This window comes from Streptomyces sp. BJ20 (genome assembly GCF_022869105.1).
Classification (GTDB): domain Bacteria; phylum Actinomycetota; class Actinomycetes; order Streptomycetales; family Streptomycetaceae; genus Streptomyces; species Streptomyces griseoincarnatus.
In genome coordinates this window covers 3,756,491-3,987,176 of sequence record NZ_CP094918.1, presented here as the reverse complement: position 1 = coordinate 3,987,176, position 230,686 = coordinate 3,756,491, and the positions used below count along the sequence as shown (strand labels likewise).

Genomic DNA, 230,686 nt, shown 5'->3' with positions numbered 1-230,686 from the left:
CGGGGGAGTTGTGCCCGTTCCACCTGCTCCCGCCTCCTGCCCGTGAGGTGAGAGCCCCGAAAGGTCGGCGTCGATGCCTCAGGGCCAGAGTTCCGTCACCGCGTCCAACGCCTCGTGCCACATCGGTTCCGCCCCGGTCCCGTAGGCCGCGGCGAGGGCGTAACCCACGGCCGCGTCGTACGGCTCCGGTGCGGTCGTTGAGCGGCCCTCACCGTTCTCCCACTCGACCGAGACGTTCCCGTCGCCGGTCGAGGTGAAGACGCCGAGCCGCCGCTTGTCCCGCAGCAGGCGGCTGGTGTCGGTGGAATCCGGCACCAGCACGTACCGGCGTTCCCGCGTCGCCGAGACGGCCTCCACCCGGTACGACCTCCGGGACAGGAGCCCCTTCGCAGGACGGAGCGTCTCCTCGACACCGTCGACGAGCAGGGTGAGCCGGCGGGGGTCGCGCGTGCCGATCGGCACATGCGTCGCCACCTCGGTGTCCGGGCTGCGTCGGATCTCGACCGTCGGCAGTCCGCCTCCGCTCACGCGCAGCGTGCCGCCCGCGTGGTCAAGTCGGATCTCCATCTCCCCGAACAGCGGGTCCGTGACGGGCGTGTGCACGACCGAGCCCATGGAATCCCCCTGGTTCCTCACTGATCACACTTCTCAAGTCTCCGCCGGATCGCCGCGAACGGGAAAGGCGCCGTCCGGCCCTCCGTCCGGAACTGGCGACAGAAGTCCCCCATCACCGCCGCGACCGGCGCGTACCGGGTGACGACATCGGCGATCGAAGCAGGCATCTGCCCTGGCCTGGCCCCTTCCGCGCACGCCCGCACGAACGCTCTGCGTTCCTCCGGCCCGTGTCCGAGCAGAGCCACGGTCAGCCAGTTCACAAGGTGCGTGACGGCGTAGCACCGGTCGTACACGCGGTGTTGTCCGAAGAACTCCGCCTCAGCCCGCGCCAGGTCGAAACGGGACGAGAACGCCAGTCCGAAGTCGGTGAAGAAGAGCCGCCGGCCGTCGGTGAGGATGTTCTCGAAGTGCGCGTCGAAGTGCAGCACCCCGTTGGCGTTCATGAACGCGATGCCCGTTCTCAGTTCGTCGTCCACCATGGCGCAGGCCCGCTCGGCGGCCTCCTCCCCGGCGGCCATCCGCTCACCGAGCCAGTCGTGCAGGTTCTGCGGGATGTATTCCAGGAACAGGAGCAGACTCGCGGAGGACCGCTGCAGCGCCTCGATGCGGTGCCGTACCTCCGCCCCGCCTCCCCAATAGGCCACGGCCCGTTCCACATCGGCCAGTTCCTCGGGGAGTGGCCGGCCGCCGTCCGGCAGCACTCGCCAGTGGTGCAGCATCGGGAAGCCCTCGTACCGCCCCGCGCTCACCCAGCTCGTCGTCATGCGGTGTACGGCCAACTCCCTCCAGGCACCGAAGCCCGGGCCGCCGATCGCGCCGACCCCGTAATGACAGAAGAGCGGCAGCTCGAAGAGGTTCCGCGTGGAGTGCAGATTCTCCGGCCGCCGCTCCAGATCGGTCAGCCGTACCCGTTTGACGAAGACCGGCGTACCGTCGACGTCCAGCAGCGCCCGCTCTCCGCCGATGCCCGACCCCAACGGCCGTCCGCCGTCCACGAGTTCACGCAGCCTGCGGTCACCGCACCGGGCCAGTGAGGTGGAAACGGCGCCGTGGGCGGCACGACGCGCACCGCGCGACAGGTCGCCGCGCTCCTCGCACGTCTCCCGCCCCGTCACCGCAGCGTCTGCGTCAACGCGCTGCGGCCCGCCGAATGCACCACACGCCCGTACGCGCCGTTGACGATCGGCATGTACGGCGGGACGTGCCCACACTCCACGTCCGCGACGACCGGCACGCCGAGAGAGCCGAGCGCGTCGAGGACGGCCTCGTGCTGGGTGAGGGACGGGCTGTCCGGCGCGCCGGTCCGGCCGACCAGAACCGCGTTCGCGCCCTCGAAGAACCCGGCGAGCCTCATCCCGTGCAGATGACGGCAGACGGTGAAGGCGTCGCTGTCGCACACCTCCACGTACACGAGCAGCCCCTCGGTTGCCCTGTCGCGGGCGAACGCCGGCACATCGAGGTAGGGCGTCCCCGCGAGGCCGCACAGCGTCTCGACGCAGCCGCCGATCAGCCTGCCCTCCGCCTCCACGTCCCCCTCGCCGTCCAGCCGGGTCCAGCCGCCCTCCGCGTCGAGCGTGTACTCCCGCACGTCGGGGAACGCGGCGAAGTCGTCGAAGCCGACGGTGCGGTGGCGTCCGGGCGGTGTCTGCGTGAAGGAGCGGCCCGGCGGCGCGGTCACGACGTCGAACCATGACAGCAGCCCCTCCGGCACGCGGTACGGCGTGTCCATGAGGTTGTTGCCGTGCAGCGTCGCCGTACCGGTGAGCAGGGTGAGCGGCGTGATCAGGGTCGACATGTCGGAGTACCCGACGACCCAGGTCGGCTCCGCCTCACGCAGTCGGTCCCAGTCGAGCAGCGGGATCAGGTCGATCGCGGTCTCCCCGCCCCACGGCGGCACGATCGCCTTGACGGCCGGGTCGGTCAGCATCGCCATGAGCTCGTCCGCACGCTCGGCGGCCGAGGCGCTGACGTGCCCCGAACCGTCCATGCACCGCCCCACGACGACCTCGTACCCCCGTGCGCGCACGTCACCGACGGCCACCTCGAGCCGTGCACGCAGTGCCTCGGGCACTCCGCTCGACGGGGAGGTCACACCGACACGGTCACCGGGACGCAGGGGAGAGGGGTAGCGCACACTCATGCGGGTGATCCTGGCACGGCTCCCGCGGGAGGGACAGCGGGTTTCAGTGCTCCGGCGATGTGCTGTCGTAGAGCCCCGCCACCTCCCTCGCCCGCTCACCCAGCGCCGCCCGCAACCACTCCGGAGCCAGCACCTCCACCCCCGGAGCGTGCTCCCACACCGCCCACTTCGCATGCCGTACGTCCTGGAAGACGACCGTCATCCGCAGCCGGCCCCCAGCGTCCGTCCCCTCGTCGGTCACCGTCAGGGCCGTGGCGGCCAGCCCCTCCCGGCGCGCAGGATCCACCCGCACCAGCACCTCCGTGGTGTCACCGCCCGTACGGAACCGCACCTCGCGCTCCCGCCAGGCGCGGTCGAGGTCGACGGAGTCCGGGCGTCGGGCCGGTTCGTCGAGCTGCTCGGCCGCCAGCACCCGGGAAAGCCGGTACGTACGGTCCTCCGATCCCCGCCGGGCCAGCAGATAACCCTGGTCCTTGACGGTGACGAGGCCGATCGGGTCCACGGTGCGCCACTTCGGAGGCTGGTTGACCGCGGCGTAGTGGATGCGCAGCCGGTGCCCGCCGAAGACCGCCCGCCGCACCTGCGTAGCCACCGCGTCGGGCACCTCCTCCGGCGCCACCGGCCGGGCCAGCAGGTCCGTCTCCGGGTCGACCAGCAGCCGCTGCGCCGCGCCCGCGGCGGTCTGCCGTACGCCGTCGGGCAGCGCGTCGACCACCTTCAACACCGCCGAGGCGAGCGCCGACCCCAGGCCGAACAGCTGCGCCCCGCGCCGCGACCCGGCGACCAGCAGGGCGAGCGCCTCGTCGTGGGTCAGTCCGGTGAGCGCCGTCCGGAAGTCCGGCAGCAGCGCGAACCCGCCGTGCCGTCCGCGCTCGGCGTAGACCGGGACGCCCGCCGCGGACAGGGCCTCCATGTCCCGCAGCACGGTCCGGGTGGACACCTCCAGCTCGCGGGCGAGTGCCTCCGCGGTCATCCGGCCTCGCTGACGCAGCAGGAGCACGAGGGACACCAGACGGTCGGCTCGCATGGAGAAGACCCTAGCGAAATACATGACCGACGATGTCATGTTTTCCTGCGAGGGTTCACCGCACGACGTCGGAGCAGGCGGACCGAGCCGGTCGGGTCACCGACGTACAGAACAGGAACAACGGCAGTGTCGGCGGATGGAGCAGATGCGGTGATGGAACGTGACGCGGTCAACCCGGTGTCGTGGTCGGTCGGGATGGGCTTCAACCAGGGAGAGGTCGTCTCCGGGCACTCCCGCACCCTCTACATCTCCGGCCAGACAGCGATGAGCACGGACGGCAGACCCGAGCACGACGGCGACATGGCGGCCCAGTTGGCGCTCAGCGTCGACAACGTCGAGGCGGTGCTCGCCGAGGCGGACATGTCGCTGGCGAACCTCGTCCGGCTGAACGTCTACACCACCGACGTCGACCTGCTGTTCCAGCACTACGGCGTCCTGGCAGGCCGTCTCGGCGCCGCCGGCGTCGCGCCGACCACCACCATGCTCGGCGTGACCCGGCTGGCCGTCCCCGGTCAGATGGTGGAACTCGAAGGCACGGCGGTCGCGTAGCGCACACCGCGACGTGCGGCGGCGGACCGGACCGGAATCCGGCCGTCGCCGTCGTTGAACTGGTCCGGTCCAGCCACGACTTCCACGACCGATCGGTCCAGCAACGCCCGTGGACGGTCCCGGAGCAACTGACGGGGGTCACGTTCCCCGTCGTGCGAAACGGCCCGTTCTCCCGCGAGGGGTGGGTGAACGGACCGCTCGCCGGAGGCGTCGACCGAGGGTCCTACTTCAGCCCGAGAACCTCCATCGTGTGCTCGGCCATCCGCCGCTCCCCGAGGGCGTTCGGGTGGACGGGCACCAGGCTCGTGCCGAAGAGCAGCGGTTCGATCCAGCGGGTGCCGAGCGGTGTGCACGCGTCGTGGCCGTCGGAGACCTCGGCGAAGTCGACGAAGGTGGCGCCCGTCTCCTTGCTGGCCCGTTCGACCGCCGCGTTCAGGTGGGTCTGCACGTCGCGCAGGTACGGCACGTCACCGGAGGCGATCGGCAGCTTCAGGTAGCAGGACGGGTCGGCCTTCTCCGGGGTGATCCAGGGGTAACCCAGCACCGCGATACGGGCGTTCGGCGCCTTGGCGCGCACTGCGTTCAGGGCGTTCTTCAGCGCCGGGTAGGTGCTGTTCTTGATCTCGTCGGCGAACTTCGAGCCGTACATGTCCTTGCACGGGCTGCCCTTGCCCGCGGTCAGCAGGCCCGCGCTGCCGCAGGACGTGATGGCGTTGATGAAGGTGCCGTTGTCGTTGCCGCCGATCGTCAGCGTCACCAGATCCGTGTCCGCGCCGAGCGCGTTCACCTGGGGCGGGACGCCCAGGTACTGGGACGAGGTGAAGTCCTTCGTCTGGGCCGCACCGCAGGTCACGTCCTTGAGGCGGGCGCCCGTCCGGTCCGCGATCACGTGCGGGTAGTTCGCGGTGGACCGCAGGCAGAGCAGGTTGCTCGTGTCCACGGGCAGGACGCCGGATCCGGCGCTGTAGCTGTCGCCGAGGGCGACGTACCGCAGCGGGTCGGACGCCTGGGCCGTGCCGCCGGCCGTGAGGCTCAGGACGATCGCGCCGGCGAGTGCGCATGATGTGACCATGACATTGCGGCGCGAGACATGCTTCTGCATGTGATCCCTTTCCGGAGGGGAAGGCGGAGCTGCGGGTGCGGCGGGCGGCAGAGTGTGCCGGCAGGGCGGACAGGGCAGTCGCGGGCGGGGAAGAGTGCCTGGTCGAGCGGTTACCGATTGGTTCTACCGTCAAGTAATGTGCAGCCGCCCCGAGCTGGAGTCAACATTGTTGACCGAACTTCTCGAAACGCGCACGCAATCTGCGTCCGGCTCCTGTGAACGTGTGAACGCGCAGTTGCGAACCGCGCGGACGCCTATCCTGGCCCGCATGCTGCAGACCGGCTCCAGCGTGTCGACCCGCGAGTCCATCCACTCGGCCGCCGCCCAGCTCTTCCGGAGCAGGGGCTACTCACGGACCACGGTCCGTCAGATCGCCGCCGAGGCCGGCACGGACCCCGCCCTGGTGATCCGTCACTTCAAGAGCAAGGAGCTGCTGTTCCTGGAGACGATGCACCTGACGCTCGACGACGAACCGCTGCTCGACGTACCCCTGGACCGCCTGGGCGAAGGCCTGGCCGAGCTTCTCCTCGACCTCGGCGGCTCCGCACGCGGCGTCTTCCTCGCGCTGGTTCACGGCAGCAACGAGCCGCACATCCACGACCGGCTGAGGGACACACACGAACATCTCTTCGTCGAGCCGTTGCGCCGCCGTCTCACCGGCCCCGACGCCGACGTCCGCGCGCGCATGGCGGCCGCGGTGGCGGGAGGACTCCTCTACGCCCTGTGGGTGGCCGGGGACCAGGGCCTCCTCCGCATGAACCGCGGGGAGTTGGTGTCCCGGTACGGCACCCTCCTCCAGGACGTGCTGGCTCCCCGGACCTCCTGACCGGCGGTCCGGGGGACGCCCGAGTCGCGCCTCACGTCCTCCCGGCCGCCGACCGCGCCGGCCTGACCGCCTCGCGGATCCGCGGATACGAACCGCAGCGGCAGATGTTCCGGATGCCGTCCGGTTCGTCCTCCGTGGCCTCGCGGCCCTCCTCGGCGACCCCGCGACCCGGCGGACCAGCGCGACCGCGGCCGTGATCCGCCTCGGCCGGCAGCAACCGCACGGTGCCACGTCCTGCTCCCGCCACGCCTCCTGCCTCGGCTGCAGCCCAGCGTCCACCGGGTCGGCGACCCTCGGTTCCCCCGCGCGCCGAGGGCGGTGTCGACCCCGCGACCGACGAGGACGGCCGGCTGCCGACGGGGGACCTCGGCACCGTCGACGCGCGCGGCATCGTCACCGTCACGGGCCGCAAGAAGGAGCTCATCATCACGGACGGCGGCGGGGTCATCGCCCCGACCAGGATCGAGTCCCTGCTCCGCACCCACCCGCCGATGGCGCACGCGGTCGCCGCCGGGGACCGGCGCCCGTACGTCGCGGCGCTGCTCGTCCTGGGGGACGGTGGTCGAGTCGGTGGACAGGCAGGGGGCGCCGGGGGAGCGGGAGGGAAATCCGGTGCGGGCGTCACCGGAGATCTGAGAGCATGCGGGCCGTGAAGATCAACGACATGGTCATTCGCCGTGCGGCCGGCTCCGACGCGGCGGAGGTGGCCGAGGTGTGGCTGCGTTCCTTCACGGCGGCGCTTCCTGGCGTGCGCCGGGCGCATACGGACGACGAGGTGCGGGCCTGGATCCGCGAGGTGGTCGTGCCCGGCCAGGAGACGTGGGTGGCGACGGTGGACGCCTCGGTCGTCGCGATGATGGTGCGGGAAGGGGACGGCCTGGACCAGCTCTACATCGACCCCGCCTGGCAGGGCAGGGGGATCGGCGGACGCCTCGTGGACGTGGCGAAGGAACGCAGTCCTTCGGGGCTGACGTTGTGGACGTTCCAGGTCAACGAGGCGGCGCGTCGCTTCTACGAGCGACACGGTTTCGTGGCGGAGGAGTGGACCGACGGTCTGCGTAACGAGGAGCGGGAGCCGGACGTCCGGTACGAGTGGCGCCCTGACCGGCCAGGGCGCTGAGCCGGTGCGGTGGCCCTAACCGGTGGCCGCCCACCAGGAGGTGAGCCTGGCGGCCATGCGCTCCGGGTCTGACAGGCGTGGGTCGAGTCCGAAGTGATCCTCCAGCTCGAACCGCAGGAAGTCACTGATCTCGGTCTCGTCGGCCCCGCGCCGGAGCCGGTGCGGAAGAGGGGCGAGCATGCAGTCGTACTCGTCCCGCGCCTCGTCCGCGACGCCGATCGGGTCCCACTCGTCGAGCAGTTGGCGTAGACCGCTCTCGGTGTCCCTGCCGGCAGCGCGCACTTCACTCCAGGTCTGTTCAGGTAGGTGACGTTCGGGCGTCGTGCTCAGTGGGGCAGGGCCGCAGTCAGGTCGACCTCGACGAGTTGCCCGGAGAATCCGAGCCGGGCGACGCCGAGCAGCGTGCTCGCGGTGGTGAACGCCGGCCCGACGGCCGATGCGGTCAGGCGTCGCCAGGCGGAACCCAGGACCGGTACGTCGTCGCTGACGACGTAGATCACGGAGCGGATGACGTGTTCCGGCCCGGCGCCCACCGCGTTCAGGGCGACGAGGGCGTTGGCGGCCACCTGGTCGATCTGGGCGTCGAGATCACCGGGCCCCACGAGCTCCCCGGCCGGGTCGAGGGGACACTGCCCCGCCAGATAGGCGGTCCGGCCCGTCTCGACGACGGTGATGTGGTGATATCCCGGAGTCGTGTGGAGCTCAGGCGGGTTGACGCGTGTGATCTCGGCGGTCATGCGCGTGATTCTGACGATCTGGTCGCCTCGGCGCATCACCTTTTCCGCCCGCGTGTTCCCGCTGCCGTCATTGTCCCAGACACCCACCCCCACCGGACAAGGGAGCAGGGCGGAGCCCTGACAACCGACGACAACGCGGCGAGGCGCGGCACCAGGGCCCGCGGGCCCGGCCTGATCCACCGTAGGACGCCCCGCTCGAAGTCGTCGCCGGTCCGCCGATGACTCCGGCCGGCGAACCGGGTCTGCACTCGCATGACCCGCATCATCGCTGACATCTCGATCTCCCTCGACGGCTACGTGACCGGCCCCGACCCCGGCCCGGACAACGGCCTCGGCGACGGCGGGGAGGGCCTGCACACCTGGGCCTTCTCCGACGACCCGGAGGACCGCCGCATCGTCCGCGAGACGACCGGACGCTCCGGCGCCGTCGTCCTGGGCCGGAACCTCTTCGACATCGTCGACGGCCCGAAGGGCTGGAACGACGAGACCGGCTACGGCGCCGGCGAGGTCGGCAAGCCGTCGTTCGTCGTCGTGACGAGCGAACCGCCCGCGTCCGTCCGCACGTCCGACCTCGACTGGACGTTCGTCACCACCGGTGTGCGCGACGCAGTCGCCGCCGCACGCGCACGCGCTGAGGCGGCGTCCGCGCGAAACGGAAAGGACCTCGACGTGTACGTCATGGGCGGCGGCATCACGATCAGCTCGGCCCTCGACGCCGGGCTGATCGACGTACTGACCCTGCACCTGGCCCCTGTGGTACTGGGCGGTGGCACACCTCTGTTCGCCGGCGGGATGCCGCACACGCTCACGCAGCGAAGCGTGACCCGCACGACGACGGCGACCCACATCGCCTACGACGTACGGCGCTGACCGCCTTCGCGGCGCAGCCGCGCGCACCGTTCGGCGGCGGACACGCCCCGGTCGCCCAGGACACCCTTCGCCGTGTCGTCCAGTGCCAAACGCGACCGGCCCGGACTGCGCCCCCGCCTCTGCCTGCTGACGGAGCGCCATCGGCCACGGCAAGCTGACGACAGCACTCCACCCCCGGGACTTCACATGTCCTTCACGCCATCGCTACAGTTCGGGCTTCAACTAGCACCCGGGGGAATCATGACCAATCCGTATACGACCGGAGGCCGCACCGCACCGAAGTGGGCCCGCAAGCGGTACGTGCTGCCGGCGCTCGGCCTCGCCTTCTTCATGGGCGTCGGAGCGGGCGGCGAGGACAGCAGCGCGAAGGCGGAGGCGAAGCCTCTGGCGGCCAAGGCCCAGCCGTCGGCGACCGTCACGGCGACGGTGACCGCCACGCCTACCGCCGAAGCGGAACCGGCCCCGACCGTGACGGTGACGGAAACGGAGACGGCCAGGGTGAAGGTGAAGGTCACCAAGACCGTGACCGCGGAGCCCGCCGAGGAGGACCACAGCGGTGGCGGGGGAGGCGGCGGCAGCGTGTACTTCGAGAACTGCTCCGCCGCGCGAGCCGCCGGTGCGGCGCCCGTGCGCATCGGCGACCCCGGCTACGGCGGCCACCTCGACCGCGACGGTGACGGCGTCGGCTGCGAGTAACGGGCGGGCATGGGACGGCGCCCCGCGTGGCACTCGTCCGGTGCGGGCGGCGCCCGCCGCTACGGGGGCGCCGACCGTGTACGCGCAGTCGCCGAAGGTGAGGACGATGCCGTCGTGACCGGAAACAGCCCTGCCGAGCCCGGACGCCGGCCATGAAGCGCGGCAAGCGGTACGCCGTCGCCGCCTCCGGGCAGTGGACCGACGAGGAGGACGGCCGCCGGAGGCTGCCCGCCGGGGAGGTCCACGCCTGGGAGCCGGGCCGCAACGAGACCGTCTGCGGCCTGTCCCTCAGCCGCTCACGCCTCACCCGCTTCTCGCACGTCAACTGGCCCGACACGTTTCCCGAGTCGGGCGGCGCGGCCGACAAGGTGCAGCGGGTGTGCCCGCGTTGCGCGTCGGTGGCCGGACGCCGAGGCAGCGACGCACGCCCACGCTGGGTACGCGTCCGCCCGCGTCCATGAGGTGAACGCCGCGCCTCAGGCGCCGGTCAGCAGGTCACCCTCCTCCACCGCCGACAGCGACAGCGTCTTGTAACCGACCTGCTCGAACAGTACGACGACGCGGTCCTCCTCCATGTGCATCACGGTGCCCGCACCCCAATCGGCGTGCCGCACACGCTCGTTCGGTTCGTAGGGCCCGGCCTCCCCGGCCGGGGGAGAGGCGTCCGCCCGCCCGGCATCCACCGCCCCGGGCTCGTCGGCCAGACGCTCGCAGACGTCGCAACGCCCGCAGGGCGAGTCGAGCTGCTCGCCGAAGTAGCCGAGCAAGTACTGGCGGCGGCAGCTCGGCGTCTCCGCGTAGCCGCGCATCATCTCGATGCGTGAGCGGTCGATACGGCGCCGCCGCTCGAACACTTCCTCCGCCGCCTCCGCGGCCTCCTCCGCCGACCGCCCGGACACGGCCCGCACGGCACGGCGCCGCCCCTCGACGACCACCGCACCGGCCTCCTCCAGCAGGTTCAGCAGGTCGCCGGCCTTCCGGCGCGACAGCCCGCACAGCTCCGCCGTACGACTGCGGCTCTGCGGCGCGTCCTGCTCGAGCAGCGTGCTCATGATCCGCCGCAGCGCCTCCGTGTCCAGCGACCTGGACGTGAGGAACTTCTGCAGCCCCAGGTCCTCGGGCCGGTAGAACAGCACGGCGTCGGCCGCCTCCCCGTCCCGGCCGGCCCGCCCCACCTCCTGGTAGTAGGAGTCGAGCGACTCGGGCACGGACGCGTGCGCGACGAACCGTACGTCGGGCTTGTCGATGCCCATTCCGAACGCCGAGGTGGCGACGACCACGGCGGGAGCGCCCTCCATGAAACCGTCCTGGATCCGCCGCCGCTCGGCCGCTTTGAGCCCGGCGTGATACGCCTCGGCGTCGACCCCGTCCTCCCGGAGACGCTCCGCATACGCCTCGGCGTCCTTCCGGGTGGCGGTGTAGAGGATGCCCGGGGTGGGCGCCGCGGCCGTCCAGCGTGAGACGGCCTCACGCTTGGAGGGGTCGTCCGTGTACGTGCGCACGGTCAGCTGGATGGCGGGCCGGTCCGTGCCGGTCGTCACGAGGCGGGGGTCGCACATGTGCAGGTGCTCGACGATGTCCTCCCGGACGGGAGCGGCCGCGGTCGCGGTGAGCGCGAGCACGGGCGGGCGGCCCAGCCGCTCGGCCGCCTCGCCGAGGGTGAGGTAGTCCGGCCGGAAGTCGTGCCCCCAGGCGGACACGCAGTGGGCCTCGTCGACGACGAACAGCGACGGCCGCAGCTCACGCAGCCGCTCCAGGACGTCCTTCCTGGCCAGCTGCTCCGGGGAGAGGAACAGGTACTCGGCGTCACCGTCCTCCACCGCCCGCCAGCCCTCGTCGGTCACCGACCGCGACTGGGCGGAGTTCACGGCCACGGCGTCCGGGGCCTCGCTGTCCCGCAGCCCCGTGACCTGGTCACGCTGCAGCGCGATCAACGGCGACACGACGACGGCGGGTCCGCCCAGCAGCACGGTCGGAACCTGGTAGATCGCCGACTTCCCGGAGCCGGTGGGCATGACGACCAGCACGTCCCGGCCGTCCAGCAGCTCTAGCATCGCCTCGGCCTGCTCCGCGCCCAGATCGCTCCACCCGAACCGCTCGCGCGCCACGCGACGCAACTCGGACCCCCGCTCCCGTTCATCCATCCCGTACGCCCTTCCCAGCCCCTGACCAGTGAGTTCCCGGCCCGGGTGCCCGCTGCGGGGGCGGGGATGCGCGCCACGGCGTACCGCTGTCGCGCGACGCGGGAGGCGACTCAGCCCTCCGGCTCCCGCGGCTTGACGTCGACCTCGCGCAACCCCTGCTCCCTGAGCCCGGCACGCGCCTCCGTACGGTGCCCGCGGGCCACGTAGTCCCGCACGATCGCCTCGACCGCGTCCTGCGGCGAACCGATCCCCGCCAGGACCATCACCTCCACCACCAGATCGGCGTCCAGACTGATGCTGACCTTGGCCACCATGCCCCCTCGTGTCGCACCCCGCCCCGGCCGTCTCCGAGCCGGCCGCGGCCTGTGCTCCACAGCCTCCCGCACATGCCCGACGTACGCACCGACTTCACGACCGCCGGCCGGGCAAGGCCACCGTCGGAGAGCGGGCATCACCGGACGCGTCACCGCCCCGCCGTCACCCCCGGCACGCCGTGCGTACGGCGGTACGCCGCCGGTGACAGCCCCACGTACGTGTGGAACTGGCGGCGCAGGGCGACCGGGTCGCTGAAACCGCAGGCCCTGGCGATGCGGGCGACGGGCAGGGTCGTTGACTCCAGGAGATGCCGTGCGTGCGCGAGCCGGCGCTGGGCCAGCCACTTCAGCGGGCTGAGCCCCGTCTCCTGCCGGAAACGGCGTGTGAACGTGCGCACGCTCATGTGCGCGTGCCGCGCCATGCCCTCCAAGGTGAGCGGCTCGGCCAGCCGCTCCAGCGCCCACTGCCGCGTCGCCGACGTGGAGCGGTCGGCGTCCTGAGGCACCACGTGCTCGATGAACTGCGCCTGCCCGCCCTCACGCCACGGCGCCGCCACACACCGTCGGGCGGCGGCCGCGGCGACACTCGTCCCGTGGTCCCGCCGTACGAGGTGCAGGCACAGGTCGATGCCCGCGGCGCCGCCGGCGGAGGTGAGGATGCGGCCGTTGTCGACGAACAGTACGTTCGGATCGATCTCGATCCCCGGGAACAGTTCCGCGAAGGCCTCGCACAGCGTCCAGTGCGTGGTGGCCCGCAGCCCGTCCAGCAGTCCCGCAGCCGCGAGCAGGAATGCCGAGGTGCACAGACTCACGATGCGCGTGTCCGGCCGGATCGCCTTCAGCACTGCCGTGACGTCCTCGGGGAGCGTCCCCGTCGCCAGCAGTTGGGGGGTGGGCTCCTGGGTGGCGATCACCACCGTGTCCGCCGTCTCCAGCAGCGACTCGTCGTGCTCCACGACGAGCCGGAAGTCCTCGCGCGTACGGACCGGCCGTCCCCCGATCGAGCAGGTCCCGACCGAGTACAGGCGACTCCCGTCCGCGGCCCGCGCCTCGTTGAAGACCCGGGCGGGAATGCCAAGGTCCAGCGGCAGAACCCCGTCGAGGGCGAGAACGGCGACCCGATGCGTCATGGCCGGAATGGTACGACAGGTGTCCCTCAGGCCACTCACGTACGCCCGCACCGACACGGCAGGGTGGAATGTGCCGGGCCCACCCCGGCGCACCACCCCCACGATGAACAGGAGCACGACACGATGAGCGGCCACACCATGCGCGCCGTCACGATCACCGAGTTCGGCGGCCCGGAGGTCCTCACCCCCGAGGACGTGGCCCGCCCCGAACCTCTTCCGACCGAGGTTCTGGTGCGCGTCCACGCCGCCGGCATCAACCCGGTCGACTGGAAGACCCGCACGGGCCAGGGCATGGCGGGCCTGCAGACCTTCCCGCTGATCCTCGGCTGGGACGTCTCCGGCGTCGTCGAAGAGGTCGGCTTCGGCGTCACCACGCTCGAGCCGGGCGACGAGGTGTACGGCATGCCGTGGTTCCCGCGCGCCGGCGGCGCCTACGCCGAGTACGTCACCGCACCGGCCCGCCAGTGGGCCCGCAAGCCGTCCACCGTGGACCACGTCCACGCGGCCGCCGTACCGCTGGCGGCGCTGACCGCCTGGCAGATCCTCGTGGACACCGCGCACGTGCAGGCGGGGCAGCGCGTCCTGATCACGGCCGCCGCCGGAGGCGTGGGCCACTTCGCCGTCCAGTTCGCCCGCCACCTGGGCGCGCACGTGACCGCCACGGCGAGTGCCGCCCGCCACCCCTGGCTGAAGGACCTCGGTGCCGACGAGACGATCGACTACACCACCACCGCCTTCGAGGAGGCCGCGGCCGACGTCGACGTGGTCGTCGACCTGGTCGGCGACGGGCACGACCGGACCAGCACCCGCGCCCTGAAGACCCTGTCCCAGGGCGGCCTGCTGGTCGCTGTCCCCGGCGGTGTCTCCCCGGACCTGGCGGCGGCCGCCGACGCGGCGGGCGTACGGACCACCGGGTTCCTGGTCGAGCCTGACGGCCCGGCGCTGACCCGGATCGCGGACCTGATCGACGCGGGTGAGGTGAGTGTCGAGGTGGAGAAGACCTTCCCCCTCGCGGAGGCCGCCACCGCCCACGCCCACGGCGAGGCCGGCCACACGCGCGGCAAGCTGGTCCTGACCACGACGGACTGACACGCGGGGGGTTCCAGGTTCGGCCGGAGCCGCACGGGGCACCTCGTCGGTGTGAACGCGGACCAGCCACCGGAGCGAACTTCCGACGGGCACCACGTCGTCATCCGCGGCAGGAAGTGGCGGGCGACCGACCCCTCGATCCCGGAGGAGACGGCCGCCCGCCTGCGACGCCACCTCATGTCGGCACGCCGAGCAGTGCGCTCCGCGACGACCGCCGACGACGAGCAGGCCGAGCGGGCGGCACGGTCCCGGGTGAACCGGGCCAAGACCGCACTCGGCGAACGGGGCACCCCGTGGTGGGAACAGTCGGGGGACGAGCGCCGACGCCGCTGGGAAGTGGGGCTGGAGTCCCTCGACGCGGAGAACGGCGACTGAGGCGCCCTACCGCGGACCGGCGTGACGCCGACCCGCGCGCACCTGCACATACGCCGGAGAGACACCTGACCCCGACCGGCGCCCCTCACTCGGTCCCCTCCAACGCGGCCCTCCCCGCCTCCAGGCGCGCGACCGGCACGCGGAAGGGCGAGCAGGAGACGTAGTCGAGACCCACGGTGTGGAAGAAGTGCACCGACTCCGGGTCCCCGCCGTGTTCGCCGCACACCCCCATGTGCAGGCCGGGCCTCGCCGCGCGCCCCTCCCTCACCGCGATCTCCACCAGGCGTCCCACGCCCTTGCGGTCGATCGTCTCGAAGGGGGACACCGTGAAGACGCCCTTGTCGAGGTACGCGGAGAAGAAGGCCGCCTCCACGTCGTCGCGGGAGAAACCCCACGTGGTCTGGGTCAGATCGTTCGTGCCGAAGGAGAAGAACTCGGCCTCCTCCGCGATGAGTCCGGCGGTGAGTGCCGCCCTCGGCAGCTCGATCATCGTGCCGACCGGGCAGTCGACAGGCATCCCGGCCTCCGCTGAGACGTCCGCCAGCACCCGGTCGACCTCCTCGCGCACCAGGCGCAGTTCCTCCACGGTGTCGATCAGCGGCACCATGATCTCGGGACGGGGGTCCCCGCCCGCGCGCCTGCGTTCCACGACCGCCTCGGCGACGGCCCGCACCTGCATGGCGACGAGCCCCGGAGCCACCAGCCCGAGGCGTACGCCGCGCAGGCCCAGCATCGGGTTCTCCTCGTGCATCCGGTTGACGGCGTCGAGCAGCCGCACATCGTGTTCGTCGGGAGCGCCGCCCTGCGCCTCGGCCGTCGCCACCCGCACGGCCAACTCCATCCGGTCGGGCAGGAATTCGTGCAGCGGCGGGTCGAGCAGACGGATGGTGACGGGCAGGCCGTCCATCGCGTCCAGGATGCCGCTGAAGTCCTGCCGCTGGAGGGGCAACAGCGCCTCCAGCGCCCGGTCGCGTTCCGCGTCGTCGTCCGCGAGGATCATCGCCTCGACCAGCCGCCGCCGGTCGCCGAGGAACATGTGCTCCGTACGGCACAGGCCGATGCCCTCCGCCCCGAAGCGCCGCGCGCGCGCCGCGTCCTCGGGGGTGTCCGCGTTCGCGCGAACACCCAGCCGGCGTACCCCGTCGGCGTGCTTCATGGCACGTGCCACGGCGTCCACCAGCGGGTCCGGACGCTCACCCGTCTCGAAGTACCGCACGACGGACGAGTCGACCAGCGGCACCGCACCCGGGTACACCGCTCCCGCCGAGCCGTCCACGGAGATGACGGTGCCCTCCTCCACGACCGTGCCGCCGACGGTGAAGCGCCGCCGCCGGGTGTCCACGGTGATCTCCTCGGCCCCGCACACGCACACCGTGCCCATGCCGCGCGCGACCACGGCCGCGTGACTGGTCTTGCCGCCGCGGCTGGTGAGGATCGCCTGCGCCGCCACCATGCCGGGCAGATCGTCCGGCGTGGTCTCCTCCCGCACCAGGACGACCTTCTCCCCGGCCTCCCCACGCCGTACGGCCTCCGCGGAGTCGAACACCGCCGCGCCGACGGCCGCCCCGGGGGAGGCGGGCACGCCGCGCGCCAGCGGCTCCCTGACGGCGGACGCGTCGAACCGGGGGAACATCAGCCGCGCCAGCTGGTCCCCGTGCACCCGGTCCAGCGCCTCGTCCGCGGAGACGAGCCCCTCGTCGGCCAGGGCGGAGGCGATGGTGAAGGCGGCCTCGGCGGTGCGCTTGCCCACGCGGGTCTGCAGCATCCACAGCCGGCCGCGCTCGACGGTGAACTCGATGTCGCACAGGTCGCGGTAGTGCGCCTCCAGCGTCTCCATGTTCCGGCGCAGCTGCTCGTACGCCTCGGGGGCGATGCGGGCGAGTTCGTCCAGCGGCACGGTGTTGCGGATGCCCGAGACGACGTCCTCGCCCTGTGCGTTGGCCAGGTAGTCGCCGTACACGCCGGACCGGCCGGTGGCCGGGTCGCGGGTGAACGCGACACCGCTGCCGGAGTCTGGGCCCAGGTTGCCGAAGACCATCGTCTGCACGGTGACGGCCGTGCCCAGGTCGTCCGGGATGTGCTCACGCCGGCGGTACAGACGGGCGCGTTCGACGTTCCACGACTGGAACACCGCCAGCACCGCGCGCTGCAGCTGCTCCGCCGGGGACTGCGGGAAGGACTCGCCGGTCTCCCGGCGGATCAGCTCCTTGTACGTCTCCACCAGGCCGGCCAGGTCGACCGCGTTCAGCCCCAGGTCGTCCGCCGCGCCCACGTCCCGCTTCAAATCCTCGAGCGCCTGCTCGAACAGGGCGCCGTCGACACCCATCACCGTGCAGCCGAACATCTGGACGAGGCGACGGTACGAGTCCCGGGCGAACCGCTCGTCACCCGCGGACTTCGCCAGGCCCAGCACCGAGTCGTCGTTGAGACCGACGTCGAGAATCGTCTCCATCATCCCCGGCATCGAATAGCGCGCGCCCGAACGCACCGACACCAGCAGCGGGTCGTCCCGCTGGCCCAGCCGACGCCCCGCGGCCCGCTCCAGCGCGGCCAGGTGGTCCGAGATCTCCCGCGACAGACCGGGCGGCTCCCCGCCGGTCGCGAGGAACGCGCGGCAGGCCTCGGTGGTGACGACGAAGCCCGGTGGCACCGGCAGCCCCAGCCGGGCCATCTCGGCCAGGTTGGCGCCCTTGCCGCCCAGCAGGTCGGCCTGCTCCCGGCCGCCCTCCGCGAACGCGTACACATAACGGACCATCTTGGTGCTCCTCCCGATGGGACGATGGGACCTACTGCGTCGTCAAGAAGCCGCCCCCGGCTCCCGCCCGCCCTGGTCGAGCCGGAACGGCGGATACGCGTCCGTGAGCAGCGCCGCGTACGCGGCGACCCGCAGCAACCACCGGTTGAGGCCGAGCAGCAGGTCGTACAGCCCGCGCGGATACAGTCCGGTGAAGGCCAGGGCGACGCCGGCGAACAGTGTGAGCAGGCCGATGAGGCCGCCCGAGAACCAGGCCAGGCGCGCTCCGCCGACGAGGAAGCCCACGACCAAGTAGTGCGGCAGCGCCAGCAGCCACCACTTCACCAGGACCAGCCCGCGCGACAGGTGCTGCGGATACGTCACGTCCCAGTGCGCCGGATAGTCGGGGACGTCGGCGAGGGTGAACGGCGGATAGCGGTCGGTGCCCAGAGCGCCGTACGCGTAGTACGCCACACGCCAGTTCCAGCGCAGCACACCGGCGGTGAAGTCGAACAGGGGACGCGGGTACCGGCCGGTCAGCAGGATCGCGAAGAAGGCCACCACGCTCACCACCGCGACCCCCACCCACAGGAAGAACAGGATGACGTGGTGGGGAAGCGCGAGCAGCCACTTGACCAGCCACAGCCAGCGCGACAGCGGCGCGTCGAGCCGGGCCGTCAGCCGGGCCGGGTACGCCTGGGCGCCTGCCGGGCCGGGCGGCGGAACGGCGGAGGAGGTGACGTATGTGCTCATGGTGACCTGTCCCTCCGTAAGCCGGTGACGATCACGGAAGCCGGTGACGGTCACGCACCGCGGTGCGTGGTCGTCGTCGACCTCCTTCTTCCAGCATCGGTGAAACGGCCGGTCGGCGCAGGGGCCGACCGGGGCACGGCCCGGGACGGGTGGCCCACCCGTGCCCCTCCCGCCCGCATCGGGGCGTCAGCGCCTCGGGTCGTCGTCCAGCCCCACGACGACCACCGGGCAGGCCGCGTGCTGCGCGCACCGCCGGCTGACCGGCCCCGGCACCGCCGGGATGAAACCGCCGTCCCCGCGACGGCACCTCCTTGCCTGGCGTGGCGTCGCCCGGCCCCGGAGGCGACGCTGGAAGGGGGGCGAACGCGGCGAGCGGGCCCTGACGGAGGGGTCCGAGCACGCCGTCGCCGGTGGTGGGAACCCGTGGGCACGGAAGTTCACCGGCATGCTGCTTGGCTGGGTGAGCCACGGAGTGCTGCGCCACGCCCACTGTCCGGTCATCGCGGTCCCGGCCTGAGACCGCACGGCGACGCGGTGCGCGGCTACCCAGCCCCTGTGGGCGGGCCGCTTCCACCGGTGACGCGAGAACCGCCGCACTCGGCGGAGGTGATGCACATGGGCCTCGGCCCCCGCCTGCCGTGACACACCAAGGTGGACGCCACCCGATCCGCGACCACGGTCGCCGACCGGCCGTGCCGTGCGACGGTGTACCGCCCGTGGCACGTTGGAAACAGGACCACTCCGGAAGAGGGGCAGCGGACATGCACGCTCACCTCGGCGACCGGCTCGTCGTCGAAAGCCCGGCCACCGGCGTCGTCAGGCGCGACGGCGAGATCATCGGACTGCACCACGAGGACGGAACACCCCCCTACGACGTGCGCTGGTCGGACACGGACGACGTGACGCTCGTGTTCCCCGGCCCCGACGCGCACATCGAGCACCTGGAAGCGGAAGCGGACGACGCGCCCTCCGCGACGGACACCGTCGGGGAGAACGCCGCGACGCCCGGGACCTCCGCGACGCCGGCGCCGGGCAGGCCCGACCCGGGCGACGTCGGCCGCCGGGTGGCCGAGGAGCGCCGCCGGCGGGGACTCAGCCGCGAGGAGACCGCGCGCCGGGCCCGTATCTCGCCCCAGTACCTGAAGTACCTCGAGGAGCAGCCTTCCGACCCGTCCACGGCGACCCTCCTGGCCCTGGCCGCCGCGCTCGACACCACCGCCGCCTCTCTCCGCGGGGGAGGCGTCGACCGGCCCCCCGGCCAGGGCCACGCCCTGCTGCACCCGCGCCTGAACGACCTCGACCAGGAGGAGTGCCGGCGACTGCTGTCCACGCACGGCGTGGGACGCGTCGCCGTGACGGCGCCCGACGGACGCCCCGCGGTCGTCCCGGTCAACTACGAGGTCGTGGACGACGCGATCGTCTTCCGCACGAGGCCCGGCTCCGTGCCCGCCGCGGCGGCCGGCAACGAGGTCGCCTTCGAGGTCGACCACGTCGACGAGGCGATGAGCCAGGGCTGGAGCGTCCTCGCCGTCGGCCCCGCGACCACCGTCACCGGCCCCGACGCCGTACGCGACCTCGCCCGGCGCGCCCACACCGAACCGTGGGCGGGCGGGACACGCGACACATGGGTGTCCATCCGGCCCACGCGCCTCACCGGCAAGCGCATCACGCCCGCCGATCAGTCGGCTCGCCGCTGAGCCCGGTCTCGCCGTCCACGACGCCCTCCACGGCCCGCGAGACCCGCACGGCGAGGGAGATGAGCGAGGTGTCCCGGATGTGTCTCCTCGGCCTCACGGAAGGCGAACCGTACGGCGGCCGAGCTCCGGGCACGGCCACACGGGGCCGCGACTCGGCCGGGCGGCCCCAGGCGCTGCCGCACCACGCCGCCTGCCCGGTGGCCGTCGCCCCGCGGCGGAGCTGACCGGCGACGGGATTGCTGTGCGCCGAGCGCACGGTGACCGTGGCGCCGGAAGAGACCGGAGGCTCATCGCACGCGCCGGGGAGTCTCACACCTGAATGTCGGCGCCGGGCTCGAGGCGCTCGATCGGCATGCCGGTCAGCCCCTTCTCGCCGAGCAGATTCGCGGTGGACCGCCGGCCCAGGTCGCTGAGCATGAGTTCGTGTATTTCGACGACACGCTCGGGCTTGACGGCGCGGACGTAGTCGGCGGCCTCACCGAGCTTGGTCCAGGGGCCACTGGTCGGCAGCAGCAGGGTGCGCACGGGGGCGTCGGGCACGCAGTAGGCGTCGCCGGGATGGTGGACGGCACCGTCGTCCAGGAGGTAGCCGACGTTGTCGGGGCACGGGATGTCGGGGTGGATCCGCGCATGCCGGTGGCCGTGGACGGTGACCGGGACGGAACCCACGCTGAAGGTGTCACCCGCGGCGACGACGTGCACCCGCCCGCCGTGGCTGCCGAGAGCGGCCGCGACGGCGGCGGTGCCGTAGACCTCCAGCTCGGGCCGCGCCTGAAGCGCGGCGGCGACGACCTGTTCGTCGAAGTGGTCGAAGTGTTCATGGGTGATCAGTACGGCGTGAGCACGGGCGACGGCTGCGGCAGCGTCCGGGGTGAACGCACCGGGGTCGACGACCAGCCGGGTGTCGTCCTTCTCGAGCGTGACGCAGGCATGGGCGTGCTTGGTGAGCTTCACGGGGGGCCTTCCGAGCGTGCGAATATCTACAATCAAACTGTACAACTCATTTGATAGAAGCAGGTAGAGTAGCGGTCATGGACGACAGACGACTGGCCGAGGAACTCCGCCTGACCATCGGCGGACTCGTCCGCACCGTGCGCGCCGCCGACACGATGCCGCCCGGCGAGTCCGCCGTCCTGGGCTACCTGGACCGCGGCGGCCCGCTGACCACCGCCGAGATCGCCCAACAGCGCGGAGTCACTCACCAATCGGCCGCCAAGACCGTCAAAGACCTCCTGGCCCGGAACTTCGTCCGGGCCGAGGCCCACCCCGGCGACGGGCGCAAGTTCCTGCTCCACCTCACGCAGTCGGGACGCGACCGTCTGGCCGAGGAACGCCGACGGCGCGCCGACTGGCTCGGCGCCGCGATCAACACCGTCCTCGACGCCGACGAACGCAGGACGCTCGAGGCTGCGCTGCCCCTCCTGTCACGCCTGAGCGCGCACCTGCACGGCACATAGCCCGCAGGTCTGTCGCCGGCACCCTGTGGACATGCGCAGCCCGGTGCCGTCGCGGACAGTGGAAGACAGGAGAGGAGCGTTCCGCGAGCAGCCGGCCCGGACGGACGCGGCGCCGTTGGCGCCGAGGACTGCCGACAGCGCCGAGGGCTCCGGAGGCACCGACTGCCCCGGACGCTCCGCACGACCTCACGAGAAGGGCGATCCGCCATGACAGCCACACCCGTCATGCAGCTGCCCGTCATCAGCGAATGCGCGGCCGAGGGCTGCGCATACAACCACGACCACACGTGCCACGCCGCGGCGATCACCGTGGGCGACCTCGACAGTCCCGTCTGCGACACGTTCATGGGCGCCGACCTCGAGGGCGGTGAACCGTCGACCACCGGCAGGGTCGGCGCGTGCAAGATGGCCGACTGCCGCCACAACAGCGGACTCGAGTGCCACGCCCCGGCCATCACCGTGGGCCTCGAGTACGAGCAGGTGAACTGCCTCACGTACGAGCGGACGTGAGACCCGCACGTAGGACCACTGCAGGCGCGTGAGCGAGCAGGGGGCTACGGCACGGACAGGCGCAGGGCCACCAGCGCCGTGTCGTCGTCGTTGTCGGCGGTCAGCATCCCGGCGAGCAATTCGTCGCAGAAGGGCTCCAGGGGGCGCCGGTCCGCGGCTGAGGCCTGGCGGCGCAGCCGGTCCAGTCCGTCGGTGAGGTCTTCGTTCCGGCGTTCGACCAGCCCGTCGGTGTACAGCAGCAGCGTCGAACCGGGGGGCAGAGGGTGGACGGCAGTGCCATGACGGGGGTCGGGGAGCAGGCCCAGCATCGGGGAGCGGCCCTCGTCCAGGAAGTGTGCGGTGCCCTCCGCCTCGACGAGCAGCGGCGGGGGGTGTCCCGCCGCGGAGTAGTGGAGCTGCAGGCGGCCCGGCGCCGGGCGTTCGATCCGGGCCAGGACGCAGGTGGCGGTGCACTCGAGGTACAGGGTCTGTATGGATGTGTCCAGGCGCCGCAGGATCTCGCCGGTGGGTTCCTCACGGTCGAGGGCGAGCCCGCGCAGCATGTTGCGCAACTGGCTCATGGTGACCGCCGCGGGCAGGTCGTGGCCCGCGACGTCACCGACGGTGAGGACGGTGGCGCCGTCGCGCAGCACGAAGGAGTCGTACCAGTCGCCGCCGACTTCGGCGGCCGAGCTGCTGGGCCGGTAGCGGACGGCGATGTCGAGGCCGGGGACGTCCGGGGGCTCGGTGAGCAGGCTGTGCTGGAGGGCGAGCGCCACCTGTCGGGTCCGCTGGTACTCCAGGGCGTTGCTCAAGGGGGTGTGGGCCCGTTCCAGGAGCGTCTGCAGCAGGCTGATCTCCGATTGACCGAGGGGTGGGCGGTCGCCGTTGACGCAGGCGACGACCAGGGCGGCGGTGGTGCCGTCGACGACGACCGGAAGCAGGACGACGCTGTTGGCGTCGGGCGCCAGCCAGGATTCGGTGCCCGGCGGGACGATATCGGGCGGTGGTGAGCCGGGCGGGAAGACGGCGTGGACCGGGCGGCGCAGGTCGGCGGCGCGGACGAGGGCGCTGTCCGGGCCCAGATGCTCGGCGTGGTGCGGGGGCGGGGGAGGAGAGTCCTGGCGGGGCACGGCGGCGACGCGTTCGGCGGTCAGGGCGGTCCCCGGCGTGCGGTGCAGGGCCTGGGGAAGAAGGTAGGAGGTGCAGTTGTCCGCCAGCTCGGGCACGATCACCGCGGTGAGGGCGGCGAGCATCTCGTCCGGCCGGGCGGTGTCCGCGGTCACGGCGGTCGCCCGGGCCAGCAGCCTCTCCCGGCGGTCATCCTGCCATTCCTGCTCGACGTCACGGCACGTGCCTATCCACTCGATCACCGTCTCCCCGTCGCGGACCGGCGCCGCGTCGACGGCGAAGTGCCGGTAGCCACCCGTGGCCAGCCGCAACCGGTAGGTGTGGGTGAAGCGCGGCCGCACCTCCCGCAGGGTGCGGCTCCACCGCTCGATGACGGAGGCGCGGTCGTCGGGATGGACCGCGTCGATCCATCCGTCGTCGCGGAACTCCTCCCAGCTCTGCCCGGTGACCCGCTGCCAGCCCGGGCTCGGCTCGGTCACACCGCCTTTCGGGCCCGTCACCCACACCATCTCCGACCCGGCGCTCACCAGGCTGCGGTAGCGCAGCAGTGCGCGGCGCCGCTCCTCGGACAGGACACGGATCCGCCGTGCGGCAGTCACCTGCTCAGTCGTCTCCACGATCACGCCCAGCACGCCACGGCTCCCGTCGCTCACCGTGGCCCGGGAGATGCTGAACGTGAAGTAGCGCGTCTCCTCCCGTGGCGAGTCCGCGAAGTCGAGGTCGACGGGAACGGCCGTGAGCACCTCGGCCTCACCCGTGGCGAGGACCCGGTCGAAGATGTCGAAATAGCCGGACTGCGCGAGGTCGGGAAAGGTGCGCCGGAGGGGCCGACCCAGCGGACGGTCGCCGAAGGTCTTCCGGTAGACGGCGTTGGTGTACGCGAGCCGGTGCTCCGGCCCTCGGGTGAACACCACGCCGATCGGAGCGGGATCGAACATATCCAGCCTCATGCGGGCCTCCACCTGCCCCTGCCCGGGAAGTGAACGTGGGCAACGAATTCCCAGTACCCCTCGCCCAGGGGCCGACGCTCACCCTCCCTCATCCGGCTCGGCGACGGTCGGCGTCGTCCGCGCGACGCCGACCAGGCCGCCTCCTCGGCGGCACGCCGGCCGAGGTGATCCGGCGGCCGTGCGACAGCGCCGTCGGGGGCGTGCTGGAGGGTACGCACACGGGGCCGGAGGCCGTTGCGGCGACGCACCGGCTCCCTGGCGGGCCGTTGGACGTCAGCCGCCAGGCAAAGGCGGGGCCGGCGACTGCGGCAGCCTCACACCCGGCCGGCGACAGCCCCCGGCTCGACGACCGGTCAGTGCGGACCGTGATGCCCTTGATCCCGGTCGACGTCCGGTGACAGGGGGCGCCGCCAGTCACGTGCCCGGCGCAGCAGTTCCGGATCGTCCAGGGCCGGCACCCAGGCGTCGGCATGCCCCGTGTTCGCCTGGTCGGACTGCGGGCCCACGCCGAGGACCCGCAGTCCGGCACGCCACGCCGACTCGATGCCGGTGAGGGAGTCCTCGACCGCCAGCGCGGTTCCCGGGCGGACTCCGCACAGACGTGCCGCCGTGGTGTACACATCCGGCCACGGTTTGGGCCGCACCGCCGGCCCGCGTTCGCCGTCCGTCCCGAGTGCGGTCCCGCGATCGTCCGGCGGCCCGGTGGGCACGACGACGTGGCGGAAGTGGTGACGCAGCGCTGCGCGGCCGAGGCTCTCCTCCACCACTTCCAGCGGGCAGTTGCTGGCCACGGCCAGCGGCAGCCGCCCGGAGAGGAGGCGCACCATCTCACCGGCACCCGGCATCGTCAGCGGATCCTCCGCCACCAGGGACATGAAGTGTGCGAGGAGCGCCGTGGTCAGGTCCGCGGCCAACTCGGGCTTGTTCGTCTCCTCGGCCATCAGGCGGCCGCAGTCGACGTAGTGCACACCTTTGGCGCGATCGGCGAAGCCCGGGGGAGGCAGCAGACCGAACTCACGGAAGGCGCGGTTGCGTGCGTCCTGCCAATGCCGTTCGGTGTCCATCAGCGTGCCGTCGCAGTCGAAGACGACTGCCTCGGGCGACCAGTCCGACAGGGTTCGGAGTGGCGGTGTCATGAGGCCTCCTGAGGGAGAGGGCTGGAGCGGGAGCACGAGTCGCGCGACTGCGCGGTGGGACGGCGGGCCCCGTGACGAACGAGGCACGGAGATGGCCGGTGCCCTTCGGGAACACACCGGCAAGGACGACTCGCATTTCGGTGCATCAGCCGCAAAGAGAAAACATTGCAACGGCTACGATATTTAGCCTCCGAAAAACGGCGCAATCACCGTTTCGAGTACTCGCCTCGCAGGTGATCAGGGTGTAAGCGGTTGCCCGTCCCGCCGCCTCCAGACCTCTGGTGCAGCGTCATTCCCGCTGTGCACAAGGCGAGTTGCTGGATTCGTGCGCGGTGAGGAGTCAGGCCCCCGCTTGCGGCGAAAGGGCAAGCCGGCGAACCGGGAGCGGCACCCGGAAGCCAATTTCCACTCTTGGGTGTTCAGATTCGAAAGAAATGCCGCAATCCCGCGTGTGGCTGACGGTTCATTGCTCCGGGCGTACGCGGGCGCACTACATTGTGGGCCGTTCACTACGGAGCCGAACGAGGTGCGCGAGATCTTGCAGGAACGGGCCAGAGCAACCCGCAGATCACTCCTGGAGGCAGCCGCCTTCCTCTTCGCCCAGCAGGGTTACGCCGGTACGAGCGTCAACGACATAAGCGCCCGGTCAGGACGAACCAGCGGATCCGTCTACTTCCACTACGCCAGCAAGGAAGGCATCGCCCAGGCGGTCGTCCGGGAAGGCTTCGCGACCTGGCCGAGCCTCGTCCCCCGGTACGACGACCCGAGTGTGCCTCCCCTGGAACGCCTCGTCGCACTGAGCCACGACATCGCCCGCGCTCTCGCGGAGGACTCCCTCACCCGCGCGGGCGCCCGCCTGTGGGCCGAGCGCCACACCATCAACGCGGACCTCCCCGACCCCTTCGTCCTCTGGACGACCGCGGTCACACGCCTGCTCGCGCAGGCCCGGGCCGGGGGATGCCTGGCCGCCGGTGTCCGCCCGGCTGCCACTGCCCGCACCCTGGTCCGCGCCTTCTACGGGTTCTGCACCCTCACGGAGGCGCTGGAGGGCTCCCACGCGCTCCCCGTCCGCGTCTCCGACTGGTGGCAGCTCACCCTGCCCGCTCTCCAACGGGATCCGCGAGCCTGCCAGGCCCCGACGCGGCCCGCGGCAGCCTCGCCGGCCACCGACGACTGTCCGCCCCCTCACGCGCTGCCCCTGGGCGCGCCCGCCACCGGAGAGCGGAAGCGGACCGCACGCACCACGGAACACGCGACGAACTGCCCGGAACGGCAGTGACAGCGCTGAACGTATGATTCCAGCGCTGTCACGGAGATATCACGACTTCGGCCAGGGACGTCCGCGGTCCGGCACAGCGGCCGGCGCCGCCCGCTTGTCGGACTTCGGATGGGGCGTCAGGCACCGTGGTATCGCGACGCCTGACGCCTGACGGGTGATCCGCCCAGTTGTTACGCGGTCATCGGACGGCGACGGTCTCCGTGGCCTCCGCCTCGTCCGTGATGGCGGGGCCCGAGCCCTTCGGCCCGCGGAGAGCGAGGTAGACGAGCAGCATGCCCATGATGGCGACGCCCGCCCACATGGCCTGCTGCCAGCCGTCGACGAAGGACTGCTGCGCAGTGTGGATCAGGCCCTGGGCGCGACTGCCGGTGCTCGGGGCCACCTCGACGGCGTTGGCGATGCCTTCGCGTGCGGTGTCCGCGGCCTTGTGGGGAATGCCGCCGAGCTTGTCGTGGATCGCGCTGCGGTAGCCGTTGGCCACCAGCGCGCCGAGCATCGCGACGCCCAGAGCGGTGCCGAGTTCGCGGGTGACGTCGTTGAGGGCGGAGGCCACACCTTGCTTGGCGCGGGGCAGCGAGCTGGTGATGGCCTCGGTGGAGGGTGTCATCGACAGGCCCATGCCGATGCCCATGACGAGTATGCCGGCGAGGATGGACAGGTAGCCGCCGTCGACGGAGACGAACAGCGCCATCAGCGCGAGACCGAGGGTGGACAGGGCGACGCCCACGGTCATGGTGGAGCGGGCGCCGATCCTGGCGGCCATCATGGGGGCCAGGCCGGAGGTCGCCATCATCATGACGGCCATGGGCATCATCGCCGCGGTGGACAGCAGGCCCGACCAGCCCAGCACAGCCTGGAAGAACGGGAAGAGGACGACGGCGATGCCGGCCTGGACGCCGAAGACGACGAGCAGCGTGACGGAGCCGCCGGCCAGGCCGCGCTCACGGAAGAGGCGTACGTCCAGCAGTGATGCGTCGCGGCGGTGCAGCTCCCAGACCACGAAGGCGATGGCGGCGACCACGCCGACGCCCAGGCTGATCAGGGAGACGGGGTCGGTCCAGCCGCGCTCGGGGCCTTCCTGCAGGACGAAGATGAGTCCGATCACGGCGACGGCGGACATCAACCCACCGATGGTGTCGAAGGAATGGGTGGAGCGTTCGCGGGAGTTGGGCACCGACTTCCAAGTCATCGCCAGTGCGACGACCGCCAGTACCACGGGCAGCGCGAACAGCCACCGCCAGTCCGCGACGTCCACGAGGAACGCGGAGAGGAACATGCCCAGGATGCCGCCACCTCCGGCGACACCGGTCCACACACCGATCGCCTTGCCCCGTTCCTCCTCGGGGAACGTGGAGGTGACGACGGCAAGCGTGATCGGCATGATCATCGCGGCGCTGACGCCCGCGGCCACGCGGGCGCCGATCATCACTGCGGCCGACGGGGCGAGTCCGGCGACCACGCCGGCCGCTCCGAAAATGATCAGTCCGGTGATCAGCATGGGCTTGCGACCCAGTCGGTCACCGATCGCACCGAGCGGCAGCAGCAGGGCGGCCAGGGCAAGGGTGTAGATGTTGATGATCCACAGGACGGTGGTCTGGGAGGCGTCCCACTCGACGGCCATGTGGGTCTGGGCGACGTTCAGACCGGACACCGACGCGATGACCGCCATCAGCGCGATCGAGACGGCGATCAGGATCGCGCGCAGCTGACGCGCATCCGGCGCACCGCCGCCGACTGGTGCGGCCGCCGTCTGGGCAGTCTGGTTGCTACTCAAGATGTCCTCTCAAAGGGCATGAAGAATCAGCGCCGGTTCGGACCGGTCGCCGAAGAGGGGTGGAACAGGCGGGTTCGTCACGTCGGCCGCCGGCTGCGGTCCACGCGGGTCAGGCCGAGGGTCAGGTGGGGATGTTCGCGGCCGGGGCAGCGGCGAGGGTCACGTCGGTATCGGCGGTGGCCGGCAGAGCGTTGAGCCGGTGGCCGGCAGAGCGTTGATGTGGGATCCGGCCGGGGCACCGGCCGCGCCGGACGCAGCGACCTACGCGGTCGGATCAATTCAGCGCAGGCATGTCGCGCCCTTTCGTCGTACCTGGCCCCCTGCTGGTGGACCATCCGCATGCGACGTTAGGACCGAATTGCAGCGAAGGCATACCATGTTGCCTATGACGCAAGAAGATGGGGCGCTGGACAGCCTCGTACGCAAACGGATCCGCGCACTGCGCGTCGCGCAGGGCTGGTCCCTGGAAGAACTGGCCACCCGTGCCCATCTCAGCCAGTCCTCGCTGAGCCGGATCGAGAACGGACAGCGCCGCCTCGCCCTGGACCAGCTCGTCACCCTCGCCCGCGCCCTGGACACCACCCTGGACCAGCTCGTGGAGAACGCCGCCGACGACGTCGTCATCAGCCCGATGATCGACGGCACCCACGGCCTGATGCGGTGGCCCATCAAGGGCGACCCCGGCATGAGCGTCATGCGTCAGCGCATGACGGAACCCCCGCCCGACAATCCCGCCCGCATGCGCGCCCATCCCGGCCGCGAATGGCTCGTCGTGCTTTCCGGTACCGCGATCCTCATGCTCGGGCACCGCCGGTTCCGCGTCGAGACCAACCAGGCCGCCGAGTTCCCCACCATGATGCCGCACGCGATCGGGGCCGAGGGTGGCCCGTGCGAGATCCTGGGCATCTTCGACCGCGACGCCCGGCGCGGCCACCAACGTGACACCGGCGACAGCAGCGAGTGCGACGGCGCGCAGGGGCCCTGTGAGTAGCAGCCTCCGGCTGTGTCGAGCGTCCGCGCGCGGGGTCATCTTGCGTGGCGGGCAGCGCACCGGGCCATCTTCTTGCGTATACCGCAAGTAGTTGTGCGTTTCGCGCATGGTGGTCCTACGGTGGTGCCATGACCCAAGCGCACCAGCACACTTCGCACGGCGACATCGGCCACCACGGGCACGGCCACGGTGGTGGTCATGGCGGCACTCAGCAGGACGGCGACAGCGGACAGGCGGAGATCCTCGAGCTGGACGCCGAGGTCCTCGCCGAGCACATCGCATCCATCACCGCCTGGCTGCCGCTGAAGGTCGAGCCGCGTCAGATCGTGGACCTGGGCTGCGGCACCGGCGCGGGCACCTTCGCGCTCCTCGAGCGCTTCCCCGAGGCGCACGTCACCGCGGTCGACGCCTCCGCCGGCCACCTGCAGTTCCTGCTCGAGAAGGCATGCGCCCGCGGCGTCTCGGACCGGGTGCGCACCGTGCAGACCGACCTCGACACCAGTCGTTGGCCCGACCTCGGCACACCGGACCTGGTGTGGGCCTCCGCGTCGATGCACCACATGGCCCACCCCGACCGCGCCCTGCGTAGCGTCCACGAACTTCTCGCGCCGAGCGGGATGTTCGCCGTCGTGGAGCTGGACGGCTTCCCCCGCTTCCTGCCCGCCGACGCCCCTGAAGGCCGACCGGGACTCGAAGAGCGCGCCCACAAAGCGACCGACAGCTTCCACGCTGAACACGTCCCGCACCGCGGCGCCGACTGGGGGCCGATGCTGGCCGCCGCCGGATTCGACGTCCAGGACGAGCGCACCATCACCGTCAACATCGCGGGCAACCGCAGCGAGGCCGTCGGCCGCTACGCTCACGGCAGCCTGCAACGCATCCGCGGCGCCGCCGCGCCCATGCTCAGCCCTGAGGACCTCGCCGCCCTCGACGAACTCCTCGACGTCAACAGCCCGCACTGCGTCCTGCACCGCGACGACCTCGCCGTACGCACCGAGCGGACCGTCTGGGCCGCCCACCGTTCCTGACCCCTGGCGGCCCGGCTGCCTGCCGGGCCGCAACGAACGTCCGTGACGTGACCGGCAGAAGCCGTTGGATGTCGCCCAGGAGCGCATGTGAGCGCGTTCCTGCTGTGCACAACACCCTGCCCACGCCGGCGGTGCAGAACCAGCCGCGTGTGCAGTGGCCGCGGGCCGCGCACGCCGGGAGCGTCGCGTGGACACGAGTGCCATCACCGCCGCGCCCGGGAAGGCCCCGTGGTCGGGCCGACCACGGCACGTCGGTGTGCTCGCTGTCGGATACGGGCTTCGAGTCCGCGGCGCGCCCCCGGCAGGGCTTGTGCCCGACCCCTCCGAGAGCCCGGCGCGCCTTCCCTCGGCTGCGCGCTTCCTTTTACGCAGGCCCGCTAGAAGGTGTAGCGGGTGTGGCTGAAGACCTGGCCGTCGTGCCCGAAGCCGTACGCCGTGCCGGGTGCCACCGCGAACAGGAGGTCGTTGCCCTTACGGATACTGTCGCCGAAGCCGTGGAAGGGGCCCTCCGGGGAGGTGACATGGTCCCCGTACTGCGCCTCGAACGCGGCGATCACCTCGTCCTGCCGCGCCGGATCCGTCACCCGCTCGGCCGTGCCCTCGATCACGATGTCGAGGCCCTCGGAGAGTGAGTTGCGCCCTGTGGTGAGTGCGCAGTGAGGATTACCGGCCAGGTTCTTCGCCTTCTGCTCTCCCGGCCCGGTACTGAAGTACAGCGCCCCCTGATGCCAGGCGGCAATCAGCGGCGTGACGTGCAGCCGGCCGTCCGGCCGCACCGTGGTGATCCAGAAGACCTCGGCGGCCCGCAGCTCGCGTTCGGCCTCGTCCCAGTCGGTCGCGGTGACGTCCTGCGCGCCCGGGCGCGGGTTGAGCGCGGAACTGTAGCGAGCGTCGAGCTCGGTCCTGGGCTGTTCCGGAGTCATGCGAAACCCCTTTCACTCCTTCTGTGAAGGCTACGCAGCCCGGCCCGGCGGCGCTCAGGCACCGTTCTTCCTTGCCGTTCGGCCCAGCGGAGCGCGGACATGGTCCCGCATCCGCCACCGCGGACCCGCCTGGGCGAACCGGCCCGTCACCCGGGCGCACACCGACTCCGACTCGTCAGCCCACCAACCGGCTCGAGTCATGTCCTCCGTGCCAGGTCGACGACGACCAGCTCACGACACGATCCGCTGGTGGCGTGCCGAGGCCTGTACGGGGGCGCGGCGGGGGAGAGGAGGGCTCAGAGCGCCGTCGTGTACTCCGGCAGCGTCAGGGAGGAGTGCGTCGCCCTTCGTGCCTCCGCCTCCGCCGTGGCCAGCTCCTTCGCCATCGCCTCCGGGTCGCGGAACAGCGCGTTGCGGGCGTCCACCTGGGCACGCGTCGTCGGTGTGACGATCGTGCCGCCGGTGGTGGCCAGCGCCTGGTTACGCTCCGCGAAAGGGCGCATCCGGCGCTCGTAGGCCGCGAAGGCCTCGGTGTGGTCCGCGTGCGTGGCGAGCTCGCCGGCCAGGACGTAGGCGCCGATGAGCGCGACGCTCGACCCCTGCCCGGAGAGGAAGGACGTCGCGTGCGCCGCGTCGCCCACCAGCGTGACCCGCCCGTGGGACCAGGCGGGCATGTGGATCTGACTCACGATGTCGAAGAAGAGGTCCTCGGCCGTCCGCATCGCCGCCACCAGCCGCGGCACCTGCCACACCTGCTCGGGGAACTGCGAGGCGACCAGGTCGCGTTGGGCGCGCGGGTCGCGGAACGCCTCGAAGGGCGGGGTGTCGCGGACGAAGGTGAGGAATCCGTGCACGGGCTCGGAGGGCTCGTAGGCGTACACGACCGCGCTGCGACCCGGCTCGCTCCAGATGAACGCCTCGTGCGCGAGACCGAGTTCGTTGGGCAGGGAGAAGCCCGCGAAGACGTGCCCGAGATAGTGGTGGAAGGGCTCCTCGGGTCCGAAGACCAGTCGGCGGGTGTGGGAGTGCAGTCCGTCCGCGCCGATCACGAGGTCGAACGTGCGGTGCGTACCGCTGTCGAGGACGACGTGCACGGCGTTCCCGTCGTCGTCCAGCGTGGCGATCGAGTCGCCGAAGAGGAACTCGACGCGGTCCCGCAGCGGCGCGTAGAGGGCGTCGGCCAGGTCGCCGCGCCGCACCTCGAGGTCCTGGCCGCTCTCGCCGCCGGTCAGTTGCTCGGGCCGTACCGCGCCGATCGTGTCCCCGGCGGCGTCGAGGGGCGGTCCACGACCTCCCGGGCCGTGCCGCGGATGTCGATCGCGTATCCGCCGCCGCGGACGGCCCCGGCCTTCTCCACGACGGTCACCTCGAAGCCGTACCGGTCGAGCCAGTAGGCGAGTGAGGGTCCGGCGATGCTGGCTCCGGAGATCAGTACGCGACGGGGGGCGGACGTGGGCGTGGAAGTCGGGTGCGTCATGGGAACGGCACCTTTCTGCCGGGCGGATCCGGCACGGAGGCGGTACGCGGCAGGCCGAACGGCGATGCACATGCGTACCTTAGGTATCCTTTATGGAGCCGTGCGGCACTTTCGGTGCCGCAGCCCCGCCCTCAACGATATAGATACCTAACTCAGGTATGCAACTGGAGGAGTCATGACCCCCGAGTCCCCCGGGGAGCCCGGACCCGCGCCCGGGCTGTCGCCCGACGACCTGCTCGCGGTGCTGCCCCGGCTCACCAGGCTCAGCTCCGCGTTCAACAAGGGCCGGCTCGTGGATCGTGCCGCAAGGGCGGCCGGTCCGTCTCTGGACCGGCCCGCCGTGGGGGTGCTGGTGTCCCTGCTCGCGGCCGGGGAGCCCCTGCGTATCGGAGAGATCGCCGACCGCATGCAGGTCGTGGGCCCGCACGTCACCCGCCAGGTCCAGATCCTGGAGAAGCGCCGCCTCGTGCGACGCATCGCCGACCCCCTCGACCGCCGTGCCAGCCTCATCGAGCCCACGGAGGCGGGCAGCGAAGCCGCCCAGCGCTATGTCACCACGCTGCTCGGCTGGTTCGCCGAGGTCCTTGCCGACTGGCCCCGGCAGGACCGCGACGACCTTCTGCGCCTCCTCGCCCGCTTCGCCGACGACGTGACGGCCCGGCTGGCACTGCCGGAGGAGGAAGAGGGCGAGGGGGCGTAACCCACACGACGGCTTTCCGCCGGAGGGCGGCTCGTACTCAGCCGTCAGCGCTGCACCGACCGGACACCCACCCGCAGGTCGTGCATCGTGGGAGCACGGCGGGCTGCCTGCGCGGTCGGCCGAGACGCCGGCCAGGGCCGGGATCACGGCCGGCAGCGCCACCAGTTGGCTGACGTCGCCTGGGGTTGCCGCCGCCCACCGGCACCTGATGGCTCTCTTCGCCGCGGGCGTGACAGATGACCTCCTCTCTCCTCGGCGGTCCCGGGCCGGGCGGCCCTCCTCGTCGACAGTGCCCGACGCTGACGCGGCCCTGTGCGGAGACCTGCTCTAGGCGTCGGCGAGAAGCGGGTCGTACGCGGTGTTCGTACGGCGGCCCGACATGAAGGAGAGGAAGTCGCTCACGAAGGCGCTCTGGCTGTAGACGCCGTCCGTGGTGGTGAGGTCGCGGTGGAAGGCGGTCCGGAAGAGGGTCCGGTACTCGTCGGCGTCGATGGTTCCGTTGCCGTCCTTGTCGGTGGCGTCGAAGAGGACTTCTGCGACGCGGATGAGCGCGGGTCCGGCGAGGGAGGGGACGGCGGCGGCATACTCCTCGGCGCTGACGCGGCCGTCGCCGTCCGTGTCGAGGGCCGCCTGCAGTTCGCGCCACCAGGCGGCGAAGGCGTCGTAGAGCCGGGTCTCCTCGGGTTCGTCCAGGTCGAGGCGGGTGCAGAGTTCACGGGCCATGGCGGCGAGGTCGGGCCAGTCGAGATGGCCGTCCCCGGTCTGGTCCAGCACGTCGCGGAAGAACTCCTCCGCCGAACGCCGGCTCTCTCCCACGCCGGCTGAGGGCGCCGGATCCGGGTGGAGGACGCCGCTCAGTGGTGTGAGGAGGCGCAGCAGAGCCGAAGCCCGCTTCATGCGGGCGGCCAGGGCGGCCACGGTCCGTGCCCGAGGGTCGTCACTGTCGGGTGACAGGGAGAGGGCCTCGACGATGCTTTCGGCGTTGATCCAGCCCTCGGGCAGGAAGCGGGCCAGTCCGGCGGCGCAGTAGGCGCCCTGCATGAGCGTCGAGACGCCGGGCATCTCCGGCAAGCCGGCCCGGCGCCGGTACGCCTCGGGGAGCGAGGCGACGGTGATGGCGCCCAGCAGCGGGCCGACGACAGCCCGGCCGGCCGCCCACAGCGTCGGTGCCCCGTCCAGCAGTGCCGGGGCAGGCAGGTGGTCGAAGAGCCGGTAGAGGATGACGCGGGCCGCCTCGGTGTTCTCCAGTTCGTCCTCGACGACCCGGTCGAAGTACCGCCAGAAGTCGTCCAGGTCCTCGGGCAGTTCCGAGGCGTCGCCGTCGAGGGCGGCGAGGAACGCCCGGTACTCGGCGTACATCCGCTCCATGGTGTCCTGGTCGAGCGGCTGACCGCTGAGCCGGCACATGGTGACGGCGCTCTCGAAGAGGGTGGCGACCACCCAGGCCCGGGTCGCCCGGTCCATCGCGTCGTAGGCACGGCCGCGGTAGTCGGAGCCGCTCATGCGGGCGTGCAGCCTGTTGAGCCGGGCGGCCTCCCGCTCCCGAACCACCGGGTCGGCACCGAACATGCGCCGCATACTCAGGAAGGTATTGCGCAGCCGGCGCCACGGGTGGGCAACGAACGTGGAGTTGTCGACGAGGGCCGCACCGATCTGAGGGTGCGCGGCCTCCAGCACAGTGGCACGGATTATGGCCAGCGCCCAGCGCGGGTCGTCGAAGAAGCCGCTGAACCGTGAATCCGGGCCGAACAGGGGCGTCTCGCCGGCCGTTCCTGTGGTGGTCATGAGGGGTCTCCCATCGTGCGGGGCGGCACACCGCCGAAACGGCGGTCGCGGCGCCGGTAGGTATGCAGGCAGGCGAGGAAGTCGGGGGCCCGGAAGTCCGGCCAGAGCACCTCGGGGAAGACCCACTCGGCGTAGGCGACCTGCCAGAGCATGAAGTTGGAGATGCGCTGCTCGCCGGAGGTGCGGATGACCAGGTCGACGTCGGGGGTGTCGGGGAACGGCAGGTGGTCCGCGAAGAGCTGTTCGGTGACCTCGTCCGCGGGTGTCCTGCTGCGGATCAGCGACCTGGCGGCCTCCACGATGTCCCGGCGCCCTCCGTGGTCGAAGGCCACGGTCAGCGTCATCCCCCGGTTGCCGGCGGTCAGCGTCGCCAGGTCCTCGAAATCCTGGGCCAGCTCACGGGGGATACGCGAGTCGGCGACCCCCAGGAAACGGCAGCGGATGCCCCGGGCCAGCAGCAACGGCGCGTGCTTGCGCACGACCCGGCGGACCAGACGCATCAGGAAGTCGACCTCCGTGCCGGGACGGCTCCAGTTCTCGGTGGAGAAGGCATACAGACTGAGCCACTCCACGCCGGCTGCACGGGCCGCCTCGATGATGTCGATGACAGTGGTCTCAGCGGCCTGGTGCCCCGCTGTGCGGGGAAGCGAACGCCGCTGTGCCCAGCGGCCGTTGCCGTCCATCACGCAGGCCACGTGCCGTGGCACCGCACGCGCCGCCCGGTCGCCTTGCCGCTGCCCGTCGGCGCCGTCTCCGTACTGTCGCCCACCCGGCCCGTTCCCCGTCGCCGCGCGTGCGCACGGAATGCCGTGGCCTCTCGTGGCCTGCCCCGTCCCCTCCGGAACGGCGCGCTCGGCCGTACCGCGCTCGGTCACACCAACCCCGTCTCACCAGGCGCCTCATCCCAGCCCCACCGGCGCATCCCCTCCTGGAGTCTGACAGGGCGGATCGGACCGGACCGGCCAGACGGGCGGCCACCACCCTTGGCTCCTTTGTCCGATTCCCACGGCTTCGCACGGCGGCAACGTCGGCGGCACCCACGACGCTCATGTCGTCCTCGGCTCCGAGACGCTCCGGTGTCCGCCGAGTAGTGATGCCGCCGAGCGGGCGCCGGAGAGCGGCCCCTGCCCCGTCACGGGGGCAGGGGCCGCGCGTCGAGCTGAGCGGGGAAGTCCGGGCCGCTGCGCAGTGCGACAGGACCGGACCGTGTCGATGGTCGGCATCCCCGCGGGTGCTTCAGTCCAGTCGGGCCGCATCCGACGCGCCCGGTGCCGGGGCTCGCGGTCGTGGCCGGAGCGCGTCCCTCAGCAGTTGCGGATGGACCACACCGGCGTCCAGTCGTACGTGAAGGGCCTGTTCTCCGGCAGGGCGACGTCCAGCACCTGTCCGTTCTGGCCGTAGAAGAAGGCAGCGGCCCCGACCTGGTTGTTCACGGCCTGGCCGACGCCGTTCCAGTACGACAGGGAGTACTGGGCGCACCGGTAGAGGAAGAAGACTTTGTACTTGCCCACGGCGGGGTCCCAAACGCCGGCGCACAGGTTGCCCGAGGTGCACTCGACGGGGTTGCCCGACGTGGTGTGGACGTAGTCGGCCGCCGGGGACACCGTGGGGGAGACGGCTGCCATGGCACGTGAGGCGGCGGTCTCCCGGGGTGCCGGGGGCATGATCATGATGTGGCTGTCGTTCTCGCGGGGCGTGTCCGGGGCTGCGTGGGCCGGGGCCGACGCGAAGGCCGACGCCAGTACCCACAGGAAGGCACCGGCCACTGCGAAGGCGGAACGTCTGGTACGCGACATCATCACTCCTTTTCCGGAGACATCCGGAATCAGTGCTGTTCTGTGCACAGCGGAACGTCGGGCAGTTGGTTGTCCGGATGACTGATGTAGATGTTGGTGACGTAGCCTCCGTACTGCGGCAGATACGCCCACCAGTCGTTGGTGTAGGGCGGGACGGAGACGGACTGGCCCTTCTTCTGGCAGCCCACCAGCACTTCCACGCCGGCCGGGAGCCGGGTCAGCAGGTTGTCTCCGAGCGCCGGGTCGTTGCGGACCGCGACATCCGACCCCCACGTTCCGTACCACGTACCTGTCGGTGCCGTGCCGCCGGGAACGTGCAGGGAACGGGTCAGTCGGCCGAGGTCGGTGTAGGCCCTGCCGTAGGAGGTGCCGTCCGGGTGCAGGGTGAGGACGGCGACGATCGAGCGGTCCCCGGTCCCGACGGTGCCGGTCGTGTGCAGCGCCGGCCGGCTCAGGTCGACGCCCGCGGCTCCCGTGGCGGGGGCGGCGGAGCCGGCCTGCGTACGGGCCGAGCTGCTGCTGCCCGGGCCGCAGGTGCCTTTCGCGGAGAAGGCCGACCAGCCCTGCTTGACGGCCCACGGCCGGTTGAAGGCGGCGGCGACGCCGAAGTGCTGGTCGAAGGAGTCGGAGGCGCACCGGGTCGACTGGCGCAGACGCTGCATGATGAAGTCGCGCACATCGGCGGGGGCCGATTCCAGGATGTGGCGGTAGATCTTCACCGTGTCGCGGGCGGAGATCGCCGTGTAGCCCCAGTAACCCTCATATCCGGCCGGAGGCGGCGCGGTGTCGACGAGCCCGAGACGCGTGATCATGCGGTCGGCGATCGCGGGCCCGCCGTAGGTCGACCAGTAGTGGTTGGCGGCGCTGTCCTGGCTGCTGCGGAGCATGGCGTCCAGCCGGGCACGGTCGGCGTCCGGGATGTCGGCGGGGCTGCGGTTCCACAGGAAGTCGAGAGCCAGCAGGAGTTTGACGACGGAGGCGGAGCGGAACGTCGCCGACGCGTTGAGCTGCTCGGTGAAGGTGCCGGTCTGCCGGTCGAACACGGCTACGCCGGCTGTGACGCCGGCGGGCACCTGAGGGGTTCGCGGGGCGGTCGGCTGCGTGCCGTCCGCAGTCCTCGGTCCCGCCGCTGCCGCACCGGAGTGCGGGAGTGCCGCGCAGGTGAACGCGAGGGAGAGCAGAGCCGCGGCTGCGGCGAGCGTGCGCGGAGGGGTGCGGCGTGAGTGCGTGGGGGAGTGGCGTGAGATACGGAGCATGTCGTGACGGTCCTCGGCGAGTATGCGGGAAACGCGATGAGGGAGGGGGCGTCCGAGGCGGGCATCGTGCTGTCCGGCACGGCGACACCCCATCGAGGAGCCTTCGGGCCGGACGCGTGCGGCCCCGGGCCGAGCGCCTTGGTAGCTGCCGTTGGGCGGCCTACGGGATGTTGCATTCCGTCATGCCGGGCCAGGGGTCGGTCGACGTCCACACGTCCACCGCGGGGATGAATCCCCATGCATGCTGCACTTCCTGACCGGGAGCGACGCGGTCCCCCATGGTGTAGTACCAGACATTGTTGCCGCCGTTGTGCCAGGCGCCCCGGCCCCAGCACACGAACCAGCTCGACGAGGTGTCGATCCAGCCGATCACCGGGCAGGCCGCGATGAAGCTGGCGCAGCCGTACAGCGGGGCTCCGGCCCGGTTGCCGCACACCCAGTCCCGCGGCCAGGTGCGCCCGGTCCAGGCGTCGTAGTGGCTGACGTTGCGGGCGGTGCACGATGCCTGGGGCGCGGGAGGCGCGGCGTCGGGTCCGCGTGATGCGCTCGGCGTCGCACGGATCGTGTGGTCGGCCTGCGCCGTCGACGCCTGAGCGGCGCCCGCGCTGAACAGTACGGCCAGGAGGGCGGCGAGGATCGCCACCGCTCTTCTCATGGACATGTGCCGTCCCCCGGTTGTCGAGAAAGTGATGGTCGCAGCGATGGTCGGAAGACCCCGTGGAACCGGTGGGTTGCACGGGGCGTCGCTTCCGATCGAGCCTTCCACTCTCACTCGGTGCATGTCATCGCTTATGTCCATGCGGGATGAAAACTGATCCATGAGGGATTCATGATGGTTGCTGGCGGAACGGTCTCCGGGGCGGGAGCACCGACGGGTCCCGATCCACGGACACCGAGCGCCCACCAGCTGCGGTTGTTCGTCGCCCTGGCGGAGGAACTCCACTTCTCCCGCGCCGCCGCCCGTCTCTTCATCACGCAGTCGGCCCTGAGCCAGCAGATCAAGGACCTCGAACGGCGCCTCGGTGTGCAGTTGTTCGATCGTTCCAGCCGGACCGTCACGCTCACGCCGCAGGGGAGGGTGTTGCTGGCGGACGCGCGGGGCGTGGTGGCAGCCATGGACCGGCTGAGTCACAGCGCCTCGACGCAGGCGCGCCGGCTCTCGGGCCGACTCGTGGTGGGCACCGTCGGGGCCGAGGCAGCGATGCCCTACACCCGGGCCGTCCTGAGCCTGCTGCACACGCGGCACCCTCAGGTACAGATCGACGTGCGCAGTCTCCACCTCGCGGACCACTTCGACGCCTTGTTCCGCCATGACGTCGATGTCGTCTTCCTGCGGCCACCGGTACCCGACGGCATCGAGGTCCAGCACCTGGCCACGGAGGACCGGTTGGCCTGTCTGCCGGCGAGCGATCCGCTCGCGGAGCGGTCACGGATCACCCTCGCGCAGTTGGCGGACCGTCCGGTGATCGACGTACCGCCCCAGGTGCCCCGGGTGTGGTGGGACTTCTGGGCGGTGGATCCCCGGCCCGGTGACACGCCGGTCCGCTACGGACCGGTGGCCTCGGACGTGGAGGGGTTGCTCCATCTCGTCGCCCGGGGCGAGGGTATGTGTTTCCTGCCGGCCGCCGCCCGCGACCTGTTCCCGCGCCCGGGCGTCAGCTATGTCGAGGTGACGGACCTGCCTCCCTCCACGGCCGGCCTCGCCTGGCTGAGGAGCAACCGTACCGAGCCGTTGATCAAGGCCGCTGCCGGCGCGGCCCGGTGTGTGGCAGTGGCGTGATAGGCCGAACGGACCCACAAGACCCGCAGCGCAACCCGTTCCGGAACAAATCAGAGTGTCCAATTCGTCAGCTTCATCGGATTCAGCATCAGCCACACGTTCGTGACGCCTTGATCACTGACGTCAAAGGTGATGATTCCGTACCGACGCCCCTCGTCTCGAAGGATGAATCCGAGACCGTCAGCTGTGTCACGCCGCTCAAAACGGAGGGCGGGCTGCTTGCGCATCACTCCCATGAACCACCGGGCTACACGATCCGACCCACGGATGACACGAGGCGCGGCATTGACGAAGCCGCCGCCGTCCACTCGCAGTTCGACGTCCGGAGACAGCACGCGGAGCAGGCCCTCGATGTCCCCTCCGGCAGTCGCACCACGGAATGCCCGAACGACCTCGTCATGCTGGTGGGGAGAAACCTGTGCGCGTCTTCCTCGTCGAACGTGGCGGCGCGCGGACGTTGCCAGTTGCCTTGTTGCTGCTGCTGAACGGCCTACGACACCGGCGATCTCGTCAAACGGGACGCCGAACACATCGTGCAGCACGAACGTCACTCGCTCTGCTGGGGTCATGGCCTCGAGGACCGTCAGCAATGCCATGCTGACGGCATCGTCGAGAGTGACACGTTCGAGCGGATCGGCAGTGAGACGGCTGGAGTTCAGCGGCGCAACGGCTGTGTCCGCGAAGAGGTCAGCCGGAACTGGCTCCGGTAGCCATTGCCCGACGTACGTCTCCCGTCGCGCCCGCGCGGAACCCAGCAGATCGAGCGAGATGCGGCTCGCAACCCGCATCAGCCATGCCGCGGGCGCCGCGATTTTGTCGCGTTCCTCGGGATCAAGGCGGTACCACCTCACATATGTCTCTTGCACGACATCCTCGGCGTCGGCCAGGGTGCCCATCATGCGAAAGGCCAGCGACAGCAGTCGATGCCGCTCCGCCATGACCGAATCGAGAGCCCGTGACTCATCACGCTCGACTTTTCCGGACTCCGCGGATTCGAAAGGAAGATCTTCCGGCATGGGGCACCCTTTCTCATGGGAGCGCGGCACGCCTGACCTATTGCCCGGCGGTCAGACGTTCCCACTTCTCCCCACTGTCGCATTCAGGCGGTGGGAATTCCTGCAATCGGGTACCGCACGGTGCCTGTCCGGTACGCGCCACGCGGAACCATGGCATCGAGGGGTTCCTGTCCGTCCACGGTCACAACCTCACGATCGTCTCCGCGATCGGCCAGAGTGGCACGGAAGAGGTCGTCGTGGTAGAAGCGGTCGGGGCCGGCGATCTCGATGTCACTTCCCGGCTCCAGCGTCGTGACAGCCTCGGCGAGCAGCTCGATGACTTCGTCCAGGTCGACGGGCTGAATGAATGACCTCGGAGCGAGAACCTTTCCGTCCACGGTGTGCTGGTCGATGAGGACAGGAATGTAGCTCTGGAACTGGGTGGCCCGAATGATGGTGGCGGGAATCGAAGCGGATCGCACGGCCTTCTCCTGCGCCACCTTACCGAGGTAGTACCCGATCTCAGACGCGTCTCCTTCCCCGACGCCGACAATGGAGAGCACGATGTGATGACGCACACCTGCCCGCTCGCCCTCCGCGGTCAGGTTGTCGATCGCTCCCTCGAAGAACGAGATCGCCCCCTCCGCATCGAAGCGGGGGGTGTTGAGGACGTTCACGATGGTGTCGACCCCGACGAGACCCTCGGCGAGTCCCTTGCCCGAGATCACGTCGACCCCGTCCTCGAGTCCTCCCGGGACCACCTCGATGCCCTTGGCCTCCAGGTTGTCAGCAAGGCGGGACCCGACACGGCCGCGCCCGCCAGCGATGAAAACCTTCATTTCCTCACTCCGTTCCGGGGCACCATTCGCTGCCCTCACCAACATGACGACGCAGGTCGGAAAAATGTGAGGTTGTGGAGCAGGTTCGCCGGCGCGCCCTGTCCTACGTGGTGAGGCGGAGGAGTCGCCTGTAGCAGCGCCGGGCGGTGGCGAGGCGCTGCGGGTGTGGCACTGCCGTGCGGGACGTGACGCTGCGCGACCGGCGGTGCCTCCGAGGAAGTGCGGCGCGGTCCGGTCGCCGTGCCCGGGACATGGAATAGCTGTCGGGGGGCGTGAGGTTGAAGCGATCATGTGGAACAGCGAACACCTGGACCTCGATGCCTACCTGACCCACCTCGGGTACGAGGGTGACCGGACGCCCACTCTTGAGACGCTGCGGGCCCTGCAGCGTGCGCATGTGCTGACCGTGCGCTGGGACACCCTCGACAGCTTCCTGTATCGCGAGGTGCGGCTCGACGTGCCCTCGGTCCAGGACAAGCTGGTGCGCCGGGGCCGGGGCGGCTATTGCTACGAGCACGTTGCGCTCTTCGCCGCCGCGCTGGAGAAGCTCGGGTTCCGGTTCACCGCCGTCTCCGGCCGGGTACAACTGGGCGCGGACTCCGCCCACCCCCGACCGGCGACGCACGCGATGCTGATCGTGGACCTGGAGGGCGCACGATGGCTGAGCGACGTCGGCTTCGGCCACAGCCCTCTTGAGCCCATCGAGCTGGTCGACGGCGGCCGCAGTGAAGCGGGCCCGTGGCCGTACCTGCTGCGCTGGCAGGACATCACTCACGGCTCACCAGGCTGGGCGGTGCAGCAGCGCGGGGGCGAGACGGACGACCCGGAGGGCTGGGTGGTGCGGCAGGTCTTCACCGAGACCCCGCAGTATCCCGTCGACTACGCGGTCGGCAACCACTTCGTGGCCACGCATGACCGCTCCCCGTTCGTCACCCGCCCGTACATCCAGCGGCAGCGCATCGACCGGTACGACACGCTCGACGCGCTGGTCTGGACGACGGAACGCCCGGGCCGGGACCGGGTGACGCGGACCGTCGGGCCGCACGAGGTGCCCGAGCTCCTCGACGACGTCTTCGGGATCCGCACGGACCCTGCGGAAGCCCGACTGCTGGTGACCCGGCTGAGGGAGCTGGACTCCGCCCGGCACCGCCCCGGCCCCACACCTCGGTGAAGCGGACCTGACCGGTCGCCCAGCCGCCCGCCACCTACCGCGGGCGCCGGCTCCGACGGACAGCCCTGCCCTCGGCGTAGCGCCGTCGAGCGCTGCTCCAACCGGCTCAAGGACTCCCGCGGCATCGCCGGCCGATACGACAAGACCGCCGCCTCCCGCGAAGCGGCGGTCACACTCGCGTCGCTGCTGCTCCGGGCAGGATCAGGTCGAAGAGGGACACCAGCAACCGGGTCCGCGGTGCGTTCAGGGTCCGGCGACGTGCGCCGGGCGAGTGCTCGGCCCCCGGCCGGCGATCCCCGCGGGGCGGTAGTGGTTGGCTGCGCTGCCGGTCCTCAGAGCGTCTGCCAGACGCGGGCCAGCGCCGATGTGGTGAGGACCTGGTCCGGATGCCCCTGTCCGGCGAGGAGGCCGTCCTGGAGCAGGAGGCAGGCGTCCGCCGCGCGTGCGACCGTCAGGTCGTGCGTGGCCTGGACCACCGTCACCCCGTCGGCGACCAGTGCGGTCAGCAGTGTCCCGATCCGCTCCCTCGACTCCGGATCCAGAGCGGTGGTCGGCTCGTCGAGGAGCAGGAGGTCCGACTCCTGCGCCAATCCCTGTGCGATGAGCGCGCGTTGACGCTGCCCACCCGACAGCTCGCCCAGTTGACGTGCGGCGAGGTCCCGGATCTCGAGCCGGTCGAGCGCCGCGTCCACGGTCGCGTGGTCCTGACGGGTCAGCCGACGCCACGGGCCGCGGTCGCCCCAGCGCCCCATCTCCACGGTCTGCCGGACGGTGAGCGGCAGGGTGTCGCCGACGGCTCCGCGTTGCGGTACGAACGCGGGCCGCCGATCTCCGGCGCGGTGGAGATCACCGGATGTCGGATGGATCACACCGGCGAGCACGCCGAGCAGGGTCGACTTGCCGCTGCCGTTCGGCCCCACGAGCACTGTAGTCGCCAACTTCGGTATCTCCGCGCTGATTTCACGAAGCACCAGGCGGCCTGGGTAACCGGCGCACAACCCGGAGAAGGAGAGGTGGGCGGTCCGCCCGGGGGTCGAGGCGGGTGAGGAGTGAACTTTGTTGAACATGATTTTCATTGTAGTGTCCCTCGCATGGAATGGCTGACGGCCCCTTTCGAAGCGACATTCGTGCAACGAGCCCTGTGGGGCGGGATATTGGTGTCCGCGATCTGCGCGTCGGCGGGCACCTGGGTGGTGCTGAGGGGAATGGCCTTCCTCGGCGACGCCATGTCCCACGGGTTGCTGCCGGGCGTCGCGCTGGCCGCGCTGCTCGGCGGAAACCTGATGGTGGGGGCCGTGGCCAGCGCCGTCGTCATGACGGCCGGCGTCACCGCGCTCGGCCGTACACCGAGGCTGTCCCAGGACACCGGCATCGGGCTGCTGTTCGTGGGCATGCTCTCGCTCGGCGTGATCATCGTCTCGCGCTCGCAGTCCTTCGCGGTCGACCTGACCGGCTTTCTCTTCGGCGACGTGCTCGCCGTCCGGCAGCAGGACCTCCTCGTGCTCGCGCTGGCGTTGCTCGCGACGCTGGTGGTGTCGGTCCTCGGTCACCGCGCCTTCCTGGCCCTGGCGTTCGACGAGCGCAAGGCTCACACCCTGGGTCTGCGGCCGCGCCTGGCCCACGCCGTGCTGCTCGGCCTTCTCGGTCTGGCGATCGTGGCCTCGTTCCACATCGTGGGAACGCTGCTCGTCCTCGGACTGCTCATCGCACCGCCGTCCGCCGCTCTGCCCTGGGCCCGCAGCGTGCGCGGGATCATGACACTCGCCGCCCTGCTCGGCGCCACCGCCACGTTCGGCGGGCTGCTTCTGTCCTGGCACCTGAGCACGGCCGCCGGCGCGACCGTCGCGGCGCTCGCGGTGAGCCTGTTCTTCCTCTCCCACATGGTGTCCGGCCTGCGTGACCGCCGTGCGCGCCACACCCCCGCCCCGGCCCCCGTACTCGAAGTCGACTGAAAGAAGTCAGAGGCGATCGCCATGACCGTACGCAGAAACGTCACCCCATATGCATCGGCCGCACTGGTGCTCGCCGCGCTGCTCACCACGAGTTGTGGAGGCCCGGGGAGCAACACCGCACCACCGGAGGCGAGTTCCTCGTCCGCTGTCCCGCACGGACACGTCGAGGGAGCACGGGAGGCCGCCGAGCAGCAGTCACGGCTCCTCCTCAACGACCCCGTCAGCGGCGACACCAGGATCCTCGACCTCATCACCGGCCGGGTGCACACGACGGCACAGGTGAAGGACGCCGTCCGGCTGGGGACCGACGGCAGGTTCGGCTACCTCCACACACCCGGAGGCACGCACGTCCTCGACAGCGGTGTCTGGATGGTGGACCACGGGGACCACGTCCACTACTACAGCGCGGCGACACGGGACGTGGGTGAGCTTCCCGCCGGCGGCCGCGCCCAAGTGCGCAGCGACGCCGCCGTGACCGCGGTGACCGACGAGGACGGGCGCACCCTCCTCTACGACCGCAGCGAGCTGGAGCAAGGGAAGATCGCAACTCCCGTGACGCTGCCGGGCACCCACACCGGCGCCGTCGTCCCGTACGAGGAACACCTGCTCGCCTTCAGGAACGGAAGCGGCACCACCGAACTCGTCGTCCTCGACCGCAGGGGAAAGAGCGTCGCCTCACCGGACGTGACGTGCGAGGAGCCCCGAGGGGACGCCGTGACCAGGCGCGGGGTGATCTTCGGCTGCGCCGACGGCGCCCTGCTCCTCCGCGCTCACAACGGTGCCTTCACCGCCGAGGCGATCCCGTACGGCACGGATGTCCCCGCGACGGAACGGGCCACCGTCTTCCGTCATCGGCCCGGCAGCGACACGCTCACCGCCGCGGCCGGAGACGACGCCGTCTGGGTCCTCGACGTCGCCGAACGGACCTGGACGCGTGTGAACACCGGACCGGTCGTCGCGGTCAACACCGCCGGAGAGGGATCCCCGTTGCTTGTCCTGGAAAGCGACGGCTCGCTGCACGGCTATGACATCGCCACCGGACAGCAGACCGCTCGGACCGAGCCGCTCCTGACAGGAGGGAAGCGGACCGGCACCGACGGCAGCGCCCCCGTCATCGAGGTCGACCGCAGCCGCGCCTACGTCAACGACCCCGACGGGAAGAAGGTGCTCGAGATCGACTACAACGACGGCCTGCGTGTTGCGCGCTCCTTCGATCTGGACGTCAGGCCGGTCCTCATGGCGGAGACCGGACGATGAGCCGGACCGAGGCGAAGCAGCGCGCGAGGGTGAGCATCGCACGTCTGCGCAGCCTGCTCCTGGGCCTGCTGGCACTCGTCGTGGCCGCCACCGCCACCGCCTGCACCACCGGCGACGACCGCCCCGGCATCGTCGTCACCACGAACATCCTCGGCGACGTCACCCGGGAGATCGTCGGTGACGAAGCCGACGTGACCGTCCTGATGAAGCCCAACGCCGACCCGCACTCCTTCGGCCTCTCCGCGGTGCAGGCCGCCGAGCTGGAACAGGCCGACCTGGTCGTCTACAACGGCCTGGGACTCGAGGAGAACGTACTGCGACACGTGGACGCCGCCCGAGAGTCCGGCGTCGCCACCCTCGCGGCCGGCGAGGCGGCCGACCCGCTCACCTTCCGTACGGCTGACGACGGCGGCCCCGAGGGCGGAACGGGAGAGCCCGACCCCCACTTCTGGACCGACCCCGAGCGGGTGCGCAAGGTCACCGCCTTGATAGCCGACCAGGTCATCGAGCACGTCCAGGGCGTGGACGCCGACACGATACGCGGCAACGCCGACCGCTACGCCAAGGAGCTGACGGAGCTCACCGCCTGGATGGAGAAGTCCTTCGACCGCATACCGGCGGGCAAGCGGGCCTTGGTCACCAACCACCACGTCTTCGGTTACCTCGCCGACCGCTTCGGCTTCCAGGTGATCGGCGCGGTCATCCCCAGCGGCACGACGCTGGCCTCACCCAGTTCCTCGGACCTCCGCTCACTCACCGAGGTGATGGAGCGGGCGGACGTGCGCACCGTCTTCGCCGACTCCTCCCAGCCCGAACGGCTTGCCGAGGTGCTGCGTACGGAGATGCGCGGTCAGGTCCGTGTCGTCGGACTCCACTCGGAGTCACTGACCGCCAAGGGCGGGGGCGCCGACACCTACCTGCGGATGATGCGCGCCAACACCACCGCCATGGTCCACGGCCTGACCGGCGCCTGACCCGCAGCGTCTCCCTGCCCGCCGGCAGACGGGCCGACACCGTCACACCACACCGCCGCCACCGGGCGGCGCGGAAAGGAACACACGAATGAACAAGTCGATACGCAGCAGAGTCATCATGGGCGCGGCACTCGCCCTGACGGCCTCCACGGTTCTGACCGCCTGCGGAGGGCGCGACTCCTCCTCTGCCGAGGCCAAGGCGGACGGGACCGCGAGCGCCACGCCCGCGGCAGCGGTCAAGAACCCGCTGGTCGCCACCTTCGACGGCGGCCTCTACATCCTGGACGGGGAGAGCCTGAAGCTTGCCAAGGCCATCGAGCTTCCCGGCTTCAACCGGGTCAACCCCGCGGGCGACGAGGACCATGTCATCGTCTCCACCGACAGCGGCTTCCGCGTCCTGAACGCCACCGGCCAGAGCCTCACCGACATCGAGTACAAGGGCGCCAAGCCGGGCCACGTCGTACGCCACGCGGGCAAGACCGTGCTCTTCACGGACGGCACCGGGGAGGTCAACGTCTTCGACCCTGCCGACCTGGGCAGCGGCAAGAAGCCGGAAGGCCGCACCTACACCTCCGCCGAGGCCCACCACGGGGTCGCCATCGAGCTGGCCAATGGCGAACTCCTCAGCACCCTGGGCACCGAGGAGAAGCGCACCGGCGCTCTGGTGCTGGACGAGAACAACAAGGAGATCGCACGCAACGAGAACTGCCCCGGCGTCCACGGCGAGGCGGCAGCCGAGAACGAAGCCGTCGCCGTCGGCTGCGAGGACGGCATCCTGATCTACAAGCAGGGCGAGTTCACCAAGATAGAAGCCCCTGACGACTACGGCCGCATCGGCAACCAGGCCGGCAGCGACACCTCGCCGATCCTCCTGGGCGACTACAAGACCGACCCCGAGGCCGAGCTGGAGCGGCCCACCCGCGTCTCCCTCGTCGACACCGAGAAGAAGAAGCTGCGCCTGGTGGACCTGGGCACGAGCTACTCCTTCCGCTCACTGGCCCGCGGCCCGCACGGCGAGGCCCTCGTCCTCGGCACCGACGGCGCCATCCACGTCATCGACCAGAACTCCGGCGAGATCGAGAAGAAGATCCCCGCCGTGGGCGAGTGGCAGGAGCCGCTGGACTGGCAGCAGGCCCGGCCCACCCTGTTCGTCCGCGACCACACCGCGTACGTCTCCGACCCCGGCAAGAAGGCGCTGCACGCCATCGACCTGGACACGGGGAAGAAGACCGCCTCCGTCACCCTGCCGGAGAGCACCAACGAACTGTCGGGCGTCGTCGCCGGACACTGACGGCGCGACATGCCCTCGCCACAGCGGCCCGCCGCGGGCCGCTGTGGCCGCTTTCCACCGTGACGATGTGGGCCCTCGCCGTCGCCACCCCCGGTGGCGGCGGTCCGGCACTCACTTGTGCTGCAAGGCCTGGCGCATCCAGTGGAGGCGCTCCAGGGTGCGGCGGCGCATCACCAGAACCCAGAAGCACAGCGCGACCATGCCGGCCGCGAAGAGACCCCCTCGAGAACCGAGTACGGGACAGCGTCGGCTAGCGGATACCCCGAGTTCTCCTGCTCATCTGACGAAGAGCTGGTTCTCGCAGTGCGGGATGGGCCCTTGAGGCGTCGCCGTCTGCGGAGCCGAGGGCCGGACGCCCGTCATCCGGCCGCTCCGGTGCCCGCAGGCGGAGGTCCGGCTCTCACCGGAGGCCGCGCGAGCCGTACCCGCGCTGCGTGCGCACGTCCACGGACGGCGGACCGGTCCACATACCCTCGGACAGCTGCGCATCGCTGCGGGAAGCGCTTCCCCGCGACGCTGCCATCCCGATGTGGACCACGTGGTGGTCGAGCGCGCCAGGCCGCGTCGACGGGCGGTACCTCCTTCACCATCGACGCGTACGCGTTAGCCGAGGGGGCCGTCGCGGCAGACCTCGCATCGGCCCACAGTCCGTCACCGGCCCACAGGATCACCGTCGGCACCGTCGTTCTGAACGCGCAGTGTCAGATGGCCGCCGTGATGCAGCGGTGTGCTCAGCCGCGGACGCGCCGCCTCGTGGCCCGTCTCCGCGTCGACGATGTGCACCTCCCCGTGGCCGCCCCGGGTGACGGCGATCCAGTCGGAGCCCGGTGAGGCGGCCACCGCGCGGCGTTGGACGCCCTCCCAGGGGGTGCCGCCGCGACGTGGAGCCCCGTCCATGCCGGGCAGGGGGAAGCGGCGGGCGGCGCCGTCGGCGCCGAGCAGGATCAGCTCGTCGCCGTCGGGATGGACACGGGTGAAGGCGGTGTGGCACCGGGCGAGGGCCAGCCGGAAGACGAGCCCGGGACCGAGGTCCGTGAGCAGCGTACGGCCGGTTCCCAGCTCGTGGTGCCATGCCTGGTTGGTCCACTCCGGCCAGCGCAGCGGGTCCGGGTCGCCGCCGCGCAGCGTGGTCCACAGTGCCTGACGCCGGGTGTCGAGCCGGAGGTACCAGCCCCGGGCCGGCGCCGCCCACGGAACGACCGCCTCGGCAACGAGGACGTCGCCCCTTCTGCGGGCCCGGTGCACTCCCTGGCTCGTGGCCGCGAACACCTGCTCCGAGCCGGGTGCCTGTGCGTCCCCGTGTCCGTCGTCCGGCAGCGGCAGGAGCGCGTGAGGGGTGACCGGGGGGCAGCCGGGCGGAGCCGCGAGGAGGTCCGCGAACCGGTGGACGGCAAGCGCACCGGGCTCCCGGTGCCGCAGTACGACCAGAGGGTCGGCCCCGCCCAGCACGGTGACGCCCGGTTCGCCGACGCGCGTCCGTACCCGTGCTGCCTCTCCGGTGGCCAGGTCGAGGACCGTCAGCAGGTCCGACCACGGTTCGCTGTTCTTGCCGAGGCCGGTGGTGACGGCCAGTCGGCGGCCGGACGGGTCGCAGGCGAGGTGCTCGGCCGGCACGGCGACCGGGACCGCGCGCTCCACGAGTTCCTCGGCGTAGGGGTTGAGCACCAGCAGTTCCCCGCGGCGGTCGTCGACGCAGGCCACCCGCCCGCCCGGCAGAGCCAAGAACCCCGCGTGCTCCGAAAGATGACGGCCGGTGAGGCGTCCCGCTACGGCACCGTCGGGGACGGTCAGCAGGTGTACCGCTCCGGCCACATGGTCGGAGACGAGCAGGACGGGTGTGGCAGCAGCAGGCATGAGTCCTCCAGAAACCGGTCTGGTGAAAACGATTATCATGTATCTTCAGTGCGTTCCCAGCACCTGAGAAGAAGCGAGGGCATCGATGCTGCGCTCATCGTCGAGATTCGTCCGCAGTTGGCTCACCGCAGCGGCGGTGGGTTCGCTCCTGGTCGGCTGCGGCTCGTCCTCCGAAGAGCCCGCGAACGGCAAGGCCAAGCCCACGGTGAGGACGGAGGTGACGGTCGAACCCATCAAGGCGTCGACGAAGTTGACCGACACCAACGGCGTCACGATCTCCTTGAAGAAGGAGCCCGAGCGGATCGTCTGCCTGTTCGCCCTGTGCGACGACATCCTGACCGAACTGGGCATCGTCCCGACGGCCACCAACAGCGCTCTGCTCGCCCACCCGGACTTCCTGGGGGAGGAGAAGGCCAAGGAGGTGGACATCATCCCCGGCGGCTTCATCGCCCCGGAGGTGGAGGCGATCCTCTCCCACAAGCCCGACCTCGTGATCGGCCTCGGGGACACCCACGGCAAGCTCGCCCCGGCGCTGAAGGGAGCGACCACGTTCTGGGCCATGCAGCCCGAGACGTGGCAGGACAGCGTGGGCTACCTGCGCGACACCGCCGCCCTCACCGGCCGCACCGCCCAGGGGGAGAAGGCGGAGAGGACCTTCCGGACGAAGCTCGCCGCCGCCGAGAAGACCCCGAGCGACAAGACCGCGCTCATCATCTACGGCAGTGACGAGAACTTCGGCGTCGCGACGCCCGAAGGCGACGTGGCCGCCAGCCTGTTCCCCAAGATCGGCAACTACCCGTGGAAGTCCCGAGGCGTGGAGGGCAGTTACAGTCTCGAAGAGATCCTCGCCAAGGACGTCGACGTGCTGTTCGTCGAGACGCTGAGCTTCGGCGACGCGGAGGGCGAACTGTCCGAGAAGCTCGCCGGGAACCCGCTCTGGAGCAAGATCCCGGCAGTGGAGAACGGTGACGTCCACGAGGTGAACTCAGAGGTGTGGGCCAAGGGACGCGGCACCCGTTCGCTGGGCATCGTGCTCGACGAGGCCACGGCCGCGCTGCGGTGAGGACGTCCCTTTCGGCGCCCGCCGTGGCCGATCGCGCCGCGGCGGGCGAGGAGCGGCCGTCGCGCGGTGCGCGGAGGCGGCAACCGCTGCTGGTGGTCGTGTTGCTGGCCGTCTCGTCGGTCTGCGCGCTCAGCCTCGGCACCCCCTACGTCCCCCCGCACCGGCTGGTCGCCGCCGTGCTGGAGGGGGACACCACCCTCGCCGGGATCGTCGTGGGTGAACTCCGCGTGCCCAGGCTGCTGCTGGCGTTGGTCGCCGGAGCCTGTCTGGGGGCGGCCGGACTGGTGCTCCAGGAGGCGCTGCGCAATCCACTGGCGGTTCCGGAGATGCTGGGTGTGTCGTCCGGGGCGGCGCTCGGGGTGGCCGCTCCGCTGGTGCTGGCCTTCTCGCTGCCCGCCGTCGTCCAGCCTCTGCCGGCCATCGGCGGGGCCGCCCTCGGCGGCGGGCTCACGCTGCTTGTCGCCGGGATCGGGCGCAGTCCGTCCGCCGTGCTGCTGACCGGCGCGGCGGTGGCGGCCGCGTTGCAGGCAGCCCTGCTCGTGCTGATGGTCATGGCCGACCAGTTGGACCTCCAGCTGATCTACCGCTACCTGCTCGGTTCCCTGTCCGCCCGGACGTGGGACGACGTGACGGACCTGTGGCCGTGGCTGCTCGTCGCGGTGCCCGCACTCGTGCTGTGCGCGCCGGTGCTGTCCGTGCTGCGGCTGGGCGACGAGGACGCGGAGGCGCTCGGTGTGCGAGCGCAGCGCGCCCGGCTGGCAGCGCTGGCCATCGCCGTGGTGCTGATCGCCCCGGTGACGGCCGTGTGCGGGCCCGTCGCGTGGGTGGGGTTCCTCGCCCCGCACCTGAGCCGCTGGTTCGCTCCCGCGGCGGGAGCGGTGTGCTGGCTCCCCTGGTCCGCGGCCTGGGGCGCGGTTGTCGTGGCGGTCGCCGATGTCCCGGCCAGGCTGGCGCTGGCACCCGTGGAGACCCCCGCCGGCGCGTGGACGGCCCTGCTGGGCGTGCCGGCCGGCGTCGCGCTGATGCGGTCGGGCGGCCGCCGCCGGACGGCCCGGCAGGGACAGGATGCTTCCGCCGGTACGCGCGAGCAGTCGTCCGAGCCGTGGAACACGGCTTCGGGTGTGACGGACGAAGTGCCTCCCGCCGGGACATCACATCACGCTCACCGGGGCGAACCCGGGCCCGGTGGCCCGGCCTCGCCGCCTCTCGGGACGGTCGGAACGGAGGACGTACGGTGACCCGGCGTTTCACGGTCCTCGGAGCACTGGCCGTCGTGTGCGCCGCAGTGGAGTTGGTGGCCGGACGCGGCATGTCCCCGGGGGTGGTCTGGGACGTCCTCAACGGTGGCGGTGACGCGACGGAGCGCCACATCGTGTTCCAACTGCGCCTGCCGAGGCTGATGGTGGCCCTCGGCGCGGGTGCCTGTCTGGCCGTGGCGGGACTGGTCCTGCAGTCCGCACTGCGTAATCCCCTGGCCGGGCCGGAGGTGACAGGTGTGACCCCGGGGGCGGTCCTCGGCGCCGTCACCGCGACCGCCCTGGGGCTCGCCGGATGGGATTCGCCCCTGGCCGTGGTCCTCGCCGCCTGCGCGGGCGGGTGCGCCGGAGCAGCGCTGCTGTGGCTGCTCGCCGGCCGCGGGCGCGGCGACCCCGCGCAGACCGCCGTGCACGGGGTGCTGGTGTCGGCGGTGCTCGGCGGGCTCACCGCCATGGTGCTGCTCGTGGAACCGGGTGAGCTCGGCAGCGTCGTGCAGTGGCTGGTGGGCACCACGGAGGGCCGGGTGTGGGAGCACTGGCACCTGCTGTGGCCGTGGGCGCTCGTCTGGGGGGCAGCCGCCTGGCTGCTGGCGGGGCCGTTGACCCTGCTGCGCTGCGGTGACGACATCGCCCTCGCCGCCGGTCTCTCCGTTCGCCGGGCCCGGACCCTGGCCCTGATGTGCGCGGTGGCCCTGACCGCCGGCGCCGTGGCCGCCGTCGGCGCGCTGGGCTTCATCGGGTTGCTCGTCCCGCATCTGGCCGTGGCCGTCTTCGGTGCGGACCTGCGCCGGAGCCTTCCCGGCGCCGCCCTGACAGGCGCGGTCGTGGTGTGCGGGGCGGACGCGGTGGCGCAGTTGTCCTCGCGGCTGCTGGCGACGGCGCTGGACTCCGGGCGGCTCACGTTGCCGGTCGGGGCGCTGACCGCCTGCCTGGGTGCCGCGCTGCTGCTGCTCGTCGTGCGCCGCACGCCGAGCCGTACGTTCTGACGTCGAATCGAGGACAGAGCATGAACGAGTCCGTGGGGATCCACGTCGAGGGGGTTCACTTCGGCTACCCCGGACGACCCGTGCTGCGGGGCGTCGACCTGACCGTCCGGCCGGGCGAACTGACTGCCCTGATCGGCCTGAACGGCTGCGGCAAGTCGACCCTGCTGCGGCTGGCCGCCGGGCTGCTGGAACCCGACGAAGGGCGCGTGCTGCTCGGCGAGGACGATGTCACGCGGCTTTCCAGACGCGCCACGGCCCGGAAGGTGGCCTTGCTGCACCAGTCGGCTCCGGCCGTACCGGGCATGACGGTGGGTCACCTGGTCCGGCAGGGGCGGTATGCGGCGCGCGGCCCGCTGGGCATGCTGCGCGAGGGCGACGACCCCGTCGTGCGCCGGGCGCTGCGTGATGTCGGGGTGGAGGACTGGGCCGACCGTGACGTCGACGCGCTGTCCGGCGGCGAGCGGCAACGTGTCCGGCTCGCGATGGCGCTCGCCCAGGACACCAGGGTCCTGCTGCTCGACGAGCCGACCACGTACCTGGATCTGCACCACCAGCTCGACGTACTGCAGACAGTGGTGCGCCTGCGGGAGGAACGCGGGCTCACGGTGGTGATGGTGCTGCACGACCTGGCTCACGCAGCCCGGTTCGCCGAGCGGATCGTCGCCCTGCGGGAGGGCCGTGTGGTCGCCGACGGAGCGCCGAAGCAGGTCGTCACGCCGGGGTTGCTGGCGGAGGTTCTGCAGGTGGCAGGCCGGGTCGGTGAGGATCCGGAAGGGGGGTGGCCCGTGTGTTACCCAGATCACCCCATCGCAGCTCTAGAATATGAAAATCAGATTCATTAGAGTGAGGTCACGGCGCTCGTCCGAACGCCGTATCTCCCTGCTGATGAAGGAGAGTTCATGGAAAACGAGCAGGTCTTCGCGCCGATCGCCGACCCGGGTCAGCTGGCTCATGACTCGGCCTCCCACTCCAACGCGCTCGTCGAGAACCCCTTCGAGGACACCGAGGAGTAAGCGAGGGTCTGGCCACCCTCGACCGTGGGCCCGCCCGATGCTCCGGGCGGGCCCACGCCCGTCCCCGCTTCCGTCGACAGGAGGAACACCGTGTCCCGTAGCCGACTCGTCCCCGGTGCCGAGGTCGTCGCCGTGCCCGGGCGAGGGCTTGCCGTCCGCACCCCCGCAGGGGAGTTCTTCACCGTCAGGACAGGAGACGCGGACGAGGACGCCTTGCTCTCCCTGCTCACCGGGGAGACCACGGCCCCGGAGGACGAGGGGACGGAACGCGTGATCCGGGCGTTCGACGAAGCCGGTTATCTGGCGGAAGGGCCGTCGCGCCCGGAGTGGCCCGCCGCTCGCCGGGATGTCAGGATCCTCGGCGACCCGGTCCTGACCGAACCGCTCGCCGTGCAACTGGCCGCCCTGGGCGCGCGGCCCCGGACGACTCCGGCCGTGACCGACCCCGGCAGCTCGCCGGTGGGCATCGAGGACCTGCTCGACGGACATCCCTCCGCGGTCGTGTGGTGCCTGGACGGACCCGTGCCGGACGGCTTGTGGGACGCCGCCGACCGGCTGCCGGAGCACGGTGTCGCGTGGCTGCGCTGCCACCGCGAGGGCTGGCAGGCGTACGTCGAACCGGTGGCCGCCGCTCCCGGGGACGTCACCTCGGCGCACGTCCGGTCCCGCAGGCTCGCCGCCACACCCGCTCACCGCGAACTGGCCGCGTACTGGAGCGGACCGCGTACCTCCGGCGCGCCGGTCCGGCTCGCCGGACCCGCCGCCACACTGCTCGCGGCGCTGCTCGCGGACGATCTGGGCCGGTGGGCCACCGGAGCCTCCGGTCCGGCGGGCTTCCCGGTGCGGCGCCGACTGCGACGGGTGGACCTGCGCACGCTGACCGTCACCGAGCACCCCGTGCTGCCGGTGCCCGACGTCGCGCCGATACCGAAGAAGGACGGATGACGGCGTTCAGCACGGCTGTGGAGGAACTCGCCACCGACGTCCTGCTCCCGGCCGGCCACGGACCCTTCCCGACCGTCCTGGTGCGCACCCCCTACGACCGGACCCGGCACGAGGCCGAGGCGCGAGGCTGGGCCCGCCGCGGGTTCGCCGCCGTCGTCCAGGACGTGCGGGGGCGGTTCGCGTCGCCGGGGGAGTGGCACCCGTACGCGCACGAGGCCGCCGACGGAACAGCGGCCGTCCGCTGGATCCGGCAGCAGCCGTGGAGCGACGGGCGGCTGGTGGCCGCCGGCGCCTCCTACGCCGCCCACTGCGCCCTCGTCCTCGCCCTGGACGCGCCCCGGGACGCCCGGCCGGACGCCGTCGTCGCGGCCGTGCCCGCCCTCGGCCTGGCGGAGACCGCCCGCGAGGCGTCCGGCGTGGAACGGCTGCTTTCCCGCGCCGGATGGTGGGCCGCCCACGGCGACCGGCGCGACTCCGACGAGAATGCGCTGAACAAGGCCCTCGCCGAGGACCCCGGCCTGCTCGCCCGCCTGCCGTTGACCGCCCTGCCCGAGCGGCTGGGACGCGCCCTGCCCTCGTGGGCGGGGTTGTGGCTCCAGCGCGACCGCGGGCACCTCGTGGCGCGGGCGGCGCACGCCGGGCCGCCCCTGCTCGCGGTGGGCGGCCATCACGACCACTTCACCGAGGAGACCGTCGCTCTGTGGCGCGCCTGGGGCGGATCCTCGGCGCGTCTGCTGCTCGGGCCCTGGGGGCACCCTCTGACCGCTGCTCCGTGGCCGGACGCGGGACCCGCCCACCGGCTGAACCTCGGCGAGCTGTACGTGCGCTGGGCCCGCCGCGCCCTGGCCGGCGACCTCGCCCCCGGCCGCCACGGCGCACTGGCGCTCGGTGGCGCAGGCCTGTGGCTGCCCGCCGACGCCGAGGGAGAACCGCGTGCCCACCGCATGCGCCTGCTGCACGGCTCCGCCTTCACCGCCGACCCCGCCCGGCCCCTTCGCTCCGACGACCTGACCGTCCCCGCCGACGGCCCGCCCGACCGCTGCCTGCTGGTCACACCGCCGTCGCCGCGTCCGCTCGACCTCGTCGGCCCCGTCAGTGTGCGGCTGCGGGCCACCGCTCACACACCGTCCGCCGACTGGGCCGCCAGACTCGTCGTGCTCCCACCCGACGGGACCGCCGAGCGGCTCGCGGTCGGTGTCGTCCGGCGTGCCGAACCGGCCGGCCGGGAAACCGCGTTCACCGTCGGACTGGGCCGGCTGGCACGTCGGCTCCGGGCCGGTACCCGGCTGCGCCTGGAGATCGCCGGACACCACTTCCCGGCCCACGCCCGCAATCCCCACACCGGGGACGACCCGATGACGGCCGCACGACTGCTCGCCTCCCGGCGTGAGGTCCACCCGGACAGCGTGGTGCTGAACCTGCCCGTCCTTGTGTCCCGTCCCGCCCCCACCGACCCCGCCGAGGAGATCCTGCGATGACGGCCCTGCCGCTGGAAGCGCTCGTCGACCCCGTCTGCGGAATCGTCCGCAAGGTCAAGCCCGTCGAGCACCCCGCGGGCGCCCCGCCCCGCTACACCGCCCTCACGGCCGAGGTGTCCGACGCCCGCAGACACGGCCTGTGGCCCGCCGACCGGGTCTCGCTCGGCACCACCTTCGGCGACCCCGAGCAGGCCCGCGTCGCCGCGATAGCCGAGGGGATGGAGCGCTACTGCGGCAACCGTGTGCCGCCGCCCGGCCACCCGGACGCACCCCTGCGCGCCACCGCCGCCGAACTGACGGACAAGGGCCTGCGCCTGTACGGTCCGGCCGATCTGCCCGCCTACGCACCCTGGCAGTACGCCCGCGCGAAGTTCCCCTACCGCCCGCTCACCGCCGACACCCCGGCACTGTGGACACGGGGAACCGAACGACTGCCCGACGGGACCCCCGCCGAGGTCTGGGCACCCGTCTCGCTCACCCACCTCAACTGGCGACAAGGCGGCCTGCGCGAGCTGCCCCGCACCCACCACCTCAACTACGCCGGGATCGCCACCGGACAGGGCCTCGACGACGCTGTCGAGCGCGGCCTGCTGGAGATCGTCGAACGCGACGCCCTGGAACTGTGGTGGCACCTGGACGGCCCGGCCCGGGGCATCGACCCGGCGAGTGTGCCCGGCCTCTCCGACGACCTCGCCAGCTCCGCGCTCGACGTCCACATCGTCGAGATGCACTCGGAGTTCGCCCCCTGCATGGCGGCGCTCGTCCACGACCCGCGCCTCGGCCTGTACGCCGCCGGGTTCGCCTGCAAGTACGATCCGGCCGAGGCTGCCCGCAAGGCCGTCCTGGAAGCCGTCCACACCTGGGTCTTCACCCAGGGCCTGACCGGCCCCGACGGCTGGGTGTTCCAGGCCGTCGAGGCCGGGCTGCTCGCCCGCGGGCTGTACCTGGACCACCGGGCCGACGGCCGCTACCTCGACGTGTGCGGCGAGCAGTTCGAGCACGTGCGCGACCTGGGCGCACACGTGCAGGTGTGGCTGGACGAGCGGATGGCGGTCGAGGCCCGGAGGTTCACCGAGCCCGCGCTCGGGACGGTATCCGTCGCAGAGGTCGAGCCCGGCAGCCGGGAGCGGCTGGAGAGCACGCTGCGCGAGGGCGGTCACCGTGTCATGACCTTCGACCTCACCACCGAGGACGTGGCGGAGACCGCACTGCGCGTCGCCCGGGTCCTCGTCTCCGGACTGCTTCCCAACGCGCCCGCCGCCTTCGGCTACTTCGGCTGCCCGCGCCTTGCCGAGGCCGCCGTCGCGCGCGGATGGCGCGCGACTCCGCCGAGCGCGCCGGAGGATTTCACGCTGGCGCCTCCGCCACACATGTGAGGGCCGCAGTGGAAGACCACCGCGAGGACCCGCAGACGGGCCTCGTCGCCGCCCTCGCCCGGGCCCGCTCCCCGGAGCGCCCCGGCCCCGACACGCCCGCGGGAGCACCCGTCCGGGAATGGGCGGGCCCGCCGCTCCCGATCCCGCAGGCCGGCCCCGCGCACCTCGACCTGCGGACTCTGCTGCATCTTTCCCTGGCGGCCTCGGACACCTCCGGACGCCTCAGGCCCACGCCCTCCGCCGGTGCGCTGCACCCGGTGGACACCGAACTGGTCGTGGGCACCGGCTGCTCCCTGCCGCCCGGCCGCTACGGCTACGACCCGCTGCGCCACCGCGTCCATCACGCCGGCCCGCCCGTCGACGGCACGCCGCCGGGCGTGACCGCCGCACTTTCCGTCACCGCACAGCGCACGGTGTCCCACTACGGCCACCGGGCCTGGCCCCTCCTGTTGCTGGACACCGGGCACGCCGCCGCGGCGTTGCTCCTGGCGGCCCGCGTCCTGGGCGCGGGCGAATCCGACGTGCGGATGGACGGACGCACCGAGAACCCCCTGGCCGTCGTACGTATCCGACCGCCCTACGGGCGGAGCCCGAGGCACTCTGCGAGGACTGAGGACCTTCCCACCCCGGCCGACCTGCTGGCGCGCCGCAGCACCCCGCCACCGTTGGTGGGCCTTCCGCCCCGCGACGCACTGCGGGCAGTCCTGTCCACCGCCGAACGGGCCGGGGGCGGTGACCTGTTGCGCTGGTGCGCCGCGGTCGGCCCGCCTCGGCCCGGCCTCATGCAACTGGGTCCCGAGGGCACGACCCTGCGGCGCTACGCGTCCGGCGAGGCCCGTCCGACGCTCGCGGCCTGGGCGGCGGGCCAGGCGTGGCTCGCGGACGCCGGCGCCGTACTGCTCGCCCACGGCTGCCCCGCGGACGCCGACGCCACGCACATCCGCCGCGCCCATCTGCGAGCCGGCTTCGCCGTCCACCTGGCCCATGTCACAGCCCTGCGCCACGGGCTGGCGGCCCGTCCCGTCGGCTCCTGGCAGCAGGCGGATCTCGGCGCCGCTGTCGGCGCCGCGCCGGGCCGTGACTGGGTCGTGCACGCCCTGGCCCTCGGCACCCACCACGCCGACGAGGAGAGTTCCACATGATCGTCCACCCCGAGCTGCGTCGCGCCGCACGGCACGCGCGGCGGCCCCTGCTCGCGGCCACCCTCTTGCAGGGAGCCGTCACCCTCACGTACCTGGCACAGGCCGTGCTGCTGGCCCTCGCGCTCGCCGGCCTGGCCCGCGGTGACACCGGCCGACTCCCGTGGCTGCTGGCCGGCGTGCTCGCCGTCGTCGCCGCCCGCGCCGAGCTCGCCCTGTGGCAGCGGCGCACCGCCACGCGCGCCGGGGCCCGGGTCAGGGTGGCACTGCGCGACGAACTCCTGGCCCACCTGGGCCGGCTGGGGCCCGCATACCTGACCACAGCGCGGGCGGGGGCCGTCCGCACCACCCTGGTCGACGGGGTGGAGGGCGTCGACGCCTACGTCTCCCGCTACCTGCCCCAGCTCCTGGTCACCCTCGCGGTACCACCCCTGGTCCTCGCCGTCCTCGTCGTGGTCGAACCCAGGGCCCTCCTCGGGCTCGTCCCCGCCCTGCTCTTGGCCCTGCTGGGGCCGCGCGCCTGGGACCGGCTCCTCGCCGCCCGCGGGAAGGAACACTGGGACACCTACGAAGGGCTGGGCGCCGACTACCTGGAGGCTCTCCAGGGCATGCCCGCCCTGCGCGCCGCGGGCGCGGTCGGCCGCACCCGGGCGCGCCTGGAGGAGCGGTCCGCGGCCCTGCACCGGGCGACCGTCGCCAAGTTGCGGGTGTCCCTGGTCGACACGGGCATCACCGACCTCGCCATCCAGGGCGGCACCGCCGCCGCAGCGCTCCTGGCATGCTGGTCGGCCGTCACCGGATCCACCACCGCGGCCGGCACCTATCTGGTGCTGCTGCTGGCCTCCGAGTGCTTCCGTCCGGTGCGCGACCATGCCCGGGAGTGGCACGCCGGATACCTGGGGGTGTCGGCCGCCGACGGGCTGGCGTCCCTGCGCACGTCCGTGCCGGCGGTCCCCGACACCGCGACGGCGCCCGCGCACTGGCACACCCCGCCCGAACTCAGTTTTCACAGCGTCCGGTTCACCTACGACGGTGCTGACGCACCCGCTCTGGACGGGGTCTCCTTCACCGCCCGGGCGGGACGGACCACCGCGATCGTCGGGCCGTCCGGCGCGGGCAAGTCGACCCTCCTGGCCCTGCTTCTGCGCCACCACGACCCGCAGGAAGGGCGGATCACCCTCGACGGCCGCCCGACGACCGAGTACGCGCTCGACTCGCTGCGGCAGGGCATCGCCGTCGTCTCCCAGGAGACGTACCTGTTCCACGCCACCATCGCCGACAACCTGCGCCTGGCCCGTCCGGACGCCACCGACGACGAGCTCACCCGGGCGGCGCGCGCCGCCGGGATCCACGACGAGATCGCCGCCCTCCCGGACGGCTACGCCACCCTCCTCGGCGAACGGGGCGCCACGCTCTCCGGCGGGCAGCGACAGCGGCTCGCCCTCGCGCGGGCCCTGCTGTCCGACGCCCCGGTCCTCGTTCTCGACGAGGCCACCAGTTCGGTCGACGAACGACGCGAGGCGGACATCGTCCGAGAGCTGCTGAACGAGGTCGGTGGGCGGACCGTCCTGGTGGTTGCCCACCGGCTCGCGGCCGTCCGGTCCGCCGACCGGATCGTCGTCCTCGACGCGGGACGGGTGGACGCCGTCGGCGACCACACCGGCCTGGTCGACGCCGGCGGCGTCTACACCCGGCTCGTCGAGGCCGGCCGCGCCCATCGAGGGGAACTCGCCGCATGAGCACCGTCACCGGTCCCACCGCCGCCGGAGCCGGCCTGCCGGCGCGGGGCGCGCTGCGCGCCCTGCTCCTGGCCCTCGCGGCACACCGTGCCATGACGGCCCGCACCTGTGCCGCCGCGCTCCTCGAGCAGGGTTCTCTCGTCGCGCTGGTGACCCTGGCCGCGCATACCGTGGGCATCGCCGTCATCGAAGGGCGCGCACCCACGGCCGGCACCGTCACCGCGCTCGTCGCCCTCGTTCTCGTACGCGCCCTGATGACCTGGCGGGAGATGGACCTCTCCCACGATCTCGCCTACCGGGTACTGGCGGCACTGCGGGTCCACGTCTTCGACGGACTGGCCCGCAGCGCGCCGGCCCGGGTCGCGGGCCGGCGCAGCGGCGATCTCGCCGCCACCGCCATGGCCGACGTGGAGGCGCTGGAGTTCTTCTACGCCCACACCACCGCCCAGCTGCTCGCGGCGGGAACGGTCCTCACCGGCGGCTCGGTACTTCTGGCCCTGGTGGAGCCGTGGCTGCTGGTGGCCGTGCTGCCGGTCGCCGCCCTGCTCGCCGCGGCGCCCTTCGCCGACGCGGGCGCGCGCACGGTGCGCGGCGGCCGCACCCGCACGGCTGTGGCCGCGCTGTCGGCCGACACGGTGGAGACCGTCGACGGGCTGCGCGAACTGCTTGCCTTCGGCGCTCTGGCCGAACGCCGCCGCACGTTGGCGGAACGGGGGCGGCAGGTCGGCGACGCCCAGCGCGCCGAGGCCACCTGGGAGGCCGTCGCCGCTGCCGTCCGCGACCTCCTCATCGTGGTCGCGGTCCTCGGCGTGGTCGCCGCGGCGGCACAGTCCGTGACCTCCGGACGGCTGCACGGTGCCTGGGCCCCGGCCGCGATGGCGCTGGCCCTGTCCGTCCTCGGCCCGGTCGCGGAGTCCGCCCGCGCCCTGAGCCAGGCCGTGGCCCTGCGCGCCGCCGCCGCCCGCGTCGACGCGGCCGTCAAGGCCCCCGCACTGGCACCACCGCCCACCGCACCACGCCCCCTGCCTCCGGGACCACTGGGCGTCCGGTTGCACCGAGTGCGGTTCGACTACGGGGGCGCCCCCGTGCTGGACGGCGTCGACCTCACCGTCCGTCCCGGCCGGACACTCGCCCTCGTCGGCGCCTCGGGTGCGGGCAAGTCCACCTGCGCCCACCTGCTGGCACGCTTCTGGGACCCGTCCGCCGGTGAGGTCCAGTTGCTGCCCGCCGACGGCGATCCCGTGGACGTGAGGCAGGTGGACGACGCGGAACTGCGGCGGGCGGTGGTCCTGGTGGGACAGGACACCCCCCTCTTCCACGGCACCCTCGCCGAGAACCTGCGGCTCGCCGCGCCCGAGGCCGACGACCGGGCGCTGGCCGAGGCGGCGCGGCTGTGCGGCGTCGACCGGATCGCCCCCCTGGACACCCTCGTCGGCGAGCGGGGAGCCACGCTCTCCGGCGGTCAGCGGGCCCGCATCGCGCTGGCCCGCGCGCTGCTGGCCGGCCCGCGCGTCCTCGTGCTCGACGAGACCACCGCGCACCTGGACAACACCGGCGACGCCGAACTCGCCACCGCGCTGCGGCAGGAGAGCCGCACGACGATCCTCATCGCCCACCGCCCGGCCACCATCCGCCGTGCCGACCGCATCGCGGTCCTGGAGGGCGGCCTCATCACGGAAGAGGGAACCTGGGAGGACCTCACAAGCAGCCCCGACAGCGCGCTCAACCGCATCCTCAGTGACACCGCCCTCACTGGGCACGGCAGTTCGCCCCGGGAACCGGACCAGTGACGCTTAGGTACGGGTGTACCTGGAAACGACTACTCCCGAACGATCGTCGCGTCGGCGGTCGGCCGGCAACGGGAGGGGTCTCACGTGGACGCGCCCTTGTACCTGAGGCCCAGGGTGGAACCCCCGCTCGCCGCACTGCTGGCGGACGGGCCCTTCCTGCACTCGCTCGCCGACGCGCTGGGGTCGCCGCTCAATGTGCTGCTCCCCGAGGCCGTGGCCGCGAACGCCGCCCGCTTCCGTGCCGTCTACCGCCGCCACCGTCTCACCGGGCGGGTCTACTTCGCGCACAAGGCGAACCGGTCCAGCGCCCTGCTGCGGCGACTGGCGGCGGAGGACCCGGCCGCCGTCGGTGTCGACGTCGCCTCCACGGAGGAGCTGAGGCACGCACTGGGCTGTGGGTTCACCGGCGACCGCGTCATGGCCACCGGCCCCAAGGACGCCGCGTTCCTCTGGCTGGCCGCGCGCGTCGGAGCCACGGTCAACCTGGACTCGCCCGGGGAACTGGAACGTCTCTCCGCACTGGTGCGCGCACATGGCCTCGGCCGCGTCGCCGTACTGGTACGCCTGTCGGGGTTCGAGCACACCACCGGCAACGGGGGAGCGGGCACCCGGCTGCTCTCCCGGCGCAGCCGCTTCGGCACCCCGGTACGTGACATGGAGGAGCTGCTGTCGGCGCTCGAACACAACGCCGACACCGTGGAGTTCGCCGGAGCCGCCTACCATCTCGACACCACCGGCGTGGAGGAGAAGGCGCGGGCGCTGGAGCAGTGCGTGCTGTTCATGGACGAATGCCGGGCGCGGGGACTCGCGCCGCACGCCCTCGACATCGGGGGCGGATTCGGCGTCGGCTACGTCGCCGAGGCGGAGGACTGGGAGCGGTGGACCACCGCGCTGACCGAGGCAGTGCTCGGCGTCCGTCCGCCGATGACCTGGCGCGGTCACGGATACGGGCTGCGCAACGAGGGCGGCACGGTGCGCGGTGCCACCGCCCTGTACCCCGCGTACCGCCCCACCGCCGGCCCGGGATACCTCGACGAGATCCTCTCCCTGCCCGCGCCGGTGCTGGGCCGCCCGGCCGCCACCCTCCTGCTGGAGCACCTCCACGACCTCTACATCGAACCCGGCCGTTCCCTGGTCGACCAGTGCGGACTGTCGCTCGCCCGCGTGCTGGACGTGCGGCCCGCGGACACGGACGCCGGGCACCATCTGGTGCACCTCGCGATGAACGCGGGTGACATGAGCCTGGAGGAGCACGGGGTCCTGGTGGACCCCGTCCTGTTGCCGCGCGACGAAGCGGCGGCGGGTGACGGAGAGGCGGTCGGCGTCTACCTCACCGGCAATCTGTGCCTGGAAGGCGATCTCATCACCCGCCGCCTGGTCTTCCTGCCCCGGTTGCCGCAGGCGGGGGATCTGCTGGCGTTCGCCAACACCGCCGGATACGCCATGGACTTCCGCGCCCATCACGCGCAGCGGCAGCCCGCCGCGCGGACGGTGGCGGTGGAGCGGCGGGGCGACACCTGGCGCTGGTGCCCGGACGAGGACTACTGGCCGATCACACCCCTGGGGGGAGCAGTCGGATGAGGTACGACAGCATCACCGAGGCCATAGGCAACACGCCTCTGGTGCGCATCGATCCCGCCGTACACGGTCTGCGCAACATCGACCTCTACGCCAAGCTGGAGATGCTCAATCCGTTCGGGTCCGTCAAGGACCGGCCCGCCTGGCACATGGCCCGGCCCCACCTGGAGGCCGACACCGACGGCGAAGGGACGGTCGTCGAACTCTCCAGCGGCAACACGGCCAAGGCACTCGCCCTGCTGGCCGGCATGCACGGACGGGGATTCAAGAGCGTCACCAACCGCATGCGCGTACCCGAGATCAAGGAGCTCCTGCTGCTCATCGGCGCCGAGATCGAGGAGCTTCCCGGACGCAGCGAGTGCCTCGACCCGACCGACACGGACGACCCGCTGACGCAGTTCCACCGGGCGCTGTCCGACCAGGGGAGCACGTACCTGCACACCGACCAGTACTTCAACCCGCGCAACGTCGAGGCACACGCGGAGGGTACCGGCCCCGAGATAGTGAAGGACCTGGACGGCCGGGTGCCGGACTGGTTCATCGCCTGCGTGGGCACGGCCGGTTCGTCGACCGGTGTCGCCAAGGTCCTGCGCGAGCTCGATCCGCGCGTACGGGTGCTCGGCCTGGTCGCCCACAAGTCGGACTTCATACCGGGCATCCGCACCATGGACGAGGTCCACGAGGTGGGCCTGTTCGACCCGGCGACGTACGACGCCATCGAGTCGGTCACCTCCGACGAGGCCATCGACGGGATGATCACCCTGATCCGCCGCTGCGGACTGCTGAGCGGACCGACCGGCGGCGCCGCCTACGAGGGGGCGGTGCGGCAGCTGCGGTACGCGGACGCCGAGCTGGAGGGGACGGGGCAGCGCCGGACGGCGGTGTTCATCGTGTGCGACCGGGCCGAGAGCTACCTCAGCTATGTGCGTCAGCGACGCCCCGAACTCCTGGGCAGGACGGACCGCGGGCGCTCCGCGGTGGCCGTCACCGACGCCGAGGCCCGTGCGGAGGGCCGCGTCATCGACGTGCAGGAGGCCCGCCGCTGGTGCGCCGAGGGTGACCCCCGGCCACTCGTCGTCGACCTGCGCAGTCCACACGCCTATGCCGCCCTGCACATCGAGGGCTCGGTCAACATCGTCGACGAGGTGTTCGAGGACCTGCTGCGCGGGGGGCTCCCCTTCAGCAAGCGCACTCCCGTGCTGCTGGCCTGTCCCGTGGGCGAGAAGTCACTGCGGTTCGCCGCCGCGCTGACCCGGATGGGCCACCCGGACGTCCGCAGCCTGGCCGGCGGGATCGTCGCCTGGCGGGACGCGGGCGCACCGCTGGTGCGCGAGTGAGCGCGGCGCACCCGCTTCCCGCGGTGGAACCGGAGGACCCTTGCTGGCAGCGGCAGTTGAGAGAACAGTTTCCCATCGTCACCGGGCATCCGGAGTTGGCGTATCTCGACAGCGCGGCCACGTCGCAGAAGCCACGTGCCGTACTGGAGGCCGTCCAGACCTACCTCACGACCTCGAACGCCAACGCCGGCCGCGGCACCTACCCCTGGGCCAACCGGACCACGGACCTCGTGGAAACGGCGCGGGAACGGGTCAAGGAGTTCCTCCACGATCCCGAACCGGGCGGCTCCGCCGTCCACTTCACGAGCGGCACCACGGAGGGTCTGCGTACGGTCGCCCGTGACTGGCTCGTGCCGTACCTCAGGGACGGGGACGAGATCCTCGTGCCGTACGCCGACCACCGGGCCAATCTCGACCCCTGGCTCGAGGCCCGCCGGCTGCTGGCCGAGCGCGGTGTCGAGGTCCGCGTACGGGCGCTGCCGTACCAGGCGGTCTCCGGCGACTACGACCACCGGACCCTGGCCGAGGCCGTCGGCCCGCGGACCCGCTTCGTGGCCGCCACCCATGTCCACCACGTCTACGGCGGCGACATGAACGTGCACCGCATCCGCGAAGCGGTCGGCCCGGACGTGCCGATCTGCCTGGACGCGGCGCAGAGCGTCGGTCACCTGCCCGTCCACCTCGACGACCCGTCGCTGGACGTGGACTTCGTGGTCTTCTCCGGGCACAAGGCGATGGCCCTGCCCGGATCAGGCGCGGTGTGGGCGCGCAACGCGCGGGGGCCCGTGTTCCGGCCGGGCGGCTGGCAGGGAACCCCCAACACGGTGGGCATCGTGTCGCTGCGGGCCGCGCTCGACTGGCTCGACGCGGCCGGCGTCGAGCGGATCGCGCGCTGGACGACCACACTCACCACACGGCTGACGGACCGGCTCGCACGCATCGGCCCCTACGACGTGCTCGGCTGTCCGGTGAGCCTGGCCGCCGACTCCCCCCTGCCCGCGGCCCAGCGTCGCCACGGCATCGTCACCTTCCGCCACCGCGACATCCCGTCCGACGACCTCGGGTTCATCCTCTTCAGCCACGGCTTCATGGTGCGCGCCGACAGCCTCTGCCAGGCCGGCACCGAGGAACGGGACGGATCCGTAAGGGTGAGCCTGCACGCCTACAACACGGCCGAGGAGATCGACCGCCTGCTGTCCGTCCTCGCGTCGTTGACGTGAATGGCAACTGATAACCGTTTCCACCTGTAGATTCGTCTCTGCCCACGGATGGACGAGAGACGGACGAGGTGGCGCGAGCGATGGGCGTGAGCATGGGAACGGCCAGGGCATGGGTGGAGCGCTGGGAACGGCAGCAGGAGCGGTATGCGGTGGACCGCGAGGAGAGGTTCACCGTGATCGCGGATGTCGTCGAGCACGTCACCGCCGGCCGTGCCCGCCCCCTCCTGCTCGACCTGGGGTGCGGGCCCGGCTCCCTTGCCGCCAGGCTGGCCGCCCGTTTCCCGCACGCGGAGATCGTCGCCGCCGACATGGACCCCCTGCTGCTGGAGCTGGGGCGCACCCACCACGCCGGCGCCGCCCGCTACGTCGACACGGTCATCGGTGAGGAGGGCTGGACCCGGGCCCTCGGACTGCGACGTCCCCTGGACGCCGCCCTCTCGACGACCGCGCTGCACTACCTGCCCGAGCCGGCGCTGCTGCGCACGTACCGCTCCGTCGCGTCCCTGCTCCGCCCCGGCGGCGTCCTCGTGAACGGAGACCACTTCACGCCGGACGCGACACCGTGCGCGGACCTCACCGCCCATGTGGGCCGGCGCAGGGCGGAGCGCTCGGGCGGCCGCGCACCGGAGGACTGGCGGTCCTGGTGGGACGCCGCGGCCCGGGACCCCGAACTGGCCGATCTGCTCGACGAACGCAGCCGGCGCCAGGCGACCCGGGCCGGGTGCGGGGGCGACGGGCAGATCACGGCGAGCCGCCACGCCGAACTGCTGCGCCGGGCCGGCTTCGCCCACGTCGCGCCGGTCTGGCAGTTCGGCGACAGCACCGTCCTGGTGGCGATCATGGGCGAAACGCACGGACTCCCCGCTCCCGTCAGGACCTAAGACCGGCAGCGGAGAAGGCCGCTCGGGACCATTGCGGAGAACGGGTGGGCCAAGGCAGGTCACAGAGCCAGACTCATCAGGATCTCGTCCCGGTCGTCACCGGGCGCCACCCGCAGCGCGCCCGGCCACCTGCCGACCTCCGTCCAGCCCGCCTTGCGGTAGAACTCCTCCAGCCCCAGTCCGGACCGTACGGCGAGCTGCAGCCGCTCCAGTCCCATCTCGTCACGCCCGACGCGCTGGGCGTGCCGCATCAGTGCGATTCCGATACCCGTCCCACGGAAGTGCACCTGTGTCTGGACGTGGTTCACCACGCCGCAGTGCGCCACGAGCGGATGCGGCTCGCGGCGGAGCAGCAGCCAGCCCGCGAGCGCGCCGTCCACGGTCGCCAGGAGGAGCCTGCTGTTTTCAGGGGACAGTCCACGGGTGATCCTCCCGACCGCCGGCCGGAGCGCCGCCTCGGTCACCGGCGGCAGCGGGCAGTCCATGGGGACGACGGCCCCTCCGGCGTTGACGACCGCCGTCCAGCAAGCACCGAGGGCCCGCCGGACGGCGGCGGTGGCCTCCTGCGGCCGGCTGAGTTGTGCGATCACGGGAGTTGGTACCACCTCAGGCGCTGTCATACCCGGTAGCTTGCCAGGGCGCGCGATCCCAGGTGCGCCGTCCGCCGACCCTGTCAGCGCTCTTCGTACGGGTCCGACGGCTCCGCGATCCGTACGACGGTCGTGGCCTGCAGCACCGGGGGCCAGGCCGAGGGAAAACCCAGTTCGCCACGAGGACGCCACGTCCCCGTCACCGTCACCCATGTGTCGGTCTCCGGGGCGTCCGGCCCGCGGACCTCCACCTTGCTCGTCGTGGCGTCGGCCGCGCAGCACGCCACCCGCAGCCGGGTCACGTACCAGGCATCGCCGTCCCCGGGTGTGACGAACCCGGTCAGCCGGACCGTGCGGCCCCTGAGCGAGTACCCGCTGTCGTAGACGGCCCGGGAACCGAACTGGCTCACACTCAGGTCCACCGGGTCCCCCGCGGGCAGAGCGGGGAAGGCGCCGACGCTCTCCGCGGCCCGTCTGGCCTCGTCGCGGGCCGCGCTGTACGAACCGAGTGCGGGTGGCGGGAAGAGGAGCAGCGCGGCGGCGGGCAGCACGAGCAGCCACGCCACCCGGGGGCTGCCCTCGTGGGAGTGGAGGTGGTCGTGCCGCTCCGCGACCAGGTGCCCGCCGTGGTCGGCGGCGTCGGTGCCGTACCGTGCCGCTCGCGCGGTCAGCGCCGCACGCACCAGACCGAGCAGCCCCAGCAGCGCGCCGGAGGCCACCAGGTAGGGCCGCAGGCCGCCCTGCACGTACCGCAGGTACAGGTCGCTGAGCAGGGCGATCCGCAGGACCGCAGCACCGACCAGCATCAGCAGGACGGCGGGACCATACCGCCTCACAGCACCCACCACCCCACGAGGACACTGCTGACCACGGCGACCACCCAGGTCGCGGACGAGAACCGGACGGCGAACGAACGCCCGAAGGTGCCCGCCTGCAGCGCGAACAGCTTGAGGTCGACCATCGGGCCGACCACCATGAACGCCAGTTGGGCGACGGGCCCGAACTGGCTCAGCGACGCCGCCACGAACGCGTCCGCCTCGCTGCACACGCACAGCACGACGGCGAGGACGCCCAGCAGGAGCACCGAGACCCAGACGGACACCGTGAAGACGTCCAGCAGGGACCGCGGCACCGTGATGTTGAAGGTGGCCGCTGCCGCCGAACCCAGCACCAGGAAACCCCCGGCGTGCAGGAAGTCGTGCTGGATCCCCGCCATGAACGACCCCGTGCGGGAAGTCCCCGGTCCGGCCGACGGCGCTTCTGGCAGCCGTAGCCACCCACTGCGGCCGAAGCGCGCCCACAGCCAGCCCAACGCGACGGCGGTACCCAGCGAGGCGGCGAACCGGGCCACCACCATCTGCGGGTTACCGGGGAACGCCAGGGAGGTGGCGACGAGAACGACGGGGTTGACTGCGGGGGCGGAGAGCAGGAACGCGAGTGCTGCGGCCGGGGCGACGCCGCGCCGCATCAAGCTGCCGGCCACCGGCACCGACGCACACTCGCATCCGGGCAGCACCACACCCGCGGCGCCCGCGACGGGTACGGCGAGGGCTTGGCTGCGCGGCAGCAGCCGCGTGAAGACGCGCTCGGGCACGAAGGCGCCGATGGCCGCTGAGACCAGCGCGCCGAGCAGGAGGAACGGGATGCCCTGGACGACGACGGCGGTGAACACCGTCCACCAGGCAGCGACGGGCGGAGTGTAGAGGTCGAGCGCGAGTGCGGGGCCGAGGAGACCGGCGACCGTGACGACGGTGACGAGTGCGGATCCACCGAGGACGACATGGACGACCGTCCGCGCGACGAGGCGTACGACATCGATGAGCCTGCCTCGTGCCAATGCGTGGTCCCGGGCGCTCACACCGCTCGGCCTCACCGCACCATCACCCGAACGCACCACCCACAGGAAGTCGCGGGCGGCTACCATGCGGCGCCCGGCCGGAGCAGTTTAGCGAGACACGGGTGTGGCGCCGGAGCCGCCTCCGCATACCGTCCACGCCGACATCGAACGCGAGATCGAGGAAACCTGCGAGAAGCTCTGAAGCCCCGCCCCACATCTGAGGTGCGCCATGCAGCAGTCCTCGGAGCCGACTGTGCCCACCCTGATCCGAGGAACGAATACTCCGGTGCAGCATCGAAAATCATTATCGGCAGCACGCTACGCAATCAACCTGTTTGCCGATGTGTGCACTCCATGGCAGCGTCGTCCGCGAGGGTAGAAAGCAGGAAGAATGCTTGAGGCCGCCGTCGCGAAGGGGCGGTGGACCGAATTCATGGAGATGAGTGAAGTGGCGACATCCCTGCAACATCACCCGCATTCAGGGCATGCCCATGCGCACGGCGAGGGCTGCGGCCACGTGGCCGTCCCTCACGGTGATCACGTCGACTACGTGCACGACGGGCATCTGCACCGTGAACACGACGGCCACGCGGATGAGTGCGAGGTGGGCGAGCACCGTGAGCACGCCGAGCACGCCCACGCGCACGGCGAGGGCTGCGGCCACGTGGCGGTGCCCCACGGTGACCACATGGACTACGTGCACGACGGTCACCGCCACGCGGCTCACCGGGGCCACTGGGACGACCACTGACTGTTTCGGGGGCACCCCTCCCAGGAATACGGAATGCACCCTGCTCCCAGGGGTGCATTCCGTATGCTTTTGCATTTCGTGCAGAAGTGCTTGCGCAGGGGGTGAGCGGTCGCTTCTCACCGGCTCGAGTACGGAAGGAGCGCCATCTCGCGGGCGTTCTTGACCGCCGTGGCGATCTGTCGTTGCTGCTGGGCCGTGACGCGGGTGACACGGCGGCTGCGGATCTTGCCGCGGTCGGAGATGAACTTGCGCAGCAGATCGGTGTCCTTGTAGTCGATGTAGGTGATGCCGGCCGCGTCCAGCGGGTTGGGACGGGACTTCAGCGGCTTACGGGGACCTTGGCGGGAGGCCATGGTGCTCCTTCTGTGTCGGGGCGTATGGCGCCGGTTCTACGTAACGGGGTCGAGGAGGGAGTCGAATGCGGCCGGGAGTCGTTTCCAAGCTTCGGGCCCTGCCGCGTACTCGGCGTCGGTGAGCAGACAGGACTCCAGCACCCGCGTGAGTCCGTCGCGGTCCAGGCCGGGGGAGGTGAAGACGAGGTGCTGGCAGCGGTCCCCGTGCTCGGGGTGCCAGTCCAGCGCGGCGGCCGCTCGGCGCACGGGCGGAACCATCTCCCAGGCGGCGTCCGGCAGGGAGGCGAGCCACGGGCCGGCGCTCTCCACGCACAGCGCTCCGCCGGCGGCGTCCCAGGCGAGCAGGGTGTCCGGGTGGTCGGCGAGCCAGAACCGGCCGCGGCTGCGGACCGCGGCGCAGCAGAGGTCCTCCAGCGCCTGGTAGAGGCGTTCGGGGTGGAACGGGCGGTGCCGACGCCAGACGAGGGTGGTGACGCCTGCCTCGTCGGCCTCCTGGGGGAGCAGGGCGCAGGCGGGGTGCTGGGCTGCGGCGGCCGCCTCCACGTCGAAACCGGCGAAGGCCAGCCGTGCGAGCTCCGGCGAGCCGGCGCTCACCTGACGGGCTGTGGGGTGGAGTTGGGTGAGGAGAGCCCGGTCCTCGTCGTCGGCGTCCTCGCTCTCCACGACGGCGAGGACGGGGGAGTACTCCAGTTGCCTGGCCCAGGTGTCGCCGACCGTGCGCTGGTCGCCGGCCGCGGCCGCGAGGCCCGCCTCGGCCAGGTCGTCGCCGTTGCCGAGGCAGGGGAGGACGAGAGCCGGATCGACCGCCGTGACCACGTTGGTGAGCCGGACCGCGTCGGCACCGTGCTGGACGACGGCCTCGGCCATTCCCTTGGGTTCGACGGAGTCCCACAGTTCGACGACGGCGAGCCGGGTGAGTCCGGCGTCGGCGAGTCGTCCCAACTCGGGGACCAGGTCCTCGCGCAGTGCGCAGCACGCGCAGTCGTTGACCAACGGGGCCTCTTCCCGGGACAACTCACCCGAAGCGTCGCGCACTTGACGCAGAACGGTGCCGTCGGCCGCCGTGGACAGGTCGTGATGGAGGGCCACACTGTGGGGCACCAGGTGCAGGAGGTGCTCCACGACCTTGCGGCGTGCCTCGGAGTGGATCCCGGCGACGATGACGACGGGGAGTTCGGAACCGCCGCGCATCAGTTGGCTCCGCGTCGGCCGTACCGGCGCTCGAAGCGCTCGACTCGCCCGGCGGTGTCCAGGACCCGGGCGGTCCCCGTGTAGAAGGGGTGGCTGACGTGCGAGACCTCGACGTCGACCACCGGGTAGGTGTTGCCGTCCTCCCACTCGATCGTCTTGTCGCTGGTCATGGTGGAGCGGGTGAGGAACGCGTAGTTCGCGGCCCGGTCGCGGAAGACGACGGGACCGTAAGCGGGATGGATTCCGGGCTTCATGGGTGTCCTTGAGTTCTGGGGCCGGTGGTGGAGCGGCGGGAGGGTCAGCGTTCCTCGCGGAAGTCGACGTGCCGCCGGGCGATCGGGTCGTACTTGCGCAGTACCAGGCGGTCGGGGTCGTTGCGGCGGTTCTTGCGGGTGACGTACGTGTAGCCGGTTCCCGCGGTGGAGCGGAGCTTGATGATCGGGCGTACCTCGTTGCGTGCCATGAGCGCTACTATATGGGAATGGTTTCCATTACCAAAAACTAGCCGTCTCTGATGAGAGGTAGGTACGACCTTGTCCGCCCACTGCCAACTGACCGGCGCCCAGCCGGGCTTCGGCAACACCATCTCCCACTCGCATCGGCGCACCTCGCGCCGCTTCGACCCCAACATCCAGCGCAAGCGTTACTGGCTGCCCGGCGAGGGGCGGTATGTCCGGCTGACGCTCAGCGCGAAGGCGATCAAGATCATCGACAGCATCGGCATCGAGGCCGCCGTGGCCCGCATCCGCGCCCGAGGGGAGAAGGTCTGATGGCCAAGAAGAGCAAGATCGCGCAGAACGAGAAGCGCAAGGCGGTCGTCGAGCGGTACGCGGCCCGCCGTGCGGAGCTGAAGGAGATCATCCGCCGGCCGTCCTCCACCGATGCCGAACGCCAGGCCGCAGCGGAAGAACTGCGGCGCCAGCCCCGCAACGCGAGCGCCACCCGAGTACGCAACCGGGACAGCGTGGACGGGCGGCCGCGCGGTCACCTCCGGAAGTTCGGCCTGTCACGGGTCCGCGTACGGGAGCAGGCCCACGCCGGCTTCCTGCCCGGGGTCACCAAGTCCTCCTGGTAATCACTCCGTTCGCGCGACGGGCTCCGGGTCCGGCCATGACTCGGCGGAGTCATGGCCGGACCTCCTGCTGAGCGTGCCTGCGAATGTCAGGGCAGGGGCGGGAGGTTGAGCCGGGCAGCCCTCGGCCGGGGGGAGCCGCTGCGTGGCCATGGCGGACACCGTCCGCCGGTAGGGGGAGCGGAAACTGGGCCCGGCAGATCCGCGGGCAGGCCGGCGAGGGTGTGTGATGCCAGTACGCCTGCACCCGGCCGCCGGACGCTCAGTTGGGCCGGATCAGATCAGGGCAGCACCAGTGCATACGGGCCCCGACCTCGCCGAGGACGTCGTTCTGAACCTGAGCGTCGAAGAAGAACGGGGCGGCTGTCGAGGGCCGCCAGGGCATGCCAGGGAAGCGGTGGGGGAGGAGGTTGATGACCTCAGCACGTCGGGTTCGTACAGGTCGCGGTCGCTCGAGGCGACGCGCTCTTCGGCCCGTGCGTGGTGCGTGCCGGGCCGGACGGTGCCGTGGCTGCGACCACCGCCCGACCCGGGGTCTCAGAGCCCCGTCATGGTGGTGACGGGGTCGTGCTCGTGCGCGCAGCTCTCGTCGAAGCCGTAGGTGTCCCAGGCGGGGAAGGGGTCGGAAGCGGGCAAGGCTTCGCCTTCCCTGATGAGGCAGTCGGTCAGGGCGGCCCGCAGCGACTCCGCGTTCAGATGGGTTCCGATGAAGACGAGCTCCTGAGCGAAGTCGCTGTCGGCGTCACGTGCGGAGGAGGGCTCGAAGCGGGCCACCGAACCGGCTTGCGACCACAGTCCCGTCACACGGGGTCGGCTGGCGAGGGTGAAGAAGCCCTTGGACCGGAGGATCTGCCCGTAGGCGCCACTGTCCAATGCCTCCGTCACGAACGCCCACAGCCGCCCCGGGTGGAAGGGCGTCGAGGAGCGGAAGACGGTCGACGAGATGCCGTACTCCTCCGTCTCGGGAACGTGGTCCCCGTTGAGTTCCCTGACCCAGCCCGGAGCCTGTTGCGCCCGCTCCAGGTCGAAGCGGCCGGTGCCCAGGACCTCGCCGACCGGTACGCGGCCCCGCACGGCCGCCGTCACGCGGGCGGCGGGGTTAAGGCGGGCGAGGGCGGCCCGCAGCCGGTCGGCGGACGCGGCGTCGACGAGGTCGAGCTTGTTGAGGACGATGACGTCGGCGAACTCGATCTGGTCCATCAGCAGGTCGCTGACCGTGCGTTCGTCGCCCTCGTACTGGTCCAGGCCCCGTTCGGTCAGTTCGTCGCCGCCGGCCAGCTCGGGCAGGAAGTTGGCGGCGTCCACGACCGTGACCATCGTGTCCAGCCGGGCCAGGTCGCCGAGGGTGGCGCCGTCGTCGCGGGCGAAGGCGAAGGTGGCGGCCACCGGCATGGGCTCGGAGATGCCGGAGGACTCGATGAGGAGGTAGTCGAAACGCCCCTCGCGCGCCAGCCTGTCCACTTCCTCCAGCAGGTCGTCGCGCAGGGTGCAGCAGATGCACCCGTTGGTCATCTCGACCAGGCGTTCCTCGGTGCGTGACAGTGCGGCTTCGCCGCCGCGCACGAGGGCGGCGTCGATGTTGACCTCGCTCATGTCGTTGACGATGACGGCGACGCGCAGACCCTCCCTGTTCCCGAGGATGTGGTTGAGCAGGGTGGTCTTGCCCGCGCCGAGGAACCCTGACAGGACGGTGACGGGCAGGCGCGCGGAGGGGGTGTGCGGCATGCCGTGTCAGCCCTCGGGCCGCAGCAGGCCACGTTCGTACGCCCTGGCCAGCCGCTGGGGGACGCGGTGCGGCACCCCGTCCACGGTGACGGTGACCAGCTGGGGCGTCACCGCCTTCCACTGCGCGCGACGGTGCCGGGTGTTGCTGCGCGACATCTTGCGTTTGGGCACGGCCATGAGGACCTCCGGGACGTGATCGGTGAACGAGACGGAGGTTACATGAAAATGGATGTCATTACGATGTCGATGCCGGGTGCCGCTCTGAAACGGGACAGGCTTGGGCGGCTGGGCCGAGCCTTCTGCGGACCCTTCGGGGGCCAGGCGGAACAGGGCCGGCCTGCCGTCGATGAACAGCTCTTCCCGCGCGAGGACGGAGTCGGCCGAGGGGCGGCACTCGGCGCCAGGAGTGTGTCCTGACGTGCAGTCGCGGAGGAAGGCGTTGCACGGCGGGACCGGCAACTCGTCGACGGAACAGACCGGTTCGCCGCGCGGGCGGCCGCCTGTCAGCAGCAGCCCGCCGGCTGGCCCGCTCGCCGGCCGCGCCTCTGTCGGCCGTCCGTCGGCACCATCCGTGGCCCCTCCCTGGCCCGACCCCGCACACCGGACAGGGAACAAGAAGGTCTCGGGTCCGAGCCGCGACCCGGACCGATCTGACAAGAAGTCAGCGGTCAGGGATGGCCGGTCTCGTGTTCGGGCAGCCGTGCCCGCAGTGTGGTGGCGAAGTCCTCGGCGCGGGCGAGCTGGACGCGTAGCTTCTCCACCTGCTCCGCCGCGCTGTGTTCGTACTCCCGCACACGCTGAAGGAGCGCCTCGCGCTCGTCCGGGCCGAGTTCACCGCCGTCGTCGAGGCGGTCGGTGGCGTCCAGCAGGTCGCGCATCTGGTCCAGGGTGAAGCCGAGAGGCTTCATCCGCCGGATGACCATGAGACGGGCGACATCGGTCTCGGTGTAGAGGCGGAAACCTCCCTGGGAGCGGGCCGAGGGGACGACGAGACCGGTCTGCTCGTAGTGGCGGATGGTGCGCAGGGACAGCTCGGTGCGCGCGGCGACCTCGCCGATCTGCATGTGTTTGCCGTCCACGTCCCTGCTCCCGGCCTTTCCCGCACGGCGGTGCCTTCTGAGCCCGCCGATGCCTACTCTAACGTTAGGGTAGAGTTGATGACGGTGAGGGCAGCCCGGCTGCCCCCGCTGTCGTCGTACCGGGGCCGATGCCGCCCCGGCGAAGATCCGATTCTTGCAGGAGAGAAGCGTGCGCGAGCCCATGACGCCCGGCGCCGCCGCCTGCCCGCCGTGACGTTTCGCCCCTGGACGTGAGCCGGTGGCGCCCTAGCGCCCGCCCACTCCGTCCCCTTCTGGTCCCCCGGCTCCGCGCTGACGGGGCCGTCCCGCGGGGTGCCGGCCCGGCTTCTCCGCGTCCTCCCGCCCGTCCCCGGCCTGCCCCGGGGGTGTGCCCGAGCACGACAGGTTCCTGAACTCTTGCCTTCCGCTACCGCTGTGCCCCAGGCCGCGCGCCTGCGCGGCCTGAAGCCCGACTGGCTGAACAACCCGAAGGTATGGCGCACCGAGGTCCTCGCCGGCCTGGTCGTCGCCCTGGCGCTGATCCCCGAGGCCATCTCCTTCTCGATCATCGCCGGGGTCGACCCGGCGGTCGGCCTGTTCGCCTCCTTCACCATGGCCGTGGTCATCTCGATCGTCGGCGGCCGCCGCGCGATGATCTCGGCCGCCACCGGTGCCATCGCCCTGGTCGTCGCACCGCTCAACCGCGAGCACGGCCTGGGCTATCTGGTCGCCGCCGTCATCCTCGCCGGCGTCTTCCAGGTCGCCCTGGGCGCGCTGGGGGTGGCGAAGCTGATGCGGTTCATCCCCCGCTCGGTGATGGTCGGCTTCGTCAACGCGCTCGCCATCCTGATCTTCATGGCCCAGGTCCCCGAGATGACCGACGTGCCGTGGCCGGTCTACCCGCTGATCATCGGTGGGCTGGCGCTGATGGTGTTCTTCCCCAAGGTCACCACCATGATCCCGGCGCCGTTGGTCTCCATCGTGATCCTCACCGTGATCACCGTCGGCGCGGCCGTCGCGGTGCCGACCGTCGGGGACAAGGGCGCGCTGCCGTCCTCGCTTCCCACGCCCGGTCTCCCGGACGTGCCGTTCACGACGGACACGCTGACCACGATCGCCCCGTACGCGTTCGCCATGGCGCTGGTCGGCCTGATGGAGTCGCTGATGACCGCGAAGCTGGTCGACGAGATCACCGACACCCACTCCAACAAGACCCGTGAATCGGTCGGTCAGGGCATCGCCAACATCGTCACCGGCCTCTTCGGCGGCATGGGCGGCTGCGCCATGATCGGTCAGACGATGATCAACGTGAAGGTCTCCGGCGCTCGCACCCGGATGTCCACCTTCCTCGCCGGGGCATTCCTGATGGTGCTGTGCATCGTCTTCGGGCCGATCGTCTCCGACATTCCCATGGCCGCGCTGGTCGCCGTCATGATCATGGTGTCGTTCGCGACCTTCGACTGGCACTCCATCGCCCCCAGGACGCTCAAGCGGATGCCTGCCGGTGAGATCGCTGTCATGGTGATCACCGTCGCCTGCGTGGTCGCCACCCACAACCTCGCCGTCGGCGTCGTCGTCGGCTCCATCACCGCCATGGTCATCTTCGCCAAGCGCGTCGCGCACCTCGCCGAGGTCACCGCCGTCACCGACCCCGACGGCACCACGGTCGTCTACCGGGTCACGGGCGAGCTGTTCTTCGCCTCCTCCAACGACCTCGTCGGCCAGTTCGACTACGCGGGCGATCCGAAGCAGGTCGTCATCGACCTGTCTGCCGCGCACATCTGGGACGCCTCCTCCGTCGCTGCCCTGGACGCGATCGAGACCAAGTACGCCCAACGCGGCAAGAGCGTCGAGATCATCGGCCTGAACGACCCCAGCGCCCACCTGCACGGCAAGCTCAGCGGTGAACTCGCAGCCAGTCACTGACCACCAACCGGTCCGCCCGTCCTGGCCCTCAACCGCCCGGACCGGCGTGACGCCGGCTCTCCGGGCTCATGGTCGACCACCATCGCCACGACTGCCGAGATGAAGGCAAGTGGCCGTGTTGCGAGACGAAGCGGGCCCCGGCTCATGCCGGGGCCCGCCCTCTCGCCGGCCCTACTCGTCGAGCTCGGCGCGCACTCGGCGTGGCGGGCTGAAGGTGTAGAGGCCGAGGATGCCGGGCGGATCGGTGACGCCGGGGCCGCCCCTCGCAACCCAGGCGGCGATGTCAACGGTGGCGTCAAGGTCGTTGACCAGGCCGAGCCAGACGGGCCGACCGCCGGCCCTGCGGCCGGTGGCGGAGGGCTGGATGACGACGACGTCGGCCCGCTCGCAGGCGTCGAGGCAGTCGGTGACCCGCACCGTCGCCGATCCGCCCAATGCCTGTCGCAGGTCACGCAGTTGGGCTGCGTGATCGAGTCCGGGGATCTTCGGGGTTCCGCAGCAGCAGCCGCGGCATACCGTGACCGTGGGCCGTACTGCTCCCGCCCCGGCTCCGGAGGCGGGGACAGAACGGTGGGAGCGCTTGCTCACTCGGCACCGCCTCGGGCCGGGTTGGTCCAGGCGGCTTCACGCAGCAGACGCAGGCCGTTGAGACCGACGATGACGGTGGAGCCCTCGTGCCCGGCGACGCCGAGCGGCAGCGGCAGGGTGGCGACGAGGTCCCAGACCACCAGCGCCGTGATGAAGACGCCGGCGATGACGAGGTTCTGGACGACCAGGCGCCGGGCGGTTCGCGAGAGGGCGACGACGGCGGGGACGGTGGCGAGTTCGTCGCGGACGACGACGGCGTCAGCGGTCTCCAGAGCGAGGTCGGAGCCGGCCTTGCCCATGGCGATGCCGGTGTGCGCGGCGGCCAGGGCAGGCGCGTCGTTGACGCCGTCACCCACCACCAGCACCTTGCGGCCTTCGGCTTCCCACTTCTGCACGGCGGCGGCCTTGTCCTGCGGGAGCAGGCCCGCGCGGACGTCTGTGATGCCGACCTGTGCGGCCAGGTGGCGGGCGGCGCGTTCGTTGTCGCCGGTCAGCAGGACCGGGCTTCGGCCAGTCAGCCCGGTGAGCGCCGTGACGGTGGCGGCGGCGTCCCGTCGTAGCCGGTCGGCGATGCCGATCACCCCGACCGGGCCGTCGTCGCGCAGGACGAGGACCGCGGTCTGCCCGGTCTCCTCCAGCTCCGCCACCGCCGCGGATGCGGGCCCGGTGGCGGCCGAAAGGCGGGCGGGCGATCCGACCTGGACGGTGCGTCCTGCGACGGTGACGCTCACGCCCTGCCCCGGAGCCGAGCTGAAGTCGAGCGCCTCGGGCAGCGACAGGCAGCGCTCGCGGGCGGCGTCGACCACGGCGCGGGCGAGCGGGTGCTCGCTGGGTTGCTCGGCCGCGGCTGCCAGCGCGAGCAGACCGTCTTCGTCCAGCCCGGAGCCGGGCAGGGTACGGATCTCGGTGACGCGGGGCGTGCCCTCGGTCAAGGTGCCGGTCTTGTCCAGGGCCACCGCGTCGACCTGTCCCAGGCGCTCCATCACGACGGCGGATTTGGCCAGCACGCCGTGGCGGCCGGCGTTGGCGATGGCGGACAGCAGTGGCGGCATCGTGGAGAGCACGACGGCGCAGGGCGAGGCCACGATCATGAACGTCATGGCGCGGAGCAGGGCAGGCTGGAGCGCGGAGCCGAAGGCGAGCGGGATCGCGAACACGGCGAGGGTCGCGATGACCATGCCGATCGAGTACCGCTGCTCGATCTTCTCGATGAACAGCTGGGTGGGGGCCTTGGTCTCGGAGGCTTCCTCGACCATCTTCACGATCCGGGCGATGACCGAGTCCGCCGGATCCCGGTCGACGCGCACGCGCAGGGCGCCGGTGCCGTTGACGGTGCCGGCGAACACCTCGTCCCCGGCCTTCCTGGCGACGGGCAGGGGCTCGCCGGTGATGGTGGCTTGGTCGACGTCGCTCGCGCCGTCCAGGACCTGGCCGTCGGCGCCGACCCGCTCGCCGGGCCGCACCAGGATGACGTCGCCGGCCTTCAGCTCCTCGGCGGCGACGGTCTCCTCGCCGCCGGGCACCAGCCGGGTCGCCGTGGTTGGCGCGAGGTCCAGCAGCCCCCGCACGGAGTCCGCCGTGCGGGCGGTCGCCACCGCCTCCAGTGCGCCGGAGGTCGCGAAGATGACGATCAGCAGCGCCCCGTCCAGGACCTGCCCGATGGCCGCGGCGCCGAGTGCCGCCACCACCATCAGCAGATCCACGTCCAAGGTCTTGTCCTTGAGGGCCTTCAGCCCTTCCCAGCCCGGCTCCCAGCCGCCTGTGACGTAGGTGGCGGCGAACAGCGGGCCCCACAGCCAGTCCGGGGCGCCGAGCAGGTTGAGCGGGAGGGCGATCAGGAACAGGGCCAGCGCGGCCAGCGCCCATCGGGCCTCCGGCAGCGCCAGCACCCGGGTGCGCCGCCGGGGCGGAGCCGGGCGCGGCCCGGCCACCACCGGCGCGGGCCGCTGGTCCAGGACAGAAGGCATGACAAAGCAACCCTTCGCGGGCGGACGGGGCAACACGTCCACCATACAGGAATGTCTGAACAGGTCTTCAGGTGTGACGGGTATGATGTCCGTATGGGCCACGGAACCGACACCAGCAGCGCCACCGCCAGAGAGCGCCTCGACGCTGTCGGCGCCGCCGACGTCGCCGCCACCCTCCAGGCCCTCGCCACACCCTCGCGGCTCTACATCCTGGCCCGTCTCCAGGAAGGCGCCTGCTCGGTGAGCGACCTCGCGGAGGCCGTCGGAATGGAAGCCTCTGCCTGCTCCCACCAGCTCCGCCTGCTGCGCAACCTCGGACTGGTCACCGGCGAGCGTCACGGACGCTCGATCGTCTACGCCCTGCACGACAACCACGTCGCCGAGCTCCTCGACCAGGCCTTGTACCACGTCGAGCACCTTCGCCTGGGTGTCCGCGACGTCCCCGCCGCTCTGGTCGATCCCGCCGTCGCCGACTGACAGCCGGCCGCTACCGGAGCAGTTCCGAAGTGCGCTCCGGGTGCGCAAGTCGATGTCGCGCGTGGTGGTCTGCTCGGTGATGCCGAACAGACGCGTCAGCCGGAGCGGGTCGGTGCTTTCGCACGTACCGTGGCTACGACCCGTCAGAAGGTTTGGGCACTTTCCTGCCGGGGGGCCCAGCACTGCTTCGGGCTGTGCTGTGATGCCCTCATGCGACCCGAGCATTGTCTGACCAGGAACCACATAGAGGCGTGGCATGGGCGTGCGCTGCCGTCGGAACCGGAACGGGTCGAGTTGTGGTCGGTGCTGCGCGGTTCGATCCTGCCGATCCTCGTCTGGACCGGCGTCGCGTGCCTCGCGTACTTCGGTCACGACCCGCTGGTAGCCATGGTCCTCGGTGGAGTCTTCGCGTTGTCGTTCATCGTCGGGTTCGGGCTCCGCCGGAGGGCACGGCACTCGGTTCGCTGCAGTGCCTACGGTGCGTTGGGCGGAGTGCTCGACAAATGCATGGCCGGGTTCTGAGGCGTTGCGGCGGAGAGGGGCAGGATCACCGGCTCCGTGGCGGCAGCCGGCCACCCGCCTTCGACTGCGAGATCAACAAGCAGTTGTCATGTGAGTCCGCCTTCTGTCGGGAGACAGGGGTCTCGTCAGAAGTCGTTCGCACTCTTGGCCATGAGACCGCCGTCACACACCAGGTGACTGCCCGTGACGTAGGAGGCGTCGTCGGAGAGCAGCCAGGTGGATGTACGTGCGATCTCGACGGGGTCGGCCATCCGCCCGAGCGGGATCTGTCGTGCCGCGGCGTCCCTCAGGCGCGCGCGCTCCGCTTCGAGTTCGTCACCGTCGAGGCCGGAGTAGAGCAGGGGCGTGTCGGTGGCGCCGGGGACGACCGCGTTGACGCGGATGCCGTGAGGGGCGAGATCGATGGCGGCAGCCCTGACGAGCGCGGAGACTCCGCCCTTTGACGCTCCGTATGCGCTGTTCGAACCGCCGGCGAAACCGACGAAGGCGGAGGGGGACGACACACACACGATGGATCCCGGCCTCCCGGCGTTCTGGAGGGCTTGGGCGGCTGTGCGTACGGTCAGGAAGGCGCCGGTGAGATTCACGTCGAGAACACGGCGCCATGTGTCCAGAGGCATCCGCGCCAGGGGCGCGTTGATCTCGATGCCGGCGCTCGCGATCACTCCGTCCACCGGGCCCAGTGATGACCTCGCCTCGGCGAATGCGTCGGCGAGTTCCTGTTCGTCGGTGACGTCCGACGCGGTCGACCAGACCTTGCGGGCGCCGACTCGACGGGCCTCGGCCGCCGCCCGCTCGGCGCTCTCGCCGTCACGGTCGAGGATGGCGACGGCCCAGCCCCGGCGTGCGGCTTCGAACGCGGTGGCGCAGCCGATTCCGCTTCCGCCGCCGGTGATCAGGATCGTCTTGGTCATTCGGAGGGGTCCTTGGTGGTTCCGAAGTGAGTGTGGATGTGGTCGGTGACGGCGCGGTCCAGTGCCTGTTCGTCGCCCGTGCGGAGTGCGTCGATGAGTTCGCGGTGCTGGGCGGCGACCACGGTCGCGTCCGAGTAGTGGTTCGCGTCGCGTCGGAAGTAGGCACGCACGCGGGGCTGGATGGACCGCCAGATCTGAAGGCAGTGCTGCTGGTCCGACAAGGTCACGACCGCTTCGTGGAAGCGGATGTCCTCGTCGGCGAGCAGCGCCGCGTCCGCGGAGTCGGCCGCCGCCTCCATGTTGTTCACGAGTGACTGGAGATGGGCGTAGTCCGCGTCGGTCAGGCGGGGCATCGCTTTGCGGAAGGCGAACTTCTCCAGAGAGGTCCGGACCGGTACGAGTACGTTCTCGATCTCCTCCTGGGAGACGCCGAGCACCTCCGTACCGCGGTAGGGGTAGGAGATCACGAGACCTTCCTGCTCCAGTTGACGCAGTGCTTCGCGGACCGGCGCCCGACTGGTTCCCAGTTGTTCGGCGACCCCCAGCTCCGTGAGCTTCTGACCTGCTTCGAGACGGCCCGAGGTGATGGCCTCCCGCAGGACGTCTGCGACTGTTTCGCGGCGGGAGGCGAGGGAGCCGGAAGGAAGCGCGGGAAGAGCGGGAAGAGCGGACATGGCCGGAGCGTAACAGGATCGTACTTTGTCGACAATCGAGCTCGCGCCCCGTGGTCCGTGGGTGGAGGCCGCTGAGGGGGTGCGGTGGGGTCCAGATGGTGATCGGAGTGAGGGGGTGTCTCGTCGCATGGTCGCTCCCGTGTCTGTGGTGGCACCTGGGTGGGCAGCAGTCGACAGGCTATAAGCAAATGGTCGATTGTCGACAATGTCGTTGTGGTCGGGTACGGTCCAGAACACTGCCGCCGCCACCGCGTCGATGCCTGCGGCGGTGACACCCGCTGCGAGAGGTACTCATGAAAATCACCAGGGTCGAGACATGCGGTCTTCGTGGGGCGACCCCCGAGGGCGGTTGGTCGAACGAACTGCGTCCGGACGATGTAGTGCACACGCTCGTCGCCGTCCACACCGACGAAGGCATCACCGGTATCGGAAGCGCGTTCACCAGCGAGACCCTGGTCCGGGGAGCGATCGACCTCCTGCTCCCGCATCTCGTCGGACAGGACCCGGTGGAGGTCGAGCGGATCACCGAGACGCTGCACCAGACCGCATTCTGGATGGGGCGGGGCGGCGCGCTCACGCACGCGACGAGCGCGATCGACATCGCCCTGTGGGACGTCGCCGGCCAGGCGCTCGGCCAGCCGGTCGGCAGACTGCTCGGCGGTTGCCACCGAGCCCGCGTGCGCCCCTACGCTTCGGTGCTCATGGACGAGGCGGGGCCCATGACCGACAACCTCACCCAACTCGTGGAGCAGGGCTTCACCGCGTTCAAGATCGGCTGGTGGAAGTTCGGCCGGGTGGACGCCGCCACCGACGAGCGCACGGTCGCTGCCGCCCGCACTGCGATAGGCGACCGGTTGCTCGCTGTCGACGCCGGCGGCTCCGAAGGCTTCTTCCCCGGCGATCTGGCGTGGGCGAAGCGCACCGCGCGGATGCTCGCCGACTACGATGTCGCCTGGTTCGAGGAGGCGCTGGCGCCGGACGATCTCGAAGGGTTCGCGGAACTGCGTGCGGGTTCACCCGTCCCCATCAGCGGTGGAGAGGTCCTCACCCGACGGCAGAGCTTCGCCCCCTACCTGCGGTGCCGTGCCTTCGACATCGTCCAGCCCGACACCACGAAGGGCGGCGGTCTGAGCGAATCGCGTCGGATCGGCTGGGCGGCCCAGGACCTCGGTATCCGCCTGATCCCGCACGGATGGAACACGGCCATCGGTCTCGCCGCCGATCTGCAGCTCTCCTCCGCACTCGCTTCCACCGACCTCGTCGAGTACAAGACCGGGTCGGCCTATGTGGACGATCTGGTCACGGGTGGCTGGCCGCTCGACGCCGACGGATACCTCGACATCCCCTCAGGCCCGGGACTCGGAGTGTCCCTCGACCAGGAAGCGGTCGAGAAGTACGGCACGCGGCCCCAGTTCGCGGAGTGATTGCGAGGTCGGGTGGTTGGGGTGGGGTGTGGGTCGGAATGCGGATTCGCCGACCGCGGCGGACCCGGCCCCACCGGCCGACCGCGCCGCCGATCGCCACAATGGGCCCTGCCCCGCCAGGACTGCCGCTGAGCGGGCACGTGCAACTCGATGTCCGGATCCGTGGGCTCCTCGTTGTGCCGGTCGTGGGGGCTCCTCACCATGTGGGCCTCGGACGAAGCGGACGCCGACCCCGAACGGTGACCGCAGCCGGGGCCCGAGCGGATCCCGGATCGCTCATGCCGCCACTCCGCTCCCTCAGGGCCCGGTTGCCAGGGAGATCGCATAGCGGCTCGGCTCCTCGTCCGTCCGGGCAACGTACGCCGGACCTCGCCCGTCGTGCGGGTGTGGAGGACGAGCGGGCGGCGTGTGTGGTCGGCCGGCTCGCGTCGGGCGGAGGAACCGGGTTGTCGGGCGCCGAGGAACCGCACCGAGTCCGTCCTGGCCCGGCGCCTGGGACTGACCCGGCGCCCGGGACCGATGCCCAAGCCGTCATTTTCAGCCGATCCGGCGATGAGCCATGGGCCTGGGCGGTGACGACCGGTGCCGACTCGTAAGCTGCCGCCATGAGTGAGATCCAGACCCCGACGCCCCGCGACGCCTTCGAGCTGCTGCTGGCCGGTAACCAGCGCTTCGTCGCCGGCACCTCCGAGCACCCGAACCAGGACGCCGCCCGCCGCGCCGAGACCGCACCCTCCCAGCAGCCCTTCGCCGTGCTGTTCGGATGTTCCGACTCCCGGCTGGCCGCCGAGATCATCTTCGACCGGGGGCTGGGCGACCTGTTCGTGGTGCGTACTGCCGGCCACGTGACGGGTCCGGAGGTGCTGGGCAGTATCGAGTTCGGCGTGGAGGTGCTCGGCTGCCCGCTGGTCGTGATCCTCGGGCACGACTCGTGCGGCGCGGTCGGCGCGGCGTGTGCCGCGCTGGAGGACGGCATGACGCCGGCCGGGTACGTCCGGGACGTCGTCGAGCGGGTGACCCCCAGCGTGCTGGCCGCCCGCGCCGCCGGACGGGTTGAGCCGGAAGAGGTCCTCGCCGAGCACGTAAGGCACACTGCCGACCTGTTGCTGGACCGCTCCCGGGTCCTCGCCGACAAGGTCGCCGCCGGCCGGACCGCCGTGGTGGGCCTGCGCTACCGCCTGGCCGACGGCACCGCGGAGCTCGTCGCCTCCCGCGGTCTCGAAGCGGCGGGGATCGCCGCAGCCTGACCGTTCAACGGGACGTGCCGTCGCGTCGCGGGGCGCGCTGACGGCATCCCTGGGCAAGAATGCACAGGTGCAGCCACTGCCGGTCCCCTGCCCCGCTCACCTCGTCCCGGACGCCACCGGTACCCATGCCTTCCACGACGCCTACCGCACTGCCATGGCGCACAACGCCGTGTTCGTCGCCATCGAAGCCGAGGGTCGGTACTGGACCGTGAAGGCGGACACCCTCACCACCGGCTCCGGCCCCAGGGTCACGGATGCCGCCAACGACGCCATCCGGACGGCGATCCTCCGGCTGGTCGACGCCCGTGAGGTCGATTTCGGCGCCTACACGGGACCCGTCTACTTCATGATGCACGGCGTGCGGGACGAAGAACGAGCCCGCGAACTCGCCGCCGCGCTCCACGCCGCCCTGCACGAAGACCTGGACCCCCTCTCCCGCGCCGTCCCTCCTGCATCGAGCTCCGGGTAGCAGCCGCCCACGTCTCTCGCACGGCGTTGACGCAGGTGACACCTTCTCAGGCTCGGCGAGGACGACCAGGGCGCGCGGTGCGTGGTGGGAGGGATGCTGGCCGGGCACCTGGGTGTGGCTGGTCGCCCGGCTCACCAGTTACCCACGGAAACCCTTTCCCCGCGACCTCCCCTGCGCCACCATGAGCCGTCATACCCGCCGGTACGTCAGGTTGGCACGCGGGTCGCACGGTTACAGGGAGGCGGCGGGATGGCTCGGGCCGACGACGACAGCAATCGTGGTGGTGCGGAGCCCGGTCACGGGATCCACGCGGGCGCGTCCGACGCGCGGCTCACCGAGCTGCTGCGCGCTGATACGGTCACGGCGTATCCGGCGCTCCAGGAACTGCGCGCCCGTCATCATCCGCACGTCCTCGCCTACGCCAGGCTGTGCACTCCCCACGAGTCCATGGCACGGCAGCTGGCGGCCCAGGCGTTCACGCTGGCGGCACGTCAGACCGCCCGCGGAATCGACTCGGGACTGCCCTGGCGCCACCAACTCCTCCTGCTGGTCGCCCGGTCGGCCGGGTCCTGGGCAGGGGACGGGCGGGCTGCCGGACTGGACGCGGGACTGTTGCTCGTCCTGAACTCCGTCGGCCCCTCCGGCCCTGTGCCCCCCATGCTCACGGCATTTCAGTCGTTGTCCTCCCGTACTCAGGGCCTGATCTGGTACGGGATCGTCGAGCGGGAGCCTACGGAGAACACGGCCGCCCTCCTCGGCCTGACCCGGCAGGACGTCACTTACGGTACAGACGCGGCCCTGCAGCAGCTGGCCCGTGCCTGCCTGCGCACCCGCCTCACCGCCTCCGAGGACCCGGACTGTTCCGACTTCGGCCGTCTCATCGAGGAATCCGTTCGGCCGGACAGCCCCCGCGACAGCGCCGATCTGCACGCCCACATGACGCATTGCCCGCACTGCACGACGGCATACGAGGAGCTGGCGGCCCTGCGGGACGCACCGCGCACGGCGCTGGCGGAGGGGCTGCTCCCGTGGGGCGGTACGGCGTACGTGGCGGGCGACCCGGGCGAGCGGGGGGTCGGTGCCACCGGCGCGTGGCGGAGCGGGCCCGGCCCTGCCGGATCCGGGCTGGAACCGGAGGACGGGGAACGGGCGCCGGATCGCCGGCGCACCGTGCTGGTGTCGGCGGTACTGGGGGTGGCCCTGCTGCCGGTGGCGGTGTTCCTGGCGGCGCAGGGCGGATCGCCGTCACCTGACCCTGTGGGCTCGGCGAACACTCAGGTGAGTACACCGCCGGTGGTGGTGACGGTGACGGCCACCGTGTCGGAGACGCCGTCGTCGGCCTCGGCCTCGCCGTCACCCTCGCCGTCGCGGACCTCGAAGTCGCCCTCCCCGACAAGGAGTCCGTCACCGACGAAGACGGCGAGCCCAAAGCCGCCGCCCTCCTCCACACGCCCGCTCTCCGGCTCGTTCGCGCAGGTCGTGAACGTCGCGTCGAGCCTGTGCCTGGACGTGAGCGGCGCCTTCTCCAACGGGACCGACGTGATCACGGCCCCCTGTTCGACGTCACGTACCCAGCGCTGGCGCGTCGACGACGACCGTGGGTTGCTCCAGTCGGCCGCCGACCCCGACTACTGCCTCGACAGCCGGGGAGCGACACACCGGGGCGTAGGGATCTGGGAGTGCGACTCGGTGGAGGGCCGCAACGGCCGGAATCTGATGTTCGTGGTGGACGAGGACGGGCTGATCCGCCCCGCCATCGCCTTCGGTACGGCCGTCACCCCGGACGGCGGCGCCGGGAACGGGCTGTCACTGGAGTCGGCGGGTGAAGGCCACGGGCAGCGGTGGCGGGCGGGGGCCGCCTGATCGGTTCTCACGCACGATGCGCTGCAGGATCTGCCCACGCCGGCACCGGGGGTGAGGTGGCCGACGTTCGTCTCGGCGCAGCGTTCCGCGACGGTGGCCGTCGCCGGCCGTGGAGGGCGTGCGGTGCGGGGCGGCGCATCACTTCCTGCCGGGTACGGCCCGGACCAACGCCCGTCACCCGGACATACCCGCCGCACAACGCCGGGAACGCGCTCGTGTCCGCGGCGAGAGGGCATTCGCAGGGGCGGACGCCCTCTCGCCGCCGCAGTCTGTGGGCCGGCGCCGCGGTACACGGCCCAGCCGGCCCGTGGATCAGGTCGACCAGAGGACCTTCCCGGAGCGGGCGATGACCACCTTGCCGTCCTCGCGCAGGATCAGCTCGGCTCCTTCGTTGCCCCAGGTGTCGGAGGCCCAGATCGGTCGGTCGTCGCCGTTGTGGATGACGAGGTTGCCGTCGGACTGGAAGATGGCCCGGTGGTTCTCGCCGAAGGTCATCGACGCCCAGGTGGGCTTGTTCTTCTCGTTGTAGACGACGAGGTTGCCGTCGGGCTGCATCACCATGCGGATGCGGTTGGTGGTCCACGCCTGGCTGACCTCCAAGGTGCTGACGGCGCGGACTGTCGAGGCCGTCCAGTCGGGCTTGGGGGTCGGCTTGGCCTTCGGCTTCGGCACGACCTTCTTCGCCGGTGCGCTCGTCGTGGGCTCGGGTTTCGGCGCCGGCGGGGGAGCGACGGCCTTGACCGGCGCGCTCGGCTGCGGCTTCTCCACGGTCGGCGTCGGGGTGGGCTTCTCCGTGACGTAGTCGTCAAGGGCGGCGCCGGCCGAGCCCGGATCCAGTACGGTGTCCGACTCTCCCGCGGCCAACTCCTTGGCGCCCTCCGGTCGTTTGTCCTCGTCCACGCCACCCGCCAGCAGCAGCGGTACGGCTATCAGGGCCGCTCCGACAATCCCGGCCACGGCGAGGACCGGTTTGCGTGGACGCCCGCTGTCGACGCCGCTCGCGGTCCTGGCGGGGACCGCCGGCGCGGCGGCCACGGCAACGGCCGTGCGCTGCTCGTCCGCCGCCGACTCGCCCGACTCCCTCGCCTGTGACCCGCCCGTCTCGGCGGCGGACGTGGCTGTCGTGGCCGCCTCGGAGGGGGAGCCGGGGACGGACGAGGCCTCCGCGGTGGGCGCGGCGCGCTCGTTCTCCGCGGCCGGGGTGACCGAGCTGCCCGGAGCGGTGGTCGACTGCGCGGTGTCCGGGGAGGCAGCGGCCTGGGTCGCGTTCGCGTTACTGGCGGGGTTCTGTGCGGACATGCGAATACTCCCTGGGGGCGGAGCGCGTCGGATCCGACGGCTTACTGGCGTGCTGAACATAGCTCGTGCGGGTGCCAGATCCACTTCTGTCCCGGCAATACCGTCCGTCACAATGTCCGGGTGCGGGCGACTGGTCCCGCAAAGTCTCCTGACCGGGCAGGAAACGGGCATGTCAGAGCCCGGTTCGGGCATGGTGCGACGGCCCAACACACAGGGCCTTGTGGCATTCTGGTGGCGCCGACCGATCAACGTCGGTTCGTGGAACCAAGAGTTCAGGTGGACATGCGGCCCGGAGAGCACATGGAGGCCACTTCCGGCACCCCGGCCCCGTTCCCCGGTTCCGGCGCCGTCGAGGCCGACGGGATCCGCGTGATACCCGAGGCCGTCCGCGCCGCGGCTCGACAGGCACCCGGCCACTGGATCGGCGTGGTGGATCCGGAGTGGACCGAGGAGCGGACCCCGCCGGAGTGGGCGGTGCTGGGGGAGTGGCGGTCGGACGACGACGGTGACGTCGGCGCCTATCGCGCCAACCCCGCGTACCGCCCCTCCGCCCGCGCCCTCGGCTGGCCCGAGCCCACCGACCCCGTGGACGCGGCGGCACAGCGCGCCGCGACCGGATACGGCTCCGTCGAGGAGGCCGTCGTCGCTCTGGCGGCCGCCGAGGTCACCGTCGTGGCGGGGCCTGACGGCATCCCGCTCGTCGCCGCCGGGCAGGACGGAGAATCCGTGGTGCTCGTGTTCACCTCACCGGCCCACGCGTTCATGTCCCCCACACTTCGCCATGACACCCTTCCCGTCCGGGATCTGATCCGTTCCCTGGCCCATTCCCCCGCCGTCTCGCTGCTGGTCAACGCCGGTGCGGTCGCCCCCCTCCTCGTTCCGGCGAACCGCGTCCCGGCGGACCGCGGCGAGGACCCAGCAGGCTCCTCGCCCCACACCTCCGGGAGGTACCCGTGACACGTCCGACGCAACAGCCCTCCGCGTCCCCGGCTGCGCGCACGGAGTCCGGTCCTCACGGCGAGCGGACCTCCTCCGCCGAACCCCGCACGAGTACGTCGGCCGAGGAGCGCACCGAGCCCGCCGTCACGGCCGAAAGCGCGGCCGGGTCCGGCACGCACGTCGCGGCCGAGCCTTCCTCCGGCCCCGGTTCCGGCGGTGGCGCGGAGCCCGCTCCCGCGGCGAAGCCCGACTCCGAGGCCGCACCGGCGAGTGAGGCCGAAGCCCTGGAGGAGGAGAAGGCCGAGGCCGCCGCCCCTGCGACGGCCTCGGGAACCCGGACCGCCACCGACACCGACACCGACGCCGGCGGCGCCTCCGTCGCCACGAGCCGGCTCCCCCTGCTCGTACGGACCATCACCGCCACGGCCATCGACAAACCCGACGACGCGGCCAAGCCGGTGGGACGGCCGGGCCGGGCGGTGCTGGCCGGCGCCGCGATCGGAGGCTCACTGCTCGTCGCGGTGCCGTTCCTGCTCCTCGGGGCGGACGACGGCAAGGAGGAGAGGGCGTCGACGACCGCGGCGACGGTCCTCGGCGGGGACAAGGAGAACGAGACGGGCGACTTCGCGGTCAGCTCTCCTGAGCCTCACGACTCGGCGGTCAACAAGGAGACGCAGAAACCGAAGGCGGTACCGGGATCGACGCCCGACGCCGGAAGCGGGAAGAACGACGGCCCGGACAAGGCCGCCGAGGACGCGGCGAAGAAGACGGAAGCGCAGAAGAAGGCGGAGGCGGATAAGGCTCGGGAGAGGGCGGACGCCGCCGAGAACTCCTCGAAGGACACCGCCAGGAAGGCCGAGGGGAACGCCCCCGCGGGGCCGGCTCTCGGCTTCCCCGTGTCGTTCCACAGCCACCTCTCCGGCCTCTGCATCGACGTACCCGGCAGCGACTTCTCCGACGGGAAGGCACTGTGGATGTGGCCCTGCAACAACGCCGACGCGCAGAAGTTCCAGTTCGCCTCCGACGGCACTCTCCGCACGCAGGGACTCTGCATGGACGTGGCGGGCGCCAACTTCACCAAGGGCACCACCATCCAGCTCGCACGCTGCACCGGCGTCGCCGCGCAGCAATTCGCACTCAACGAGGCCCACGACCTCGTGAACACGGTCGTGGGCATGTGCGTCGAGATCGAAGGCCACGACCGCAACGCCAAGGCCCGTGTGCAACTGTGGACCTGCACAGGGCTGGACAACCAGAAATGGAGCGTCTGAACCGGTGAGCGGCCGTCCGCTGCCCGTTCGACGGCGCCCTGCCCAAGACGCAGACTGAGCAAGGAGGTTCGCGCGTGTCGCGCCAGGTACTGTCGGTCGGTCCCGACGACCGGGACCGTTTCCGGACGATCGGTGAGGCACTCGCCGCGGCCCGCACCGGCGCGCTCATCAGCGTCCGGCCCGGGACGTACGCGGAGAACCTGGTGATCCACACCCGGGTCACCCTCACCGCCGCCGAAGGACGGGGCACCGTGGAGATCCGGCCCCGGTCGGGCAGCGTCCTCGCGCTGCGCGCCGATGCCGTGATGCTCTCGGAGCTGACCCTGCGCGGCAGTGACGCCGAGGCACCCGCCGTGGACGTACGGCGCGGCCAGGCCGCGCTCGACGGCTGCGAGATAGCCGGCGCCGCCTGGACGGCGATGCTGGCCGGCGGCACGGGCTCGTTGGCGCTGCGGGACTGCCGGGTGAGCAACTCCCAGGGCGCGGCCGTCGTGGTCACCTCGACCACGCCGACCACCGTGGAGAGCTGCACCCTGGAGCACCTCGGCACCAGCGGCCTGGTCATCGCCGAGCAGGGCGAGGCCCGGGTCCGGGGCTGCACGGTGCGTGACGCCCGTGGCAACGGCATCCTCGCCAACGGCGAGGCCCGCGGCTCGGTCGAGGACTGCGACATCTCCTCGACCGACAAGCCGTCCCTCGCCCTGGAGGGCAACTCCGCCCTCACCGTGAGCCGCACGGTCGTGCACGACACCGCCCATGGCGTCCACCTGAGCAGCGGCGGCCGCACGATGCTGGAGGACGTCCGGATCACCGGCGCGTCCGGCACCGGCGTCACCCTGGCCGCGGGCACCGACCCGGTACTGCGCCGCTGCCGCGTCTCCCGTACCCGGGGCCACGGTGTGGTCGTCACCGACCGGGCGCGGGGAACCTTCGAGGACTGCTGGGTGGACGGCGCCCAGGGTGTGGCACTGCGGGTCGCCGGCGCGGCCTCCCCGGCACTGACCGGCCTGACCGTCCGCGACTGCGCCGAGACGGCCGTACTCCTGGAGGAGGACGCGGCGGCGGAGCTGGACCGGCTGGAGGTCATCGGCGGCGCCCCGGCGATCGCGCTGCGCGCCGGGGCCAACCCGCTGCTGCGCCGGGCGCGCCTCGTGGAGCCGTCGGGTGACGGCATCACCGCCGCCAAGGACGCCCGCGGCCGCATCGAGGACTGCGAGATCGTCCAGCCGGCCGGCTCCGGCGTGCGCGTCGCCGGCGGCAGCACCCTGTACCTGGCCGGTGGCGGCGTCTTCGACGCCACCGACAGCGGCCTCGTCCTGGAGGACGGCGGCAACGTCACCGTCCGGGACTTCCGCGTGGAGAGATCCGGCGCGGACGGCATCGTCGTCGACGCCGGCGGCGAACTGACCGCCAACCGCACCTCCGTGCACACCTCGCAGGGCCACGGCCTCCTGCTCCGCGACGGCGCCATCGCCTCGCTCAGCGGGTGCGAGGCGGCCGGCGGGGCACAGGACGGATTCCGCGTGGAGTCCACCGCGTCGATCTCGCTCGTCAACTGCCTCGCCCGGGAGAACGCCGGCGGTGGCCTCGTCCAGACCACCCCCGGCGAGCGGCTCGCCGTGGAAGGGCTCACCAGCACCGGCAACGGCAAGCGCGACGCCTGGGGATCGGGCAGCGCCGAGAACACCGACCCGGCGGGCTCGGGGGCCGCGGACACACCCGCCAAGGACCGGCCCGACGGCCCGCTGGGCGCCCTGAACGCGCTGATCGGCCTGGACAACGTCAAGGAACAGGTCCGTACCCTGGTCAACCTCACCCAGCTCGCCCAGCGACGCGAACAACTCGGCATGTCGGCCCCGCCGATGAGCCGCCACCTGGTCTTCACCGGCCCGCCCGGCACCGGCAAGACCACCGTCGCCCGCCTCTACGGAGCGATCCTCGCCGAACTCGGATCGCTCCGTGACGGACACCTTGTGGAGGTCTCGCGCGCCGACCTCGTCGCCCAGGTCGTCGGCGGTACGGCGATCAAGACGACCGAGACCTTCGAACGGGCCCTCGGAGGCGTCCTCTTCGTCGACGAGGCGTACACCCTCACCTCGGACAGCGGACACGGCGGCGCCGACTTCGGCCGTGAGGCCGTGGACACGCTGCTGAAGCTGATGGAGGACCACCGCGACGACGTCGTCGTCATCGTCGCCGGCTACACCGACGAGATGACCCGGTTCCTCGCCTCCAACCCCGGCCTCGGGTCGCGCTTCTCCCGCACGGTCGAGTTCGAGAACTACACCGTGCCCGAACTGGTCGCCATCATGGAGAGCATGTGCGCCGCGCACCAGTACGAGCTGGGCGAGGGCACGGCGGCGGCGTTGGCCGCCCACTTCGAGGCGATGCCCCGGGGCGCCGACTTCGGCAACGGCCGTGCCGCGCGCGGTGTCTTCGAGGAGATGGTGGACCGGCAGGCGGTCCGGCTCGCCACGCTCCAGCAGGTCGGCGAGCGCGACCTGCGTCTGCTGCTGCCGCAGGACGTCTCCGCGGCAGCTGCCGAGCAGGCCGTGGAGTCGGGCGTACCGGACAACGACCCGCTGACCCGCCTCGGCGACATGGTCGGCCTGGCCGACGTCAAGCGCGACGTCACGGACCTGGTCAACCTCATCACCACGGCGCGCCACCGCGCCGCCGCCGGACTGCCGGTGCCCTCGCTCAGCCACCACCTCGTCTTCACCGGTCCGCCGGGCACGGGCAAGACCACCGTCGCCCGGCTCTACGGCGAGATCCTCGGCCAGTTGGGCATCCTGCAGCGCGGCCAGCTGGTCGAGGCGGCCCGCGCCGATCTGGTGGGCCGCTACGTCGGACACACCGCCCAGCTCACCCGGGAGGTCTTCGACCGGGCCCGCGGCGGCGTCCTGTTCATCGACGAGGCGTACACCCTCACCCCGCGCGGCGGCGGCAACGACTTCGGCCAGGAAGCGGTGGACACGCTGCTGAAACTGATGGAGGACCACCGCGACGAGGTCGTGGTCATCGTCGCCGGCTACACCGACGAGATGGAGCGCTTCCTCGCCTCCAACCCCGGGCTGGCCTCGCGCTTCCCGCGCCGGGTCGCCTTCGCCGACTACTCCTCGGAGGAACTGGTCACCATCGTGCGCGCCCAGGCCTCCGCCATGGGCTACGAGTGCGGTCCCGGAACCGGGCCGCTGCTGCGGGAGTACTTCGACTCGCTGCCCCGCGACCGGTCCTTCGGCAACGCCCGCCTGGCCCGGCAGATGGTGGAAGCGATGGTCACCCGGCAGGCCGGGCGGCTCAGTTCGCTCGCCGCGCCCACACTGGAGGATCTGCGGGGCCTGCTGCCGGAGGACGTCACCGCCGCGATCCCGAAGGCGGCCCGGTGAAGCGCCGTGGGCCGGGCGCGGTCCGCCCGCTGTGCGGCGCTGCGCTGGCCGCGGCCCTGCTGCTGCCCGTGGCCGCGCCCGCCGCGGCCGGGCAGGCGAGCGCGGTGCCCGCCGCCGACGGCAAGCGCCAGGAGCTGCCGCCCATGCCCTCCGCACTCGACGCCCGCGCCGACGCCGTGGAGTGCACCGCGGCCTCGCGCGAGAAGGCCGAGAAGCAGGACTGGTCGCGCCAGCGCCTGGACCTGGCCCGGGTGCACCAGCACGGCACCGGAGCGGGTACGACCGTCGCCCTGGTCGACACCGGAGTCAGCACCGACGCCGCCGGACTCGGCGGGCGGGTCACCGCCCGGGGCGCTGCCGGTGACGACTGCGTCGGACACGGCACCTTCCTCGCCGGGCTGATCGTCGGGGAGGGCTGGGGCAGGACCCGGCTGCCCGGCGTCGCGCCGGAGGCGGAGCTGCTGGCCCTGCGCGGCACCGACGAACGCGGCTCGGCCGACGCCGCGCTGGTCGCGGGGGCGGTGCGCGACGCGACCGCCGCCGGCGCCGACGTGATCGCCGTCGGGGTGGCCCTGCCGGAGCGGGACAAGGAACTGACCGCCGCGGTCGCAGAGGCGGTCGACGCGGGAGCGGTGGTGGTCGCCGCCGCCACCCCCGATCCGCCGCACGCCGGCGCCACGCGGGAGACGCCGGCCCGCACCTATTGGCCGGCCGGCGAGCCCGGGGTGCTCTCCGTCGCCGACATGCTCCCCAGCGGGGCCCGTCCGGGTGACGCCCTGCCGACCGACGGCGTCGACCTCGTCGCGCCCGGCGCCGGCGTGGTCTCCGGCGGCCCGCGCGGCGACGGGCACTACCTGGGGGCCGGCGCCTCCGTCGCCGCCGCCTACACCGCCGGGACCGCCGCGCTGATCCGCGCCGCCCGCCCGGACGACACCCCCGAGGAGATCGTCCGCCGGCTGACGGCCACCGCCTACCCGGCGGACATCCCGCAGCTCGACGCCTACGCCGCCCTCACCACCGTGCTGGGCGACGCCCCCGTCCGGGCACAGGCCGCCGCGGGACCGGTGACCGTACGGGACACCGCGTCCGCGGACCGGGCGGCGAACCGCGCCGCGGTCTTCGTGCTCCTCGGCACCGCCGGCGTCCTCGCCGTGCTCTGGGCCGTCGTCGCCGTCCCGCGGGCCCGCGCCCGTGGCTGGCGCCCGGCGGACACCGGACGGGACTGAGCACCGGACCCGCCCCTTCCACGATGCCCGTGGGCGGTCACCCAGGTGACCGCCCACGGGCGTCTCGCGTGCCGCAGCCTGTCAGCCCACCGGTGTGCCGTCCGCCAGCGCCGTCTGAATGAGCTGAGCCTTGCGGCGGGCGACGTGCAGGGCACGGCCGGGCGGGAGGTTGCGCGGCTTGGTGTTGCCGAAGAGGTTGCCCTCGGTGGGCGGGCAGGACAGCAGCACCGCCGGGTTGTTGGCCTCGTCGAGGCGGCGCAGCAGCGCGTCGCTCATGGCGCGGCCCGCGCCCATCGCGCTGCGTGCGACGACCATGTGCAGGCCCATCTCGAAGCCGAGGGCCAGGTGCTCGAAGAGCGGCTCGAAGGGGCTCTGGAAGGAGTTGCCGGAGACCATGTCGTAGTCGTCGACGAGGACGAACAGGCGCGGGCCCGTCCACCAGTCGCACCGGCGCATCCGGGACGGCGCGATGTCCGCCCCCGGCACCCGGGTCTTCATCGCGCGGGCCGCGCCCTCGACCGTCTCCTTGAGGTTGTCCAGGGAGATCACGTGCCCGATGCGGTACTCCTCGGGGATCGTGTCCACCAGCGTACGGCGGTAGTCGACCACGATGATCTTCGCCTCGTTGGGCGCGTACCGGGCGGTGATGCCCTCGGTGATCCGGCGCATCAGGTTGGTCTTGCCGCTCTCCGTGTCGCCGATCACGGTCAGGTGCGGCGTGCGGCTGAAGTCGTGCCAGACCGGCTCCAGGGCATCCTGGTCGATGCCGAGCGCCAGCCGCATGCCGCCGCCCTCCGTGGTCTGCGGGGCGGGGAGTTCGGCCACCGGCAGCCGGTGCGGCAGCATCCGGACCTGCGGGGCGGACGGACCCGTCCAGTGCCGGGAGATCTCGGAGACCAGATGGGCGACACCCTCGCCGAGGTCTTCCAGAGAGCCGCTGCCGTCGATGCGGGGCAGGGCCGAAAGGAAGTGCATCTTGCTGTCGGGGGTGATGCCGCGCCCTCCGGTGCGGGGCACCGAGCGGGCCTTGCGGGTGTCGATCTCGGAGTCCATCGGGTCACCCATCCGCAGTTCCAGACGGGTGGCCGACTGGTCGCGGACCTGAGCGGACAGCTCCACCCAGCGGGTCGTGCCGATCAGCAGGTGGATGCCGTAGTTGAGGCCGCGGGCGGCCAGCTCGTTGAACTTCGGCACCAGGTCGTCGTAGTCCTGGCGGACCGTCGACCAGCCGTCGACCACCATGAACACGTCGCCGAAGGGATCGTCGGGGAACTCCCCGGCGGCCCGGCGGCGACGGTAGGACTGCATCGAATCGACGGCGTGGTCCACGAACAACTGCTCGCGGCGGGCCAGCAGCGTCATCACCTCGGCGACCGCCCGGTGCACGCGCTCCGGATTGAGCCTGGCCGCGACCCCGCCGACGTGCGGGAGGGAGGCCAGCTGGGAGAGACCGCCGCCGCCGAAGTCGAGGCAGTAGAACTGCACCTCGGCCGGAGTGTGGGTGAGCGCCAGGGCGGCGATCAGCGTGCGGATCAGGGTGGACTTGCCGCTCTGCGACCCGCCCGCGATGGCCACGTGGCCGCCGGCCCCGGACAGGTCCACCACGTGTGGGTCACGGCGTTGCTCGAAGGGCTTGTCGACCAGGGCGACCGGCACACGCAGCCGGCCGGTGCCGGGCCAGCCCTCGGCGGTCAGACCCCGCTCGGGGTCGGCGACGACGCCGGGCAGCAGCTCGTCCAGTGGCACGGGCGCGTCCAGCGGCGGCAGCCACACCTGGTGGGCGGCGGGACCGGAGTCGCGCAGCCGGTCCAGGGCCACGTCGAGCAGGGTCTCCTCCTCGCCGGTCTCGGAAGTGACCGGCTCGGGCTCCGGCAGCGCCTCCGGGGCACGCGGCACGACCCAGCCGCTGGTCCACGGCACCACCTGGCTGGCGACCCGGGCCCGGGCCACCGCACCGGTGCGGCGGGTGTAGGTGCCGGACGAGTAGGCGGCGCGGAACCGGGTCAGCGACTCCACGCCGGACTTGAGGTAGCCGTTGCCCGGCGCGGAGGGCAGCTGGTAGGCGTCCGGCACACCCAGCACACCGCGGCTCTCCATCGCGGAGAAGGTGCGCAGGCCGATCCGGTACGACAGATGGCTCTCCAGCTGGTGCATGCGGCCCTCGTCCAGGCGCTGCGAGGCGAGCAGCAGATGGACGCCGAGCGAACGGCCGAGGCGGCCGATCATGACGAACAGGTCCATGAATTCGCGGTGCGAGGACAGAAGTTCACTGAACTCGTCGACCACAACGAACAGGCTGGGCAGCGGCACCAGATCGGCGCCGCCCGCGCGGGCCCGCTCGTACTCCAGCGCGGAGGTGTAGTTGCCGGCCGCGCGCAGCAGCTCCTGCCGGCGCATCAGTTCGCCGTGCAGCGCGTCCTGCATGCGCTCCACGAGGGCGGCCTCGTCCGCCAGGTTGGTGATGACGGCGGAGGTGTGCGGAAGCTCCTCCAGGCCGAGGAAGGTGGCGCCGCCCTTGAAGTCGACGAGGACGAAGTTGAGGGTCTCCGAGGAGTTGGTCAGCGCAAGGCCGAGGACCAGGGTGCGCAGCAGTTCGCTCTTGCCGGAGCCGGTGGCGCCGATGAGCAGGCCGTGCGGGCCCATGCCGCCCTGTGCGGACTCCTTGATGTCCAGCTCGACCGGGCGGCCGTCGATGCCGACGGCCACCGGCACCCGCAGCCGGGCGGAACCGGTCTGCCGGGCGAAGTGGGCCCGTGCGTCGTGCCGGTGCAGGTCGGGAATGCCGAGCAGCGTGGTCAGCTCGATATCCGTCTCCAGCGGCTGGGCTATGTCGGTGCCCAGACTCATCCGGCGGGCTGCGAGCAACCGGGCCAGGGACTCGGCGCCCAGCGGGCCGAGCCGGTCGGGACGGCCCAGCGGCACCGACCGCTCCTTGCGGCTGCGGTCGGTGCGCACCAGGCTGATCGTGTCGGGCCCCACCGTCAGGCGCAGGGTGTTGCGGCCCGGACGCCAGGCCATGGCGCCGGACACGTCCAGGACCAGCGCGTTGCGGTAGCCGTACCCGGTCCAGCGGTGGCCCTCGGGGACGGTGACGCCGTCCAGGACCACGACGGTGAACGGCTCGTCACGGCCGGGCCGGGCGTCCGGGTCGAAGCCGGGCCTCTCGGCGAACTCGCTGCCGAGCAGGTCGTCGAGTTCGGTGAGGTCCGCGGTGACCCGGCGGACCGGTCCGGCCCCGTCCTCCTCCTGCGGGTCGAGAACGTGCGGCAGCCACTTCACCCACTCCCAGTCGGAACGCCGGTCGTCACTGACGCAGAAGGCGAGCCACAGCTCCTCGGGGGCGTGGAAGACGGCGAGTTGCGCGATCAAGGCACGCACCAGGGACACCGGAGCCTCGTCGGCGGGACCGGCCGGACGCGCCCCCGCACCCGTGACGGTCTCCTCCGTCCGCACCCCCTCGTCGGCACGGCCGAGCGTCTGACCCTGGGGCGGGACCTCCGCGACGTGACCGCCCTCGTCGGCGGGATCCTCGGGGCGCAGCAGGATGCGGGCCGAAGAACGCAGGTAGAGACCGAGGGGCTGCTCGGGAATGGTCGAGTAGGCGCGTATGAAGCGGCGCAGGGCGTGCGCACACAGCGGTTCCAGGTCCTCGACGGGCCGGGTCGAGACGGGGTTGAGGGACAGGGCGAGTTGCTGCTCGCCCACCGCGATGCGGACCTCGCCGAAGTCCTCGTCCGCCGGGCGCCGTTCCCACAGCCGTGAGGTGCGCGCCAGGGACCGCAGGGAGCCGGGGTCGGGATGGCGCCAGGCGAGCGCCCGCTGCTGTTCCACGATGGTCGCCCGCACTCGCTTGCGGATCTGCGTCAGGTAACGGAGGTAGTCGCGACGCTCACCCTTCAGCCGCTGCTTGCGCTCGCCGGAGCGGCGCATCAGCTGGCCGAGCAGCATGGCGGCGGCGGAGAGCGCCATGACACCCAGCGCCAGGTACATGAAGACGCCGTTCCCGCCGCCGGGGCGCAGGAACATCAGCATCATCGACATGGACATGAGGGCCATCGGCAGGTATGTCCAGATCGCGGACGTGTCCGGCACGGTCTCGGAGAGGACCGGCGGTTCCTGGAGGGTCAGTTGGCCTTCGGGCATCTCCGGACCGCGCCTGCGGGCGGGTCGGCGAAACAACACCACACTCAAGGACTGAACCTCCGCTATCACTGGGCATTGCGACCCGCACCGCTCATCGGTACCCGGCGGTGGACCGGGTCCTGCCGCGTCGGTTTCGGGCGGCCCGTGGGGCAGCGGAAGTCACGTGGAATTTCCGGGCGGGAATCGGGCACGGGACTTCCGCATCGGGCAACTCCCTTTCCGGGAGCGGTGCGAGGCCCACGACACGATCCGACGGGCGTAGGCAGTAGTCTGCATTCACTGAGCGCGGCCTGTCCACGCGGGGCTGCGTACCGTTCGGTACGCGGCCCCGAATTCCCTGATGTTCTGGCGTCGGGACCCCTCTGCTCCGCCGTGCCCGCGTTCCGTATTCTGCTCCCGCCCCTTCACGTGGAAGTCCTTCTGCCGAAGTCCCCCCACGGATGACGAAAGTTGTGCTGATGACAGACAGCACGGTGGCCGAACTGTGCCGCCTGACCGTACGTGCGCCGCATGTCTCCGTCGACCTGGCCGTGCCCGCCGGAGTACCGGTCTCCGATCTGCTGCCCACCCTGCTGCGGTACGTCGGCGAGGAGGCCGAGGAGGCCGGGCTCGACCACGCCGGCTGGGTGTTGCAGCGGCTGGGTGACGCCCCGCTCGACGAGGAGACCACCCTTGCCCGAGCCGGCCTCGCCGACGGCGACGTCCTGTACCTGCGCCCGCACACCGAGTCCCTCCCCGAGGCCCGTCTCGACGACCTCGTGGACGGCATATCGGACACGGTCGGCCGGCGGATGCGCACCTGGAGCCCGAACGCCGCACGCGGACTGCTCGGCGGCACGGCGGTGGCGACCCTGGCCCTCGCCCTGGTGCTGGTGTTCCGGCCCGGGCTGGACGGCTCCAGCTCGCTGAGGGTGGCCTGCGCCGGTGTGACCGGAGTGCTGGTGCTCGCCGGCGCCGCCTCGGCCAGCCGCGCGGTCGGCGACCGGCTCACGGCAACTGTCCTCGGCCTGCTGGTCGCACCCTGTCTGGCCCTGGCCGGCTGGGTCCTGCCCGGCGGCGACCTCACCGGCCCGGACGCCGCGCGTGTGGTGGGCGCGCGCCTGCTCGCGGCGGGCGCCGCCGGAGCGGGCGGTGCGGTGCTCGCCCTCGCGGCGACCGCCGTCGGGGCGCCGGCCCTGTGCGCCACAGCACTGGTGGCGGTGGCCACCGCCGTCACCGGCACGCTGATCGGCTACGCGGGAATGGAAGCGCCGGCCGCGGTGGCGCTGGTGATGGTGGTCCTGGCACTGGGCGCTGGTGCCGTCGCTCCGTTCGCCTTCAAGCTGGCCGGCATGCGGATGCCCGCACTGCCGTCCTCCGCCGGCGAACTGCAGGAGGGCATCGAGCCCTACGCCGGCGACGAGGTCGCCGAGCGCACCGAGCTGGCCGGACGCTGGGTGACCGCGCTCTTCGCGGCCACCGGCACCGCCGCCGTGGCGGCCCTCGTCGTCCTCGCCGAACACCCCAACCTGCCCGAGGTGCTGACCGCGCTCGTGCTGAGCCTGCTGCTGCTTCTGCACTCCCGCGGCCTGGTCCACATCGGACAGCGGCTGACGCTGGCGCTGCCGGGCGTCGCGGGCCTGCTGCTGCTCGCCCGCGCCTGGGCGGTGGACAGCGACGGCGACACCCGTCTGGTGGTCTTCGCGGTGCTGCTCGCCGCCGCCGCCGGCCTGGTGATCGCCACCTGGACCGTACCGGGGCGTCGAATGCTGCCGTACTGGGGCCGCGCGGCGGAGCTGGCGCACACCGTCTTCGCGGTCGCGCTGCTGCCGCTCAGCCTGTGGGTGGCCGGTCTCTTCGGCTGGCTGCGCGGACTGTTCGGCTAGAGAACGGCATAGGGCGTGCCCGCGCCACCGGGCACATGGACGACGAGAAGAGGAGAGGCCGTGCAGTCCAAGCGTGACCAGGTACAGGCGCACAGCTTCATGATGGGCAGGCTCAGTTCGGGCCTGCTGACGGGCGACCCGGACGCCCCCGAGAGCCCGCTCGGACGCACCACCCGCGGTGTCGTCTTCGGCGTGCTGTTCACCGTCCTCATCGGTGCCGGCACCGTGGTCTACGGCCTGCTGCGCCCCGGCGGGAACGACAGCTGGCGCGACGGCCGGCACCTGGTCGTCAACCGTGACACCGGCGCCCGCTACCTGTGGACCGGCACCGACGGCGTATTGCACCCGGTGCGCAACTACACCTCGGCGCGCCTGATCGGCGGTGCCGACCTGCCGACCGAGGACGTCGGCACCGCCTCGCTGCGGGACGTGCCCGTCGGCGGTCCGGTGGGCATCCCCGGCGCCCCCGACGGCCTGCCGGAGGCCGGGCAACTCGACAACGGGGCCTGGAACATGTGCGTCACCGGCCCGGACGGCGCGGACCCCAGCACCTCTGTGGCGGCCCCCGCCTCGGCCGTCGACAGGGCCGGGGCGACGACGCTGGTGGCCGGCGCCCCGGTCGACACCACGGACATCGCCGCCGACCGCGCGGTGCTGGTGCGCGGCCCGGACAAGACGGAGTATCTGGTGTGGCGGGGCAGCCGGCTGCCCCTGGACGAGAAGTCCGACGCCCGCACCGCGCTCGGCTACGGATCGGAGGAGCCGGTGCCCGTGTCGGCGGCCTTCCTGGACGCGCTGGCCCCCGGCCCCGGACTGCGCTCGCCGGACGTGCCGGGACGCGGGGGCGAGGGCCCGGAGCTCGGCGGCGAGCCCACCCGCATCGGCCAGGTCTTCGAGGTGAGCGTGCCCGGAGGCGAAGGCTCCTACCACCTGCTGCGCAAGGACGGCCTGGTGCCGCTGACCCGGCTCGGCGCCGCCCTGGCGCTGGGCGACCCCGCCACCCAGAAGGACGCCTACCAGGGCGAGTCGCCCGAGGCGCGCACGGTCGGCACCGACGCGCTGCGCGAGCACCAGGCCGAGGACGCCGGCCGGGTGGACACGGCGGGCCTGCCGGACGCGCCCCCGGCTCCGCAGTCCGTACCGCGCGGCAGCGCACTGTGCGCCCAGGTGGACGGCGGCGACGGCGGTGCCCGCATCGGCTCGGTGCTGGCCCCGCTGACCGGACTCGCCCCGGTGGCGGTGTCGGCGGGCACCGACGCCCCCGTGCGGCAGGCGTGCGTACCGACCGACGCCACCGTCGTCCGGCCCGGCCACGGCGCCTTGGTGCGAGCGCTGCACGCCAGCGGCGCCGCCCATGCGGGCACCACCTACCTGGTCGCCGAGAACGGAGTGAAGTACCGCGTCCCCGCCGAGGACTCCCTCAAGGCGCTCGGGTACACCACCGAGGACATCGACTCCGTGCCCGCTCCGCTGCTCGCGACGCTGCCGACCGGCGCGGACCTGGACCCGGACGCCGCCTCCGGCGCCGCGAAGCCCCGCGTCACGGCACCCGACTGCGAGAGGGCCGCGCAGCAGGAGGTGAGGGACACGGGCGGGAAGGCTACGGCTGCGAGCTTCGTCACAGTGGCCCCGTCGGCAACTCCGGACGCAGCGGACACCACGTCACGGTCCCGGCAAGGAACTCAAAGGGGTTTCTGAGGGTGAAAAAGGCGGAGAGGCGGGGCTATTACCGGTCGGGGCAGATGTAGCGCCCGCTGGGTTCGCGAGCCTTTTGTTCATTCTGGTCGCTGTCGAACCTCAGAGAAAGCTCAGAATTCCCGGCCCCGCCACTCTTCCGTGATGTGACCGGATGGCGCGCATATTCCGGCCTGCGGGCCCGCTCGATGGCCGTTCGCGGCTTAGGCGTGCCCGAATGGCGCCCGCATCAGGTCCACCGCCCGCACGGACGCGGCATCACGGACAGTTCGGCCCGGCGAGACTGTTCATCCGATCGAAACCTGCGCTCAACTTCCGGCCCCGACGGATCATTTGAGCCAACCTCCGAACTTCGAAAACTTCCGGAGCGCGTTGCGCGGAACGGGAGCCTCTACTTAGCCTCAGCGGGCAACGGTGCGACGTGATCGCTCGAATGTGATCGCTCGAACGAAGGGAGCGCGACATGGCGGACAGCGCCGCGAGGAAAGCGGACTATGCCAAGGGCCTGGGAGGTGTCTCGTCCCTCGAGACCGCCCGGAGCCAGGTGGAGAAGATCCAGAACAACGTCGCCGAGATCGCCTCGCGTTCAGGCGTCGGCGGCGACGAGGGTCAGGCCCTGCTGAAGCTCTTCCGCAGCTGGAACGCGGAGGCCCAGACGGTCGTCGTCCAGATCAGCAAGATGATCGACGCCCTCCAGGAGAACGTCACCTCCGCCAACCGTCTGGCGCAGGAGAACCAGGACCTCACCGAGGTTCTCAACAGCAAGACCAGTCAGGGCGTCTTCCAGGCGCTGCTCTGACACGTCCAGCGCCGTGCGGCCCTGAGTGAGGCCGCGCTGTTCGAGCCCGCCGGACGCGAGGCGTCCGGCCACCAGAGAGGAGACGTCATGGCCGACGGCATCATCGACGTGCAGTATTCCGTGGTCCGCAAGGCCGTCGAGGAGTTGACGGACCAGACGCAGCAGATCATCACCACCCTCAACAACCTGGAGGACGAGCTGAAGCCGCTCGTCGCCTCCTGGGAGGGTGCGGACCAGGAGATGTACCGCCAGGTGCAGATGCAGTGGGACCAGGCCACCAAGAACATGGCCGTCCTGCTCAACGACAACGGCACCCTGATCCAGTCCATCCACGACAACCACTCCCGCGACGAGCGCCGCAGCGCCGACAACTGGGGCAACGTCCGCGCGCGTTGAGACCCGCCGGGCTCGGCCCGCGTCAGTCACGAGAGGCGGGCGGCGCGCCGTGGCGGTCACGTGCCGGTGTGCCCCCGCCCCTTTCGCAGCCCGTGCATCCGGAACCGAGCGGCAGGAGAGCTTCCGATGGCCGACAACCCCACAGACATCAAGCACTTCGACCTGTCCGCGATGGCGAACTTCCGCGACTACGAGGTCGACAGGGCTCACAAGAGCGCGAAGAGGCACCGCGAAGGGGGCGGGGACGGCGACCCCCGCCCGCTCGGCGACCTCGTCGACGGCCACACCACCGAGGACAACCTCGACCAGAACCAGCAGCTGCTGCGCATCGGCAAGATGGCCACCGATCCACTGGTCTCGGGACCGAAGCTCCTCGAAGGGGTCCGTGAGGCCGCCACAGCTCTCGACACCCTCCTCGGGGACCAGATCGAGCTGTACAAGGAGCTGCGGGAAGCGCTCACCGAGACCATCGAAGGGGCGGAGAAGACCCAGGCCGACAACCTGGACGCGATCGACGCCCAGACGCTGCTGCAGCACTTCGACGAGGTCGACACCCTCACCGCCGGCGGCAGCGGCGGCGGTGACGACACCGACTCCTAGAGAACCCGCATCCCGCGACACTGCCGTCGCGTGACCCACGACAACGCGACCAGAGAGGGCGCCCGGTGGTCGACCGTTACGACGCGAACTCGGAAGAGAACGTCAACAGGTACGAAGACGTCACGGACGCGTCGTCCGACGTCTGGGCGTCCCTGGTCACGCACATCACGGGCTATCCCGTGCCGGACCGCAGCACCATTTTCGACACCCTGCGCTCCGACCACGGCGGCAAGCTGTTCCGGATGGACATCAGGGACCGGGGCCTCGGCTCGTTCGTCCAGGACGCCTCCGGCTTCCTGCGCAACACCGGTGAGGACTACGACATCTGGTTCTTCGACAGCGGCAAGAGGACCCAGATCAAGCAGGCAAGGATCGTCTTCGAGGGCCGGGTGCGGGCGGGCGACGAGCTGATCTTCGCCGACCCGGGAACGGACGACGTCGCCAACGCCTCCGTGCGCGAGGGCAACGAGTTCAAGGACTACAACAAGGACGAGATGAGCACCGTGGCGCTCGCCCGGTACATGAACGGCCCGCGCACGGCGCTCCTCGAACTGCGGGGCGGCAACACGGGGAACGCCCGCTTCAGCAACCTGGGGGTGTCCGAGGACGCCGCGGTCGACCTCAAGTCCTTCGACACCACCGGTCAGAGCTTCGACTTCGCGGCCCAGTTCTTCCGGGACCAGGGGCCGAAGATCAAGGAGTGGGAGGACGCCCTCGGCCGGGAGGACGCCACCTGGAAGGGCGAGGCCGCGGAGGTCTTCCGCAGCCTGCTGACGAAGATCCGCGAGAACTACGACGCCTACATCGAGACGTTCGACGAGACGCCCAGCACCGGCGAGGGCGACGGAACCGGCAAAACGGTGTACTCGCGCGCCCTCTCCCAGGCCCGCCAGGCCCTGGAGAACGCCGCCGACAAGCTGCTGGACGCCTGGATCACCTGGGCCAACTCCGACTACTACGACCCGCACCGGGTGCTGCGGTACGTGCTGGACGACCTTGCCCTGTGGGTCGACGCGAACAACGTCGCCAAGACCGACATCAAGACGACCTACTCGGCGTACTCCTCGTCCACCTACCACGACCCGAAGGAAGGCTTCTCGCAGAACCACCCCGAGTACGGCGACCTCACCGACATCGCCAACTGGGCGAAGGTCGGCGACAAGGCCGTACAGATCTGGAGCCGGGGAGTCGACGAGTACCTCGTCAAGCCCGCGCGGAGCGTGCAGTCCACGCTGAACAACACCTTCCTGGACCTGAGCGGTGACTTCACCGAGAACGTCCCCAAGCCGAAGTCGACCAGCACCGCCTCGCAGGAGTACGAGGAGCGCAAGGCCGAAGAGGCCCAGGACGAGATCAACCGGCAGAACGAAGAGAACAAGCGGTACCAGGACGAGCTGCGGGAGGAGCAGAACCGCCAGCGTGAAGAGGACCGCCGGTACCAGGACGAGCTCCGCGAGGAGCAGAACCGGCAGCGTGAAGAGGACAAGCGGGCCCAGGACGAGCTCCGCGAGGAGCAGAACCGGCAGCGTGAAGAGGACAAGCGGTACCAGGACGAGCTGCGCGAGGAGCAGAACCGGCAGCGCGAGGAGGACCGCCGGTACCAGGACGAGCTCCGCGCCGAGCAGGAGAAGCAGGCGGACGAGGCCCAGGAGCAGCTGCGGACCTTCAACGACCGGACGACGACGGACCTCGACGGCCTCGACGACGTGCTGAACCGGAACGTCCCGGTCACCGAGAGTCTGGGCGACGTGGGCGGCATCAACGGCGGCGGTGGCGGCGGCGGTGACGGCTCGCTCACCCAGAACCTCGGCGCCCTCGGCGACGCCAACAACGCGGTCAACGAGAGCCTCGCCGGTCTGGGCGACACGGGCGGCACGGGCGGCGGCGACCAGCGGACAGCCGTGCCCCCGACGGCGAACCTGGGCAGTCTCGGCGGCCTCAACTCCGGCGGCGGCACCCGGACGCCGTCCGACCGCACCACCGGCCTCGTCGGCGGCGACCCGGTCGCGCGGTTCCCGGACGGCAGCAGCACCCGCTTCGACCCCGACACCGGGCTGCTCACCACCACCGGGCCCGACGGCACGACCACCACCACGGACCTCGGCAACGGCCTGCAGGTGACCAACCCGGACGGTTCCGTCACCTCCCTCACCGGCGACGGCAAGCTCACCACGACCTTCCCGGACGGCCGTACGGAGACCATCGACCCGTCGACGGGCCAAGCGGTCACGACCAACCCGGACGGTACGACGACCACCACCGACCTGGGCAGCCTGGGCGACCTCAACAGCGGTGCCGGCGGTGGGGTGCTGGACACGCCGACGGGCGGCACCACGCAGCTGACGGGCGGCGAACTGACCAGCAGGTTCCCGGACGGGAGCAGCACGAGCTTCGATCCGGACACCGGATCCCTGACGACGACCGGCCCGGACGGTTCGGTGACGACGACCGATCTGGGCAACGGCCTTCAGGTGACCAACCCGGACGGCTCGGTCACATCGCTGGGCGATGACGGAAACCTCACGACGACGTTCCCGGACGGCACGACGCAGACCATCGACCCGTCGACGGGCCAAGCGGTCACGACCAACCCGGACGGTACGACGACCACCACCGACCTGGGCAGCCTCGGCGACCTCAACGGCCGGAGCGACCTCAGCTCCCTGGGCGACCTGCCGACCCAGTCGAACGGGGACCTGAGCGGCCTCGGCGACCTCGACCTGGGAAGCCTCGACGGCCTCAACTCCGACACCGGCTCGGGACTTCGGACGTCCACGGGAGGCGAGACGTCGCTGGCCGGCGACGACCTGCTCACCCGGTTCCCGGACGGCACGCGGGCGACGTTCGACACCCAGACCGGGATGCTGACCGCCACCCACCCGGACGGGTCCGTCACCACCACGGACCTGACCCACGGCGTGCAGGTGAACAATCCCGACGGTTCCGTCACCTCCCTGGACAACGGCATGCTGACCACCGAATTCCCGGACGGCAGCACCCAGGTCGTCGACCCGGAGACCGGCATCGCCACCGTCACCGACGCCCAGGGCAACACCGAGACGGTGAACCTGCACGACCTCAACACCGGTAATACGCAGACAAGTTCGGTCGGTGGCATTCTCGACGAGCTCGACGCCCTCGACACGCTCGGCGGCGGCGGTGGCGTGGGCGGCGGCACCAGCACCGAGACGTTGTCGCCCTCCGACCTCAATCTGAGCAACGGGGGCTCCCTCGGCCCGGCCTCCGGCGCAGGAATCACCGCCGGTGCCTCCGTCGGCACCGACGGCCTGACGGGCGCCGCGGCCCCGCTGTCCGACGGCACCACCGCGACCGGCGGCTCCCTCGGCCCGGTCGCCGCGTCCGGTACGGCCGGCGCCCCGGGCATGCCCGGCACCCCCGGTATGCCGATGGGCGGCATGGGCGGTGCCGGAGGCGGCGGCGACAAGGGCAACGGCGAGCGGGTGCGGGCCGTCCTGGTCGACGCGGCAGAGGAGAGCGAGCGCCGCAACCGCAGGCGGCGCAGCCCCTGGAACCGCCAGGAGGACAGCGACACGTTCCTGTCCCCGGCATCCCGCGTGGCCACCACCGGCGGCGACTCCCCGGAGGAGGAGGCGACGGACCAGGGCCGCAGGGCCACCACGTCCGCCGACTACCTGGAGGAGGACGCGGACGTGTGGGGAACCGAGGACGGCGGTACGCCGGCCGTCATCGGACGATGACGGCGGCGACGGACGACGGCCGCGCCCGGGCCGGGAGGCGAACACCCCTCGACCCCGGCTGTCGGGGCGGACACCTCACCGGGCAAGATCGACTGTGCAGATGTGAGACATCAGGGGAGCGGACGTGACGGAACCACTGGAACAGCGTCTGGAGAAGGCCATGGCCGAACTCCGGTCGGCCCAGGAGGCGGTCGAGCGCACCGAACGCGAGCTGCGACAGGCCTCGTTCGCGGTGCTCTCCTCCGACCGTGCCGTCCGCGCCACCGTGGGCCCGCAGGGCGAGCTGACCGGCGTCGAGTTCCTGGAGGACAAGTACCGCTCCATGTCCCCGCAGGAGCTTGCCGCCAGCGTCCTGGAGGCGGCGAGCGCGGCGCGGCTGAAGATGAACCGGCACGTGATGAAGGCGATGGCCCCGTTCACCGAACCCAGCAGCGAGGTGCCCGAACTGAAGGGCTTCGAGCTGGACTGGGAGCGCATCTTCGGCCCCGGTGTGCTGGAGAAGGACGACGAGGACACGGCACGCACGGACGGCGCGGTCCCGGGCTGGCGCGACGCGCTCGGCGAGGACGGGGAGGACTGACATGGGACAGCGGTACTACGTCGACCCGGCCCGCATCGAGGCGCTGACCGGGCAGTTGGAGGAGATCGCCACCCTGGCCAGGAGCATGACCGAGGAGTTCCTCGACGGGCTCGCCCCCACGGTCTCGTGGCCCGGCACGTCGGGTGACTTCGCGGAGAAGGCCAGACCGCAGGAGCAGAAGGAGCGACAGACCACCAAGGACACCATGATGTCCATCCGTGACGCGCTGGTGAGCATCACCGACGCCACCCTCAGCCAGGTCAGGCTCATGGAGGACACCCGGGACCGCAACCTGGAGGACATCGATCGCAACACCAGCCGGATCGAGACCGACGGATTTGGTCTCGACGGCTCGGGCGGCGGTGACACGGGCGGGCATGGCCGCCACTGACCTCCGCGCCGCAGGCCGCCCCCGCACCATGCGGGGAGCGGCCCCCCGGTGCTGCCCGCACGGCCTGACGGGCGGTCGCCGATGAGCATCATGCCGTCGCCCGAGGTCAACGCGATGATCTTCATCCTCACGGGAGAGAGGCTCATCGACGCGGACGAGGACCTCGCCTACGAGAGCCGCGGGCCCTACGCCCGGCTGGGCCGCAAGATCGACCAGATGTCCGCGCTGATCCAGAAGTCGGTGCACGACATCGGCCAGGTCATGCCGGACGACCTGTCGAAGGCGTACGCCGCCGCGATGGGCACCCTCACCGACGACGGTGGCAGGAACTACCTGCGGGAGTTCTCCGAACAGCTGGACAAGATCGCCGAGGGCCGGCGCAAGACCTCCATGGACATCATGGAGTCCAAGTGGCAGGTGATCGCCGAGGTCATCCGGCTGCTCATCGAGATCGCCATCTACCTGGCGATGTCGTTCTTCACGGGCGGAGCGTCGGCCAGCCAGATCATGCTGGCCAAGATGCGCAGCCGGTTCTTCATCCTCTCCACACTCAGCCACCTGCTTCAGCGGCTGCACATCGCGCCCTCGCTGACCGAGGCGTTCTCCGAGGCGTTCACCACCTTCGCGGTGCGGCTCGCGATGATGAACTTCGCCCCCGACGGCCGCCGTCCCGACGGCTTCGACTGGAACCAGATCCTCAAGGACGGTGCGTTCGGCGCCGCCGCCGGCGCGCTCACCAGCATCTTCGCCGAGTACGCCCGCAAGATCGTCAAGAGCTACGACGACACCTTCCTGAAGAACGCAACCGACCTCGACTTCAAGCCGCCGCCGAAGGTGAGGAACGACCTCGACCTCGACGCCGGCAACCACACGCCGAACTCCAAGCCGGACCCGGACACCAAGTTCGACACCACCCCGGACAACCGTCCCGACCCGGTCACGAACAACCCCGGTCCCACGTACAACCCGCCGACCGGCTTCCGGGACCTGTTCTCCTTCCGGAACAACTTCCGCAACAACCCCGACCTGTGGCGGAACAACCAGATCCTGCGCAACAACGCCGACCGGCCGGGCGCGCTCGCCGGGCACTACGGCATCAAGGGCACGGCCGACTTCCTCGCCGCCGGCTCCGGCGAGGCGCTCGCCGAGATCCTCGTCAAGGGCGCGTTCGACGGCGACTGGTCCACCAGCTGGTCCACCTTCGTCGGCGCAGGCATCAGCAGCCAGGTCGAGGCCACACTCACGGACGGCGCCAAGAACGGAAGCGCCGAACTGCGCAACATACTCGAAGGGTTCCGTGACAAGCCGCCCACCGTCTCCGGCGGCGACGTGGCCTCCTCGGGGACAGGCGGCTCCGAAGGGCCGTCCCGCACCGGTGGCGGCACCGGCCGTACCGACGGTCCCTCACACCCGGACACCACCGGCGGCACCGGCACCACGCCCGTAACGTCCTCGTCGGACAGCGGAGTCGAGGCACCGCCGCCGTACTCCGTGACGGATCCGCCGCCGTACACGTCGCCCGCCCCGCCGCCGTACTCCCCGGGCACGCTGCCCGTGACCGCGACGGAGAACGCCCTGTGGCAGCAGGTCCACCGCGGCAACGCCGACATCCGTGAGCAGGCTCTCCGCGACCTCACCACCCTGCGTGGCGCGCAGCCTCCCGGCGCCACGGAGATCGGCGTCCGCGACGCCCTGCACCGCAACCTGTCCGGGTCCCCGGAGATCCGCGTGGTCCCCGTGGGGAGCGGCCCCGCCACGGAGGTCGACGCGGACGGCGTGCGCCGGGCCCTGGAGGGCTTCGGGACACCGGTGACGGTGACGCCGCCGCTCACCGTCACCGACGGCTCGGTGCCGGTGGGGGAGGGGAGCGGCTTCGGTCCGGGCACCGGCCTGGGGGCCGACGTGAGCGCGGGCGTCGGCGCGGGCGCCGAGGAGGGGGCGGCTGCGGAAGACAGGGGCAAGGGCACAGGGGCCGCCCCCGGTGGGGTGTCCGGCACTGGTGTGGGGTCGAGTGCGGCTCCTGGTGCGGTGTCTGGCGTGGGTGCGGCTCCTGGTACGGCGTCGGGCGCTGGTGTGGGGCCGAGCGCGGCTCCCGGTGCGGCGTCGGGCACCGATGTGGGGCCGAGTGCGGCTCCTGGTACGGCGTCGGGCGCTGGTGTGGGGCCGAGTGCGGCTCCTGGTACGGCGTCCGGCACCGATGTGGGGTCGAGTGCGGCTCCTGGTGCGGTGTCTGGCGTGGGTGCGGCTCCCGGTGCGGCGTCGGGCACCGGTGCGGGCCCGAGCACCGCCCCGGGTGCGGTGTCCGGCACGGGTGTGGGGCCGAGTGCGGCTCCTGGTGCGGTGTCCGGCACCGGAGCGGGCCCCGGCGCCGCCCCCGGGGTGGCGACCGGCGGTACGAGTGCCGGGCCGGGAGCGGGTGCCGGGAGCGGCGCGGGCACCGGTAACCGGGGTGCCGTGACCTCCGACGACGGCGCCCCCGCGGCGGATCAGGACCCGCGTACCGTCGACGTACCGGGGCAGGAGGACGCCCCTGTCTCCGAGACGGTGACGACGACGGACGGTGTGCCAGGGGCCCGGGACGTGTCGCCCGGAGACACCGCCCCCGCGCCGCCGGACGCCGAAGCGACCGGCCCTGTCACCGTCGCCGGGGACGCCTCGCCGCTCACGGTCGTCGTGTCCGAGGGGCCGCCGCCGGCGGCGGGTTCGCCCGAGGCGGCCGCGCTCCTCGACGGGGCCGGCGCCGACCGCGCCGTGGTCCTCGGTCCGCCGACCGCGCCGGACAGCGCCGGACGCCCGAATCGCACCGCCGTCGAGCTGACCCGCGAGACACCTGACGGCCCGGTCCGGGCACGCCCGCTCACCGGTCCTGCCCCCGTCACGGCGGGCGCGCCGGAGCCGGGGACCGATTTCCCCGGCGCCGACGTGCTGCTGCCACTCGCCGACGCCCTCGGTCCGGCCTCGGACGTGCGGCCCGTCGTCACCGAGAGCGCCCCGTCCGTGGGCACGGGGCCCGAGCCCTCAGCGGACGTGGACCCGTCCGGGAAGGCACCGGTAGCGCCGGTCAAGCCCGAATCGCCGACGGGCGCCGAAGCCGTCCCGAACACCGACGCGAGTGTCCCCCCGGACGGCGCGGCCAAGTTCGATTCGGCGTCGCGCCCCTGGAGCGAGCCCGCCACCGTGCTGCACGTGGAGTCGGCTGACGGCGGCGGTACCCCGCCCGTCGTCACCCCGCCGCCCGGCTCCCAGGTCGTGGTCCGCCCTGCGGCGGGGAATCCACGGCCGGCCGGCGAGCCGGCCCTCGCCACTCTTGACGGGCGTTCCGTCCCGCTCGAACAGGTGCGGCGTCTCGTTCCGGACACGGCGGTGCGGCCCGAACCTGGCCGTACCGTACGGACGCTGACCATCTCCCAGGACCCGGCCGAAGACGGCACGGCCCGCGACGCCGGACGCCGGGCGCTGCTCGGACAGGACTCGTACCGAGGCGTACGCACGGAATCCGGCCCCGCCGTTTTGAACACGACGAACACGACGGGCAACGCCGACGCGGCGGTCACGGCGCCGTCAGCCCCCCGTGCCGTGTTCACCGGTCCGACGACCGCGCTCCCCGGCGCCGGCACCGAGCAGGGCGCCGACTACTTCGTGGGGCACGGCACCCCGCGTGCCGTCACCCTCGGCACCCACGACGCCTCCCGGCCCACCGTGAGGGTGAGTGGCGTCCAGCTCGGTGAGGCGCTCAAGGCGTGGGCGGGCGACGACGACCGGCAACGGCCGCTGGTGCTGTACTCCTGCGAGACCGGGCGGCAGCCGAGGATCGCGGGCCTCCCGGTCGCCCAGCACGTGGCCAACCGGACCGGACGCTCCGTGTACGCGCCGACCAGCGAGGTCGGTACAGCCCGCGACAAGGACGGCAACGTCCGCGCGGTGCTCGTCGACAACGGGGACGGGCCGGGGCGTTGGCGGCTGTTCACCCCTGAACCCGACGGTGCCGACCTGGACCAGCTCGCGCGCGACGCCGGTCTGCACGCGGGCGCCGGCCCGGCGGACCCGTTCGCCCGCGCCCGCACGCTCCAGCAGATCCGCACGCTGCGCGACGCGCTCGGACCGGACGCCGAGAAGCAGCCCGGCAACCGGGAGCTGCTGGCCGGCCTCGCGCATGTGGACGGCCTGCGCTGGCAGGGCACGGACAGCGCGGCGCGCTACGGCGACGGCCGCATGACACTCGACCTGCTCCGCCGTATGGTCACCGACTGGCACGGCGCCGGAGGCGGTCCGGTGGACGGGCGCGCCACCGTCGACCCGTCCACCGGACCCACGCCTGAGCAGTACACGGCCTTCCTGCGGGCGGCGGCCGCCGCCCGGGCCGGCCAGGGGCCCGGCACCACACTCGACGAACTGGTCCCTCCGCCGCCGCCCACGTTGCCGCCGACCGTGCTCGTCTCCCAGGACGACGTGCGCGGACTCGACTACGCCCAGTCGGCCCGGGTCGCCTGGGGGCTGTCGGACGATCCGCTGCCCCTGTCCGAACTGGGCCTCGGCCCCGAGGACACCGCCGAACTCGCCCGCCGCAGGCCCGACCTGTCGCCCGCGCCGAGCCGGCCTGAGAGTCGTGCCGAGGACCTGACCGCGTTCGGCCCGGTGACCCCCGCCCCCGAGCGGGGGAGCCTCCTCCGGGCAGGCGAGCACACCTTCCGCCGGATCGCCGCCCCGCCCGACGGCAACTGCTTCTTCCGGTCGGTCCTCGACAGCGCGCGTTCCAGGGAGGTGCCGCCCGCCTGGGCCGCGGGGAACGCCGACGGGCTGCGCGCGCGGGTGCGGGACCGTGTCGCCCACACCGAACTCGGCGACATCGCCGACGCCCTCGTGCCGGACCCCGTCCACTCCGTCGTCAACGACCTGCGGCTTCGTGCTCTGGCCGGGGAAAGCGACGCGGGCGCGCAGCGCCGGATCGCCGAGGTGTGGGACCGGATCGCACAGGAGGTCGTCACCGACGGCGACACGGGCCGGTGGCGGGAGATCGTCGCCGACAGCGACTACCCGGGGCTCGCCGAGGTGGCGCCCACCCCCGCCGACGCGCGGCGGCTCGGCGGGCGGGGACTGCTGGCCGCCACCGCCGCGCGCGTGGACCTGTGGCCGTCCCCCTTCGCCGACCTCATCCCGGAGGCGCTGGCGCACACGCTCGACCTCGACCTGCGGATCGTGCAGCCCGACCCGCGGACACCGGGCGCGCTGACCACGATCGCACTGCGCACGGGCGGCACGGGCGACCCCCTGCACGTGGCGTACAACGGGACCGACCACTTCGACGCCCTGGTCCCCGACACGGACCCGTCCCGTGCGACCACCCCGGAGTCCGCTCCGGAACCGGTGTCCGCGTCGGCCCCGCAGCCCGCCCCGGACGGGTCGGACCCCTACGGGGTCTGGCTGCGCGAGATGGCCGGGATCACGGACACCGCCCCCGGCACGGCCGATGAGGGCGACAGGACGCCGCTGGAAACACAGCTGGACCGGTATCGTCCGCCCCGGCTGCTGACCGGCCCGGACGCCCGTCGGCCGGGCCCGGCGCCTCGCACGGTCACCTTCGAGGACGGAAGCAGGCTGCCCGCCGCGCTGATCAGGCCGGGAGCCGACCCGGGCGACACCGGCGCGGACGGGACACCGCCGGGCGCCGAGCCCACCGGGCTGTTCGCCGGTACCGGTGTCCTCACCCTGCGCGCGCCCGAACTCGCGGCGCGACAGATCCTCGACGGGCTGCCGGACCGGCTGCGCGCGAGGTTCGACGAGGAGGAACTGCTGCGGCTGCTGACCGACCAGCCCTCCGCGTTCACCGCCCCCCGCGGCGCCCGCCTCGTGGGCCGGGAGAAGTCCGGTGTCGGCCTGGAGATGACGGTGGAGGCCGTTCCGTACCACCGCTGGGTGCGCCTCTCCGACACGGGCGGCGGCACGGTCAAGGCGGACACGGCGCGGCGCGGGCAGAGCGGCACGGGCGGTGGGCGCACGGTGGGCTTCGGACGCCGGATCGCGGGTGCCCTGAGCATGGGCCCGCCGCTGGACTGGCTGCTGAAGATCGGCGCCTCGCTGGGCTGGGCCCGCCGCACCGACTACAACCAGGGCACCACGGCGTACCAGCAGGCCGAGCATCGCGCGCACGAGGGCTCCCACCTGCACCTGGACGACGTCCACTACCGGGTACGGGTCCACCGCGTCACCGAGGCGCCCCGTGCCGCCGCCCCGGCCGTCACCGGCGGGATGCCCGGTACGGAGGACACGACCGGTGTCGCGCCGGGCCCCCGCTGGACGCGACAGCTGGTGCACACCGCCGAGTTCGGCATGCGTGACGGACTGAGCTGGCGGCTGCCGGACGACCTGACCGTGCCCTACGCGGGGCCGCGTCGGGCACCCCGCACCCTGACCTTCCCGGAGGGGGAGCACCCGCGCCTGCTCGACTCCACGGGCCTGTACCTGACGGACCCGGCGGAGGACGTGGCGCTGGCCCTGTCCGGCGCGCGGCCCGGCAGTTCGGCCCACCGCACCCTCGTGTCGTACACCCGTCCCGGGCGGCTGCTCGGGCTGTTCGGACGGCTGGCCGGGCCGGTCAGCGGCCCCGGACTCACCCGGGGACGCGGCCAACGTCCGCTGGGACACCTGGTCGTGGAGCGCTCGGTGCCCCACCGCGCCGACCTGGTCACCGAGTCGACCAAGGTCGAGGTGCGCGACCTCACCCAGACCACGTATTCCAACCAGCGCGGGCACGTTCGCGAGACCCGGTTCGGGCTTCAGGTCACCTCCGGGCCGAACCACCAGTTCGCCGGGCCGGTCACCGACGTGCGGGTGCAGGGCGGGCCGGTGGTCCGCACGGACCTCGCCGCCGGACGCGGCCACTACCTGGGCACCGACGCGGCCCGCAAGGTGACCGGCCGGGTCCGCAACCAGCCGATGGCGCTGTACCGGGTCGAGCGCACCCTGATGGTCCGGGGCGCCGGCGAACCGAGGTCCGCGGCGCGGCCGGTGCGGGTGGTCAGCCTGGACTGGATGTCCACCCAGGACGCCCGCAGGCTTGCCGGATGGGACAGCCGCACGCCGGGGCGTACGGGTCCGAACCCGGACGTCGAACCCCCGGTGCCGTGGTACCTCAGGAAGGAGGACCCGGTCCATCTCGGAGGCCAGGTCCGCGCGGAGGGCTTCCGGCCCGAGAACCAGACCGGGAACGTGCCCGGGGCCGCCGGCACCGGGACCGCTCCCGTCACCGGCCCGCAGACGGCGCCGGCGCAGAGCGGCACCCCTGAGCCCCCGCGCGACCCCCTGCAGACGTTCGCGGACACGGTCCTGGACACCCTGCACGCCTCCTACCCGTCGCTGTTCCTCCCGGCCGCGATGCGGAACCACCCGCGGCTGGCGCGGCTCTGGTACAGCGACGAGCGGCTGCGGACGGCGTGGTTCAACGAGCGGCAGGTGAGCGAGGCCCTGAACCGGCCCACCCTCGCCCAGGCGCTGGACGACCTGACCACCACCGGTGTCCCGGTCACGCTCGTCGAGGACGGCAAGGTCAGGCGCGGGCACCACACGCTGACCCTGCGGGCCCGGCTGACCGACCGCCGGTTCGAGACCACCCTGAACGAGCGGACGCTGCGCAACGCGGTGATCGGCAACGAGGTCTCGGGCCAGGGCCAGCAGCAGTCCAGCACCTACTCCGCCGGTGTCGAGGTGGGCGTCTCACCCCGCGACCACGACAAGGTGGGCGACACCGGACTGCCGCGCCAGATCGGCAACCTCATGGTCGGCGGGCGCTACGCCCACACCCGTCAGGAGGCCACCCGGAACACGGTCACCGTCGCCCACGACCACCTGACGGCCCAGAGCGGCATCGACCTCTACAGCTACCGGGTGGAGCTCAGGGCCGACTTCGAGGGGCACCGTCGTCCGCGCGGCTGGCCCCGGCTGCTGACGGCCGGACTGCTCGGCGTGGGCGTCTTCGTCAGCACGGTCGCGGAACGCCCGCTGTTCCGCCGCGGCACCGAGACCGTGGGACGGGTCGAACTGGCCGTCCCCGCCGCCCACGGCTCCTACCGCTACGCACCCACGGACACGCCCGCCGCGCCGTCCACGGACCCGTCCGCCGCCGCAGCGACGTCGACGGCCACGACCTCCACCCCCACGACGTCCACCCCCACGGCCCCCGCCTCGCGGCGGCTGTCCGCCCTCGAAGCCGGGCAACTGCTGGACGGCACCGGCCCGGTGTCCATGACCGACGCGAAGAGTCAGTCGCTCGCCGAACGGCTGCTCGGCTCCCCGCACGTGGTGCTCAGCACCCAGGGCGGCCTGCAGCGCCAGGAGCTCGTGCAGGAGACGGCGGACCGCGCCTCCGGTGACTCCTGGCACACCAGCGCCCCCGGCACCCCGGTCCGCACAGCGCTGCGCCGCGCGGTGGCCGACCTCAGCGTGGCCGGGCAACTCAACCAGTATCTCGGCCCGTTCGGCACCCGCGTCACCGGACTCCACGGCGCCGGCCCGTTCCGTACGCACTACCTGAAGGCCGCCGTTCGAGGCGAGCTGGAGAACGTACGGGTCATGAGCGACCCCAAACCCTCCTCCTTGGAGAACACGGTCGCCAACGACCACAAGGTCACCGGCAGTTCGAGCACCACCTCGCGCACCACGCTCGGTCTCCAGGGCAGCGACTCGCCGCTGCAGCAGACCTCCGGCACCCAGCCGGTGTCCGGCTCCTACGGCAGCGCCCTCCAGTACGCGTGGGGCAGGGGCCGCGCCCTCGCGCAGTCCGTCACCCGTGGACGCAGCACGACCATGACGTACGCCGGGCGCATGTACCTGGTGGTCGCCGACGCCGCCGAGACCGCCGCCGTCCGGGACCGCTGGACGGCCGCGATGGGCACCATCGGCACCCGGGCCGGACAGCGGATCAGTTCCGCCACCGGGCGGCTGTCCGGCCGCGTCGGGCAGGCCCTGTCCCCACGCCGGGCCACCGCCGCGCTCCACCGCGTCCGGGACGCCGTCATGTTCCACCTGCCGATGCAGGACGCCATCGAGACCGGCCTCGCTCCGGACGGCCTCGGCACCGGCACCCCGCGCAACCTCGGCGGCGGCTACCGGGTGCCGGGCTTCCTGCGCGGCCGGCGCTTCCCGACCCACCCCAGCGGCCGGCCCGACGCGAGCAGCGCGGCCCAGCAGCTCCTGCCGCGCCTGGAGAAGGCCGGAGTGCCCTCGCACGACCGCGAACAGGTCCTGCAACGGCTCTCGCCCGACTTCCTCCTCGCCCACCTGCACGAGCTGACCACCGACGGGGTGACCCTGCCGGTCCGCCACCGCACTTGGTCCAGCCCTCATCACCTGCCGGTCGGCGGCAGCCCGGCACAGGTCCGGTTCAAGCTGACGCCGGCCGGCACCACCGTGAAACGGCTGCGCACCGGGTACGAGGTGGACGACTACCGGACCATCGCCCGCGACTCCGCGGCCGGCGTCACCCAGGACCGCGGCGGCGACCTCACCCTCAGCGTCGGCCAGCGCACGCCGGGAAGCGACATCCTCGCCGCCAACCCGTCCCTCCAGGGAACGGCGACCGGACAGCGGGCCGGCACCCGCACCGACACCCTCGGCAGCACCGCGATGCCCGACATCGCCACCACGCAGGCGCACGCGGAGGTCGTCACCGGCTACATCCTGACCGTCACCATGACCGACGCCGCCGGTGACCCGCTGGCGCCGCGTGCCGTCGCACACGTCGGCACGCTCCACGAACTCGTCTCGGCGGGACTGCTCACGCCGTCCGGCACCGGCGACGACGGCACGCTCACCGAGCAGGACGTCAGCGAACCCGAGCGCGCGGTACGGATGATGACGGCCGAACAGGCGCGTCGAGAAGCCGTCGCCGCCTGGCGCGCGGACGGCGACGACATCCTGCCGTTCGACGACCGCACCGGCTCCGGGATACTAGCCGTCGACATCCGCGGCGCGGCCAACGTCGAGAACGCGCTCACCCTCGCCACCGCCCGCGCGGACGGCCTCGGCGACGGCGACCTCGGCAGGCGGCACACCGGCGACCCGTTGACCGCGCAGGTGCGCATGGCCCGCCACACCCCGCTCACCGCCCTCGGCTCGGCGCCGGCGCAGGCGCAGCAGGAGGCCACCTCCCAGGGCGGCCTCACCGCCGGGTTCCGCGAGGCACTCGGCGCGGACGGCTCCCAGCTGCCCACCCAGTCCTCCGCGCGCCTCTTCGGCCAGTCCCACACCGTCGAGTCCCGTCTCTACGCCAAGATGCACCGGCGCGGCGCCCGCCTGCTCGCCGTCGAGAGCGCGCCCCGCATGGAGGGCATGCAGCGGCACAAGACCTCTCAAGCGACGGAAGCCGGGATCACCGACAACTCCGAGGGCGCCGTCGGCACCGCGCCGCTGGTCGCCACCGGCGGCGCCGGACTGACCAACCCCGGCGTCACCGGCCCGGTCGGCGGCGCCGGTGACGGCATCGCACACAAGGGCGCCGAGGACGTCACCCTCGGCACCCACGTCAAGTACGGCATCGACCGCAGCATGCTCTTCGCGCTGCCGGTGAGCTGGCTGGCGGTCTCCGAGGCGGACCACCGGATCACCGACAGCCGGCCCCTGCGCACCCTCGGCAAGGCGAAGCGCGGCCCGCGCGCCGCCGAGGCCGAGACCACCGCACTGGTCTGGCTGCGCGAGGACCAGGCCCGCGACTACGGCCTCCTGGACGACTCCTCCTTCCCCGAAGAGGCCGCCGCCGCCTGGGACGACATGGCCAAGGCCGCCGCCGACCTCGCCGTGGCCGAGAAGGAGTACTACGACGCCCGTGCCCGGGCCCGGGAAGCGTGGCTCTCGCTCGCCCCCGAAGAGCGCGCCGCGCTCGGCGACGGCGACCCCGGCCTGACATCGGCGCTGACGACCGTGCTGCCGCGGAACCTCGCCGAGTCCCCGGCCGTCCTCGCCTGGCAGGCAGCCCGTGACGACGCGCACCTGTGGGAGGGACGGGTGGACGCCGCCGCCGCCGACCACCACCGGCTGCACCTCGCCGCGTCCCGACTCACCGCCCACCACCAGGGCTCGGCCGCCGTGCCGGTGCGGGATGTGCCGCAGGAGTACACGGAGCCCGAGTGGCGTTCCGACGCCCCGGCCCCGTACACCGTCACCGAGCCCGACGGCACCGGCGTACGCACCCTCACCTCTCCTGACGGCGCCGTCGTGCGGGCGGTCCACGAAGTACCGCACGACGGCGCGTCGTTCTTCCACGCGCTGATCGCCGCGGCCGGGGAGCGCGGCCGGCTGGCCCGGCTGCTCGGCGCCGACCTCGCCGACCGGTTCACCGCCGCCCCGGGCGACCCCGAGGTCACTGCCGACGCAGTCCACACCGCCCGCGACCGCCTCGCCCGGGAGCTGGGCCGGCCGGACAACAGGGACCTGCTCGACTCCCTCGCCCCGGACACGGCCGACACCTTCACACAGGAGGAGCTGGACGGCGCGGGGATCACGCTGTCCCCGGAGCAGCAGGCCGAGTTCGACGCCCTCGGCCGGCTGCCGGAGACGTTCTGGCCGACGCCTGCGCAGCGGGCTGCGCTGGCCTCCCTCGCCCTCGCCCGCCCGTTCGCCAGCGAGCCGCTTCCCGCCGACGCCGCGCGACTCGACGACGCTCCGGCTCCGCCCGCGCGCCGCGCCGGGGACCACGGCGGCGCCGACCTGCTGCCCGCGCTGGCCGCCCGGCTCCTCGGCACCTCGCTGACCGTGGTCACCGGTGAGGGCCGCGAACAGCGCTTCCTCCCGTACCGCGACGACCGGGACGGCGCCGCCCGCGACGGGTCCGCCACCGTCGACCCCGCGGCCGACCCGGTACTCTTCGCCGCCGACGGCCACTTCCACGCCGCCCTGTCCGCACACGCCCCCGCCCCGTCCGCCACCGCGCTGCCGGCACCGGCACCTGAGGGCTCCGGCACGTCCGGCGAGACCTCGGCCGCGAGCGGCAGGCCGTCCAAGCCGGCCGCGCACCGCAGCCACACCACCGCCCCCTGGCTCCCGCCCGCCGACGGCGCCGGCCCGCGCTACCGCCTCGCCCGCGACGGCGTCCTCACCGCGCCCGACGGCGCCACCTACACGCAGGGAACGCCCACCGGCCGCGGCAACGGCTTCTTCGGCGCCCTGTCCACCGCGCTGCGACATGCCGCAGCCCAACCGAACCTGGACAGCCGGGAGGCCGGCCGGCTGCGGTCGCGCGCCGACGCGTCGCCCGCCCGGCTCATGCGGCTCAACGGCCTGCCGGGCACCCCGTCCGAGCGGACCTCGCTCTTCTCCCCGCCGCCCCTGGCGCGGCGCCGGGGCGCCCCCGAGCCGAGCGCGGAGGCGAAGGAAGGACACCTGCGCCGTCACCTCGCCGAGGCCCCCTGGACCACCACCGACGCCGACCTGGCGGCCGCCCGCTGGGCCGCCGCCGCGACCGGCGCCACCGTCACCCTCGTCGAGGAGAACGGCACCGCCCACACCTACCTCGGCCCCGGCGGGCACAACGGCCCGCACCTGAGGCTCCGCCGTCGGGGCGGCGACTTCGTCCCCCTGATCGAGCGGACACCGGCCCCGACCACCCGGACGTCACCGACCGACGGCACCGGTCCGGACCCCACGGCGACCGCGGCCACCGTTCCGCTGCCGCCGTCCACGCCGGCGTCCCCGTCCTCCACGCCGCCTCCGTCGCGGCTCCCGTCGTCCACCGGGACCACCACTGACGGCCGGCCGGCCACCGGGACCGCGGCCGACACCACCACGACCGTCACCGCGACCGACACCGTCACCGGGACCGCCACCGACGCCGGTCCACCGGGGCTCGACGGCGACGACGCGTACGAGCTGAGCCCGCTCGCGGGCGACCGGGGCGGCCAGGGTGACCCCGCCCGTCAACTGGCCGTCGGGCGACGGGCCGGAGCCGTACTGCACTCCCTCGGGCACCCCGTGGTGCTGGCCGGAGCGGCCCGCGGCCGGGTGCAGTTCGGCACACCCCGCCCACTGGACGCCGTGGAGTTCGGGCTCCCCGGGGACACCCTGCCCACCGCCGCCTCGGTTCGGCGGGCCCTGGGGCAGGAGTTTCCGGGGGCGCGGGTGCGGCCGTCGGCCGTCACGGACGACGGCCGCACCCTCGCCCTGTCGGTCGACGGCGTCACCATCAGGATCACCGCGACCGGACGCCCGTACACCGGCACCGTCCGCACGGACGGCTTCACCCTGCCCGCGCCCGCGGACTCCGTCGCCGACGCCGCCCTCACACTGGCCACCGCCACCGGCCAGGACTCCCGCGGACGCGACCTCCTCGACCTGCTGTGGGCCCTGCGCGCCACCTCGGCCGACGGCACGCCTTCCCTCACACCGGCCACCCTGCCCGAGGACGCCTACCGCGCCGCCCGCCCCGCCGGCGCCCCCGCGTCCCTCGCCGTCCGGCTCAGCGAAGTACTCGACACCGCCGCCCTGGACGCCGACACCCTCGCCCGCCATGAGCGGACCTGGCGCGGTCTCGGCGTCGCCGACGGCGACCTGCCCGGCCTGCGAGCCGAACTGACCGGCCTCGCCCACGCCTTGCGCACCGCACCCGAGGTGATCGCGGACCCGGTGCGTACGCTCGCCGCCCGGCTGCCCGGCTTGTCCGCCACCGACCGCAACGCCGCCCTGGCCCTTCTGACGCCCGCCGACCGCGAGCGTCTGGCGGCCGACCCCGCGCTCGTGGACGCCCTGCGCGCCGCCACCGACCCGGAGGAGTTCGCCTCGGTCGCGGCCGACCTCATGACGCAGGTGCCCGCCGGGGTCGGACAGCCCGTCTCCGCCCGCGCCGCCGCACGTACCCGGATCGCCCGGATGCTGCGCGACCCCGAGGTCACGGCCCGGCTGCTCAAGGGCGGCTCCCGCGTCGTGGTCGTCCCCAGAACCGAGGCCCTGACCTCCCTGGACGCCTTCCGCTTCCTGAACGGCGCCGTCACCGGCGACGGCCGCCCCTGGGACGGCGTCCGCGGCGTCGGCACGCGCACCGCCGCCGTCACCGAGGAGAACCTGCTCGGCGAGCGCACCACCGTCGGCTCCGGCATGTCCGCCTACCCCGACGGCTACTCGACCACCGTCCACGAATTCGCCCACACCGTCCATCTGCACGGGCTGGACGCCACCGACCGGCAGCGCGTCACCAACGCCTTCCGCACCACCACCCGGCACGGCGAGGCGGGCGCCTGGCCCGACGGCCCGCTGCACTCCCGCGACGCCGACGGCCGCCGCAGTGCCCCCAACTACAGCAGCCGCGACGAGCGCGAGTTCTTCGCCCAGCTCACCAACGTCTACCTGCGCGCCAACGGGGGCAACGACCCCTACACCGGCCTGCCCCGCGTCAACGCGGGCCCCGAGTGGGTCCGCACCCGCCAGCCCGCCCTCTACCCGCTGCTGCGCCGGCTCTACGGCGACGCGACCGACACGCGCCCCACGGACATCAACCCCGTCGAGGCCACCGACACCGAGAACGAGGCGCTGGCCCGCGCCCGCGCCCTGTTCGCCGTGGCCGAGGGCACACCGGCCGAGGACGGACCCGCCCACGAAGCCGTCCGCGCCCTGTGGGACGGCACCGCCGGAACCCACGTGCCGCAGCCCCACCCACCCGCTGCCCCGCCCGCCCCGGTGCCGACGGACGCCCGCCGGGACACCGCCGCGCCGCCGCCCGCCGACGACGCCGTACAGCGCCGCCTGCAGGAGCTGTGGGCCGTCGTCGACGCCACCTTCGGCTCCCAGCCCCTGCCGCAGAACATCCGCGACGGGCTCTTCACCTCCCTGCGCGTCATCGAGGCGGCGCGCGCCGCACACCCGTACTTCGGCCGGCGGCCCCTGGACCTGGACGGCATCACCCGCACGCTGCTGCACCTGCCGCCCGACGCGCCGGTGGACGCGGCCCGTCACTTCGACGCCTTCACCCTCGTCAGCAGCGCCCACCGGCGGGGCCGCTCCGCCACCCTGGACGCCGTCGCCGCCTACGGCCTCACCCGGCAGGGCTACCCGCAGGGTTCCGCGCTCACCGGCCCCGACGGCACCGCGTACGGCCGGAACCTCACCGGACGCCCCGGTCTCCGCCTGGACCTGGACCGGACCGCCGACGCCCAGGGCGTGCACCCCGCGCCCTGGGGGCCCACCGCCTACGCGGCCGTACTCGAACGCGACGAGGAGGGACGGGTGCTGGTCAACGGCACTCCGGTCTCGGACGCCGAGTTCGCCGAACTTCTGCGGCACGATCCCGAACGGCCCCAGGACGTGCCCGTGGTCCTGATCGCGGGGGAGGAGGACGGCCGCAACGAGACGCTGGCCCGCGAGATCGCCGAGCGCACCGGCAGCCGCGCCTGGTTCACCAACGGCGATCTGCGGCTGGAGCAGGCCCCCGACGGCCGGCGCGTCCCGGTCCTCGCCCCGCCGGCCTCCGCCAGCGTCCCGGCGGGCGGCTGGTTCCCGGCCGACCCCGGGAGGGTCCCGCAGGACCCCGGCGCCACGCTCACGGCCTCCGACGGCACCGTCTTCCCCGACAGCGACATCCACACGTACCCGCTGGCCACCAGCGACGGACAGGGGCTGACCGGGCGGGCGTTCCTCGACGCCCACGACATGGCGATCCGCGAGCAGTCCATGCGCCTGCTGTCCGCCGTACGGCACTACTCCGACTTCCTGGAGTCGCTGCCCGGCGTCCACGGCGCCAAGGAGAGCGACGCGCGCCCCCTGCCCCGCTCGCTGGCCGACTCCTACGTCGCCGTCGGGCACGGCGACAGCGGACGCACCACCGTGCCCCGCCGCAGCACCGGCGCCAACCAGGCCCTGCCGCCCGTGCAGCTGGGCCGCATGCTGGCCCGGCGGCCGAGCCTGCGGGCGCTGCCGAGCGAGCAGCCGGTGTGGATGCTGTGGTGCGAACTGTCCGCCACCCGCCCCCGCCAGGACCTGCTCGCCCAGCCGCCCGCCGCGCAGCACATCGCCAACGAGACCGGCCGCACCGTCTTCGCCTCGGACGTCCAGGTAGGCACAGCCGACGCGGAGAACGGCCTGCCGCCGCGCCTGATCAAGTTCGACGACCCGGACCGCCCCCAGGGGCACTTCGACGAGTTCCGCCCCGAGCCCGGCGCCGACGCGCTCGCCGCCCTCGCCGACCTCGGCCGGCTCCCCGGCGCGCTGCCACGGCGCACCACCCGCGCCCTGCACTGGGTACGGGCCCTGCGCCGGACCCACGGCCCGGACATCGACTCCGCCCCGGCGCGCGAGGCGGAGTTCCACGAACTGATCGAGGGCTTCGGCGCCCTGGAGGAGCTGCGGTTCAAGGCGGCCGGCGGCGCCGATCCCGGCCCTCTCACCTGGGGCGGCCTCCAGCAGACCGCCGGTGAGTACGCGGCCCGGCGCGGCTGGGACCGGTCGCTGACCGCCGGCTCCCTGGAACACCTGCTGCGCGCAGCCCTCGACGGCGACCTGAGCCCCCAGCAGGCCGCGGCCCCCGCCGCCCCCGCAGCACCGCCCTCGACCCCCGCAGACGGAACCGGCACGACTCCGGACGCCTCCGCGCCGATCGCCTACGCCGTCTCCTACGGCGACGCCCGTGAGGTCCACGTCGGCCTGCACACACAGGACACCTACCCGCACCGGGACCAGGAGCCCGACCCCGAGGAGGCGTACGGTCTCGACACGCTGTCCGGCGCGGAGGGCCCGGGCGGAGGCGGCCGGCCGCGGCGCTCACGCACGGAGGCCGCGGCGCCGGCCCGGTTCCGCTTCACCGACGACCCCGACGCCGAGCGGCCGGCGCAGTTCCGCTTCACCGAGGACACCGACGGCGAGGTCTCCGACGGCGACGACACCGACAGCGGGCACGGCGGCCCGGACCTCACGCCCGAGGAGTACCTCGACCTCCTCTTCACCCCCGCCGCCCGCAGCGGCCAATCGCCCGAGATGCTCATCGGCACGGCCGTCGCGCTGCGGCAGCTCGCCAGGGAGCACACCGACGCGACGGGCGAGGACACCGGCGCGCTCGGCGAACTGCACGGCCTGGCCAGGCGTGTCCTCGGACTCCGCCCCGGCACGCCGTCCGGCGACGGGCACCTCACCCTCCTCGGCTCGCTCGCTCTCGACGCCCCGTCGTCCGCCCTGGCCGGCGAGGCCCCCCTCGCCTCGTACCTGCGGCGCCACGACCGGGCCCTTCGACGGGCGACCCGGCTCACGCGGGGCGACGGCGTCGTGCGCAACTGGACCGGCACCGGTGATCAGGTGCCGCCCCTGGACACGTACGCGGTGGAGGGCGCGGACGGCAGGCTGAGCACCTGGCCGGCCCCGTGGTCGAAACCGTACGTCGTCCTCGCCCAGGAGGCCGCGGGCTCGGTCCGGCTGACCACGCCCGACGGCACGGTCACGCTGGACGACGCGGGCGAGCTCGCCCGGCTCGTCACCCGGGACCCGGGCAGGCGCGGCACCGACGACATCGTCCTGGCCTTCCCCCACGACGACATCGAGACCCTCGCACACCACGTCGCCGACCTGACCGGCGCCAAGGTCTGGTACTCCGAGCACGCCCCGCGCCCGGCCACTGACTGGCGGACCGGCGCCGATCACCTCGTCCTCGGCCCCGTCGAAGAGGGAACCGGAACGGTGTGGAGCACGGCCGTGCCGGACCGGGGAACCGGCAGCGAAGGCGACTTCGACGACCTCCTCGACCTGTACGCGCAGGACTCCGCGACCGGCGAGCCGTACGAGCGGGACCCCGGACACGACGACCCGCTCCGCGCACGCCGCCCCGAGCCGCTGACGACCCGTGACTACGGCATCGTGGACGGCACGGGCGACGGCGTGCTGTTCCGCAAGCCCGGCGGCCTCCGGGGCACCTGGCAGACCCCGCGGTCGATGACCGGCACGGAGGACGCGCCCGAACTCCTCATGAACGAGCAGGACCACACCCTCACGTCCGTCACGGAGCGTCCCGTCCTGCGGATCTCCGCCGACCGCACCCTCGCGGTCGAGGACGGCGCGTACGGCCAGCAGGTCTTCGCCACGCGGGAGGCCGTCGAGGCGTCCTCGGCCAAGCTGGCCCGCGCGGGCCTCGCCGTACGGCTGCGCACCGACGAAAGCGTCGGCATCGTCCTGCCCACCCCCGACGGGGGCAGCCGGCTCCTGCACCGCGTGACACCCGACTTCCTGACCAGCTCGGGACAGTCCACGGAGGAGGTATGCCGGGACTTCGCCGACATGCTGGCCGACACCTCCCGCACCTCGCACATGGTCTTCCGCGCCCCCGACGGCGGCCCGGCCGTCACGGCACCCGTCAACGCGTCCGACGGCGTCGAGGTCACCGGCACCCACCACCTCGCCGACGCCCTCGGTCACGTGGCGGACGGCCGTGAACGGCCGGAGTCGGCGGACCCGGACTGGGCCGCAGGATCGGTGCGCCTGGACGACCGGCCCACCGGCGGCCACGGCGGCCCGCTGCCCGGCCGCGCCTACGGCAGCGCCCTCAGCCTCGACCGGCCGGACGACCCGCGCCGCGACGCCCTCTCGGACGCCTCCCGCCGGATCGGCGTCAACGAGCACGCCTGGGCCGACGTCGGCGAGGGCTACCTCGTCCAGTCCGTCGCGGCCGCCGGCGAGCACGGCCAGGCCAGCCTGGAGATCAACTACGCCAAGCCGCGGACCGGCGCCGGAGGCGCGCACTTCGGCTACCACTTCGTCACCGTCGTCCTGGCCAGCGAGGACGGCACCCACCAGATCTCCCTGGAGAACCACGCGCGCGTCTCCCAGCGCACCCACCGCCACCGCCGGGCGGTCCACGCCAATCTGCGCAACCACGACCTGGACGACCTGCGGGCGGCCGCCGCGCGGCTCCGCCAGGAGATCGAGGCCCGGGAGGACGACGGCGCCGACGAACACCTCACGGAGCTGCGCGGCTACCTGGACCTGACCTTCGCCCTGATCCGGGCCAAGGTGGCCCAGACGGAGACGCGGACCGCGCCCGCGGGCTCACCGGAACACACGGAGGCCGAGCGGAAGCTGGAGGCCGCCGTCCGCGCCGCCGCGCACCGCGTCGGGAACCTGGAACCCGTCATCCCCGGCAAGCACCAGTGGTACATGCGGATGTACGCGAAACGGCCCGGTGAGTCGGCCCACGACACCAACGCCCAGCTGCTCACCGAAGGCCCCTCGGCCGAGGCCAACCCGCTCACCGCCGTCGTGCTCCGCGGCCAGCAGGCCCTGCCGGTCTCCGTCACCTTCGACAAGGGTGCTCAGCAGACCCCCGAGGGCTCCCGCAACGCCATCCGGCACCTGGCCGAGGTGGTGGCGAGGACGGGGCTGTGGAACGCCGCCAACGGCCTGCCGCTGCCGGACGTCACGGTCAGCGGCCGGCGCACCGCCCGCCTGGTCGGCCGGGACCTCGCCAAGGTACGGGCCGAGGCGGTCGCGGGCACCTTCCGCCGCGAACTGGCCGACGCGCTCGCGGCACTCCAGGCCGGAACCCCCGGACCGCACCTGACCGCCGACCGGTTCACGATCGACCCGGTCTCGGCACGCGTCAGCAGGGCGTCGACCGGCGGTGACCCGGGCGCCGACACCGTGGACGTCACGGTCGACGATCAACGCGGCGGACCGCGCCACGTCGCCACCCGCGGCCCTCGGGGCAACCTCCGGACGGACGGCGGCCTGCGCGGCGGCTCCCGCGACGACGGCCTGGACCCGGTGGCCGAGCAGTGGCCCATCGGCCGCCCGGTCACCCTCACGAGCCCCCGCCACGGCGACATCACCCGCGGTCCCGTCTCCGTCGTACCCGTCGGCGAGGCGTCCGCCGCGCACAGGCCCGCGGACCCGAAGGGCAAGTCCCCGGCCATCGGCACGGAACGCCCTCCCAGGCTCTGGTACGCCTACACCCGGACCGCCGACTCCCGCACGGAGCCCTTCCGTTACGAGGTGGCTGACACCGGGCACATCAGGCTGCCCGACGGGACGGAGATCCCGCCCGGCGGCTGGAGGCGGTTCGGCCACGACTTCGTGCACGAGGCGACGGGCACGCTGCTGCGCGGCGACAGCGGCTGGATCGGCCGCGTCGCCAACATGGAGTTCCTCGCGCCGCAGCTGGCCGAACTCGACCCCGACCCCGTGCCGCACCGGATCGCGGCCGACCCGGACGCCCTGTACGTGGTGCCGGCCCACGGCTCCACGGCCCTGCGCGTCCCGCTCAGGCAGGAAGCGCCGCCGCCCGTGCTCCGCCGCGACGACCGGCCGCGGACCGTCGTGCGCTCCGCCTTCGACGTACGGCGCTTCACCCACGGCGACGACACCGTCACCGACCTCACCGTGCGCCTCGCTCTGCGCCCGCACGGCGAGGCGACCGACGCCGTCACGGCACGGGTGGCCGAGGGCGTGGAGCGGTTCTACAACCGGCCCGGCCACCGCCTGCCCGGTGGCGACCGGCTGCACGTCACCGTCGAGTTCGTCGGCCCGGACGACGACCCGCACCTCACCGTCGACCTGATCGGCCGCGACCAGCCGATGAACCAGCTGGCGTGGTGGGCGGACGCCGACCCGGAGGAGTTCGCGCACGAGCTGGGGCACCAGCTCTTCCTCCGCGACGAGACCCCCGACGCGGCCAACCCGGGCCGCCTCGACGCGCCGGGCAGCCTCCTCGGCGCCTTCCGGGAGCAGGCCCCCGACGGCCTCGCGCAGAGCGGTCTGCGCCCCCGCCACCTCCAGCTGTGGGCCGCGGTCACGGAGGCCGTCGAGCCGTACACCTCACCGGAGGGGGCGAGTTGGGCCGACGCCCGGGCTGCCGCACCGGCCGAACGGCGGGAACCCGCCTGGGTCGACCCCGTGTCGTTCCCCGAACCCACCCCGCAGACCGGCCCGGACGGCGCGGTCCCGCCGCCCCTGCCTCCCGGCCGCCCCATGACGACGGTGCAGGAGGCGTCCGAGCCGTCCGACGACTCGGACGACGAGCCGGACTCCGACGAAGAGAACGAGCAGCCGCGCTGGGCCGACACCGGCTGGCTGAACACCGTCTTCGGCCCCGGGTGGGACGCCGTCCCCGGTGACCGGCTCAGGGAGACGTCCGAGGGACTCTTCGCACTGGTGTCGACCGAGGCGGGCGAGGACCAGGAACCCCAGTCGCTGTTCCGTGCCCTGAACCGCGTCACCCGGCAGGTCCTGCACCTGCCCGGCGACGCCCGGCCGGGCCCCGCCGACCACCAGCTCCTCGGCTCCCTGGCGCTCGACGCCTCCTCGGACGACCTGGAGACCACCGACGACCTCGCGCGCTACTTCGTCGAGCGGCAGATCGAGACCGGACGCGGCGCCCTGGACGAGGGCACACTGCTGCGCGACCCCGCGGGGAACGCCGCCGGACGCGACTTCGGCCGGTCGGGGCAGCCCGCCCCAGGACCGGACTCCTACGTCCTGCGCGGCACCGGCCGGGTCGTCGAACGGCCCGCGCCGTGGCAGAACCCCTATGTGGTCGTCGCCCGGGCGGCCGACGGCGCCGTCGAGGTCTCCCTCACGCCGGGCCGCACCTTCCGCGTGACCCGCCTCGACGAGCTCGCGATGCTCATCTCCTACGACAGCCGGCGGCCCCGCGGCGCGGACATCGTGCTCGCACTGCCCCCGCACATCGCCGCACCGCTCGCCGTCCTCGTCGCCGGCACCACCGGCCGCCGCGTCTGGCGCCCCGAGGCACCGGTCGCCGTGGCCACGCACCCCACGGCCGGGTCCCGCCTCGCCCTCGACCTGCGCGACGGCGACACCGGCGCGAGCTGGGTACCGGTCGACCCCTCGGAGCAGGACGGCCTGCCCGGCGCCCGAGACCTGAGCAGCGACAGCGAGAGCGACGCCGGCACCGACGACGGCGAACTCTCCAGCAGCGACGGCGACGCGGAGTTCGACCGCCTCGCCGACCAGCTCGCCCTCGAACGGCGGATCGACGAGCGCCGCACCCGGCCGCTGATCACCCGCGACTACGGCGTCATCGACAAGCGCGGCACCGGTGTCCTGTTCACCCGGCCCCTCCCGCGCCACGTCGCGGAGGTGGACACCGGGGACGGCACCGGCGCCGAGGCCGACGCGCTGCTGCTGCCGAGCCAGGACCACGGCGCCGTCCTCATGGCCGACCGGCCGGCGCTCCACATCTCCGAGGACCGCACCCTGGCGCTGCTCGCCGACGGCGAGGGCACGACGGGCCGTGGACGCCAGGTGTACGCCACCCGAGCGGTGATCGATGCCTCGTCGGCCCGGCTGGCCGCGGCGGGAGCGGGCGTACGGCTGAAGGCCGACGAGTCGACGGGCATCCTGCTCCCCGGGGAGGACGGCACCTACGGTGAACCCCTCCTCCGGGTGGAGCCCGAGTTCCTGACCGCGTCCGGCTCGTCGGAGCACGCCTTCACACGGGACTTCGCCCAGATGGTGGCCGGCACCGGATCCGCGCCCCTGTCCCACGTCGCCTTCCGCGGCCCGGCCGGCGACACCGTCGCCACCGCCCCCGTGAACGGGCAGCACGGCCGCGAGGTCACCGGCACCCACCACCTGGCCCAGGCGCTGACCGAGGTCGCCGAGGGCGCCCGGCCCGCCGGTGACGTCACCCCGCGCTGGGCCGCCCGCCAGACCGGCCGCGACCTGCGGTTCACCGGCGGTGTCGTCGGCGCCCCCACCCCCGGCGAACGCTACGGCAGCGCCCTGAGCCACGAACCGGCCGACAACCCCCGGCGTGCCCCGCTGTCCGCGGCCGCACGGCGCATCGGCGTCAACGAACATGCCTGGGCGGGCGTCGGCGAGGGCTACCTGATCCAGTCGGTCAGCACCACCAACGACAGCGGCGCACAGCTCTTCACCCACAACCACGCCAAGCCCGGCGACCGGGTCGGCCCGCACGCGCCCTACCACTTCGCGCAGGTCGTCCTGGCCAGCGAGGACGGCACCCACCAGATCACCCTGGAGAACGAGACCCACTCCCGCGGAGGCATCCCGGACGAGGAGATCGACGCCATCGTCGAGGACAACCTCGACCGGCACGGCGGCGACGGCCTGACCCGCCTCGCCCGGGCGGCCGAACGACGGCTCGCCGACGCACGGCGCGCCGGCGTGGACGGCGCGGGGGCGGCCCGCCTGGACGACCTGGCGCGGGCCGCCAGGGCCCTGGCCGAGCTGCACGACGCCGAGCAGCTTCCGTTCTACTTCGACGAGGACCGCCCCGAACACGCCCTGGCACTGCGCGAGGCGGACCGGGCGCGCATCCGTGCCAGGGAAGCGGTCAGGGCCGCCGCGGCGGTGTCCGACCCCAAGGACCTGTGGTTCTTCCGCGCGTACAGCAAGCGGCCGGGGGAGTCGGCACACGAAGTCAACGCTGCGCTGCTGTCGGACAGTTCGCCCGCGCTCGCCAACCCGCTGACGACGGTGGTGCTCCACGGCCACGCCCAGCGCCCCCACCAGCGGACGATACGCTTCGCACGCGAGCAGCACAGCCTTCCTGACGGCGCCGAGCGCACGATCGACGCGCTGGCCCGGACGCTGGCCCGCGTGGGCCTGTGGAACCGGGCCAACGGCCTGCCGCTGCCGACCGTCACCGTCACCGGCCACGGCAACCGCTCGCAGGCCAGCGCTCGCAAGCGCGCCGAGGCTGTCCGCACGGCGCTCGGCGCCAGGCTGGCCCGGATCCTGGCCGACTCCCAGCAGGGCATCACCGGACCACCCCTCGCCGTACGGGACTTCGGCCTCACCCTGGACGCCAAGCGAGTGCGCGGCGCCACGGACCCCGACACGGGGCGCACGGTGACCGTCGACATCGACGACCGCCGCCAGGCGCCGCCGGCGCCGCCCGTCGCGTTCACCGGCCCCGCGCTTCCACGCCCGACGGCCGACGTGCCGACGGACGTCGCCAGGCCCCGGGACACCCGGCCCGCGACGCCCGCTCCCGAGGGGGACATCTCCAGCCCCTCCCCGTCCCGCGCGCGCAGCCGCTCCCCGCAACCAGGCCCGGAGCACCGCAACAGCGCCGCGCCGCCCTGGGTCATGGCGCGTATCCGCTACGCCGAGGAGTCCCTCGCCTTCGACAAGCGACTGGGTGAGTACCTGGCCGAGCACGAGGCCGTCGTCGCCGAGTACCGCAAGATGGCGAACGCGGCGTGGAAGACGGCGCGCGAGCGGCACCCCCGCGGCCTCGGCGTGTTCGGCGACACCAGCAAGTACAAGGCCGGCGTCGTCGGCACCTCCCGCCCCGCGCTGCAACAGGTGCTGCGCAGCGGCAACCTGCGCGAGCTGGTGGCGTTGCTCTACGAGGGCATCTCCAGCGACTTCGTGCCCGACATGCTCGGCGGCAGGGAGGAGCAGCACCCCGAGATCGCCGAGGAGCGGCCGAGCCGCCGGCAGCGCGAGACCCATGCCGAGTTCGAGCGACGCGCCAAGGAGATCCTCGCCTCGCCCGACCTGACCCCCGCGCAGAAGAAGGAGGCGGTCGAGGAGCTGGAGCGGTCGGTGACGATCCGGACGCGCCCGGAGGACGCGCGCCCGCCGCTCAGCGAGGCCGAACGGCGCATCGCGGTCAACGAGCACGGACTGACCTGGCTGCCGGCGACGTCCCTGTACGACATCGCGATGAGTGCCGGCTTCCAGCAGCGCTCGGAGGCGTCGGGCGGCCTGGTGGCGACCGGCACCGCCGGATCCACGTACCGCTTCATGCTGCACGCCGCCCGCATGCGGGACCAGTGGGGCGTCGACCTCGACCTCGGACTGATCCGCGCCGGCATGCTGGCCGTCTCCCTGACGGTGGACCACCACACCTTCCACGAGGTGATGCGCGGCGCCCAGCTCGCCCTCGACGACATCGCGGACCACGACAGCGCTCTGGACTACACGGACAACTGGGGCCGGTACTGGCACATCCACCCGTTCGGCGAGCAGGAACTGCGCACCCACGTCGCGCGGGACGGCCGCTTCCCCGACGAGCACGCCCAGGCCCTCCGCGACGAGCTGGAGGGCGGCACCGGCACCCGTACCGCCATCGCCCTTCCCCACCGTCCGGCAGGGGCCCGCCCCATCCACACCCGGCCCGCCACCACCGGCCTCAACCACCCCCAGGCGCCGCACCGCACCAACCCTCCCGGCGACCCCGCGACGACGGCTCCGGCCATCTCCCCGGGCGTCGTCACGCTCCAGGACGTGACGTCCGACGAAGCGGAGCGGCACCGCGAGGCGCTCCTCGACGCGCTGTACGGCCTCGGCGCCCTCGAAGACGTCGACCGGGAACGGGCCGCCGAGGCGCTGGAGCGGCTGGACCGGCTGCGGGTGGCCGACCTCCGCCTGCGCGGCGGATTCCTGGACCTGGACGCGATGGTCCGCCGGGTGCTGCTGCTCGGCCCCGCCGAGCAGGTGAACGCCGCGGCCCGCGGCGCCCTGGTACGGCTCATGACGGTCCCCACGTCGGCGGGCGTCACCTCCCTGGACACGCTGTCCGCCCACTACCTGGCCCACCGCGGCGTGTTCCACCCGGACTTCCGGCTCACCGACGCCCAAGGCCGCCCCCGCGGCCGGAACTGGACCGGCCGCGCCCTGCCGGGTGACTTCGACGCGAGCGGCACCGGACGGGTCCGGCGCACCCCCGACGGCACGACCACCGACGACGGTGCCGAGGACGCGCCGTGGCGTCCCGTGCCCGGCGACCCCGACCCGTACATCGTGCTGGCCTCCGGCCGGGACGGCACGGTCGTGGTGCGCGGGCTCGGCGGGTTCACGCGCTCCGTACCCGCCGAGGTGCTGCGCGAACTGCTGGCCCTCGACCAGGATCTGGCCAACCGGCCCGGCGCGGTCCTGCTCCACGTGGAACGGTCCGGCGCCGCCCCCTCGGACCTGCCACGCGCACTGGCCGACCGGCTCGGCCGTGAGGTGTGGGCCGCCACCGGCCGGGCGGGCATCGGACACCTCCCGAGCGCCCCGGGCCGCTCGATGCTCCTGCTCCTCGACGAGGAGGGGCGGACGACCCGGGGCCAGTGGCTCGCCAGTACACCCGCGGCCCCGGACACCCCGCCCGGCGGGACGGCGGACGACCGGGTCACCGCTCTCTCCGTCGCCCACGACGGACACCGGTCCACCGGCTACATCTCGATGGATCTCGCCCAGGAGGCGGACGGCGGCTGGTCGCGGACGCTGGAACACAGCCGCCTCGGATCGGTCACGTCCTACACCTATCTGCGCAGCGGCTACGACCACGGCAGCACCCCCGCCACGCTGCCCTGGGTCGAACTCGGCCTGCCGACGCCGTACTTCCCCAACAACCACGGCGCGCCGGGCGCCGTCATGTGGCACACCCCGCAAGGACCGCGGGAGGACGACGGGCCGCGGTTCGCACGCACGCTCGCCCGCCGCCGCAGCCTCACCTCGCTCGCCCCGGGACACCCCGTGGTGCCGCTCATCTGCTACGCGGCGGCACGCCCCGGCATCGGCGGCGTCCTCGGCGGTGACGTCAGCGGACCGCTGCCTTTCGTGCCCGACCCGCTCGCGGTCGTGGCGACCGGCCAGCACATGGCGAACGAGACGGGCCGCACGGTGTTCGCGACCGTCCTGGCGAACTCGGTGGGCCCGGCCCGGTACAACGACCCCGAGACCTACATCAACCTCGTGACCGACGCGCGCGGCCGCGCTCACCGGTGGGTCATGTTCCGGCCCGAGCCGGCCGGTGAAGCGCTCGACCGGCGGGCCCGCGCGGCCGGACTGCACACGGGAACGGACCCCGCCCCGGACGCCGTACGGGAGCGGACCCTGCGGCTCGTGCGGGCACTGCGCGAGATCTTCGGCCCCACGGTCGACGAGAACGCGGAGTACCCGGCACTGCTGCGCGGCATCGGCGCGCTCGACCTGATGCACGAGGCCGACCCGGCCCTGAACCGCGACGGCGCGCGCCTGTTCACCCTGGACCTGTACGAGCAGATCCTCGCCCGGCACCGCTCGGCCGCCCTCCCTCCCGGGCCGGTCACCCCGGACGACCACCGCCGCCTGCTGACCGAGGCCGCAGGCCGCCTCGACAACGGGCAGCGGGGCCCGCTGAGCGACTGGCTCGCGCTGCCGCACCTGGCCCACCTGCTGGCGGGCCTCGCCGCGTCCCCGCAGCGCGAACACCTGGCCCGGCAGGTCCTCGGACTCGACGCCACGGCACCGGTCGGCGAGACCGAGTGGTCGCGGCTGCTGTGGGCGTCGTTCAAGGTGGCCATGGTGACGAGCCGGGTGGACCGGGGCGCGTTCGCAGCCGCCGTGCTGCACCTGCCCGCCCCCGACCCGGCCCGGTTCGGCGAAGCGGTGACCGTGGCCCGGCAGGCGGCCGCCGTGGGCCGCGACCCGCGCCGGATCCACGAACTGGCCGCCCACCACCTGGAGCAGCGGGGCGCACTGGCACCGGAACGGCTCCTGAAGAACGCCGACGGCACCGCTTGGGGCAGGACCCTGGACGGCACGGACCGGCCCCAAGGAACGTTCGACCCGGGCGTGATCACCCTGCTCGGGCGCGGGCCCGACGGCTCACTGGTCCCGGTCGGCAGCGAGCCCGCGCCCTGGGCGACGCAACCGGGCCGCCCCGCCCCCTTCGTCTATGTCGCCGACGGCGACGCCGACGGGCTCGTGCTCCCGGGTGCGACCCCGGCCGCGGTGCCCGCACGGCAGTTCGGCGAACTGGTCTTCCGCGACGCGGAACTGCTCGGCAAGGCCGGCAACACCGAGGTCATCGCCGTGGTCCCGCACGGCAGCCCGGCCGGGACACGGCCGCCGGAGGGCAGTCTCCCCGACGAGGGCGCGCGCAACTCGGCCCGCAACTGGTGGACCACCCGCGGCGCCACCACCCTCCACCACGACCCGGCCACCGGTACGTACACCGTCGCGATGCTGCCGGGCCCCGACGGGCAGCCGGCCCCGACCGGCACCTGGGACCGGACCGGCCGCCCCAAGGGCGACCCGGTGGCCGCCACGAGCCCGGTCGCGCCTGCCACCAACTCCGCGGCGACGCTCCGTACGGACGCGCGGGCAGAGCCCGTTCCCGAGGCAGCCGGTGCCCTCTCCGACGCCTGGGACGCCCACGCGCGGGCGCTGTCCGCACTGGGCGGGGCCATCACCGAGGCGGCTACGAGGGAGAGGGCCGACGGTGACGAGACGCAGGTGGCGGACGCCCACGCCGTCGACGTGGCGCGCCGGCGGCTGGAGGACGCCGAGGCACGACTGCGGACCCTGGGTGTCACTCCGGAGGCATTGGGCGCCGCCCGGGAGACCGAGCGGGAGACGGGGGAGAGGACCATGGCGCCGCCCGCCCCGAGGGGCGCCGGGGCCCGCCGCTGGATCGCGGACCAGCTGACCGAGGCCGACCTGCCGCCTGCGCAGTCGCCTCCCGCCGAGGGTGAGACCGTCGGCCTGCGCGACCTGGAGGCGGCGGGTATCACGCCCTCCGTCGGCCAGCGCACCGAGATGACGCTGCGCGGCGACGACCGGCTGCCCGCGGCGACGCTGCCGCCCCTCGACCTGGCCCGGATCAGGATGACCGGCCCCGGCACCTGGACGGCTGCGTCGGACAGGGCGGCCGCCAACGCGTCACGGCGGCTGTGGGCGCGGGCCTACGCGGACTTCACGGCCGCGGTGCCCGAGGGCACGGACGAGGCCGACGCCTCCCGTGCGTGGGCCGCCGCCGTCGTCCTGGTCCTTCCGGCCGAGCCGCACGAGGTGCTGGCCGACTCCCGCTACGCGGGCGGGGATTTCCGGGAGGCTGTGCGGAGGGTCGCGGACCATGCGCTGGCCGAGTCGACGGACGCCGATTCCGCCGCCGAACTCGCCGACGCCCTCCGCGCGGAACTGGGCCTGCACCCGCGCTGGACCACGCCCGCCATGGACGCGGAGGCCTCCGTCGAAGGCACGGCGGGGGACACCACGCCGGACGTCGGGACGACCGGCGCCCGGACGACACCGACGCCCGGCAGGCAGCAGCCGGCGCCCGCGGCCCGGCCGGGGACGGCAGACGGCACGCCCGGTGCCGCGTCGTCGCCGGACGGTCCCGCCCCGGACACCACCGGCCCCGTCGACGCCGACCTCTCCGTCCTGGACGGTACGGACCTCGACCACGTCGGCCTCGACTTCACCACTTTCGACTTCGATCCGCCCGGCGACTTGCCCGCTCCGGTCCCTGCCGCCCCGGCCCCCACCGCGCTGGACACGGCCGGCGGGCGGACGGAGTCCGCCACGCCGGGCGTCGAAGCCAAAGCCCGCTCCTCGTCGGCGGGGGAGCCCATGGAGGGCGTGGAGCTGACCTCGGTGCCCGCGCCCCCTCCCGCCCCCCTGCCCACACCTCCTGGCGCGCCCGCGCCCACCACCCCCGCCCAGCCGGTGTACACGAGCCCGGCCGCCCCGGTGCCGTCCGCGCTCCCTCCCCGTAGCCTGGTGGCCTACGCGCGGGAGGCGACGGTCCCGTCCCCGGCCGGCCGGGAGAGCATCGGGCGGCTGGCGCATCAGGTGGCCGCCGCAGGGCTGCACAACCGCCGACAGGGCTGGGCCCCGCCCCGCGTCGAGGTCACCGGCTACGGCGCCGACGGCCCCGGCAACCGGGGCCTGAAGCGCGCGACGGCCGCACGCAACCACTTCGTGCGACAGCTGACGCAGGCGCTTCAGCAGTTGCAGCAGCACCTTCCCGCCGACGCCCCGCGACTGACCGCCCAGGACTTCCGCGTCAAGGCGCTGGCCATGAACCGGGTGCCCGACGACTGGACGGGCACGGGCGCCCTCGCCGGCGTCAGCCGGGCCGACCTCGGGCGGCAGGCGACCATCCGCGTCGTCCAGGCGCCGGACGCGGCCGCGACACAGACCCTCGACGCCCTGCGCCGCCGCGACCGCACCCTGCGCCACAGCCCGCTGGACGTCGACGCCCTCGCCTCCCGCGTCCTGCACCTCGTCCCGGGCACCCCTGTGGACCAGGACACCCGCGACGCCCTGTTCGCGATGGTGAACAGGGCAGCCGCGGCCGGCCGCGCGACGAACCTGCCCGCCCTGGCCGCCTTCCACCTCACCGAGCTGGGCGTGACCGACCCCGGACGAGCCCGCCACTTCACCGCCCACGGCCGCCGCGTACCCGGCCTCAACTGGGACCCCGGAGCCGACCCGGCCGGCGAGCTGGACACCACCCGCGGCGACGTACTGGAGGACAACGGGCCCGGCCCGTACGACATCGCGGAGACACGGCAGAACCCCTGGCCCCAGGGAGTCACCCCGTACGTCGTTGCGGCCGGCGGGCGGCACGACAGGGTGGAGGCACTGCTGCCGGACGGCTCGAAGCGGGAGCTGGACGTCGACGAGTTCGTGGAGCTAGTCGCGGCGGACGTGGCACGTGAGCGGCTGCCGAAGGACACGCCGATCGTGCTGGCCGTGCCCTTCGCCGGGGACCAGTACCTCGACCTGCCGCGCAAGCTCGCGGACCGCACGGGCCTGACGGTGTGGGCGCACAGCGGCGAGGTGACGCTCAGCTCGGACCAGGGGGTCAGCACCGTCGACACGGTCCGGCGCAGCGGGGCTCCCGAGGGCGACTGGACCGCGAGCGAGCCCGGTCTTGCACCCGACCCGGACGACGACGTGCCGGACTGGTACCACCAGGTGGCCACCCGTCCCATCGTCAGCGCGCTGACGGGCAAGCAGATCGGCCGCGCCTCGCACCACGCCGAGGAGTGGGCGAACGACTTCGAGGACGACGACCGCCACCTGGACCGGATGACGACGTACGTCCACTACTACCCGGCCACAGGGCGGATCTCCACCGAGCACGAACTGCCGCGTCCGGGCACGGAGAACGCCGCCTACCGCCTGGACATGCACGGCTCGCCCGGCCGCCTCCACCTGGCGATGAGGGACGGCACCGTCAGGCCGGTCGACGAGCGGGAGGCCGGGCCCTGGCTCAGGCGACGCAAGAGCCTGTCGACCCTGCCGAAGGACCACTGGATCGACTTCGTGGTCTGCTGGAGCGGCGCCCCCGGGGACCGCACCGTCCCCGTGCCGCCGAACACCGCGAGCGACGCCTACGCCGGCCCGTTCGTCCCCGACCCGCTGAGCAGCCTCTCCCTCGGCCAGCAACTCGCCAACTCGACCGGCCGCAGCGTCCGGCTGTCCTACGGCTCGCAAGGCACCCGGAGCCGTGACGGACGCTACACGCGGACCCTGTTCGCCGACGCGCAGGGCCGTCACCGGGCGTGGGCGCTGTTCCGCCCCGACCCCTCGGGCGCCGACCTCGACCGGCTGGCGGCGGTCGCCGGCCTGAGCACCGACGACGGCGAGGTCACCGACGAGATGCGGGCCGGGACGCTGCGTCTGGTACGGGCGCTGCGGCTGACCTTCGGCCACGACGTGGACGACGTGGCCGACTTCGCGGCGCTGCTGCGCGGGGTGGCCGCCGTGGACCACATGTGGCGCAGCGACACGGACTTCGACGCCGCAGGCCCGTTCACACTGGACCTGCTCAACCGGGTGGTGGCGGCGCACCCGGAGACGGCGTCCGGGGTGGACCGGGCGGCAGTGCGGCGCGTGCTGGCCGCGGCGGCGGACCACTGGGCCGCCTGGCCGGGTGACGCACTGGTCGGTTTCGTGGAGGTGCCGGCGATCGAGGCCGCCGCCCAGTGGATGCGGGACGGCGACCTGGAGGACGAGGCCGTCACCGCCCTGGACCTGTCCGGCCCGCACAAGGTGGGCGAGGCCGAACGGTCCCGGATGTTCTGGGCCCGGGTCAAGGCCGAGGAGACCCTGAACGCCCCCGGCACGAACCTCGGAGCCCGCGTGCCCAAGGTGCTCCACCTGCCGCCCGGCACCCGGCCGAACGGCTACCGCGACACCCTGCTCGACCTGCTCACCCGGGCCTTCGCGGCAGGCCGGGACGCCACCGACCCGGACGTGGCGGCCGCCTACGACCTGGACGAGTCCGGGGTGTACGCCACCACCGGCGTGAGCACGACGGCCGGCGACAGGAGCGGCGACGGACGCGACTACACCGCCGGGCAGACGCCGACGACCATCGACCTGGCCCGGTTCGGCACGCCCACCGGCGTGCTGGACACACCGTGGGCGGACCGGAAGGGCTCCGCCCCCTACCTCGTACGGGTCACCCCGGACGGCAACGCCCCCGACCTCCTGGAGCTGACCTTCGACGGGGAGACGCACCGGATCCCGGTCGGCGAGTTCCTCGAACTCCTCGCGCACGACACGTCGTTGACGGGCAAGGAACTGGACGTCCCGGTCGTCCTGGCGTACTCCGTCCACGACGGTGACCCCGGTGACCTCGCCGAGCGGATCGCCCAGCGCCTCGGCCGCACCGTGTGGTGGACCGACTTCCCGGCGGACCTGTCCACGCCCGGCGCCCCGGGGGAGCCGTTCCTCATCCTGCGGACGACACCGGACGGCGCCGAACCGGACGCCGACGCCTGGAACAAGGCCCGCCCGGCCCAGGCCACGACTCCCGGTGACGCACCCCGCCCGGTCCAGGCACCCCTCCCGAGGGCCGCGGCCCCGCTCCTGGAATCCTTCCCGGCCCTGACCCTGGACGAGGACACGGGCACGGACGAGGACACGGAGAAGGACGAGGACTCGGACTCGGACGCCGGCACCGGCGCGGAGAGGGAGCGCGAGAGGACGGAACCACCGGGTGACCGTCCCGCGCCCGCCTGGGTCCTGGCCCGCATCCGCTACGCGCAGGAAGCCCTTCTCTTCGAACAGCGGCTCGCCGCGCACCTGGGTGAGAACGAGCAGGTCAACGCGGAGTTCGGCAAGGTCGTCCGGGCTTTCTGGGACATCACCCTGCACAACCGGCTCGACTACCGGCTGTTCGGCAGCAGGAACCCGCTGTCCGCCGGCGCCGTCGGGCAGAACTACGAGTCCCTCGCACGGGTCGTGGAGTCCGGAAACCTGCGTGAGCGGGTCACGTTCCTGTTCAACGGCGTCGCCAAGGACCTCGTCCCCTACCTCATGGGCGGCGTCGAGCCCCAGCACCCGGTGATCGGCCTGGAGCGCCGCGACCGGCACAAGAGCGAGCGTTTCAAGGAGTACGAGCGGCAGGTGGCCGAACTCCGGGCGGCGGAGCTGGACCCCGAAGACGAGGCGCAGGAGATGGAGGATCTGGAGGCGATGCTGCGCACGCCGCTGCGCCCCGACGAGGTCCACCCTCCGCTCAGCGAGGCCGAGTGGCGTCGCGCGGTCCGGGACGGAGTGCTGCTCTGGTCGCCCGCCGGAATGGAGCACACGCTGCCGATGTCCGCCGACTTCCAGGCCCGTTCCGAGGACTCCGGCGGCCTGGTACTGACCGGCACCTCGGGCAGCGCCTACCGGATCGTCACACACGTGGCCCGGCTGACCCGGCTCGCCGGTGTCCCCGTCGACCTCGGCCTCATCCGGGCCGGACTGGCGAGCATCCTGGTCGGGGTGGGCCACCACAGCTTCCACGAGGTGATGACCGGCGCCCAGCTCGCCCTGGACGAGTTCGACCCCGCTGCCGCGTCGGTCTACTCCGACAACTGGGGCCGGTACTGGGACGTCTACCCGCTGACCGAGGAGGAACTGCGGACCTTTGTGGCCCGCGAAGGACTGTTCCCGGACGAGCACGCCCGCGCGCTGCTCGCCCGCCTGGAAGCGGAGAGGACCACCGGCCGGGCCGGCCCGCGAACCGACGACGACGATGACGTGAGCGAGGCCGCCGGACGGCCGGCACCGACAGAGCACGAGACAAGAGGACAAGATGAGTGAGCCCGGCGCCGAGACGCCTGCCGCCGCCGACACCCCCCTGGACCCCGCGCCCCCGGAGGAGTACGTCCAGGCCGCCCGCCTCGCCCCCGACCACTGGCTCTACCTGCCCGACCCCGCCTGGCAGGGCGAGGGACCGCCGCCCGACTGGGCCGTGGTCGGCCAGTGGCGTTCCGACTCCGACGGGACGATCGTCGAGTGGGAGGACAACCCGGAGTACCGGCCGTCCCCGGAGGCGATGGGCTGGCCCGAGCCCACCGACGACATCGACCGCGCCATCCAACTGGCCACCACCGGCTACGGCCCGGCCGAGGCCGTCACCGAGGCCCTGTCCGGCGCCGAGGTCGCGGTCCTGGTCACTACGGACGGCGAACCGGTCCGCGCATCGGCACCCGACGGCACACCGGTGGTCCTCGCCTACACCTCCGACCGCTACCTCCACGCCGCAGGCCGCCTGTCCTTCGCCCACTTCCCGGTCGGCACCCTCCTCACCCGCGTCCCTCCGGACCACGCCCTCTACCTCAACAGCAACGCCCCGGTCGGCATGGTGCTGCCGACGGACGGCCTCGCCGAACTGCTGGAGGGGGCAACACCGCCGGAGTGACCGGCTCCTGGCCGGACGCAATCGGCGCAGCGCCCGCACCCGCGGGCCACCAGCGCCGCCCCCGGAACCTCGGCGGGGGCGTCCCCGCCACCTGTGTGCGGAAGCCCGGACCATGCATCACCATGCGTCCGGAGCCGACGCGCCCGGTCCACCCGGGCGCGCCGAACGCCAGGAGCGTCCTACGCGGCACCGTCCAGGACCTGGCGCAGGCGGAGCGCGAACTCGTCCGGCTTCCCCGGTTGTCCGAACTCCCCACCGCAGAAGCCGCCATGATGGCTCGGGAACACGACCACCTTCTGCCCGAGAAGCTCGGCTGCCGCGGCGGAGGTGCGTGCCGTCAGCAGGTCCTCGGACTCCTCGCCCACCGCGATGACCACGCGGGTCGGCGCGGCGGTGATCGCGTCGGCGTCCGGCCGGTAACCGCTGACCGCCCACGACCGGTCGGACAGCAGGGGGTCGTCGCGCGAGCCGTCGTCCTCGGTGGGCATCCCGAACGCGGCGGGGTCTGCCGCGGGCTGTGCGAAGTACGCGTCGGTGAACTCGCCCGCCCATGAGGTCATGGCCACGAACGCGGCCATGCCGGCCCCCCACCCCCGCTTCTCGTACGCTTCCCGGACCCCGGCCCGCGCCCGCACGGCTGCGGGGCCGTCCGGTGTCAGGGTGATGAGAGGCGGCTCGTGCGCCACCAGCGTGGTCACGTCCGAGGGGTACTTCTCGACCACCGCGAGCGCGGTGACCGCTCCGCCGCTGCTGGCGAACATCTCGACGGGCCCGGCCCCGAGCGCCTCGATGACGGCGTGCACGTCGTCGGCCTGGGTCCGCGGTGCGTGGTCGGTCCGTCCGTCCTTGCGGACGCTGCGGCCGAGGCCGCGCGGGTCGTAGGTGACGACGGTCCGCTCGGGGAAGCGCGAGGCGAGCGTGGCGAAGCCGGAAGCGTCCATGGGCTGCCCGATCATCAGCAAGGGCGGTCGTCCGTCACTGGTCGGCAGCGGCCCCCGCACGTCGTAGACGAGGTCCGCGCCGGCTGTCTCGAGAGTGTGGGTCTTCATGCCCTTCCAGACCGACCCCGCCGCGGAAACTCATCGGTGCGGCTTGCGTCGGGCGGCGTCACCGGTGGTGCGGCGTCACCGACGTGGCGTCCGGCGCCTCCGCCTCTTCACCAGGGCCGTCTCCGTCCGGCGCGGGTCCGGGTGCGCTGTCGCGCTCGCCGTCGGTCATGGCACGGCTCCGGGTCGGGCAGTTCCGCCGTACCGCGTGTGCGGCCGGCGCGGGCGCCAGGGCGTCTGGAACGCCGCCCTCCGGAGCAGGGGACGGCCCTGACGACACGACGTGGGCGCTGTGGGGCGGACGGTCCTGACGAGTGACGGTCGGGTCGGCGAGACGGAGGCGGTCCGCGTGACGGGCCGAGCCGCGAACCCGTTCACTCCGGTGCGCACGGCGCGCAGGGCACGCCCTTGAGCACTCCATCAATACTCTGTGCGCCCTTTCCGGTGCGAAGAGTGACGGAAATGATGAGCGCACCACACAGGAACCAGGCGATCCACGGCCCTCGCTCAGCGACCGGGCGGGTCGTGGCGAAGGAGGCCAGGTGTTGCTTCTCATCTCCCCGGACGGTGTCGAGGAAGTGCTCGACTGCGCCAAGGCGGCGCGACACCTCGACATCGTCGACGTCAAGAAGCCCGACGAGGGCTCTCTCGGCGCGAACTTCCCGTGGGTCATCCGGGAGATACGCGAAGCGGTCCCGGCGGACAAGCCGGTGTCCGCGACCGTGGGAGATGTCCCCTACAAGCCCGGCACGGTGGCCCAGGCCGCTCTCGGCGCGGTCGTCTCCGGAGCCACGTACATCAAGGTCGGTCTCTACGGATGCACGACCCCTGACCAGGGCATCGACGTCATGCGCGCCGTCGTCCGGGCGGTGAAGGAGCACAACCCGGACGCACTCGTCGTCGCCTCGGGCTATGCCGACGCCCACCGGATCGGCTGCGTCAACCCGCTCGCGGTGCCCGACATCGCGGCCCGCTCCGGCGCCGACGCGGCCATGCTGGACACAGCCGTGAAGGACGGGACGCGGTTGTTCGACCATGTTCCGCCCGACGTCTGTGCCGAGTTCGTCCGGCTGGCCCACGCGTCCGGCCGGCTCGCGGCCCTCGCGGGCAGCGTCCGGCAGGACGACCTCGGGGAGCTCACCCGCATCGGTACGGACATCGTCGGCGTCCGGGGAGCGGTCTGCGAGGGCGGCGACCGCAACGCCGGGAGGATCCAGCCACATCTGGTGGCCGCCTTCCGCGCGGAGATGGACCGGCACGACCGGGAGCGCACCGCCGGCCTTCCCGCGGCGCGCTGACCGCCGCCGTGCCGACCACCGAGCCCGAGCGCGTGCCCGGCCCCGCGGCGGCCCGCTTCCCGGTCGTCGACCCGGCCACCGGGGAAGCATTCGACGAGGCGCCCGACCAGCAGCCGGACGAGCTGGACACCGTGATCGACCGGGCGCAGCGGGCCTGGAGCGGCTGGCGGACCGACCCCGCCGCACGCACCACCGCGCTGCGCACGGCGGCCGACGCGGTGGAGGCGGCCGGCGAGGACCTCGCCCGGTCGCTCACCCGGGAACAGGGCAAGCCCCTGGCCGAGTCGTACGCGGAGGTCGCCCGTACGGCGGCCCGTCTGCGCTACTTCGCGGACCTCGCTCCCCGGACCCGGCCGATCGACGACGGCCGGCCGGTGCGCAGCGAGATCCGGTGGCGGTCGCTCGGACCCGTCGCCGCGATCGTGCCGTGGAACTTCCCTCTGCAGCTCGCGGCGGCGAAGTTCGCGCCCGCTCTGGCCGCCGGCAACACCGTCGTCCTCAAACCCTCTCCGTTCACCCCGCTGGCCACCCGGATGCTGGAGTCCGTCCTCACCGCAGTCCTGCCCGAGGACGTCCTGACCGTCGTCACCGGCCGCGAACCTCTCGGTGCCCGTCTCGTGTCCCACCCGGGAATCCGCCATGTCACCTTCACCGGATCGGTGTCCACCGGGCGGGCGGTCGCCCGGGCGGCGGCGGCCTCGCTCGCCCGGGTGACGCTGGAGCTGGGCGGCAACGACGCGGCCGTCCTGCTCGACGACGTCGACGTGGAGGGGATCGCCGACCGGCTGTTCTGGGCGGCGTTCCGCAACTGCGGACAGGTCTGCATGGCGGTCAAACGCCTCTACGTCCCCGCCCGGCTGCACGCCGACGTCGTCGAAACCCTCGCCCAGCGGGCGAGGACCGTCGCCGTCGGGCCCGGCCTGGACCCCACGACCGAGCTGGGCCCGGTCAACAACGCCCCGCAGTTGGCCCGCGTCGAGGAACTCATCCGGCAGGCACTGGCGGACGGCGCGCGGGCCGCGGCGGGCGGCCACCGGCTGGACGGGCCGGGTTACTTCTTCGCTCCCACCGTCCTCGTCGACGTGCCGCCCGACAGCCCGGTGGTGACCCGGGAACAGTTCGGACCGGTGCTGCCGGTGCTGCCGTACCGGAGTCTCGACGAAGCCGTCGAGGCGGCCAACGGCACCGGGTTCGGTCTGGGCGGCTCCGTGTGGGGCACCGATCTCGACCGCGCCGAGGCGGTGGCCGAGCGGCTCGACTGCGGTACCGCCTGGGTCAACCACCACGCGGAACTGTCCCTGGCCCAGCCCTTCGCGGGCGTCAAGGACAGCGGCGTCGGTGTCGCGGGCGGGCCGTGGGGGTTGTACGGCAACCTCCAGCCGTTCGTCCTCCACCGCCCGTCGGAGGCGTGACACATGAGATTCCAGGCAGCCGTACTGCGCTCGTACGACGCCCCGTTCACGATGGAGGAGGTGGTTCTGAGGACCGAGCCGGCCGTCGGCGACATTCTGGTCGAGATCGCGGGCACCGGAATGTGCCGGACCGATCTCGCGGTCCGGCGATCGGCCGGCCGGAGCCCGGTGCCCGCCGTCCTCGGCCACGAGGGCGCCGGGGTCGTGGTGCGCACGGGAGGCGGCACGGACAACGGGATCGGCGTCGGTGACCACGTCGTGCTCAGCTTCGACTCCTGCGGGCACTGCCCCACCTGCCGCGGCGCGGCCCCCGCCTACTGCGACTCCTTCGCCTCCCTCAACCTCTTCGGGGGACGCGAGGAGGAGCCGCCCCGGCTCACCGACGCGTCCGGTGACGCGCTGGCACCCCGCTGGTTCGGGCAGTCCTCGTTCGCCGAATACGCCCTCGTCTCCGCTCGCAACGCCGTACGGGTCGATCCCGCACTGCCGCTCGAACTGCTCGGTCCCCTCGGCTGCGGCTCCCTCACCGGTGCCGGAGCCGTGCTGAACACCTTCGGCGCCGGCCCCGGCGACACGCTCGTCGTCCTCGGCGCGGGTGCCGTCGGCCTGACCGCGGTCATGGCGGCGACTGCCGCGGGGGCGCCGACCGTGGCAGTCGACCGGCATCCCGAGAGGCTCGCTGCTGCCGAGCGGTTCGGCGCGATCCCACTGCCCGCCGCCTCGTCCGACCTGCCCGGGCGGATCCGGCGGCTGACCGACGGCGGCGCCCGCTACGCGCTGGACACCACCGCCTCACCCCCGCTCATCAACCAGGCGCTCCACGCGCTGCGTCCCACCGGCACCCTCGGCCTGGTGGCGCGCCTCCACGGTCCGCTCACCCTCGAACCGGGCGCCCTCGACCGCGGGCGCAGCGTGCGCCACATCTGCGAAGGGGACGCCGTGCCCGCGCTGTTGATCCCCCGGCTCATCGGACTGTGGCGGGCCGGACGCTTCCCTTTCGAGCAGTTGATCCGCACCTACCCCCTGTCCGACATCAACGAGGCCGAACGTGACTGCGACGCGGGCCGTGCGGTCAAACCCGTCCTGCTCCCGGACAGGGCGAGCCGATGACCTATGACCTACGACCGAGGCACCGGGCGCCCGCCCAGCCCGGCCCATGACATCCCGCAGCTCCCACTCCCGCCGACGGAGGCAGCATGGCAGGCACGACACCCCGGCACACGGACGCGGAAGGCGTGGACGGAGGAGTGGGCCTGACCGCCCTCCTGGTCGCCGCCTCACGGGCGATCGAAACCCACCGCCACGACAGTCTGGCCCAGGACGCCTACGCCGAGCACTTCGTGCGCGCGGCCCCGGCCTGCGCGCACTGGCCGGTGCGCATCGAGGAGGTTCCGGACGGGGACGACAACCCGCTGTGGGGGAGGTTCGCCCGCTACTTCGGCCTGCGGACGAGGGTGCTCGACGACTTCGTCCTCCGGTCGGCCGGTGCGGGCGCCCGCCAAGTGGTGCTGCTGGGGGCGGGGTTGGACACGCGCGCGTTCCGCCTGGACCTTCCGTCCGACTGCGTCGTCTTCGAGATCGACAGGCCGGGCGTGCTGGCGTTCAAGGAACAGGTGCTCACGGGCCTGTCGGCCGCTCCCGAGGTGAAGCGCGTCCCCGTGCCGGTCGACCTGCGTGAGGACTGGGCCGGCGCGCTCGGCGCCGTAGGTTTCGACCCCGCCGCACCCAGCGTCTGGCTGGCCGAGGGACTCCTCTTCTACTTGCCGGGTCCCGCCGAGACGTACCTCGTCGACACGGTGGACCGGCTGACCGCCGCCGGCAGTGCTCTGGCCTTCGAGGCCAAGCTGGAGAAGGATCTCCTGGCGTACCGTGACAGCCCGATCTACACGGCGACGCGCCTGCTGATCGGCATCGACCTGCTCGACCTCTTCGACAAGGGACCACGTCCCGACTCCGCGGGCGCCCTGACGGCCAGGGGCTGGTCCACGTCGATGCACACCCCCTTCGAGTTCACCAGGGAGCACGGGCGCGGTCCCCTCCCCGAGGCCAACGACGCGCTGGAGGGGAACCGCTGGGTGTTCGCGCGCAAGCCGGCGCCCTGACGCCCGGTACCGGCGAAGCGGACGTCCGGCCAGGGGCCGTACCGGCCGTGTGCGCTACGGCCCCTGGCGAGCCGGGTCAGACGGCGTGGGCCGTCACCAGCCGGTCGCCGGGGATCCCGGCCTTGTCCGGCGCGTAGTAGTCCTTGATGCCGGCGGCCCACGTGGCCACGGTGATGCGGTCGTCGGCGTCCGGACCGAAGGCGTCGAAGAGGGCGTGGATGTTCGCCTCCTCGAAGCCGATCGCCCTCATCAGCGACACGAACAGGGGGCGCTCGATCAGGCCGTCCCCGTCGGGGTCGCCGAGTGCGGAGAGGGCCTCGGCGAACTCGGCGACCGTGGGGCCGAAACGCTCGGGGTCCAGCACGAAGGGACGGAACTCCTCCACGGAGATGACACCGTCGCCGTTGGCGTCCAGTTCCGTGGCCAGCGTCGTCCAGTAGCGGCGGAACGCGGCTTCGATGGCGTCCTTGGCCCCGTCGTCCGAGGCGGCCGCCGCTTCCAGAACGCGGCCTGTCATCAGGTCGAAGTCGCCGGAGTCGAGGACTCCGTTGCCGTTGGCGTCGAAGAGGGAGAAGACCAGCTCGACCCGCTTGGCGGCCTCATCTCGCATGTGCGTCACCTGTCTTCCGCGACCCGACGATTTCGGGCCTGCATCCGTGCCCCATGGAACCGCCGGAAGGAGTTCCGGGGGTCTTGATCTTCGCTTTTGGTGCCGGGGCAACCGCTGAATGAGCGGGTGCGACACGTTCGATGCCACGCGTGTGAAGGCCAGGGTGTTCCGACCGATCCCGTTGATCGGCTCATACGACATGACGCTTCGGCGCGGAGGGAGGCAGTCGACGTCCCGGTGGATGGCCCCCCCATCTGCCTGCCGCAGGGACGGCTCCTGCCCCCTGTGCCGGTGCCACGTCGGATCTGCTGCAGCGCCTGTGCAGCGTTCACCCGGTTGGCCTGCCGTGATGGCGGTGGTCGCACGGTCCCGCGACGGTGAGTGTGGGCTTCGCCGCTCACGTAGGCAAAGCCTTCCGCCCGATCCCGAGGGAGCTTCGCATGTCTGAACGCAACACCGTCATCCGCAGCCTGCACGATGTCGGTCTGGCCGCCTGGTTCGGGGGCTCGCTGATGGGTGCCGTGGGCCTCAACGGCGCGGCTCAGGACGAAGGAAGCACGGAGACGAGCCGAGACCGGATCTCCTCGTCAGGCTGGGCCAGGTGGACGCCGGTCAACGCCGCCGCGATCGGAGCCCACCTGTTCGGCGGGGGCGGGCTGCTCGCCGTGAACGCGCACCGTGTAGCCACCCAGCAGGGTGTGGGCGCCTCCACCGCGGCCAAGACCGTCGTCACCGCCGCGGCCCTGGCTGCCACCGCCTACGCCCGTGTCCTGGGCAAGAAGGTCGAGCTGGCCTCCTCCACCGATCCTGGTGACGCCGAAAAGGCCGAGAAGCACCCGATCGACCTCGACAAAGTACGGCGCCAGCTGAGTGCCGTCCAGTGGGCGGTGCCGGCCCTGACCGGATGCCTGGTGGTGCTCAACGCCCTGCATGGCGAACAGCAGCGCCCGACGGAGCAGATCCCCGGTATGTGGGAACGGGCCCGTTCCATGACCCACCTGATGCAGTAGCGCACGCAGGAGGGGCCGGCAGGGCCGCAGCGGCAGAACCAGACCGCCTGGTGCTCCAGTCAGGAGTCTTCACCTGAGCTGGTCGGCTTCCTTGTCGCGGGCATGGTCGGGAGGGCAAGCTGATCTGCGGGCCGACGAGTTGGGGGTCGGTGTCCGCCCCCTGGCGGCGCACCTTGCCGGCCACGGAGCGGGCGCGCGACCCGCTCACCGTGCGCCGGGGCGACTACTGGCGTTCCCCGATCGCCCAACTCCCGCTTCAGCGCACCTGACCTCTTGACGTATCGACTGGCGGACCGAAGAATTCACGCCATCGCCTGACAACGTTGTCTGACCGAGAGGTGCCGTACGTGCTGCCGAGATCCCCCTTGGACCGTCGCCGCTTCATCCAGCTCCTCGGCGCCACGAGCGCGCTGGCCGCCCCGCCTCTCGCCGTCGGCAGCGGTACGGCTCAGGCCCACGGACGACACCGGAGCCACACGGCGTCCGACCCGGTGGCGGACATCTATCACCGCGTGCTGCTGAACCACACGCGTTGGACGGAAACCCAGTGGGACGCGGCCCGCGGCTATTACACGGACAAGGATTTCGGCTTCGCCGTCGTCCTCGGTCATGCGGTCCTGCTCACCCGCGGCAGCTTCGACGAGGTCCGGGCGGGGACGGAGAAGCAGGTCCTCAAGGATCGGACGACAGCGACCATCAAGCACTTCGCCGCGTCCAACAGACTGACGGGCGGCACGCAATGGGGCCGGAGACTGTTCTTCGACACCACGTTCCAGCTGTACTTCGTTCTCGCCGCGCGGCTGCTGTGGGACGACCTCGACGAGACCACTCGCTCCCGTGTCGACACCATCGCCCGTGAACAGGCCGCGTACACCACCGCGTTGGGCACAGGGAACGACCCGGCCTCGGGCGGCTGGACCCCTCGGGGCCTGCTCGGCGGCCACGAAGGAGACACCAAGCTCGAGGAGATGGGTGTCTACGCGCAGTCCCTGGCCCCGGGGCTGGCCTGGGCGGCGGACGACCCACGGCACGGTGACTGGGCCACAACCTTCGGTGCGTGGTCGCGCAACGAGGCCGGACTGCCCCAGGCGGACCTGGCGAACCCGGCGCGCGTGGACGGGGCACCCGTCTCGGACAACACCGCCCGCAACCTGTACGACACCTTCATCGTCGAGAACCACGGCTCGTTCGGCCCCCACTACCAGGAGGAACTGTGGCGCACATCGGGCCGTAACGCCGCCCACTTCATCGCCGCGGGCCGGCCGCTGCCCCAGGTGCTCACCAACCAGCCGAACGCCGATCAGCTGTGGAGCACCCTCCTCGGTGTGATGAGCGACGCCGGTGAGCCGCTGATGCCGATGGTCGACGACCGGGAGCACCTCTACGGCCGTGACGTCATCCCGCTCGCGTTCCTCGCCCAGGTGATGGGGGACAGGGCTGCCGCGCGGGCGGAAGTCGCCTTGGCGGAGCGCCTGGAGGCCTACCAGAGTTACCCGCCGGAATTCCGGATCGCGAAGTTCTCGGGCGAACCGAAGTACGAGCCGGAAGCCCGCGCGGAAGTCGCCATCAGCTACCTCCTGCACCTGTGGGCGAACGAACAGGGCCGAACGGTCCGCCCCCTCTCCACGGACGAACTGTTCGAACACGCTGCGGGCGTCACCGACTTCGGCCCCGGACCCGGCCTGGTGTCGCACCAGACGCCCGGGGCATGGGCGGGTGCCGTGACCAAGCCCGGCTTCGTGAAGTTCGCCTGGCAACCCGGCCACGACGACTGGCTCTTCAAGCTCAGCGGGTCCACGCCGATGTTCCTGCCGACGACATCCCTCAAGGTGGCGCAACGCCAGGTGCGGACCTACCGCAGGAGCCGGGACGGATTCGACGGCAACGCCACGATGCTCCAAGTGGGCTCCGGATACGCCGGATTCACCACGCTTCCCACCGGTGCCGTCGTGTACGCGACGTCGGGTGTCGCTGCGGGGGAGGGACACCTGGAGATCCACAATCTGACGATGCCGGGCGTGCCCGGCCTGACCGGGGCGCGAACCTACCGCTTCGCCGAGGGAAGCGCCACGGTCGCCTCGGCCGACTCCCAGCCGGCCACGTCGGCCGCGCGTGTCGACGAGGTGACGTTCGCGCGCACCGAGGTGCGGCATCTGCGCATGCTCGGTGTGCGACCCGACCCGACCTACGGATACTCGCTCTTCGCGTTCGAAGCACGCGACGGCGCGGACGGCGCCGATCTGGCCCGGACCGGTAGGGCAACCGCCTCCTCCCACGACACCGGCAGGGAGCCGGCGCTGGCGGTGGACGGCAGCACGACCACCCGGTGGGCGGTGTCACGGGGCGACCGCCCCCGGGCGGACAGCTGGCTGGCTGTGGACCTCGGTGCTCCGCACGCGGTGGACCGGGTCACCCTGCGCTGGGAGGCCGCCGCGGGGCGCGCCTACACGGTGCAGCGGTCGGCCGACGGAGTCCAGTGGGAGGACCTCGCCTCCTGGCCGGTGCCCGACGTCACCAGCCGGGGCGGATGGCTGGACGTCGACGGCCGCGCGGGCCTGGTGGTGCGTGGCGCCGCCTCCGGCCTGACGGTCCACCAGGACGAGATCATCCTTGCCGACGGCCCGGCCGCACCCCTTCTGGTCGAGGGACTCCCCGGCGCCTCGCCCCGCATCCTGAGCGAACGGGCGGCGGCCCCCGCGCCACGAACGGACTCTGGAACCGTCCGCGCCGCCCTCACCGACGATCACCTCAGCCTGTTCAACTTGTCGGACGAGTCCGTCACGACGCGCGTCGAGGTACCGCAGACAGGGCTCGCGAGGCTGCTGTTCGAGGGAGTCCAGACCCTCACCGACGGCGGCACCGCCTACGACGCCGAACTCGACGCGGCGGAAGCCCGGCTGCTGCCGCCACGGCTGACCGTACGCCCGCTCAACGGCCGTCCTCTGCCGACGGGTCTGCGGGCGCGCGTGGTCGACGGCACGACGGTCGAACTCACGGGGCCCGCCTGCCGCGTGCAGGTGACCGCCCAAGGGCGCAATGAGGTGGTGGTGGTCCGCGTGGGCCGCACCACGACGGTCACCGTGAAGCGGGCCACGGCCTACCCTCTGCGTGATCTGGCACTGGGGTGCACGGTGTTCCCGACCAGCCCGTTGCCGCCGGGCATGTCGGACCCGTCCGCCGCTGTCGACGGCGATCCGGCGACCGCGTGGACGCCCGGCCCGAACGGCCGGCTGGTCGTCGACCTCGGCGCCCGGCTCCGTGTCCGCGACATCCGCACGGAATGGACGAACGGCCACGTACCGGGACTGCGCGTCGAGTTCAGCAGTGACGGCCTCACCTACACCCCGGCCGGTCAGCTCACGGGCCGTGGCCGCGACCGGCACCTCAGCACGGACATCACCGCCCGCTACGTGGCCCTGGCAACCGACGCGGGACACGAGGGCGGTGGCCGCCTGATCCACCTGTCCCTGCAGTGACACCAGGCCCGCTCCAGGCCGATGGTTCAATTCGACGGTGTCGCTCTTCCCGCTCTACTCGCGGTCTTGACAGGGCTACCCGCCGACGCAACCGTTGAGAGCGCTCTCATTGACGCCATGTACACGAGGAGAACGGATGCGCCCTTCGCGTTGGTACGCCGGTGCCGTTCCGCTGGGGCTCGTCGGCCTCCTCGCACTCGGGCAGGCCTCGATCGCCGCCGAGCCGGACGAGCGGCCTACCGACCGGCGCGCCCAGGAGACGGACGGAGACGCGGCGAAGCGGGCAGTGGCCGTGTCGGATCAGCCCTCGACGCTGGGGCGCTCCCTGGTGGGCGGGGCGGACCCGACCGTGATCAAGGTGGGCGACCTGTACGTCTCGGCCAAAGCCGTGGACGGCGGGATAGCGGTGCGCACGGCCGCAACCCCGGAGGCCGTGGCCACCGCGCCCAAATACCAGGTGTGGCGCGACACTGCCGGTCTGGGCGAGGTGTGGGCGCCGGAGATCGTGCACCACGACGGCCAGTACCGGATCTACTTCGCCGCCGGTCGGGGCGCTGCCCACCGGATGTACCACATAGGGTCGGCCAACCCGACGTCCGGCTACTCCGCGGCCGTCAAGGTGTCCCTGCCCGGCGACAAGTGGGCCATCGACGGGGTGCCCTTCACCTACAACGGGCAGCGCTGGTTCGTGTGGTCGGGCTGGTCCGGCGACACCAACGTCGAACAGAACCTCTACATCGCGCGAATGAGCAGCCCCACCGCGGCCACCGGCGGGCGGTACGTCATCTCGCAGCCGCGCGAGCCCTGGGAGCGGGTCGTGGGCAACCCGTACATCAACGAGGCTCCCCAGCCTGTCGTCGATCCCTCCGGGCGGCTGCACGTCGTCTACTCCGCGAACGGCAGCTGGAGTGACAAGTACTGCATCGCCGACTTGCGGCTGCGGGCGGGCGGCGACCCCACGTACGTCTGGGACTGGTACAAGAGCAACGGCTGCCTCTTCGGTTCGCACGCGCCGTCCATGATGTCCGGCTGGACTCCGACCGTGAACGTCAACGGACCCGGCCACCACTCGTTCATCCTGCCCCGGGGCGACGTCAACGCCGCTCCGCCCTCCGGAAACCGCTTCCCCACCCTGTACCACGCGGTCGCCAAGGGCACCCCGTACTCGTGGTCCAACCGCTACTGGTACTCCGGTACAGCGGTCTGGTGGAGCAACACCACCTACCGGCGCGCCAACGTTCCCGGCAGTACGACCGATGCGGGCTACAGCCTGAAGTTCTTCGAGTAGGCAGGCCAGTTGCCCTGTTCCCACGCTACTCAGCGGTTCCGAGGTGGAGCCGAGGAGCTTCCGGGAGAGTGGGGCGCCCCAGATCCCAAGGTCGGCTTGAGGTGCACCGTCCGGGGCTGGTCTGCCGCGCTCATGGTCCGTGTCTCTGTCACGACCGGGCCCCCGGTGAGCGCGCTGCCGCACCCTCCGTACCGGCGACCTTCACACCCCTGTCACGCGCCCCTTCCTCGGCGTTTGGTGCCCCTGAAACACTCCTTCCGCGCAGATTCCGTCATCTCCCGGTCGTCCGCACCTCAGGATGAGAGGCTTGTCCTACATGTCCGAAGTAAACCGGCGTCGCTTTCTTCAACTCGCGGGGGCCACCACGGCCTTCAGCGCCCTGTCCGCCAGCATCCAGCGCGCCGCGGCCCTGCCGGCGAACCACCGCACCGGGTCGATCGAGGACGTCGAGCACATCGTCGTCCTCATGCAGGAGAACCGCTCCTTCGACCACTACTTCGGCACCCTGAGAGGCGTCCGCGGCTTCGGCGACCCCCGCCCGGTCACCCTGGGCAACGGCAAACCGGTCTGGCACCAGGAGAAGGCCGGCAAGGAGCTCCTGCCCTTCCACCCGGACGCCGACGACCTCGGCATGCAGTTCCTGGAGGGCCTGCCGCACTCCTGGCCGGACGGCCAGCAGGCCTACAACGGCGGCAGGTACGACCGGTGGGTGCCCGCCAAGGGCACCACGACGATGGCGTACCTGACCCGCGAGGACATCCCCTTCCACTTCGCCCTCGCAGACGCCTTCACCGTCTGCGACGCCTATCACTGCTCGTTCATCGGCTCCACCGACCCGAACCGCTACTACATGTGGTCCGGCTACACGGGCAACGACGGCAGCGGCGGCGGCCCGGTCCTGGACAACGCCGAACTCGGCTACGGCTGGACCACCTACCCCGAGCGCCTGGAGCAGGCCAGCATCTCCTGGAAGATCTACCAGGACATCGGCGACGGTCTGGACGCGGCCGGCTCCTGGGGCTGGATCCAGGACGCCTACCGCGGCAACTACGGCGACAACTCCCTGCTGTACTTCGACAAGTACCGCAACGCCCGGCCCGGCGACCCCTGGTACGACAAGGCCCGCACCGGCACCGACGTCAAGAACGGCGACGGCTACTTCGACCACCTGCGCGCCGACGTCAAGGCCGGAAAGCTGCCCCAGATCTCCTGGATCGCCGCTCCCGAGGCCTTCTCCGAGCACTCCAACTGGCCCTCGAACTACGGCGCCTGGTACATCGCGCAGGTCCTGGACGCCCTCACCTCCAACCCCGAGGTCTGGTCGAAGACGGCCCTGTTCATCACCTACGACGAGAACGACGGCTTCTTCGACCACGTCGTGCCGCCGCTGCCGCCGAAGGACGCCTCCCGCGGCCTGTCCACCGTCGACGTCACCCCCGACCTCTTCCCGGGCGACGGCCGCAAGACGGCCGGCCCCTACGGGCTGGGCCCGCGCGTGCCGATGCTGGTCGTCTCGCCCTGGAGCAGGGGCGGCTACGTCTGCTCCGAGACCCTCGACCACACCTCGATCCTGCGTTTCATGGAACGCCGCTTCGGCGTGCGCGAGACGAACATCTCGCCGTGGCGCCGGGCGATCTGCGGTGACCTGACGGCCGCGTTCGACTTCTCCCGCAAGGACGCGCGCCCGGCCTCGCTGCCCGGCACCGACGCGTACGAGCCGCAGGACCGCGAACGCCACCCCGACTACAGGCCCACCCCGCCCGCCGACCCGCGCATGCCCCGGCAGGAGCGCGGACTGCGCCGCTCCCGGCCGCTGAAGTACGCCCCGCACGTCGACGCCTCCGTCGACGTGGCCGCCGGGAAGCTCACCCTCACCTTCGCCTCCGGGCCGAAGGCCGGCGCCGCCTTCCACGTCACCTCCGGCAACCGCGCCGACGGTCCCTGGACGTACACCACCGAGGCCGGTCGGACGCTCCGGGACACCTGGAACTCGGCGTACTCCGCGGGCTCCTACGACCTGACCGTGCACGGCCCCAACGGCTTCGTGCGCGTCTTCAAGGGTTCGAACAGCACGGCCGGCTGCGAGGTCACCGCCCGCGACCGGGGCGACGACATCGAGCTGACCTTCACCCACAGCGGCACCGGCACGGTCCGGCTGCGCATCGCCGACGGCTACGGCGGCAAGCCCTCGGCCGTCACGGTCCGCCCGGGCGGGACCGTGCGGCGGACCTTCGACCTCACCAGAAGCCGCCGCTGGTACGACCTGACCGTCACCGCCGACGGCGACAAGGCCTTCCTGCGCCGGTTCGCGGGGCACGTCGAGAACGGACAGCCAGGCGTGAGCGACCCGGCGATCATCACCGTGTAGCCGTGGGGGGTGCCCCGGATCGTGCGGCCGGGGCACCCACACCGGTCCGGCCGGGGCCGAGTCGGCCCCAGGACACGCCACATCGGCCCGGCTCACGCCCCGCGCTGCACGCGGCCCTTTTCAGCCGACGGCCGAACTGTGGCTGTTGCGGCAGCTCCCTCCTCGGGTTCTGTGGCCCGGCCGGCACGGTATCCGAGGTTCCGTTTGCCCGAACGGGCGCGTGAGTTGTCCACACCTCGGGGAGTGTGGCAAGGGGCGACAAGCCGTTGTGCGTGGCCGGCGGCGCATTCCGGAGGCGGTGTCGCCACTCCGCCGTAATTTGTTTGGATCGGGAGTTCTCCGTGCCCGAAATGAGCCCGGGTGCGGAACAGTTGGCGAGTTGCTGAGTTCACCTGACAAACTCTTGCCTCAGGGGGTGCCTCCCCTTAGTCTCTAAGGCGACCCCTCAAACGAACCCCCTCTTCGTACCGTGGAGGTTCCAGTGCCGCGCACTGCCCGAACGGGCTTCTCGTCACGGCAGGACTTACGGTTCGCCCCGCCTGTCCCGCCGTCGGCCGACAGGGCCGCGCCGCGGGATCGAATGGTCATGACAACGTTATCCAGGTGACCCGGACGACGGTCGCCTCGGCACCGCTTCCTCCGCTCACCCCGACCGCCCCGAGGACCCGGCGCCCGCCGCCGGCCCGGAGCGACGCGGACACCCGGCTCAGGCCACCGACGAGGTGGCGTGCCGTCACCGGGCGCTCGCCGACACTCAGGCACAGCCCACCGGTCCACTCCGCGTCCGCACACACTTCCCAGCCCCCCACGCGCAGGAAGAAGGACGGTACGTCCGTGGCGACCACGAGTTTCCCCGACGCCTCGCCCCGTAAGAAGAAGGCCGCCGCTGCGGCTGTCCCGCCCCGCCGTGACCTGAGCGGCACACCGGACGGAGCCGGCCAGGAAGCCGCCTGCACGGCCCACGTGTCCCCCCGGACGCTGGCCGTCACAGCGGCGGAACCTGCATTCTCCCGGCAGTTCGGCCTGAGCGTCGACGAGATATGCGGACGCGGCCTGCTCGGCCTGCTCCGTTCCCCGGTTCCCGGACAATTGCGGGAACAGTTCACCGCGCTTTCCTCAGGGCGTTGCAGGAGATTCAAGGAAAGGGTGACGGGTCTCGACGGAGAGGGCCGGAATTTCCCGGCCGACATCACCGCGATCGCCGTCGGACAGCCCACGGGCGAAATCGTAGGTCTGGTCGTCCTTCTGCGCCGGGCCGAGCAGGCGGCCGGCGGCGGACCCGTACTCAGCGCTCTCGACGCGCAGGTACTGGAAGGTGTCGCGCGTGGTGAGTCCACGGTGCAGTTGGCCTCCCGTCTCTATCTGAGCCGTCAGGGAATCGAATACCGCGTCGGCCAGATGCTGCGGCGTTTCGACGCCCCCAACCGGCCCGCTCTGGTGGCGCGGGCGCACGCGCTCGGGATGTTCGCCCATGGACAGTGGCCGCCGCGGGTCCTCCCGGAGCGCGTGCGGTAGCGCGGCGTCGGGGCCTGCCGAGCCCCGCGACGGCGGCCGTGGCGGAGACACACCGCCACGGCCGCCGTCGTACGGGTGACGCCCGCCCCGGGGCGGGGCGGGCGTCACGCCGCCGAGGGCTGCCACGCCTCCTGGAACCGGCGGCGGGCCCGGAACAGACGCGAGCGGACGGTGCCCACGGGCAGCGCGAGCACCTCGGCCATCTCCTCCTCGTTCAGCCCGTAGGCGCGCAGGGTGAGGACCTGCCGGTGAGCCTGGGACAGCCGCTCCAGCACGTCACTGATGTGCACCGCGTCCAGGGGATTGGTCTCCTCCTGCGAGTCCACCTCGGAGCAGCAGCTCTCCGCTCCGTAGCGCCTGGCGGTGCGGATGGCCTCGCGGACCGTCACCGAGCGCACCCAGCCGTAGAACGCCGCCGGCTCCCGCAGGGAACCCAGACCGCGGTAGACGGCGAGCAGTGCCTCCTGCGTGGCGTCGGCACCGTCGTCGTGGGTGATGGACCTGCAGATGCGCGCGACATAGGGAGTGATGGCGGTGAGCAGGTGGTTCATCGCGTGCTCGTCGCCGGCCTGGGCCCGGGGGAGCAGCGTCAGGGGGGAGGGCAGTTCGCTGACGGTCGTCATGGCGGACGGAGGTTCCTTACACAGCCGGGCGGGCGGGGGGCGGAAGGGCGAGCGGGCGGGGCTCAGCCGGTGGCGTGGGCGAGCTTCGGTTCCACCACGTCCGTGAAACGCAGCAGCCCCGCGCGCACGTCGTCGCGGAACGCCCGCATGAAGGACGGGCTGTAGCAGGCGGTGGAGTGCGGGAACTCGACGGAGAGCCGGCCCTCGAAGGAGACCACGCACGCCATGACGGGGCTGCGTCCCGCCTGGGGGAAGTAATGCTCGCGGGCCGGAACGAGGCGCACGTCGGCAGCCCGCAGCCCGTCCGGCAGCCGCGGACCGGGGACCACGCCCATGTTCGTGGCGATCACCGTGGCCAGTTGCAGCGCGGGATTGCGGGGGATCTCCGGCGTGATGCGCATCTCGTGGAAGTGGTCGCCGCGGGCCAGGAAGTCGCCCAGCCGGGTGTGCACGGCGCGGGCCAGCTCGAGCGGCTGGGAACGCGCCGAGACTTCCACGGTCTGCAGGTGGGTGGTGACCGCGGGGACGAGGTCGGAGGCGGGCACCGGCGGGGTGAGTCGCGCACGCAGGTCGACGGGGGAGAGGCAGCCGAGCGTGCGCGCCCCGTCGTCCCCGGCCAGGCGCCGGCGGGCGGTCACCAGCAGCGTCGCGGCGATCAGGGCGTGCACGGAGACACCCGAGGCGCGCGCCGTACCGCGCAGCCGGGAGGTGAGGTCCGTGTCCAGGGTCAGCCGTCGGACCTCGATGTGCCCGTCCGGGGCGGCACCCTCACCGTCCGCGGCGTCGTACGGGACCAGTTCCACCGGGTGGCGCCGTACGTCCTCCAGCCGGCCGTCGAGGTACTTCGCCGTGTCGGCCTCGTCGGCCGGAGGCAGCCGTCGGCTCACGGGCTCGGGCCAGCGCGGGAGTTCCGCAGCGGCGATGTCGTCGGTGGTGCCTTCGACCAGCGCCCGGTAGCGGTTCCACAGCGCGTTGTGCACCGCGATGCTGCTGTGGCCGTCGGTGATGGTGTGGTCGATCACCAGCACGAACAGGTGGCTCCGGCCGTCCGGCGCGCTGACCAGGACGGCACGGCTGAGCGGGCCGCCGACCGGCAACGGCCTGTTCAGCTCCGCCGCGTAGGCCTCGTCCTCGTCACCGGTTCTGGTGATCAGCCGGGGCCGCTCGTCCGCGCCGAGGACACGCAACACGTGCCCGTCACCGTCCTGTTCGATGCGGGAGCGCAGCGGCGGGTTGGCCTCCGTCAGGGCGTCGAACGCGGCGGACAGCGCCGCGGGGTCCACCGGTCCACGCAGAGCGCAGGACAGCACGGCCCTGCTTCTCTGGCCCACGTAGAGCCTCTCGACCGGACACAGCGCACGGTGCATGCCGTCAGCCTTCTTTCCGTCGTTCGTTCCGGAAATGCACGGCCCCGGACACAGCTGCCACCGCGGCGGTACGCGGGGAGGTCGGGGGCTGTTCGAGAGTGCACGGCCGACCGCGGCCGAAGCCAGCGGAGAGCCCTGCGCGCGGTGAAGTCGCGTGATTTCCCTAGAAGTTGCGTGTCGGTGCGCACTCCCCGGCACCCCGAAATTCAGGGAAACCCCTGAACCGGCGCCCCGGGAGCCGGTTCACCTTGACCCCGCCGGTGCCGGTGCAGCACCGTGCTGTGCCGTGAACCGGGGCAGGTGACGTGGTCCCCCTGACCTCGGCGTGCGGTCCCTTTCCCCGCCCCGTGGGCCGTCGGCCCGGCGCGTATCCACCCGCGCGGGCGGCAAGTGGGGTGGCCGCACCCGTCCGATCCGGCCGGGCCTTCGCCGTCCGGGACATCTACGGCTTGCCACGTGAGGGTTGCGCTATGTCACTCCAGGAGGACGCACGTCGACCGCTGTCCGGAGCCCAGGAGGGCCTCTGGTACGCCGGACGGCTCGCACCGGACAGTGCCGCGTACAACACCGCGGAGGCCGTGGAGATCCACGGACCCCTCGACACCGCCCTGTTCGAGACCGCGCTGCGGCGCGTCGTCGCCGAGGCCGACACCTTCGCCCTGCGTTTCGCCGACACCGACGACGGCCCGCGCTGCCATGCCGCGCCGGACGCGGACGACTGGCCCCTCCACCGGGTCGACGTCCGCGGCGCCGGGGACCCCGAGGCCGCCGCGTGGGAGCACGTCCGCACCGACCTCGCGACCCCCGCAGACCTGGAGAAGGGCCCCCTCTTCGCGCACACCCTGCTGACCCTGGCGCCCGACCGCCACCTCTGGCTGCTGAGGGCACATCACCTGCTCCTGGACGGTTACAGCTACAAGCTCCTCGGGCGCCGCCTGGCCGACACGTACAACGCCCTGGCACAGGGCCGCGAACCGGAGCCCAGCGGCTTCGCACCGGTGAGCCGGCTCCAGGAGGAGGAGGCGGCCTACCTGGCCTCCGCGCGGCACGCCCAGGACCGTGACCACTGGGCGCGGCGCCTGGCCGACCTGCCCGAGCCCGCCCGGCTCACCTCCCGCACGGCGGCCCCCACGGCGCCCTTCCTGCGCCGCACCGCCGAACTGACGCGCGCCGAGAGCGAAGCGCTCGACGCCGCGGCGGCCCGCCTCGGGGTCCGGCGCACCGACCTGCTCACCGCCGCGACCGCCGCCTATCTGCACCGGATGACCGGCGCCGAAGACCTGGTGCTGGGGATGGCCACGATGAGCCGCCTCGGCAGCGCCGCCCTGCGCACCCCGGGCACCGCCTCCGACGTCCTCCCGCTGCGAGTGGCAGCCGCCCCCGGCACGACCGTCGTGGAGCTGGTCCGGGCCGTCGCCGGTGAACTGAAGGCCCTGCGCCGCCACCAGCGTTACCGGGGCGAGTTCCTCCGCCGCGACCTGGGCCTGCTGGGCACCGGACGCCGGCTGTACGGACCGGTGCTCAACATCGTCCCGTTCGACGAGTCCCCGGTCTTCGCCGGACACCCCACCACCTGGCACCACCTGTCCGGCGGAGCCGTCGACGACTTCCAGATCTCGGTACGCCCCGGACCCCGCGGCGGCGGCCTGTGGCTGGCCTTCGACGCCAATCCCGCCCTGTACGAGGAGGACGAACTCGCCTTGCACCGCGAGAGGTTCCTCGCGGTGCTGCACCGGCTGGCCGCGGCCGAACCGGTGACGCCGCTGGGCGACCTGGACGTCCTGCTGCCGGGTGAACACCCCCGCGACACGCCCGTCCGCACCTTCCCGGCCGAGCGGACCCTCACGGAACTGTTCGAGGCGCGGGTGGCGGCAGGGCCCGAGCGGACGGCCGTCAGCCACGGGCACGAACGGCTCACGTACGCCGCGCTCAACACCGAGGCCAACCGGCTCGCCCGCCTGCTGACCGCGCACGGCGCGGGGCCCGGCCGGATCGTGGCGCTCGCCCTGGAACGCGGCCTGCGACTGCTGCCGGCCCTGCTGGCCGTCCTCAAGACCGGCGCCGCCTATCTGCCCCTGGACCCCGGCCAGCCGGCCGAGCGACTGCGGCTGGTCGTCGAGGACGCGGCCCCCGTGGTGCTGGTCACCGAACAGACCCACGCCCACCTGGCCCACGACTCCGTCCCCGCCGTGCTGCTGGACGACCCGCAGGTGACCGCGGACCTCGCCCGCCGTTCCGGCGCCGACCTGACCGACGCCGAACGGCACGGCCCGACCAGCCCCTCCGACACCGCGTACATCATCCACACCTCCGGCTCCACCGGCCGCCCCAAGGGCGTGCCCGTGCCGCACGCCAACGTCGTACGGCTCTTCGCCGCCGCGGCCGAGCACTTCGACTTCCGTGCCGACGACGTGTGGACGCTGTTCCACTCCTACGCCTTCGACTTCTCCGTGTGGGAGATCTGGGGCGCCCTGCTGCACGGCGGCCGGCTCGTCGTCGTGCCCTACGCGGTCAGCCGCTCTCCGCGCGAGTTCCTGGCTCTGCTGCACCGGGAAGGCGTCACCGTCCTCAACCAGACGCCGTCCGCGTTCGAGCAGCTCGTCGACGCCGACGCGGAACACGGAGGCGACGCAGGGGCGTTGCGCTACGTCGTCTTCGGCGGGGAGGCCCTGCGCCCGGCGCGGCTGCGCCCCTGGACCGAACGGCACGGCCTGGACCGCCCGGCGCTGGTGAACATGTACGGCATCACCGAGACCACCGTGCACGTCACCCACCACCGGCTCACCGCGGCCGACCTGGACGACCCGCGCCGCGCCGGCGTCATCGGCACTCCGCTCGCCGACCTCCGGGTCCACCTGCTGGACGCCACGGGACGCCCGGTGCCGCCCGGCGCGACCGGCGAGATGTACGTCTCCGGCGCCGGTGTCGCCACCGGCTACCTGCACCGGCCCGAACTGACCGCCGAACGCTTCCTCGAGGACCCCTACGGCCCGCCCGGCACCCGCATGTACCGCTCGGGCGACCTGGCCCGGCGCCGCCCCGACGGCACCCTCGACTACCTCGGCCGCGCCGACGCCCAGATCCAGCTGCGCGGCTTCCGCGTCGAACCCGGCGAGATCGAGGCCGTCCTCGCCGCCCACTCCGGCGTCACCCGCGCCGCCGTCGTGCCCCGCCACGCCGGCAATGGCGCCCTGCACCTCGTCGCCTACGCCGTCCCCTCCGGCGACGCACCCGTGAGCCCCGCCGACCTGCGCGCCCACGCCGCCGCCCACCTGCCCGACCACATGGTCCCCGCCGCCTGCGTCCCGGTGGACGCACTGCCGCTGACCGCGAACGGCAAGCTCGACGTCCAGGCCCTGCCCGACCCCGACTTCACCACCGCCGCGTCCGGCACCCGCCCCGCCACGCCCGAACAGGCGCAGGTGTGCGCCCTGTTCGAGGACGTGCTGCAGCTGCCGCGGGACTCCGTGGGGGTGGAGGCCGGTTTCTTCGACCTGGGCGGCGACTCCCTGCTCGCCACCCGACTGCTGGCCCGTCTGCGGCACGAGACCGGTGCGGAGATCCCCATCACCGCGCTGTTCGAGACGCCGACCCCGGCCGCGCTCGCCCGGCGGCTCGCCGTACGGGCACACGATGCCCCGCCCCGGCCCGTTCTCGGCGACATCGCGCGCCCCCGGCGGGTGCCGCTGTCCTTCGCGCAGGAACGCATGTGGTTCCTGCACCGGCTCGACGAGGGCGCGGCCACCTACCACATCCCGCTCCTCGTCCCCGTCGGGCCCGACCTCGACGCGGAGGCGCTCGAGACGGCCCTCGGCGACCTGGCCGACCGGCACGAAAGCCTGCGCACGGTGATCGCCGAGCACGACGGAGTGCCCTACCAGCGCATCCTGGCGCCGGGAGAGCTGCGCCCGGTGCTGCGGCGGATCGACTGCCCCGCCACGGAGACCGCCGCCCATGTGACCGCCGCGCTGCGGCGCCGGTTCGACCTGACCGCCGAAAGCCCTCTCGCGGCCTGGCTGCTGGGCACCGGCACCGAGCGGATCCTGCTGTTCGTCCTGCACCACGGCGCCGCCGACGGCTGGTCGCTCGGCCCCTTCGCCGCCGACCTGTCCGCCGCCTACGCGTCCCGCCGCCGGGGGCGGGCCCCCGACTGGGCCCCGCCGGCGGTGCAGTACGCCGACTACGCGCTCTGGCAGCGCGCCCTGCTGGCCCCCGGACCCGACGGCCCCGGCCGGATCGAGCGGCTCACCGCCCACTGGCGCACCGCGCTGGACGGCCTGCCCGAGGAGTGCACCCTCCCCGGCGACCGGCCACGGCCCCCGGCACCGCGCGGCGGCGGCGCACACGTCGAACTCGCCGTCGACCCCGCCCTGCACCGTGCCCTGCTGCGTCTGGCCGACCGCGAGGGCGCCAGCCTGTTCATGGTGCTGCACGCCGCCGTCAGCGCACTCCTCACCCGCTGCGGGGCCGGCGAGGACATCGTTCTCGGCACTCCCGTGGCGGGCCGCACCGAACCCGGCCTCGACCCCCTGATCGGCCTGATCGCCAACACCCTGGTGCTGCGCGCCGACACCTCCGGCGACCCCGCCTTCCGGGACCTCCTCGCCCGGCTGCGCACCGCCGACCTGGCCGCCCTGGACCACCAGGACCTGCCCTTCGACCGGCTGGTGGAGGACCTCAACCCGCCCCGCACACCCGGCCGTCACCCTCTGTTCCAGGTGATGCTCGCCCTGCAGAACAACAAGCCGGGCGTCCTCGAACTCGACGGCACCCGCACCGAGTTGCGGCCCACGGCGACCGGCACCGCCAAGTTCGACCTCTTCGTGGACGTCCTGGAGCGCCATGGCCCCGAGGGCACGCCTGACGGTCTGACGCTGCACGTCGAGTACGCCACCGACCTCTACGACGCCGGCACGGCCGAGGCGTTCGCCCGCGCGCTGCACGACGTCCTGAGCACGGTGAGCGCGGACCCCGCGACCCGCCTCGGGCAGCTGCCCGCGCTCCCCGAGCGCACCTCCGCCCCGGCCGCGGCCGATCCCGCCGTCCTTCATGACGCGGCCCTGTCCGTGCCCGGCATCCGCGACGCCCACGCCCTGCCCGGAGGTGGCGACGCCCCGCCGCGCCTCTACGTGGTGCCCGGGCGGTCCGACGCCGCCGAACGCGTCGAGGAGTTCCTGGACCGCCACGGCCACGGCTCCGTCCGCGTCACGGCGGTCAACGTCCTGCCCCGGGCCGAGGACGGCACCGTCGACAGTGCGGCACTGCGCGCCCTGCCCGCCGTCGACGCGACCGCCGCCCGCACCTGGCGGGAGCGGCTCGCCCAACTGCCCGGCGTCACCACGGTCGACGTGTCGGTCGAGGACGCCCCCGAGGAACTCGACCGCCGCCACACCGGACTGCCCGACCGCTCCGCCGAAGCCGCTCCCGCCGCCCGCACCGCGGAAGCCTCCGGCGTTCCGGCCGTCAGCGAAGGCCCCGCCCTCGCCGAGCCGTCCGTGCCCAGCTGGGCCGAGGCCCTGCGCCGCGCCGCCGCACGGGACCGGGGCGACATCGTCCACGTCCACGCCGACGGCAGCGAGCACCGGCGCACCTACGCGTCCCTCATCCCGGAGGCCTCCCGCGTCCTGGCCGGACTGCGCCGGGCCGGACTGCGCCCGGGCGACCAGGTCATCCTCCAGTGCGACGTCACCGAGGACTTCCTCGCCGTGCTGTGGGGCTGCGTCCTCGGCGGCTTCGTCGCCGTCCCGCTGACCGTCCCCGCCTCCTACGACACCCCCTCCGCGGCGCTGACCAAGCTGGAGGGCATCTGGCGGATGCTCGGCCGCCCCTGGATCGTGTGCTCCGCCGGCCGCGAGGCCGGTCTGCGCGCGGTCGCCGCCCGTCAGGACTGGCCCGGGCCGCGCATCACCACCGCCGACGCCCTGCGCGAGGCGCCCGAGGACCACGACTGGCACCCCGCCGGACCGGACGACCTCCTGCTGATGCTCATGACGTCCGGCAGCACCGGCCTGCCCAAGGCGGTGCGGCTCACCCACCGCAACGTGCTGACCCGATCGGCCGCCACCGAGCAGATGAACGGCCTCGGCGCCGACGACGTCTCCCTGAACTGGATACCGCTCGACCACGTCACCGGCGTGGTGATGTTCCACCTGCGCGACGTGTACCTGGGCTGCCGCCAGGTCCACGCCCCCACCTCCTGGATCCTGCAGGACCCCCTGCGCTGGATGGACCTCGCCGACCGGCACCGGGTCACCGTGACCTGGGCGCCCAACTTCGCCTTCGGGCTCCTCGCCGAACAGGCCCACCGCTTCACCGGCCGCGCCTGGGACCTGTCGCCGATGCGGCTGGTCATGAACGCCGGTGAGGTCGTCGTCGCCTCCGCCGCCCGCGCGTTCCTGCACACGCTCCAGCCCTTCGGCCTGCCGCAGGACGTGATGCACCCCGGCTGGGGCATGTCCGAGACCTGCTCCGTGGTCACCGACGCCGTCCTGCCCGCCGAACCCGTCCCGGACGAAGGGACGTTCGTCAGCTGCGGCCGGCCCTACCCCGGGTTCGCCATGCGGATCGTCGACGAACAGGGCACGGTCCTCACCGAGGGCGAGGCGGGCCGCTTCCAGGTCCGCGGCACCTCGGTGACCGGCGGCTACCACGACAACCCGGCGGCCAACGCCGAGGCGTTCACCGACGACGGCTGGTTCGACACCGGCGACCTGGCGTTCCTGCGCGACGGCGAGCTCCACATCACCGGCCGCGCCAAGGACGTCATCATCGTCAACGGCGTGAACCACTACAGCCACGAGATCGAGGCGTGCGTCGAGGAACTGCCGTACGCGGAGCGGAGCTTCACCGCCGCGGTCGCGGTGCGCACCGACCCCTCCTCACCCACCGACGAACTCGCCCTGTTCCTGCACCTCACCCCGGAGGCCACCGCCGACCCGGCCCGCGCCCTGCGCGAGATCGCCGGCAAGGTCACCCGGGAGATCGGTGTCAGCCCGTCCTTCCTCATCCCCGTGGCGCGGGACGCCGTCCCCAAGACGGAGATCGGCAAGATCCAGCGCACCAGGCTGCGCAAGGGCTTCGAGGCGGGCGACTTCGACGACGAGGTGCGCCGGACCCAACTGCTGCTGGGCACCGCGGCCACCGTCCCCGACTGGTTCCTGCGCCCGGTGTGGCAGCGCGCGGAACGCGCCGGTACCCGTCCCACGATGTCCGGCCGGCACACCCTCGTCCTCGCGGGCGGCGACCCGCAGGCCGGCGCGCTCGCGCAACGGCTCGCCGACGCGCTGCGCTCCGCCGGGGGCCTGTGCACGGTGGTCGGCGAGGGACCGTCGTACACCCGGACCGACGCCGCGCACTACCGCGTCCGGCCCGCCGAGGAGTCCGACTACGCCGCGCTGCTTGGCCGGCTGGAGCAGGACCAGCGGCCCGTCGACGCCGTCCTCCACCTCGACGGGTTCCGGGCAGGCCCCCCGGCGGCGCCGGACGACACGACGGGTGCGGAGCGGCTGCTCGCCTTCGTCCGGGCCCTCATCGCCCGGCCCGGCCGGCAGCGCCCCGTGGACCTGCTCCACGTGTCCGCGGGCGCCCACGCCGTCCGCCCCGGCGACCACCCCTCCCCGGCCCACGCCCTGGCCGGAGCGTTGCTCAAGTCGCTGACCGAGGAGTGCGGCTGGCTGCGGACCCGGCACGTCGACCTGCCACCGGGCGAGGGCACCGACCCGCTGGCCCTCCTGACGGCCGAGGCGGCCGCCGGCGCCGACGGCACGGACGTGGCGTACCGCGACGGGCTGCGCTACGAACGCCGCCTCGCCCCCCTGCCCGACAGCCCGTCCCGCACCGAGCCGCCCGCGCACGAGGGCTTCACCCTGCTCACCGGAGGCCTCGGCGGCGTCGGCACCGAGATCGCCGCCCACCTGCTGAGCACCCCGGGCACCCGGCTGCTCGTCCTCGGGCGCACCCCGGAGGACGAGGCCCACGCCCTGCCGCCGCTGCGGGAACGCGGGGACGTCCGCTACGCCCGCGCCGACGTCACCGACGAGGCCCGCGTCCGCGCCGCGGTCGAGGCCGCCACCGAGGCGTGGGGCGTGCCCCTGTCGTCGGTACTGCACCTGGCCGGGACGCTCGTGGAGCGCCCCGTCGGGGAACTGGACGTCCCCACCTGGCGCCAGGCGCTGGAGGCGAAGGTACGCGGCGCGTGGATCCTGCACCGCCTCACCGCCGACCACCCGGTCACCTCCTTCGTCACCTTCTCCTCGGTCAACGGCTTCTTCGGCGGCGCCATGAACGCCGCCTACGCCGCCGCCAACGCCTACCTGGACGCCCTCGCCGGGTACCGCCGTGGCCTCGGCCTGCCCGCGCAGTCGCTCGCCTGGAGCATGTGGCGCGAACGCGGCATCAGTCGCGGCTACGGTCTCACCGCGCTCACCGAGGCCCGGGGCTACCGGCTGCTCGACGTTCCCGCCGCGCTGCGCTCCTTCGACCTCGCCCGCACCCTCGACGAACCGCACCTGCTGATCGGCGCCGACCGCACCGCCCCCTGGGTGCGCAGCCACGTCGTGGCCCCCGTGCGCCAGACCCGCCGCCTGGCCGCGCGCGTCGGCCTGCGGGACGGCACCGACCTCGGCGCCCTGTACCGCGCCGTCACCGGCAGCGCCCGCGCGGCCGGCCTGTCCGACGACGGGTGGACGCTGAGCTCGGCGGGCACGAGCGCCCGCCCCGACGAGACGGAGACGGAAGACGGCCTGCGGCGGCTGGAGAGCCGGCTCGCCGAGGTGTGGTGCGACGTCCTGGGTCGCGACCGGGTGGGCCTGGACGACAACTTCTTCGACCTGGGCGGCAACTCCCTGCTCCTGGTCACTGCCCAGACCGCCGTGAACCGCGCCTTCGACAGCGAAGTGTCCGTGGTCGACCTGTTCGCGCACCCCACCGTCCGGGACCTGGCCCGCCACCTGTCTGCCACCGGCGCGGGCACGATGCCGGACACCGAGGTGCCCTCCCGGCCGGAGACCGGCGGCGACCTCGACCGCGCCCGGGAACAAGCACGCCGGCAACGTGCAGCCCGCGCCCGCCGCACCGCCCGTCAGGGCAAGGACCGCGGCCATGCGTGACCGGGCCGACGGCACACCGCACACCCACGAACCGGGAGAGGACGAGGCACAGGCCGTGCACGACACCACCGCACCCCAGGACGAGGACTTCCCCGCCGTAGCCGTCATCGGCATGGCGGGCCGCTTCCCCGGCGCCGACGACCTCGACGCCTTCTGGGACAACCTCGCGGCCGGCCGGGAGTCCGTACGGCCCGTCACCGACGAGGAGTTCCTCGCCGCGGGCGGCGACCCGCGCGACCTCGACGACCCGTCACTGATCCGCAAGGCGTCCGTCGTCGAGGGCATCGACCGCTTCGACTCCGGCTTCTTCGGCTACAGCCCGGCCGAAGCCGCGGTCGTCGACCCGCAGCAGCGACTGCTGCTGGAGACGGCCTACCACGCCCTGGAGGACGCCGGCTGCCTCGGCGCCGACCGGTCCGGAGAGGCGTTCGGCGTGTACGCCGGGGCGGGTGACAGCCGCTACTACCCGGCCCACGTCCACCCCCGCTTCGCCGGGCAGCCCGGCTCGGTGGCCCTCGTCCACGCGGCCACGGCCAACTCCCTCGGCACCCTCGCCACCCGCGTCTCCTACGAACTCGGCCTCACCGGGCCCAGCGTGTCCCTGCAGACGGCCTGCTCCACCGCGCTGGTCGCCGTGCACACCGCCTGCCAGGACCTGCTCGACCACCGCTGCGACACCGCGCTCGCCGCCGCCGTCTCCCTCAACCCCTCGGCCGTCCTGGGCTACCGCCACGTGCCCGACGGACCCTTCTCGCCCGACGGGCACTGCCGGGCCTTCTCCGCGGACGCCGCCGGCACCTCCTCCGGCGACGGAGTGGGAGCCGTCGTCCTCAAGCGGCTGGAGGACGCCCTCGCCGACGGCGACCGCATCCGCGCCGTCATCCGCGGCAGCGCCGTCAACAACGACGGCCGCCGCAAGGTCGGCTTCAGCGCCCCCAGCGCCGCCGGACAGACCGAGGTCGTTCTCGCCGCGCAGGCACAGGCGGAGGTCGACGCCGGCACCATCGGCCTGATCGAGGCCCACGGCACCGCCACCAGACTCGGCGACCCGATCGAGGTGTCCGCCCTGACGGAGGCCTTCCGGCACAGCACCGACAGGACCGGATTCTGCGCGCTCGGCTCGGTCAAGACCAACATCGGCCACCTCGGAGCCGCCGCCGGCATCGCCGGACTCATCAAGGCCGTCCTGGCCCTGGAACACCGGCAGATCCCGCCCAGCTTGCACTTCGACCGGCCCAACCCGCTCATCGACTTCGACGCGAGCCCTTTCCGCGTGCCCACCGCCCTGGAGGACTGGCCCGAGGGGGAGCACCCCCGCCGGGCCGCCGTCAGCGCCTTCGGCATCGGCGGCACCAACGCCCACGTCGTCCTGGAGGAGGCACCCCGCGTCGCACCCGCCGCGCCGCGCCCGCCCGAGGAGGAGCGCCGTGTGGTACTGCCGCTGTCGGCGCGCACCGCCGGTGCCCTGCGCGGCCAGGCCGAGGCACTCGCGCGGCATCTGGAGCGCCGCCCGGACCTGCGCCTGGACGACGTGGCCCACTCCCTGCGCACCGACCGGCCCGCGCTGCGCCACCGGCTCACCGTCTCGGCGGTCTCCCGCGCCGAGGCCCTCGACGCGCTGCGCTCCGCCGCCCCGGCCACCCCGCCGCTGTCCGGCGACCCGGTCCGAGTGGCGTTCCTGCTTCCCGGCGGCGGCACCCAGTACCCCGGCATGGGCAAGGAGCTGTACCGCGACCACGCCGTCCATCGCGACACCGTCGACGAGTGCGCCCGCATCCTGCGGCCGGTCCTCGGCACCGACCTGCGCACCGCCCTCTTCGAGGAGCGACGGCCCGACGACCTCAGCGCGTTCCTCGGACTCGTCGTCACCGAGTACGCCCTGGCCCGCACCCTCATGGAGTCGGGCGTGCGCCCCGACGCGCTGATCGGCCACTCGCTCGGCGAGTACACGGCCGCCTGCCTGGCCGGCGTCATCGACCTGGCGGACATGCTGCCCCTGGTCACCGAACGCATCCGGCTCATCAGCTCCGCCGGCGGGGCCACGGTCGGCGTCGCCGCCCCGGCGGAGGACGTCCGGCCCCTGCTCGACGCCGATCTGTCCCTGGCCGCCGTCAACGGCCCCAGTGCCTGCACCGTCGCCGGGCACGTCGACGCCGTCGCCCGCTTCGAGGCCGAACTCACCCGTCGCGGCGTCCCGTTCCGCCGCCTGCGCATCCCCGTCGCGGCCCACTCCCACGTCCTGGACCCCGTCCTGCCGGCCTACGAGACCCACCTGCGCCAGGTCACCCTGCGCCCGCCGCGCATCCCGTACGTCACCAATGTCACCGGCACCTGGATCACCGACGCACAGGCCACCTCCGTACGGCACTGGATCGACCACACCCGCGACACCGTGCGGTTCGCCGACGGCATCACCGCCCTGTGGGACCGGCTGCGTCCCGTCCTCGTGGAGATCGGGCCCGGCGACACCCTGACCAAGCTCGCCACCGGCCGTCTCACCGACGAGGCACCGGTCACGGTGACCACCATGCGGCACGCCAAGGCCGAGGCGTCCGACGGGTTCGTCCTCGCCGAGGCACTGGGACGGCTGTGGAGCGCGGGCGTGGACAGCGCCCTGCCCCCGGTGCCGGGGGCGCCCCGGCGGGTGCCGCTGCCCCCGTACGCCTTCGAACGCCGGCGCCACTGGATCGACGCACCGGGCGCCCGGACGGACCCCGCCACCTCCGACGACACCCCGGCCGCCGCGGACTCCGGCCTCGCCCCCCGGCCCCGGCTGACGACCGAGCACGTACCGCCCCGCACGGACCGCGAACGCGAGGTCGCCCGGCTCTGGGAGGAGACCCTCGGCATCGGCGGCATCGGGCTGCACGACAACTTCTTCGACCTCGGCGGCGACTCGATGCGCGCCGTGCTGCTGGCGGGCCGGCTGCGCCAGGCCGGTGTCCTCGACGTCCCGGCGGCGACCCTGCTGGCCGCACCCACCGTGGCCGGGGTCCTCGCCGCGGCCGACGAGCCGGCCGAGAAGGCGCCGGACAGCACCCCCACCGCGCTCGGCCCCCTGCTGCCACTGCGCGCCGAGGGCACCGCCACGCCCCTGTTCTGCGTCCACCCCGGCGCGGGCATCGCATGGCGCTACACGGGCCTGCTGCCCCACCTCGGCGGCGACCAGCCCGTCCACGGCATCCAGGCGGCCGGCCTCGACGGCGCCCGGCCGCCCGCCCCGGACGCCGCCGCCATGGTCGCCCACTACCTCGACCTGGTGCGCCAGGTGCAACCCCACGGTCCCTACCGGCTGCTGGGCTGGTCCTACGGCGGATTCGTCGCCCACGCCATGGCCTGCGCCCTCCAGCGCGACGGGGAGCGGGTCGAGCTCCTCGCCATGCTGGACGCCCCCCAGCCGCACGGCGCCGCCCACGACCCCGAGGCGGCCGAACGCCAGGTCGCGGCCCTGCTGTCCAGGGTGGCCGGTCTCGCGGTCGACGGGGCGCCCGTGGACACCGTCCTGGACCGGATCGACGCCCGGGTCACGGCCGACCCGTCGAGCGTGCCCGTGACCCGCGCCGAGGCCGCCGCCATCGCCGCCGTCATGCGCAACAACCTGCGCATCGCGCCCCAGTTCGCTCCAGGCGTCTACCGGGGGGACGTGCTGTTCTTCAGCGCCGCGGAGGAGCAGCCCACCGACTCCCCGGCGGATCTGGCGGTGCTGCCGGGCAAGGCCGACAGCTGGCGGCCCTACGTCGACGGAACCCTCCACGACCACCACGTGCCCTGCGGCCACTACGAGATGACCGAACCCGAACCGATCGCCCGTATCGGCGAAGCGGTCGCCAAGGCCCTGCGCGGCCTCGGCGACCGGGCCTCCACCTCCCCTTCCCCCTGAACCCGCGTCGAGGAGAACCAGCGTGAGTGCGACCCAGGACCTCTACGAACTCGGTGACGCGCCCGAGATCGGCTCCGCCCCCAAGAAGATGTACGCCTCGCTCATCCGCCGTGAGCGCTACGGACAGCCCGTCGACGCCTTCCGCACCGAGGTGGTCGACGTCCCGCCCGTGGGGCGCGGCCAGGTCCTGGTGAAGGTGATGGCGGCCGGCATCAACTACAACAACGTCTGGGCGGCGCTCGGTTCGCCGCTCGACGTGATCGCCGCGCGGCAGAAGGCGGGCGCCACCGAGGACTTCCACATCGGCGGCTCCGACCTGTCCGGGATCGTGTGGGCGACCGGCGAGGACGTGCGCGGGGTGAAGCTCGGGGACGAGGTGGTCGTCCTCGCCAACCGCTGGGACGAGAAGGCCGAGGACATCCGCCTCGGCGGCGACCCCACCTGGTCCACCAGCCAGCGAGTGTGGGGCTACGAGGAGAACTACGGCTCCTTCGCCCAGTTCGCGGTGGTCGACGACTACATGTGCCACCCCAAGCCCGCCCGGCTGTCGTGGGCCGAGGCCGCCTGCTACATGGCGACCGCCGCCACCGCCTACCGCCAGCTGTTCGGCTGGCCGCCGCACACGGTGCGCCCGGGTGACCCGGTGCTGATCTGGGGCGGCGCCGGCGGACTCGGCTCCATCGCCATCCAGCTCGTCCGGCACGTCGGCGGCATCCCCGTCGCGGTCGTCTCCAGCGAGGAACGCGGCGAGTTCTGCCTCAAGTTGGGCGCCGAGGGCTACATCGACCGGCGGAGGTTCGACCACTGGGGACGGCTGCCGGACACCTCCGACGACGAGGCCATGGGCCGCTGGCTGTCCGGGGCCCGCGCCTTCGGGCGGGCCTTCTGGGACGTACTGGGAGAGCGCCGCAGCCCGCGGGTCGTGCTGGAGCACTCCGGCGCCGACACCATCCCCACGTCCCTGTACCTGTGCGACAACGGCGGCATGGTCGTCCTGTGCGGCGGCACCACCGGCTACAACGGCGACGTCGACCTGCGGTTCCTGTGGATGCGGCAGAAGCGCCTGCAGGGCTCGCACGTCGCCACCGCCCGTGAGGCGCGCGAGGTGACGCGGCTGATCGACCAGGGAATCATCGACCCCTGCCTGTCCCGAACCTTCGATTTCGACGAGATCGGCCTCGCGCACCAGCTCATCCACGACAACCGCCACCCGGCGGGCAACATGGCCGCCAGGGTCGGCGACCGCGGGTGATTCACGCCCGGCCAGAGGGGTACCTGCGGCGGGGTACGACGCACACGCACCTCCCGGAGGTACCCCCATGGGCAAGCTGGGCGACATGATGAACAAGGCCAAGCAGATGGCCAAGGGTCACCCCGACCAGGCCGACAAGGGCGTCTCGCGCGCCGAGCGCATGGTCGACGAGCGGACGGGCGACAAGTACGACGCCAAGACCGACAAGGCGGCCGACGCGGCCCGGCGTTCCTACCGGGACGGCGGCACGCCGGAGCGCTGAACCGACCCGCCGCCCGCCCCCGGTGCGCCAGGGGCGGGCGGCGTCCGCTCAGCCGCGGGTGTCGGCCCGGCCGATGACGTAGCTGAAAGCTCCCGCGCCGACCCGCACGACCCGCACCCGTACGGCGCGGGCGGGATCGGCGCGCAGGCACACACGCAGACCGTCCTCGCCGTCCTCGCGGGGCGAGACCCTCAACCCCCGCAGACTGTCCGCCGGACCCTCCCGGCCCTCACCCGCCATCACGGTGAGCGCCTTCCACGCCGACTCCTTGACGGAGAACAACTCCGTCACCGACCAGCCCGCGTCCGCACCGGGCGGCAGCCCCGCGTCGGCGAGCAGGGACTCCTCGTCCTCGCGCAGCACCAGGCGGGCCGCCTCGCGGGGGAGGGGCCGCAGCTCCAGGTCGCAGCCGAGCGGCAGGTCCCGGCCGGGGGCACCGGCCACGGCGACGGCGATGCCCGTACTGTGCGAGATCGACGCGGTCCGGCCCGGCGGGAACACCGGCAGGCGCCCCGACCGGGGGATCTCCCCGCAGTCCAGCCCCACCGCACGCAGGGCCCGCCGGGCGGCCCGCCGGCCGGCCAGGAACTCCAGCCGGCGCCTCGGCGGCATGGCCGCGGCGGCGGCCGCCTCGGCGGGCCCGGCCGGTTCCGGGCCCGGCTCCGACACGGCAGCCACGCCCAGCCCGAGCCCGTCGGCAGCCAAGAGCGGCCCGAGCGCCACCAGGCCCCCCACGACCGGTGCTGTCCCCCCGGACTCCACACCGACCCGAACCCGCGAAGCGGCCGTCCGCACGACTTCCTCATCGGCCTGCACCGACCACACGGCGGCTTCCGCACGTGTCCGGGCCGCTCGCGAGGGCTTCACATGGGCTGGGGCCGCTCGCGAGGGTTTCACATCGGCCGGGGCCGCCCGCGAGAGCATCACATCGGCCGGGGACGTCCGCGTGGGTTCTGCAGCGGGCGGTGCTGTCGATACGGGGTCTGGGGCCGCCGGGACTCTCCGCGCGGGCTTGGCATCCGCGGGGCCCGTCCGCGTGGGCTTGGCACCCGCGGGGCCCGTCCGCACGGGCTCTCCCTCGGCCTGGGCCCGCCACGCGGGCTCTCCATCGGCCCCAGCCGTCCTGGGCTCCGCACCTCCCTGACCTGTCCCCGCCGGGGATCCAGCCGCCGGCTTCCCCTCGCCCTGCGCCGTCCGCCAGGACCCCGCGTCGGTCCCGGCCGGCCCGCTGCGCTCCGCTCCGGCTCGGCCGGGCCGTGTGCGTACGGCAGCGACCCGGGTCGGCCACGTCGGAGACGCCGTGGCCGACCCGGGTCGCGTCGGGCTCCCGGTCATCGCCGTTCGCCGCCGCACGCGCTCACGCCCGCAACAGCTTCTTGATGATCTTCCCGGCGGGATTGCGCGGCACCTGCTCGATGAACTCGACCCGCCGCGGCCGCTTGTACGGCGCCAGCAGCCCCGCGACATGCGCGAGCAGCTCCGCCGTGCCCGGCTCCGCGTCCGTCTCCAGCGCGACGTACGCCAGCGGCACCTCGCCGTAGTCCTCGTCGGGCATGCCGACGACCGCCGCGTCCCGGACCGCCGGGTGGGTCATCAGAGCGCGCTCGATCTCCGAGGGGTAGACGTTCTGGCCCGCCCGGATGATCACGTCCTTGGTGCGGTCCACCAGGCTGATGCGGCCGTCCTCGTCCATGAAGCCGAGGTCGCCCGTCCTGGTCCAGCCGTTCCGGGTGATCTCCCGCGTGGCCTCCGGGTCGTTCCAGTAGCCCTGCATGACGCCCGGCCCGCGCACCACGATCTCGCCGATCTCGCCGGGCGGCAGCTCCCGGCCGTTCTCGTCCACGGCGCGGGCGGACATGCCCGGCACGACCCGCCCGCACGGGATGCGGGCGGTGACGTCCCCGGGTGCGGGGTGCTCGTCGGGACCGAGCGTGACGAACGGGCCGCCCACCTCGGTCATGCCGTACACCTGCCGGAAGCCGCACCCGAGCCGTTCCACCGCGTCGGCGTAGACGTCGAGCGGCATCGGGGCAGCCCCGTACAGCACCTCCCGCAGGGAGGACAGGTCGGTGCGCAGGGACGTCTTCGCCTGGAGCATGAAGCGCAGCATCTGCGGCACCAGCCACATGTGGGTGGCGCGGTGCGCCTCCACCGCGGACAGCGCCCGCTGCGGGGTGAACCCGGGCATCAGCACGACCGTCGCGCCGGCCGCCAGATAGGTCAGGGAGACGACCATGCTGCCGTGGTACAGCGGGCAGCAGTTGACCATGACGATGTCGTCCGTGGGGCGGGCCATCACCAGCCAGCCGAGCGCGATGGCGCGGAACGACGCGCTGTCGACGGTCACCCCCTTGGCCTGCCCGGTGGTCGCCGAGGTGTGCAGCACGGCGATCGGGTCCGTGTCGGCCACGTCCGGCAGGTCCCGCTCGGCGGACAGAGTGCCCAGCGACGCGAAGGCGGGCTTGTCGAAGGCCACCCGGAGCCGCACCGAGGACGGCAGTCCGGTGTGCCGGTCCAGCAGCTCGGACTCACCGAGGACGGCCACCGCGCCGACGCGCTCGACGATCCCGGCGACCTCGGGCTCGGCCAGACTGTGGTTCAGCGGCACGAAGAGCGCGCCGAGCCGGGCCAGCGCGAAGTAGCTCTCCAGGACCTCGATCCGGTCCTTGGACAGCACGGCCACCCGGTCGCCCCGCCGAATCCCCAAGTCAGCCAGACCGCAGGCGAGTTGCAGCGTACGGTCATGCAGTTCGGCCCAGGTGACGCTGCGTTCCTCGTCCACCAGCGCGGTCCGGCCGGGCCGGCACTGACGGTTGCGCTCCAGCAGTTGCGTCAGCCACATCACACACCGCCGCTCGTCCTGGCTGCCGTGCGCCCGGCCACGAAACGCTCGTAGTCGCCGATGGTGCGCAACTCCTCCATGTCCTCGGCGGTGATCTCGACGCCGAGCCGCTGCTCGACCAGCAGGACGAGACGCACCAGGTCCCCGGAGTCGATGCCGCTGGCTGCCAGGTCGGCGTCGTCGCCGATCCGGTCGGCGTACTCGACGGTGCCGGTGAGTTCGACCAGCAACTCCCTGATGGTGCTCATGGTTTCCCCTTTCGCCCCGGCGTGCCGGCCGCCGCGGTCCACGACTGTCACCCCGTCAAGAGGCGGCTGCGGCCCATCCCACTCCCCGGCCCTTCCCGTGAGCTTTGTCACGCGCCCCGACTGACGCGGCGGGGATAGCCGGGCCCCGGCTACGGCCTCTTACCGCAAAGAAGCAACCCGCTCCACCCGGCCCCGCGGTGGGCGGTTCCCCAGCCGAAGGAGTGATGCGCGTGCCCAGGCAGCCGGTACGGGACCGGGTCCGGGGGCGGCGCCCGGAGCACGGCACCGCGGCGACGGTCACCGGACGCCCGGGCGGTGTCCGGTGACCGCGCCGACCACCACACCCACCCCCGCTACCGTGGACGCGGCGGCCGCCCCGGACGAGGACGAGCTGCTCGCCCACTTCGACGCGCTCATCGCCGGTGGCGAGACGATCGAACCGCGCGACTGGATGCCCGACGGCTACCGCCGCATGCTGGTCCGTCAGATCGCCCAGCACGCACACTCCGAGATCATCGGCATGCAGCCCGAGGGCGCCTGGCTCACCCGCGCCCCGTCCCTGCACCGCAAGTCGGTCCTGCTCGCCAAGGTGCAGGACGAGGCGGGCCACGGCCTGTACCTGTACTCCGCGGCCGAGACACTCGGCGTGGACCGCGCCGACCTGCTGGACGCCCTGCACCACGGCCGCCAGCGCGCCTCGGCCACCTTCAACCATCCCGCGCTGACCTGGGCGGACACCGGTGCCATCGCCTGGCTGACGGACGGCGCCGCCGTCATCAACCAGGCACCCCTGTGCCGCACCTCCTACGGGCCCTACGCGCGGGCCATGCGCCGCGTCTGCCAGGAGGAGGCCTTCCACGTGCGGCAGGGCTACGACCTGATGCGCGCCCTGTGCGAGGGGACCCCGGAGCAGAAGGAGATGGCGCAGGACGCGGTGAACCGCTGGTGGCTGCCGGCGGTGGCGCTGATGTTCGGACCGCCCGACACCGAGGCGGGCGGCGCCGACGCGCGCACCGCCGCGCTGGGAGCTGCGGTCTCCCGCCGCGCGATGGCCTGGGGCATCAAACGCCACACCAACGACGAACTGCGCCAGCGTTTCGTCGACACCTGCGTCCCGCAGGCCGAGCGACTCGGCCTGACGCTGCCCGACCCGGCGATCCGCTGGAACGAGGAGCGCGGCCACTACGACTTCACGCCCGTCGACTGGGACACCTACCGCACGGCCCTGGGCGACGACACCCACTGGGCGCGCGGGCGCATCGCCCATCGCCTGGCCGCGCACGAGGACGGCGCCTGGGTCCGGGAGGCCGCCGTCGCGTACGCCGCGAGGACGGACGAGCCGGCGGGAGCGGCCGCATGAGCGCGGCACGGGAGGGCGCGCCGGCCTCCTGGGAGGTGTTCCTGCGGGCCCGCAGGGGCCTGGCCCATCAGCACGTGGGGTCGGTGCGCGCCGCCGGCCCGGACGCGGCCCTGGCCGCCGCCCGCGATCTGTACGCACGGCGCGGCGAGCCCCTGTCGCTGTGGGTGGTCCGCTCCGACGCCCTGCACACGGCCTCCCCGGACGAACGCGACCCGTACTTCGCGGGCGCCCGCCACAAGCCGTACCGCTACCCCGAGCACTACGCGCCGCTGACCGAGAAAGGCCCCGAAGGTGAGCACCACGAGTGACGTCACGGCGGTGCCTCCCGGCTCCCCGCCGGGCGAGCCGCCGTCCGCCGCCGATCCCGACCTCGCCCGGCACCTGACCTGCCTCGGCGACGACGCCCTCGTCCTCGCACAGCGGCTGTGCCAGTGGATCACCCGCGCGCCGACCATCGACGAGGACCTGGCCCTGTCCAACATCGCCCTCGACCTCATCGGCCACGCCCGCACGCTCCTCTCCCGCGCCGGCCGCCTCGACGGGACCGGCCGCGGCGAGGACGACCTCGCCTACTCCCGCTCGGAACGCGAGTTCACCAACGCCCTGCTGACCGAACTCCCCAACGGGGATTTCGCCATGACCGTGGCCCGGCAACTCGCCTACACCCACTACGCCGTCCTGCACTACGAGGCCCTGACGCACTGCGCCGACCCCGACCTCGCCGCCTTCGGCGTCCGGGCCGCCAAGGAGGTCGCCTTCCACCGGCTGCACGCCGACCGCTGGACGGTGACACTGGGACGCGGCACGCCGGAGAGCACCCGCCGCATGCAGCGGGCCCTGGAGAGGGTGTGGCCCTACACCGGCGAACTCTTCGAGGAGAACGACGTCCTGCGCCGCCTGGCCGCATCCGGCACCGTGCCCTCACCGGCAGCGCTGCACGACACCTGGCTCACCCGGGTCACCGAGGTCGTCACCGAGGCGGGACTCGCCGTGCCCGCTCCCAGCTGGTCCGCCACCGGCGGCCGCTCGGGCCTCCACACGGAGGAGTTCGGCCCGCTGATCGCGGAACTGCAGTCCGTACGGCGACAGTTCCCCGGAGGCACCTGGTGAGCGGGCACGCACCGGTCACCGCCCGCCTCTCCGCCGAGGAGGTGCGCGAACGGGTGGCCGCGCTGCCCGACCCGGAACTGCCGGTGATCGGCCTCGGCGACCTCGGCGTGGTGCACTCCGTCGCTCCCGGCGCCGACGGCGTGCTGGAGGTGGAGATCACTCCCACCTACCTGGGCTGCCCCGCTCTGCCCGAGATCACCGCGGCGGTACGGGAGGTCCTTGCCGCCTGCGGTCACCCCGACGGCGTTGTCCGGCACGTCCTCACGCCCGCCTGGACGACGGACCGCATCACCCCCGAAGGACGCCGCGCCCTCTCCGCGCACGGCATCGCCCCACCCGTGTCCCCGGCGCCCGACGGCCCGGTCCCCGTCGCACTGGGCGCGGTGCCCTGCCCGCACTGCGGCTCGACGGCCACCCGCCCGCACAGCGCCTTCGGGCCGTCCCGCTGCCAGTCGGTGCTGTGGTGCACGGCGTGCCGCGAGCCCTTCCCCCACCTGACCGCGCTGTGAGGCACACCGTGAACACCGCCCCGCCCGCCTTGCGCGACCAGGTGCCGGCCAGTCCGCGCCGCCGCACCGGCCGCCACACCCTCGCCGTCACGGACGTCCGGCGCCTGACCGCCGACACGGTGGCCGTCACCCTCCACGTGCCCGCCGACCTGAGTGACGTCTTCGCCCACCGCCCCGGCCAGCACGTCGTCGTCCGTCACCGCCGGGACGGCACCGAACTGCGTCGCAGCTACTCGATCTGCCCGCCACCGCACGCACCCGGGGCGCTCCGTCTGGTGATCAAGAGGTCCGGTCCCGGCGGCTTCGGTGATCATGCCACCACCCGGCTCGCACCGGGCGCGCGGCTGGAACTCTCGCCGCCCACCGGCGCCTTCGCCCTGCCGGAGCTGCCGGGCGCCCATCACGTCCTCCTCGCGGGCGGCACCGGCATCACCCCGCTGGCCCCGATGGCCGCCCATGCCCTACGCAGGGACCCGGCCTGCCGTGTCAGCCTCGTGCACTCGGTCCGCACCTCCGCCGACGCCCTGCTGGCCGACGAACTGGCCGAGGTCAAGGACGAGTTCCTGGACCGCTTCACCGTCCTGTACGTGCTGACGCGGGAGGATCGGGGGAGCGGGAGCGGGCCGCTCGCCCGGCGGCTGGACGAGTCCGGGGTGCGCCGGCTGCTGACGGCCGTGGACGCCCGCCCGGGCCCGGACACCACGTTCGCCCTGTGCGGCCCGCCCGGCCTCGTCACCACCGCACGGCGCGTCCTGGCCGACTCGGGAGCCGACCCGTCGCTCGTGCGCTGGGAGCTGTTCACGGCCGACGGTACGCAGCCGACGCCGCCGGAGCGTACCGGGCGGGCACCCGGGGCGGGGGAGCACCGGGTCACCGCCCTGCTCGACGGGCGCCGCCGGGTCGCCACCGTGCTGCCGGACGACCCGGCCCTGCTCGACGCACTGCTGCGCAGCCACCCCGACGTGCCGTACGCCTGCCGTGAGGGCGTCTGCGGCAGTTGCCGCGCGAAGGTCCTGTCCGGGCAGGTGACGGCGGACCGTGACTACGCCCTGGACGAACGGGACCGCGCCGCCGGCTACACGCTCGTCTGCCGCGCGAGGCCCCGCACCCCCGAGCTCCTTCTCGACTTCGACGCCTGACCCCGCCCGCCACGCCCTTCAGCGAAGGAGACCACGATGACCGCCACCGACCGCCACGCGGGAAAGACCGCCCTGGTCACCGGAGGCAGCCGCGGCATCGGCCGAGCCATCAGCCACCGCCTCGCCCGAGAGGGCGCCCTGGTGGCGGTCCACTACGGCCACGACCTGACGGCCGCCGAGCGGACCGTCAAGGAGATCCAGGCCGACGGCGGCCGCGCCTTCCCCGTACACGCCGAACTCGGCGTCCCCGGCGACGCCGACACCCTGTGGGCCGCCTTCGACGAGGCCGTGGCGGACCAGGACGCCCCGGCCGGCCTGGACATCCTCGTCAACAACGCGGGCATCACCGTCCCCCGCCCCCTCGCCCAGGTGACCGAAGCCGACTACGACCGCGTCTTCGCCATCAACACCAAGGCGCCGTTCTTCATCATCCAGCGCGGACTGGACCGCCTCCGGGACGGCGGCAGGATCATCAACATCTCGTCCGTCGCGACCCGTGTCGCGTTCCCGCCGATCGTCTCCTACACCATGACCAAGGCCGCCCTGGACTACCTCACTCTCTCCCTGGCCCAGGAACTCGGTCCACGGGGCATCACCGTCAACGCCGTCGCGCCCGGCTACACCGAGACGGAGATCAACCCCACCCTCGCCGTCCCGGAGATCCGCCGCCGCTACTCCGAGGCCTCCACGTTCGGCCGGCTCGGCGACCCGGCGGACATCGCGGACGTCGTCTCCTTCGTGGCGAGCGACGACGCCCGCTGGGTGACCGGCCAGTGGATCGACGCGTCCGGCGGCGCCCACCTCGGTGTGTGACCCGTCCGCACCTCTAGGAGATGTGATGAACGACCGCACGACCACCATCGACCGGCCGGGCACGGACGACACCCTGACCCGCCCCTTCGAGGGCGCCAGCCCTTACGACACGTACGTGCACGCGTCCGTCCTCAACACACTGCAGCACCCGCTCACCGAGGCCCCGGACGAGATGGGCTTCCTCGTCACCACCCAGGTGATGGAACTCTGGTTCACTCTCGTCGTGCACGAGTGGCGCACCGCCAAGGTCGCCTTCGCCAAGGACGACCTGCCCGCCGCCATGGACGCGCTGGTGCGCAGCCGCCGCGCGCTGACCGCCCTGGGCGGCGCCTGGGCGCCCATCGCCGCCCTGACCCCCGCCCAGTTCAACGGCTTCCGGGCCGCGTTCGGCCGGGCGTCGGGCTTCCAGTCGGCGATGTACCGGCACATGGAGTTCCTCCTCGGTGACAAGTCCGCCCGACTGCTGCGCGCCCACCGCGGCGACCCTGCCGTCCACGAGGCGCTCGCCGAGACCTACCGCGAACCGTCCCTGTACGACGAGGTGCTGGCCTACCTCCACCGCCAGGGCCTGCCCGTCCCGCACCACGTCCGCGAACGGGACGTGACCAGCCCCTACGACGGCGACCCCGGTGTGGTGGAGACCTGGCGGCACGTCTACGCCGGGCCGCAGCACCACCCCCACCTCGCACTCGGCGAACTGCTCACCGACATCGCCGAACTCGTCACCCGCTGGCGCTTCGAGCACGTGCTGGTGGTCCGCCGGGCCATGGGAGCCAAACCCGGCAGCGCCGGATCGGCCGGGCTCGCCTGGCTGGAGCAGCGCGCGGCCCGGCCGGTCTTCCCCGAACTGTGGGAGGTGCGCGGTGACGTCTAGGACGATCTCCGCCTTCGCGGCCGAGGAGGAGCAGCGGGTCCTGAGCCTGAAGCCGGTCCTGGCACCGGTGCACGGCCGCTACGGGGACCACCCCCACCAGTCCTACGACGCCTGGCCGTCCGAGGACCCCGACGCCCCGCTGGTGATCCTGCTGCACGGCGGCTACTGGCGCTACGACCGGATGCACCTGACCCCGTTCGCGGCCTGGCTCTCCGCGCAGGGCTTCAGCGTGCTGCTCCCGGGCTTCCGCCGGTCCGGCGGCGCGGGCGGCTATCCCGAGACCTTCGACGACGTCGCCCGCATCGTGGACACGCTGCCCGAGGGGCGGCCCTATGTCCTGGCCGGCCACTGCTCCGGCGGGCACCTGGCCCTGTGGTGCGCCGCCCGCGGTCTGCTGCCGCCCGGCTCCCGCTGGCACACCCGCACCCTGCCGACGAGCGTGCTCGCCCTCGCGCCGATCACCGACCTCACCGCCACCCGCCGCGACCGTCTCAGCAATGACGCCGCCCTGCAACTCCTCGGCGGTGAGGAGCACTTCACCGAACGGCTGGCCGAGGTCGACCCCCTGACCCTGCTGCGCGACGCCGGGACCACCGGTGTCCCCACCGTGCTGCTGCACGGCGCCGCCGACGAGGAGGTCCCGCTCACCCAGTTCAGCGACTACGCGGCGGTGCACCGGGACCTCAGGACGGTCGTCCTGCCCGGCACCGGCCACTACACCCTCATCGAACCCGGAGCACCCGGCGCCCACGCGGTCGCCGACACCCTCCGGGACATCGCGGCCGCCTTCACCCCGGCGGGCGCCGGCCGCGCGGGCGAGGAGGCCCCACACCGATGACGACCGCACTCCCGGACGCCACCGTCCTGCGCGAGCAGGCCGCGCGGCTCGACGCCGACGACCCCCTGGCTCCCGTCCGCGAACGTTTCCTGCTCCCACCGGACGTCGTCTACCTCGACGGCAACTCCCTGGGGCCGCTGCCGGCCGCCGTGCCGGCGGCCCTGGACGACGTCGTACGGCGCCAGTGGGGCACCGCACTCATCGGCTCCTGGAACGCGGCCGGCTGGTGGCAGGCGCCGCTGCGCGTGGGCGACGCCATCGGCACACTCATCGGGGCCGCGCCGGGGCAGACGGTCGCCGGCGACTCCACCAGCGTGCAGTTGTTCACCGCGCTCGACGCCGCCGCCGCGCTCCGTCCGGACCGCCCGCTGCTGGTCACCGACCCCGGGCACTTCCCCACCGACCGCTACCTCGCCGACGCGGTCGCCCGCCGCCGCGGCCTTCAGGTACGGCACGTACCACCGCCGGACCTCCCGCACTTCCTCGCCACCGAGGGCCCACGGGTCGCCGTCGTCAGCTACTCGCCCGTCGACTTCCGCACCGGCGAGCTGTACGACATGCGGGCGCTGACCCGGGCCGCCCATGACGCCGGCGTCCTCGCACTGTGGGATCTGTGCCACGCCGCCGGCGCCCTGCCCCTGGAGGTCGACGCCCTCGGCGTGGACCTGGCGGTCGGCTGCGGCTACAAGTTCCTCTCCGGCGGCCCGGGCGCCCCCGCCTTCCTCTACGTGGCACAGCGCCACCACGCCGCGCTGGAGACGCCGCTGCCCGGCTGGACCGGCCACGCCGACCCGTTCGCCCTGGCGCGGGACTACACCCCCGCGCCCGGCATCGCCCGGGCCCGCATCGGTACCCCGCCCATCCTGTCCCTGCTCGCCCTCGAAGCGGCCCTCACCGCCTTCGACGGCGTCGACCTGCACCAGGTGCGTGCCAAGAGCCTGTCCCTCACGGGCTTCCTCCTGCGCTGCGCGGACGAACTCCTGGCGCCTCTGGGCTTCACCTCGGTCACCCCGTCCGACCCCGGGCGCCGGGGCAGCCAGGTCACCCTGCGCCACCCCCACGCCCACGGACTGGCCGTGGGCCTGGCCGGGCGCGGTGTCGTGGCCGACATGCGCGCGCCCGACCTGCTCCGCTTCGGCGTCAACGCCCTCTTCACCAGTCACGAGGACCTGCTCACCGCCGCTTCGCGCCTGCGTGACCTCACCGTCGAGGGCGCGTACGACCCGGCTCCTCCCAGCGCGGGACCGGTGACCTGAGCGGGCCGTCAGGAGGCGGCTGCCGCGACGTCAAGGCAGGGCGGACGGACGGAAGCTCCGCGTGGGCGAGTCGTCGCACGGACGCTGCACCAGGTCCGTACCGTTCGCCGAAGCTCGCCGGCACGCCCTGTGCCGCCCACCATGTGGCCGGAACCGTCGGCCTGGGGCTTACCGTCCTGATCCTCACCGTTCTGGGTGATGTCGCCGGGCGGCATCCGTGCCTTCGAGGAGGTCACCACCGCAAGGGCGGAACGTCACGGTGCGCGCCGTGTCCGCTCGCTGTATAGGGTGTCCGTCGTGCCTGGTGAAACTGACCTGCGACGACTCCTGATCGGCATGAGGCCGGAACTGAATCCGGGACGCTATGTGTTCACCACTGTGGCCGGTGGCGTCCCGTCCGGGGTGACCCCGGTCGTCACGGTGAGCGAACCGGAGGGCCTCACCCTGGTGCTGCGGCAGGAGGACGCCGAGGCGGCAGGGCTCGTTTACGACTACGTGGCCGGGTGGTTGGTCCTGCGGGTGCACTCCGCCCTGGACGCGGTGGGCCTGACCGCCACCGTCGCCCAGGAGCTCGCCGGCGCCGGGATGAGCTGCAATGTGGTGGCCGGCTTCCACCACGACCATCTCTTCGTGCCGTACGAGGCGAAGGACCGTGCCATGGAACTGCTCGAAGCACTCGCCCGCAGATGTGCGGCCGGCGTCGCGTAGTAGCCTCGGTGATCCATCCGGGAAGGGCCTTCGAGATGTAGGACGAGGAGACCGGGTCCTGCCGGGCGCTCCAGGCCCGTAGGTTCCCCTTCCCGTTGCAGGGGAGAGGACTGAAGGAATGACGGAAAGCGTGCGCACCTCGGAGACCATCGAGGTGGTGGGAGCACGGACCAACAACCTCCGCGACGTCACCGTGCGCATCCCCAAGGGACGGGTGGTGGCCTTCACCGGCGTCAGCGGCAGCGGCAAGACCTCCTTAGCCATCGACACCTTGCACAACGAGGCCCAACTCCGTTATCTGGAAGGGCTCTCGCCGTTCGTCCGGCAGTACATCACCCAGCGCAACCGCCCCAAGGTGGACCGCGTCCTCGGCCTGGGCGCCACCCTCGCCGTCGACCAGCGCCGGCTCAACCGCAACCCGCGCTCCACCGTCGCGACCATCACCGGCATCGACGGCCACCTCGGACTGCTCTACTCCCGGCTGCCCGGCATCGGCCCGGGAACGCCTCCCGGTGACGGCCCTCTCAGCTCCGCCCACTTCGACCGGCACACCCCGGAGGGGAGCTGCTCCGCCTGCCACGGCGTCGGCGGACTCTGGCAGGCGCGGGAGGAACTCATCATCACGCGACCGGAGTTGCCCCTCTTCGAGGGAGCCTCCCCCTGGTACGCGAAGTGGCGTTCCGCCGAACACGCCTTCATCCCCGCACTGGCCGAGAAGCGCGGCGTGGACCTCGCCCTGCCCTGGCAGTCGCTGCCCGAGCGCTTCCGTCACGAGGTGCTGTACGGCACGGGTGACGAGAAGATCGAAGCCACCGTCGACATGCCGAACAAGAACGAGACCTCCTCCTGGACGTACACCTCCAGCGAGCCGCTGCGCGGAGCGCTCGCCGAGGTGGAGCGGGTCTTCGCGAACGCGGCGACCCCCAGCGCGAAAGAGCGCTACCTGCCGTACATGCGCAAGATGCCCTGCACCACCTGCGGGGGCACCGGCTACGACGAGATCGCCCGGTCGGTGCGGCTGGGCGGGCTCGCCTACCCGGAACTGCTGGAGGCCGACGTCCGCGAGGTACGCGCCTGGGGCGAGCGGGTCACCTCCGGCCTCGACACCGCACAGCGCGCGGTCGGCGAACCCCTCCTGCAGGATCTCGCCCGCAGACTCCGGGTACTGGACCGCCTCGGCCTTGCCCACGTCCAACTGTCCCGCAGCGCGGCCACCCTGTCCGGCGGCGAACTCCAGCGCACCCGGCTCGCCGCCCAGCTCAGCACCGAACTCAGCGACATCATCTTCGTGCTCGACGAACCGGGCACCGGCCTCCACCCCGCCGACAAGGCCCATCTGCTGGACATGGCACGGGAGCTGCGCGCAGCCGGGAACACCGTGCTGCTGGTCGAGCACGACCCGGAGCTCATCGCCCGCGCCGACTGGGTGATCGACATGGGACCGGGCGCCGGGCGGCTGGGCGGCGAGGTGCTCGTCTCCGGCACCCCCGCCGACGTCGCAGGGCATCCCCGCTCGCTCACCGGCCACTACCTCGCCGGGAAGGGACCGCGGCTGCGCCGTACCCGCCGGCCGGTCGGGGAGGGCACCGGCTGGGTGGAGCTCCACGGGCTGTCCGCGCACAACGTGACAGCGGACCTGGTTCGCTTCCCCGTGGGCCGGCTGACCTGCCTGACCGGGGTCAGCGGCAGTGGCAAGAGCAGCCTCCTCGGCGCCCTCGGTGCAGGCACCGAGGCGGCTCTGGCCGGAACGGCGACCGACACCGTGCGCCGGGTCACCGGTGCCGAGACCTTCGGCTGGGTCGCCGTGGTCGACCAGGAGCCGATCGGCCGGACACCCCGGTCCAATCCCGCCACCTACAGCAAAGCGTTCGACATCGTCCGCAAGCTGTTCGCGGAGACCGACGAGGCACGCAAGCGCGGCATCAAGGCCTCCTGGTTCTCCTTCAACGCGGCCAACGGCGGACGCTGCGAGGTCTGCACCGGGTACGGCCGCAAGCTGGTCGACATGCACTTCCTGCCGGACGTGTGGGTGGTCTGCGACGCCTGCGAGGGACGCCGCTACACACCGGAGGCCCTGGAGATCACCTACCAGGGACTGACCATCGACGGAGTGCTGGAGCTGACCGTCGCCGAGGCCGTCGAACGCCTCACGGAGAACCGTCAGTTGGCGGAGGCGCTGAAGGCCATGGACCGGGTCGGCCTCGGCTATCTCCAACTCGGCCAGAACGCCACGGAACTCTCCGGAGGCGAGGCGCAGCGCCTCAAACTCGCGTCGGCCATCCAGCGCGGTTCCGCGGGACGCAAGGCCGGACTGGTCGTGCTCGACGAACCCGTCTCGGGTCTGCACCCCTCCGACATCCAGCGCATGGTGGACGCCTTCGACCTGCTCCTGGACTCGGGCAACACGGTGGTCGTCGCCGAGCACGACATCCCCGTCGCGGCCTCCGCGGACTGGGTGATCGACCTCGGCCCCGGCGCCGGACCCGACGGAGGCGCGGTCGTGGCGGCGGGCGTCCCTGACCAGGTCGCCGAGGCCCACACCCCGACCGCGGGCTATTTCCGCCGGTACATGGCGGGCCTGCCGCTGCTGGACGGGCACGGCGACCACTGAACCACCGGTGACGCCCCGCGCCCGGCCGTCGCGCACACGGTCAGGCGCGGGGCGACGCCAGTTCCACGACGGTGATGTCCGGGTCGGCGTCCAGGCGGACGGGCGGCCCCCAGAAGCCGGTGCCCCGGCTCACGTAGAGCAGGGTGTCCCGGTACCGGCTCAGCCCGGCGACGTTCGGCTCGACCAGGGACGCGAGACGGGTGAAGGGCCAGAGCTGGCCACCATGGGTGTGGCCGGACAACTGGAGGTCCACCCCGTACCGGGCGGCCTCCGTGACCTGAGCGGGCTGGTGGGCGAGGAGGACGACGGCCCGGTCCCGGTCACGTCCGCCCAGCGCCGCCTCGTAGTCGGGGCCGTCGTCATGGTCGACACCGCTCGCGTCCTCGACCCCGGCCAGGTCGAAGCCCGGCAGGGCGACCCGCTCGTTGCGCAAGGGACGCAGACCGAGCCCGCTCACGAAGCGGACCCACTGCTCGGCACCCGAGTAGAACTCGTGGTTCCCGGTGACGTAGTACGCGCCGTGCGGCGCCCGCAGGTCCGCGAGCGGTTCGGCGGCCCGCCCCTGGACAGCCACGTCGGCGTCCTCCACCAGGTCACCGACGAGCGCCACCAGGTCCGGCTCGGTGCCGTTGAGGAGGTCCACCAACTGCCGCGTGCGGGAACGCCCCACCAGGACGTTCAGATGGATGTCGCTGATCAGTGCGATCCGGAAGCCGTGGGCCTGCGGGCCGAGCCGGGCGAGGGGCACGACGAGGTGCCTGACGCGGGGCGGCCCCAGCGCGGTGTACGCGCCGTACCCCACGGCGGCGGTGGCGGCGGCCCCGGCGGCGACGGCGACGACCCGGCTCACGAACATGCGACGGGACGCCGCGAGCCCGTCGGCCGAGGCCGGCGCCGGGACGTCCGGGCCTGACGCGGAGCCCGTACCGTACGGGTGCTCCCCATCGCCCCCGGACGCCGTGCTCCGGGCCGCGGGCGCCGTGTCGCCGACGGAGCGCCGCCGCCGGACCCGCATCAGCAAGGGGCGGACCGCCTCCCCCACCAGCAGCGCCAGCGTCAGGTAGAGGAGCCCCGCCATCCAGGTGAAGCCCGGCCAGCCGACCGCGGTGGCCAGTGGCGCGGGCAGCGCGCGCTCCCCGGGCGGCGCGGCCACCAGCAGCAGCGCCAGCAGAACGATCAGGGCCGTACCGGCCCGGCGCCACCACGAACCGGGGGACGTCGTGGCACGGACCATCCGCCACCACACGTAGGAGTGGGCGCCGGCCAGGACCGGCAGCACGAGCGCGACGAACAACGCGGAGGACACCGGATCCCCGGATCAGCCGGCGACCGTGCGCGGCTCACCGCACCAGTGGCGCAGCGCCCTCGTCAACCCCCGGCCGGGTTCGACGCCCGCCCAGGCCACGTATCCATCGGGCCGGATCAGCACATGCGCGGGCCACCCGGCGCCGAGGGGTTCGGCGAGCACGCCCGTACGCAGCCGCGCCTCCCAGCCCGCGGCGGCCGGCGGACAGTCCTCCGTGCCGGTCAGCACGAAATGACCGCCCCGGAACAACTCGTACAGCCGCTCCGGGCCGCCGGGAGTCGTCACGAGCGGCCGGTCCGGTACCCGTCGGCCCGTCCACCGGTCACGCTTCTCCGCCGGGTAACGCAGGGTCAGCCCCGACAGATGCAGCACGTTCAGCCGGTGCACCGGCTTGATCCGCATCGACCACATCGCGGCCTTCCGCAGCACCCGTGAGGGAAGACTGTCGGAGGTCTCGAAGCGGAAGGACAGGTCGGTCTTGCGCAGCGTCTCCGCCGCGATCGGGTACCGCTCCGCCTCGTAACTGTCGAGCAGCCCCTGCGGCGCCCATCCGTCGAGCACCGCCCGCAGCTTCCAGCCCAGGTTGAACGCGTCCTGGATACCGGTCTGCAGCCCCTGTCCGCCGGACGGGATGTGCGTGTGCGCGGCGTCCCCGGCGAGCAGCACCCGGCCGACCCGGTACCTCTTCGCGTGCCGCTGCGAGCTGCGGAACCGGGACAGCCACAGCGGGTCGTGGATGCCGATGTCCGAGCCCAGGATGGCGCCGCAGCTCTCGCTCAGGTCCTCCAGCGTGAGCGGCTCGTCGGCGGGGACGGCGAACTTCTCGCGGTCCAGCACGATGACCCGGTACGTGCCGTCGCGGAACGGGAACAGGGCGGCCATGCCGCGCCGGGTGATCCGCGCGTACTCGGCCGGCCCCGGGGGACTGCTCAGCCGGGCGTCGGCCATCATCAGCGACTGGTCGTAGTTCCAGCCGTCGAACTCCACGCCGACGGCGTCACGAACGGTGCTGTTCACCCCGTCACAGCCGACGACGTACCGGGCCCGGACGGTGGCCGGACCCTCCGGACCCGTCAGCTCGACGTCGACCCCGTCGTCGTCCTGCGACAGCCCGGTCATCTCGGTCCCGGGCAGGAGCACCGCGCCCGCCTTCTCGGCGGCGGCCTGCAGCGCGTCCTCGGTCCGCGCCTGCGGGATGGACAGACTGAACGGGAAGGGCGTGTCGAGCAGACCGTAGTCCAGGTAGCCGTCCTCGTTGCCGAGCGGAGGATGCGGGCACTCCCGCCCCCAGGCCAGCAGGTCACCCACCCGGCCGCGCATGTCGAGAAGTTCCAGGGTACGGGGCTCGACCGTGCAGGCGCGGGACAGCCGGCTGCGCCCGGTGCGCTTGTCGACCACCTGGCAGGACACGCCGAAGCCGGCCAGTTCCGCCGCGAGCGCGAGCCCGGCGGGTCCGGCGCCGACGATGAGCACCTGTGGGGACGGCGGCATCTTCTGACTCCTTCGCAACGGCCGGACCCGCCGCACGGGCCGTGCGCGGGGCGCAGAACGACGGCAGGAGCGGGCCGGTCCAGGACCACGGGGCCGCTTCCCGTCGGGACACCGGCCAGTTAACGGGCGGGTGCGAAGCGGGCGCAACCACGCTGAGAACGAGGTAAGAGACGCCGGAGAGCGAGGACCCGCGGATGAGACCGGATCGAGCACCGGATTGAGAACGGCGCGTCCTAGCGTGGCGCCCGACCACGTGGTGCACACGCAGTCCTGCCCGCAGGGAGGAGTTCCACCATGACCGCGCGTCCGCCGGAACCGAGCCGTACACCGGCCGCCCCGGCCGCCGCACACCCACCGGCCGCCCTCTCCCTCGCGGAACCCCCCGCCGCTCCCGGGCGTGAGGACCTGGAATCCCTGCTGACCATCCGCCACTTCGAGAATCTGCTGCTACGGATGTTCGCGGAGGGCAGGCTCAACGGCACCACGCACACCTGTCTCGGACAGGAGTACGTGCCGGTCTCCCTGGCCCCGCTGCTCGCCGGCGACCACGTACTCAGCAACCACCGGGGCCACGGCCACTACCTCGCCCTGTTCCGGGACCCCGCCGGACTGCTCGCGGAGATCATGGGACGGTCCGGCGCGGTGTGTTCCGGTGTCGGCGGCAGCCAGCACATCCGGCGCGACGGCTATCTCTCCACCGGCGTGCAAGGGCAGAGCCTGCCGCTCGCCGTAGGCATCGGACTGCGCTGCAAGCGCACGGGTTCCGGCCGGCTCGCCGCCGCGTTCGTCGGCGACGGCACCTGGGGTGAGGGAGCGGTCTACGAGGCACTCAACATGGCCGCGCTGTGGCGGGTGCCGGTCCTGGTGGTCGTCGAACACAACGGGATCGCCCAATCCACCCCGACGCACGCGCAGATGGCGGGTTCGATCGCCGAACGGGCGGCTGCCTTCGGCATCGACTTCGTGGAGGTCACCGGGCACCACGTACCGGAGATCCGGGAGCGGCTCACCCCCGTGGTGCGCCGGGTCCGCGAGGAACACCGCCCGGCGGTCGTGCAGTTCACCACTCACCGGCTGGGCCCTCACAGCAAGGGTGACGACACCCGCGACCCGGCGGAGGTGGAGCGGCTCCGGGCCGGCGACTGGCACCGGGAGCTGACCGACCGGCTGGGCGCGCCGTTCCGGGAACTCGACGCGCGCGTCCGCGCCGACCTGGAGGAAATGGCGCGTGAGGTGGAGGCACGGCCGCCCGCCACCTGGACGGGGTCCGGTTCCGCGGACCCGAGGACGGAGGACCGATGGCTGAACTGACCGAGCCGGCCGACCTGAGCGGACTGGCGGGCCTCGTGGCCGAGGTGCTCGAGATACCCGCCTCCGAGGTGACGGAGGAGACCGGGGCAGCCACCACGGCGGCCTGGACCAGCCTTCGACACGTCCAGATCATCTCGTGTGTCGAACGCGCCTACGGCATCCGGCTCACCTCCCGCGAGGCGCGCCGCTGCCGGAGCGTCGGCGCCCTGCGCGCGGCGCTCACCGCGAAGCGGGGGGCGCTGTGACCCGTCCCGCGCCCCGCGTGGTGGAGGCGCTCAACGCGGCCCTGCACCGCCTGTTCGAGGAACGGTCCTCACTGCATCTGCTCGGCGAGGATGTGCGCGACCCGTACGGTGGTGCGTTCAAGGTGACCCGAGGTCTGTCGACCCGTCACCCGGACCGGGTGCTCTCCACTCCGATCAGCGAGGCGGGCATCACCGGCGTGGCGGGCGGTCTGGCGCTCGCGGGCGACCAGGCGATCGTGGAGATGATGTTCGGCGACTTCGCCGCGCTCGCCTTCGACCAGATACTCAACTTGATCTCCAAGTCGGTGACCATGTACGGCGACCGGGTGCCGATGCCGGTCGTGGTGCGCTGCCCCGTCGGCGGCAACCGCGGTTACGGTCCCACCCACAGCCAGAGCCTCCAGAAGCACTTCGTCGGCGTGCCCAACCTGGCGCTGTACGAGACGAGTCCCTTCCACGACCCGTACGCGCAGCTCGCCGAGGGCCTCGACCGCGGACCCGCGATGCTCTTCGAGGACAAGGTCCTCTACACCCGGCGGATGTTCCGTGACGGGGTGGTGGACGAGCACCACCGGTACGCGCTGCGGGGCGGGTCCACCGGCTGGGCGCACGTGTCCCCCATGGACGGCACTGCCGCCGACGTGGTGCTGATCTGCCCCGGCGGCACCACGCACCGGGCCCTCGACGCCGCACGGCTCCTGCGCGCCCGCGGGATCGCCGCGCACGTCCTGGTCCCCGCCCGGCTCTACCCGCCCGACCTGGAGCCGGTGCTGCCGCTGCTGGCGGACGCCCGGCTGGTCGCCGTGGCGGAGGAGAGCACCGAGGGCGGTACCTGGGGCGCCGAGATCGCCGCCCGGGTGCACACGAGGATCTGGTCGCATCTGCGCTCGCCCGTGCTGCAGTTGAACTCGGCCGACTCGGTGGTGCCGACCGCGCCGCACCTGGAGTCGCGGGTGCTGCTCGGCGCGGAGCGGATCGCCGCAGAGATCGAGAGGGGCGCGGCCCGGTCCCCGCAGTCCCGCACACCCGCCGCCCCACCGCCGCTCGCCCCGCTCGTGGCCGCCGGGTCCGAGACCGCCGGGGCGGGGGCCGGTGAGCAGCCGGCAGCCGCCGCCGGGGACAGTGCCGAGCCGGCGGCCGGGGTGCCGGTCGCCGTGCCCAAACTCAACAACAACGACACCGCCTACCTGGTCGTCCGGTGGTTCGCCGACGACGGCGCGTACATCGGCGAGGGAGACCCGCTGGTCGAACTGGAGACCTCCAAAGCGGTCGAGGAGATCGCCGCACCGGCTGACGGGCACCTGCGGATACGCGCCGCGGAGGGCAGTGAGGTCGGGGTCGGGGACCTCCTCGCCGAACTCCTCGCCGAGCCACCCGCCGCCCCGGCGCCCGACACCTCGGCGCTCCCCCCCTCCGACGAGCGGGTCGCCGCCCCCGTGCCCGCGGCCGCGCCCGTGGACCCTCCCGCCCAGGAGCCCGCCCCCGCCGCCCGTACCCACGTGCTCGACCGGGTCCAGCAGGGAACCGCCGCAGTGGTCACCCGTGCCCACCGGGAGGTGCCCGTCGCCTTCGCCGCCGTCGAGGTCCGCGTGGACGCGGTACTGGCCAGGCTGCGCACCCTGTCCGACGAGACCGGTGCCGAGGTCGGACTGCCGGAGGCGGTGGTCAAGGCCGTGGCCGCGGCGCACCCCGCCTTCCCGCACCTGTTCGGCACCCTGGTGGACGAACGGACCGTACGGCTCGCCGACACCGTGGACATCGGTGTCACCGTGGACGCCGGGAACGGCCTCTACATCCCCGTGCTGCGGGACTGTGCCGGCCGTTCCCTCGCCGACCTCTCCGACGACCTCATGGACTTCCGGATGAAGGCGTTCCGCGCCGAGTTCACCGCGGGTGAGCTGTCCGGCGGCTGTCTGAGCGTGTCGCTGAACACGGAGCCCGGTGTCCTGTTCGTCCAGCCGATCGTCATGGCGCCGCAGCTCTGCATGGTCTCGGTGGGCGGCCGGCTCACCCGGCTCGTCCTGGAGGACGGGGTGCCCTCCTCCACCACCGTGGTCACCCTCGGACTCGCCTACGACCACCGGGTGGTCAACGGACGGGACGCGATCGCCTTCCTGCGCGCCGTCGCGGACGCACTGCACGACGCGGAAAGGCTCGTCGCATGCGCCGGCCCGCAGTGAGGACGTGACGTGGCAGCGGAGCGGCAGAGCCTTGCCCGGACCGGTCCGACTCCAGCGGCCCCACGGCCACCGGAGCAGTCAAGTGAGGAGTTCTCGTGGCGTACGGGTTGACCGCCTTCGGCACGGCGCTCGGCGAGCAGACCGCCGTCAAGGACGTGGTGGCCGAATACACGGAGGACGTCGAGCGCGTTCTCGGATACGGGTACGACTGCATCCACCGGGCCGCGCCCGGCACCAGCGTCACCGACCTCGCCGTCGAGGCCGGGCGGCGGGCGCTGACGGGGGTGAACCCCCGCGAGGTGGACCTGCTCGTCCTCGCCCTGACCGACCTCGCCGACCATCTGTACTGGGACGCGGCGGCCCGGGTCCAGTGGGAACTGGGCCTGAGCCGGGCGGAGGCGGTCCTCGTCGACCAGGGCTGCGCGGGCGGGGTCACCGCCTTCGACACCGTCGCGGGACGCTTCGCCACCCATCCCGGCTACGGCACCGCGCTGGTCGTCGGCGCCAACCGTACCGTCGAGGCGTACTGGAACCGGCTGGACACCCACTCGCTGCTGTTCTCCGACGGGGCCGCCGCCGCCCTCGCCGTACGCGACGCGCCCACCCTGCGGTGGCGCGCCTCGTACGCGGAGACGGACGGCCGGTACGCCGACTTCTTCCGGATGGACGTCGGCGGCGCCAGGCAGCCCTTCGTGCCCGGCGCCGAGACACCCTCCGTACGGGACTCCTGGGACGTGGTCGAGTACTTCCAGCACGACGCCGAGCGACTGGCCGCCTACGCGGAGGAGATCGACGACCGCACCGCGCGCGCCGTGCACCGGGCCTGCCGTCAGGCCGGGTGCGCCGAGGAGGACCTGGCCTGGCTCCTGCTGCTCAACGACAACGCCCGGGTCCTGGCGGCACAGGCGGAACTGATCGGGGTACCGCTCGAGCGCACCAACACCCGACTGGCGCGCCGGCACGGGCACTTCGGCGCCGCCGACCACCTGTTCTCCCTGGCCCGGACGTACGAGGCCGGGGAACTGTCGCCCGGGGACCTCGTGGCCCTCGGGACCAATGGCCGGGGCATGCACTGGGCGTGCGCGATCCTCCAGTGCTGACCACCCGGCACGGCCTCGTCCGGGGAGGCCCTCTCCCGTCACCGAACAGATCGGAGTGACACGCTATGAGCCGTCAACCCGCCCGGCGTGCCTGGACGGCCGCCGCGTTGGTCTGCGCCTGCCTCGGGCTGGTGTCCTGCGGGGCCTCACCCGACTCGGCCGTGCGGGCCTCCGACGCGGCCGACACACCCGCCTGCAAGGTGCTCCGGCCGCTGGCCGTCGAGTTCGGCCTGGGGGAGCCCTCGGTGAGCCAGATGTCCGGGGAAGGCTGTACCGCACACAGTCACGACTTCGGCACCCTCACCGTGCTGCTGCGGGACCGGCCGCTGGAGGACACGGTCACCGGGCAGGGCGAACGGAGCACGATGCGCTTCGGCGACCACGACGCCGTGATGCTGATGGGTTCGCTGGACGGCGTCTGCAAGATCTTCCTCGACGCGGGGGAGAAGAGCACCGTGGAACTGCGGCTCGGCCGGACCACGGCGATGACCCCGCAGGTGTGCACCTCACTGAAGAAGGCGACGGCGAAGGTGGCCGACGGGCTCACCCCGCGGCCGTCGGCCTCCGTGTCCGGCTGACCCGACACGAGCGGACCGGGGGTGGCGCTGAGAGCGCCACCCCCGGTCGCATGTCCCGCCCTGCCTTCGCACGGCCGCCCTCCGCCGTACGACGTCACGTGCCGCACTCACTCCAGCGTCCGGGTGGTGGCGGCCAGCGAGGCCTCTCCGAGTGAGGCGACCCCGAGCGCGGGCGGCCGCGTGCCGTCCGGTCCGTCGGCCGCCGGCCCCGGGAGGCCTTGGGTGCGGTCGATGACCCGGACCGTCGCCGGTCCCGCACCCAGCTCCAGTTCCAGTTCCGCGCCCCCCTCCGGTACATGACGGATCCACAGCTCCCACGGGGCGTCGCCGGCCGGGTCGTCGGCGTGCAGTCCGGGCACCCCGGTCAGGGACCAGCCGCGGACGGCGGTCCCGCTGACGAGGACCACCAGTTGGTCGGCGCCCCGCCTGGACGCCGCCGTCACCCGGACCCGCCGTCCGCCGTCCGCCGTGTCCCCGAGGACCTTGGTGGTCACCCGCGGGCCGGGCAGTGGGAACGCCTCGGCCGGGCCCCGCCGGACCGGCACCCGCCAGCCCGGCCAGAGATCCGCCACCGAGCCGCGCTCGGCGTCGGCGGGCAGGAAGTCGCCGCTCCAGTCGTCCGCCGGGACCCCGCTGATCCAGTGGCCCGTACGCCGGTCCGCGTCCCACAGGTACAGCAGGTCGGCCCGTACCGGGTTTCCCGGTTCCGGGGGCAGCAGCGCGGCGGCCGCCAGCACGGCCGTCGCGACCACGGCGGCGGTCACCGGCAGCAGCCGGGGCAGGACCGGCAGCACCCCCGGCAGGAGCGCCGCGAGAAGCGCCGCCACGGCCATCGGCACGGCCACGAGGCCCAGGCCCAGGGCGTTCGTGAGCAGCGGCACCAGCGGGAACACCAGAAGGGCGGCCGGTACCGTGCCGAGGGCGGCGGCCAGCACCCGGCCCCCCGCAGTCGCCCCGGCCCGCGAGGTGAGCACGGCGGCGGCGGAGAGCAGCCCCAGTGTCGGCCAGACGAACACGTGGCTGCCGCCGGGCAGTGTCACCGCGGACAGGACGGACAGGACGATCCACAGCAGTACGGCCCCCGCCACCTGCGCCCGGGCGCCGGCCCACCGCCTGGCGATCAGCGCAAGCGCGCAGCCGACGGCCAGGGTGAGCGACAGGAACCCGACGAGGGGCGGGCCGTGAGCACCGATGTCGTAGTAGTGGGCGAACTCGGGGTGTCTCGCCGCGACGAGGGGCGCCAGGCCGAACGCGGCCCCGGCGGCGAGCAGCAGCTGCCCGAGGGCTACGGCGAAGCCGCGCAGGACGGTACCCACGGTGAGCGCGCCGCGCGCCCGGAGCCGCAGCAGCAGCGCCAGGCCGAGCCCGGCCGTCGCCAGCGCGGCGGGCAGCGCCGCACCCAGCGGGTAGGAGACGAACCATCCGCCCACCCGGAAGTACGCGGAGTCCCCGGCCGGGGTGCTGTTCAGGTCGGCCGAGGCAAGTGCGCGGGCCAGACCGAGGGCCTGCTCTCCTTGGTGCTGGACGGTGGCCGGGTCGACCCGCTCCGGGGTGTCACCGGCGCCGTGGTAGTGGGTGTAGCCGTCGAGGTACGCCAGATTCATGCCCTGGTGCCCGGCTTCCTGGAACACGGTGAAGTCGGTGAGGTTGGGCATGTAGCGGTACGCGGCGTCCAGCAGCGAGTCCGCCCGTGCGTCCGGCGCCGACTCGGTCAGGGCGCGCACCAGCCAGCCGGCGTCCGGTCCCGTCTCGAACATCAGGCTCGGTCCCCTGCTGCCCCTGGCCTCGAAGTTCAGGATCACCGTGTCGGGCGGCAGGGTTCCCGGTTCGGCCACCAGGGCTTGCGCGCCGAGCAGTCCGCTCTCCTCGGCGTCCGTGAACACGAAGAGGACGTCGTTGCGCGGGGGCGGCCCCTCCCGCAGCGCACGGGCCGTCTCCAGCAGCACCGAGACCGGGACCCCGGCGTCGTTTGCGCCGGGCCCCGCCTCGGTGGAGTCGTAGTGGGTGACCAGCGCGACAGGCCGTGTGCCGGCGGTGCCGGGGACACGGGCGACCACGTTCCGCAGCCGTAGGTCGGCGTAGCGGGAGTCGGCGCCGATGGGGGAGAGATCCGGACGGTGGGACGCCGCCGCCCCGGTGTGCACCCGGGTGTCGAGGCCCAGTGCGGTGAGGGTGCGGACGATGTACTCCCGGGCCTGGGCGTGCGCGGTGGAGCCGCTGGGCCGGGGGGCGGTGGCGATCTCCCGTACGTGCGCGACGGCGCGGGCCGCCGAGAAGGTGTCGGCCGGCGCGTCCGGCCCTCGGGCGGCGGGCATCCGGCTGTTCCAGGCGACCAGGGAGAGACAGAGGGTGGTGAACACGGCGACGGCCGCCGGGAACACCCAGCGCCCAGCGGTGGTGCGGCTCGTCCCTTCGGGACCGGCCCGGCCGGCGCCGGGGTGGCCCGGTCCGTCGTGGGCTCCCTCACCGGGGTGGAGATCGTTGAGACGGGCCGGCGCGGACCCGTTCCGGTCCTCGGGACGGGAGCCGCCCGCCTCGCCGTCATACCGCCTGAGTGCCATGGACCGTGTACTCCTTGTCAGGCCGGAACGCGCCGGACACCCCGGCTGCGCCCTTCCGCCCGGGCGGGGCGAGTGCGATGCGCTCCACCACGTCCTGTCCGGCGAGCGCACCGAGCTCCGTCGCGGCGCGCTGACGGGCGTGGTCGCGCACCAGCGGGTTGAACGAGTAGCGCGGGCCGTCCGGCGCCCGGTCCTGGGTGACCGCGAGTAAGTGGGCGTTGACCAGGGCGTCCAGCAGCCGCTGGGTGTCCTCGCCGGGGCGGTCGGAGACGGCGGAGGCCATCCACTCGGGGACGGACTCCACGTCACACATGCTGAGCCGGAGCCACAACCGGTACGCGGCCGGGGACAGTTGCTCCACGGTGGTGTCGAGCCGCGCTCCCATGTCCAGCGAGCCGATGGAGAGTTCGGCGATCCGGTCCTGCCGTGTCGCCAGACGGTCGGTGAAGCTGCTCAGGGTGCAGTGGGGGCGGGCCCGCAGCCGCGCTCCGGCGGCCCGGATGGCGAGCGGCAGGTGCCCGCAGAACTGGACGATCCGCCGGGCGCTGTCGACCTCGGCGAACACCCGCTCCACGCCCACCAGGGAGGCGAGCAGGTCCAGTGCCTCGTCGGTGGGCAGCCCGTCGACGCGGTACTCGGTCAGGCCGGGGATCTTCAGCAGACTGTTCCGGCCGGTGCACAGGACCGCGCTCTCGCCGCTGGGCAGCAGGGCCTCGTAACGGGTGGACTCCGCCACGTCGTCCAGGACGATCAGCAGCCGTTTGCTGGCGGTGATGCTGCGGAACAGCGCGGCGCGGGCGGCGAGACCCGCGGGGATGCGATGTTCCGGCACTCCGAACGCGTCGAGGAAGCCGTTCAGCACCTCCTGCGGGTGAACGGGGTCGGTGTGCCCGCGCAGGTCGGCGTAGAGCTGGCCGTCGGGGAAGTGCTGTTGGAGGGCGAGACCCGCGTGGATCGCGAGGGCGGTCTTGCCGGTGCCGCCGCATCCCGCCAGCGCCACCACACGGGGTTCGCCGCCCGCGCGCAGGTCCGAGGTGATGCGCTGGAGCAGGTCGCGCCGGCCGGTGAAGTCCTTAATGCGGGGCGGCAGCTGAGCCGGCACCTTGGCACCCGGCCAGGGCTGGTGCGCCACGACGGCGGGCGGCGGGGCGATCGGCTCGCCGGCCAGGATTTTCTGGTGGAGTTCCTGAAGTCCCGTGCTCGGCTCCAGTCCAAGATTCTTGATCTGAGCCAGACGGCTGTTCCGGTAGACGGCCAGAGCCTCCGCGCGACGCTGGGACTGATACAGCGCGGTCATCAACTGGGCGCACAACCGCTCGCGCATCGGATATTCGGCGACCAGCGGTTTCAGTTCACTGATGAGTTCCGCGTGCCGGCCGAGGGTCAGCCCTATGTCGAGCCATTCCTCGAGGACGGAGAAGCGGCGTTCCTCCCAGTGCGCGGCCACCGCGTAGGTCAGCGGTCCGGATATGTCGGCGAGTGGCTGGCCCCGGTAGAAGGCGAGCGCCCGCTGGTATTCGGCGGAAGCGGACTCCAGGTCGCCGGCGGCCGTCAACTCCCGGGCCCGCCGCACTGCCTTTTCGAACGCGTGTGCGTCGAGATCCTCTTCGTCGAGCCGTATACGATAGCCGCCCTGTTCGGTCTCTATCAGGTCGACCGGGCCACCGGCCGCGGCAAACGCGTTCCGCAGTCGCCAGACGCAGGTCTGGATCTGCTTGTCCGCCGTGGCGGGAGGATCGGAACGCCATACGGCGTCGATGAGTGAATTGACCGGGACGACGCGGTTCGCGTTGAGCAGTAACGCCGCCAGAACGGTTAACTGGCGATTTCGCCCCACCCGGATGGGTTTACCGCGGACAACTGCTTCCAATGGCCCGAGAATGCGAAAGAAAACATCGCGGGCATTGTCGCCTTTCCCCTCACTCGGGCCACCTGTGTCGAGAGATGAATAACCATTGTGGACCGGCAAGATCATCCTCCGGGTGTCGGACTTGGCGCAGCCAACGGGGACCTTACAGAGCTGCACTTGTCATGTCTATACCCCACTTGCGCGCCGCCATATGGGGTCACTTTGGCCGAGTCTTCCTGTCGGCGGCGCAAGAGTGTCGGTGTGCCGTGAGAGAGGGAGGACGGCTTGAAAGGGACGGTTTATTGAGAACGGCTATCGGCGATGCCCGTTCGGTCGTCGGCCGTGCCCGTATGGCTGGGAAGTGGCATGGTGCGAAGAGCCAGTGCGTCCACCTTTCCGCCTGGTGTTCTCGGAAGTCGCGGCACTACCGCGATGTGGTGGGGGCGCATCTGCTCCGGTATCGACTCGGCGATTTTTCGCTGCAACTCCGGAACGGTCACATGTGATCCCAGTACGACGAAAGCGACAATTCGTTCAGCCGCGCCGTCCCGCCGCAGCAGCACCGCGCACTCGCCGACGGCCGGATGTCTGCGGACCGCCGCCTCGACCTCACCCAGCTCGATCCGGAAGCCGCGTACCTTCACCTGGTGGTCCACCCGGCCGAGGATGAGCAGCCGGCCGTCCTGCCCCCACAGCCCGCGGTCGCCCGTCCGGTACAGCCGCCCACCGGGCCGGTACGGATCGGGCAGGAACCGCTCGGCCGTCAACGCCGCACGGCCGTGGTAGCCACGGGCCACCCCTGGCCCGCCGAGCCAGATCTCGCCCGGCACCCCGGGCGGGACCGGCCGCAGCCCGCCGTCGAGCACGTACGCCTGGTACCCGGGCACCGGACGCCCGATCGGGATGCCCGCGCCGGCCGCCTCCGCCGGACCGCAGCGGTGCGTGGTGGCCCATACCGCGCACTCGGTCGGCCCGTAGTCGTTGAACAGCGGAGCCTGCGGACACAGTCGCAGGTGCTCGGCGACGATGTCCGGGCTGAGCGGCTCCCCGCCCACGGCCACCATCGAAAGCCGGCCGAGCGCCTCCTGGCCCGCGACCTGGAGCACGATCCGGTAGTGCGAGGGCACGGCGTGGACATGGGTGACGGCCGCCGACTCCAGCAGCTTCCGCAGCGCCATCGGGTCGTGCGCCTCCTGTTCGGTGGGCAGCACCACCGCGCCGCCGGAGGTCAGCGCCCAGAACATGCCGCCCGCCGCCCCGTCGAAGCACAGCGGCGGCAGCACCAGGTCCCGGCCGGGCGGCGGGCCCGCCACCGCACGGGCCGCCGTGGACGCCACGATCGCCCGGTGGTGCACGCCGATGCCCTTGGGCGTCCCGGTGGAACCGGAGGTGTAGATGACGTACGCCAGATCGTCGGGGGTGACCGGCACACCGAGCGGGGTGCCGGGCAGCCCGGCCGCCTCCCCGCCCACGAGCACCGGCACCGGCACCGCGTACTCCGGCTCCCGGTCGGCGAGCAGCACCGCGGCGCCCGAGTCGTCGAGGATGCGCCGGACGCGCTCGGGCGGATACGTCGGCTCGATCGGTACGTAGGCGGCACCGGCCTTCAGCGTGCCCAGCATCGCCGTCACCGACCAGGCCGCGCGCTCGGTCAGCAGAGCCACGAGCCCTCCGGCACCGACCCCGGCCGCACGGAGCAGGCGGGCCACCCGGTTGGCGTCCTCGTCCAGCCGTCCGTAGGTCAGTTCGGTCTCCCCGCACAGCACGGCCGGCGCGTCCGGCGTCCGCGCGGCGTGCTCCTCGACCAGAGTGTGCAGGCAGACGGCGGGAACAGCCGCCTCGGCACCGCGCGACCACTCGGCGAGCGCGGCCCGTTCCGCCGCCCCGGCCGCGACGATCCCGTGCACCGGCCGGTCGTCGAGCAGCTCTTCCAGGACGGCGAGCAGCCGCGCAGCGAACGTGACCACGGCGCCTTCCTCGTACAGACCGGTGTCGTAGTCCATCCGCAGCCGGTCGTCCTCCAGCAGGACCAGCAGCCCGTGGTGGGCCACCGCGTCCGGCGGCCGGACCGCCGACGCGGTGTACGCGCCGACCCGTTCCGGCTCCGTCACTCCGCAGGGCGACACCGCGAACGCCGCGTGGAACCCCGGGTGGACCGGCACACCCGAGGCGAGCGCGTGCCCGCCCGCGCGCAGTGCGACCGTCCCGGACACGCTCTCGGCCACGCGCGGGGCGACCGCCACGGGTGTGTCGGACGCGACGACGATCCCCGTACCGGGCGAGCCGCCGCAGCGGACCAGCAGCACCGCCAGGGCCACGGCCAGCGACGCCTCCACGGGTACACCGGCGGTGCGCAGCCGCTCGGCGGCCCGCCCGGCCGGGACCCGCACCGTTCCGGCGTACCCGGAGGCCCGGTCACCGCCGGCCGGCAGACCCGACGGCCCGCGCCCGGCGGCCCCGGACCGCCCGTCCGCCGGCCCGGCGGCGGCCCGTGACAGGGTTTCAGGCCCCGTGCCGACCGCCGGGAACGGGGCGTCGTCCGTCAGCAGCCACCGCATCACCGCCGCCGGCGGCAGCGTGTCCTCGGTGACCACCACCAGCAGGGACCGGTCCTCACCGAGCCGGGCCAGCAGCACGCGGCCCGGCCCCGGTTCCGCCTCGGCGGCGGCCGTCTCCTCACGGATCAGCTCGCCCCACTCCTCACAGTCCGTCCCGACGCTCCCCGGGCCGAGCACCGTGAGCGGAACCTTCTGGCCGCCGCCCGCGACCCGGACCCGGAGCGCCCCCGGATCGAGCGGGCCGTCCACCACCCAGCAGCCGGCGGTGAAACCGGCGCGGCCGCCCTCGGGCACGTCGGCCTGTCCGGCCGGAGGACCATCCACCGGGCCGGCCGCCGGGACAGGCGTGCGCACGGACCGGGACACGGGCGACGCGGGCATGTTCGTTCCCTTCAGGTGTGCTGTCGTGGTGAGGCGACCGGACGGGTCCCGCCCGGTCGCCTCGGTGTGTTCACAAGCCGTCAGAGCAGCACGCGCTCCGCCGGCGACTTCCGGTGGGCCCGCGACTTGCGCAGGTCCCGGGTCACGACCGCCTTCTTCAGCCAGCGGTCCGTGCCGTCGAACCGGGCCTTGAACGCGGCTCTGCCGTGCACCACCCGGTAGTTGTCGATCACCAGGAGGTCACCAGGGCTCAGCACCACGTCGGTCAGGTTCCGTTGCAGCTCCGCGGTGAGCGCCTCCAGCGCCGCCGCCGCCTCCGGATCACCCGGCAGCGACGACATGAACGCCGGATCGATCCGCAGGTAGGGCCGGTCCGGGTGCCCGAACAGCACCGCGCACGGCTCCGGTTCGTCCTGCATCAGCTGCACCGCGTGCGGGCTGCCCCGGTCCGCGGTGAGCGTCCGGGCGTGCCGGAGGTGCTCGGTGTCCGGCCGGATCAGGAACCGGGGCTGGCTCAGCACCTCCCGGTGCTCGTCGGACAGCACCACCTCGTCCACCCCGGCCACGCCCGTGGGCACCGCGTCGTGGTTCCGCAGCCCCAGCAGGAGCAGGTAGTCGCAGCGGTACGGGTGGAAACCGTCCTCCGTGTGCCAGGCCAGCTCCACCGTGCCGTGGCCGCTCTGGTCGTTCTCGTGCGACGGGACCGGCAGCACGTCGTGCACCAGCCGCCCGTTCTGGAGCGTCGACCAGCCGAAGATGTCACCGAGGTGCGCCGTCGCCAGCGTCAGGAACACCTCGTGCACCTCCGACTCCGGTTCCCTCGGTGGCTCCCGCCAGTCCAGGGGAGTCGGCCCCAGCCGGCGGTCGTCCACCGGAAGGCCACGCACGACCAGGCAGGACGCCTCCTCGGCGGTCCGGAACCGTCGCAGCTCCCGGATCAGGCGCGGGGGCATCCGGTGCGCCACCAGCGACAGGTCGTCCAGCAGGGACGGGGCACTGCTCGCCCCGTGGTCCCGCAGAACCGAGCGGGTCAGTTCGTCCAGCGCGGCTCCCTCGGCCGCGTCCAGGTCCACGTAACGGATCATCGGTGATCAGCTCCCGGTCGGTCCCTGCGGGAGCAGTCGCGTGCCTTCACGAGCCCTCCTTGTCCTGACGGTCAGTTGACGGATCCCTGCGGAACGACGACGTCCTCGGGCGCGGGCAGGTAGCCGCCGTCGACCAGGAACCGGAAGCAGGCGTGCGCCCACTCCTCGGTCACCGGCGGACAGCTGATGCCCGACCCCTCGAGAGCTTCGGTCAGCACCCGGCACTCGTCCTGCGGGTCGATCTGCTTCTGCAGCTCCGGGTCGAGCGCGGCGTGCCGCATCGAGGCGACCCGCAGCAGCGGGGTCATCGGGAACAGGACGTGGTCCTCGTCGACGCCCAGCGCCCGCTGGCGGGCCTCCTCCTCGTCGATGACGTTGAGGTCGTAACCGAACGACCGCAGCCACTGGTAGCACTGCGTCATCGTGGTGGGAGCCGGGTTCGTGATGTTGAAGTTCTTCCCGAAGTTCTCCTCCCGCAGCGACGTGTAGACGATGGCCTGGGCCGTGAAGTCCACCGGCACCGCGTTGATGACATCGTTGTAGAGGGGCAGCACCCCGAGGTCCAGGAAGCCCCGCAGGTACACGTACAGGTAGTCGGTGTGGTGCGAGGCACCCGTCTGGGTGTGGCCGGTGATCATCCACGGCCGCTGCACGGTCACCGGGATGCCCCGGTCACGGGCCAGGTAGACGATCCTCTCGGCCAGCCACTTGCTGCGCGGGTAGCCGGTGGGGATCCGGATCGGACGGCTGTCCAGGTCCTCCTCGGTGAACGGCCGCTCCGCCCCGGTGCCCATGAACACGTCCACACTGGACACGAAGTGGACCGACTTGAGCGTCGTGGTCGTGGCGAGCCGCAGCACCTCCTTGGTGCCCTCGACGTTGGCCGGCCGGGCGGCCTCGTACGGGTAGGTGAAGTTGACCACCGCGCCGCTGTGGTAGATCACGTCCAGCTCGGCCGCGGCGGCGGCGAACTCCTCCTCGCCCAGGCCGAGCCGCGGCCTGGCCAGGTCACCGACCACCATCCGCATCCGGGACCGGTAGGACTCGTCCCAGGCGTGGTACTTGCGGAGCGTCGCCTCCATCCGCTCCCAGGCCTCCTCCTCGTTCTCCGCCCGGACCAGGCAGTGCACGAGAGCGTCGGTGCGCAGGATCAGCTCCACCACCAGGAACGCGCCCAGGTAGCCGGTCGCGCCCGTGACCAGCGCGTGGCGCGGCGCGAACCACTCCGAGTGCGGCAGGTCCCCGGGGGCGATCTCCTCGGGCAGCGTGATCTCCGCGTGCAGCTCCTCCAGTTGCTGGGCGTACAGCACCTCGCTGTCCACGTTGTCCCGCTGCCGCCGGTCCTCCTCGATGGCCGCGGCGACGCCGGCGACCGTGGGCACCCGGAAGATCTGCTCGACCGGCAGCGTCACGTCGTGCGTCCGGGAGAGCTGGGCGGTGAGCCGCGCCACCAGCAGCGAGTTCCCGCCGAGCTCGAAGAAGTCGGCCACCGCGCTGACCTTGGAGACGCCCAGCAGCGAGCAGAACGTCTCCGCGATCTCCGCCTCCAGCTGCGTCCCCGGCTCCACGAAGTCCTCGATGCCGAGGTCCGGGGCGGGCAGCGCGGCGGTGTCGATCTTGCCGTTCGGGGTGAGCGGCATCCGCTCCAGCGTCACGAACGCGCTGGGCACCATGTAGTCCGGCACCTGCGCCAGCACATGCTTGATCAAGGCCTCCTTGGTCACCACCCGGCCGACGACGGGGACCACGTACGCCACCAGGCGCGGCACGCCCGGCTGGTCCTCCCGGGCGATCACCGAGGTCTCGGCGACCAACGGGTGACGCAGCAGGACGTTCTCGATCTCGGTCAGCTCGATCCGGAAGCCGCGGATCTTGACCTGGGTGTCGGCCCGGCCCAGGAATTCGATGCTGCCGTCCTGCCGGTAGCGGGCGAGGTCCCCCGTCCGGTACATCCGGGCACCGGGCTCCTCGGAGAACGGGTCGGGCAGGAAGCTGCCGCCCGTCATCCCCGGCCGCTTGACGTAGCCGCGGACCACACCGCCGCCGCCGATGTACAGCTCGCCGGGAACACCGGGCGGCACCGGGTTGAGCCGCTTGTCCAGCAGATGCACCCGGGTGTTGGGGATCGGGCGGCCGATCGGCACCCGGCCGGACTCGGCGTCCTCGGCGGTCACCGGGTGAACCGACGCCCACACGGTCGCCTCGGTGGGGCCGTACTCGTTGAACAGGGCCACGCCGGGGGAGCGCCGCCGGTGCGCCTCGACCAGGCTGGGCGGCAGCACCTCACCGGCCAGCACCGTCGTCCGCACGGAGGGGAACGGCTCCGGCTCGGTATCCAGCAGCACCGAGTACTGCGAAGGCACCCCGTCGACATGGGTGACATCCTTGTCCCGGATCAGCGCAGCGAGCAGCCTCGGGTCCAGCACCTCCGCCTCGGAGGGCACGACGACCGTGCCGCCGCGCATCAGCGTCCAGTACAGACCGCCGCCCGACGCGTCGAACGTGAACGGGGCCAGCACCAGGTAGCGCTCAGGCAGCCCCGGCTCCTCGAGGATCGAACGGGCCAGTGTGGAGTGCGTGATCTGCCGGTGTTCCACCGCCACGCCCTTCGGGCGGCCGGTGGAACCCGAGGTGTAGATGACGTAGGCCAGGTTGTCCGGCTCGATCTCCACGGCCGGCCGTGTCACCGGGCCGTCCGGATCCGCGGTCGGCACCGCCACCCGCTCCAGGCCCGCCGCCTTTCCGCCGAGCGCGTCCAACGCTCCCCGGTCGCCGACGAGTACGCGGATCCCGGCCTCCTCCGCGATCGACGCGATACGGTCCGCCGGGTACGAGGGGTCCAGCGGCACGTACGCGCCACCCGTCTTCAGCACACCGAGCAGCGCGACCATGGTGTGCACCGACCGGTCGGCCAGCACGCCGACCAGGGACTCCGGGCCCGCGCCGAGTCCGGCGAGCCGCGCGGCCAGCGCCTCGGCCCGCGCCTCCATGGAGGCGTAACTCAGCTCCGCCGTGCTCGACGTGAGCGCCGGTGCGTCCGGACGGGACGCGGCGGCCTCCGCGACCAGCTCGTGCAGCAGCCGGGGCCCCGTGCGCCCGGTCGCCGTGGCGTTCCACGACTCCAGCCGCTCCCGGTCCTGACCGGACAGCAGCGACAGGTCGGAGAGCGGGCGGTCGGGGTCCGCGACCGCGGAGTCCAGGAGCAGCAGCGTCCGGTCCAGGAACTGCTCGACGGTCGCCCGGTCGAACAGCGAGGTGTTGAAGTGGGCCCGCAGCGACAGTTCCCCGTCGCGGCGCACCGCGTACAGGTCGATGTCGTGCGGGGTCCATGTCACCGGCAGGTCGAGCCGGTGGGCGGTGACCCCCGGCAGCTCCCGGCTGCTCCACTCCTCCTCGAAGCCGAACAGCACCTGGAACAGCGGGGTACGGCTGAGGTCGCGCGGCGGGTGCGCCGCCTCCACGATCTGCTCGAACGGCAGCCGGGCGTGCTCCAGGGCTTCGTCCAGGGCCGAGTCGGTCCGCCCCAGCAGCGTGGTCAGGGACTCGCCGGCGTCCAGGTCGAAACGCACCGGCAGGGTGTTCTCCAGCGGGCCGACCAGGCCCTCGGCGCCCTCCTGCCACGACGGCGGCACGGGTACACCGACGGCGAACGTGCGCTGCTCGGCATGACGGGACAGCACCGCGGTGCAGCCGGCGAGCAGCAGCCGGGACAGCCGCCGCCCCGTACCGGACGTGAACGCCTCCAGCCGGTCGCGCAGTTCCCGCGGCACCGCCACCGACGCCACGTCGGCGTCGATGGTCTTCACCGGCGGCCGGGGCCGGTCGGTGGGCAGCTCGAGGGCATTGAGGCCGGCCGTACGGTCACGCCAGTACTCGATGTCCTTCTCGGCGTCGTCGCCGGTCAGCCAGGCACGCTGGGCGGCGGCCAGCGCCTGGGGCTCGGCGGCAGGCCCGGCGGCCTCCTCCCCGCTTCCGCCGAGCAGATGCGCGTACCCGGTGAGCACCTCGTCGGTGAACAGCCGCACGGAGCGCCGGTCGGCCACGAGCTGGTGGACCGTCAGCAGGAGGACGTGGTCCTCCTCCCCGAGCCGCAGCAGACTCGCCCGCACCAGCGGGCCCTGGGCCAGATCGAACCGGCGGCGGGTCTCGGAGGCCGCTATGCGTGCCAGCTCGGCGTCGAGCCGGTCCGGGTCCACCTGGACCACCGGCAGCCGCAGCGACGCCACCGGCCTGACGGTGGCCAGCGGGTGGCCGTCCACCGTGCGGAAGGTGGTACGCAGCACCTCGTGGCGCTGCACGGCCGTCGACAGCGCCTGCTGGAGCACGGCCGCGTCGGTCCTTCCGGTCAGCCGCACCGCGACGCTGGTCTGCCAGGGCCGCTTCTCGTCCAGCTGGATCAGCAGCCACAACCGGCGCTGCTCGAGTGTCAGGTTGCTTGTGACGTTCGCCGAGGCGTCCAGGAGGCCCGCCAGGAGCGCGCGCTTCTCCTCGGACGTCAGGGAACTGATCTCGTGCTGCCCGCTCATTCGGTGGACTCCCGTCCTAGTGTCGGATGCGATCAGGCGGAGCGTTCGCGGACCGAACGCGGACGCATGTCGGTCCACACCCGCTCGATGTGCTTGAGGCATTCCTGCTTGGTGCCGGCCGGGCCTGCGACGGCCCAGCCCGCGGGCACCGCCCGGTCGGCGAACCAGATCGAGTACTGGTCCTGTTCGTTGATGACGACCTGGAAGACGGTGTCGGCGTCGTCGATACCCATGGGGCCTCCTCGTGGTGGGTCGGATGACCGGTCCGGATGTCCGGATGCGCCGGTCAGTTCAGATGGCGAAGGAGCTGGTCGATCTCGTCGTCGGACATCCCGGCGAGCTGGGCGAGCAGCGCCTCGTCGGCGGTCGGTCTGCGGTCGCGGGCGCGCTCCAGTTCCTCGATGGCCGCGGCGAGCCCGGCCGGGGTCGGCAGACGGAAGAAGTCGCGCACCGGCACCTGCAGACCGAACTCGGCCCGGACGCGGCTCAGCATCTTGGCTGCGAGCAGGGAGTGCCCGCCGAGCCCGAAGAAGTCGGCATGCATGCCGGTCACCGACAGCCCGAGCACCTCCTGGAAGAGGGACAGCACCCGGCGCTCCACCCCGTTGCGGGGCGGCACCTGCGCCACCGGCTCACGCGGCGCCTGCGCAGGGGGCTCCGGCAGGGCGCCCCGGTCGATCTCGCCGCCGGGGCCCGGGGGAAGTTCGTCCAGGACCCCGAACACGGCAGGGACCCGGTAGCCGGGCAGCGCGGACCGGGCCCGGCCCCGGACGGCGGCGGTGAACGCCTCACGTTCCGCCTCGGTACCGGCCGGGACGGTGCCGTCCGGCACCAGCCAGGCGACCAGACGGCTCTGTCCTGCATCCGTGGTCACGGCCGAGGCCGCCACCCCGGGGAACCCGTTGAGCACCCTCTCGACGCTCGCCGCCGGGACGGAGCGGTCCCCGGCGAACAGCCGGCCCTCACCGGGCCCGACCACCTCCAGCGACCCGTTCCCGGCCCGGCGGCACCGCAGCCCCGCCGGCACGGCGGCACCCGTCCCGTCCGTGACGAACAGCTCGCCGACCAGACCGGCGGCCACGGGCCTGCCCCGCGCGTCCAGCACACTGCGGACCACACCGGCGGGCGCCGGTCCGAGACGGCGTCCCCGTCCCTCGTCCAGCGGGGCGAGGGCGACCGGGGGCGCCGTCGCCCCGGGACCGGGACGGCCCAGGAACACCGTGCGGCCGGTCCGTGCGAGCATGTCCACCAGATCGGGCGCCAGCACCTCACCGACACACACCAGCCGTGCCCCCGGCGGGGGCTCCCAGCCCTCGGTGAGCACCCTCCGCCAGGTCGGCGGATCGGCCAGGACGAACGCGCCGGGCGGCCCCGGAGGAGCCAGCTGCACCCCTGACAGCAGCAGGCTGCGGGCATGCGTCAAGGGCATCAGCAGATCCACCGGTGACGGTGGGGACCCGCCGTCCAGCAGCACCACGTCGTCCTCCGGGGTCACCGACAGCCGGTCCGCGACGGCCGCCACCGCGGCGGCCAGGGCCCCGTGCGACAGCGCCGCCGCGGCGCCCTCCTGGTCCGTGTCCTGCGCCGACCAGGCCGGCGCGTCCGGCCCTGACGGCCCGGTGTCCTCCGCCGGGTCGAACCGGGGACCGGTGGTGATCAGCCAGCCGCCGTCCTCCTCCTCGGCCCGCCGCACGAAGGCGCCCGCCCGGTCGTGCCGCTGCCCGTACGCGGGCACCGCACCGACCTCGAACACCGCGAGCAGCACGGCGACCAGCGCCGCCGACGGCACCGGGGGAGTGGTCACCCGCACGTCCGGCCCGGCGATGCCCTCGGCGCGCAGCCGGCCGGCCAGATCCGAGGCCCACTCACGCAGCTCGCCCAGCGTCAGCACGGCGTCCGCCGACGACAGCACCACGCTGTCCGCGGGACGCTCCGCGAGCATCTCCGCCACAGTCGTCCCCGCCGCGAATGCGGCCGGGTCCGGTTCGTCCGCGGCCGGCGCCGGGACCGCGTCGGCGGCCAGCGGCAGTGCCCCTGTCGGAGCCGCCGGGTCCCGCAACGCGTCCGTCAGCACCAGCCGGTGCAGCTCCACGATCCGGGCCGCCGTGGCCTCGTCGTACAGGCCCCGGTCGTAGTCCAGTTGCAGCCGCAGCCCGTCCCCGTCCGGCAGCACCGTCAGCCACAGGTCGAACTTGGCAGCCGTACGCTCCAGCTCCACCGGCGCCATCGTCAGACCGGGCAACCCCACCTCCGCCGGGGGGGTGTTCGGCATGGAGAACATCACGTCGAACAGCGGGTTGCGCTCGAGGGCACGGGTCTGCCGCATCTCCTGCACCAGCCGGTCGAACGGCATCCGGTCGTGCGAGAAGGCGCCGACACAGGCGTCCCGCACCAGGGTGGCCGCCGTCCCGAACATGCTGGACAGCGGCAGCCTGGCGCGCAGCACCAGGGTGTTCGCGAAGAACCCGACCAGCCCCTCCGCGTCCGGATGGTGCCGCCCCGCCACCGGCGTGCCCACCACGACGTCCTCCTGGCCCGTCACCCGGGCCAGCGTCACCATGAAACCGGTGAGCACCACCATGAACAGCGTGCCGCCGGACTGCTTGGCCAGCTCCTCCAGCGCAGCCGTCGTCACCCCGTCCAGGCGCTCCTCCACCCGGCCGCCGTCCCCGCCGCGCCCTTGCTCACGGGGACGGTCCACCGGCAGCTGCAACGGCTCCGTACCGGACAGCGTCCGCCGCCAGTAGGCGATCAGCTCGTCCATCCGTTCCCCGGCCAACTGCTCGTCCAGCCAGCCGACATAGTCGGCGTACTGCACCGCAGGCTCACCGAGGCCCGCCTCGCCGCGCTCGCGCAATCCGCGGTAGGCGTCGGCGAGGTCCGCGTAGAACACGTCCATCGACCAGCTGTCGCACACCAGATGGTGGATCGTCACGATCAGCGTGTGCCGGTCCGCGGCCTCGCGCACCAGGACCAGCCGCAGCAGCGGCGGCGCGTCCAGCGTGAACGGCGCCGACGCCTGTTCCCGGGCCAGCGACTGCACCCGGTCCTCGACCGCACCGGACGACAGGTCCGCGCAGTCGATCACCGGCAGCGACACCAGCGCCTCCGGCAGCACCAACTGGTGCGGATCGCCGTCGACCAGACCGACCCCGGTGCGCAGGCTCTCGTGCCGCGCCACCACCGCGTTCACTGCCTGCTGGAGCAGCACGACGTTCAGCTCACCCGTCAGCCGTACCGCGCTCACCACGTTGTACGCGGCGTTGCTCGACGGGTTCAGCTGGCAGACGAACCACAGACTGCGCTGCGCCGGCGCGGCCGGGAGCACGAAGTAGTCGCCGTAGTCACGCGACTCGCCGCTGCCGACACCACCGGCGTACGAGGAACTGCTCACTGGGTTCCCGCCTCCCTTGCGGCCGATACGCCGAGCGCCGCCCCGATATGGGCGACGACGCTCCTCTCGTGGTCCTGGACGAAGTAGTGACCTCCGTCGAACTCGTGCACGGAACAGTCCGCCGAGGTCTGCCGGGCCCAGCCCGCGTCCCCGTCCCGCACCAGCGGGTCCCGTCTGCCGCGCAGCACCCGCACCGGCACCGGCACCGGCGGCCCCGGCACGTGCTGATAGGTCTCCGCCAGGGTCAGATCGGCGCGGATGGTGGGCAGCATCAGCGTGACGAGCTCGTCGTACGTGGAGAGGTCCTGCGGCTCCATCCCCTCCCAGGCCCGCAGCCGCGCCAGCAGCTCCGCGTCCGGCAGATGGTGGACCCGCTCCTGGTCCGCGTACTGCGGGGCATCCCGGCCGGACACGAACAGCGCCGCCGGCAAGGGCAGTTCCAGCTCCCGGAACCGCCGCAGCACCTCGAAGGCGACCAGCGCGCCCATGCTGTGCCCGTAGAACGCGTACGGCCGCCCGGTCAGCGGTGCGAGCGCCGGCGCCAGCGCGTCCACGAGCGCGGTCATCTCCAGGAACGGCCGCTCCCCGAGGCGTACCTCACGGCCCGGCAACTGCACCGCCGTGATCTGCAACGCCGACGTGTACCGCTGCCAGCTCCGGAACATCGCCGCGCTGCCCCCGGCATGCGGAAAGCACACCACTTCGCTGACCGGATCGGTGACGTCGCCGAAAGATCGGAACCAGCGGGAACTCGGTCGGGTCGGGCGCACCTCTACCTCCATGAGAGATGGCGAACGCAGAACGCGAGAATGCGGTGGACCGCTACCGGGCCGGCATCTCCCACCGGGTCACGGAACGGAAATCAATAACCGCCGACCTTATTCGTACCAGTTCCCTCGGAGGAGACTCAACGACCACATGACCGACTGAGAGGTGAGCGATAAGGAAGTGAGAGCCGAGTGAGAGACCGCGCACTTTTAATTGCCTCGGCGCCGGAGTGTGCCGCCGTCATACCGACCTGTCACCGAGCCCCGCACCCTCCGATGCGCGATCCGCCGATCCGACACCGGGCCGCCCGCGGCCGAGGGAATGGAGTCAGCCGATGCCGAGCCCAGCTCGTCCCACACTGGTGCACACCCTCGTCACGCACGCCGCCACCCGCGGCGACCAGACGGCCTACGAGTACCTGCACGACGACGGGCGAGTGGACAGCCTCACCTACCGCGAACTCCTGGCCCGAGCCACCAAGGTGGCGCCGCGGCTGCGCGCCGACTCCGGGAACAAGGGACCCGCCCTGCTGCTCTACCCGCCTGGCCTGGACTTCGTCGTCGCCGTCTGGGCCTGCTTCCTCGCCGGGGTCCCCGCCGTTCCCGCCTATCCGCCGATCTTCGGCTCCACCGACCGCATCGCGGCCCGTTTCACCCGGATGCTCGAGGACTCCCGGGCCGGCACCCTGCTGGCCGACCCGGACGTGCTCGGACTGTTCACCGCCGGCATGAGCCCCGAATCCATGCCGCGCGTCCTCACCCTCGACGACGCGGACACCGACAACGACGACGACGCGACCGCGGACGGGAACCCCGACGCGGACGTCCTGGCCGGCCTGCTCCGCACCGCCGCCGCACCCGAGGACCCCGCTCTCATCCAGTACACCTCGGGCAGCACGGGACAGCCCAAGGGCGTCGTCCTGGAACACCGGAATCTCCTCGCCAACATCAGAGCGATTACCGACGTATTCAAACTGGACGAAACCGCCCGCGTGGTCTCCTGGCTTCCGCCCTATCACGACATGGGGCTCATCGGATTCATCCTCACACCCGTCCACGGGGCATTTCCGGTTCGATTGATGTCCCCCGTGCATTTCCTCAAGAATCCGCTCGCCTGGCTGCGACAGATCAGCGAACTCGGCATCACCCACACCGGTGGACCGAATTTCGCCTACGACCTGTGCGACCGGCGCGCCGCCTCGGCCGACCTCACCGGACTCGACCTGAGCACCTGGCGCCTCGCCTTCAACGGCGCCGAACCGATCCGCCCCGCGACCCTCCGGCGGTTCGCCGACCGCTTCGCCCCCCACGGCTTCCGCCCCGAGGCGTTCCTGCCCTGCTACGGCCTGGCCGAGGCCACCCTCATCGTCACCGGACACCACTGGACCGGACCCGACGACGGCGTGGACGAGGACGGCCGCGTCGACTGCGGCCCCGTCATCGACGGACACACCCTCGTCCTCGTCGACCCCGACACCGGCACACCCGTCCCCGAAGGCGCAGAGGGCGAGATCTGGATCAGCGGCCCCAGTATCAGCGACGGCTACTGGAACAGCACGGGCACCACCGCCGGCGAACTCTTCGGCGTCCTCGACGGCACCCGCCGTCTGCGCACCGGCGACCTCGGCCGACTGCGCGACGGGCACCTCACCGTCACCGGCCGCCGCAAGGACGTCCTCATCCAGAACGGCGTCAACCACCACGCCCACGACCTGTGTACCGCCGCGACCGAGGACAACCCCGCCGTACGGCCCACCGCCGCCGCCTTCGCCGGATCGGACGACGAGGTCGTCATCGCCGTCGAGGTCGCCGGCCGGAACCACGACACGGCGGCCCTCGCCGCCGACATCCGCACCCGCGTCCTCACCGCCACCGGCGTCCGCGTCCACACCGTGGTCCTCTGCCCGCCCCGCACCATCCCCCGCACCACCAGCGGGAAGGTCCAGCACTCCCTGGCCCGCACCCGCCACCTGGAGGGCAGCCTCGGCGGAACCGCTGTCACCGCCACACCGGTCACCGCCACCGCCGAGGACACGGAACTCCTCACCCTCTTCCTCTCCTCCCTCTTCGCCGCCGTCTGCCAGGTCCCCTCCTGCGGACCCGACGAGACGCTCGCCGCCATGGGCGGGGACTCCCTGCGGGCCGCCGAGATCGCCGCCGTGGCCGAGGACGCCCTCACGCTCGAGGTACGGGTCGAGGACGTACTCCGCGCCCAGACCCCCCGAGAACTCACCACCCGCCTCGCCCGCCGCTGGGCCGACCACGACATGCCCTACGCCGACGCACTGGAACGCGTCAGGACGCTGATGTCCCGCGAATGACCCCGCCGGCCCCCCCCACACGGCAACCAAGCGGAGAATCACGCCCGGTGACCACACGGAGGACGACACCTGTGTCAGAGAACCATCAGGTATCCGCCGACCTCGGCCGCGACCTCCTCGCCCGTTGGCGTGCCCGCACACCGGACACCACCGCACCCGCCGCCCCCCAGGCCAGCCCCATCCAACTCGGCCTGCGCCTGTTCGAGGAGATCCACCCGGGCACCGCCGCCAACATCCTCCGCTACGACGCCGAGACCGACGGCACCCTCGACACCGACCGCCTCGCCACCGCCCTGCGCACCCTCGCCCACCGACACGCCGTACTGCGCACCACCTTCCCCGAGGGGGACCGGACCCTGTGCGCCGTCACCCCGGAAGCCGAAGCCGTACCCGATCTCACCGTCACCGATCTCGCCGGCATCGGCACCGACGCCGGCCGCGCCCGGGCGCGCGCCGAGGCGGACGCCCGAGCCGCCACGCCCATGAACCTCGCGACCGGCCCCCTCTGGCGCGTCGCCGTCTGGATCCTCGCCGACGGCACCACCCGACTGCAGTTCCTCGCCCATCACATCGTGGCCGACGGCTGGTCCCTGGGCGTGTTCCTCGCCGAACTCGACGCCCTCTACGCGGGCCGGCCTCTCGGCCCGGCCACCCCGTTGCCCGAGGTCCCCGCCACCCCCGACCCGGCCAACCTCGCCGCCTGGCGGGACCGCCTGGCCGACGCCCGACCGCTCTCACTGCCCACGGACCGACCTCGCCCGAACACCCGCCGCTTCCGCTCCGGCCACGTCGACGTCACCGTGGACGCCGAACTGATGGGCCGCGTCCAGGAGCTGGCCGACAACAACGCGATGACACCCTTCATGGTGCTGCTCACCGCCTTCCATCTGACGCTGGCGCGGACGGCCGGGCACTCGGACATCACCGTCGGGTCACCCGTCGCGACCCGTGAACGCCACCGCGCGCCGGGAGCCATCGGCCCCCTCGCGACCATGCTCGCGCTGCGCACCGACACCACCGGCGCCCGCACCGTCCGTGAGGCGCTCCACGCGGTACGGGACACCTGCCTCGACGCGTACAGCGGCGCCCATGTGCCCATCGAGACGGTGGCGGAGCAGCTCGGCCGGCCGGGCGCCTCCCTGTTCGACGTCCTCTTCGTCCTCCAGCCGCGACCGGGCGAGGCCCGCCTCGGGGACCTGCCGGTCCGGCCGATGGTGATGGCACCCGTCACCATCCGCAACGACGTCGAGCTGTACCTCTGGCAGGGCGACGACGGCGTCACCGGCTTCCTGGCCTACGACACCGACCTGTACTCCGCCGACACCGCCACCCTCCTCGCCGACCGCTTCCTCACCGCCCTCTCGGCGTTCGTGGAGTGCCCGGATGCTGTGGTGGCCGAGGTGGATGTGCGGTCGGTGGGGGAGCGCGAGTGGGTGGCCGCGGTGTCGGCGGGTGTGCCGTTGGCGGGTGGGGTGGCGGGTCGGGTGGAGGAGTTGTTCGGGGGGGTGGTTGACCGCCTGGGTGGTGGGGGTGTGGCGGTGTGTTGTGCGGGTGAGGTGTTGTCGTTCGGGGAGTTGGAGGAGCGGGCGAACCGGTTGGCGTGGGGCTTGCGTGATGCGGGCGTGGGGCCCGGCGACATGGTGGGTGTGTTGTTGCCCAGGTCGGTGGACCTGGTGGTCGCCTTGCTGGGTGTGCTGAAGTCCGGTGCGGGCTATGTGCCGATGGACCCGGGATATCCGGACGAGCGCGTCGACTTCATGGTCCAGGACTCAGGTGTCTCCCTGGTCTTGAGGTCGGTCAAGGACTTCCCGGACGGGGGCCGCACGGACCGGGTGCCCGTGGCGGGGGACGGGTCGGATGTGGCGTATGTGATTTACACGTCGGGATCCACTGGTCGTCCGAAGGGGGTGGTGATCGAGCACTCCCAGGTGGTGGCGATGCTGTCGTGGGCGAGCCGGGCGTTCTCGCACGAGGAGTTGGCACAGACGCTGGCGGCGACATCGGTGTCGTTCGACCTGTCGGTGTTCGAGATCTTCGCCCCGCTGTCGGTGGGCGGGACGGTCCATCTCGTCCCCGACAACGCGCTGGATCTGATCGCGCATCCGGGCCGGTACGCGGACGTGACGCTGGTGAACACAGTGCCGTCGGTGGCTCGGGAACTGCTGGCGGCCGGTGCGATACCTCCCCGCGCCCGGACGGTGAACCTTGCCGGCGAACCTTTGGCACCGCATCTGGTCGCGGAGTTGTATGCGCATCCGGTGATCGGTGTGGTGAACAACCTGTACGGGCCGAGCGAGGACACCACCTACTCGACACATGCGGTCACCGTCGCTGGTGATGCGCGGACACCGATCGGCCGGCCCGTCGACGGCACACAGGCTCACGTCCTGGACGGGTGTCTGCGGCCGGTGGTTGTGGGCGCGGTGGGGGAGCTGTACCTGTCGGGGGCCGGTGTCACCCGTGGCTACCACGCCCGGCCCGCACTGACCGCGGAACGGTACCTCCCCGACCCGTTCTCCTCGGACGGATCCAGGATGTATCGCACGGGGGATCTCGTGCGCTGGCGTCCTGACGGGCAGCTGGAGTATCTGGGCCGCGCCGACGGGCAGGTGAAGATCCGCGGCCACCGCGTCGAACTCGGCGAGGTCGAGGAAGTCCTGCGCCGGCACCCGCACGTCTCCGAGGCGGTGGTCGTCGCCCGCCCGGACGCGACGGAGCTACTGCGGCTGGTCGGTTACGTGGTCGCTCACGAGGCCGCCGGTGACGTCCCCTCCGACCTGCCCTCTCACGCACGCACCTGGCTCCCCGACTTCATGGTCCCCTCGGCCCTGGTCGGCCTTGGGGAGTTGCCTCTCCTCCCCAACGGGAAGATCGACCGCTCCGCTCTGCCCGACCCTGAACCCGGCGCAGACCGCGCCTCCTTCCGCCGTCCGTCGGGGCCGGCCGAGGAACTGATCGCCCGCGTCTGGAGCGAACTCCTCGGCGTCACTGAGATCGGCGCGGACGACGACTTCTTCGCCCTGGGCGGCCACTCCCTCCTCGCCACCCGGCTCACCCACCGACTCGGCGAGGCCCTCGGCGCCCACATACCGCTCCACCTCGTCTTCGAACACCCCACCCTCACCGACCTCGCCGCCCACCTGGACCGACTGGGTAAGGCCCGCCCGCCCCTACCGGTCGCACCGCGCATCGCGAACCCTGATGGCACCGTCGTCTTCCCTGCCACGTCCGGCCAGAAGCGTCTGTGGCTGCTGTGCGCCCTGGACCCACAGGCGAATCTCGCCTACACACTGAACGGCGGTGCCAGGATCACCGGTCGGCTCGACGCCGCGGCCCTGGCACGGGCGGTCGAAGAGGTCGCCCGCCGTCACGAGGTGCTGCGGACCACCCTGCGCGAGGAGAACGGCGAGGTCGTCCAAGTCGTCCACCCCGTCTGGTCCGGTACGGAGGCAGACGATACATACGCGTCCCCGGAGTGCGACGAGGCCGAACTGCTGACGGACTGGCGTCACTCCACGGTGGACCTTGCCGAAGGCCCGCTCTTCCGCGCGCGGATCGTCCGCCGCGCCGACGATGTCCACCTGCTCCTGCTGTCCCTGCACCACACCATCGCCGACGGCTGGACACTCACCCGCCTGCTGGACGAGATCGCCGCCGTCTACGCCGCCCTCGACCAAGGCCACCCCCTGCCCCCGGCTCCCACCCTCCACTACGGCGACTTCGCGCAGATGCGAGCTGCCGAGCCGACGTCCGAGGACGACGGCGGGCTCGCTCACTGGCGTGAGCGGCTCGCGGGAGTGCGCCCTCTGGACGTTCCGACCGACCACCCGCGTCCAGCACGGCGTACCCACAACGGTGCGGCCGTCCCGGTGGAACTGAGCGCCGAGGCGATCGGGGGCATCGCACGCCGTACCGGTACGACCCCGTTCGCCGTTGTCGCCACCGCGGTCACTGTCGTCCTGGGCGTCCTGTCGGGCAGCGACGACGTGACCATCGGCATCCCGACCAGCGGCCGCACCCACCCCGACACCGCCGGCATCCTGGGATTCTTCACCAACACCCTGCCCCTGCGCCGGACGCTCGACCCGCGGGCCACGCTCGCGGAGACACTGCACGCCACCCACCAAGCCCTCGTGGAAGCACACGAACACGCCGAGACACCGTTCGAGGAGATCGTCCGGCACACGTCGCTCGCCGCCGACGGGCAGGCACGCAGCCCCCTGTTCCAGACGATGCTGGCCCTTAACGAAACCCCGTCACGGAACCTGCACCTTCCTGGTCTGACCGTCAGCCGTCTCGACATCCCGCCGGCCGGAACCCAGTTCGACCTCTCCCTCCACCTGGAGCAGGGCGAGGACGCCATCAGCGGCTACCTCACCTACAACACCGATCTCTACGCGGACAGCACCGCCCGCTTCTTCACCGAGCGCCTCGCCTCCGTCGTCTCCGTATTGATGGAGTGCCCGGATGCTGTGGTGGCCGAGGTGGATGTGCGGTCGGTGGGGGAGCGCGAGTGGGTGGCCGCGGTGTCGGCGGGTGTGCCGTTGGCGGGTGGGGTGGCGGGTCGGGTGGAGGAGTTGTTCGGGGGGGTGGTTGACCGCCTGGGTGGTGCGGGTGTGGCGGTGTGTTGTGCGGGTGAGGTGTTGTCGTTCGGGGAGTTGGAGGAGCGGGCGAACCGGCTGGCGTGGGGCTTGCGTGATGCGGGCGTGGGGCCCGGCGACATGGTGGGCGTGCTGTTGCCCAGGTCGGTGGACCTGGTGGTCGCCTTGCTGGGTGTGCTGAAGTCCGGTGCGGGTTATGTGCCGATGGACCCGGGATATCCGGACGAGCGTGTCGACTTCATGGTCCAGGACTCAGGTGTCTCCCTGGTCTTGAGGTCGGTCAAGGACTTCCCGGACGGGGGCCGCACGGACCGGGTGCCCGTGGCGGGGGACGGGTCGGATGTGGCGTATGTGATTTACACGTCGGGATCCACTGGTCGTCCGAAGGGGGTGGTGATCGAGCACTCCCAGGTGGTGGCGATGCTGTCGTGGGCGGGCCGGGTGTTCGCGGATGGGGAGTTGTCGCAGACGCTGGCGGCGACATCGGTGTCGTTCGACCTGTCGGTGTTCGAGATCTTCGCCCCGCTGTCGGTGGGCGGGACGGTCCATCTCGTCCCCGACAACGCGCTGGACCTCGTCGCGCATCCGGGCCGGTATGCGGACGTGACGCTGGTGAACACGGTGCCGTCGGTGGCTCGGGAACTGCTGGCGGCGGGTGCGATACCTCCTCGGGCTCGGACGGTGAACCTTGCGGGTGAGCCGTTGGCTCCGGGGTTGGTGGCGGAGTTGTATGCGCATCCGGTGATCGGTGTGGTGAACAATCTGTACGGGCCGAGTGAGGACACCACCTACTCCACGCATGCGGTCACCGTCGCTGGTGATGCGCGGACGCCGATCGGCCGGCCCGTGGACGGCACACAGGCTCACGTCCTGGACGGGTGTCTGCGGCCGGTGGTTGTGGGCGCGGTGGGGGAGCTGTATCTGTCGGGGGCCGGTGTCACGCGCGGCTATCACGCCCGGCCCGCACTGACCGCGGAGCGGTACCTTCCCGACCCGTTTTCCGCGGAGGGCGGCAGGATGTATCGGACGGGGGATCTCGTGCGCTGGCGTCCTGACGGGCAGTTGGAGTATCTGGGCCGGGCCGACGGGCAGGTGAAGATCCGCGGTCACCGTGTCGAGCTCGGCGAGGTCGAGGAGGTCCTGCGCCGGCACCCGCACGTCTCCGAGGCGGTGGTCGTCGCCCGCCCGGACGCGACGGAGCTACTGCGGCTGGTCGGTTACGTGGTCGCCGACGAGGCGGGCGGTGACGTCCCCTCCGACCTGCCCTCTCACGCACGTGCCTGGCTCCCGGACTTCATGGTCCCCTCGGCTCTGGTTGCCCTGAGGGAGTTTCCCCTTCTCCCCAACGGGAAGATCGACCGTTCCGCTCTCCCCGACCCCGAACCCGGCGCAGACCGCACCGCGTCCCGCCGTCCGTCGGGGCCGGCCGAGGAACTGATCGCCCGCGTCTGGAGCGAACTCCTCGACGTCACCGAGATCGGCGCGGACGACGACTTCTTCGCCCTGGGCGGCCACTCCCTCCTCGCCACCCGGCTCACCCACCGGCTCGGCGAGGCCCTCGGCGCCCACATACCGCTCCACCTCGTCTTCGAACACCCCACCCTCACCGACCTCGCCGCCCACCTCCCCGAAGGCACGGAGCAAGGGCGTACACCGCCGATCACCCCGCTCGACCGCGTCCCGGAACCGGACGGCACACTCGTGCTGCCGACATCGCCCGGTCAGGAACGCCTGTGGGTCCAGTGCGCGCTTGACCCGGAGGCCAACATCGCCTACCACATCAGAGGCGCCGTCCACCTCCACGGGCCGTTGGACGAGGACGCCTTGGTCACCGCCCTCCGTCACCTCGCGCGCCGCCATGAGAGCTTGCGTACCTCGCTGCGCCAGGTCGACGGCGAGCTTCGCCAGGTTGTGGCACCCGATCCCGAAGTGTCGCTGCTCCGAACCACCAACGCCGACTGGGAAGCGGTGATCGACGCCGAAACCCGGCGGCACTTCGACCTCTCCGCCGGCCCCCTCTGGCACGTCACGCTCGTCAGCGCCGGGCCCGAGCACCACGTCGTCGTCATGAGCCTGCATCACGCCATCGCCGACGGTTGGTCCCTAGACATCATCCTCCGTGAGATCGCCCAGAGTTACGGCGCACTCCTGCACGCCCCCGGCAGCGAAGCCGTCTCGCCCGCGCCCGTGCAGTACGCCGAAGCAGCAGCCTGGCAGCGCGAAACGGCGCCGGAGAACGCGGAGTTCTGGCGGTCCCACCTGGCGGGTACTACCTCGGCCGGCCTGCCGACCGACCGACCCCGTCCCCCTCGGCAGACCTACCGAGGTGACGCGGTCCCACTGAACCTTCCGCAGAAAGCACTGGCCGGCGCGGCACGGAAGGCGGCGACCACCTCGTTCACCGTCCTCGCGACAGCCCTTGCCGTCGTCCTCGTCAAGCTTACGGACCGGTACGACGTGACCCTCGGCATTCCAGTCGCCGGCCGCGACCACCCGGACACGGCGGAGGTCGTGGGCTACCTCGTCGACACGTTGCCGCTCCATCTGCGCCCGGATCCGCAGGCCACCCTCGCCGAGACCCTGGACGTGACCCGGGCACTCGTGGACGACGTCCGCGCCCACCCGCGCATCCCCCTCGAGGAACTGCTCCGCGAAGCACGCCCCCACGGCGACCGCGGCCCGCTGTTCCAGGTGTTGCTGGCCGTCAACGGGACGCCGCCCCGTTACGAACTGGCCGGCCTGGAGATGACCCCGGCTCCCGTTCCGTTCCGCACCACCCCTTACGACCTGGTCGTCCAGGCGGAGGAACGCGACGGCCGGGTCACCGGGCACCTGCTCTTCAACACCGACTTGTTCGAGCGCTCCACCGCACAGCTCATCGCGGACCGGCTCGCCACCGCGGTCCACGCCCTGGCCGACGGTCCCACCCTGACTGTCGCCGAGGTGGATGTGCGGTCGGTGGGGGAGCGCGAGCGGGCGGTGGCGCTGTCGGCGGGTGTGCCGTTGGCGGGCGGGGCGACGGGTCGAGTCGAGGAGCTGGTCGAGGGGGTGGTTGACCGCCTGGGTGGTGGGGGTGTGGCGGTGTGTTGTGCGGGTGAGGTGTTGTCGTTCGGGGAGTTGGAGGAGCGGGCGAACCGGTTGGCGTGGGGCTTGCGTGATGCGGGCGTGGGGCCCGGCGACATGGTGGGTGTGTTGTTGCCCAGGTCGGTGGACCTGGTGGTCGCCTTGCTGGGTGTGCTGAAGTCCGGTGCGGGCTATGTGCCGATGGACCCGGGATATCCGGACGAGCGCGTCGACTTCATGGTCCAGGACTCAGGTGTCTCCCTGGTCCTGAGGTCGGTCAAGGACTTCCCGGACGGGGGCCGCACGGACCGGGTGCCCGTGGCGGGGGACGGGTCGGATGTGGCGTATGTGATTTACACGTCGGGATCCACTGGTCGTCCGAAGGGGGTGGTGATCGAGCACTCCCAGGTGGTGGCGATGCTGTCGTGGGCGAGCCGGGCGTTCTCGCACGAGGAGTTGGCACAGACGCTGGCGGCGACATCGGTGTCGTTCGACCTGTCGGTGTTCGAGATCTTCGCCCCGCTGTCGGTGGGCGGGACGGTCCATCTCGTCCCCGACAACGCGCTGGATCTGATCGCGCATCCGGGCCGGTACGCGGACGTGACGCTGGTGAACACAGTGCCGTCGGTGGCTCGGGAACTGCTGGCGGCCGGTGCGATACCTCCCCGCGCCCGGACGGTGAACCTTGCCGGCGAACCTTTGGCACCGCATCTGGTCGCGGAGTTGTATGCGCATCCGGTGATCGGTGTGGTGAACAACCTGTACGGGCCGAGCGAGGACACCACCTACTCGACACATGCGGTCACCGTCGCTGGTGATGCGCGGACACCGATCGGCCGGCCCGTCGACGGCACACAGGCTCACGTCCTGGATGAGTGTCTGCGGCCGGTGGTTGTGGGCGCGGTGGGGGAGCTGTACCTGTCGGGGGCCGGTGTCACCCGTGGCTACCACGCCCGGCCCGCACTGACCGCGGAACGGTACCTCCCCGACCCGTTCTCCTCGGACGGATCCAGGATGTATCGCACGGGGGATCTCGTGCGCTGGCGTCCTGACGGGCAGCTGGAGTATCTGGGCCGCGCCGACGGGCAGGTGAAGATCCGCGGCCACCGCGTCGAACTCGGCGAGGTCGAGGAAGTCCTGCGCCGGCACCCGCACGTCTCCGAGGCGGTGGTCGTCGCCCGCCCGGACGCGACGGAGCTACTGCGGCTGGTCGGTTACGTGGTCGCTCACGAGGCCGCCGGTGACGTCCCCTCCGACCTGCCCTCCCACGCACGCACCTGGCTCCCCGACTTCATGGTCCCCTCGGCCCTGGTCGGCCTGAGGGAGTTTCCCCTCCTCCCCAACGGGAAGATCGACCGCTCCGCTCTGCCCGACCCCGAACCCGGCGCAGACCGCGCCTCCTTCCGCCCCCCGTCCGGGCCGGCCGAGGAACTGATCGCCCGCGTCTGGAGCGAACTCCTCGGCGTCACCGAGATCGGCGCGGACGACGACTTCTTCGCCCTGGGCGGCCACTCCCTCCTCGCCACCCGGGTCGTCAGCCGCCTGACGACACTCACCGGCGCCGAGATACCTCTCCACCTCGTCTTCGAGAACTCCGTACTCGCCGACCTGGCCCGCCTGTTGCCCGATCCGGCGGACTGGCCGGCCGGCCCCGCCCGCATTCAGCGCATCCGGCGCGTCAAGGGCGGCACGACCGCGGGGTGACATCCGCCCCCTTCCCCCTCCTCCCACCTCCGTCCCCCTACAAGAACAGGAGACAGCGATGAAACAGGAAGAGAAGACGCTCGGCATGCCCCCGGCACCCGTCGCCGAAACCGCTCACACGGCGAAGCCGTCCGCGCCCGTACCGGACCTGTCCGACGGCCCCCGAGCCAACGAGCCCGCCATGCTGGGCTTCGGAGGCTTCCTGCTGGGCTCCATCTCGCTCGCCTTCTACCTGAAGGACGTCAGCGTTCCCGCCAACTCCCTGGTGGCCTCGCTGCCCATCATGGTGTTCGCCAGCACCATCATGCTGCTGATGGCCTCGGTCTGGGCGATGCGCCTGGGCGACGGGGTGTTCGCGGCGGTGTACGGCCTCTTCGGGACGTTCTGGCTCAGCTTCTCCATCCTCAGCCTCGCCCTGAACAACAACTGGATGGGACAGTTCGAGAACATCGAACAACGCCAGGCCACCGCCAACTTCGTCCTGGTCTGGGCCATCGTGATCATCCTGCTCACGCTGACCACCCTGCGCCTGCCGAGCGTCTTCACGCTGCTCTTCGTCGTCGTGTCCGCGACGCTGCTCGTGCTGTTCGGCTCGATCGAGCAGGCCATCGACCAGACCGTCAACAACCCGTTGAAGCCCAGCGACCCCTGGCTGATCTACGTCGGTATCACGACGATGTTCCTCTTCATCGCGGTCGGCATGTACATCTTCGCGAGCTTCATGCACAGGGCGACCGGCGCCAAGAACCTCCCTCTCGGCAAGCCGCTGATCAAGAGCCGCTGACGGCCAGGCCGCCGACCGGCCCAAGCGCCGACCGGTTCGAGCCGCCGCCCATGGACCCCTGCCGGCCCCACCGCACACGCAAAGGAGGAACGATGACCGACTACCTGCCCGACGTCGCCACCGTCCCCTTCCCCATGCCGCGCCCGGAAGATCTGCCGGGCGACGTCCCGGCCCTCGCGGCGGCGGCCCCCTCCGCCCTCGCCGGCCTGGCCGGCACGGTGACCGACCCGGCGCACCGGACCGGTCTCGCCGGCATGCTCGCCGCCGTACGGACCGCTCGCGCGGATCTGGGCCCGGTGCCGAGCACCCTCGTCGTGGACGATCCGGGGGAGTCCCGGCCGAACCGCCACAACGATCTGGCGTTCGGCATAGAACGCCGCCACGGTGACCCGCTCACCCTGTTCGTCGCGGCGGCGCTCAACGCCCACCTCGGCATCCTGGAAATCGCCGAGGAACGGGGCACCGGCCTGGACGAGTCGGCGTGGCACGACCTGGTCGCGGGCTTCGACACCCTGGTGCGATGGCCGACCGATCCCACCCGGCTGCCGGCGCCGTTGCCGGTGCCCGGCTGCCCGTCGTCGGGGGAACCCGAACCCCTCGACGGGCTCCGGCGCTGGGTGCGCGGCCACCATGTCTTCATGGTGCTCG

General features: G+C 72.5%; 154 protein-coding genes and 2 pseudogenes (1 of these 156 only partly in view). 94 read left to right on the top strand and 62 right to left on the bottom strand.

What is annotated here, in order from left to right:
* Positions 1–78 precede the first annotated feature (78 nt).
* Genes MTR79_RS17725 through MTR79_RS17710 form a run of 4 tightly spaced genes read right to left on the bottom strand, consistent with a single transcriptional unit; the run spans position 79 to position 3,782 of the window.
* On the bottom strand, positions 79–615 hold the full coding sequence (locus MTR79_RS17725) for a hypothetical protein (RefSeq protein WP_244791216.1): 537 nt from the start codon (positions 613–615) through the stop codon (positions 79–81).
* A 17-nt stretch (positions 616–632) separates the two neighbouring features.
* Positions 633–1,694, bottom strand: a complete 1,062-nt coding sequence (locus MTR79_RS17720; RefSeq protein WP_244793214.1) for a protein kinase family protein — start codon at positions 1,692–1,694, stop codon at positions 633–635.
* Positions 1,695–1,726: 32 nt separating this feature from the next.
* Positions 1,727–2,755 carry a S66 peptidase family protein gene (locus tag MTR79_RS17715; protein ID WP_189364747.1) on the bottom strand — a complete coding sequence of 343 codons (1,029 nt, stop codon included), beginning with the start codon at positions 2,753–2,755 and terminating at the stop codon, positions 1,727–1,729.
* A 43-nt stretch (positions 2,756–2,798) separates the two neighbouring features.
* Positions 2,799–3,782 carry a WYL domain-containing protein gene (locus MTR79_RS17710; RefSeq protein ID WP_244791214.1) on the bottom strand — a complete coding sequence of 328 codons (984 nt, stop codon included), beginning with the start codon at positions 3,780–3,782 and terminating at the stop codon, positions 2,799–2,801.
* 153 nt (positions 3,783–3,935) lie between these two features.
* On the opposite strand from MTR79_RS17710, the gene MTR79_RS17705 reads away from it, so the two are divergent.
* A complete protein-coding gene (locus tag MTR79_RS17705) occupies positions 3,936–4,331 on the top strand; it encodes a RidA family protein (protein WP_244791212.1) in 396 nt (131 codons plus the stop codon).
* A 223-nt stretch (positions 4,332–4,554) separates the two neighbouring features.
* Here the strand turns inward: MTR79_RS17705 and MTR79_RS17700 are convergent, their stop codons facing one another.
* Positions 4,555–5,433, bottom strand: coding sequence for an SGNH/GDSL hydrolase family protein (locus MTR79_RS17700; RefSeq protein ID WP_244791210.1), 879 nt, complete (start codon positions 5,431–5,433; stop codon positions 4,555–4,557).
* Positions 5,434–5,701: 268 nt separating this feature from the next.
* On the opposite strand from MTR79_RS17700, the gene MTR79_RS17695 reads away from it, so the two are divergent.
* The 3 genes from MTR79_RS17695 to MTR79_RS17685 all read left to right on the top strand — a co-directional run bounded on the left by MTR79_RS17695 (position 5,702) and on the right by MTR79_RS17685 (position 7,379).
* A complete protein-coding gene (locus MTR79_RS17695; protein WP_189364751.1) occupies positions 5,702–6,259 on the top strand; it encodes a TetR/AcrR family transcriptional regulator in 558 nt (185 codons plus the stop codon).
* Positions 6,260–6,483: 224 nt separating this feature from the next.
* Positions 6,484–6,912: a hypothetical protein gene (locus MTR79_RS17690; protein WP_244791208.1), complete on the top strand. Its 429-nt coding sequence runs from the start codon at positions 6,484–6,486 to the stop codon at positions 6,910–6,912.
* Complete coding sequence (locus MTR79_RS17685; protein ID WP_244791206.1) at positions 6,900–7,379, top strand: GNAT family N-acetyltransferase; 480 nt, start codon at positions 6,900–6,902, stop codon at positions 7,377–7,379. The genes MTR79_RS17690 and MTR79_RS17685 overlap by 13 nt, the downstream gene beginning before the upstream one ends.
* Positions 7,380–7,394: 15 nt before the next feature.
* Here MTR79_RS17685 and MTR79_RS17680 read toward each other — a convergent pair whose 3' ends face one another.
* Entirely contained in the window at positions 7,395–7,661 is a 267-nt protein-coding gene (locus MTR79_RS17680) for a hypothetical protein (RefSeq protein WP_189364753.1), read from the bottom strand.
* A 44-nt stretch (positions 7,662–7,705) separates the two neighbouring features.
* Positions 7,706–8,116, bottom strand: coding sequence for a Rid family hydrolase (locus tag MTR79_RS17675; RefSeq protein WP_244791204.1), 411 nt, complete (start codon positions 8,114–8,116; stop codon positions 7,706–7,708).
* Positions 8,117–8,368: 252 nt separating this feature from the next.
* On the opposite strand from MTR79_RS17675, the gene MTR79_RS17670 reads away from it, so the two are divergent.
* The 3 genes from MTR79_RS17670 (at position 8,369) to MTR79_RS17660 (ending at position 10,143) form a co-directional block, all read left to right on the top strand.
* Positions 8,369–8,986, top strand: coding sequence for a dihydrofolate reductase family protein (locus MTR79_RS17670; protein ID WP_244791202.1), 618 nt, complete (start codon positions 8,369–8,371; stop codon positions 8,984–8,986).
* A 240-nt stretch (positions 8,987–9,226) separates the two neighbouring features.
* On the top strand, positions 9,227–9,682 hold the full coding sequence (locus tag MTR79_RS17665) for an excalibur calcium-binding domain-containing protein (protein ID WP_244791200.1): 456 nt from the start codon (positions 9,227–9,229) through the stop codon (positions 9,680–9,682).
* A 152-nt stretch (positions 9,683–9,834) separates the two neighbouring features.
* Positions 9,835–10,143 (top strand): hypothetical protein, encoded by a 309-nt coding sequence (locus MTR79_RS17660; protein WP_114872683.1) that lies wholly within the window; start codon positions 9,835–9,837, stop codon positions 10,141–10,143.
* A 15-nt stretch (positions 10,144–10,158) separates the two neighbouring features.
* Here MTR79_RS17660 and MTR79_RS17655 read toward each other — a convergent pair whose 3' ends face one another.
* The 3 genes from MTR79_RS17655 to MTR79_RS17645 all read right to left on the bottom strand — a co-directional run bounded on the left by MTR79_RS17655 (position 10,159) and on the right by MTR79_RS17645 (position 13,270).
* Positions 10,159–11,826 carry a RecQ family ATP-dependent DNA helicase gene (locus tag MTR79_RS17655; protein ID WP_244791199.1) on the bottom strand — a complete coding sequence of 556 codons (1,668 nt, stop codon included), beginning with the start codon at positions 11,824–11,826 and terminating at the stop codon, positions 10,159–10,161.
* Positions 11,827–11,936: 110 nt separating this feature from the next.
* Entirely contained in the window at positions 11,937–12,137 is a 201-nt protein-coding gene (locus MTR79_RS17650; RefSeq protein ID WP_189364892.1) for a DUF2191 domain-containing protein, read from the bottom strand.
* 152 nt (positions 12,138–12,289) lie between these two features.
* Entirely contained in the window at positions 12,290–13,270 is a 981-nt protein-coding gene (locus MTR79_RS17645) for a helix-turn-helix domain-containing protein (protein WP_244791197.1), read from the bottom strand.
* Positions 13,271–13,393: 123 nt separating this feature from the next.
* Between MTR79_RS17645 and MTR79_RS17640 the strand changes: the two genes are divergently transcribed.
* Together MTR79_RS17640 and MTR79_RS17635 are read left to right on the top strand one after the other, a co-directional pair.
* A complete protein-coding gene (locus tag MTR79_RS17640) occupies positions 13,394–14,359 on the top strand; it encodes an NADP-dependent oxidoreductase (RefSeq protein ID WP_244791195.1) in 966 nt (321 codons plus the stop codon).
* A gap of 51 nt (positions 14,360–14,410) precedes the next feature.
* Entirely contained in the window at positions 14,411–14,734 is a 324-nt protein-coding gene (locus MTR79_RS17635) for a hypothetical protein (RefSeq protein ID WP_244791193.1), read from the top strand.
* Between the two features lie 85 nt (positions 14,735–14,819).
* On the opposite strand, the gene ppdK is transcribed toward MTR79_RS17635, so the two are convergent.
* The 3 genes and pseudogenes from ppdK to MTR79_RS17620 form a co-directional block, all read right to left on the bottom strand.
* Positions 14,820–17,489, bottom strand: a complete 2,670-nt coding sequence (ppdK, locus tag MTR79_RS17630; protein ID WP_189364761.1) for a pyruvate, phosphate dikinase — start codon at positions 17,487–17,489, stop codon at positions 14,820–14,822.
* A gap of 42 nt (positions 17,490–17,531) precedes the next feature.
* Positions 17,532–18,221 (bottom strand): DUF4389 domain-containing protein, encoded by a 690-nt coding sequence (locus MTR79_RS17625; RefSeq protein WP_244791191.1) that lies wholly within the window; start codon positions 18,219–18,221, stop codon positions 17,532–17,534.
* A 186-nt stretch (positions 18,222–18,407) separates the two neighbouring features.
* Positions 18,408–18,524: pseudogene (locus tag MTR79_RS17620) on the bottom strand (universal stress protein); the annotation flags it as partial.
* A gap of 458 nt (positions 18,525–18,982) precedes the next feature.
* On the opposite strand from MTR79_RS17620, the gene MTR79_RS17610 reads away from it, so the two are divergent.
* Positions 18,983–19,918 carry a pyridoxamine 5'-phosphate oxidase family protein gene (locus MTR79_RS17610; RefSeq protein WP_244791189.1) on the top strand — a complete coding sequence of 312 codons (936 nt, stop codon included), beginning with the start codon at positions 18,983–18,985 and terminating at the stop codon, positions 19,916–19,918.
* A gap of 309 nt (positions 19,919–20,227) precedes the next feature.
* On the opposite strand, the gene MTR79_RS17605 is transcribed toward MTR79_RS17610, so the two are convergent.
* Positions 20,228–20,872 carry an MBL fold metallo-hydrolase gene (locus MTR79_RS17605; protein WP_244791187.1) on the bottom strand — a complete coding sequence of 215 codons (645 nt, stop codon included), beginning with the start codon at positions 20,870–20,872 and terminating at the stop codon, positions 20,228–20,230.
* Between the two features lie 77 nt (positions 20,873–20,949).
* Here MTR79_RS17605 and MTR79_RS17600 point away from each other — a divergent pair, with 77 nt between their 5' ends.
* Positions 20,950–21,375, top strand: coding sequence for a helix-turn-helix domain-containing protein (locus MTR79_RS17600; RefSeq protein ID WP_244791185.1), 426 nt, complete (start codon positions 20,950–20,952; stop codon positions 21,373–21,375).
* 207 nt (positions 21,376–21,582) lie between these two features.
* The gene (locus MTR79_RS17595; RefSeq protein ID WP_244791184.1) at positions 21,583–21,885 is read left to right on the top strand and encodes a DUF1540 domain-containing protein; all 303 of its coding nucleotides are present in this window, start codon (positions 21,583–21,585) and stop codon (positions 21,883–21,885) included.
* A 44-nt stretch (positions 21,886–21,929) separates the two neighbouring features.
* On the opposite strand, the gene MTR79_RS17590 is transcribed toward MTR79_RS17595, so the two are convergent.
* Positions 21,930–23,945 carry a SpoIIE family protein phosphatase gene (locus MTR79_RS17590; RefSeq protein ID WP_244791183.1) on the bottom strand — a complete coding sequence of 672 codons (2,016 nt, stop codon included), beginning with the start codon at positions 23,943–23,945 and terminating at the stop codon, positions 21,930–21,932.
* A gap of 353 nt (positions 23,946–24,298) precedes the next feature.
* Positions 24,299–25,081 (bottom strand): HAD family phosphatase, encoded by a 783-nt coding sequence (locus MTR79_RS17585; RefSeq protein WP_244791181.1) that lies wholly within the window; start codon positions 25,079–25,081, stop codon positions 24,299–24,301.
* Between the two features lie 526 nt (positions 25,082–25,607).
* Between MTR79_RS17585 and MTR79_RS17580 the strand changes: the two genes are divergently transcribed.
* Positions 25,608–26,360: a ScbR family autoregulator-binding transcription factor gene (locus tag MTR79_RS17580; RefSeq protein WP_189364766.1), complete on the top strand. Its 753-nt coding sequence runs from the start codon at positions 25,608–25,610 to the stop codon at positions 26,358–26,360.
* A gap of 178 nt (positions 26,361–26,538) precedes the next feature.
* Here the strand turns inward: MTR79_RS17580 and MTR79_RS17575 are convergent, their stop codons facing one another.
* The gene (locus tag MTR79_RS17575; RefSeq protein ID WP_244791179.1) at positions 26,539–28,134 is read right to left on the bottom strand and encodes a DHA2 family efflux MFS transporter permease subunit; all 1,596 of its coding nucleotides are present in this window, start codon (positions 28,132–28,134) and stop codon (positions 26,539–26,541) included.
* A gap of 385 nt (positions 28,135–28,519) precedes the next feature.
* Here MTR79_RS17575 and MTR79_RS17570 point away from each other — a divergent pair, with 385 nt between their 5' ends.
* Complete coding sequence (locus tag MTR79_RS17570) at positions 28,520–29,125, top strand: XRE family transcriptional regulator (RefSeq protein WP_122213399.1); 606 nt, start codon at positions 28,520–28,522, stop codon at positions 29,123–29,125.
* 128 nt (positions 29,126–29,253) lie between these two features.
* Positions 29,254–30,153: a class I SAM-dependent methyltransferase gene (locus MTR79_RS17565; RefSeq protein ID WP_244791177.1), complete on the top strand. Its 900-nt coding sequence runs from the start codon at positions 29,254–29,256 to the stop codon at positions 30,151–30,153.
* 377 nt (positions 30,154–30,530) lie between these two features.
* On the opposite strand, the gene MTR79_RS17560 is transcribed toward MTR79_RS17565, so the two are convergent.
* Complete coding sequence (locus MTR79_RS17560) at positions 30,531–31,076, bottom strand: pyridoxamine 5'-phosphate oxidase family protein (protein ID WP_189364770.1); 546 nt, start codon at positions 31,074–31,076, stop codon at positions 30,531–30,533.
* Positions 31,077–31,372: 296 nt separating this feature from the next.
* Positions 31,373–32,553: pseudogene (locus MTR79_RS17555) on the bottom strand (FAD-dependent monooxygenase).
* A gap of 175 nt (positions 32,554–32,728) precedes the next feature.
* Here MTR79_RS17555 and MTR79_RS17550 point away from each other — a divergent pair.
* On the top strand, positions 32,729–33,253 hold the full coding sequence (locus tag MTR79_RS17550; RefSeq protein ID WP_244791175.1) for a MarR family transcriptional regulator: 525 nt from the start codon (positions 32,729–32,731) through the stop codon (positions 33,251–33,253).
* Between the two features lie 327 nt (positions 33,254–33,580).
* Here the strand turns inward: MTR79_RS17550 and MTR79_RS17545 are convergent, their stop codons facing one another.
* The 5 genes from MTR79_RS17545 to MTR79_RS17525 form a co-directional block, all read right to left on the bottom strand.
* Positions 33,581–35,038, bottom strand: coding sequence for an oxygenase MpaB family protein (locus tag MTR79_RS17545; RefSeq protein WP_244791173.1), 1,458 nt, complete (start codon positions 35,036–35,038; stop codon positions 33,581–33,583).
* On the bottom strand, positions 35,035–35,745 hold the full coding sequence (gene uppS / locus MTR79_RS17540; RefSeq protein ID WP_279953082.1) for a polyprenyl diphosphate synthase: 711 nt from the start codon (positions 35,743–35,745) through the stop codon (positions 35,035–35,037). Before uppS ends, MTR79_RS17545 begins: the two co-directional genes overlap by 4 nt.
* A gap of 597 nt (positions 35,746–36,342) precedes the next feature.
* Positions 36,343–36,834: a hypothetical protein gene (locus MTR79_RS17535; protein WP_244791171.1), complete on the bottom strand. Its 492-nt coding sequence runs from the start codon at positions 36,832–36,834 to the stop codon at positions 36,343–36,345.
* Between the two features lie 29 nt (positions 36,835–36,863).
* A complete protein-coding gene (locus MTR79_RS17530; RefSeq protein WP_244791169.1) occupies positions 36,864–38,090 on the bottom strand; it encodes a hypothetical protein in 1,227 nt (408 codons plus the stop codon).
* Positions 38,091–38,250: 160 nt separating this feature from the next.
* Complete coding sequence (locus MTR79_RS17525) at positions 38,251–38,751, bottom strand: hypothetical protein (protein ID WP_189364776.1); 501 nt, start codon at positions 38,749–38,751, stop codon at positions 38,251–38,253.
* A 171-nt stretch (positions 38,752–38,922) separates the two neighbouring features.
* Between MTR79_RS17525 and MTR79_RS17520 the strand changes: the two genes are divergently transcribed.
* The gene (locus MTR79_RS17520) at positions 38,923–39,870 is read left to right on the top strand and encodes a LysR family transcriptional regulator (protein WP_244791167.1); all 948 of its coding nucleotides are present in this window, start codon (positions 38,923–38,925) and stop codon (positions 39,868–39,870) included.
* Between the two features lie 50 nt (positions 39,871–39,920).
* Here MTR79_RS17520 and sigJ read toward each other — a convergent pair whose 3' ends face one another.
* Together sigJ and MTR79_RS17510 are read right to left on the bottom strand one after the other, a co-directional pair.
* Complete coding sequence (gene sigJ, locus MTR79_RS17515; RefSeq protein ID WP_244791165.1) at positions 39,921–40,886, bottom strand: RNA polymerase sigma factor SigJ; 966 nt, start codon at positions 40,884–40,886, stop codon at positions 39,921–39,923.
* Positions 40,887–40,969: 83 nt separating this feature from the next.
* Positions 40,970–41,704: an NmrA family protein gene (locus tag MTR79_RS17510; protein ID WP_244791163.1), complete on the bottom strand. Its 735-nt coding sequence runs from the start codon at positions 41,702–41,704 to the stop codon at positions 40,970–40,972.
* Positions 41,705–41,993: 289 nt separating this feature from the next.
* On the opposite strand from MTR79_RS17510, the gene MTR79_RS17505 reads away from it, so the two are divergent.
* Positions 41,994–42,875, top strand: coding sequence for an arylamine N-acetyltransferase (locus MTR79_RS17505; RefSeq protein ID WP_244791161.1), 882 nt, complete (start codon positions 41,994–41,996; stop codon positions 42,873–42,875).
* A gap of 332 nt (positions 42,876–43,207) precedes the next feature.
* Here the strand turns inward: MTR79_RS17505 and aztA are convergent, their stop codons facing one another.
* Positions 43,208–43,951, bottom strand: coding sequence for a zinc ABC transporter ATP-binding protein AztA (gene aztA / locus MTR79_RS17500; RefSeq protein ID WP_244791159.1), 744 nt, complete (start codon positions 43,949–43,951; stop codon positions 43,208–43,210).
* 15 nt (positions 43,952–43,966) lie between these two features.
* On the opposite strand from aztA, the gene aztB reads away from it, so the two are divergent.
* The 4 genes from aztB to aztD all read left to right on the top strand — a co-directional run bounded on the left by aztB (position 43,967) and on the right by aztD (position 48,349).
* Complete coding sequence (gene aztB, locus MTR79_RS17495) at positions 43,967–44,827, top strand: zinc ABC transporter permease AztB (protein WP_244791157.1); 861 nt, start codon at positions 43,967–43,969, stop codon at positions 44,825–44,827.
* A 21-nt stretch (positions 44,828–44,848) separates the two neighbouring features.
* On the top strand, positions 44,849–46,084 hold the full coding sequence (locus tag MTR79_RS17490; RefSeq protein WP_244791155.1) for a hypothetical protein: 1,236 nt from the start codon (positions 44,849–44,851) through the stop codon (positions 46,082–46,084).
* The gene (aztC, locus tag MTR79_RS17485) at positions 46,081–47,058 is read left to right on the top strand and encodes a zinc ABC transporter substrate-binding protein AztC (protein ID WP_189364784.1); all 978 of its coding nucleotides are present in this window, start codon (positions 46,081–46,083) and stop codon (positions 47,056–47,058) included. Before MTR79_RS17490 ends, aztC begins: the two co-directional genes overlap by 4 nt.
* 88 nt (positions 47,059–47,146) lie before the next feature.
* Positions 47,147–48,349 carry a zinc metallochaperone AztD gene (gene aztD, locus MTR79_RS17480; protein ID WP_244791153.1) on the top strand — a complete coding sequence of 401 codons (1,203 nt, stop codon included), beginning with the start codon at positions 47,147–47,149 and terminating at the stop codon, positions 48,347–48,349.
* A gap of 651 nt (positions 48,350–49,000) precedes the next feature.
* Here the strand turns inward: aztD and MTR79_RS17475 are convergent.
* Together MTR79_RS17475 and MTR79_RS17470 are read right to left on the bottom strand one after the other, a co-directional pair.
* Positions 49,001–50,203, bottom strand: coding sequence for a hypothetical protein (locus MTR79_RS17475; RefSeq protein WP_189364786.1), 1,203 nt, complete (start codon positions 50,201–50,203; stop codon positions 49,001–49,003).
* 45 nt (positions 50,204–50,248) lie between these two features.
* The gene (locus MTR79_RS17470; RefSeq protein WP_244791151.1) at positions 50,249–50,476 is read right to left on the bottom strand and encodes a hypothetical protein; all 228 of its coding nucleotides are present in this window, start codon (positions 50,474–50,476) and stop codon (positions 50,249–50,251) included.
* Between MTR79_RS17470 and MTR79_RS17465 the strand changes: the two genes are divergently transcribed.
* From MTR79_RS17465 to MTR79_RS17395, 15 genes are all read left to right on the top strand, one after another.
* Complete coding sequence (locus MTR79_RS17465; protein ID WP_244791149.1) at positions 50,454–51,266, top strand: ABC transporter substrate-binding protein; 813 nt, start codon at positions 50,454–50,456, stop codon at positions 51,264–51,266. The two genes, MTR79_RS17470 and MTR79_RS17465, sit on opposite strands and share 23 nt — an antisense overlap.
* Before the next feature lie 104 nt (positions 51,267–51,370).
* Entirely contained in the window at positions 51,371–52,504 is a 1,134-nt protein-coding gene (locus tag MTR79_RS17460) for an iron ABC transporter permease (RefSeq protein WP_244793210.1), read from the top strand.
* On the top strand, positions 52,501–53,508 hold the full coding sequence (locus MTR79_RS17455) for an iron ABC transporter permease (RefSeq protein WP_244791147.1): 1,008 nt from the start codon (positions 52,501–52,503) through the stop codon (positions 53,506–53,508). Before MTR79_RS17460 ends, MTR79_RS17455 begins: the two co-directional genes overlap by 4 nt.
* Positions 53,509–53,528: 20 nt before the next feature.
* Positions 53,529–54,350, top strand: coding sequence for an ABC transporter ATP-binding protein (locus MTR79_RS17450; RefSeq protein ID WP_189364789.1), 822 nt, complete (start codon positions 53,529–53,531; stop codon positions 54,348–54,350).
* A 57-nt stretch (positions 54,351–54,407) separates the two neighbouring features.
* Positions 54,408–54,521 (top strand): streptamidine family RiPP, encoded by a 114-nt coding sequence (gene amiA / locus MTR79_RS17445; protein WP_240449383.1) that lies wholly within the window; start codon positions 54,408–54,410, stop codon positions 54,519–54,521.
* 90 nt (positions 54,522–54,611) lie between these two features.
* Positions 54,612–55,466, top strand: a complete 855-nt coding sequence (locus MTR79_RS17440; RefSeq protein WP_244791145.1) for a hypothetical protein — start codon at positions 54,612–54,614, stop codon at positions 55,464–55,466.
* A complete protein-coding gene (locus MTR79_RS17435; protein WP_244791143.1) occupies positions 55,463–56,944 on the top strand; it encodes a CocE/NonD family hydrolase in 1,482 nt (493 codons plus the stop codon). Before MTR79_RS17440 ends, MTR79_RS17435 begins: the two co-directional genes overlap by 4 nt.
* Positions 56,941–58,320, top strand: a complete 1,380-nt coding sequence (locus MTR79_RS17430; protein ID WP_244791141.1) for a YcaO-like family protein — start codon at positions 56,941–56,943, stop codon at positions 58,318–58,320. Before MTR79_RS17435 ends, MTR79_RS17430 begins: the two co-directional genes overlap by 4 nt.
* 8 nt (positions 58,321–58,328) lie before the next feature.
* Positions 58,329–59,462, top strand: a complete 1,134-nt coding sequence (locus MTR79_RS17425; protein ID WP_244791139.1) for a SagB/ThcOx family dehydrogenase — start codon at positions 58,329–58,331, stop codon at positions 59,460–59,462.
* Positions 59,459–61,198, top strand: coding sequence for an ABC transporter ATP-binding protein (locus MTR79_RS17420; protein ID WP_189364794.1), 1,740 nt, complete (start codon positions 59,459–59,461; stop codon positions 61,196–61,198). Before MTR79_RS17425 ends, MTR79_RS17420 begins: the two co-directional genes overlap by 4 nt.
* Positions 61,195–62,988 carry an ABC transporter ATP-binding protein gene (locus MTR79_RS17415; protein ID WP_244791137.1) on the top strand — a complete coding sequence of 598 codons (1,794 nt, stop codon included), beginning with the start codon at positions 61,195–61,197 and terminating at the stop codon, positions 62,986–62,988. Before MTR79_RS17420 ends, MTR79_RS17415 begins: the two co-directional genes overlap by 4 nt.
* A gap of 84 nt (positions 62,989–63,072) precedes the next feature.
* On the top strand, positions 63,073–64,569 hold the full coding sequence (locus tag MTR79_RS17410; RefSeq protein WP_244791135.1) for a Y4yA family PLP-dependent enzyme: 1,497 nt from the start codon (positions 63,073–63,075) through the stop codon (positions 64,567–64,569).
* Complete coding sequence (locus tag MTR79_RS17405) at positions 64,566–65,903, top strand: pyridoxal-phosphate dependent enzyme (RefSeq protein ID WP_244791133.1); 1,338 nt, start codon at positions 64,566–64,568, stop codon at positions 65,901–65,903. Before MTR79_RS17410 ends, MTR79_RS17405 begins: the two co-directional genes overlap by 4 nt.
* A gap of 56 nt (positions 65,904–65,959) precedes the next feature.
* A complete protein-coding gene (locus tag MTR79_RS17400) occupies positions 65,960–67,123 on the top strand; it encodes an aminotransferase class V-fold PLP-dependent enzyme (RefSeq protein ID WP_348538702.1) in 1,164 nt (387 codons plus the stop codon).
* An 80-nt stretch (positions 67,124–67,203) separates the two neighbouring features.
* Positions 67,204–68,004 carry a class I SAM-dependent methyltransferase gene (locus MTR79_RS17395; protein ID WP_048459748.1) on the top strand — a complete coding sequence of 267 codons (801 nt, stop codon included), beginning with the start codon at positions 67,204–67,206 and terminating at the stop codon, positions 68,002–68,004.
* Between the two features lie 59 nt (positions 68,005–68,063).
* Here MTR79_RS17395 and MTR79_RS17390 read toward each other — a convergent pair whose 3' ends face one another.
* From MTR79_RS17390 to MTR79_RS17380, 3 genes are read right to left on the bottom strand one after another with little or no spacing between them, the layout of a single operon-like run.
* The gene (locus MTR79_RS17390) at positions 68,064–68,624 is read right to left on the bottom strand and encodes a GNAT family N-acetyltransferase (protein WP_244791131.1); all 561 of its coding nucleotides are present in this window, start codon (positions 68,622–68,624) and stop codon (positions 68,064–68,066) included.
* Between the two features lie 53 nt (positions 68,625–68,677).
* Positions 68,678–69,430, bottom strand: coding sequence for a TIGR03943 family protein (locus MTR79_RS17385; RefSeq protein ID WP_244791129.1), 753 nt, complete (start codon positions 69,428–69,430; stop codon positions 68,678–68,680).
* Entirely contained in the window at positions 69,427–70,431 is a 1,005-nt protein-coding gene (locus tag MTR79_RS17380; RefSeq protein WP_244791127.1) for a permease, read from the bottom strand. The genes MTR79_RS17385 and MTR79_RS17380 overlap by 4 nt, the downstream gene beginning before the upstream one ends.
* 439 nt (positions 70,432–70,870) lie before the next feature.
* Here MTR79_RS17380 and MTR79_RS17375 point away from each other — a divergent pair, with 439 nt between their 5' ends.
* Positions 70,871–71,182, top strand: a complete 312-nt coding sequence (locus MTR79_RS17375) for a hypothetical protein (RefSeq protein WP_244793206.1) — start codon at positions 70,871–70,873, stop codon at positions 71,180–71,182.
* Between the two features lie 116 nt (positions 71,183–71,298).
* Here MTR79_RS17375 and rpsR read toward each other — a convergent pair whose 3' ends face one another.
* Genes rpsR through rpmG form a run of 4 tightly spaced genes read right to left on the bottom strand, consistent with a single transcriptional unit; the run spans position 71,299 to position 73,189 of the window.
* Positions 71,299–71,535 carry a 30S ribosomal protein S18 gene (gene rpsR / locus MTR79_RS17370; RefSeq protein ID WP_048459753.1) on the bottom strand — a complete coding sequence of 79 codons (237 nt, stop codon included), beginning with the start codon at positions 71,533–71,535 and terminating at the stop codon, positions 71,299–71,301.
* A 36-nt stretch (positions 71,536–71,571) separates the two neighbouring features.
* Entirely contained in the window at positions 71,572–72,726 is a 1,155-nt protein-coding gene (locus tag MTR79_RS17365; protein ID WP_189364803.1) for a GTP-binding protein, read from the bottom strand.
* Positions 72,726–72,980: a type B 50S ribosomal protein L31 gene (locus tag MTR79_RS17360; protein WP_033274215.1), complete on the bottom strand. Its 255-nt coding sequence runs from the start codon at positions 72,978–72,980 to the stop codon at positions 72,726–72,728. Before MTR79_RS17360 ends, MTR79_RS17365 begins: the two co-directional genes overlap by 1 nt.
* Before the next feature lie 44 nt (positions 72,981–73,024).
* Positions 73,025–73,189, bottom strand: coding sequence for a 50S ribosomal protein L33 (gene rpmG / locus MTR79_RS17355; RefSeq protein ID WP_033274214.1), 165 nt, complete (start codon positions 73,187–73,189; stop codon positions 73,025–73,027).
* A gap of 70 nt (positions 73,190–73,259) precedes the next feature.
* Between rpmG and rpmB the strand changes: the two genes are divergently transcribed.
* Together rpmB and rpsN are read left to right on the top strand one after the other, a co-directional pair.
* Positions 73,260–73,496, top strand: a complete 237-nt coding sequence (gene rpmB, locus MTR79_RS17350; protein WP_189364805.1) for a 50S ribosomal protein L28 — start codon at positions 73,260–73,262, stop codon at positions 73,494–73,496.
* Entirely contained in the window at positions 73,496–73,801 is a 306-nt protein-coding gene (gene rpsN / locus MTR79_RS17345) for a 30S ribosomal protein S14 (protein ID WP_048459756.1), read from the top strand. Before rpmB ends, rpsN begins: the two co-directional genes overlap by 1 nt.
* Before the next feature lie 534 nt (positions 73,802–74,335).
* Here the strand turns inward: rpsN and MTR79_RS17340 are convergent.
* The 3 genes from MTR79_RS17340 to MTR79_RS17330 form a co-directional block, all read right to left on the bottom strand.
* The gene (locus tag MTR79_RS17340) at positions 74,336–75,523 is read right to left on the bottom strand and encodes a GTP-binding protein (RefSeq protein WP_189364806.1); all 1,188 of its coding nucleotides are present in this window, start codon (positions 75,521–75,523) and stop codon (positions 74,336–74,338) included.
* Between the two features lie 6 nt (positions 75,524–75,529).
* Positions 75,530–75,700 carry a 50S ribosomal protein L32 gene (gene rpmF, locus MTR79_RS17335; protein ID WP_189364807.1) on the bottom strand — a complete coding sequence of 57 codons (171 nt, stop codon included), beginning with the start codon at positions 75,698–75,700 and terminating at the stop codon, positions 75,530–75,532.
* 491 nt (positions 75,701–76,191) lie between these two features.
* Positions 76,192–76,602 carry a MerR family transcriptional regulator gene (locus MTR79_RS17330; RefSeq protein WP_189364808.1) on the bottom strand — a complete coding sequence of 137 codons (411 nt, stop codon included), beginning with the start codon at positions 76,600–76,602 and terminating at the stop codon, positions 76,192–76,194.
* Positions 76,603–77,016: 414 nt separating this feature from the next.
* Here MTR79_RS17330 and MTR79_RS17325 point away from each other — a divergent pair, with 414 nt between their 5' ends.
* Positions 77,017–78,507 carry a SulP family inorganic anion transporter gene (locus tag MTR79_RS17325; RefSeq protein WP_244791125.1) on the top strand — a complete coding sequence of 497 codons (1,491 nt, stop codon included), beginning with the start codon at positions 77,017–77,019 and terminating at the stop codon, positions 78,505–78,507.
* Between the two features lie 171 nt (positions 78,508–78,678).
* On the opposite strand, the gene MTR79_RS17320 is transcribed toward MTR79_RS17325, so the two are convergent.
* Both MTR79_RS17320 and MTR79_RS17315 read right to left on the bottom strand, forming a co-directional pair.
* A complete protein-coding gene (locus MTR79_RS17320) occupies positions 78,679–79,095 on the bottom strand; it encodes a (2Fe-2S) ferredoxin domain-containing protein (protein WP_244791124.1) in 417 nt (138 codons plus the stop codon).
* Positions 79,092–81,062, bottom strand: a complete 1,971-nt coding sequence (locus MTR79_RS17315) for a heavy metal translocating P-type ATPase (protein ID WP_244791122.1) — start codon at positions 81,060–81,062, stop codon at positions 79,092–79,094. Before MTR79_RS17315 ends, MTR79_RS17320 begins: the two co-directional genes overlap by 4 nt.
* Positions 81,063–81,155: 93 nt before the next feature.
* Between MTR79_RS17315 and MTR79_RS17310 the strand changes: the two genes are divergently transcribed.
* Positions 81,156–81,539: a metalloregulator ArsR/SmtB family transcription factor gene (locus MTR79_RS17310; protein ID WP_189364818.1), complete on the top strand. Its 384-nt coding sequence runs from the start codon at positions 81,156–81,158 to the stop codon at positions 81,537–81,539.
* A 210-nt stretch (positions 81,540–81,749) separates the two neighbouring features.
* Complete coding sequence (locus tag MTR79_RS17305) at positions 81,750–82,061, top strand: hypothetical protein (protein WP_189364819.1); 312 nt, start codon at positions 81,750–81,752, stop codon at positions 82,059–82,061.
* A gap of 125 nt (positions 82,062–82,186) precedes the next feature.
* Here MTR79_RS17305 and MTR79_RS17300 read toward each other — a convergent pair whose 3' ends face one another.
* Entirely contained in the window at positions 82,187–82,975 is a 789-nt protein-coding gene (locus tag MTR79_RS17300) for an SDR family oxidoreductase (protein WP_189364820.1), read from the bottom strand.
* Positions 82,972–83,649, bottom strand: a complete 678-nt coding sequence (locus MTR79_RS17295) for a GntR family transcriptional regulator (protein ID WP_189364821.1) — start codon at positions 83,647–83,649, stop codon at positions 82,972–82,974. The genes MTR79_RS17300 and MTR79_RS17295 overlap by 4 nt, the downstream gene beginning before the upstream one ends.
* Positions 83,650–83,942: 293 nt before the next feature.
* Here MTR79_RS17295 and MTR79_RS17290 point away from each other — a divergent pair, with 293 nt between their 5' ends.
* The 4 genes from MTR79_RS17290 (at position 83,943) to MTR79_RS17275 (ending at position 88,652) form a co-directional block, all read left to right on the top strand.
* Entirely contained in the window at positions 83,943–85,073 is a 1,131-nt protein-coding gene (locus MTR79_RS17290; RefSeq protein ID WP_244791120.1) for a mandelate racemase/muconate lactonizing enzyme family protein, read from the top strand.
* Between the two features lie 605 nt (positions 85,074–85,678).
* Positions 85,679–86,320: a carbonic anhydrase gene (locus MTR79_RS17285; protein WP_189364823.1), complete on the top strand. Its 642-nt coding sequence runs from the start codon at positions 85,679–85,681 to the stop codon at positions 86,318–86,320.
* A 67-nt stretch (positions 86,321–86,387) separates the two neighbouring features.
* Positions 86,388–86,789: a hypothetical protein gene (locus MTR79_RS17280; RefSeq protein ID WP_189364824.1), complete on the top strand. Its 402-nt coding sequence runs from the start codon at positions 86,388–86,390 to the stop codon at positions 86,787–86,789.
* A gap of 249 nt (positions 86,790–87,038) precedes the next feature.
* Positions 87,039–88,652: an RICIN domain-containing protein gene (locus MTR79_RS17275; RefSeq protein ID WP_244791118.1), complete on the top strand. Its 1,614-nt coding sequence runs from the start codon at positions 87,039–87,041 to the stop codon at positions 88,650–88,652.
* 312 nt (positions 88,653–88,964) lie between these two features.
* On the opposite strand, the gene MTR79_RS17270 is transcribed toward MTR79_RS17275, so the two are convergent.
* Positions 88,965–89,951, bottom strand: a complete 987-nt coding sequence (locus MTR79_RS17270) for a mannose-binding protein (protein ID WP_244791116.1) — start codon at positions 89,949–89,951, stop codon at positions 88,965–88,967.
* Between the two features lie 300 nt (positions 89,952–90,251).
* Here MTR79_RS17270 and MTR79_RS17265 point away from each other — a divergent pair, with 300 nt between their 5' ends.
* The 4 genes from MTR79_RS17265 to MTR79_RS17250 all read left to right on the top strand — a co-directional run bounded on the left by MTR79_RS17265 (position 90,252) and on the right by MTR79_RS17250 (position 96,776).
* Positions 90,252–90,908, top strand: a complete 657-nt coding sequence (locus tag MTR79_RS17265) for a type VII secretion system-associated protein (RefSeq protein WP_244791114.1) — start codon at positions 90,252–90,254, stop codon at positions 90,906–90,908.
* Positions 90,905–92,161: an RICIN domain-containing protein gene (locus tag MTR79_RS17260; protein WP_244791112.1), complete on the top strand. Its 1,257-nt coding sequence runs from the start codon at positions 90,905–90,907 to the stop codon at positions 92,159–92,161. The genes MTR79_RS17265 and MTR79_RS17260 overlap by 4 nt, the downstream gene beginning before the upstream one ends.
* A 74-nt stretch (positions 92,162–92,235) precedes the next feature.
* Positions 92,236–95,550 carry a right-handed parallel beta-helix repeat-containing protein gene (locus MTR79_RS17255; protein ID WP_244791110.1) on the top strand — a complete coding sequence of 1,105 codons (3,315 nt, stop codon included), beginning with the start codon at positions 92,236–92,238 and terminating at the stop codon, positions 95,548–95,550.
* Complete coding sequence (locus MTR79_RS17250) at positions 95,547–96,776, top strand: S8 family serine peptidase (RefSeq protein WP_244791108.1); 1,230 nt, start codon at positions 95,547–95,549, stop codon at positions 96,774–96,776. The genes MTR79_RS17255 and MTR79_RS17250 overlap by 4 nt, the downstream gene beginning before the upstream one ends.
* 81 nt (positions 96,777–96,857) lie before the next feature.
* Here MTR79_RS17250 and eccCa read toward each other — a convergent pair whose 3' ends face one another.
* Positions 96,858–100,919: a type VII secretion protein EccCa gene (eccCa, locus tag MTR79_RS17245; protein ID WP_244791106.1), complete on the bottom strand. Its 4,062-nt coding sequence runs from the start codon at positions 100,917–100,919 to the stop codon at positions 96,858–96,860.
* A gap of 458 nt (positions 100,920–101,377) precedes the next feature.
* Between eccCa and eccD the strand changes: the two genes are divergently transcribed.
* From eccD to MTR79_RS17195, 10 genes are all read left to right on the top strand, one after another.
* Entirely contained in the window at positions 101,378–102,784 is a 1,407-nt protein-coding gene (gene eccD / locus MTR79_RS17240) for a type VII secretion integral membrane protein EccD (RefSeq protein WP_244791104.1), read from the top strand.
* Between the two features lie 60 nt (positions 102,785–102,844).
* Positions 102,845–104,482: a type VII secretion protein EccB gene (gene eccB / locus MTR79_RS17235; RefSeq protein WP_244791103.1), complete on the top strand. Its 1,638-nt coding sequence runs from the start codon at positions 102,845–102,847 to the stop codon at positions 104,480–104,482.
* A 460-nt stretch (positions 104,483–104,942) separates the two neighbouring features.
* Positions 104,943–105,278, top strand: a complete 336-nt coding sequence (locus MTR79_RS17230; RefSeq protein ID WP_019523856.1) for a hypothetical protein — start codon at positions 104,943–104,945, stop codon at positions 105,276–105,278.
* Positions 105,279–105,365: 87 nt separating this feature from the next.
* On the top strand, positions 105,366–105,674 hold the full coding sequence (locus tag MTR79_RS17225; RefSeq protein WP_019523857.1) for a WXG100 family type VII secretion target: 309 nt from the start codon (positions 105,366–105,368) through the stop codon (positions 105,672–105,674).
* 126 nt (positions 105,675–105,800) lie between these two features.
* Positions 105,801–106,274, top strand: coding sequence for a type VII secretion system-associated protein (locus MTR79_RS17220; protein WP_189364834.1), 474 nt, complete (start codon positions 105,801–105,803; stop codon positions 106,272–106,274).
* Between the two features lie 65 nt (positions 106,275–106,339).
* On the top strand, positions 106,340–109,993 hold the full coding sequence (locus MTR79_RS17215; RefSeq protein WP_244791102.1) for an AAWKG family protein: 3,654 nt from the start codon (positions 106,340–106,342) through the stop codon (positions 109,991–109,993).
* Between the two features lie 124 nt (positions 109,994–110,117).
* Positions 110,118–110,573, top strand: a complete 456-nt coding sequence (locus tag MTR79_RS17210) for a YbaB/EbfC family nucleoid-associated protein (RefSeq protein ID WP_019523859.1) — start codon at positions 110,118–110,120, stop codon at positions 110,571–110,573.
* Position 110,574: 1 nt separating this feature from the next.
* Positions 110,575–110,964, top strand: a complete 390-nt coding sequence (locus MTR79_RS17205) for a hypothetical protein (protein WP_019523860.1) — start codon at positions 110,575–110,577, stop codon at positions 110,962–110,964.
* Positions 110,965–111,045: 81 nt separating this feature from the next.
* Positions 111,046–144,708 (top strand): lonely Cys domain-containing protein, encoded by a 33,663-nt coding sequence (locus MTR79_RS17200; protein WP_244791100.1) that lies wholly within the window; start codon positions 111,046–111,048, stop codon positions 144,706–144,708.
* On the top strand, positions 144,701–145,309 hold the full coding sequence (locus MTR79_RS17195) for a type VII secretion system-associated protein (RefSeq protein WP_244791098.1): 609 nt from the start codon (positions 144,701–144,703) through the stop codon (positions 145,307–145,309). Before MTR79_RS17200 ends, MTR79_RS17195 begins: the two co-directional genes overlap by 8 nt.
* A 179-nt stretch (positions 145,310–145,488) precedes the next feature.
* Here MTR79_RS17195 and MTR79_RS17190 read toward each other — a convergent pair whose 3' ends face one another.
* Entirely contained in the window at positions 145,489–146,358 is an 870-nt protein-coding gene (locus MTR79_RS17190; protein WP_244791096.1) for an alpha/beta hydrolase, read from the bottom strand.
* A gap of 539 nt (positions 146,359–146,897) precedes the next feature.
* Here MTR79_RS17190 and MTR79_RS17185 point away from each other — a divergent pair.
* From MTR79_RS17185 to MTR79_RS17170, 4 genes are all read left to right on the top strand, one after another.
* Positions 146,898–147,653 (top strand): (5-formylfuran-3-yl)methyl phosphate synthase, encoded by a 756-nt coding sequence (locus MTR79_RS17185; protein ID WP_244791094.1) that lies wholly within the window; start codon positions 146,898–146,900, stop codon positions 147,651–147,653.
* A gap of 8 nt (positions 147,654–147,661) precedes the next feature.
* Positions 147,662–149,065 (top strand): aldehyde dehydrogenase family protein, encoded by a 1,404-nt coding sequence (locus MTR79_RS17180; protein ID WP_244791092.1) that lies wholly within the window; start codon positions 147,662–147,664, stop codon positions 149,063–149,065.
* A 3-nt stretch (positions 149,066–149,068) separates the two neighbouring features.
* Positions 149,069–150,175, top strand: coding sequence for an NAD(P)-dependent alcohol dehydrogenase (locus MTR79_RS17175; RefSeq protein ID WP_244791090.1), 1,107 nt, complete (start codon positions 149,069–149,071; stop codon positions 150,173–150,175).
* A gap of 86 nt (positions 150,176–150,261) precedes the next feature.
* On the top strand, positions 150,262–151,167 hold the full coding sequence (locus MTR79_RS17170) for a class I SAM-dependent methyltransferase (RefSeq protein WP_189364842.1): 906 nt from the start codon (positions 150,262–150,264) through the stop codon (positions 151,165–151,167).
* A 76-nt stretch (positions 151,168–151,243) separates the two neighbouring features.
* Here MTR79_RS17170 and MTR79_RS17165 read toward each other — a convergent pair whose 3' ends face one another.
* Complete coding sequence (locus MTR79_RS17165; RefSeq protein WP_048460444.1) at positions 151,244–151,777, bottom strand: EF-hand domain-containing protein; 534 nt, start codon at positions 151,775–151,777, stop codon at positions 151,244–151,246.
* A gap of 440 nt (positions 151,778–152,217) precedes the next feature.
* Between MTR79_RS17165 and MTR79_RS17160 the strand changes: the two genes are divergently transcribed.
* The 5 genes from MTR79_RS17160 to MTR79_RS17140 all read left to right on the top strand — a co-directional run bounded on the left by MTR79_RS17160 (position 152,218) and on the right by MTR79_RS17140 (position 161,434).
* The gene (locus tag MTR79_RS17160; protein WP_189364844.1) at positions 152,218–152,787 is read left to right on the top strand and encodes a hypothetical protein; all 570 of its coding nucleotides are present in this window, start codon (positions 152,218–152,220) and stop codon (positions 152,785–152,787) included.
* A 347-nt stretch (positions 152,788–153,134) separates the two neighbouring features.
* Positions 153,135–156,263 carry a discoidin domain-containing protein gene (locus MTR79_RS17155; RefSeq protein WP_244791088.1) on the top strand — a complete coding sequence of 1,043 codons (3,129 nt, stop codon included), beginning with the start codon at positions 153,135–153,137 and terminating at the stop codon, positions 156,261–156,263.
* 136 nt (positions 156,264–156,399) lie between these two features.
* On the top strand, positions 156,400–157,551 hold the full coding sequence (locus tag MTR79_RS17150; RefSeq protein WP_244791085.1) for a glycoside hydrolase family 43 protein: 1,152 nt from the start codon (positions 156,400–156,402) through the stop codon (positions 157,549–157,551).
* 316 nt (positions 157,552–157,867) lie between these two features.
* Positions 157,868–159,919 carry a phospholipase C, phosphocholine-specific gene (locus MTR79_RS17145; protein ID WP_244791083.1) on the top strand — a complete coding sequence of 684 codons (2,052 nt, stop codon included), beginning with the start codon at positions 157,868–157,870 and terminating at the stop codon, positions 159,917–159,919.
* An 834-nt stretch (positions 159,920–160,753) separates the two neighbouring features.
* Positions 160,754–161,434, top strand: a complete 681-nt coding sequence (locus MTR79_RS17140; RefSeq protein WP_189364847.1) for a LuxR C-terminal-related transcriptional regulator — start codon at positions 160,754–160,756, stop codon at positions 161,432–161,434.
* 104 nt (positions 161,435–161,538) lie between these two features.
* On the opposite strand, the gene MTR79_RS17135 is transcribed toward MTR79_RS17140, so the two are convergent.
* A complete protein-coding gene (locus MTR79_RS17135; RefSeq protein WP_048460448.1) occupies positions 161,539–162,057 on the bottom strand; it encodes an RNA polymerase sigma factor in 519 nt (172 codons plus the stop codon).
* Between the two features lie 62 nt (positions 162,058–162,119).
* Positions 162,120–163,424: a condensation domain-containing protein gene (locus MTR79_RS17130; RefSeq protein WP_244791081.1), complete on the bottom strand. Its 1,305-nt coding sequence runs from the start codon at positions 163,422–163,424 to the stop codon at positions 162,120–162,122.
* Positions 163,425–163,894: 470 nt separating this feature from the next.
* On the opposite strand from MTR79_RS17130, the gene MTR79_RS17125 reads away from it, so the two are divergent.
* The 4 genes from MTR79_RS17125 (at position 163,895) to MTR79_RS17110 (ending at position 177,925) form a co-directional block, all read left to right on the top strand.
* Positions 163,895–172,531 (top strand): non-ribosomal peptide synthetase, encoded by an 8,637-nt coding sequence (locus MTR79_RS17125; protein ID WP_244791079.1) that lies wholly within the window; start codon positions 163,895–163,897, stop codon positions 172,529–172,531.
* 55 nt (positions 172,532–172,586) lie between these two features.
* Positions 172,587–176,411 carry a beta-ketoacyl synthase N-terminal-like domain-containing protein gene (locus MTR79_RS17120; protein ID WP_348538758.1) on the top strand — a complete coding sequence of 1,275 codons (3,825 nt, stop codon included), beginning with the start codon at positions 172,587–172,589 and terminating at the stop codon, positions 176,409–176,411.
* Between the two features lie 22 nt (positions 176,412–176,433).
* Positions 176,434–177,663 carry a crotonyl-CoA carboxylase/reductase gene (ccrA, locus tag MTR79_RS17115; protein WP_048460451.1) on the top strand — a complete coding sequence of 410 codons (1,230 nt, stop codon included), beginning with the start codon at positions 176,434–176,436 and terminating at the stop codon, positions 177,661–177,663.
* A gap of 67 nt (positions 177,664–177,730) precedes the next feature.
* Positions 177,731–177,925, top strand: coding sequence for an antitoxin (locus tag MTR79_RS17110; protein WP_033277976.1), 195 nt, complete (start codon positions 177,731–177,733; stop codon positions 177,923–177,925).
* A gap of 48 nt (positions 177,926–177,973) precedes the next feature.
* On the opposite strand, the gene MTR79_RS17105 is transcribed toward MTR79_RS17110, so the two are convergent.
* The 3 genes from MTR79_RS17105 to MTR79_RS17095 form a co-directional block, all read right to left on the bottom strand.
* Entirely contained in the window at positions 177,974–178,660 is a 687-nt protein-coding gene (locus MTR79_RS17105; RefSeq protein WP_244791075.1) for an enterobactin synthetase, read from the bottom strand.
* 622 nt (positions 178,661–179,282) lie between these two features.
* Positions 179,283–180,767, bottom strand: a complete 1,485-nt coding sequence (locus MTR79_RS17100) for an AMP-binding protein (protein ID WP_244791073.1) — start codon at positions 180,765–180,767, stop codon at positions 179,283–179,285.
* Entirely contained in the window at positions 180,767–181,015 is a 249-nt protein-coding gene (locus tag MTR79_RS17095) for an acyl carrier protein (RefSeq protein ID WP_048460454.1), read from the bottom strand. Before MTR79_RS17095 ends, MTR79_RS17100 begins: the two co-directional genes overlap by 1 nt.
* A gap of 358 nt (positions 181,016–181,373) precedes the next feature.
* Here MTR79_RS17095 and paaA point away from each other — a divergent pair, with 358 nt between their 5' ends.
* The 11 genes from paaA (at position 181,374) to MTR79_RS17040 (ending at position 192,233) form a co-directional block, all read left to right on the top strand.
* Entirely contained in the window at positions 181,374–182,375 is a 1,002-nt protein-coding gene (gene paaA, locus MTR79_RS17090; RefSeq protein WP_199208265.1) for a 1,2-phenylacetyl-CoA epoxidase subunit PaaA, read from the top strand.
* Complete coding sequence (locus tag MTR79_RS17085; protein ID WP_048460455.1) at positions 182,372–182,683, top strand: 1,2-phenylacetyl-CoA epoxidase subunit B; 312 nt, start codon at positions 182,372–182,374, stop codon at positions 182,681–182,683. The genes paaA and MTR79_RS17085 overlap by 4 nt, the downstream gene beginning before the upstream one ends.
* Before the next feature lie 10 nt (positions 182,684–182,693).
* The gene (gene paaC / locus MTR79_RS17080) at positions 182,694–183,485 is read left to right on the top strand and encodes a 1,2-phenylacetyl-CoA epoxidase subunit PaaC (RefSeq protein WP_244793203.1); all 792 of its coding nucleotides are present in this window, start codon (positions 182,694–182,696) and stop codon (positions 183,483–183,485) included.
* Positions 183,482–183,994 (top strand): 1,2-phenylacetyl-CoA epoxidase subunit PaaD, encoded by a 513-nt coding sequence (gene paaD, locus MTR79_RS17075; RefSeq protein WP_244791071.1) that lies wholly within the window; start codon positions 183,482–183,484, stop codon positions 183,992–183,994. Before paaC ends, paaD begins: the two co-directional genes overlap by 4 nt.
* 8 nt (positions 183,995–184,002) lie before the next feature.
* Positions 184,003–185,133, top strand: coding sequence for a 2Fe-2S iron-sulfur cluster-binding protein (locus MTR79_RS17070; protein ID WP_244791069.1), 1,131 nt, complete (start codon positions 184,003–184,005; stop codon positions 185,131–185,133).
* 36 nt (positions 185,134–185,169) lie between these two features.
* Complete coding sequence (locus MTR79_RS17065) at positions 185,170–185,946, top strand: SDR family oxidoreductase (protein WP_244791067.1); 777 nt, start codon at positions 185,170–185,172, stop codon at positions 185,944–185,946.
* Between the two features lie 25 nt (positions 185,947–185,971).
* Positions 185,972–186,820, top strand: coding sequence for a tryptophan 2,3-dioxygenase family protein (locus tag MTR79_RS17060; RefSeq protein ID WP_189364855.1), 849 nt, complete (start codon positions 185,972–185,974; stop codon positions 186,818–186,820).
* A complete protein-coding gene (locus MTR79_RS17055) occupies positions 186,810–187,658 on the top strand; it encodes an alpha/beta fold hydrolase (RefSeq protein WP_244791065.1) in 849 nt (282 codons plus the stop codon). The genes MTR79_RS17060 and MTR79_RS17055 overlap by 11 nt, the downstream gene beginning before the upstream one ends.
* Positions 187,655–188,914, top strand: coding sequence for an aminotransferase class V-fold PLP-dependent enzyme (locus MTR79_RS17050; protein WP_244791063.1), 1,260 nt, complete (start codon positions 187,655–187,657; stop codon positions 188,912–188,914). Before MTR79_RS17055 ends, MTR79_RS17050 begins: the two co-directional genes overlap by 4 nt.
* A gap of 297 nt (positions 188,915–189,211) precedes the next feature.
* On the top strand, positions 189,212–189,622 hold the full coding sequence (locus MTR79_RS17045) for an ACT domain-containing protein (RefSeq protein ID WP_122215905.1): 411 nt from the start codon (positions 189,212–189,214) through the stop codon (positions 189,620–189,622).
* Positions 189,623–189,740: 118 nt separating this feature from the next.
* Complete coding sequence (locus MTR79_RS17040) at positions 189,741–192,233, top strand: excinuclease ABC subunit UvrA (protein ID WP_189364858.1); 2,493 nt, start codon at positions 189,741–189,743, stop codon at positions 192,231–192,233.
* A gap of 40 nt (positions 192,234–192,273) precedes the next feature.
* On the opposite strand, the gene MTR79_RS17035 is transcribed toward MTR79_RS17040, so the two are convergent.
* A complete protein-coding gene (locus MTR79_RS17035; protein WP_189364859.1) occupies positions 192,274–193,539 on the bottom strand; it encodes a metallophosphoesterase in 1,266 nt (421 codons plus the stop codon).
* A 12-nt stretch (positions 193,540–193,551) separates the two neighbouring features.
* Entirely contained in the window at positions 193,552–195,030 is a 1,479-nt protein-coding gene (locus tag MTR79_RS17030; RefSeq protein ID WP_244791061.1) for an FAD-dependent monooxygenase, read from the bottom strand.
* A 294-nt stretch (positions 195,031–195,324) separates the two neighbouring features.
* Between MTR79_RS17030 and MTR79_RS17025 the strand changes: the two genes are divergently transcribed.
* The 5 genes from MTR79_RS17025 to MTR79_RS17005 all read left to right on the top strand — a co-directional run bounded on the left by MTR79_RS17025 (position 195,325) and on the right by MTR79_RS17005 (position 200,444).
* A complete protein-coding gene (locus tag MTR79_RS17025; protein ID WP_244791059.1) occupies positions 195,325–196,341 on the top strand; it encodes a thiamine pyrophosphate-dependent dehydrogenase E1 component subunit alpha in 1,017 nt (338 codons plus the stop codon).
* Positions 196,329–196,586 carry an acyl carrier protein gene (locus tag MTR79_RS17020; protein WP_244791057.1) on the top strand — a complete coding sequence of 86 codons (258 nt, stop codon included), beginning with the start codon at positions 196,329–196,331 and terminating at the stop codon, positions 196,584–196,586. The genes MTR79_RS17025 and MTR79_RS17020 overlap by 13 nt, the downstream gene beginning before the upstream one ends.
* Positions 196,583–198,766, top strand: a complete 2,184-nt coding sequence (locus tag MTR79_RS17015; RefSeq protein ID WP_244791055.1) for a 2-oxo acid dehydrogenase subunit E2 — start codon at positions 196,583–196,585, stop codon at positions 198,764–198,766. The genes MTR79_RS17020 and MTR79_RS17015 overlap by 4 nt, the downstream gene beginning before the upstream one ends.
* Before the next feature lie 95 nt (positions 198,767–198,861).
* Positions 198,862–199,866 carry a 3-oxoacyl-[acyl-carrier-protein] synthase III C-terminal domain-containing protein gene (locus MTR79_RS17010; RefSeq protein WP_048460699.1) on the top strand — a complete coding sequence of 335 codons (1,005 nt, stop codon included), beginning with the start codon at positions 198,862–198,864 and terminating at the stop codon, positions 199,864–199,866.
* A 65-nt stretch (positions 199,867–199,931) separates the two neighbouring features.
* The gene (locus MTR79_RS17005; RefSeq protein WP_244791053.1) at positions 199,932–200,444 is read left to right on the top strand and encodes a hypothetical protein; all 513 of its coding nucleotides are present in this window, start codon (positions 199,932–199,934) and stop codon (positions 200,442–200,444) included.
* Between the two features lie 107 nt (positions 200,445–200,551).
* On the opposite strand, the gene MTR79_RS17000 is transcribed toward MTR79_RS17005, so the two are convergent.
* The 8 genes from MTR79_RS17000 to MTR79_RS16965 all read right to left on the bottom strand — a co-directional run bounded on the left by MTR79_RS17000 (position 200,552) and on the right by MTR79_RS16965 (position 217,580).
* Entirely contained in the window at positions 200,552–203,005 is a 2,454-nt protein-coding gene (locus MTR79_RS17000) for a M28 family peptidase (RefSeq protein ID WP_244791051.1), read from the bottom strand.
* Positions 202,986–204,842: an AfsR/SARP family transcriptional regulator gene (locus MTR79_RS16995; RefSeq protein WP_244791048.1), complete on the bottom strand. Its 1,857-nt coding sequence runs from the start codon at positions 204,840–204,842 to the stop codon at positions 202,986–202,988. Before MTR79_RS16995 ends, MTR79_RS17000 begins: the two co-directional genes overlap by 20 nt.
* A gap of 311 nt (positions 204,843–205,153) precedes the next feature.
* Positions 205,154–207,793: an amino acid adenylation domain-containing protein gene (locus MTR79_RS16990; protein ID WP_244791046.1), complete on the bottom strand. Its 2,640-nt coding sequence runs from the start codon at positions 207,791–207,793 to the stop codon at positions 205,154–205,156.
* Positions 207,794–207,873: 80 nt separating this feature from the next.
* Positions 207,874–208,878, bottom strand: a complete 1,005-nt coding sequence (gene gntD / locus MTR79_RS16985) for a guanitoxin biosynthesis L-enduracididine beta-hydroxylase GntD (RefSeq protein ID WP_189364867.1) — start codon at positions 208,876–208,878, stop codon at positions 207,874–207,876.
* A gap of 71 nt (positions 208,879–208,949) precedes the next feature.
* Entirely contained in the window at positions 208,950–213,404 is a 4,455-nt protein-coding gene (locus MTR79_RS16980) for a non-ribosomal peptide synthetase (protein ID WP_244791044.1), read from the bottom strand.
* A gap of 32 nt (positions 213,405–213,436) precedes the next feature.
* Positions 213,437–213,637 (bottom strand): MbtH family protein, encoded by a 201-nt coding sequence (locus tag MTR79_RS16975; protein ID WP_244791042.1) that lies wholly within the window; start codon positions 213,635–213,637, stop codon positions 213,437–213,439.
* Positions 213,638–213,690: 53 nt separating this feature from the next.
* Positions 213,691–216,798, bottom strand: a complete 3,108-nt coding sequence (locus tag MTR79_RS16970) for a condensation domain-containing protein (protein ID WP_244791040.1) — start codon at positions 216,796–216,798, stop codon at positions 213,691–213,693.
* Positions 216,795–217,580, bottom strand: a complete 786-nt coding sequence (locus tag MTR79_RS16965; RefSeq protein ID WP_279953147.1) for an alpha/beta fold hydrolase — start codon at positions 217,578–217,580, stop codon at positions 216,795–216,797. The genes MTR79_RS16970 and MTR79_RS16965 overlap by 4 nt, the downstream gene beginning before the upstream one ends.
* A gap of 320 nt (positions 217,581–217,900) precedes the next feature.
* Here MTR79_RS16965 and MTR79_RS16960 point away from each other — a divergent pair, with 320 nt between their 5' ends.
* The 4 genes from MTR79_RS16960 to MTR79_RS16945 form a co-directional block, all read left to right on the top strand.
* Positions 217,901–219,886 carry an AMP-binding protein gene (locus MTR79_RS16960; RefSeq protein ID WP_189364871.1) on the top strand — a complete coding sequence of 662 codons (1,986 nt, stop codon included), beginning with the start codon at positions 217,901–217,903 and terminating at the stop codon, positions 219,884–219,886.
* A gap of 71 nt (positions 219,887–219,957) precedes the next feature.
* The gene (locus MTR79_RS16955; protein WP_244791035.1) at positions 219,958–229,254 is read left to right on the top strand and encodes a non-ribosomal peptide synthetase; all 9,297 of its coding nucleotides are present in this window, start codon (positions 219,958–219,960) and stop codon (positions 229,252–229,254) included.
* Between the two features lie 58 nt (positions 229,255–229,312).
* Complete coding sequence (locus MTR79_RS16950) at positions 229,313–230,038, top strand: GPR1/FUN34/YaaH family transporter (protein ID WP_189366819.1); 726 nt, start codon at positions 229,313–229,315, stop codon at positions 230,036–230,038.
* A gap of 92 nt (positions 230,039–230,130) precedes the next feature.
* Positions 230,131–230,686, top strand: partial view of a hypothetical protein gene (locus MTR79_RS16945; protein WP_244791033.1) — the 5' portion only. 500 nt of this gene lie beyond the right edge of the window; 556 of the gene's 1,056 nt are visible here — the first part of the coding sequence; its start codon is at positions 230,131–230,133; its stop codon lies off the right edge, out of view.

Excerpts from the sequence above, each read along its gene's own strand:
- MTR79_RS17725 (WP_244791216.1), bottom strand. The coding sequence starts at position 615 with ATGGGCTCGGTCGTGCACACGCCCGTCACGGACCCGCTGTTCGGGGAG.
- MTR79_RS17715 (WP_189364747.1), bottom strand. The coding sequence starts at position 2,755 with ATGAGTGTGCGCTACCCCTCTCCCCTGCGTCCCGGTGACCGTGTCGGT.
- MTR79_RS17710 (WP_244791214.1), bottom strand. The coding sequence starts at position 3,782 with ATGCGAGCCGACCGTCTGGTGTCCCTCGTGCTCCTGCTGCGTCAGCGA.
- MTR79_RS17705 (WP_244791212.1), top strand. The coding sequence starts at position 3,936 with ATGGAACGTGACGCGGTCAACCCGGTGTCGTGGTCGGTCGGGATGGGC.
- MTR79_RS17700 (WP_244791210.1), bottom strand. The coding sequence starts at position 5,433 with ATGCAGAAGCATGTCTCGCGCCGCAATGTCATGGTCACATCATGCGCA.
- MTR79_RS17695 (WP_189364751.1), top strand. The coding sequence starts at position 5,702 with ATGCTGCAGACCGGCTCCAGCGTGTCGACCCGCGAGTCCATCCACTCG.
- MTR79_RS17685 (WP_244791206.1), top strand. The coding sequence starts at position 6,900 with ATGCGGGCCGTGAAGATCAACGACATGGTCATTCGCCGTGCGGCCGGC.
- MTR79_RS17675 (WP_244791204.1), bottom strand. The coding sequence starts at position 8,116 with ATGACCGCCGAGATCACACGCGTCAACCCGCCTGAGCTCCACACGACT.
- MTR79_RS17670 (WP_244791202.1), top strand. The coding sequence starts at position 8,369 with ATGACCCGCATCATCGCTGACATCTCGATCTCCCTCGACGGCTACGTG.
- MTR79_RS17665 (WP_244791200.1), top strand. The coding sequence starts at position 9,227 with ATGACCAATCCGTATACGACCGGAGGCCGCACCGCACCGAAGTGGGCC.
- MTR79_RS17660 (WP_114872683.1), top strand. The coding sequence starts at position 9,835 with ATGAAGCGCGGCAAGCGGTACGCCGTCGCCGCCTCCGGGCAGTGGACC.
- MTR79_RS17655 (WP_244791199.1), bottom strand. The coding sequence starts at position 11,826 with ATGGATGAACGGGAGCGGGGGTCCGAGTTGCGTCGCGTGGCGCGCGAG.
- MTR79_RS17645 (WP_244791197.1), bottom strand. The coding sequence starts at position 13,270 with ATGACGCATCGGGTCGCCGTTCTCGCCCTCGACGGGGTTCTGCCGCTG.
- MTR79_RS17640 (WP_244791195.1), top strand. The coding sequence starts at position 13,394 with ATGAGCGGCCACACCATGCGCGCCGTCACGATCACCGAGTTCGGCGGC.
- ppdK (WP_189364761.1), bottom strand. The coding sequence starts at position 17,489 with ATGGTCCGTTATGTGTACGCGTTCGCGGAGGGCGGCCGGGAGCAGGCC.
- MTR79_RS17625 (WP_244791191.1), bottom strand. The coding sequence starts at position 18,221 with ATGAGCACATACGTCACCTCCTCCGCCGTTCCGCCGCCCGGCCCGGCA.
- MTR79_RS17610 (WP_244791189.1), top strand. The coding sequence starts at position 18,983 with ATGCACGCTCACCTCGGCGACCGGCTCGTCGTCGAAAGCCCGGCCACC.
- MTR79_RS17600 (WP_244791185.1), top strand. The coding sequence starts at position 20,950 with ATGGACGACAGACGACTGGCCGAGGAACTCCGCCTGACCATCGGCGGA.
- MTR79_RS17595 (WP_244791184.1), top strand. The coding sequence starts at position 21,583 with ATGACAGCCACACCCGTCATGCAGCTGCCCGTCATCAGCGAATGCGCG.
- MTR79_RS17590 (WP_244791183.1), bottom strand. The coding sequence starts at position 23,945 with ATGAGGCTGGATATGTTCGATCCCGCTCCGATCGGCGTGGTGTTCACC.
- MTR79_RS17585 (WP_244791181.1), bottom strand. The coding sequence starts at position 25,081 with ATGACACCGCCACTCCGAACCCTGTCGGACTGGTCGCCCGAGGCAGTC.
- MTR79_RS17570 (WP_122213399.1), top strand. The coding sequence starts at position 28,520 with ATGACGCAAGAAGATGGGGCGCTGGACAGCCTCGTACGCAAACGGATC.
- MTR79_RS17565 (WP_244791177.1), top strand. The coding sequence starts at position 29,254 with ATGACCCAAGCGCACCAGCACACTTCGCACGGCGACATCGGCCACCAC.
- MTR79_RS17560 (WP_189364770.1), bottom strand. The coding sequence starts at position 31,076 with ATGACTCCGGAACAGCCCAGGACCGAGCTCGACGCTCGCTACAGTTCC.
- MTR79_RS17550 (WP_244791175.1), top strand. The coding sequence starts at position 32,729 with ATGACCCCCGAGTCCCCCGGGGAGCCCGGACCCGCGCCCGGGCTGTCG.
- MTR79_RS17545 (WP_244791173.1), bottom strand. The coding sequence starts at position 35,038 with ATGACCACCACAGGAACGGCCGGCGAGACGCCCCTGTTCGGCCCGGAT.
- MTR79_RS17535 (WP_244791171.1), bottom strand. The coding sequence starts at position 36,834 with ATGTCGCGTACCAGACGTTCCGCCTTCGCAGTGGCCGGTGCCTTCCTG.
- MTR79_RS17530 (WP_244791169.1), bottom strand. The coding sequence starts at position 38,090 with ATGCTCCGTATCTCACGCCACTCCCCCACGCACTCACGCCGCACCCCT.
- MTR79_RS17525 (WP_189364776.1), bottom strand. The coding sequence starts at position 38,751 with ATGTCCATGAGAAGAGCGGTGGCGATCCTCGCCGCCCTCCTGGCCGTA.
- MTR79_RS17520 (WP_244791167.1), top strand. The coding sequence starts at position 38,923 with ATGGTTGCTGGCGGAACGGTCTCCGGGGCGGGAGCACCGACGGGTCCC.
- sigJ (WP_244791165.1), bottom strand. The coding sequence starts at position 40,886 with ATGCCGGAAGATCTTCCTTTCGAATCCGCGGAGTCCGGAAAAGTCGAG.
- MTR79_RS17510 (WP_244791163.1), bottom strand. The coding sequence starts at position 41,704 with ATGAAGGTTTTCATCGCTGGCGGGCGCGGCCGTGTCGGGTCCCGCCTT.
- MTR79_RS17505 (WP_244791161.1), top strand. The coding sequence starts at position 41,994 with ATGTGGAACAGCGAACACCTGGACCTCGATGCCTACCTGACCCACCTC.
- aztA (WP_244791159.1), bottom strand. The coding sequence starts at position 43,951 with ATGAAAATCATGTTCAACAAAGTTCACTCCTCACCCGCCTCGACCCCC.
- aztB (WP_244791157.1), top strand. The coding sequence starts at position 43,967 with ATGGAATGGCTGACGGCCCCTTTCGAAGCGACATTCGTGCAACGAGCC.
- MTR79_RS17490 (WP_244791155.1), top strand. The coding sequence starts at position 44,849 with ATGACCGTACGCAGAAACGTCACCCCATATGCATCGGCCGCACTGGTG.
- aztC (WP_189364784.1), top strand. The coding sequence starts at position 46,081 with ATGAGCCGGACCGAGGCGAAGCAGCGCGCGAGGGTGAGCATCGCACGT.
- aztD (WP_244791153.1), top strand. The coding sequence starts at position 47,147 with ATGAACAAGTCGATACGCAGCAGAGTCATCATGGGCGCGGCACTCGCC.
- MTR79_RS17475 (WP_189364786.1), bottom strand. The coding sequence starts at position 50,203 with ATGCCTGCTGCTGCCACACCCGTCCTGCTCGTCTCCGACCATGTGGCC.
- MTR79_RS17450 (WP_189364789.1), top strand. The coding sequence starts at position 53,529 with ATGAACGAGTCCGTGGGGATCCACGTCGAGGGGGTTCACTTCGGCTAC.
- amiA (WP_240449383.1), top strand. The coding sequence starts at position 54,408 with ATGGAAAACGAGCAGGTCTTCGCGCCGATCGCCGACCCGGGTCAGCTG.
- MTR79_RS17435 (WP_244791143.1), top strand. The coding sequence starts at position 55,463 with ATGACGGCGTTCAGCACGGCTGTGGAGGAACTCGCCACCGACGTCCTG.
- MTR79_RS17430 (WP_244791141.1), top strand. The coding sequence starts at position 56,941 with ATGACGGCCCTGCCGCTGGAAGCGCTCGTCGACCCCGTCTGCGGAATC.
- MTR79_RS17420 (WP_189364794.1), top strand. The coding sequence starts at position 59,459 with ATGATCGTCCACCCCGAGCTGCGTCGCGCCGCACGGCACGCGCGGCGG.
- MTR79_RS17415 (WP_244791137.1), top strand. The coding sequence starts at position 61,195 with ATGAGCACCGTCACCGGTCCCACCGCCGCCGGAGCCGGCCTGCCGGCG.
- MTR79_RS17405 (WP_244791133.1), top strand. The coding sequence starts at position 64,566 with ATGAGGTACGACAGCATCACCGAGGCCATAGGCAACACGCCTCTGGTG.
- MTR79_RS17395 (WP_048459748.1), top strand. The coding sequence starts at position 67,204 with ATGGGCGTGAGCATGGGAACGGCCAGGGCATGGGTGGAGCGCTGGGAA.
- MTR79_RS17390 (WP_244791131.1), bottom strand. The coding sequence starts at position 68,624 with ATGACAGCGCCTGAGGTGGTACCAACTCCCGTGATCGCACAACTCAGC.
- MTR79_RS17375 (WP_244793206.1), top strand. The coding sequence starts at position 70,871 with ATGAGTGAAGTGGCGACATCCCTGCAACATCACCCGCATTCAGGGCAT.
- rpsR (WP_048459753.1), bottom strand. The coding sequence starts at position 71,535 with ATGGCCTCCCGCCAAGGTCCCCGTAAGCCGCTGAAGTCCCGTCCCAAC.
- MTR79_RS17365 (WP_189364803.1), bottom strand. The coding sequence starts at position 72,726 with ATGCGCGGCGGTTCCGAACTCCCCGTCGTCATCGTCGCCGGGATCCAC.
- MTR79_RS17360 (WP_033274215.1), bottom strand. The coding sequence starts at position 72,980 with ATGAAGCCCGGAATCCATCCCGCTTACGGTCCCGTCGTCTTCCGCGAC.
- rpmG (WP_033274214.1), bottom strand. The coding sequence starts at position 73,189 with ATGGCACGCAACGAGGTACGCCCGATCATCAAGCTCCGCTCCACCGCG.
- rpsN (WP_048459756.1), top strand. The coding sequence starts at position 73,496 with ATGGCCAAGAAGAGCAAGATCGCGCAGAACGAGAAGCGCAAGGCGGTC.
- MTR79_RS17340 (WP_189364806.1), bottom strand. The coding sequence starts at position 75,523 with ATGCCGCACACCCCCTCCGCGCGCCTGCCCGTCACCGTCCTGTCAGGG.
- rpmF (WP_189364807.1), bottom strand. The coding sequence starts at position 75,700 with ATGGCCGTGCCCAAACGCAAGATGTCGCGCAGCAACACCCGGCACCGT.
- MTR79_RS17315 (WP_244791122.1), bottom strand. The coding sequence starts at position 81,062 with ATGCCTTCTGTCCTGGACCAGCGGCCCGCGCCGGTGGTGGCCGGGCCG.
- MTR79_RS17310 (WP_189364818.1), top strand. The coding sequence starts at position 81,156 with ATGGGCCACGGAACCGACACCAGCAGCGCCACCGCCAGAGAGCGCCTC.
- MTR79_RS17305 (WP_189364819.1), top strand. The coding sequence starts at position 81,750 with ATGCGACCCGAGCATTGTCTGACCAGGAACCACATAGAGGCGTGGCAT.
- MTR79_RS17300 (WP_189364820.1), bottom strand. The coding sequence starts at position 82,975 with ATGACCAAGACGATCCTGATCACCGGCGGCGGAAGCGGAATCGGCTGC.
- MTR79_RS17295 (WP_189364821.1), bottom strand. The coding sequence starts at position 83,649 with ATGTCCGCTCTTCCCGCTCTTCCCGCGCTTCCTTCCGGCTCCCTCGCC.
- MTR79_RS17290 (WP_244791120.1), top strand. The coding sequence starts at position 83,943 with ATGAAAATCACCAGGGTCGAGACATGCGGTCTTCGTGGGGCGACCCCC.
- MTR79_RS17285 (WP_189364823.1), top strand. The coding sequence starts at position 85,679 with ATGAGTGAGATCCAGACCCCGACGCCCCGCGACGCCTTCGAGCTGCTG.
- MTR79_RS17275 (WP_244791118.1), top strand. The coding sequence starts at position 87,039 with ATGGCTCGGGCCGACGACGACAGCAATCGTGGTGGTGCGGAGCCCGGT.
- MTR79_RS17270 (WP_244791116.1), bottom strand. The coding sequence starts at position 89,951 with ATGTCCGCACAGAACCCCGCCAGTAACGCGAACGCGACCCAGGCCGCT.
- MTR79_RS17265 (WP_244791114.1), top strand. The coding sequence starts at position 90,252 with ATGGAGGCCACTTCCGGCACCCCGGCCCCGTTCCCCGGTTCCGGCGCC.
- eccCa (WP_244791106.1), bottom strand. The coding sequence starts at position 100,919 with ATGCCCGAAGGCCAACTGACCCTCCAGGAACCGCCGGTCCTCTCCGAG.
- eccD (WP_244791104.1), top strand. The coding sequence starts at position 101,378 with ATGACAGACAGCACGGTGGCCGAACTGTGCCGCCTGACCGTACGTGCG.
- MTR79_RS17230 (WP_019523856.1), top strand. The coding sequence starts at position 104,943 with ATGGCGGACAGCGCCGCGAGGAAAGCGGACTATGCCAAGGGCCTGGGA.
- MTR79_RS17225 (WP_019523857.1), top strand. The coding sequence starts at position 105,366 with ATGGCCGACGGCATCATCGACGTGCAGTATTCCGTGGTCCGCAAGGCC.
- MTR79_RS17220 (WP_189364834.1), top strand. The coding sequence starts at position 105,801 with ATGGCCGACAACCCCACAGACATCAAGCACTTCGACCTGTCCGCGATG.
- MTR79_RS17205 (WP_019523860.1), top strand. The coding sequence starts at position 110,575 with ATGGGACAGCGGTACTACGTCGACCCGGCCCGCATCGAGGCGCTGACC.
- MTR79_RS17200 (WP_244791100.1), top strand. The coding sequence starts at position 111,046 with ATGAGCATCATGCCGTCGCCCGAGGTCAACGCGATGATCTTCATCCTC.
- MTR79_RS17195 (WP_244791098.1), top strand. The coding sequence starts at position 144,701 with ATGAGTGAGCCCGGCGCCGAGACGCCTGCCGCCGCCGACACCCCCCTG.
- MTR79_RS17190 (WP_244791096.1), bottom strand. The coding sequence starts at position 146,358 with ATGAAGACCCACACTCTCGAGACAGCCGGCGCGGACCTCGTCTACGAC.
- MTR79_RS17175 (WP_244791090.1), top strand. The coding sequence starts at position 149,069 with ATGAGATTCCAGGCAGCCGTACTGCGCTCGTACGACGCCCCGTTCACG.
- MTR79_RS17170 (WP_189364842.1), top strand. The coding sequence starts at position 150,262 with ATGGCAGGCACGACACCCCGGCACACGGACGCGGAAGGCGTGGACGGA.
- MTR79_RS17165 (WP_048460444.1), bottom strand. The coding sequence starts at position 151,777 with ATGCGAGATGAGGCCGCCAAGCGGGTCGAGCTGGTCTTCTCCCTCTTC.
- MTR79_RS17160 (WP_189364844.1), top strand. The coding sequence starts at position 152,218 with ATGTCTGAACGCAACACCGTCATCCGCAGCCTGCACGATGTCGGTCTG.
- MTR79_RS17150 (WP_244791085.1), top strand. The coding sequence starts at position 156,400 with ATGCGCCCTTCGCGTTGGTACGCCGGTGCCGTTCCGCTGGGGCTCGTC.
- MTR79_RS17145 (WP_244791083.1), top strand. The coding sequence starts at position 157,868 with ATGTCCGAAGTAAACCGGCGTCGCTTTCTTCAACTCGCGGGGGCCACC.
- MTR79_RS17135 (WP_048460448.1), bottom strand. The coding sequence starts at position 162,057 with ATGACGACCGTCAGCGAACTGCCCTCCCCCCTGACGCTGCTCCCCCGG.
- MTR79_RS17130 (WP_244791081.1), bottom strand. The coding sequence starts at position 163,424 with ATGCACCGTGCGCTGTGTCCGGTCGAGAGGCTCTACGTGGGCCAGAGA.
- MTR79_RS17125 (WP_244791079.1), top strand. The coding sequence starts at position 163,895 with ATGTCACTCCAGGAGGACGCACGTCGACCGCTGTCCGGAGCCCAGGAG.
- MTR79_RS17110 (WP_033277976.1), top strand. The coding sequence starts at position 177,731 with ATGGGCAAGCTGGGCGACATGATGAACAAGGCCAAGCAGATGGCCAAG.
- MTR79_RS17100 (WP_244791073.1), bottom strand. The coding sequence starts at position 180,767 with ATGTGGCTGACGCAACTGCTGGAGCGCAACCGTCAGTGCCGGCCCGGC.
- MTR79_RS17095 (WP_048460454.1), bottom strand. The coding sequence starts at position 181,015 with ATGAGCACCATCAGGGAGTTGCTGGTCGAACTCACCGGCACCGTCGAG.
- MTR79_RS17085 (WP_048460455.1), top strand. The coding sequence starts at position 182,372 with ATGAGCGCGGCACGGGAGGGCGCGCCGGCCTCCTGGGAGGTGTTCCTG.
- MTR79_RS17065 (WP_244791067.1), top strand. The coding sequence starts at position 185,170 with ATGACCGCCACCGACCGCCACGCGGGAAAGACCGCCCTGGTCACCGGA.
- MTR79_RS17060 (WP_189364855.1), top strand. The coding sequence starts at position 185,972 with ATGAACGACCGCACGACCACCATCGACCGGCCGGGCACGGACGACACC.
- MTR79_RS17050 (WP_244791063.1), top strand. The coding sequence starts at position 187,655 with ATGACGACCGCACTCCCGGACGCCACCGTCCTGCGCGAGCAGGCCGCG.
- MTR79_RS17040 (WP_189364858.1), top strand. The coding sequence starts at position 189,741 with ATGACGGAAAGCGTGCGCACCTCGGAGACCATCGAGGTGGTGGGAGCA.
- MTR79_RS17030 (WP_244791061.1), bottom strand. The coding sequence starts at position 195,030 with ATGCCGCCGTCCCCACAGGTGCTCATCGTCGGCGCCGGACCCGCCGGG.
- MTR79_RS17025 (WP_244791059.1), top strand. The coding sequence starts at position 195,325 with ATGACCGCGCGTCCGCCGGAACCGAGCCGTACACCGGCCGCCCCGGCC.
- MTR79_RS17020 (WP_244791057.1), top strand. The coding sequence starts at position 196,329 with ATGGCTGAACTGACCGAGCCGGCCGACCTGAGCGGACTGGCGGGCCTC.
- MTR79_RS17005 (WP_244791053.1), top strand. The coding sequence starts at position 199,932 with ATGAGCCGTCAACCCGCCCGGCGTGCCTGGACGGCCGCCGCGTTGGTC.
- MTR79_RS17000 (WP_244791051.1), bottom strand. The coding sequence starts at position 203,005 with ATGGCACTCAGGCGGTATGACGGCGAGGCGGGCGGCTCCCGTCCCGAG.
- MTR79_RS16990 (WP_244791046.1), bottom strand. The coding sequence starts at position 207,793 with ATGCCCGCGTCGCCCGTGTCCCGGTCCGTGCGCACGCCTGTCCCGGCG.
- gntD (WP_189364867.1), bottom strand. The coding sequence starts at position 208,878 with ATGATCCGTTACGTGGACCTGGACGCGGCCGAGGGAGCCGCGCTGGAC.
- MTR79_RS16980 (WP_244791044.1), bottom strand. The coding sequence starts at position 213,404 with ATGAGCGGGCAGCACGAGATCAGTTCCCTGACGTCCGAGGAGAAGCGC.
- MTR79_RS16975 (WP_244791042.1), bottom strand. The coding sequence starts at position 213,637 with ATGGGTATCGACGACGCCGACACCGTCTTCCAGGTCGTCATCAACGAA.
- MTR79_RS16965 (WP_279953147.1), bottom strand. The coding sequence starts at position 217,580 with ATGGAGGTAGAGGTGCGCCCGACCCGACCGAGTTCCCGCTGGTTCCGA.
- MTR79_RS16960 (WP_189364871.1), top strand. The coding sequence starts at position 217,901 with ATGCCGAGCCCAGCTCGTCCCACACTGGTGCACACCCTCGTCACGCAC.
- MTR79_RS16950 (WP_189366819.1), top strand. The coding sequence starts at position 229,313 with ATGAAACAGGAAGAGAAGACGCTCGGCATGCCCCCGGCACCCGTCGCC.